At 64.1% G+C, this 226,056-nt stretch carries 216 protein-coding genes, 1 tRNA gene and 1 pseudogene (1 of these 218 only partly in view); 123 read left to right on the forward strand and 95 right to left on the reverse strand.

Features of this window, described 5'->3' with window-relative positions:
- Positions 1 to 693: 693 nt before the first annotated feature.
- Complete coding sequence (locus tag AB4136_RS11020) at positions 694 to 909, forward strand: hypothetical protein (protein WP_024927534.1); 216 nt, start codon at positions 694 to 696, stop codon at positions 907 to 909.
- Between the two features lie 148 nt (positions 910 to 1,057).
- Here AB4136_RS11020 and AB4136_RS11025 read toward each other — a convergent pair whose 3' ends face one another.
- A complete protein-coding gene (locus tag AB4136_RS11025; RefSeq protein WP_307418136.1) occupies positions 1,058 to 1,543 on the reverse strand; it encodes a hypothetical protein in 486 nt (161 codons plus the stop codon).
- Between AB4136_RS11025 and cmk the strand changes: the two genes are divergently transcribed.
- The 3 genes from cmk to AB4136_RS11040 all read left to right on the forward strand — a co-directional run bounded on the left by cmk (position 1,542) and on the right by AB4136_RS11040 (position 4,649).
- Positions 1,542 to 2,192: a (d)CMP kinase gene (gene cmk, locus AB4136_RS11030; RefSeq protein WP_024924356.1), complete on the forward strand. Its 651-nt coding sequence runs from the start codon at positions 1,542 to 1,544 to the stop codon at positions 2,190 to 2,192. The genes AB4136_RS11025 and cmk overlap by 2 nt on opposite strands.
- 193 nt (positions 2,193 to 2,385) lie before the next feature.
- Positions 2,386 to 4,086, forward strand: a complete 1,701-nt coding sequence (rpsA, locus tag AB4136_RS11035) for a 30S ribosomal protein S1 (RefSeq protein WP_024924355.1) — start codon at positions 2,386 to 2,388, stop codon at positions 4,084 to 4,086.
- 182 nt (positions 4,087 to 4,268) lie between these two features.
- On the forward strand, positions 4,269 to 4,649 hold the full coding sequence (locus tag AB4136_RS11040; protein WP_024924354.1) for a VOC family protein: 381 nt from the start codon (positions 4,269 to 4,271) through the stop codon (positions 4,647 to 4,649).
- A gap of 38 nt (positions 4,650 to 4,687) precedes the next feature.
- Here the strand turns inward: AB4136_RS11040 and AB4136_RS11045 are convergent, their stop codons facing one another.
- From AB4136_RS11045 to AB4136_RS11060, 4 genes are read right to left on the reverse strand one after another with little or no spacing between them, the layout of a single operon-like run.
- Positions 4,688 to 5,395, reverse strand: coding sequence for an SDR family NAD(P)-dependent oxidoreductase (locus AB4136_RS11045; RefSeq protein ID WP_024924353.1), 708 nt, complete (start codon positions 5,393 to 5,395; stop codon positions 4,688 to 4,690).
- 57 nt (positions 5,396 to 5,452) lie between these two features.
- Positions 5,453 to 7,036 carry a 5-guanidino-2-oxopentanoate decarboxylase gene (locus AB4136_RS11050; protein WP_024924352.1) on the reverse strand — a complete coding sequence of 528 codons (1,584 nt, stop codon included), beginning with the start codon at positions 7,034 to 7,036 and terminating at the stop codon, positions 5,453 to 5,455.
- A complete protein-coding gene (locus tag AB4136_RS11055; RefSeq protein WP_024924351.1) occupies positions 7,033 to 7,680 on the reverse strand; it encodes a TetR family transcriptional regulator C-terminal domain-containing protein in 648 nt (215 codons plus the stop codon). The genes AB4136_RS11050 and AB4136_RS11055 overlap by 4 nt, the downstream gene beginning before the upstream one ends.
- Positions 7,677 to 8,549, reverse strand: a complete 873-nt coding sequence (locus AB4136_RS11060; RefSeq protein ID WP_024924350.1) for a dimethylarginine dimethylaminohydrolase family protein — start codon at positions 8,547 to 8,549, stop codon at positions 7,677 to 7,679. Before AB4136_RS11060 ends, AB4136_RS11055 begins: the two co-directional genes overlap by 4 nt.
- A 190-nt stretch (positions 8,550 to 8,739) precedes the next feature.
- Between AB4136_RS11060 and AB4136_RS11065 the strand changes: the two genes are divergently transcribed.
- The 7 genes from AB4136_RS11065 (at position 8,740) to AB4136_RS11095 (ending at position 15,204) form a co-directional block, all read left to right on the forward strand.
- Positions 8,740 to 9,576, forward strand: a complete 837-nt coding sequence (locus tag AB4136_RS11065) for an ABC transporter ATP-binding protein (protein ID WP_051504871.1) — start codon at positions 8,740 to 8,742, stop codon at positions 9,574 to 9,576.
- A 77-nt stretch (positions 9,577 to 9,653) separates the two neighbouring features.
- Complete coding sequence (locus AB4136_RS11070) at positions 9,654 to 10,451, forward strand: transporter substrate-binding domain-containing protein (RefSeq protein ID WP_024924348.1); 798 nt, start codon at positions 9,654 to 9,656, stop codon at positions 10,449 to 10,451.
- A 173-nt stretch (positions 10,452 to 10,624) separates the two neighbouring features.
- Complete coding sequence (locus tag AB4136_RS11075; protein WP_081766876.1) at positions 10,625 to 11,374, forward strand: ABC transporter permease; 750 nt, start codon at positions 10,625 to 10,627, stop codon at positions 11,372 to 11,374.
- Positions 11,374 to 12,177: an ABC transporter permease gene (locus AB4136_RS11080; RefSeq protein ID WP_024924346.1), complete on the forward strand. Its 804-nt coding sequence runs from the start codon at positions 11,374 to 11,376 to the stop codon at positions 12,175 to 12,177. Before AB4136_RS11075 ends, AB4136_RS11080 begins: the two co-directional genes overlap by 1 nt.
- Positions 12,178 to 12,301: 124 nt before the next feature.
- Positions 12,302 to 13,303 carry an Ldh family oxidoreductase gene (locus AB4136_RS11085; protein ID WP_024924345.1) on the forward strand — a complete coding sequence of 334 codons (1,002 nt, stop codon included), beginning with the start codon at positions 12,302 to 12,304 and terminating at the stop codon, positions 13,301 to 13,303.
- A gap of 130 nt (positions 13,304 to 13,433) precedes the next feature.
- The gene (locus AB4136_RS11090) at positions 13,434 to 14,408 is read left to right on the forward strand and encodes a complex I NDUFA9 subunit family protein (RefSeq protein WP_024924344.1); all 975 of its coding nucleotides are present in this window, start codon (positions 13,434 to 13,436) and stop codon (positions 14,406 to 14,408) included.
- A gap of 100 nt (positions 14,409 to 14,508) precedes the next feature.
- On the forward strand, positions 14,509 to 15,204 hold the full coding sequence (locus AB4136_RS11095; protein WP_024924343.1) for an alpha/beta fold hydrolase: 696 nt from the start codon (positions 14,509 to 14,511) through the stop codon (positions 15,202 to 15,204).
- A gap of 65 nt (positions 15,205 to 15,269) precedes the next feature.
- Here the strand turns inward: AB4136_RS11095 and AB4136_RS11100 are convergent, their stop codons facing one another.
- On the reverse strand, positions 15,270 to 16,295 hold the full coding sequence (locus tag AB4136_RS11100; RefSeq protein WP_307418142.1) for an undecaprenyl-diphosphate phosphatase: 1,026 nt from the start codon (positions 16,293 to 16,295) through the stop codon (positions 15,270 to 15,272).
- 162 nt (positions 16,296 to 16,457) lie between these two features.
- Here AB4136_RS11100 and AB4136_RS11105 point away from each other — a divergent pair, with 162 nt between their 5' ends.
- The 12 genes from AB4136_RS11105 (at position 16,458) to AB4136_RS11160 (ending at position 28,506) form a co-directional block, all read left to right on the forward strand.
- Positions 16,458 to 17,150 carry a glutathione S-transferase family protein gene (locus AB4136_RS11105; protein ID WP_024924341.1) on the forward strand — a complete coding sequence of 231 codons (693 nt, stop codon included), beginning with the start codon at positions 16,458 to 16,460 and terminating at the stop codon, positions 17,148 to 17,150.
- Positions 17,131 to 18,297: a tRNA epoxyqueuosine(34) reductase QueG gene (gene queG / locus AB4136_RS11110; RefSeq protein ID WP_024924340.1), complete on the forward strand. Its 1,167-nt coding sequence runs from the start codon at positions 17,131 to 17,133 to the stop codon at positions 18,295 to 18,297. The genes AB4136_RS11105 and queG overlap by 20 nt, the downstream gene beginning before the upstream one ends.
- Positions 18,294 to 19,199 (forward strand): SDR family oxidoreductase, encoded by a 906-nt coding sequence (locus tag AB4136_RS11115; protein ID WP_137900314.1) that lies wholly within the window; start codon positions 18,294 to 18,296, stop codon positions 19,197 to 19,199. Before queG ends, AB4136_RS11115 begins: the two co-directional genes overlap by 4 nt.
- Before the next feature lie 90 nt (positions 19,200 to 19,289).
- Positions 19,290 to 20,381 (forward strand): penicillin-insensitive murein endopeptidase, encoded by a 1,092-nt coding sequence (mepA, locus tag AB4136_RS11120; RefSeq protein ID WP_051504870.1) that lies wholly within the window; start codon positions 19,290 to 19,292, stop codon positions 20,379 to 20,381.
- Positions 20,382 to 20,560: 179 nt separating this feature from the next.
- Entirely contained in the window at positions 20,561 to 21,577 is a 1,017-nt protein-coding gene (locus tag AB4136_RS11125; protein WP_036253363.1) for a glucokinase, read from the forward strand.
- A gap of 119 nt (positions 21,578 to 21,696) precedes the next feature.
- Positions 21,697 to 23,550: an ABC transporter ATP-binding protein gene (locus AB4136_RS11130; protein ID WP_024924336.1), complete on the forward strand. Its 1,854-nt coding sequence runs from the start codon at positions 21,697 to 21,699 to the stop codon at positions 23,548 to 23,550.
- Positions 23,547 to 24,368: a 4-hydroxy-tetrahydrodipicolinate reductase gene (dapB, locus tag AB4136_RS11135; RefSeq protein WP_024924335.1), complete on the forward strand. Its 822-nt coding sequence runs from the start codon at positions 23,547 to 23,549 to the stop codon at positions 24,366 to 24,368. Before AB4136_RS11130 ends, dapB begins: the two co-directional genes overlap by 4 nt.
- 24 nt (positions 24,369 to 24,392) lie before the next feature.
- Positions 24,393 to 25,013, forward strand: a complete 621-nt coding sequence (locus AB4136_RS11140) for a 2,3-bisphosphoglycerate-dependent phosphoglycerate mutase (protein ID WP_024924334.1) — start codon at positions 24,393 to 24,395, stop codon at positions 25,011 to 25,013.
- A gap of 105 nt (positions 25,014 to 25,118) precedes the next feature.
- Positions 25,119 to 25,203 (forward strand) — tRNA-Leu (locus AB4136_RS11145).
- A gap of 475 nt (positions 25,204 to 25,678) precedes the next feature.
- Positions 25,679 to 26,041, forward strand: coding sequence for a septal ring lytic transglycosylase RlpA family protein (locus AB4136_RS11150; RefSeq protein WP_036253366.1), 363 nt, complete (start codon positions 25,679 to 25,681; stop codon positions 26,039 to 26,041).
- Positions 26,042 to 26,355: 314 nt separating this feature from the next.
- Complete coding sequence (locus AB4136_RS11155) at positions 26,356 to 27,633, forward strand: polyhydroxyalkanoate depolymerase (protein WP_024924332.1); 1,278 nt, start codon at positions 26,356 to 26,358, stop codon at positions 27,631 to 27,633.
- A 249-nt stretch (positions 27,634 to 27,882) separates the two neighbouring features.
- Positions 27,883 to 28,506 carry a transglutaminase-like cysteine peptidase gene (locus AB4136_RS11160; RefSeq protein ID WP_024924331.1) on the forward strand — a complete coding sequence of 208 codons (624 nt, stop codon included), beginning with the start codon at positions 27,883 to 27,885 and terminating at the stop codon, positions 28,504 to 28,506.
- 187 nt (positions 28,507 to 28,693) lie between these two features.
- Here the strand turns inward: AB4136_RS11160 and AB4136_RS11165 are convergent, their stop codons facing one another.
- The 3 genes from AB4136_RS11165 to gshB form a co-directional block, all read right to left on the reverse strand.
- Complete coding sequence (locus tag AB4136_RS11165; protein ID WP_024924330.1) at positions 28,694 to 30,226, reverse strand: YifB family Mg chelatase-like AAA ATPase; 1,533 nt, start codon at positions 30,224 to 30,226, stop codon at positions 28,694 to 28,696.
- A gap of 172 nt (positions 30,227 to 30,398) precedes the next feature.
- On the reverse strand, positions 30,399 to 30,809 hold the full coding sequence (locus AB4136_RS11170; protein ID WP_024924329.1) for a GFA family protein: 411 nt from the start codon (positions 30,807 to 30,809) through the stop codon (positions 30,399 to 30,401).
- Entirely contained in the window at positions 30,806 to 31,744 is a 939-nt protein-coding gene (gshB, locus tag AB4136_RS11175) for a glutathione synthase (RefSeq protein ID WP_024924328.1), read from the reverse strand. Before gshB ends, AB4136_RS11170 begins: the two co-directional genes overlap by 4 nt.
- 125 nt (positions 31,745 to 31,869) lie before the next feature.
- Here gshB and AB4136_RS11180 point away from each other — a divergent pair, with 125 nt between their 5' ends.
- Together AB4136_RS11180 and AB4136_RS11185 are read left to right on the forward strand one after the other, a co-directional pair.
- Entirely contained in the window at positions 31,870 to 33,168 is a 1,299-nt protein-coding gene (locus AB4136_RS11180; RefSeq protein WP_441931238.1) for a glycosyltransferase family 2 protein, read from the forward strand.
- A 3-nt stretch (positions 33,169 to 33,171) separates the two neighbouring features.
- Complete coding sequence (locus AB4136_RS11185) at positions 33,172 to 33,576, forward strand: GtrA family protein (RefSeq protein WP_024927533.1); 405 nt, start codon at positions 33,172 to 33,174, stop codon at positions 33,574 to 33,576.
- On the opposite strand, the gene AB4136_RS11190 is transcribed toward AB4136_RS11185, so the two are convergent.
- Entirely contained in the window at positions 33,528 to 34,214 is a 687-nt protein-coding gene (locus AB4136_RS11190; RefSeq protein WP_024924326.1) for a class I SAM-dependent methyltransferase, read from the reverse strand. The genes AB4136_RS11185 and AB4136_RS11190 overlap by 49 nt on opposite strands.
- A 99-nt stretch (positions 34,215 to 34,313) precedes the next feature.
- Here AB4136_RS11190 and AB4136_RS11195 point away from each other — a divergent pair, with 99 nt between their 5' ends.
- The 13 genes from AB4136_RS11195 to AB4136_RS11255 all read left to right on the forward strand — a co-directional run bounded on the left by AB4136_RS11195 (position 34,314) and on the right by AB4136_RS11255 (position 48,926).
- Complete coding sequence (locus AB4136_RS11195; RefSeq protein ID WP_024927809.1) at positions 34,314 to 36,209, forward strand: hypothetical protein; 1,896 nt, start codon at positions 34,314 to 34,316, stop codon at positions 36,207 to 36,209.
- A gap of 122 nt (positions 36,210 to 36,331) precedes the next feature.
- The gene (locus AB4136_RS11200; protein WP_065998124.1) at positions 36,332 to 37,681 is read left to right on the forward strand and encodes a putative bifunctional diguanylate cyclase/phosphodiesterase; all 1,350 of its coding nucleotides are present in this window, start codon (positions 36,332 to 36,334) and stop codon (positions 37,679 to 37,681) included.
- 206 nt (positions 37,682 to 37,887) lie between these two features.
- Positions 37,888 to 38,655: an SDR family NAD(P)-dependent oxidoreductase gene (locus AB4136_RS11205; RefSeq protein ID WP_024924323.1), complete on the forward strand. Its 768-nt coding sequence runs from the start codon at positions 37,888 to 37,890 to the stop codon at positions 38,653 to 38,655.
- Positions 38,652 to 39,596: a 2-dehydro-3-deoxygalactonokinase gene (locus AB4136_RS11210; protein WP_024924322.1), complete on the forward strand. Its 945-nt coding sequence runs from the start codon at positions 38,652 to 38,654 to the stop codon at positions 39,594 to 39,596. Before AB4136_RS11205 ends, AB4136_RS11210 begins: the two co-directional genes overlap by 4 nt.
- Positions 39,593 to 40,231 carry a 2-dehydro-3-deoxy-6-phosphogalactonate aldolase gene (locus AB4136_RS11215; RefSeq protein ID WP_024924321.1) on the forward strand — a complete coding sequence of 213 codons (639 nt, stop codon included), beginning with the start codon at positions 39,593 to 39,595 and terminating at the stop codon, positions 40,229 to 40,231. The genes AB4136_RS11210 and AB4136_RS11215 overlap by 4 nt, the downstream gene beginning before the upstream one ends.
- Positions 40,231 to 41,103 (forward strand): SMP-30/gluconolactonase/LRE family protein, encoded by an 873-nt coding sequence (locus AB4136_RS11220; protein ID WP_024924320.1) that lies wholly within the window; start codon positions 40,231 to 40,233, stop codon positions 41,101 to 41,103. The genes AB4136_RS11215 and AB4136_RS11220 overlap by 1 nt, the downstream gene beginning before the upstream one ends.
- 98 nt (positions 41,104 to 41,201) lie before the next feature.
- Positions 41,202 to 42,254 carry a hypothetical protein gene (locus AB4136_RS11225; protein ID WP_024924319.1) on the forward strand — a complete coding sequence of 351 codons (1,053 nt, stop codon included), beginning with the start codon at positions 41,202 to 41,204 and terminating at the stop codon, positions 42,252 to 42,254.
- Between the two features lie 71 nt (positions 42,255 to 42,325).
- Positions 42,326 to 43,534, forward strand: coding sequence for a 3-oxoadipyl-CoA thiolase (pcaF, locus tag AB4136_RS11230; RefSeq protein ID WP_024924318.1), 1,209 nt, complete (start codon positions 42,326 to 42,328; stop codon positions 43,532 to 43,534).
- 169 nt (positions 43,535 to 43,703) lie between these two features.
- Positions 43,704 to 45,347, forward strand: coding sequence for an ABC transporter substrate-binding protein (locus tag AB4136_RS11235; protein ID WP_024924317.1), 1,644 nt, complete (start codon positions 43,704 to 43,706; stop codon positions 45,345 to 45,347).
- A 78-nt stretch (positions 45,348 to 45,425) separates the two neighbouring features.
- Entirely contained in the window at positions 45,426 to 46,430 is a 1,005-nt protein-coding gene (locus AB4136_RS11240; RefSeq protein WP_373426406.1) for an ABC transporter permease, read from the forward strand.
- The gene (nikC, locus tag AB4136_RS11245; protein WP_024924315.1) at positions 46,427 to 47,350 is read left to right on the forward strand and encodes a nickel transporter permease; all 924 of its coding nucleotides are present in this window, start codon (positions 46,427 to 46,429) and stop codon (positions 47,348 to 47,350) included. Before AB4136_RS11240 ends, nikC begins: the two co-directional genes overlap by 4 nt.
- Positions 47,347 to 48,180, forward strand: a complete 834-nt coding sequence (locus tag AB4136_RS11250) for an ABC transporter ATP-binding protein (protein ID WP_024924314.1) — start codon at positions 47,347 to 47,349, stop codon at positions 48,178 to 48,180. The genes nikC and AB4136_RS11250 overlap by 4 nt, the downstream gene beginning before the upstream one ends.
- Positions 48,177 to 48,926, forward strand: coding sequence for an ABC transporter ATP-binding protein (locus AB4136_RS11255; protein ID WP_137900313.1), 750 nt, complete (start codon positions 48,177 to 48,179; stop codon positions 48,924 to 48,926). The genes AB4136_RS11250 and AB4136_RS11255 overlap by 4 nt, the downstream gene beginning before the upstream one ends.
- A 36-nt stretch (positions 48,927 to 48,962) precedes the next feature.
- On the opposite strand, the gene AB4136_RS11260 is transcribed toward AB4136_RS11255, so the two are convergent.
- From AB4136_RS11260 to AB4136_RS11270, 3 genes are read right to left on the reverse strand one after another with little or no spacing between them, the layout of a single operon-like run.
- On the reverse strand, positions 48,963 to 52,025 hold the full coding sequence (locus AB4136_RS11260; protein ID WP_137900312.1) for an efflux RND transporter permease subunit: 3,063 nt from the start codon (positions 52,023 to 52,025) through the stop codon (positions 48,963 to 48,965).
- Positions 52,026 to 52,035: 10 nt separating this feature from the next.
- Positions 52,036 to 53,100, reverse strand: a complete 1,065-nt coding sequence (locus tag AB4136_RS11265) for an efflux RND transporter periplasmic adaptor subunit (RefSeq protein ID WP_024924311.1) — start codon at positions 53,098 to 53,100, stop codon at positions 52,036 to 52,038.
- Entirely contained in the window at positions 53,097 to 54,242 is a 1,146-nt protein-coding gene (locus AB4136_RS11270; protein ID WP_081766880.1) for an efflux RND transporter periplasmic adaptor subunit, read from the reverse strand. The genes AB4136_RS11265 and AB4136_RS11270 overlap by 4 nt, the downstream gene beginning before the upstream one ends.
- 255 nt (positions 54,243 to 54,497) lie before the next feature.
- On the opposite strand from AB4136_RS11270, the gene AB4136_RS11275 reads away from it, so the two are divergent.
- On the forward strand, positions 54,498 to 55,772 hold the full coding sequence (locus AB4136_RS11275) for a 4-aminobutyrate--2-oxoglutarate transaminase (protein ID WP_024924309.1): 1,275 nt from the start codon (positions 54,498 to 54,500) through the stop codon (positions 55,770 to 55,772).
- A 97-nt stretch (positions 55,773 to 55,869) separates the two neighbouring features.
- Here AB4136_RS11275 and AB4136_RS11280 read toward each other — a convergent pair whose 3' ends face one another.
- The gene (locus tag AB4136_RS11280; protein WP_307418159.1) at positions 55,870 to 56,496 is read right to left on the reverse strand and encodes a TetR/AcrR family transcriptional regulator; all 627 of its coding nucleotides are present in this window, start codon (positions 56,494 to 56,496) and stop codon (positions 55,870 to 55,872) included.
- 67 nt (positions 56,497 to 56,563) lie between these two features.
- Here AB4136_RS11280 and AB4136_RS11285 point away from each other — a divergent pair, with 67 nt between their 5' ends.
- The gene (locus AB4136_RS11285; RefSeq protein ID WP_137900311.1) at positions 56,564 to 57,094 is read left to right on the forward strand and encodes a DinB family protein; all 531 of its coding nucleotides are present in this window, start codon (positions 56,564 to 56,566) and stop codon (positions 57,092 to 57,094) included.
- 51 nt (positions 57,095 to 57,145) lie between these two features.
- Here the strand turns inward: AB4136_RS11285 and AB4136_RS11290 are convergent, their stop codons facing one another.
- A complete protein-coding gene (locus AB4136_RS11290; protein ID WP_024924306.1) occupies positions 57,146 to 58,390 on the reverse strand; it encodes an NAD(P)/FAD-dependent oxidoreductase in 1,245 nt (414 codons plus the stop codon).
- 471 nt (positions 58,391 to 58,861) lie between these two features.
- On the opposite strand from AB4136_RS11290, the gene AB4136_RS11295 reads away from it, so the two are divergent.
- The 6 genes from AB4136_RS11295 (at position 58,862) to AB4136_RS11320 (ending at position 64,837) form a co-directional block, all read left to right on the forward strand.
- Complete coding sequence (locus AB4136_RS11295) at positions 58,862 to 60,166, forward strand: imelysin family protein (RefSeq protein WP_162835304.1); 1,305 nt, start codon at positions 58,862 to 58,864, stop codon at positions 60,164 to 60,166.
- Between the two features lie 88 nt (positions 60,167 to 60,254).
- Positions 60,255 to 60,566 (forward strand): (2Fe-2S)-binding protein, encoded by a 312-nt coding sequence (locus tag AB4136_RS11300; protein ID WP_081766875.1) that lies wholly within the window; start codon positions 60,255 to 60,257, stop codon positions 60,564 to 60,566.
- Positions 60,532 to 61,017, forward strand: a complete 486-nt coding sequence (gene bfr / locus AB4136_RS11305) for a bacterioferritin (RefSeq protein WP_024924303.1) — start codon at positions 60,532 to 60,534, stop codon at positions 61,015 to 61,017. The genes AB4136_RS11300 and bfr overlap by 35 nt, the downstream gene beginning before the upstream one ends.
- A gap of 11 nt (positions 61,018 to 61,028) precedes the next feature.
- Positions 61,029 to 62,648: a di-heme oxidoreductase family protein gene (locus AB4136_RS11310; protein WP_024924302.1), complete on the forward strand. Its 1,620-nt coding sequence runs from the start codon at positions 61,029 to 61,031 to the stop codon at positions 62,646 to 62,648.
- Complete coding sequence (locus tag AB4136_RS11315) at positions 62,648 to 63,727, forward strand: imelysin family protein (protein WP_024924301.1); 1,080 nt, start codon at positions 62,648 to 62,650, stop codon at positions 63,725 to 63,727. Before AB4136_RS11310 ends, AB4136_RS11315 begins: the two co-directional genes overlap by 1 nt.
- A 9-nt stretch (positions 63,728 to 63,736) precedes the next feature.
- Positions 63,737 to 64,837: a DUF1513 domain-containing protein gene (locus tag AB4136_RS11320; RefSeq protein WP_024924300.1), complete on the forward strand. Its 1,101-nt coding sequence runs from the start codon at positions 63,737 to 63,739 to the stop codon at positions 64,835 to 64,837.
- Positions 64,838 to 64,948: 111 nt separating this feature from the next.
- Here the strand turns inward: AB4136_RS11320 and iolB are convergent, their stop codons facing one another.
- From iolB to AB4136_RS11350, 6 genes are all read right to left on the reverse strand, one after another.
- A complete protein-coding gene (gene iolB / locus AB4136_RS11325) occupies positions 64,949 to 65,761 on the reverse strand; it encodes a 5-deoxy-glucuronate isomerase (protein ID WP_024924299.1) in 813 nt (270 codons plus the stop codon).
- A gap of 14 nt (positions 65,762 to 65,775) precedes the next feature.
- Complete coding sequence (locus AB4136_RS11330) at positions 65,776 to 65,991, reverse strand: hypothetical protein (protein WP_024924298.1); 216 nt, start codon at positions 65,989 to 65,991, stop codon at positions 65,776 to 65,778.
- A gap of 121 nt (positions 65,992 to 66,112) precedes the next feature.
- On the reverse strand, positions 66,113 to 67,030 hold the full coding sequence (gene iolE / locus AB4136_RS11335; protein WP_024924297.1) for a myo-inosose-2 dehydratase: 918 nt from the start codon (positions 67,028 to 67,030) through the stop codon (positions 66,113 to 66,115).
- 37 nt (positions 67,031 to 67,067) lie between these two features.
- Positions 67,068 to 68,918, reverse strand: coding sequence for a 3D-(3,5/4)-trihydroxycyclohexane-1,2-dione acylhydrolase (decyclizing) (iolD, locus tag AB4136_RS11340; protein WP_137900310.1), 1,851 nt, complete (start codon positions 68,916 to 68,918; stop codon positions 67,068 to 67,070).
- Between the two features lie 21 nt (positions 68,919 to 68,939).
- Entirely contained in the window at positions 68,940 to 70,871 is a 1,932-nt protein-coding gene (locus AB4136_RS11345) for a bifunctional 5-dehydro-2-deoxygluconokinase/5-dehydro-2-deoxyphosphogluconate aldolase (protein ID WP_024924295.1), read from the reverse strand.
- Between the two features lie 127 nt (positions 70,872 to 70,998).
- The gene (locus AB4136_RS11350; RefSeq protein WP_036253373.1) at positions 70,999 to 71,814 is read right to left on the reverse strand and encodes a MurR/RpiR family transcriptional regulator; all 816 of its coding nucleotides are present in this window, start codon (positions 71,812 to 71,814) and stop codon (positions 70,999 to 71,001) included.
- Between the two features lie 144 nt (positions 71,815 to 71,958).
- Between AB4136_RS11350 and AB4136_RS11355 the strand changes: the two genes are divergently transcribed.
- Positions 71,959 to 73,068, forward strand: coding sequence for a Gfo/Idh/MocA family protein (locus tag AB4136_RS11355; protein WP_024924294.1), 1,110 nt, complete (start codon positions 71,959 to 71,961; stop codon positions 73,066 to 73,068).
- 60 nt (positions 73,069 to 73,128) lie between these two features.
- On the opposite strand, the gene AB4136_RS11360 is transcribed toward AB4136_RS11355, so the two are convergent.
- The 10 genes from AB4136_RS11360 to hslV all read right to left on the reverse strand — a co-directional run bounded on the left by AB4136_RS11360 (position 73,129) and on the right by hslV (position 82,967).
- Positions 73,129 to 74,220 carry a 3-deoxy-7-phosphoheptulonate synthase gene (locus AB4136_RS11360; RefSeq protein WP_024924293.1) on the reverse strand — a complete coding sequence of 364 codons (1,092 nt, stop codon included), beginning with the start codon at positions 74,218 to 74,220 and terminating at the stop codon, positions 73,129 to 73,131.
- Between the two features lie 319 nt (positions 74,221 to 74,539).
- Positions 74,540 to 75,370, reverse strand: coding sequence for a TIM barrel protein (locus AB4136_RS11365; RefSeq protein ID WP_024924292.1), 831 nt, complete (start codon positions 75,368 to 75,370; stop codon positions 74,540 to 74,542).
- A gap of 10 nt (positions 75,371 to 75,380) precedes the next feature.
- Entirely contained in the window at positions 75,381 to 76,379 is a 999-nt protein-coding gene (gene iolG, locus AB4136_RS11370) for an inositol 2-dehydrogenase (protein WP_024924291.1), read from the reverse strand.
- Positions 76,380 to 76,547: 168 nt separating this feature from the next.
- Entirely contained in the window at positions 76,548 to 77,459 is a 912-nt protein-coding gene (locus AB4136_RS11375) for an arginase family protein (RefSeq protein ID WP_024924290.1), read from the reverse strand.
- 132 nt (positions 77,460 to 77,591) lie between these two features.
- The gene (locus AB4136_RS11380; RefSeq protein ID WP_024924289.1) at positions 77,592 to 78,554 is read right to left on the reverse strand and encodes a DUF1402 family protein; all 963 of its coding nucleotides are present in this window, start codon (positions 78,552 to 78,554) and stop codon (positions 77,592 to 77,594) included.
- 227 nt (positions 78,555 to 78,781) lie between these two features.
- Positions 78,782 to 80,089, reverse strand: coding sequence for an ATP-dependent protease ATPase subunit HslU (gene hslU / locus AB4136_RS11385; protein WP_024924288.1), 1,308 nt, complete (start codon positions 80,087 to 80,089; stop codon positions 78,782 to 78,784).
- 13 nt (positions 80,090 to 80,102) lie between these two features.
- Positions 80,103 to 81,257 carry a hypothetical protein gene (locus AB4136_RS11390; RefSeq protein ID WP_024924287.1) on the reverse strand — a complete coding sequence of 385 codons (1,155 nt, stop codon included), beginning with the start codon at positions 81,255 to 81,257 and terminating at the stop codon, positions 80,103 to 80,105.
- 16 nt (positions 81,258 to 81,273) lie between these two features.
- Complete coding sequence (locus AB4136_RS11395) at positions 81,274 to 81,873, reverse strand: DUF2585 domain-containing protein (protein WP_024924286.1); 600 nt, start codon at positions 81,871 to 81,873, stop codon at positions 81,274 to 81,276.
- On the reverse strand, positions 81,870 to 82,400 hold the full coding sequence (locus tag AB4136_RS11400; RefSeq protein ID WP_024924285.1) for a GNAT family N-acetyltransferase: 531 nt from the start codon (positions 82,398 to 82,400) through the stop codon (positions 81,870 to 81,872). Before AB4136_RS11400 ends, AB4136_RS11395 begins: the two co-directional genes overlap by 4 nt.
- A 15-nt stretch (positions 82,401 to 82,415) precedes the next feature.
- On the reverse strand, positions 82,416 to 82,967 hold the full coding sequence (gene hslV / locus AB4136_RS11405) for an ATP-dependent protease subunit HslV (RefSeq protein ID WP_024924284.1): 552 nt from the start codon (positions 82,965 to 82,967) through the stop codon (positions 82,416 to 82,418).
- A gap of 203 nt (positions 82,968 to 83,170) precedes the next feature.
- On the opposite strand from hslV, the gene hisB reads away from it, so the two are divergent.
- Genes hisB through coaA form a run of 9 tightly spaced genes read left to right on the forward strand, consistent with a single transcriptional unit; the run spans position 83,171 to position 88,904 of the window.
- Positions 83,171 to 83,770: an imidazoleglycerol-phosphate dehydratase HisB gene (gene hisB / locus AB4136_RS11410; protein WP_024924283.1), complete on the forward strand. Its 600-nt coding sequence runs from the start codon at positions 83,171 to 83,173 to the stop codon at positions 83,768 to 83,770.
- Positions 83,771 to 83,772: 2 nt separating this feature from the next.
- Positions 83,773 to 84,261 (forward strand): DUF2628 domain-containing protein, encoded by a 489-nt coding sequence (locus tag AB4136_RS11415; RefSeq protein ID WP_024924282.1) that lies wholly within the window; start codon positions 83,773 to 83,775, stop codon positions 84,259 to 84,261.
- A gap of 1 nt (position 84,262) precedes the next feature.
- Complete coding sequence (hisH, locus tag AB4136_RS11420) at positions 84,263 to 84,913, forward strand: imidazole glycerol phosphate synthase subunit HisH (protein WP_024924281.1); 651 nt, start codon at positions 84,263 to 84,265, stop codon at positions 84,911 to 84,913.
- A 10-nt stretch (positions 84,914 to 84,923) separates the two neighbouring features.
- Positions 84,924 to 85,214, forward strand: a complete 291-nt coding sequence (locus tag AB4136_RS11425) for a DUF1330 domain-containing protein (protein ID WP_024924280.1) — start codon at positions 84,924 to 84,926, stop codon at positions 85,212 to 85,214.
- Entirely contained in the window at positions 85,215 to 85,961 is a 747-nt protein-coding gene (gene hisA / locus AB4136_RS11430; protein WP_024924279.1) for a 1-(5-phosphoribosyl)-5-[(5-phosphoribosylamino)methylideneamino]imidazole-4-carboxamide isomerase, read from the forward strand.
- Complete coding sequence (locus AB4136_RS11435; RefSeq protein WP_024924278.1) at positions 85,958 to 86,794, forward strand: arginase family protein; 837 nt, start codon at positions 85,958 to 85,960, stop codon at positions 86,792 to 86,794. The genes hisA and AB4136_RS11435 overlap by 4 nt, the downstream gene beginning before the upstream one ends.
- Positions 86,791 to 87,585 (forward strand): imidazole glycerol phosphate synthase subunit HisF, encoded by a 795-nt coding sequence (gene hisF, locus AB4136_RS11440; protein WP_024924277.1) that lies wholly within the window; start codon positions 86,791 to 86,793, stop codon positions 87,583 to 87,585. The genes AB4136_RS11435 and hisF overlap by 4 nt, the downstream gene beginning before the upstream one ends.
- A 9-nt stretch (positions 87,586 to 87,594) precedes the next feature.
- The gene (locus tag AB4136_RS11445; RefSeq protein WP_024924276.1) at positions 87,595 to 87,921 is read left to right on the forward strand and encodes a phosphoribosyl-ATP diphosphatase; all 327 of its coding nucleotides are present in this window, start codon (positions 87,595 to 87,597) and stop codon (positions 87,919 to 87,921) included.
- Between the two features lie 23 nt (positions 87,922 to 87,944).
- A complete protein-coding gene (gene coaA / locus AB4136_RS11450; protein ID WP_036253378.1) occupies positions 87,945 to 88,904 on the forward strand; it encodes a type I pantothenate kinase in 960 nt (319 codons plus the stop codon).
- A 29-nt stretch (positions 88,905 to 88,933) separates the two neighbouring features.
- On the opposite strand, the gene AB4136_RS11455 is transcribed toward coaA, so the two are convergent.
- From AB4136_RS11455 to AB4136_RS11475, 5 genes are all read right to left on the reverse strand, one after another.
- Positions 88,934 to 90,082: a glycosyltransferase family 87 protein gene (locus AB4136_RS11455; protein ID WP_024924274.1), complete on the reverse strand. Its 1,149-nt coding sequence runs from the start codon at positions 90,080 to 90,082 to the stop codon at positions 88,934 to 88,936.
- An 84-nt stretch (positions 90,083 to 90,166) separates the two neighbouring features.
- On the reverse strand, positions 90,167 to 90,781 hold the full coding sequence (locus AB4136_RS11460) for an alpha-ketoglutarate-dependent dioxygenase AlkB family protein (protein WP_024924273.1): 615 nt from the start codon (positions 90,779 to 90,781) through the stop codon (positions 90,167 to 90,169).
- Positions 90,782 to 90,891: 110 nt separating this feature from the next.
- On the reverse strand, positions 90,892 to 91,362 hold the full coding sequence (lysM, locus tag AB4136_RS11465; RefSeq protein ID WP_024924272.1) for a peptidoglycan-binding protein LysM: 471 nt from the start codon (positions 91,360 to 91,362) through the stop codon (positions 90,892 to 90,894).
- An 84-nt stretch (positions 91,363 to 91,446) separates the two neighbouring features.
- Positions 91,447 to 91,884, reverse strand: coding sequence for an alternative ribosome rescue aminoacyl-tRNA hydrolase ArfB (arfB, locus tag AB4136_RS11470; protein ID WP_024924271.1), 438 nt, complete (start codon positions 91,882 to 91,884; stop codon positions 91,447 to 91,449).
- Between the two features lie 82 nt (positions 91,885 to 91,966).
- The gene (locus AB4136_RS11475) at positions 91,967 to 93,577 is read right to left on the reverse strand and encodes a phosphoenolpyruvate carboxykinase (RefSeq protein ID WP_024924270.1); all 1,611 of its coding nucleotides are present in this window, start codon (positions 93,575 to 93,577) and stop codon (positions 91,967 to 91,969) included.
- 357 nt (positions 93,578 to 93,934) lie between these two features.
- Between AB4136_RS11475 and AB4136_RS11480 the strand changes: the two genes are divergently transcribed.
- The 15 genes from AB4136_RS11480 (at position 93,935) to AB4136_RS11550 (ending at position 113,532) form a co-directional block, all read left to right on the forward strand.
- Positions 93,935 to 94,636, forward strand: coding sequence for a response regulator transcription factor (locus AB4136_RS11480; protein ID WP_137900309.1), 702 nt, complete (start codon positions 93,935 to 93,937; stop codon positions 94,634 to 94,636).
- Positions 94,637 to 94,652: 16 nt separating this feature from the next.
- The gene (locus AB4136_RS11485; protein ID WP_024924268.1) at positions 94,653 to 96,437 is read left to right on the forward strand and encodes a sensor histidine kinase; all 1,785 of its coding nucleotides are present in this window, start codon (positions 94,653 to 94,655) and stop codon (positions 96,435 to 96,437) included.
- Positions 96,438 to 96,460: 23 nt separating this feature from the next.
- Positions 96,461 to 96,916, forward strand: a complete 456-nt coding sequence (locus AB4136_RS11490; protein WP_036253415.1) for an HPr kinase/phosphorylase — start codon at positions 96,461 to 96,463, stop codon at positions 96,914 to 96,916.
- Between the two features lie 164 nt (positions 96,917 to 97,080).
- Positions 97,081 to 97,482 (forward strand): PTS sugar transporter subunit IIA, encoded by a 402-nt coding sequence (locus AB4136_RS11495; RefSeq protein WP_024924266.1) that lies wholly within the window; start codon positions 97,081 to 97,083, stop codon positions 97,480 to 97,482.
- On the forward strand, positions 97,479 to 97,775 hold the full coding sequence (locus AB4136_RS11500) for an HPr family phosphocarrier protein (protein WP_024924265.1): 297 nt from the start codon (positions 97,479 to 97,481) through the stop codon (positions 97,773 to 97,775). The genes AB4136_RS11495 and AB4136_RS11500 overlap by 4 nt, the downstream gene beginning before the upstream one ends.
- A 5-nt stretch (positions 97,776 to 97,780) precedes the next feature.
- Positions 97,781 to 98,605, forward strand: coding sequence for a glutamate racemase (locus AB4136_RS11505; RefSeq protein WP_244431253.1), 825 nt, complete (start codon positions 97,781 to 97,783; stop codon positions 98,603 to 98,605).
- A gap of 147 nt (positions 98,606 to 98,752) precedes the next feature.
- Entirely contained in the window at positions 98,753 to 100,153 is a 1,401-nt protein-coding gene (gene ahcY, locus AB4136_RS11510; RefSeq protein ID WP_024924263.1) for an adenosylhomocysteinase, read from the forward strand.
- A 295-nt stretch (positions 100,154 to 100,448) separates the two neighbouring features.
- Positions 100,449 to 103,010, forward strand: a complete 2,562-nt coding sequence (locus tag AB4136_RS11515; protein ID WP_024924262.1) for a sensor histidine kinase — start codon at positions 100,449 to 100,451, stop codon at positions 103,008 to 103,010.
- Positions 103,007 to 104,515 carry a tRNA (adenosine(37)-N6)-threonylcarbamoyltransferase complex ATPase subunit type 1 TsaE gene (tsaE, locus tag AB4136_RS11520; protein ID WP_024924261.1) on the forward strand — a complete coding sequence of 503 codons (1,509 nt, stop codon included), beginning with the start codon at positions 103,007 to 103,009 and terminating at the stop codon, positions 104,513 to 104,515. Before AB4136_RS11515 ends, tsaE begins: the two co-directional genes overlap by 4 nt.
- On the forward strand, positions 104,512 to 105,246 hold the full coding sequence (locus AB4136_RS11525; RefSeq protein ID WP_024924260.1) for a nucleotidyltransferase family protein: 735 nt from the start codon (positions 104,512 to 104,514) through the stop codon (positions 105,244 to 105,246). Before tsaE ends, AB4136_RS11525 begins: the two co-directional genes overlap by 4 nt.
- A complete protein-coding gene (addB, locus tag AB4136_RS11530; RefSeq protein WP_024924259.1) occupies positions 105,243 to 108,371 on the forward strand; it encodes a double-strand break repair protein AddB in 3,129 nt (1,042 codons plus the stop codon). The genes AB4136_RS11525 and addB overlap by 4 nt, the downstream gene beginning before the upstream one ends.
- A complete protein-coding gene (gene addA, locus AB4136_RS11535) occupies positions 108,368 to 111,886 on the forward strand; it encodes a double-strand break repair helicase AddA (protein ID WP_024924258.1) in 3,519 nt (1,172 codons plus the stop codon). The genes addB and addA overlap by 4 nt, the downstream gene beginning before the upstream one ends.
- 74 nt (positions 111,887 to 111,960) lie before the next feature.
- The gene (gene trxA, locus AB4136_RS11540; protein ID WP_024924257.1) at positions 111,961 to 112,284 is read left to right on the forward strand and encodes a thioredoxin; all 324 of its coding nucleotides are present in this window, start codon (positions 111,961 to 111,963) and stop codon (positions 112,282 to 112,284) included.
- A gap of 130 nt (positions 112,285 to 112,414) precedes the next feature.
- Positions 112,415 to 112,696: a cupin domain-containing protein gene (locus AB4136_RS11545; protein ID WP_024924256.1), complete on the forward strand. Its 282-nt coding sequence runs from the start codon at positions 112,415 to 112,417 to the stop codon at positions 112,694 to 112,696.
- Positions 112,697 to 112,755: 59 nt separating this feature from the next.
- Entirely contained in the window at positions 112,756 to 113,532 is a 777-nt protein-coding gene (locus AB4136_RS11550) for a sulfite exporter TauE/SafE family protein (protein ID WP_024924255.1), read from the forward strand.
- A 12-nt stretch (positions 113,533 to 113,544) separates the two neighbouring features.
- Here the strand turns inward: AB4136_RS11550 and AB4136_RS11555 are convergent, their stop codons facing one another.
- From AB4136_RS11555 to AB4136_RS11585, 7 genes are all read right to left on the reverse strand, one after another.
- The gene (locus tag AB4136_RS11555; protein WP_024924254.1) at positions 113,545 to 114,876 is read right to left on the reverse strand and encodes a bifunctional folylpolyglutamate synthase/dihydrofolate synthase; all 1,332 of its coding nucleotides are present in this window, start codon (positions 114,874 to 114,876) and stop codon (positions 113,545 to 113,547) included.
- Positions 114,877 to 114,917: 41 nt separating this feature from the next.
- Complete coding sequence (gene accD / locus AB4136_RS11560; RefSeq protein ID WP_024924253.1) at positions 114,918 to 115,841, reverse strand: acetyl-CoA carboxylase, carboxyltransferase subunit beta; 924 nt, start codon at positions 115,839 to 115,841, stop codon at positions 114,918 to 114,920.
- A 47-nt stretch (positions 115,842 to 115,888) separates the two neighbouring features.
- Positions 115,889 to 116,728, reverse strand: a complete 840-nt coding sequence (gene trpA / locus AB4136_RS11565; RefSeq protein ID WP_024924252.1) for a tryptophan synthase subunit alpha — start codon at positions 116,726 to 116,728, stop codon at positions 115,889 to 115,891.
- Between the two features lie 94 nt (positions 116,729 to 116,822).
- Positions 116,823 to 117,068, reverse strand: a complete 246-nt coding sequence (locus AB4136_RS11570; RefSeq protein ID WP_024924251.1) for a hypothetical protein — start codon at positions 117,066 to 117,068, stop codon at positions 116,823 to 116,825.
- Positions 117,065 to 117,904: a glycosyltransferase family 2 protein gene (locus tag AB4136_RS11575; protein WP_024924250.1), complete on the reverse strand. Its 840-nt coding sequence runs from the start codon at positions 117,902 to 117,904 to the stop codon at positions 117,065 to 117,067. The genes AB4136_RS11570 and AB4136_RS11575 overlap by 4 nt, the downstream gene beginning before the upstream one ends.
- A 1-nt stretch (position 117,905) precedes the next feature.
- Positions 117,906 to 119,156 (reverse strand): tryptophan synthase subunit beta, encoded by a 1,251-nt coding sequence (gene trpB, locus AB4136_RS11580; RefSeq protein ID WP_024924249.1) that lies wholly within the window; start codon positions 119,154 to 119,156, stop codon positions 117,906 to 117,908.
- A 27-nt stretch (positions 119,157 to 119,183) separates the two neighbouring features.
- The gene (locus AB4136_RS11585) at positions 119,184 to 119,843 is read right to left on the reverse strand and encodes a phosphoribosylanthranilate isomerase (RefSeq protein ID WP_137900307.1); all 660 of its coding nucleotides are present in this window, start codon (positions 119,841 to 119,843) and stop codon (positions 119,184 to 119,186) included.
- 104 nt (positions 119,844 to 119,947) lie between these two features.
- Here AB4136_RS11585 and AB4136_RS11590 point away from each other — a divergent pair, with 104 nt between their 5' ends.
- Positions 119,948 to 120,166 (forward strand): hypothetical protein, encoded by a 219-nt coding sequence (locus AB4136_RS11590; RefSeq protein WP_024924247.1) that lies wholly within the window; start codon positions 119,948 to 119,950, stop codon positions 120,164 to 120,166.
- Positions 120,167 to 120,302: 136 nt separating this feature from the next.
- Here AB4136_RS11590 and AB4136_RS11595 read toward each other — a convergent pair whose 3' ends face one another.
- The 6 genes from AB4136_RS11595 to AB4136_RS11620 form a co-directional block, all read right to left on the reverse strand.
- Positions 120,303 to 120,578, reverse strand: coding sequence for a GCG_CRPN prefix-to-repeats domain-containing protein (locus AB4136_RS11595; RefSeq protein ID WP_081766879.1), 276 nt, complete (start codon positions 120,576 to 120,578; stop codon positions 120,303 to 120,305).
- Positions 120,579 to 120,696: 118 nt separating this feature from the next.
- Positions 120,697 to 120,873 (reverse strand): hypothetical protein, encoded by a 177-nt coding sequence (locus tag AB4136_RS11600; RefSeq protein WP_161773087.1) that lies wholly within the window; start codon positions 120,871 to 120,873, stop codon positions 120,697 to 120,699.
- 171 nt (positions 120,874 to 121,044) lie between these two features.
- Positions 121,045 to 121,803: a M48 family metallopeptidase gene (locus AB4136_RS11605; RefSeq protein ID WP_024924245.1), complete on the reverse strand. Its 759-nt coding sequence runs from the start codon at positions 121,801 to 121,803 to the stop codon at positions 121,045 to 121,047.
- A gap of 94 nt (positions 121,804 to 121,897) precedes the next feature.
- Positions 121,898 to 122,362, reverse strand: a complete 465-nt coding sequence (locus AB4136_RS11610; protein WP_024924244.1) for a DUF2852 domain-containing protein — start codon at positions 122,360 to 122,362, stop codon at positions 121,898 to 121,900.
- 190 nt (positions 122,363 to 122,552) lie between these two features.
- Positions 122,553 to 123,716, reverse strand: a complete 1,164-nt coding sequence (locus AB4136_RS11615; RefSeq protein ID WP_024924243.1) for a benzoate/H(+) symporter BenE family transporter — start codon at positions 123,714 to 123,716, stop codon at positions 122,553 to 122,555.
- Positions 123,716 to 124,486 (reverse strand): alpha/beta hydrolase, encoded by a 771-nt coding sequence (locus tag AB4136_RS11620; RefSeq protein ID WP_024924242.1) that lies wholly within the window; start codon positions 124,484 to 124,486, stop codon positions 123,716 to 123,718. The genes AB4136_RS11615 and AB4136_RS11620 overlap by 1 nt, the downstream gene beginning before the upstream one ends.
- Before the next feature lie 229 nt (positions 124,487 to 124,715).
- On the opposite strand from AB4136_RS11620, the gene infC reads away from it, so the two are divergent.
- The 10 genes and pseudogenes from infC (at position 124,716) to AB4136_RS11670 (ending at position 133,732) form a co-directional block, all read left to right on the forward strand.
- Complete coding sequence (gene infC, locus AB4136_RS11625; protein ID WP_081766874.1) at positions 124,716 to 125,252, forward strand: translation initiation factor IF-3; 537 nt, start codon at positions 124,716 to 124,718, stop codon at positions 125,250 to 125,252.
- A 129-nt stretch (positions 125,253 to 125,381) separates the two neighbouring features.
- The gene (locus tag AB4136_RS11630) at positions 125,382 to 126,023 is read left to right on the forward strand and encodes a methyltransferase family protein (RefSeq protein WP_024924240.1); all 642 of its coding nucleotides are present in this window, start codon (positions 125,382 to 125,384) and stop codon (positions 126,021 to 126,023) included.
- 170 nt (positions 126,024 to 126,193) lie between these two features.
- Positions 126,194 to 126,397: a 50S ribosomal protein L35 gene (rpmI, locus tag AB4136_RS11635; RefSeq protein ID WP_024924239.1), complete on the forward strand. Its 204-nt coding sequence runs from the start codon at positions 126,194 to 126,196 to the stop codon at positions 126,395 to 126,397.
- 33 nt (positions 126,398 to 126,430) lie between these two features.
- Positions 126,431 to 126,832 carry a 50S ribosomal protein L20 gene (gene rplT / locus AB4136_RS11640; RefSeq protein WP_024924238.1) on the forward strand — a complete coding sequence of 134 codons (402 nt, stop codon included), beginning with the start codon at positions 126,431 to 126,433 and terminating at the stop codon, positions 126,830 to 126,832.
- A gap of 111 nt (positions 126,833 to 126,943) precedes the next feature.
- Entirely contained in the window at positions 126,944 to 128,083 is a 1,140-nt protein-coding gene (gene pheS, locus AB4136_RS11645; protein ID WP_081766873.1) for a phenylalanine--tRNA ligase subunit alpha, read from the forward strand.
- Positions 128,080 to 128,511, forward strand: a complete 432-nt coding sequence (locus tag AB4136_RS11650; RefSeq protein WP_024924236.1) for an ASCH domain-containing protein — start codon at positions 128,080 to 128,082, stop codon at positions 128,509 to 128,511. Before pheS ends, AB4136_RS11650 begins: the two co-directional genes overlap by 4 nt.
- Positions 128,508 to 130,913 (forward strand): phenylalanine--tRNA ligase subunit beta, encoded by a 2,406-nt coding sequence (gene pheT, locus AB4136_RS11655; RefSeq protein ID WP_137900306.1) that lies wholly within the window; start codon positions 128,508 to 128,510, stop codon positions 130,911 to 130,913. The genes AB4136_RS11650 and pheT overlap by 4 nt, the downstream gene beginning before the upstream one ends.
- Positions 130,914 to 130,927: 14 nt before the next feature.
- Positions 130,928 to 131,770, forward strand: a complete 843-nt coding sequence (locus AB4136_RS11660) for an aldo/keto reductase (protein WP_024924234.1) — start codon at positions 130,928 to 130,930, stop codon at positions 131,768 to 131,770.
- A 244-nt stretch (positions 131,771 to 132,014) separates the two neighbouring features.
- Positions 132,015 to 133,022 (forward strand): Tim44 domain-containing protein, encoded by a 1,008-nt coding sequence (locus AB4136_RS11665; RefSeq protein WP_024924233.1) that lies wholly within the window; start codon positions 132,015 to 132,017, stop codon positions 133,020 to 133,022.
- A gap of 106 nt (positions 133,023 to 133,128) precedes the next feature.
- A pseudogene (locus tag AB4136_RS11670) lies at positions 133,129 to 133,732 on the forward strand (nucleotidyltransferase family protein).
- A 68-nt stretch (positions 133,733 to 133,800) separates the two neighbouring features.
- Here the strand turns inward: AB4136_RS11670 and AB4136_RS11675 are convergent.
- Positions 133,801 to 134,796: an aldo/keto reductase gene (locus AB4136_RS11675; protein ID WP_024924231.1), complete on the reverse strand. Its 996-nt coding sequence runs from the start codon at positions 134,794 to 134,796 to the stop codon at positions 133,801 to 133,803.
- Between the two features lie 96 nt (positions 134,797 to 134,892).
- Here AB4136_RS11675 and AB4136_RS11680 point away from each other — a divergent pair, with 96 nt between their 5' ends.
- The 5 genes from AB4136_RS11680 to AB4136_RS11700 all read left to right on the forward strand — a co-directional run bounded on the left by AB4136_RS11680 (position 134,893) and on the right by AB4136_RS11700 (position 139,883).
- Positions 134,893 to 135,783 (forward strand): LysR family transcriptional regulator, encoded by an 891-nt coding sequence (locus AB4136_RS11680; protein WP_024924230.1) that lies wholly within the window; start codon positions 134,893 to 134,895, stop codon positions 135,781 to 135,783.
- 44 nt (positions 135,784 to 135,827) lie between these two features.
- Positions 135,828 to 136,415 carry a cytochrome b gene (locus tag AB4136_RS11685; RefSeq protein WP_024924229.1) on the forward strand — a complete coding sequence of 196 codons (588 nt, stop codon included), beginning with the start codon at positions 135,828 to 135,830 and terminating at the stop codon, positions 136,413 to 136,415.
- A 72-nt stretch (positions 136,416 to 136,487) separates the two neighbouring features.
- Entirely contained in the window at positions 136,488 to 137,069 is a 582-nt protein-coding gene (locus AB4136_RS11690) for a YceI family protein (RefSeq protein ID WP_024924228.1), read from the forward strand.
- A 100-nt stretch (positions 137,070 to 137,169) separates the two neighbouring features.
- Positions 137,170 to 138,156: a Gfo/Idh/MocA family protein gene (locus tag AB4136_RS11695; protein WP_024924227.1), complete on the forward strand. Its 987-nt coding sequence runs from the start codon at positions 137,170 to 137,172 to the stop codon at positions 138,154 to 138,156.
- Between the two features lie 68 nt (positions 138,157 to 138,224).
- On the forward strand, positions 138,225 to 139,883 hold the full coding sequence (locus AB4136_RS11700; protein ID WP_024924226.1) for an FAD-binding dehydrogenase: 1,659 nt from the start codon (positions 138,225 to 138,227) through the stop codon (positions 139,881 to 139,883).
- Between the two features lie 33 nt (positions 139,884 to 139,916).
- On the opposite strand, the gene AB4136_RS11705 is transcribed toward AB4136_RS11700, so the two are convergent.
- A complete protein-coding gene (locus AB4136_RS11705; protein WP_024924225.1) occupies positions 139,917 to 140,351 on the reverse strand; it encodes an Lrp/AsnC family transcriptional regulator in 435 nt (144 codons plus the stop codon).
- Between the two features lie 127 nt (positions 140,352 to 140,478).
- Between AB4136_RS11705 and AB4136_RS11710 the strand changes: the two genes are divergently transcribed.
- From AB4136_RS11710 to AB4136_RS11720, 3 genes are all read left to right on the forward strand, one after another.
- Positions 140,479 to 143,529 (forward strand): aminotransferase class III-fold pyridoxal phosphate-dependent enzyme, encoded by a 3,051-nt coding sequence (locus AB4136_RS11710; RefSeq protein ID WP_024924224.1) that lies wholly within the window; start codon positions 140,479 to 140,481, stop codon positions 143,527 to 143,529.
- A 132-nt stretch (positions 143,530 to 143,661) separates the two neighbouring features.
- Positions 143,662 to 144,678, forward strand: a complete 1,017-nt coding sequence (locus tag AB4136_RS11715) for an amino acid ABC transporter substrate-binding protein (protein ID WP_137900305.1) — start codon at positions 143,662 to 143,664, stop codon at positions 144,676 to 144,678.
- Between the two features lie 233 nt (positions 144,679 to 144,911).
- A complete protein-coding gene (locus tag AB4136_RS11720; RefSeq protein ID WP_137900304.1) occupies positions 144,912 to 146,321 on the forward strand; it encodes an MATE family efflux transporter in 1,410 nt (469 codons plus the stop codon).
- Between the two features lie 17 nt (positions 146,322 to 146,338).
- Here the strand turns inward: AB4136_RS11720 and AB4136_RS11725 are convergent, their stop codons facing one another.
- The 5 genes from AB4136_RS11725 to speB form a co-directional block, all read right to left on the reverse strand.
- Positions 146,339 to 147,133: an ABC transporter permease gene (locus AB4136_RS11725; protein WP_137900303.1), complete on the reverse strand. Its 795-nt coding sequence runs from the start codon at positions 147,131 to 147,133 to the stop codon at positions 146,339 to 146,341.
- The gene (locus AB4136_RS11730; RefSeq protein ID WP_024924220.1) at positions 147,130 to 147,984 is read right to left on the reverse strand and encodes an ABC transporter permease; all 855 of its coding nucleotides are present in this window, start codon (positions 147,982 to 147,984) and stop codon (positions 147,130 to 147,132) included. The genes AB4136_RS11725 and AB4136_RS11730 overlap by 4 nt, the downstream gene beginning before the upstream one ends.
- Positions 147,981 to 149,018, reverse strand: a complete 1,038-nt coding sequence (locus AB4136_RS11735) for an ABC transporter ATP-binding protein (protein ID WP_024924219.1) — start codon at positions 149,016 to 149,018, stop codon at positions 147,981 to 147,983. The genes AB4136_RS11730 and AB4136_RS11735 overlap by 4 nt, the downstream gene beginning before the upstream one ends.
- Before the next feature lie 185 nt (positions 149,019 to 149,203).
- On the reverse strand, positions 149,204 to 150,292 hold the full coding sequence (locus AB4136_RS11740; protein WP_137900302.1) for an ABC transporter substrate-binding protein: 1,089 nt from the start codon (positions 150,290 to 150,292) through the stop codon (positions 149,204 to 149,206).
- 77 nt (positions 150,293 to 150,369) lie between these two features.
- Complete coding sequence (speB, locus tag AB4136_RS11745; protein ID WP_024924217.1) at positions 150,370 to 151,422, reverse strand: agmatinase; 1,053 nt, start codon at positions 151,420 to 151,422, stop codon at positions 150,370 to 150,372.
- Between the two features lie 177 nt (positions 151,423 to 151,599).
- On the opposite strand from speB, the gene gcvA (AB4136_RS11750) reads away from it, so the two are divergent.
- The 8 genes from gcvA (AB4136_RS11750) to AB4136_RS11785 all read left to right on the forward strand — a co-directional run bounded on the left by gcvA (AB4136_RS11750) (position 151,600) and on the right by AB4136_RS11785 (position 160,204).
- Positions 151,600 to 152,580, forward strand: coding sequence for a transcriptional regulator GcvA (gene gcvA / locus AB4136_RS11750; protein WP_024924216.1), 981 nt, complete (start codon positions 151,600 to 151,602; stop codon positions 152,578 to 152,580).
- A gap of 148 nt (positions 152,581 to 152,728) precedes the next feature.
- Positions 152,729 to 154,033 carry a nicotinate phosphoribosyltransferase gene (gene pncB, locus AB4136_RS11755; protein ID WP_024924215.1) on the forward strand — a complete coding sequence of 435 codons (1,305 nt, stop codon included), beginning with the start codon at positions 152,729 to 152,731 and terminating at the stop codon, positions 154,031 to 154,033.
- Positions 154,034 to 154,063: 30 nt separating this feature from the next.
- Entirely contained in the window at positions 154,064 to 155,458 is a 1,395-nt protein-coding gene (locus AB4136_RS11760; protein WP_024924214.1) for a hypothetical protein, read from the forward strand.
- Positions 155,459 to 155,589: 131 nt separating this feature from the next.
- Entirely contained in the window at positions 155,590 to 156,894 is a 1,305-nt protein-coding gene (locus AB4136_RS11765; protein ID WP_024924213.1) for an ABC transporter substrate-binding protein, read from the forward strand.
- Positions 156,895 to 156,938: 44 nt separating this feature from the next.
- The gene (locus AB4136_RS11770) at positions 156,939 to 157,820 is read left to right on the forward strand and encodes a branched-chain amino acid ABC transporter permease (protein ID WP_024924212.1); all 882 of its coding nucleotides are present in this window, start codon (positions 156,939 to 156,941) and stop codon (positions 157,818 to 157,820) included.
- A complete protein-coding gene (locus AB4136_RS11775; protein ID WP_024924211.1) occupies positions 157,817 to 158,779 on the forward strand; it encodes a branched-chain amino acid ABC transporter permease in 963 nt (320 codons plus the stop codon). The genes AB4136_RS11770 and AB4136_RS11775 overlap by 4 nt, the downstream gene beginning before the upstream one ends.
- Complete coding sequence (locus AB4136_RS11780) at positions 158,776 to 159,504, forward strand: ABC transporter ATP-binding protein (RefSeq protein WP_024924210.1); 729 nt, start codon at positions 158,776 to 158,778, stop codon at positions 159,502 to 159,504. Before AB4136_RS11775 ends, AB4136_RS11780 begins: the two co-directional genes overlap by 4 nt.
- Positions 159,497 to 160,204 (forward strand): ABC transporter ATP-binding protein, encoded by a 708-nt coding sequence (locus tag AB4136_RS11785; protein ID WP_024924209.1) that lies wholly within the window; start codon positions 159,497 to 159,499, stop codon positions 160,202 to 160,204. The genes AB4136_RS11780 and AB4136_RS11785 overlap by 8 nt, the downstream gene beginning before the upstream one ends.
- A gap of 12 nt (positions 160,205 to 160,216) precedes the next feature.
- Here the strand turns inward: AB4136_RS11785 and AB4136_RS11790 are convergent, their stop codons facing one another.
- Positions 160,217 to 160,399, reverse strand: a complete 183-nt coding sequence (locus tag AB4136_RS11790; protein ID WP_024924208.1) for a hypothetical protein — start codon at positions 160,397 to 160,399, stop codon at positions 160,217 to 160,219.
- Positions 160,400 to 160,517: 118 nt separating this feature from the next.
- Between AB4136_RS11790 and gcvA (AB4136_RS11795) the strand changes: the two genes are divergently transcribed.
- On the forward strand, positions 160,518 to 161,429 hold the full coding sequence (gcvA, locus tag AB4136_RS11795) for a transcriptional regulator GcvA (protein ID WP_024924207.1): 912 nt from the start codon (positions 160,518 to 160,520) through the stop codon (positions 161,427 to 161,429).
- Between the two features lie 36 nt (positions 161,430 to 161,465).
- On the opposite strand, the gene AB4136_RS11800 is transcribed toward gcvA (AB4136_RS11795), so the two are convergent.
- The 7 genes from AB4136_RS11800 to AB4136_RS11830 all read right to left on the reverse strand — a co-directional run bounded on the left by AB4136_RS11800 (position 161,466) and on the right by AB4136_RS11830 (position 170,284).
- Positions 161,466 to 162,158 carry a response regulator gene (locus AB4136_RS11800; RefSeq protein WP_024924206.1) on the reverse strand — a complete coding sequence of 231 codons (693 nt, stop codon included), beginning with the start codon at positions 162,156 to 162,158 and terminating at the stop codon, positions 161,466 to 161,468.
- Positions 162,155 to 164,851 carry a sensor histidine kinase gene (locus tag AB4136_RS11805; RefSeq protein WP_024924205.1) on the reverse strand — a complete coding sequence of 899 codons (2,697 nt, stop codon included), beginning with the start codon at positions 164,849 to 164,851 and terminating at the stop codon, positions 162,155 to 162,157. Before AB4136_RS11805 ends, AB4136_RS11800 begins: the two co-directional genes overlap by 4 nt.
- A 9-nt stretch (positions 164,852 to 164,860) precedes the next feature.
- Positions 164,861 to 165,430 (reverse strand): potassium-transporting ATPase subunit KdpC, encoded by a 570-nt coding sequence (kdpC, locus tag AB4136_RS11810; RefSeq protein WP_024924204.1) that lies wholly within the window; start codon positions 165,428 to 165,430, stop codon positions 164,861 to 164,863.
- A gap of 2 nt (positions 165,431 to 165,432) precedes the next feature.
- Complete coding sequence (kdpB, locus tag AB4136_RS11815; protein WP_024924203.1) at positions 165,433 to 167,472, reverse strand: potassium-transporting ATPase subunit KdpB; 2,040 nt, start codon at positions 167,470 to 167,472, stop codon at positions 165,433 to 165,435.
- Positions 167,473 to 167,484: 12 nt separating this feature from the next.
- Complete coding sequence (gene kdpA, locus AB4136_RS11820) at positions 167,485 to 169,194, reverse strand: potassium-transporting ATPase subunit KdpA (protein ID WP_024924202.1); 1,710 nt, start codon at positions 169,192 to 169,194, stop codon at positions 167,485 to 167,487.
- A gap of 24 nt (positions 169,195 to 169,218) precedes the next feature.
- Positions 169,219 to 169,305 carry a K(+)-transporting ATPase subunit F gene (gene kdpF, locus AB4136_RS11825; protein WP_065998122.1) on the reverse strand — a complete coding sequence of 29 codons (87 nt, stop codon included), beginning with the start codon at positions 169,303 to 169,305 and terminating at the stop codon, positions 169,219 to 169,221.
- Between the two features lie 196 nt (positions 169,306 to 169,501).
- A complete protein-coding gene (locus AB4136_RS11830) occupies positions 169,502 to 170,284 on the reverse strand; it encodes a DeoR/GlpR family DNA-binding transcription regulator (RefSeq protein ID WP_024924201.1) in 783 nt (260 codons plus the stop codon).
- Between the two features lie 227 nt (positions 170,285 to 170,511).
- Between AB4136_RS11830 and AB4136_RS11835 the strand changes: the two genes are divergently transcribed.
- The 3 genes from AB4136_RS11835 to AB4136_RS11845 all read left to right on the forward strand — a co-directional run bounded on the left by AB4136_RS11835 (position 170,512) and on the right by AB4136_RS11845 (position 174,615).
- Positions 170,512 to 171,402 (forward strand): choline kinase family protein, encoded by an 891-nt coding sequence (locus tag AB4136_RS11835; protein ID WP_024924200.1) that lies wholly within the window; start codon positions 170,512 to 170,514, stop codon positions 171,400 to 171,402.
- Positions 171,399 to 173,852 carry a GcvT family protein gene (locus AB4136_RS11840; RefSeq protein WP_024924199.1) on the forward strand — a complete coding sequence of 818 codons (2,454 nt, stop codon included), beginning with the start codon at positions 171,399 to 171,401 and terminating at the stop codon, positions 173,850 to 173,852. The genes AB4136_RS11835 and AB4136_RS11840 overlap by 4 nt, the downstream gene beginning before the upstream one ends.
- Before the next feature lie 133 nt (positions 173,853 to 173,985).
- On the forward strand, positions 173,986 to 174,615 hold the full coding sequence (locus AB4136_RS11845; RefSeq protein ID WP_024924198.1) for a CDGSH iron-sulfur domain-containing protein: 630 nt from the start codon (positions 173,986 to 173,988) through the stop codon (positions 174,613 to 174,615).
- A 12-nt stretch (positions 174,616 to 174,627) separates the two neighbouring features.
- On the opposite strand, the gene AB4136_RS11850 is transcribed toward AB4136_RS11845, so the two are convergent.
- Positions 174,628 to 175,548: a DMT family transporter gene (locus AB4136_RS11850; protein WP_024924197.1), complete on the reverse strand. Its 921-nt coding sequence runs from the start codon at positions 175,546 to 175,548 to the stop codon at positions 174,628 to 174,630.
- 144 nt (positions 175,549 to 175,692) lie between these two features.
- Positions 175,693 to 176,328, reverse strand: a complete 636-nt coding sequence (locus AB4136_RS11855; protein WP_137900301.1) for a methyltransferase family protein — start codon at positions 176,326 to 176,328, stop codon at positions 175,693 to 175,695.
- 212 nt (positions 176,329 to 176,540) lie between these two features.
- Between AB4136_RS11855 and AB4136_RS11860 the strand changes: the two genes are divergently transcribed.
- Positions 176,541 to 177,233, forward strand: a complete 693-nt coding sequence (locus AB4136_RS11860; protein WP_024924195.1) for a response regulator — start codon at positions 176,541 to 176,543, stop codon at positions 177,231 to 177,233.
- On the forward strand, positions 177,230 to 178,393 hold the full coding sequence (locus tag AB4136_RS11865; RefSeq protein WP_024924194.1) for a sensor histidine kinase: 1,164 nt from the start codon (positions 177,230 to 177,232) through the stop codon (positions 178,391 to 178,393). The genes AB4136_RS11860 and AB4136_RS11865 overlap by 4 nt, the downstream gene beginning before the upstream one ends.
- 47 nt (positions 178,394 to 178,440) lie before the next feature.
- On the opposite strand, the gene AB4136_RS11870 is transcribed toward AB4136_RS11865, so the two are convergent.
- The 3 genes from AB4136_RS11870 to ilvD form a co-directional block, all read right to left on the reverse strand.
- A complete protein-coding gene (locus AB4136_RS11870) occupies positions 178,441 to 178,710 on the reverse strand; it encodes a hypothetical protein (protein ID WP_024924193.1) in 270 nt (89 codons plus the stop codon).
- Between the two features lie 91 nt (positions 178,711 to 178,801).
- The gene (locus AB4136_RS11875) at positions 178,802 to 180,094 is read right to left on the reverse strand and encodes an amidohydrolase family protein (protein ID WP_024924192.1); all 1,293 of its coding nucleotides are present in this window, start codon (positions 180,092 to 180,094) and stop codon (positions 178,802 to 178,804) included.
- A 9-nt stretch (positions 180,095 to 180,103) separates the two neighbouring features.
- Positions 180,104 to 181,939: a dihydroxy-acid dehydratase gene (ilvD, locus tag AB4136_RS11880; protein ID WP_024924191.1), complete on the reverse strand. Its 1,836-nt coding sequence runs from the start codon at positions 181,937 to 181,939 to the stop codon at positions 180,104 to 180,106.
- Between ilvD and AB4136_RS11885 the strand changes: the two genes are divergently transcribed.
- Positions 181,938 to 182,678 carry a VOC family protein gene (locus tag AB4136_RS11885; protein ID WP_307418194.1) on the forward strand — a complete coding sequence of 247 codons (741 nt, stop codon included), beginning with the start codon at positions 181,938 to 181,940 and terminating at the stop codon, positions 182,676 to 182,678. The genes ilvD and AB4136_RS11885 overlap by 2 nt on opposite strands.
- Before the next feature lie 79 nt (positions 182,679 to 182,757).
- Here the strand turns inward: AB4136_RS11885 and AB4136_RS11890 are convergent, their stop codons facing one another.
- Both AB4136_RS11890 and AB4136_RS11895 read right to left on the reverse strand, forming a co-directional pair.
- Complete coding sequence (locus AB4136_RS11890; RefSeq protein ID WP_024924189.1) at positions 182,758 to 185,829, reverse strand: efflux RND transporter permease subunit; 3,072 nt, start codon at positions 185,827 to 185,829, stop codon at positions 182,758 to 182,760.
- Positions 185,826 to 187,043, reverse strand: coding sequence for an efflux RND transporter periplasmic adaptor subunit (locus AB4136_RS11895; protein ID WP_024924188.1), 1,218 nt, complete (start codon positions 187,041 to 187,043; stop codon positions 185,826 to 185,828). The genes AB4136_RS11890 and AB4136_RS11895 overlap by 4 nt, the downstream gene beginning before the upstream one ends.
- A gap of 152 nt (positions 187,044 to 187,195) precedes the next feature.
- Here AB4136_RS11895 and AB4136_RS11900 point away from each other — a divergent pair, with 152 nt between their 5' ends.
- On the forward strand, positions 187,196 to 187,765 hold the full coding sequence (locus AB4136_RS11900; RefSeq protein WP_024924187.1) for a TetR/AcrR family transcriptional regulator: 570 nt from the start codon (positions 187,196 to 187,198) through the stop codon (positions 187,763 to 187,765).
- 20 nt (positions 187,766 to 187,785) lie between these two features.
- On the opposite strand, the gene AB4136_RS11905 is transcribed toward AB4136_RS11900, so the two are convergent.
- Together AB4136_RS11905 and AB4136_RS11910 are read right to left on the reverse strand one after the other, a co-directional pair.
- Positions 187,786 to 189,174: a sensor histidine kinase gene (locus AB4136_RS11905; RefSeq protein WP_024924186.1), complete on the reverse strand. Its 1,389-nt coding sequence runs from the start codon at positions 189,172 to 189,174 to the stop codon at positions 187,786 to 187,788.
- Complete coding sequence (locus tag AB4136_RS11910) at positions 189,171 to 189,845, reverse strand: response regulator transcription factor (RefSeq protein ID WP_024924185.1); 675 nt, start codon at positions 189,843 to 189,845, stop codon at positions 189,171 to 189,173. The genes AB4136_RS11905 and AB4136_RS11910 overlap by 4 nt, the downstream gene beginning before the upstream one ends.
- Before the next feature lie 204 nt (positions 189,846 to 190,049).
- Between AB4136_RS11910 and AB4136_RS11915 the strand changes: the two genes are divergently transcribed.
- The 3 genes from AB4136_RS11915 to AB4136_RS11925 are packed head-to-tail and all read left to right on the forward strand — an operon-like array spanning position 190,050 to position 192,235.
- A complete protein-coding gene (locus AB4136_RS11915) occupies positions 190,050 to 190,649 on the forward strand; it encodes a class I SAM-dependent methyltransferase (RefSeq protein WP_024924184.1) in 600 nt (199 codons plus the stop codon).
- The gene (locus AB4136_RS11920; protein WP_137900300.1) at positions 190,646 to 191,263 is read left to right on the forward strand and encodes a DedA family protein; all 618 of its coding nucleotides are present in this window, start codon (positions 190,646 to 190,648) and stop codon (positions 191,261 to 191,263) included. Before AB4136_RS11915 ends, AB4136_RS11920 begins: the two co-directional genes overlap by 4 nt.
- A 60-nt stretch (positions 191,264 to 191,323) precedes the next feature.
- A complete protein-coding gene (locus tag AB4136_RS11925) occupies positions 191,324 to 192,235 on the forward strand; it encodes a LysR substrate-binding domain-containing protein (protein ID WP_024924182.1) in 912 nt (303 codons plus the stop codon).
- A gap of 48 nt (positions 192,236 to 192,283) precedes the next feature.
- Here the strand turns inward: AB4136_RS11925 and AB4136_RS11930 are convergent, their stop codons facing one another.
- Positions 192,284 to 192,748 carry a helix-turn-helix domain-containing protein gene (locus tag AB4136_RS11930; protein ID WP_024924181.1) on the reverse strand — a complete coding sequence of 155 codons (465 nt, stop codon included), beginning with the start codon at positions 192,746 to 192,748 and terminating at the stop codon, positions 192,284 to 192,286.
- Between the two features lie 74 nt (positions 192,749 to 192,822).
- On the opposite strand from AB4136_RS11930, the gene AB4136_RS11935 reads away from it, so the two are divergent.
- The 6 genes from AB4136_RS11935 (at position 192,823) to AB4136_RS11960 (ending at position 199,385) form a co-directional block, all read left to right on the forward strand.
- A complete protein-coding gene (locus AB4136_RS11935) occupies positions 192,823 to 193,668 on the forward strand; it encodes a class I SAM-dependent methyltransferase (RefSeq protein WP_024924180.1) in 846 nt (281 codons plus the stop codon).
- Between the two features lie 149 nt (positions 193,669 to 193,817).
- A complete protein-coding gene (locus AB4136_RS11940; protein WP_024924179.1) occupies positions 193,818 to 194,978 on the forward strand; it encodes an ABC transporter substrate-binding protein in 1,161 nt (386 codons plus the stop codon).
- Between the two features lie 181 nt (positions 194,979 to 195,159).
- The gene (locus AB4136_RS11945; protein ID WP_024924178.1) at positions 195,160 to 196,158 is read left to right on the forward strand and encodes an ABC transporter ATP-binding protein; all 999 of its coding nucleotides are present in this window, start codon (positions 195,160 to 195,162) and stop codon (positions 196,156 to 196,158) included.
- Positions 196,155 to 197,129: an ABC transporter permease gene (locus AB4136_RS11950; protein ID WP_024924177.1), complete on the forward strand. Its 975-nt coding sequence runs from the start codon at positions 196,155 to 196,157 to the stop codon at positions 197,127 to 197,129. Before AB4136_RS11945 ends, AB4136_RS11950 begins: the two co-directional genes overlap by 4 nt.
- Positions 197,119 to 197,934: an ABC transporter permease gene (locus AB4136_RS11955; RefSeq protein ID WP_024924176.1), complete on the forward strand. Its 816-nt coding sequence runs from the start codon at positions 197,119 to 197,121 to the stop codon at positions 197,932 to 197,934. Before AB4136_RS11950 ends, AB4136_RS11955 begins: the two co-directional genes overlap by 11 nt.
- A gap of 23 nt (positions 197,935 to 197,957) precedes the next feature.
- Positions 197,958 to 199,385: a gamma-aminobutyraldehyde dehydrogenase gene (locus AB4136_RS11960; protein ID WP_024924175.1), complete on the forward strand. Its 1,428-nt coding sequence runs from the start codon at positions 197,958 to 197,960 to the stop codon at positions 199,383 to 199,385.
- A gap of 40 nt (positions 199,386 to 199,425) precedes the next feature.
- On the opposite strand, the gene AB4136_RS11965 is transcribed toward AB4136_RS11960, so the two are convergent.
- The 15 genes from AB4136_RS11965 to AB4136_RS12035 all read right to left on the reverse strand — a co-directional run bounded on the left by AB4136_RS11965 (position 199,426) and on the right by AB4136_RS12035 (position 212,253).
- On the reverse strand, positions 199,426 to 199,740 hold the full coding sequence (locus AB4136_RS11965; protein ID WP_024924174.1) for a hypothetical protein: 315 nt from the start codon (positions 199,738 to 199,740) through the stop codon (positions 199,426 to 199,428).
- A gap of 99 nt (positions 199,741 to 199,839) precedes the next feature.
- Positions 199,840 to 200,202, reverse strand: coding sequence for a nuclear transport factor 2 family protein (locus AB4136_RS11970; protein WP_024924173.1), 363 nt, complete (start codon positions 200,200 to 200,202; stop codon positions 199,840 to 199,842).
- Positions 200,203 to 200,282: 80 nt separating this feature from the next.
- Positions 200,283 to 200,756 carry a carboxymuconolactone decarboxylase family protein gene (locus tag AB4136_RS11975; RefSeq protein ID WP_024924172.1) on the reverse strand — a complete coding sequence of 158 codons (474 nt, stop codon included), beginning with the start codon at positions 200,754 to 200,756 and terminating at the stop codon, positions 200,283 to 200,285.
- Positions 200,757 to 200,862: 106 nt separating this feature from the next.
- Complete coding sequence (locus AB4136_RS11980) at positions 200,863 to 202,416, reverse strand: alpha/beta fold hydrolase (RefSeq protein WP_024924171.1); 1,554 nt, start codon at positions 202,414 to 202,416, stop codon at positions 200,863 to 200,865.
- 287 nt (positions 202,417 to 202,703) lie between these two features.
- The gene (locus AB4136_RS11985) at positions 202,704 to 203,135 is read right to left on the reverse strand and encodes a hypothetical protein (RefSeq protein ID WP_441931239.1); all 432 of its coding nucleotides are present in this window, start codon (positions 203,133 to 203,135) and stop codon (positions 202,704 to 202,706) included.
- 15 nt (positions 203,136 to 203,150) lie between these two features.
- Positions 203,151 to 203,675 carry a hypothetical protein gene (locus AB4136_RS11990; protein WP_137900299.1) on the reverse strand — a complete coding sequence of 175 codons (525 nt, stop codon included), beginning with the start codon at positions 203,673 to 203,675 and terminating at the stop codon, positions 203,151 to 203,153.
- Positions 203,642 to 204,037: a hypothetical protein gene (locus AB4136_RS11995; RefSeq protein WP_024924168.1), complete on the reverse strand. Its 396-nt coding sequence runs from the start codon at positions 204,035 to 204,037 to the stop codon at positions 203,642 to 203,644. The genes AB4136_RS11990 and AB4136_RS11995 overlap by 34 nt, the downstream gene beginning before the upstream one ends.
- A gap of 22 nt (positions 204,038 to 204,059) precedes the next feature.
- Positions 204,060 to 204,533, reverse strand: a complete 474-nt coding sequence (locus AB4136_RS12000; protein WP_024924167.1) for a hypothetical protein — start codon at positions 204,531 to 204,533, stop codon at positions 204,060 to 204,062.
- Positions 204,534 to 204,932: 399 nt separating this feature from the next.
- Positions 204,933 to 205,196: a formate dehydrogenase subunit delta gene (locus AB4136_RS12005; RefSeq protein ID WP_024924166.1), complete on the reverse strand. Its 264-nt coding sequence runs from the start codon at positions 205,194 to 205,196 to the stop codon at positions 204,933 to 204,935.
- Positions 205,186 to 206,013: a formate dehydrogenase accessory sulfurtransferase FdhD gene (gene fdhD, locus AB4136_RS12010; protein ID WP_024924165.1), complete on the reverse strand. Its 828-nt coding sequence runs from the start codon at positions 206,011 to 206,013 to the stop codon at positions 205,186 to 205,188. Before fdhD ends, AB4136_RS12005 begins: the two co-directional genes overlap by 11 nt.
- Positions 206,010 to 206,255: a hypothetical protein gene (locus AB4136_RS12015; protein ID WP_024924164.1), complete on the reverse strand. Its 246-nt coding sequence runs from the start codon at positions 206,253 to 206,255 to the stop codon at positions 206,010 to 206,012. Before AB4136_RS12015 ends, fdhD begins: the two co-directional genes overlap by 4 nt.
- Before the next feature lie 8 nt (positions 206,256 to 206,263).
- On the reverse strand, positions 206,264 to 209,176 hold the full coding sequence (fdhF, locus tag AB4136_RS12020; protein ID WP_024924163.1) for a formate dehydrogenase subunit alpha: 2,913 nt from the start codon (positions 209,174 to 209,176) through the stop codon (positions 206,264 to 206,266).
- Positions 209,177 to 209,186: 10 nt separating this feature from the next.
- Positions 209,187 to 210,743, reverse strand: a complete 1,557-nt coding sequence (locus tag AB4136_RS12025) for a formate dehydrogenase beta subunit (protein WP_024924162.1) — start codon at positions 210,741 to 210,743, stop codon at positions 209,187 to 209,189.
- Positions 210,740 to 211,219: a formate dehydrogenase subunit gamma gene (locus AB4136_RS12030; protein WP_024924161.1), complete on the reverse strand. Its 480-nt coding sequence runs from the start codon at positions 211,217 to 211,219 to the stop codon at positions 210,740 to 210,742. The genes AB4136_RS12025 and AB4136_RS12030 overlap by 4 nt, the downstream gene beginning before the upstream one ends.
- 104 nt (positions 211,220 to 211,323) lie before the next feature.
- On the reverse strand, positions 211,324 to 212,253 hold the full coding sequence (locus AB4136_RS12035) for a LysR family transcriptional regulator (protein WP_024924160.1): 930 nt from the start codon (positions 212,251 to 212,253) through the stop codon (positions 211,324 to 211,326).
- 113 nt (positions 212,254 to 212,366) lie between these two features.
- On the opposite strand from AB4136_RS12035, the gene AB4136_RS12040 reads away from it, so the two are divergent.
- Positions 212,367 to 213,545: an Mrp/NBP35 family ATP-binding protein gene (locus AB4136_RS12040; protein ID WP_024924159.1), complete on the forward strand. Its 1,179-nt coding sequence runs from the start codon at positions 212,367 to 212,369 to the stop codon at positions 213,543 to 213,545.
- A 269-nt stretch (positions 213,546 to 213,814) separates the two neighbouring features.
- Here the strand turns inward: AB4136_RS12040 and AB4136_RS12045 are convergent, their stop codons facing one another.
- Together AB4136_RS12045 and betI are read right to left on the reverse strand one after the other, a co-directional pair.
- The gene (locus AB4136_RS12045) at positions 213,815 to 214,381 is read right to left on the reverse strand and encodes an NADPH-dependent FMN reductase (RefSeq protein WP_024924158.1); all 567 of its coding nucleotides are present in this window, start codon (positions 214,379 to 214,381) and stop codon (positions 213,815 to 213,817) included.
- Between the two features lie 124 nt (positions 214,382 to 214,505).
- On the reverse strand, positions 214,506 to 215,180 hold the full coding sequence (betI, locus tag AB4136_RS12050; protein ID WP_024924157.1) for a transcriptional regulator BetI: 675 nt from the start codon (positions 215,178 to 215,180) through the stop codon (positions 214,506 to 214,508).
- 116 nt (positions 215,181 to 215,296) lie between these two features.
- Here betI and choX point away from each other — a divergent pair, with 116 nt between their 5' ends.
- From choX to AB4136_RS12065, 3 genes are all read left to right on the forward strand, one after another.
- Complete coding sequence (gene choX / locus AB4136_RS12055; RefSeq protein ID WP_024924156.1) at positions 215,297 to 216,226, forward strand: choline ABC transporter substrate-binding protein; 930 nt, start codon at positions 215,297 to 215,299, stop codon at positions 216,224 to 216,226.
- A gap of 60 nt (positions 216,227 to 216,286) precedes the next feature.
- Complete coding sequence (locus tag AB4136_RS12060; RefSeq protein ID WP_245317517.1) at positions 216,287 to 217,255, forward strand: alcohol dehydrogenase catalytic domain-containing protein; 969 nt, start codon at positions 216,287 to 216,289, stop codon at positions 217,253 to 217,255.
- A gap of 234 nt (positions 217,256 to 217,489) precedes the next feature.
- Positions 217,490 to 219,112, forward strand: a complete 1,623-nt coding sequence (locus tag AB4136_RS12065) for an ABC-F family ATP-binding cassette domain-containing protein (protein WP_024924154.1) — start codon at positions 217,490 to 217,492, stop codon at positions 219,110 to 219,112.
- Between the two features lie 60 nt (positions 219,113 to 219,172).
- Here AB4136_RS12065 and AB4136_RS12070 read toward each other — a convergent pair whose 3' ends face one another.
- Entirely contained in the window at positions 219,173 to 219,565 is a 393-nt protein-coding gene (locus tag AB4136_RS12070; protein ID WP_024924153.1) for an MAPEG family protein, read from the reverse strand.
- A 101-nt stretch (positions 219,566 to 219,666) separates the two neighbouring features.
- Here AB4136_RS12070 and AB4136_RS12075 point away from each other — a divergent pair, with 101 nt between their 5' ends.
- Positions 219,667 to 220,083, forward strand: coding sequence for a winged helix-turn-helix transcriptional regulator (locus tag AB4136_RS12075; RefSeq protein ID WP_244431245.1), 417 nt, complete (start codon positions 219,667 to 219,669; stop codon positions 220,081 to 220,083).
- Between the two features lie 22 nt (positions 220,084 to 220,105).
- Here AB4136_RS12075 and AB4136_RS12080 read toward each other — a convergent pair whose 3' ends face one another.
- A complete protein-coding gene (locus AB4136_RS12080) occupies positions 220,106 to 221,572 on the reverse strand; it encodes an MFS transporter (RefSeq protein ID WP_137900298.1) in 1,467 nt (488 codons plus the stop codon).
- A 129-nt stretch (positions 221,573 to 221,701) separates the two neighbouring features.
- Between AB4136_RS12080 and AB4136_RS12085 the strand changes: the two genes are divergently transcribed.
- Together AB4136_RS12085 and AB4136_RS12090 are read left to right on the forward strand one after the other, a co-directional pair.
- Positions 221,702 to 222,316 (forward strand): TetR family transcriptional regulator, encoded by a 615-nt coding sequence (locus AB4136_RS12085; RefSeq protein ID WP_137900297.1) that lies wholly within the window; start codon positions 221,702 to 221,704, stop codon positions 222,314 to 222,316.
- A gap of 183 nt (positions 222,317 to 222,499) precedes the next feature.
- Positions 222,500 to 223,291 carry a DUF899 family protein gene (locus AB4136_RS12090; protein WP_137900296.1) on the forward strand — a complete coding sequence of 264 codons (792 nt, stop codon included), beginning with the start codon at positions 222,500 to 222,502 and terminating at the stop codon, positions 223,289 to 223,291.
- Between the two features lie 128 nt (positions 223,292 to 223,419).
- Here AB4136_RS12090 and AB4136_RS12095 read toward each other — a convergent pair whose 3' ends face one another.
- A complete protein-coding gene (locus AB4136_RS12095; protein WP_137900295.1) occupies positions 223,420 to 224,436 on the reverse strand; it encodes a helix-turn-helix domain-containing protein in 1,017 nt (338 codons plus the stop codon).
- Positions 224,437 to 224,586: 150 nt separating this feature from the next.
- Here AB4136_RS12095 and AB4136_RS12100 point away from each other — a divergent pair, with 150 nt between their 5' ends.
- A complete protein-coding gene (locus tag AB4136_RS12100) occupies positions 224,587 to 225,648 on the forward strand; it encodes an alpha/beta fold hydrolase (RefSeq protein WP_137900294.1) in 1,062 nt (353 codons plus the stop codon).
- A gap of 221 nt (positions 225,649 to 225,869) precedes the next feature.
- On the opposite strand, the gene AB4136_RS12105 is transcribed toward AB4136_RS12100, so the two are convergent.
- Positions 225,870 to 226,056, reverse strand: partial view of a hypothetical protein gene (locus AB4136_RS12105; RefSeq protein WP_137900293.1) — the final stretch only. The gene runs 281 nt beyond the window's last position; 187 of the gene's 468 nt are visible here — the last part of the coding sequence; the start codon falls outside the window, past its right edge — the gene reads right to left on this strand; the stop codon is at positions 225,870 to 225,872.

Below are 226,056 nucleotides of genomic sequence, written 5' to 3' on the forward strand. Positions count from 1 at the left end.
TTTCGGCGGCCGGGTTTTTCCAGGGCCCGGACGGCCCGGACTTAGGGCTCGTCACCAGACAGCGCCACCGTTAGCGCTGCCAGTCCGGCACCGGCGCCCTCCCTGATACCCGGTGCGCACCAGGTTCCCGTGAGGGCGATGCGCCGATTGTCGTGCAAACCCCGAACGTGTGGGCAAATCCGGGCGTGGTTTTCGTGCGGTTTTCGATAAGGGATTGAAGGGACACGGTTCTTTCTTTGAGCTTGCGCCTACCGCAGCGCTTTCTATCCACATCCTGCACCGCGCCGGTGCATCGGCGTTCCGGTATGGATTCCCGACACGCTCCGCTCGTTCCTCGCTCACGCGGTCGGGAATGACGAACCCTTCCTGCTTTCGCCAAGCCGTTGAGGCGGCGAGGGGATTATTACCGGCGCGGACGGGGCCGCAGTCGGCAATCCACATCGCGTTGCAGGCATCGCGCAGGCCGGTGGAACTCCATGTCCAACGCTCGGCCGATTCGGGAAAATTTGACAAATCCCGGGAAAGGGAAAAAAGATAAGGCGCTCAGATGTACGTGGGCCTCATCCCGATGAGGCAGTTCATCCGGCCTGGGCCTGGACGCAAATGGCGACATTTGTGCGGGCCTCTGGGTGCGGATAATGGGCACTACCCCTCGTCCAGTTACACCGGTTCGATGCGACAGGGGTATTTGCCATGAACATAAAAGTCAGGCCGGCAAAGCGGCTCGGGGTCGAGAAGATAATCCTTAGTCAGCCGCTCGAACTCGTTGAGATGGACGTCGACGGTGACGACATAAAGCTGCGTTTCTGTGCCGGCGGCCTCTACGACGACAAATCCCAATATCGCTACACCATGCAGTTTTCGCGCAGCGAGATGCTGGAACTGCTCACCGGCGCGGGCGCGCATTGATCGCAGCGGCGACCGGCCCAGTCGAACGGTTCGATCGGCCGCCTCTTATGTTGCACATGGCCGAAATCGGCGCCGCCGATGCCGATGGGCCTGGGGGCCTGCCCCGCCCCGGCTGAGCCGGGGCGGGGTAGTGTCGTAGGGTTGCCGGCTATTTGTGGCCGGCGAACTGCATCACGTCGGCGCAGAATTCGGCATGGGGCTTGCTCATGGCCGCATCCTGGCACTCCTTCGTCATCCGGCCCTGATCGTCCTTGGACATAGCCTGCCAGGCTTTCATCATGTCGTCCTTGGGCTTCATGGTCTTCATGCCGCTATCGGTGAAAAACGGCGTCATCACAGCCGGTTCATCGAGGGCTCCGGCAAAGGCCGGGCCGGCGAGGATCGAGGCCGCCAACGCACAAAGGCAAAGAATTTTCTTCGTCACGCTAAGTCCTCCCGTAGGGTTGAAGAGGCCGGCTTGTGCAGGCCTCATTTGTGAGTACGGGGACAAACAAACGAATGTTTCTGGCCTGCCGTTCACGAAATAGTGCGCCGCCGGGCGAAGCGGCCTCCCATGCGCCTGTGACGCGAATGCGTGACGGCAAGTGAAGACACCCTTGCCTTCCGTCTCCGTCTCGGCTTCAAGCAGGACCATGCCAAACCCTCTCACCATCGCCATCGACGGCCCGGCAGGCGCGGGCAAGGGCACGTTGGCCCGCCGGCTGGCCGACTATTACCACCTGCCGCATCTCGACACCGGCCTCACCTATCGCGCCGTCGCGCATATGCTTCTGACGAAAGGCTGGCCGCTGGGCGATGAGCCGCATGCCATCGAGGCGGCGCGGCTGGTCGAACTGTCGGGGCTCGACAAGCGCATCCTGTCGGCGCACGCCGTCGGCGAGGCCGCGTCCAGGGTCGCGGTCATTCCCGAGGTGCGCAGGATCCTCGTCGACAAGCAGCGCGCCTTCGCAACCCAGTCTTCCGGGGCGGTGCTCGACGGCCGCGACATCGGCACCGTGGTGTGCCCCGACGCCGCCGTGAAGCTCTATGTGACGGCCAGCGCCGAGGTTCGTGCCGGGCGGCGCCTGGCCGAAATCGAGGAAAATGGCGGATCGGCCGATTTCGCCGCGATCCTTGCCGATATCCAACGCCGCGACGAGCGCGACATGGGCCGCGCCGACTCGCCTTTGAAGCCTGCCGCCGACGCGCACTTGCTTGATACCTCGCAAATGGATATAGAAGCCGCGTTTCTGGCGGCCAAGGCGATCGTTGACGACGTCCTGGCCAAGAGAGACGAGGCCTGATCAGGGTTTTTCGCCGATCGCTGTTGTCTGCGGCGCGAAGATACCCATATCGGACCAAAACCGGCCTGCCAGCATTCTTCTGCGCCGAACCGCCGCTTCATCGCGGCCAAGGGTCTTGACCCGGAATGTCGGCAGGTCATCGCAACGCTAACCCACGGCGCCAGCCTCCAGGAGAGGCTTTTCAGGAGAAAATATGTCTCAAGCTATTCCCACTCGCGACGATTTCGCGAGCATGCTCGAAGAATCGTTCTCGGACGGTCACTCGGGCGAAGGCCAGGTCGTGCGCGGTACCGTTACCGCCATTGAAAAGGACATGGCCATCATCGACGTCGGCCTCAAGGTCGAAGGCCGCGTGGCACTGAAGGAATTCGGCGCCAAGGGCAAGGAAGGCGGCCTCAAGGTCGGCGATACCGTCGAAGTTTATGTCGAGCGCATCGAAAACGCGCTGGGCGAAGCCATGCTCTCGCGCGACAAGGCGCGCCGCGAGGAAAGCTGGGTCAAGCTGGAAGAGAAGTTCGCCAAGGGCGAGCGCGTCGAAGGCGTCATCTTCAACCAGGTCAAGGGTGGCTTCACCGTCGATCTGGACGGCGCCGTTGCCTTCCTGCCGCGTTCGCAGGTCGACATCCGTCCGATCCGCGACGTCACCCCGCTCATGCACAACCCGCAGCCCTTCGAGATCCTCAAGATGGATCGCCGTCGCGGCAACATCGTCGTGTCGCGCCGCACAGTTCTCGAAGAGAGCCGTGCAGAACAGCGCTCCGAGATCGTCCAGAACCTCGAAGAGGGTCAGGTTGTCGAGGGCGTGGTCAAGAACATCACCGACTACGGTGCGTTCGTTGACCTCGGCGGCATCGACGGCCTGCTGCACGTCACCGACATGGCCTGGCGCCGCGTCAACCATCCGACCGAGATCCTCAACATCGGCCAGACTGTCAAGGTGCAGATCATCCGCATCAACCAGGAAACCCACCGTATCTCGCTCGGCATGAAGCAGCTCGAGTCGGATCCGTGGTCGGATATCGGCACCAAGTTCCCGATCGGCAAGAAGATCACCGGCACCGTCACCAACATCACCGACTATGGCGCGTTCGTCGAGCTGGAGCCGGGCATCGAAGGCCTCATCCACGTTTCGGAAATGTCGTGGACCAAGAAGAACGTGCACCCCGGCAAGATCCTGTCGACCACTCAGCAGGTCGACGTGGTCGTGCTCGAGGTCGATCCGGCCAAGCGCCGCATCTCGCTCGGTCTCAAGCAGACGCTGGAGAACCCGTGGCACGCCTTCGCCGCCAACCACCCGGTCGGCTCGACCGTGGAAGGCGAAGTCAAGAACAAGACCGAGTTCGGTCTGTTCATCGGCCTCGACGGCGACGTGGACGGCATGGTCCACCTGTCGGATCTCGACTGGAACCGTCCGGGCGAGCAGGTCATCGAAGAGTACAATCGCGGCGACATGGTCAAGGCGCAGGTTCTCGACGTCGACATCGACAAGGAGCGCATCTCGCTCGGCGTCAAGCAGCTGCAGCGCGACACGGCCGGCGAAGCCGCCACGTCGGGCGAACTGCGCAAGAACGCCGTCGTCACCTGCGAGGTCACCGGCGTGAAGGATGGCGGTCTGGAAGTGCGGCTTGTTGAAAGCGGCATCGACACCTTCATCAAGCGTTCCGACCTGTCGCGTGACCGTGACGAGCAGCGCCCCGAGCGCTTCACCGTCGGTCAGAAGGTCGACGCCCGCGTCATCGCCTTCGACAAGAAGACCCGCAAGCTGCAGGTCTCGATCAAGGCGCTGGAAATCGCCGAGGAGAAGGAAGCGGTCGCTCAGTACGGCTCGACCGACTCCGGCGCTTCGCTGGGCGACATCCTGGGTGCCGCGCTGAAGAAGCAGGGCGGCAACTAAGCCGACCGCACCATTGCCGCGCCGCTCTCGGCGGCGCGACACAGAGACAAAAGAACCCGCTGGAGCGATCCGGCGGGTTTTTTGTTGTCTTGTCCCGAACGGGCCGTCTTGAAAGTCGTCAACCGTCCGGGGACATTGCCGCCGCCGGCGTCATGCTGGTGTTTGTCCCGGGGTGGTTCTCAATGATCGATCATGTCACCGTCGCCGTCAGCGACCTCGCCGCGAGCAAGCTGTTTTACGAGAAGGCTTTCGTGCCACTCGGCTACCAGCTTTCCTTCGGAGAGGAGGGTGTCTTCTGGGCCTTCAACATCGGCGACGGCCTGTTCGAGATCATGCAGGCAGCCAGCCCCGGACCATTGACCCGCGTGCATGTCGCTTTCCGCGCCAAAAGCCATGCGCAAGTGGACGCTTTTTATCAGGCGGCACTGGCAGCCGGAGCGGCTGACAACGGCGCGCCGGGACCGCGCCCCGCTTATACGCCGAACTATTACGCGGCCTTCGTGATCGATCCGAATGGCTACAACATCGAGGCCATGATCGACGAGGCCGCCGACGCCGGTTGACCGGCGGCCTGCAGCGAACTGTCGGGAGAGACCCCGATCTAGGCCTTGCCGTAAAGCGGCACCAGCGTGCCGTTCATCGCCTCGTTGCTGGGCGAGGCGAGATAGACGATCGTTTCGGCCGCCGCGTCCAGGCTCACCCATTTCGAAAAATCGGCGTCGGGCATGTCGGCGCGGTTGGTCGGCGTGTCGAGCGTGGAAGGGGCGATCGCGTTGACGAGGATACCCTTGCCCTTCAGCTCCTCAGCCAGCGCCACCGTCATCGCCGCCACCGCGGCCTTGCTTGCCGCATAGGCGACCATGCCGGCGCCGCGCCTCGGGTCAAGCCCGGGCCGCGCCGAGACATTGACGATGCGCCCGGCCGTGCCGGAGGCAAGCATGGCGCGCACCGCCGCCCGGCTGCACAGGAAGGCGGTGCGGGCATTGGTGTCCATCATCTCGTTGTAGGCGGCCGATTCGGTCTTCTCCACCGGCGCCATGGCGAAACCGCCGGCAAGATGGATCGACGCCCACAGGTCCGGCACGCCGGCATAGAAGGCGGTGACGGCCTCGGTGTCCTCCAGATAGACATTGTTCACCAGCCGCACGCGCTCGTGCTTGGTGAAGGGGAAATGGGCGGGTGCCGCGGCATGGCTGTTCGGCACGTGACAGATCGCGCCTTCCTGCAACAGCCGCGTCACCACGGCACTGCCGAGCGCGCCCGTGCCGCCGGTCACCACCACATGTTTTTGTTCCAGCGTAGCCGCCATTCGCGACAACTCCTGCTCGTGGAAAGAAGATTATGGAAAGTCGCGCCTTTCGGGCGATCACTCAACCGAAATCTCGATGAGGAAAGGCTTTTTTGTCGCGCGTGCCTTACCCAAAGCTTGCGCCAGGCCCGCCGGGCCGTCGAGCCGGTGCGAGCCGATGCCGTAGGCTTCGGCCAGCTTGCAGAAATCCGGCGGCGCCGGCGAGACGCCGACCGGTTCGACACCGACATCGCGCATCGAGGTCTCGATCTCGCGGTAGCCGCGATTGTTCCAGACCACGAAGATCACCGGGGTTCCGGCGTCGAGCGCCGCGCCGACCTCGGGCAGGGTGAACTGGAAGCCGCCGTCGCCGGTGAGGCAGACGACCGTGGCGTCCGCTACGGCCAGCGCCGCGCCGATCGCAGCCGGCGGGCCGAAGCCCAGCGCGCCGAAGCCGGTCGCGGCATTGAACCAGCCGGACGGCCGGTCGTGGTCGTAATAGAGGTTGGCCGCATAGACGGGCTGGGTGGAATCGCCGACGATGATGGCGTTTGGCAGCGCGTTGCGGATCGTCTCCACGGCCGCGACCTGCGCCTGCATGGCCGGGCCGATCTCGGCGAAGGCGGCGGCCCGAGCCGAGGCGGCGCGCGGCGCCCCTTGCTTGGTGGCCGCGCCGGCATCCTGTGCCACTGCCTTCAGCAATGCCGCGAGCGCCTCCGCGCAATCGGCCTCGATGGCGATTGTCGCCGGGTGGCGGGCGAGCTGGTCCGCGTCGATGTCGATGCGCACCAGTTGGGCCGGTGCCGCGAAGCCGCCATCGCCGTACATGTCATAGTCGGTCGGGCCGAATTCGGTGCCGACCGCCAGCACGAAATCGGCGTCGGCCATCAGCGCGCGCACCGCCTTCAGGCTCGGGCTGGCGGGAACGGTGAGCGCGTGGCCGTGCATGAGGCCGCGCGCATTGGCAGTCTGGATCACCGGCGCGTCGAGGCGCTCGGCAAGATGCCGAAGCAGGGTGCCGGCACCCCTGGCGCCGCCGCCGGCCAGGATCAGCGGGCGCGCGGCGGCCGTTGCCAACGCCGCCGCCTTTTCGATCGCCGCCATATCGAGCGCCTTGGTGCGTGGCGGCTGCCCGGTCGCTTTCAGCCCGTCGGCCGGCTGGCCCATCACGTCGAGGGGAATTTCGATGTGAACCGGGCCGGGCCGCGCCGTCTTGAACAGGTCGAAGGCGCGCGCCAGCACACTTGGCAATTGCGCGGGCTCCGTGACGCGTTCGGAAAACAGTGCCACCTTCGCCATCATGCCGCGCTGGTCGGGCAGTTCATGCAGGTAGCCGAGGCCGCGTCCGAGCGTCGGCGTGGCGTTGACGCCGGAAATGACCAGCATCGGCACTGAATCGGCCCGTGCCTGACCCATGGCGGTGATGGTGTTGGTGAGGCCCGGCCCTGTGATGACGAAAGCGACGCCCGGCCTGCCGGAGGCGCGTGCATAACCGTCGGCCATGAAGCCGGCGCCTTGCTCGTGGCGCGGCGTGATGTGGCGAATGCCAGATCGGGCAAGGCCGCGATAAAGCTCGACCGTGTGCACGCCCGGAATGCCGAACACGGTGTCGACGCCATGGGCTTCGAGCAGCGCGATGAGCGCTTCGCCAACGGTGGTCATGTCTTGGTCTCCTCCTCCGGGCCGAGTTCCAGTTCGGCCTCGACGGTCCTGATGCCGATGGCGGCGAGTTCGCCGGCCGAAAACATCTCGCCGGCAAGGCAGCCTTCGAGCCACAGGCCGTCGATGACGGCATTGACGGCGATGGCGTGGCCGCGCAAGCGGGCCTTGTCGGGCGCGCGACCCTTCGCCGCCAGCACTTCGGCCACGAGCGCCTCGACCTCGTTGCGGAAGCCGAGATAACCCTCGCGATGCGCGCTGGCCAACGCCGGGTCGGAATTGGCGCGGCCGATGAAGGTCGCCCACAGCGAAAACACCCGCTGGTCGACGATCGGCGCCTCGAGATTGGCGGCGACGAAGGCTGCAAGCCGCTGGCGCGGCGTGGCGCCATCCATGGCAAGTGCCGCCTTGGCCTGCTCGGTCATGCGGCCGACCAATGTCGCGTAGGCTGCCTGCAACAAGTCTTCCTTGCTGGGGAAATAATGCCGGATCAGCCCGGCGGTGACGCCGGCGCGCAGCGCGATGGCGCGCAAGGTGGCCCCTTGCAGTCCGCGTTCGGCCACGCAATCCAGGGTCGCCTCGACAAGATCCTGCCGCCGCCGCTCCTCGCCTTCGCGGCGGAACTTGCGGCGGACCGGCGCATTCATTGCCGCAGGATCGGCCGGGTCAGGCAGGTCGGTCCGCCCTCGCAGGCGATGCACAGCGCGTCGGCCTCGAAGGTCGCCACCGTGCAGCCCGCCGCTTCCATCGCGGCCTTGGTCTTGGGGAAGCCGGCGACGGCGATCACCTGTCCGGGGCTGGTCGGCAGGACATTGAGGCTGAGGCCGTTGGAGGCGGCGAATTCGCCGGCATCGCCTTCGACCAGCCGAATGCCGCGCTCCCTGAGCATCTGGTAGAACGGCGCCGGCAGCAGCGGCGAATAGACCAGCGCAAGATCGTCGGCCAGCGGGCTGATCACCGACATCAGATGCAGGCAGGCCTCCTCGCCATGCCACAGCGGCAGGTCGAAGCCGTAAACGGCGATACCCAGCGGCGACAACAGGTTCGAGACCTGCTGGATACCGGCCTGGTTGGTGCGCACGCCGCGGCCGATGGCCAGGGTGCGGGCATCTACCCACACGCAGTCGCCACCCTCGACCTGGCCGGGCGCCTCGACGCGGCCGAGGATCGGAATGCCCAGCTTCGTATAGGTCTCTTCGTGCAGCGCTGGTTCTCCGGCGCGCAACGCCTTGCCCATCGACAGGATCAGGGCGCCACGGTCGGTCATCAGTGATGGATCATGGGTGAACACCGAGTCCGAAAGCCCGTCGGCCCGGTCCTCGACCCATTCGATTTCGGCGCCGGACGCCGCGACCAGATCGGCAAGCGCGGCGTGCTGCACGGCCGCTTTCGCCGGGTCGAAGCCCGGCCCGTAATGCCAGGCTGCCCTGTCGGCGCCGCGCATGGCGTTGGCCGCCGACCGCATCAGCACGCGCCGCAGCGGCGCCGCCATGGACTGAGATCCGAAAGCGCTCATCGATGCCCTTTTAGGTTGAAAAAAATCGAAGAAATTTCATGAAAGGCTATTTATACACTTGCGTAACAAGGCCGCAAGTGCCGTAATGGCGAGGATTGACGGGCCGGCGCTGCCGGGTCCATGCTGAAGTCTGGAGCGGGACAGTACAGCGTATGTTGATTAGCCGGATAGCTGTTCGACGAGAGGTCGAATGTCGCGCAGAGGGTCGCCGGTGAGCGTCGCGAGCGCCGCATCCGCTCCGTCCGGCAAGGTGCTGAACAGCGCCGCCGAAGCCATTCATGTCGAGGACCTGCACAAGAAATTCGGCGAGCTTCACGTGCTGAAAGGCGTGTCCTTGTCGGCGCGCGACGGCGAGGTGGTGGCCATCATCGGCGGCAGCGGCTCGGGCAAATCCACCCTCTTGCGCTGCATCAACTGCCTGGAAAACCCGACAAGCGGCATCATCCGTGTCAATGGCGAGGAGATCAAGCTCAAGGCCGACAGCCATGGCCATACCGTGCCCGCCGACCGCCGGCAGATCGAGCGCATTCGCTCCAAGCTCGGCATGGTGTTCCAGAGCTTCAATCTGTGGAGCCACATGACGCTCTTGCAGAACGTCATCGAGGTTCCGGTGCATGTTCTGGGCGTCAGGCGCGACGAGGCGATCGCCACGGCCGAAAAGCTGCTGGCCCGCGTCGGCCTCGCCGAGAAGCGCGACGTCTACCCGGCCTTCCTGTCCGGCGGCCAGCAGCAGCGCGCCGCCATCGCCAGGGCGCTCGCCATCCAGCCCAGGGTCATGCTGTTCGACGAGCCGACCTCGGCGCTGGACCCCGAACTGGTCGGCGAGGTCTTGAAGGTGATCGGCGACCTGGCGCGCGAGGGGCGCACCATGGTGCTCGTCACCCATGAAATGAAGTTTGCCCGCGAGGTGGCGACGCATGTCATCTACCTGCACAACGGGCTGGTCGAGGAAGAGGGGCCGCCCGAGCAGGTGTTCGGCGCGCCGAAATCCGAGCGGCTGAAACAGTTTCTGCGCAATGTTGGATGACCCTTCGGGGTCTCGGCATGCCGGAAAGAGAAGACGAAAAAAATACTGGGAACATGAAAAACAACGGGAGAACTGGAATGAAAACATTTCTCAAGACCGCAGTCGCCGCCGCCGCGCTCGCGCTGGCGGGAACCTTCGCGGCCAGCGCCGAGCAGGTGAAGGTCGGCTTCTCGCCTGAAGCCTATCCGCCCTTCTACTCGCAGGATGCGTCCGGCAAGTGGGGTGGCTGGGAGGTCGACATCGCCATGGCGATCTGCGCCGAGGCCAAGCTCGATTGCGTGCTGACGCCGATTCCGTGGGATGGGCTGATCCCCGGCCTCAAGACCAAGAAGATCGACACCATTATGAACTCGATGTCGATCACCGACGAGCGCAAGAAGGAGATCGACTTCTCCGACAAATATTACAACACCCCGACCTCGATCGCCGGCGCCAAGGGCCAGAAGTTCGACGCGACGCCGGAAGGGCTGAAGGGCAAGGTGATCGGCGTTCAGGTGTCCACCATCCACGCCGCCTACGCCAAGAAGCATTTCGGCTCGACCGCGGCCGAGATCAAGGAATACCAGACCCAGGACGAGGCCAATCAGGACCTCGCCGCCGGCCGCATCGACGCCACCCAGGCCGACCAGATCGCGCTCGATGCTTTCCTGCAGTCGGACCAGGGCAAGGCCTGCTGCGACATGAAGGGCAATGTCGCGCCCGATCTCGAAGTGCTCGGCCCGGGCGTCGGCGCCGGCGTGCGCAAGGGCGACGACGAGCTGAAGGGCAAGATCAACACGGCCATCAAGGCCATCCGCACCAACGGCAAATATGCCGAGATCACCAAGAAGTACTTCACCTTCGATGTCTATGGCGACGAGGTCCAGTCCAACTAGGGTCGCGGACTGAAACCGCTCCGCGTGGCGCCGTCACCGGCGACGCGCGCATCCGGCGGGCGCTCTGCGCCGACGCCGGGTCATGAGCCGGCACGTCGGGGGGCGGGCCGGCTCATTCGAAGCAATTCTGCAGCGGCGGTCCGTGGTGCCGCCGTCCAGTCGGGGTAACGACGCTGACAGACATCTTCCTTTCGGCCTCGGCGGCCGGCCTCGCCGACCTCCTGGCATTCAGTCCGCCTGGCTGGGGTGGCAATCTTTTGCGTGGCCTGCTCGCTTCGGTCGGCATCGCCTGCGGTTCGTTCGGCCTTGGCCTTCTGATCGGCATCTGCGGCGCCTATGGCAAGCTTTACGGCAGCCCGATGGTGCGCGACCTGTTCGGCCTCTACACCACCGTGGTGCGCGCGGTGCCGGAACTGGTGCTGATCCTTTTGCTCTATTTCGCGGGGACCGACCTGGTGAACCGCCTGCTCACCTTGATGGGCTATGCGCCGGTCGACATCAACGGCCTGATCGCCGGCATCTGCGTGCTCGGCGTCGTCCAGGGCGCCTATTCCACCGAAGTGCTGCGCGGCGCCATCCTCGCCATTCCGCAGGGCCAGATCGAGGCGGCACGGGCCTATGGTATGTCGCCGGCGCTGCAATTGCGGCGCATCACCCTGCCGGCGATGGCGCCCTTCGCCATTCCGGGCCTCGCCAATCTGTGGCTGATCGCCACCAAGGACACCGCCCTGCTGGCCGTCGTCGGCTTCAATGAGCTGACGCAGACGACGCGGCTCGCTGCTGGCGCCACCAAGGCCTATTTCACCTTCTTCATTGCCGCCGGCGTGCTCTATCTGGCGCTGACCCTGGTCTCCAACCTGATCATTTCGCGTTTCGAACGCTATTCGCGGCGCGGCATGCCGCCTTTGGCGGAGACACGCTGATGGCTATGGCAACGACATCGGTTCCCCAGCGAAGGTCGGAATGGCTGCAGCCGCACCGCATCGTGCTGATGATCATCGCGGCGGCGATCGTGCTCGCCTCGATCTTCTTCATGCGCTGGGACTGGCTGCCCGCCTATCTGCCGCTTGCCCTGCAAGGCATCTGGCGCACCATCTGGCTTCTGGCGGTGACGTCGGTTCTGGGCATTTCGCTGGCGATCCCGATCGGCTTCGCCCAGGTCGCCGGTCCGGCATTCCTGGCGGTGCCGGCGCGGCTGTTCTGCACGGTCATCCGCGGCACGCCGCTGCTGTTGCAATTGTGGCTGCTCTATTACGGACTGGGCTCCCTGTTCCCGCAATTCCCGTGGATCCGCGACTCCTTCCTCTGGCCGTATCTCCGGCAGGCCTGGCCCTATGCCGTCCTGGCGCTGACCTTGTCCTATGCCGGCTACGAGGGCGAGGTGATGCGCGGCGCCTTCGCCGGCGTGCCGAGAGGACAGCTCGAAGCAGCGCGCGCCTTCGGCATGCGCCGCTGGACCGCCTTCCGGCGCATCTGGCTGCCACAGGCCTTGCGGCGCGCCTTGCCGACGCTGGCCGGCGAGACGGTTCTGCAGCTCAAGGCAACGCCGCTGGTGGCGACCATCACCATGGTCGACATCTATTCCGTGGCGTCGCGGGTCCGGCAGGAGACCTTCGTCACCTATGAGCCCTTGCTGCTGCTGGCGGTGGTCTATATGGCCATTACCGGCGTCCTCGTTTTCGGCTTCCGCAAGCTCGAACAGCGGATCCCGGCGAGACTGGGTTGACCCGCTTCGCGCTCTTGCGGCAGAGATCGTGCGACAGGCTGGCCCAGGGGGTGGGCGCGGAATTTTTGGCGGCGTCGACACCAGGCTGCGCGTGGCGCCGCCGGGTCCGGTTCAGGGGGATGGGATGCAGCTCAGTCTCGAACAGGCCAGTGCCCTATGCCGCATGGCGGCGCTCGGGGCCGGCGCCAGCGATGAAACCGCCCGCTCGATCGCTACCGCGGCGATCGCTGCCGAGGCGGAAGGCAACAAGGCCGTCGGCCTGTCGCACTATATCGACTATCTGGAAGCGCTCGAGGCCGGCCGCATCAACGGCAAGGCCGAACCGGCCATCTCCCGCCCGGCGCTCGCCATCTATCTTTCGGACGCACGGGGCGGTGCCGCCCATACCGGCTTCGACCGCATCGCCGAGGATCTTGCCAAGACGGCGCGGCTGTTCGGCGTCGCCATCTTCTCGCAGAAGAACGCCTATACGGCCGGCGCGCTCGGCTATTTCACCGGCCGTCTCGCCGAACAGGGCCTGGTCGCTTTCGGCGCCACCAACGGCCCGGCGGTGCTTGCCGGCTCCGGCTCGACCAAGCCGGTCTATTGCACCAATCCGATGTCGTTTGCCTGCCCGGCCGCCGACGGCCCGCCGCTGATCATCGACCAGTCTTCGAGCGCGACCGCCTTCGTCAACATCCGCAAGGCGGCCGCCGACGGCAAGGCGATCCCCGAGGGTTGGGCCCTCGACAATGCGGGTAACCCGACCACCGACCCCGCAGCCGCCATGAAGGGCGCGCTGCTGGCTTTCGGCGGCCAGCGCGGCGCCAACATCGCGCTGATGGTGGAGGTGCTGGCGGCCGGCCTGTCGGGCGCCAACTGGTCGCTCGACGCGCCCTGGTTCACCGGCGGGCCGGACAACCCCGGCACCGGCCTGTTCATCCTGGCGATCGAACCCAAGCTGCTCGATCCCGATTTCGAAAAGCGCATGAAGGATCAGCTGGCGCGGCTCAATCGCCGCTACGGCGTCCACATACCCGGGGTCTCGAAGGCGACGGCCACCGAAAAAGCCGCCGCGCGCGGCATCACCGTCTCCAAGGACATCGTCGAGCGCATCGCCGATTTCGCCGAGCGGCACAAGCGCTAGCCGTCCGCTTTCGCGGGCGGACTGGCTGCCCCAAAGATGAAGCCGCGGCGACCTCCTGTCGCCCTTTGCCTTTGGCGCGAAACCGACTATGAAACGGCTTCAGCCAAGCTTTCGAGCGCCGGAGCCAGCCATGACCGAAATCCTGCAAACCCCCAAGCTCGTCGTCGTTTTCGGCGGCTCAGGCTTTGTCGGGCGGCATGTCGTGCGCGCGCTGGCCAAGCGCGGCTATCGCGTCAGGGTCGCCTGCCGCCGTCCCGATCTCGCCGGCCATCTGCAGCCGCTCGGCAATGTCGGCCAGATCCAGGCGGTCCAGGCCAATATCCGCGTGCGCTGGTCGGTCGACAACGCCGTCCAGGGCGCCGATCACGTCATCAATCTCGTCGGCATCCTCCATGAAAGCGGCCGCCAGCGCTTCGGCGTGGTGCATGATTTCGGCGCTCGCGCCGTCGCCGAGGCCGCCCGCTCGGTCGGCGCAGGCCTCACCCATGTCTCGGCACTCGGCGCCAGCGCCGATTCCCAATCCGACTACGCCCGCACCAAGGCGCTGGGCGAGAAGGCCGTTTTCGACACCAAGCAAGACGCGGTGATCTATCGCCCGTCGATCAATTTCGGCCCCGAGGACGGTTTCTTCAACCGTTTCGCCGCGATGGCGCGCTTTTCGCCCGTGCTGCCGCTGATCGGCGGCGGCGAGACCCGTTTCCAGCCGGTCTATGTCGGCGACGTCGCCGAGGCGATCGCGCGTTCGGTCGAGGGTAAGGTCGAAGGCGGCCGCGTCTATGAACTCGGCGGGCCGAACGTGCTGACCTTCAAGCAATGCCTGCAGGAAATGCTGACGGTGATCGAGCGCAAGCGCCTGCTGGTGGCGATGCCGTGGTGGGTGGCGCGGCTTCAGGCGTCGATCCTCGGCCTGCTGCCAAATCCGCTTTTGACCGGCGACCAGGTTACGCTGCTGCAGTCGGACAATGTGGTTTCCGATGCCGCCGCCAAGGAAGGCCGCACACTCGCCGCGCTCGGCATCACCGCGAAATCGGTCGGCACCATCCTGCCCAGCTATCTGTGGCGTTTCCGCGCCGCCGGTCAGTTCCAGCGCAAGCCCGCTGCCTGATCTTTCTGATATCTCGCGTGCTAGAAAAAGGCTGGAGCAATCCGGCCTTTTTGGTCGTATGCGGGGCGTCGTTAACGCGCTGGGCCGGATGACGTAGACGATGGAGAGCCAACTGGAACTCGTGCTTTTGCATGCGCTGCCGTTCGACGCAGCAATGTGGACAGAACAACAGAATGTCCTGCCCGGCCACACGCATGCCCCCACGATGTACGGTCTTGGTGAAACCCTGCCCCAATGGGCTTCGGAAATCCTTGGCAGCCTCAGGGGCGACCGGTTGATCGTCGTCGGTAATTCGGTAGGCGGCTCCTGCGCTTTGGAGATGGCCGTCCTGGCACCTGAGCGCATTGCGGCCGTTGTGCTGATTGGTGCCAACGCTGGACACCGTCGCGATTCCGCACTGCGGACCGAGGCTGCTGAGCTACTCGGCAATAGCGGTGTGGGGGCGGCGTGGGATCTATACTGGGATCCGTTGATCTCCTCATTTGCGCCTTCTGCTTTGCGGGCTCGAGCAAAGTCCTGGGCAACGAACTTAGACTGGCGAGCAATCGCAAAAGGCGTGGAGGCATTTCATACCAGGCCTGACAGAAACGATTTTCTACCGCGCCTCGAATGTCCGGTCGTCTGCATCTCAGGGGAGAATGACGTGGCACCCGGTCCTGTCGTTACGATCAGACAGGCGCGCTCGGCAAAGGACGGACGCCTGACTATCGTCCCGCAGTGCGGGCACTATGTTCCCTTCGAGAAGCCGGCCGTACTTAACGGTATCCTGCATTCACTGATCGACGAGCTGTCCTGATCGGTACAGACTTGTGATCGAGGCGATCGTAGGATTTCGCCCGTTCCGCCCCGCCTTCTTCGCGCTCAACCCCAGATGAACAGGGCGGCCAGGCCGACGCCGCCGACGATCAGCCGCCACCAGCCGAACAGCGAATAGCCGTGCCGGGAGACGTAGCCGAGCAGGCTGCGCACCACGATGACGGCGACGATGAAGGCCGCCACGAAGCCGACGGCGATGATCGGGAAGTCTCCGCTCGTCAGGGCGTGCCGGTTCTTGATCAGATCGAGCGTGAAGGCGCCCAGCATGGTGGGGATGGCGAGGAAGAACGAAAATTCGGCGGCGGCGCGCTTGTCGACCCCCATCAGCAGCGAGCCGACGATGGTGGCGCCGGAGCGCGAGGTGCCGGGGATCATTGCCAGGCACTGGAACAGGCCGATCTTGAGGCACATCGACAGCGGCAGTTCCGAGGCGTTGTGATATTTCGGCTTCAGGTCCAGCCTGTCGATCCACAACAGCACGATGCCGCCCAGGATCAGCATGATGCAGATCAGCTTCGGCGTTTCGAACAGCACCGTCTTGATGAAATCATGCGCCAGCGCGCCGATCACGGCGGCCGGCAGGAAGGCCAGGAACACGCCGACCAGCAGGCGCACGCTCGGGTCCTTCGGCAATTCGGGCGGCAGGAACATGTTGACACGCCGGCGTTTCACCTTCGCCGCGACGAATTCGAAGGCGCAGCCAACCAGCCACACTAACGAGGCGATGGAGCCGATCGCCGCCTCGACCAGCAGGCCGAAGGCGCCGGGCTGGCGCAGGAATGCCCAGATCCGGCCCGCATAGAGGCTGAGAATCGCGAGGATGGCGCCGAGCTGGATCAGCACCTCGAACACCTTGCCGGTCGATTCGAAGCCGAGAAAATGGCCGGCCAAAAGGATGTGGCCCGTCGAGGACACCGGAAGGAATTCCGTCAGCCCTTCGAGCAGGCCGAGCAGCAGCGCTTCCACCAAAGTCCAGAATTCCATAGCAACCTCGCGGAGGGCGCGATCGGCAAAAGCGGGTCCGGTCTTGCCCTTGCTCGCGCTCGAACTGTCGAACCGACGCACCGGCATTCGGCCAAAGTCGCAAACTGTGGCGAATCCCGCGTCGGGGCTTGCTTGTCAGCGTGCTCAACTGCTCCTATAGCTCGCAGCACCCTGACAGCCCGTGGAATCGGGCGACCAAGACTTATCGGCGCGGCCAACGATTCGCCAGCGCATATATCATTCGAGACTATGCTGACGCTTTTCCACCACCCCATGTTCGCCAGTTGCCGCTTCGTACGCCTCGCCTTCGGCGAGTATGGCGAGGAGCTGGCGCTGATCGAAGAGAAGCCGTGGACCCGCCGCAAGGAGTTCCTGGCGCTCAATCCCGCCGGCACCTTGCCCATCCTGCTGGCCGAAGGCGACGTGCCGATCATCGGCGCCGGCGTCATCGCCGAATATCTGGACGAGACGCGCGGCGTGTTGAAGCGCGACAAGCGCCTGTTCGTCGAAGGGCCGATGGAGCGCGCCGAGATTCGCCGCCTCACCGACTGGTATCTGGCCAAGACTGAGACCGAGGTGACCCGCCATCTCGTGCGCGAACGCGTCCTGAAGCCGCACATGCCGGCGGAAGCCGGTGGCGGCTCGCCCGATTCGACCGCGATCCGCGCCGCCCGCGCCAACATCCGCCAGCATATGAAATACACCAACTGGCTGGCCGGCACGCGCCACTGGCTGGCCGGCAGCCGCATCACCTATGCGGATCTTGCCGCCGCCGCCGCCCTTTCGGTGCTCGATTATCTGGGCGAGATCGACTGGCGCGAATACGGCGCCGCCCGCGAATGGTACACCCGCGTGAAATCGCGCCCCTCCTTCCGCCCGCTGCTGGCCGACCGGGTGCGGGGCCTGTCGCCGGTATCGCATTATGCGGACCTCGATTTCTGATCCGGCAAAGCTGCGTCAACTGATCGACCGGGAGGCGCGGCGCGCCGGTTTCGATGCCGTCGCCGTCACCACGCCAAATGCCATTCCGCAGGCGCCGGCGCGGCTCGCCGAATTCGTCGCCGCCGGTTTTCACGGTTCGATGGGCTGGATGGCCGAGACGCTGCAGCGCCGAGCCGATCCGTCGGTGCTGTGGCCGGATGTGCGTTCCATCATCGTTTTGGCGATGAACTATGGTCCGGATCGCGATCCGCGCCTGCTCCAGCAAAGGCCGGACCGCGGCGCCATCTCGGTCTATGCCCGGAACCGCGACTACCACGACATCATCAAGGGCCGGCTGAAGGAGCTGGCCGGCAAGCTGGTCGCCGTGGCTGGCGGCGACGTCAAGGTTTTTGTCGACACCGCGCCGGTGATGGAAAAACCGCTGGCGGAAGCCGCCGGACTGGGCTGGCAGGGCAAGCACACCAATCTGGTCAGCCGCCCGCACGGCTCCTGGCTGTTCCTCGGCACCATCTTCACCACCGCCGAACTTACGCCGGACGCTGCCGAGGAGGACCATTGCGGGTCCTGTCGCGCCTGTCTCGACGCTTGCCCGACCGCGGCCTTTCCCGCCCCTTACCGGCTCGATGCGCGCCGCTGCATCTCCTATCTCACCATCGAGAACAAGGGGCCGATCCCACACGAATTCCGCGCCGCCATCGGCAACCGCATCTATGGCTGCGACGATTGCCTGGCCGCGTGCCCGTGGAACAAATTCGCGCAGGCCGCGTCGGAGGCAAAACTCGTCGCGCGCGCCGAATTGCGCGAGCCGCGGCTGGCCGATTTGCTTGCGCTTGACGATGCCGCCTTCCGTACCTTCTTTTCCGGTTCGCCGGTCAAGCGTATCGGCCGTGACCGCTTCATCCGCAACGTCTTGATCGCCGCCGGAAATTCGGGCGAGGGAAGCCTCGTCGCATCCGTGCGCGCGCTTCTGGCCGACGCTTCGCCGCTGGTGCGGGGTGCGGCGGTGTGGGCACTGTCGCGACTGATGGCGCGCGCTACATTCGGCGATCTGGCCGAGGCGGCGCTGCCGGGCGAGGACGACGCGGTCGTCTGCGACGAGTGGCGGTCGGCGCTGGATGAGGCGACGAGCAAGGGAACGACGGCATGACCGGCAACAGCATATTCATTTTCGGCGCCGGTTATTCCGCGCAGGGCTTTGCCCGCCTGAACGGCGATTTCGGTGGCTTTGCCGGCACCACGCGTTCGCCGGACAAGTTCGACGCGCTCCGGCAGGCGGGGATTGAACCCTTGGGCTTTGACGGGACGTTGACGGACGAGATCGCGGCGGCACTCAAAAGGACCACGCATCTGGTGATTTCCATCGCTCCCGAGGCGGACGGCGACCTGGTGCTGAAAGCCGCGCGGGAAACGCTTGCCGAACGCATGCCGGCCTTGCGCTGGATCGGCTATCTGTCGACGGTCGGCGTCTATGGCGACCATGGCGGCGACTGGGTGGACGAGAACAGCGAATGCCGCCCGGTTTCCGGTCGCTCCGTCGCCCGATTGGCGGCGGAACGGGCCTGGCTGGACCTTGGCCGCGACATTAACCGACCGGTCGCGGTGCTGCGCCTTTCCGGCATCTACGGTCCCGGCCGCAACGCCTTGGTCAATCTCACCGACGGCAGCGCCAAGCGCCTGATCAAGCCGGGGCAGGTGTTCAACCGCATCCATCGCGACGACATTGCCGGCGCCTTGCGCCATCTGGCCGGACAGGAGCTGGGCGGCGTCTTCAACGTCACCGACGATCTGCCGGCGCCGCCGCAGGACGTGGTGACTTATGCGGCGTCGCTGATGGGTGTTGAGCCGCCGCCGGAGACGGATTTCGAGACCGCTCGGCTATCGCCGATGGCCCGGTCCTTCTATGGCGAGAACAAACGTGTCTCGAACGCGGCGATCAAGGCCAGCGGTTATGCGTTCCGCTTCCCTGACTACCATTCGGCTTTCGACCATATGTGGGCGAGCGGCGACTGGGACAAAGGCGTTGCGCGCAGCCCGATGAAGCGCTCGTGATCGCGCGGGCCGGCCGTGGCGTGGTATGATTCGCTCAGGGCCGGGGTGGAACCGAAGGGACTGCGGAAGCAGGGAGAGGCTAAGGTGAGGATGAGGCTGCGAACGATCGCCCGCAAGGCGGCCTGTGCATTGGTGGGCCTTGCCGCGCTTGTCGGTGCCGTCGAGTTCGAGGCGCGCCCGGCGATGGCGGAGGAACTGGCGAAGGACCTGTTCGGTGCCGAAAAGCTGCCGGCGGCAACCACGCCGCAATCCTTCGGCTTCTACTCGAAAGGCTGTTTCACTGGCGGTGTCGCCATTCCCTTCGAGGGCGATACCTGGACGGTGATGCGGCCTTCCCGCAACCGCCGCTGGGGCCACCCGGCGATGATCGCGCTGCTCGAGAAATTTTCCCGCGATGCCGCCTCCGATGGCTGGCCGGGCCTGCTTCTGGGCGACATCTCGCAGCCGCGCGGCGGGCCGATGCTGACTGGCCATGCCTCGCACCAGATCGGCCTCGACGCCGACATCTGGCTGACGCCGATGCCGAAACGCGAACTGACCTCGGCCGAGCGCGAGAACAAGAGCGCGACCCTGATGGTCGACCCCAAGACCCACCGCGTCTACGACAAATTGTGGACACCGGCGCACACCCAGCTTCTCAAGCGCGCGGCGAGCTATCCGGAAATCGAGCGCATCCTGGTCAATCCCGGCATCAAGAAGAAACTTTGCGATACCGTCACCGGCGATCGTTCCTGGCTGCGCAAGATCAGGCCGTTCTGGGGCCATGACTATCATTTCCACATCCGCATCGGCTGCCAGCCCGGCTCGCATGGCTGCAAGGAGCAGGCGGCGACGTCACCGGGCGACGGCTGCGACAAGTCGCTGGCCTGGTGGTTCACCGAGGAGCCGTGGCGCCCCAACAAGAACCCCGATGCGCCGAAGGCGCGCGACATCATGACGATGGCCAACCTGCCGAAGGAATGCCGGATGGTGCTGCAGGCGCCGTCGCCGGCCTCCGCCGAGGCGGCAACCTATCATGGCGACGGCCGCGCGCCCGTTGCGGTCGCCGCCTCGCCCGAACCCGCCGAGGCGCCTGCCGCGACGGCCGTCGGCGAGACGCCGCCCGAACCTGTCAGCGCCAATGCCTTTGCGCCGACGCCCGCCATCGGCATTCCGTTGCCGCGCCCCCGCCCGGGCGGCTGAAACGGCGCAAGCGGTGGGAAGACCAGAAAAAGCGCCCTTTCGGGGGCGCTTTTGTTTGTTTATAGCATTCAATCGATTGAGATATTGCATCCGGTCGAATCGCTCCGGCCCGCGGCCGCGAACGATCCGGCCGGAACCAGAGAACGGCGAGACCGCGCCGCATCGAACCGGGGATGGGAATGACTGAAGGAAGCGGTACGCTGAGATTCCCGATCCTCATCGGCGACATCGGCGGCACCAATGCGCGGTTCTCCATCGTCCTCGACGCCAATGCCGAAGCCGGTGAGCCGCATATCGTCCAGACCGCCGATTACGAGACCATCGACGCCGCCATCCAGGCCGCCGTGCTCGACCGCTCGTCCGTGCGGCCGAACTCCGCCGTGCTTGCCATCGCCGGTCCGGTCGACGGCGACGAGATCCCGCTCACCAACTGTCCCTGGGTGATCCGCCCGAAGGTGATGCTGCGCGATCTCGGTTTCAGCGACGTCGTCGTGCTCAACGATTTCGAGGCGCAGGCGCTCGCCGTGGTCGCGCTGGGCGAAGAGCATATGGAAAAGATCGGCGGCGGCGCAGCGGTGCCGAATGCCAGCCGCGTCGTGCTCGGCCCGGGCACCGGCCTCGGCGTCGCCGGGCTGATCCATGCGCTCGGTCACTGGATTCCGGTACCGGGCGAGGGCGGCCACATGGACATCGGCCCGCGCTCGCCGCGTGACTTCCAGGTGTTTCCGCATATCGAAAAGATCGAGGGCCGCATTTCCGGCGAACAGATCCTGTGCGGCCGCGGGCTGGTCAATGCTTATCGCGCCGTCGCCATGGCAGACGGCAAGGCGGCTCCCTTCACCAAGCCGGCCGAAATCACCGCCGCGGCGCTGGCGAAGTCCGACGCCGTCGCCGAGGAAGCGGTTTCGCTCTTCGTCACCTGCCTTGGCCGCACCGCCGGCGATCTGGCGCTGGTGTTCAAGAGCCGTGGTGGCGTCTTCCTCACCGGCGGCATCGCCCAGAAGATCGTGCCGGCGCTGAAGGCTGGCAATTTCCGCGCCGCCTTCGAGGACAAAGCACCTCACAGCGAATTGATGCGGTCTATCCCGGTCTATGTCATCACCCACCCACTCGCCGCGCTGGCCGGCCTCGCCGCCTATGCGCGGGCGCCGTCGCTGTTTGGCGTGGAGACCGAAGGCCGCCGCTGGAGGGCTTGAAGCGGCCAAGCAATTTCGGCGCGTTGCCCATTGGCCATAGGCAATGGGCGGCGATGCGGCTATTAGGAGCCGGACGCCAATGGGCGAGCCGACGAATGCAGCGCGCAGCGGACTGAAATTTGACCTTTAACGACCCCAATCGAAAGGCGGCCCCCGGCGAAGTCGTCGCCGTGTTGCGACGTATCTTCGACGAAGCTGGCCGCGGACATGTGAAGTCCTACTGGATCGCGGCTGCCTGTTTGATCGCGATGGCCGCGACGACGGGTGGGGCGGCCTACATCATGCAGCCGCTGGTCGACTATCTCTACTATGGCCGTCGCTATGACCTGATACCCTGGATCTGCGGTGGTATCATCGGCATTTTCCTGGTTCGCGGCCTTTCGACCTATGGTGCCGCGGTCACGCTGGCCAAGATCGGCAACAGCATCGTTGCCTACTACCAGAAGCGCGTCTTCGGGCACCTGATGAAGCTGGGCGTCGATTTCTACAGCGAAACGCGTTCCGGCCAGCTCGCCGCGCGCATCAACGAAAACGTCGCCGGCATCCGCGACCTGTTCTCGATGACGCTGAAGTCGGTGGCCGGCGACCTTGTCGCCCTGATCGGCCTGGTCACCGTGATGATCTACCAGGCGCCATTTTTGGCTGCCAGCATCTTCCTGATCGGCCCGCCGCTGGTGTGGGCGGTCAACTACATCATGCGGCGTTTGCGGCGGGTGACGCGCGAATCGGTCGAGATCAACTCGCATCTGATCGGCGCCATGCAGGAATCCGTGCAAGGCATCGCCGTGGTGAAGGCCTTCACCATGGAGGAGCAACTGACCGGCAAGATCGGCGATCTCGTCGACAGGGCGGAGGGCCGCTACAACAAGATCGCCCGCGTTTCGGAACGGCTGGCGCCGATCACCGAAATACTGGCCGGTTTCGCGGTTGCCGGCGTCGTCGCCTATTCGATGTACAAATCGGCGATCGACAATGAGCCGCCCGGCAACATCATGGCCTTCATCACCGCGCTGCTCCTGGCATACGACCCGGTGCGCCGGCTTGCCCGCACCCAGGTCAATGTCGAGCGCGCCATGGTCAATGCGCGCATGATCTACGAATTGCTCGACATCGAGCCGCAGCAGGGCGATGCGCCGGACGCCAAGGAAGCCAAGGTCAAGGGCGGCGAGATCCGCTTCGAAAACGTGACGTTCGGCTACCTGCCCGACGCGCCGGTGATCCGAAACCTCACCTTCACCGCCGCCGCGGGCAAGACCACGGCGATCGTCGGCGCATCGGGCGCCGGCAAGTCGACGCTGGTGGCGCTCCTGCAGCGTTTCTACGATGTGAACGGCGGCTCGATTGAGATCGACGGTCAGGACATCTCCAAGGTCACCAAGCGCTCGCTTCGGCAGTCGATCGCTTTCGTGTCGCAGCAGCCCTATCTGTTCGAAGGCACGATCCGCGACAACATCCGTTACGGCCGGCCGGATGCCGGCGACGCCGCCATCGAACTGGCGGCGGAACAGGCCGCGGCCGACGACTTCATTCGCCAGCAACCGCAGGGCTACGACACGCCCGTCGGCGAGAATGGCGTGACCCTGTCCGGCGGCCAGCGGCAGCGCGTTTCGATCGCGCGCGCCATCGTGCGCCAGGCGCCGATCCTGCTGCTCGACGAGGCGACGTCCGCCCTCGACAATGAATCGGAAGCGCGGGTGCAGCAGGCTTTGACCGGCATCATGCAGGGCCGCACCACCATCGTCATCGCCCACCGGCTGTCGACAGTGGTCAATGCCGACCATATCGTCGTCCTGGAGCAGGGCCGCCTGGTCGAGGAAGGCACGCATGCCGAGCTGATCGCCAGGCCGCGCGGCGCCTATGCCCGTTTCCACAAACTGCAGGGTGGCCAGGGTCTTGGTCTGGTCGACAGCCTTCCCGAAGCGGAGGGCGTGCCGGCAGGCAAGACCAGACGCAAGACGGGGAGCAACGGATGAGCGACATGAAGCTGGTGGTTGTTGGCGCCGCGGGCCGCATGGGGCAGGCGCTGGTGCGCACCATCGCCACGATACCGGGCGCGACCGTTTCCGCCGCCATCGAACGGCAGGGTTCGCCCCATATCGGCAAGGATATCGGACAATTGGCCGGCGTCGGCCCGATCGGTGTCCTGATCGGCGACGACCCGCTGGTCGCTTTCGCCAAGGCCGACGGCGTGCTCGACTTCACCTCGCCGGCGGCGACCGTCGAATTCGCCGGCTATGCCGCCCAGGCGCGCATCATCCACGTCATCGGCACCACCGGCTGTTCGGCCGAGGACGACACGGCCATCGCCGCCGCCGCCCGCCACGCCACCATCGTCAAGTCCGGCAATATGAGCCTCGGCGTCAACCTGCTCGCGGTTCTGGTCGAACAGGCCGCCAAGGCGCTGCCGCCCGAGGATTTCGACATCGAGATCCTCGAAATGCACCATCGCAACAAGGTCGACGCGCCGTCGGGCACAGCACTGCTTCTGGGTGAGGCGGCGGCGGCAGGACGCAGCATCGCGCTTGCCGAAAACAGCGTGCGCACGCGGGACGGCCACACCGGCGCCCGCAAAGCGCAGGCCATCGGTTTCGCCACGCTGCGCGGCGGCTCGGTGGTCGGCGAGCATTCGGTCTTCTTGGCCGGCCCCGGCGAGCGCATTGCGCTCAGCCATCATGCCGAGGACCGGACCATCTTTGCCCGTGGCGCCGTCAAGGCGGCGCTGTGGGCGCATGGGCGCAAGCCCGGCCTCTATTCGATGCGGGACGTGCTTGGCCTCGGCCAGGGCGCCTGATCCACACTCGTGAAGGGATAAAATATGTCGCGAACCCTCGTGCTCGTGCGCCACGGCCAGAGCGAATGGAACCTGAAGAACCTGTTCACCGGCTGGCGCGATGTCGACCTGACCGAACAGGGGCACGCGGAAGCCAAGGCCGCCGGCGCCAAGCTCAAGGCGCGCGGGTTGAAATTCGATATCGCCTTCACCTCGGTGCTGAAGCGTGCGCAGAAGACCTGCCAGCACATTCTCGACGCCGTCGGCCAGAGCGATCTGGAGACGGTGCGCGACCAGGCGCTGAACGAACGCGATTACGGCGAACTGTCCGGCCTCAACAAGGACGATGCCCGTCAGAAATGGGGCGAGGACCAGGTCCATGTCTGGCGCCGTTCCTATGACGTGCCGCCGCCCGGCGGCGAAAGCCTGAAGGACACCGGCGCGCGCGTCTGGCCCTATTACCTGCACACGCTGCAGCCGCATGTGCTGTCCGGCGGCACTGTGCTGGTGGCGGCCCACGGCAATTCGCTGCGCGCGCTGATCATGGCGCTGGACGGCCTGACGGGCGATGAAATCGTCAAGCTGGAGCTCGGCACCGGCGTGCCGGTCATCTACACGCTGAACGCCGATTCGACGGTCGCCTCGAAGGAAGTTCTCGCCGGTTGAAGCATTTTGCCGGCGCTCGCCCGCGGCTTTTGCGCCCGCCCGTCGCCTTGCTTGAAAAAAGCGCGTTGACAGGGTCGGTTCGCCCGCTTACATGAGCGCCCACCAGCCCAGATGGCGGAATTGGTAGACGCGCACGGTTCAGGTCCGTGTGCCGCGAGGCGTGGAGGTTCGAGTCCTCTTCTGGGCACCAGTTTTCCGCAGCCGACCCGGTAACGGATCGGCGAGCACCAAAAAGCCCGGCATTGCCGGGCTTTTTTGTTTTTGGACGTCACGCCCGCCGGTTCTCCCCGCAATGCAGGTTCGGTGACGCCTTGCGGCCGCGCCAGATCAATTTTCCAGGGCATGGAATATCGTTGGCCACCGGGTGATGGCAGCCGATCCGTTTGCAATCTCACCGACGGGTGCTGCGTGGCTGGATGAGATCATTTGAATATTTCCATCTATTCTACTTGGAGATCAGATCATCGCGGGCTAGGACGATCCTGTCCTGGAGCTCGTTGATTCGTTCGATGATCCTGCGAATTTGTCGGACAATATTCTGACAGACTGTTTCCAGGTGAATCAAAACGTGTGCCGTTGCCACGCTTTCGCCAGAAACTGGCCGGATTTGCCGCCGCATTTGTCCTTAACGCCCCGTTATCTGTTAACGGAGCCGTTCCCTCGGAATGACAATCAACAAGAAGAAGGCCGCGTTTGTTGCGGTCACCGTCGCAGTCGGCCTTGCCGCCGGCGCGTCCGCCTCCTCCGCCGCCACCCAGTGCGGCCGTGCTTCCTGGTATGCCCTTCACTCCAAGACCGCATCCGGCGAGCGCATGAACCCCTCCGCCCTGACCGCTGCGCATCGCAGCCTGCCCTTCGGCACGCGGATCAAGGTCACCAACAAAAACAACGGCAAAAGCGTCGTGGTGCGCATCAACGACCGTGGCCCCTTCATCAAGGGCCGCATGCTCGACCTGTCGCGCGGCGCCGCGAGCCAGCTCGGTTTCGTCAGCTCGGGCCAGGCCCCGGTCTGCGTGGCCAGGGTATAGTCGGCCACAAACCGGACCTGGAACCTGAGAAAGCGCCGCGCGAGCGGCGCTTTTTCTTTGTCTGGCCTGTTCGGCCTTGAGCGCGACCGGCTCTGGCAGCTGGCCGCCGAGGGCGCCGTCTTCGCGCTTGCACCCATAGCCGGCTGGCGCGCTAGCCCTACCTTTTCCAAGGCTTTGGCCTAAAGTATGGGGATAACTCACGTTACGTGATCTATTGCGTCGCAACAATTTGTTGTTAACTTCGTTGCGACACAGTGAAAGCTCGACGCCGCTCGTCGTCCTTTTTTCGGTTTCTGGGGCAGCGGAGATCCTGGATGTTTTATCAGCTCTACGAGATGAACCATGCGGCCTTGCAGCCGGCGCGCGCCTATGCCGAGGCGGTGCGGGTTCTCTACAGCAATCCGCTGAACCCGTTCTCGCACACGCCGTGGGGCCGTTCGGTCGCCGCGACGGCGGAATTGTTCGAGCGCACCACGCGTCGTTATGGCAAACCGGCCTTCGGTCTCGACAAGACCGTGGTCGATTGGAAACCGGTCGCAGTCACCGAGCGGACCGTCTGGTCGAAGCCGTTCTGCAATCTCATCCAGTTCAAGCGCGAGGTTCCGGCCGGACGCCGGGCCGACCCGAAGCTTTTGATCGTGGCGCCGATGTCGGGCCACTACGCGACGCTGCTGCGCGGCACGGTCGAGGCGATGCTGCCTTACGCGGACGTGCACATCACCGACTGGGTCGATGCCCGCATGGTGCCGGTTTCGGCCGGCCGCTTCGATCTCGACGACTATATCGACTACATCGTCGAGATGCTGCACGCGCTGGGGCCAGACACGCATGTGATGGCGGTTTGCCAGCCTTCCGTGCCGGTATTGGCGGCGGTGGCGCTGATGGAGGCGCGCGGCGACAGCTTCGTGCCGGCCACCATGACGCTGATGGGCGGGCCGATCGACACGCGCCGCAACCCGACCGCGGTCAACCTCCTGGCCGAGGAAAAGGGCATCGACTGGTTCCGCGACAACGTCGTCATGCAGGCGCCCTGGCCGGTTCCGGGCTTCGGTCGCGACGTCTATCCGGGGTTCCTGCAGCTGTCCGGCTTCATGAGCATGAACCTTGACCGGCACATCATCGCCCACAAGGACTTCTTCATGCATCTGGTGAAGAACGACGGCGACAATGCCGAGAAGCACCGCGACTTCTACGACGAATATCTGGCGGTGATGGACCTGACCGCCGAATTCTACCTGCAGACGGTGGAAACGGTGTTCGTGCGCCACGCTCTGCCCAAGGGCGAGATGAAGCATCGCGGCACGCGGGTCGATCCCGCGGCCATCCGCAATGTCGCGCTGTTCACGGTCGAGGGCGAGAACGACGACATTTCCGGCATCGGCCAGACCGAGGCCGCGCAGGGCCTGTGCGTCAACATTCCAGCCGACATGAAAGTGCATTACATGCAGCCGGCGGTCGGCCATTACGGCGTCTTCAACGGCTCGCGCTTCCGCGCCGAGATCGTGCCGCGCATCGTCGACTTCATCACCAGCTATGGCCGCACCAACAAGGTGGCGGTGAAGCGCAAGACCGTTCGCGCCGCCCAGGCCTAGAACTGGCGCGGCGCCATCGGCGCGATGGTGCCGTGAGCGGCGGCCGTCGGCGGGGCGCGTCAGCCCCTTCAATCGCATGGTCCGTATCGCCGGCCCGACGGGATGTCGCGGCTGTGGACGGGTGTTGCACAATCACCGCTGTCGCCTGGATGCAATTAACCCTCGACGTGAATCCGTCCTTCGGGTGAATTGACACGCCATGTAAATCGCCTTTAACGTTTTGTTAAGAACAGGGGCGAGCGGGGGACAATGAACTCCTCACCGGCGGCACACGGCTTGCGTTTCTTCGCGGCGGCGGCGATTGGGCTGACCGTGGCGACGTGGTTCACGCTGCCGGCGGCGGCGGCCAGCGTCATGGCGACGGGCGGACCGACCTCGCAGCCGATCGGCCACTACGATTTCTGCAAGACCCGCCCCGCCGAATGTTCGGTGCGCCCGAAAGACCTTGCGCCGGCGCGCCTCACCGCGGGACTGTGGGGCAAGCTCACCAGCGTCACCGCTTCGGTCAACGCGGCGGTCAAGCCGATGAGCGATCTCGAAATCTACGGCAAGGACGAAGTCTGGGCCTATCCCGACAAGGGTGTCGGCGACTGCGAGGACTATGTGCTGGAAAAGCGCCGCCGGCTGGCGAGGCTCGGCGTTTCCCTGTCGGACCTGCTCATCACCGTGGTGCGCAAGCCCGACGGCGAGGGCCATGCCGTACTGACGGTGCGCACCGACAAGGGCGATTTCGTGCTCGACAACCTGACCGACAAGGTCAAGTCATGGGACCAGACCGGCTATCGCTATCTGAAACGCCAGGCCATCGACAACACCGGCCGCTGGGTTTCCATCCGCGATGGCCAACAGGTTCTGGTCGGCGCGGTCCAGTAAATTTCGAGTTTCCCAGAATGAAGGCGATCGCGGCAGCGACCTTGGGTGCTGCTGCGCGCTGGCCTTCGCGCAGGCTGCACAGCGGCTCTGGCGCGCGATGGGTGGCTCTCATGGGCCTATTCGATTTGCTGCCGGCCGATTCGTCTGAAATCGCCCAAACATCGTCCTGGCTGGCCCGGTTTCCAGCCTACGCCGCCTGCGACAGCCGCTCCGACGCCATGCGATAGGAGATCGCCTCGGCCAGATGAATGCGGCTGACCGTCTCGCAGTCGTCGAGATCGGCCAGCGTGCGGGCAACCTTCAGCACACGATGATAGGCGCGCGCCGAAAAGCCGAGCTTCTCGCTGGCCTCGCCAAGCAGCGCCATGCCATTGGCATCGGGCCTAGCGATGTCCTCGATGACGCCGGGCGCGCAATGGGCATTGAGTGTCTCGCCGGCGAGACCGCGCGCCTCGAAGCGCAGCCGCTGGATCTGGCGGGCACGGCTGACCCGCCCGGCGACGATCGCGCTCGGTTCCGTCCGCGCCGGTTTGATCAGGTCGCTGGCCGAAACCGCCGGCACGTCGACCTTGAGATCGATACGGTCGAGCAGCGGCCCGGAGATGCGGGCCTGGTAGTCGATGCGGCAACGGTCGCCGCGCAGGCAACGATAGCCGGGCTCGCCGGCCATGCCGCATCGGCACGGATTCATCGCGGCAACCAACTGGATGCGCGCCGGATAGGTAACCCGATGGTTGGCGCGCGCGATCATGCAGTCTCCGCTTTCCAGCGGCTGGCGCAGCGCATCCAGCGTCTGCGGCGAGAATTCGGGAAACTCATCGAGGAACAGCACACCGTGATGGGCAAGCGAGACCTCGCCCGGACGGGCCCGCAGCCCGCCGCCGACCATGGCAGCCATGGAGGCGGAATGATGCGGCGCCCGGAACGGCCGCCTGTCGGTCAATTTGCCTTCGGCCAGCTCGCCGGCGACCGAGGCGATCATCGACACTTCCAGAAGTTCCTTCGGCGCCAGCGGCGGCAGGATGGACGGCAGGCGCTGGGCCAGCATGGATTTGCCGGATCCGGGCGGTCCAACCATCAAGAGATTGTGCCCGCCGGCGGCGGCAACCTCCAGCGCCCGCTTGGCGCTTTCCTGCCCCTTGATGTCGGCGAGATCGGGCAGGTCGCGGGCGCCGTGGTGCACGCCGGGTTCCGGCCGCGACAGAACCTGCGTGCCGCGGAAATGATTGGCCATGGCGATCAGGCTGCGCGGCGCCAAAATGTCGATATCGGGCCCGGCCCACGCCGCCTCCGGGCCGCAGGCATGGGGGCAGATCAGCCCGCGCCCTTCGGCATTGGCGCCGATCGCCGCCGGCAGCGCGCCGGCCACCGCCGCGATCGTGCCGTCCAGCGAAAGCTCGCCCAGTACGACATAGGCCGCCAGCATATCGCCGGGGATGGCGCCAAGCGCCGCCATCAGGCCAAGCGCGATCGGCAAATCGTAATGGCTGCCTTCCTTGGGCAGGTCCGCCGGTGCGAGATTGACCGTCACCTTGCGCGCCGGCATCGACAGTCCGGAGGCGTGAAGGGCCGCCTGCACCCGCTCGCGGCTTTCGGCGACCGCCTTGTCCGGCAGGCCGACGATCTGCATGCCGACCTTGCCGGGCGCGACCATCACCTGCACATCGACAGGCACGGCCTCGATGCCCTGGAATGCAACCGTACGGACCCGCGAAACCATGCTGCCCCCGAAGCAGTGGCCGCCCATGTCCGGGCGATCAAGTCTGGCTAACGGCCGAAGACAAGCATGGATTATCGATCAAAGCAAGAACAATAAGGGAACATCGTCGCGCCCAGGCTGTAGGCCGGGTTGTATGCGGTTGAATCGGGCGGAACATCGCCAACTCCACCGCTTAGAGGTGCCGGGTCTCCGCGGGCGTCGAACCCCAGTCGTCGTTGCGGCCGTCGCGATAGGTCACGGGGGCAGCCATCAGTTCGTCGATGTCGACGCCATCCAGGCAGGCGACATTGATATTGAAATAGGTGGCGCCGGTCATGTTGGGTGTGTCCACCCGCTCGAAGCCCCGCACGCCGCAATGTTTGCAGAAGAAGTGGTGCGCGACGTCGTTCTTGCCCTGGTAGTCGGTCAGCTCGCTTTCGCCGGCGACAAGGCGGAATGTTTCCGCGCGCGCCTCCACGGACCACAGCCGCATCTTGGTGCAGATCGTGCAGTTGCATTTCCCCGTACCGGCAGCGATGTCGACATCCGCCTCGAAGCGGACGGCGCCGCAATGGCAACTGCCGGTATAGGTCTTCAGGGTCACCGCTTCGCCTCCACCGCGTCCCAGAACAGGGCGGCGATGTCGGCGCCGCCAAAACGCTTCACCTCGCGGATGCCGGTCGGCGAGGTGACGTTGATCTCAGTCATGTAGTCGCCGATCACGTCGATGCCGACAAGGATAAAACCGCGTTCCCTCAGCGCCGGGCCGATGCGGGCGCAGATCTCGCGTTCGCGTGCCGTCAGTTCGGTCTTCTCGGCGCGGCCTCCGACATGCATGTTGGAGCGCGATTCCGTGTCCGACGGCACCCGGTTGATGGCGCCGACAGGCTCGCCATCGATCAGGATGATACGCTTGTCGCCCTTGCGCACGTCCTTCAGGTAGCGCTGGACGATATAGGGTTCGCGGAACAGCTGGCCGAACATTTCCAACAGCGAGCCGAGATTGCGGTCGGCCTCGTGCAGGTGGAAGATGCCGGCGCCGCCATTGCCGTAGAGCGGCTTGACGATGATGTCGCCGAACTCCTTGCGGAAGGCGGCAACCTCCTGCGGATCCTTGGTGATCAGCGTTTCCGGCATCAGGTCGGCGAATTCGGTGACGAAGATCTTCTCCGGGCTGTTGCGCACCCAGGCCGGGTCGTTGACCACCAGCGTCTTCGGATGGATGCGCTCCAGAATGTGCGTGGTGGTGATGTAGTTCATGTCGAAGGGCGGGTCCTGGCGCAGCAGGATCACGTCCATTTCCGACAGGTCGGTGCGCACTGGCGCGCCAAGGGTGAAATGGTCGCCCTTCACATCGCGCACCTGCATTTCCTCGATGCGGGCGAACACCTTGCCGTCGCGCATGGAAAGCCGGTCCGGCGTGTAGTGGAAGAGCTGGTGGCCGCGCCGCTGCGCTTCCAGCGACAGCGCGAACGACGTGTCGCCGGCGATGTTCACGGTCGAGACATGGTCCATCTGGACGGCGACTTTGAGGGGCATGGAGGGTCTCCGGTGAGCGCGATATTTCCAGGTGGCGATGATGTAGCGCCTGGCATTCGTGCTGCCAATCCACCAGTCGAATCTTCTAGCGACCGGGAGTTGTGTTTCAGCGAAATCTTAAGGCTTTGCTGCCCATAGTCCCCGCTGCTTGGGTTGATGGGAGGGATGCGTTGGGCGCGCTCGCTAAGAAGTTCGACAAGGCGGTTACAGCTCCTACCATCGAGCCGACGCCGGACGTCCTGGAACTGACTATCCTCATGCCTTGCCTCAACGAGGCCGAGACCATCGCAACTTGTATCTTGAAGGCAAAGAGCTTTCTGGGCCGCTCAGGAATATCGGGCGAAGTGTTGATCGCAGACAATGGCAGCACGGACGGTTCCCAGCATATTGCTACGACCTTTGGGGCACGTGTCGTGCCAGTCACCGAAAAAGGGTATGGCGCGGCTTTGCAAGGCGGCATCGCCGCTGCTCGAGGCCGCTTCATCATCATGGGTGATGCCGACGATTCCTACGACTTCGAGCAGCTCGACGCGTTCATCGAGCGCTTGCGCGGTGGCGCTGACCTTGTCATGGGCAACCGTTTTAAGGGTGGCATCGAGCCTGGAGCGATGCCAATGCTGCATCGATATCTGGGCAATCCCGTCCTGTCGTTCTTGGGCAGGCTGTTTTTTAGCATCAGGACGAACGATTTTCATTGCGGCCTGCGTGGTTTCAAAGCCGAGCGAATCCGCACATTGAACCTGCAGACTACAGGTATGGAATTCGCCTCCGAGATGGTGGTGCGCAGCGCGCTCGCCGGATTTGTTATCGACGAAGTGCCCACGACCTTGAAACCGGACGGTCGCAGCCGCCCCCCACACCTCAAGACGTGGCGCGACGGTTGGCGCCATCTGAAATTCCTCCTGATGTACAATCCGCGCTGGCTGTTCTTCATACCGGGTGCGGCGTTGTGCGGCATCGGCACGCTATTTGGAGCATTGCTGGTGTTCGGGCCGCTAAGGGTAATCGACAATCTCTCTCTCGACCTCAACACCTTCGTCGCGGCTTGCTTCATGGTCGTTGCCGGCATGCAGCTCATCACCTTCGGAGCGATCTCGCGCACCTACGCCGAAAACATGGGCATCCTGCCATCCAATCGCCGCTCCGGCTGGCTTAGCCACACCATTACCGTCGACCGGCTCGCGGCCAATGCAGGCATTTGCTTTGCGGCAGGCCTGGGCTTCTTAGGCTACGCGGTATTTCGCTGGGCAAGCCTCGATTTCGGGCCACTGAACGATTCCGAACTTCCCCGCATCGTCGTCCTCGGCCTTACCCTCATCGTTATTTCGTTTCAGGCGTTTTTCTCGGCATTTCTGCTCGGCGTGCTGGAGATTCCGCTGAAACAGCGAAAGGCTGACGGCGACATCTCCGTCGGCAGCCCGTAGACGATGGTCATAACGGCGCAGAACTTCCTTCGCAGTCGCCTGACGCGCTTCGTCATCGTCGGCGCAGGTGCCAATCTCCTGCTATTCGCGCTGACCTATATTCTGCTGCGGTGCGGCGTGCCTGCGCTTCTCGCAGGCGCAGCGGGATATGCGGCAGCCTTCGGAGCAGCCTATCTCGCGCAGCGGGACTGGACCTTCGGAGGCATGCATCGCGACAATTCGCCGTTGCCGCGCTATGCTATGGCACAACTCGCTTGCGCTGCTACATCGAGCCTGGTCGGGCATATCTGCACCAGCCGCCTGGCCATGGCGCCATCGGCAGCGTCGCTGACCGTTACGATCACCGCAGCCTTCATGAGTTACGTCGTGACCTCGCGATGGGTCTTCGTGTCTGAAGACAGACACTGAGCGCCTCGCTTTCGCAGCCCAGCAATAAAGTGCAGATTCCGGTCGCAGACGAGGCTGGCCGGCAAGGGATAGAGCGAGAGGTTCTCGCGCCAGTTTCGAACTTCGATGCCCGCACCGCGGAATGCCACGCCCCATTCGGCCCGGCTCAGATAATTGTAAGGCAGGCGAACATCGTGCCCCTTATTGCCGACCCAATCCATGACGCGCAGGGTCGTGTATGCGGCGAAGCCTTCGCGCAGGTGATCCTTGATCACCACTCCCTCGCGCGCCACCCGGACAGCTTCGGCGAGGAGCCGGGCTGGATGGTCGGTATGATGCAGCACGTCGACAATGGTGACCCAGTCGAAGGAACCGTCGCCCGCCGGGATCGTCTCGCCGTCAAAGCGTTCGACCGGGATATGCGTGTGTGGCCGCAGCATGACGTCGATGCCGCGAAAGGTCAGTCCCGGCTTGATGTCCATGATCGCACGCGCGATCGACCCGTCGCCGCAGCCGAGGTCGAGAACGCTGCCCGTGGCGCTCATTTCTTCCGCCAGACACGTTGAGAGGACCCGAACGCGGCGCCGGAACACCGCCCGGTCATGGATTGTGTTGAGAACCCTCTTCTCCGCCGTCTTCAAAAAGCTCACCTGGGACATCTGACCTTCCGTGACGATGCCCGCGCCTCTCGATCGCGCGGTCGTCCCAAGCTATCCTCAATGGGTTAAGACGAGGTTCGTCCGAATCCGCGCCGCCCAATGCAGGGCTGGAACGCTGTTTTACAGTTTGTTGAAGGCTGCCTGCTTAGACTGCCGCTTCTGGCTGCTGCATCGATCGCGAACATGAAAACACAGGCTAATCCCGCCAACGAGTTCCTGAAGCCTTGGCCGTTACACGGCTGGCGAAGCGACCTCGCCTTCGCGGCAGGTGCCGCGATGTTGCTTGTGGCGATCGAGGCGTGCATCGGATTTCCAACCCTCACCAATGCCGGGGGAGACAACGACAGCCAGATGCGGTTGGTCGAAGTGCGGGATCTCCTCAGCGGACAAGGCTGGTTCGACCTGCACCAGTACCGTATGGGGCCGCAGGGTGGTTTTATCATGCACTGGTCGCGGTTGGTGGATGCACCCTTGGCCGCGCTGATCACGACAGCCCACGCGCTCGGCCTATCCATGCCTGCGGCGGAGACTTTTGCGAAAATCGTCTGGCCAACGTTGATGTGCTGGTGGACGGTCTTCTTCATTGTTCAGGCGGCGCGCCAGTACGGTGGAAATGCGGCGGGCGTGCCGGCACTCGTCATCGCGGCGGCAGGGCCTTTCTTTATCGGCCTCTATCAACCCGGCAACATCGATCACCACAACGTACAGCTTATGCTCGTCGCGGCGAGCCTTTACTTCTTGCTGAACGCACCACATTGGCGGCCGGCGGCCACCCTGTCAGGAGTATGCGCGGGCCTAACACTCGCCGTCGGCATGGAGACCGCCCCGCTGGTCGTGGTGACCGGCCTCGGCGTGGCGGCGCTGTTCTTCATGCATGGTGAGCGGGAGGCGCGCACCGCCTTTGGCTTTGGGCTAGGCTTCGCCGGCGTCTCGTCCGTTATCTTTGTCACCACCATCGCGCCATCCAACTGGAACGTTGCGACCTGCGACGGCTTTTCTGTCATACAGTTCGTGCTCGCAGCCCTTGCCGGCTTCGGTCTTGCGGCCACCGCTTCCGTCGGCAGCGTTCGCGCCAGCCGGTCATACAGATTGGTCGCGCTTCTCCTGCTGGGGATCGTGGTAGTCACGGTTGTCGCTGTCTTTTTCCCGCAATGCCTGCGCAGCCCCTATGCCGGTCTCGATCCCCGCCTGCATACATTGTGGCTGGATAAAATATCCGAGGTGCAGTCGCTGTTCCAACTCGCGACCGACAACCGCGCGATGTTGTTCGGTGCCTATGCTACGCCGCTGATTGCGCTCGCGCTTGTGCTGCGTCGCCTGTTGCGCGGCGACCGGCGACGAGAGGTCTTCGTCGTCGGCGTGCTTCTCCTGACCGCCTTGACGATCAGCGTCTGGCAGGTGCGGGGTACAAATTTCACGATCGCGCTTGCCGCCATCCCGCTGGCAGCCTGGGTGGCAAGCTGGCGCGAATACGCGACGAACTTCCCTTCGGCAAAAACAACGCTGGCGTCCGTCGCGGTCTGGCTGGTTTCACTGAACGCCGTCTGGAGCGTCAGCGCCTCGACGATTTCGGTAATCGCCGAAAGCGAAACGAGCCCGGTCGCCGGTCAAAGCTGCGAGACGCCCGGCGATTATCTCGCTCTGGCGGCGCAACCGGCCACGACTGTTATGGCCATATCCAATCTCGGCTCTCTGATACTTGCCAATACAGGGCAGCGCGTGCTGGCCGGCCCCTATCATCGCAATGGCGAGGGCAACCTCCTCGTTCTGGACGCATTCACCGGCACATCGACGGCCGCTGAAGCGGTCGTACGCGGCCAGCATATCGGGCTGGTTGCCTTGTGTCGTGGCAATTCCGAGACTCGTTTTCTCGCGGGTCAAAGCCCCGACGGGTTCCTCGCAGCGCTCATCAAGGGCCAGGTACCGTCCTGGCTGGAGCCTGTTGCCGGCACCGAGGGCAAGGCCCTTGAACTGTATCGCGTCAGAACCGGCTAACGGTTTATCGCGCCGGATAATTTTTCATCGCTCGGGAAGCGCCGGCTTATATTCGAGATACCTTTCTTAAACGGTTTGATGTCAGTCTCATAAGAAATACCAGAATAAGAACAGGGACGCCGATGCAAACCTCGTTTGGCACCGGGCAGACGAACAGGGAGAATACGGATCTGGCTTTCACAGATCCGTTGACTGGCCTCGGCAATCACCGCCGCTTCTTCGACAAGGTCGAACGCCTCATTTCCGATCGCTCGGACGACCCGGCACCCTTTGCCGTCGGCATTCTGGACCTCGATGGCTTCAAGCCGATCAACGATCTGTTCGGCCACAAGGCCGGCGACGACATCCTGATCCAGGTGGCGATGCGCCTGCGCGCCTCGATGGACAGCTATTCCACCGTCTGCCGCATCGGCGCCGACGAGTTCGCCTTCCTTTATCCGATGGTGTTCAGCGAGGAGGCGGCGACCGAAAAGGCGCGCATGCTGATCGAAATCCTGTCGGCGCCCTATGACGTCGGCGAACGCACCGCCAGGCTGTCGGCATCGACCGGCTGCTCGCTGTTTTATTCCGGCGACGAGACCACCGAGATCCTGCTCAACAAGGCGGAGACGGCGCTTTATCACGCCAAGCGCTCTGGCCGTGGCCAGGTCGTCGTCTACACACGCGAGATGGAAGAAGCGGCCAAGCGCGTCACCCGCATCGAACAGGCGCTGCGCCGGGCGGTTTCGGCCGGCGAGGTCGAGCCGCATTTCCAGCCGATCGTCGATCTGGCCACCCGTCGCACCATCGGCTTCGAGGCACTGGCGCGCTGGTCGGACCCGGATTTGGGCCCGGTATCGCCGGCCGTCTTCATTCCGATCGCCGAGGAGCGCGGCATCATCGGGCCGCTGTCCCAGCTTGTTCTGCGCAAGGCCACGGAAGCGGCGCGCGGCTGGCCGGCGGATTTGTTCCTGTCCTTCAACCTGTCGCCGTCCCAGCTGGTCGACCAGAACACCGGGCTGCACATCCTGTCGATCCTCGAGCGCACCGGCTTCGACCCGCGCCGACTGGAAATCGAGATCACCGAAACCGGCCTGATGAACGACCCGGTCTCGGCCGAAAAGATCGTCGAGGATTTGCGGCGGGTCGGCATCCGCGTTTCGCTGGACGATTTCGGCACCGGCCAGTCTTCGCTCGGCCGCTTGCGCGAGTTCAACTTCGACAAGCTGAAGATCGACCGGGCCTTCGTGTCGTCTATCCTCGACGACCGTCCGTCGGAACATATCATCCGCGCCATTCTCGCCATGTGCGAGGGCCTTGGCATGGATGTCGTGGCCGAAGGCATCGAGGAGGAGGCGCAGGCCGACCGTCTCGCGCAGTTCGGTTGCGCTGGTGGCCAGGGATATCTGTTCGGCAAACCGGCCAATGCCGATGCTACGCTGGGCTATCTGCGCGATTCCTTCCGCGGCGCGCTGCGCGCCAAGGCGGTCTAACCCGCTCCAGGGGCAAACCCGCCGCCGCGTTTCGGCCCAATTCCTTCCCCGTTTCTCCTTTTGTCAGACAAAATGAAGCGGCGCGCATTTTCACGCTTGCCCGTGGCAGGCCGCTGGCTAGGATGCGGCGCCGTCAGGCCAGAGCGCCGCGTGTCCATTCCGACACGAAGGACGCTCCAGCACTATGCGTTGCGGAGGAAGTCGTCATGATGCCATCGGCGCGGTTTGCCGATCTGGAAGGTGCGTCGGTGCTGATCACCGGCGGCGGTACAGGCATCGGTGCCAGGCTGACGGAGGGTTTCGCACGCCAGGGTGCCAGGGTTGCCTTCATCGACATCGCCGAAGCGCCGAGCCGGCTGCTTTGCGAGGCGCTTGCCCGGGAAGCCGCTCATGCGCCGCTTTTCCTCAAGGCGGACCTGCGCGACATCGAAGCCTTGCGCGGCGCCGTTCAAGCGGCGGCTCAGGCGCATGGGCCGATCACCGTTCTGGTCAACAACGCCGCCAACGATATCCGCCACGATGCGGAGACGGTGACACCGAGCGAATGGGACGACAATCTGTCGATCAACCTTCGCCCGCATTTCTTCACCGCCCAGGCGGTGGTGCCCGGCATGCAGAAGGCCGGACGTGGCGCCATCGTCAATTTCACCTCGACGTCCTTCATGCTGAACATGGGCGACATGCCGGCCTATACGGCCGCCAAGGCCGGCATCATCGGCCTCACCAAGGGGCTCGCCGGCCGCTACGGCAAGGACGGCATTCGCGTCAACGCCATCGCGCCGGGCTGGGTCATCACCGAGCGCCAGCGTCAGCTTTGGGTCAGCGGCGATAAGCTGGAAGCCCACATCGCCCGCCAGGCGATCCCGCGCGAAATGGGGCCGGACGACATGGTCGGGCCATGCCTCTTCCTTGCTTCCGACGCATCGGCGATGCTGACCGCCCAGACGCTAATCGTCGACGGAGGTCTGCTATGAACGCGTCGCCTGCGATTGCCGCAATCGACTGGGGTACGACCAGGCTGCGTGCCTGGCTGCTCGACGGCGCCGGCCGGGTTTTGGCCGAACAGCGCGGCGACGACGGGCTGATCACCGCGCGTGAGGCCGGCTTCTCGGCCGTTCTCGAACGGCATCTGGCGGCCATGCGGGCCCCGGCGACCTTGCCCGTCGTCATTTGCGGCATGGCGGGTTCGCGCCAGGGCTGGATCGAGGCGCCCTATGTCGATGTGCCGGCCCCGATCGACGCCATCCTGCGGGGCGCCATCCGCGTGCCGGGAACGACGCGCGACATCCGCATCGTGCCGGGTCTCGCGCAGCGACTGGCCGACGCGCCGGACGTGATGCGCGGCGAAGAAACGCAATTGGCCGGAGCCGGCCTGCCGGCGACCGGCAGGCATGTCGTCTGCATGCCCGGCACCCATTCGAAATGGGTGGTCGTCGACAATGGCGCGGTCGCCGGTTTCGGTACCTGGCCGACGGGCGAATTGTTCTCCGTTCTGGCGACGCATTCCATCCTGCGCCATTCGCTGGGCGAACAACCTGCTCCGGTCATCCCGGACAACGCACAGTTCCACCGCTGGTGCAGGCAGGCGCTGGAGGAAGGTGGCGATGTCTCGTCGCGGCTGTTTGCCGTTCGCGCCGCCGGGCTGCTGCAGGACCTCAAGGCCGACGATGCCGCCGCCCGTCTGTCCGGTCTGCTGATCGGCGGCGAGATCGCTTCGGCCTTGCGCCGCTATCCGGTCGGCGACGCGCCGGTTGTGCTGGTCGGTTCGGGGGCGCTTGCCGCGCTCTACGGCGCGGCATTGGAGATGGCGGGGCTTGTCGTCAGACAGGTCGATGCCGACGTTGCCGTGCGTGCGGGCCTGTTCGCGGCGGCGCGCCAGAACGGCATGATTGCCGGCAAGGAACAGAGCGCATGAGCCAGACAGCCCCATTTCCGCAGTTGAAGCGCGGCCTTGTCGCCATATTGCGCGGCTTGAAGCCCAGCGAGGCGGTGGCCGTCGCCGGCGCGGTTTATCAGGCCGGCATCGAGGCGATCGAAGTGCCGCTGAATTCGCCGGACCCGTTCACCTCCATCGCTGCCATCGTCCAGGCATTGCCGAAAACCGCGCTGATCGGCGCCGGCACGGTGCTTACCTCTGCCGACGTCGATGCGTTGCAGGGCGCGGGCGGGCGGCTGCTGGTCAGCCCCAACATCGATGCCGAGGTGATGAAACGCGCCGCTCATCACCGCCTGGTCACCATGCCCGGCGTGCTCACCCCGACGGAGGCGTTCCTGGCCATTCGGCTCGGTGCGTCCGCGCTCAAGTTTTTCCCCGCGAGTGTCATTGGCCCCGGTGGCATCGCCGCCATGCGCGCCGTCCTGCCGGCCAGCACGCCGGTGGGCGCCGTCGGCGGTGTCTCGGAAAAGGATTTCGCCGGCTACAAGACGGCCGGCGTCACCGTCTTTGGCCTGGGGTCGAGCCTGTTCAAGCCGGGCATGACAGTGGCCGAGGTCGCGGCGCGGGCCGAGGCGGCGGTCGCTGCCTGGGATGCGGTTTTCGGAGAGAAATAATGGCTGGTATCGTCTCGGTTCTTTCGGAAACCATCTGCGAACTTGGCGAAGGGCCGAGCTACGACCCGGCGACGGGCTCGCTGTTCTGGTTCAACATCGTCCACGGCCAGTTGCTCGAGCGCGGCCGCAGCGGCGTCACCAAGGTGCATGAACTCGGCCAGATGGCGAGCGCCATCGCCATCATCGACGACAAGCGGCAATTGGTTTTCACCGAAACCGGGCTGCATGTGCGTGACGTTGCCACCGGCAAACTCACCCTGCACACGCCGGTCGAGGCCGACAATGCCGGCACCCGTTCCAACGACGCGCGGGTGCATCCGTGCGGGGCGTTCTGGGTGGGCACGATGAGCAAGACGCACGCGAAGAATGCGGGTGCCATCTACTGGTTCTTCAAGGGCGAGCTGCGCCGGCTTTTTGACGGCATCACCATACCGAATTCTATCGCCTTCAGCGAGGACGGCGCCGTTGCCTATTATGTCGACAGCGATGTCAAACTGTTGATGCGCGTCGATTGCGATCCGGCCACCGGCCTGCCGGTCGGCGAGCCGAAGCTGTTCGGCGATCATCGGCAGAGCCCGGGCGATGTCGACGGCTCGGTGGTCGACCGCGACGGCATCCTGTGGAATGCCTGCTGGGGCGCCAGCGCCGTCAATGCCTATGCGCCGGACGGCAAGCTGGTGCGCTCCATCCCGATGCCGGTGCTGCAGCCGTCCTGCCCGGCTTTTTTCGGCGCGGAAGCCGACCGGCTGGCTATCACCTCTGCCTGGGCCGACCAGGACGAGGCGACCCGCGCGGCCGACCCTCAGGGCGGCAAGACGTTCCTGATCGATTTTCCGGTGCGCGGCCGCTTCGAGCCACGCGTGGCGATCTGATGGGCCTGTCGCCGGCGTTGCGGCAAAGGTCGATTTCCTAGGAACCCACCGGGTTCGCGGCGGCGAGACTGACGCCGTTTCCCATCGGACCCGCCGCCATGCCGCATCCACGCCTCCTGCTTGTCTACGAACCGGAAAAGGCCTGTTTCGATCGCCTCGTCGCGGACGGCCACGCGCCGGAGCGGGCGGCGGAAATTTCCTCCTATCTCGCCCAGTCGACCGATCTGGCGCCGGAGTTCGCCGCGATCGAACGCGCGGCTGCCGATCGCGGCCTCGGCTTCTCGGCCGTGGAGTTGGATGAAGCTGCCGCTGTGCTCGGCAAGGCGGACCGGGATACCACGCTGGTCTGGACGCTGACCGACGGCATCGCCTATTTCCGCGGTGGCGCGGCACCTGCGCTCGCGCGGCTTGCCGGCCTGAGAACAATTGGTGCCGACGATTCGCTGTTCGCGCTGTGCCAGGACAAATTCCGCTCGGGCGCGGTGCTCGGCGCGCTCGGCCTGCCGGTGCCGCAGGCGGGTCTCGCGCGTGACGGACGCTGGCTGGTCGAGCCGCCGGCCTCGGCCAAGGGCTGGTTCGTCAAGCCGAACCGGCTCGGCGCCAAGATCGGCATCTGGCCGGATTCGCATTGCCACGATCTCGGCCAGGCGCTGGAACTCAGCCGCCGGGTATTCCGACACTATGGCGACGACGTGGTGGTGCAGCCCTATGTCGCCGGTCGCAACGTGCGGGCCTCCTTCCTGGATGTCACCGCAAACGGCGATATGTCGGCGCTCGGCGTCTTCCTGGTCGAATCCGGCGGTGACTTCCAGACCATGGCCGACAGCCTCGCGCTTTACGGCGATACGGGCACCGCGGCGAAGGCGACGGGTGCCTATGTCGAACCCGAACTTGTTGCGCTTGCCGACAGCCAGCCGGCGGCCGATGCCGGGATCCGCCGCATCGCGCAGCGGCTGGTGAGCGGACTTGGTCTGCGCGACGTCTTTTCCATCGACCTGCGTGTCGAGGCCGACGATACGATCCATCTCATCGAATTCGAAGTCTGTCCCGGCTTGCCCTGTTTCGACTTCCGCGCCTATTGTCGCGCCCGTTGGTCCATGAGCCTTGCCGAGGCCATGGCCGAAACCGCGGCCCGTCGCCTGGCGGGCTGATTTATAAGATTATCCGATCCGCTTGGGTTGGTGCCGCGCCGACCGGCGCAGGCGAGGGAGGACCGCACGACATGACCGAAGCTTTCATCTGCGACTATATCCGCACGCCGATCGGACGCTTTGGGGGTGTGCTGGCTTCGGTGCGTACGGATGATCTCGGTGCCGTGCCGCTCAGGGCCCTGATGGCGCGCAATCCCGGTGTCGATTGGGCGGCCGTCGACGACGTGGTCTATGGCTGCGCCAACCAGGCCGGCGAGGACAACCGCAACGTCGCGCGCATGGCGCTGCTGCTTGCCGGCCTGCCCGTCGCGGTACCGGGTTCGACGGTCAACAGGCTGTGCGGGTCGGGCATGGACGCGGTCGGTATCGCCGCACGCGCCATCAAGGCCGGCGAGGCCGAACTGATGATCGCCGGCGGTGTCGAATCGATGAGCCGTGCCCCCTTCGTCATGCCCAAGGCCGAGACCGCCTTTTCGCGCCACGCCGAAATCCACGACACCACCATCGGCTGGCGCTTCGTCAACCCGCTGATGAAGAAGCAGTACGGTATCGATTCCATGCCGGAGACCGGCGAGAACGTCGCCGAGCAGTTTTCCGTCAGCCGCGCCGATCAGGATGCCTTCGCCGTGCGCAGTCAGGACAAGGCCGTGGCCGCGCAGGCCAATGGCCGATTGGGCAAGGAGATTGTCGCGGTGACGATCCCGCAGAAGAAAGGCGAGGCGACCGTCGTCGACAAGGACGAGCATCCGCGCGCCGGCACCACGGTCGAAACGCTGGCCAGGCTGGCGACGCCGTTCCGCAAGGAAGGCGGCACGGTGACGGCGGGCAACGCGTCGGGCGTCAATGACGGTGCTGCTGCACTGATCGTTGCCTCGGAAGCGGCGGCCCGCAAGCATGGCCTGACCCCCATCGCCCGCATTCTCGGCAGCGCCACGGCCGGCGTCGAGCCGCGCATCATGGGCATCGGTCCGGTGCCGGCGACGCAGAAGCTCTGTGCGCGCCTCGGCCTCACGCCGTCGCAATTCGACGTCGTCGAACTCAACGAGGCTTTCGCCGCGCAGGGCATTGCCGTGTTGCGCCAACTCGGCCTGGCCGAGGATGCCGCACATATCAATCCGAATGGCGGCGCCATCGCGCTCGGCCATCCCCTCGGCATGTCGGGTGCCCGCATCACCGGCACGGCGGCGCTGGAATTGCGCGAACGCGGCGCTCGTTTCGCGCTCGCCACCATGTGCATCGGCGTCGGTCAGGGCATCGCCATTGCGCTTGAGCGCGTCTGAACGAAAACCTGTTTTAACCCAATCCACTTCTGTCCATCAAATGCTCGTTGCCGGGCAGGGTGGTGGCGGATATGGTTGTTCGAGGCTTCAACAAATAACGAGCCTTTCCGGCGCAACGACGTCGCGTCCCGAACGGGGAACCAGGGGCGACGAAAACAAGGATATTCCGATGATGATGCAAACCATTGCTCTGCGTTCGCGCGGCCTGCTGGCTGGCGCCGCCCTTTCCGCACTCGTCTTCGCCGGAGCGCCCGCATGGGCAGACACGCCGCCCGACACGCTGGTCCAGGCCTGGGCGATCGACGACATCATCTCGCTTGATCCCGCCGAAGCCTTCGAGCTTTCCACAGGCGAAATCACCGGCAACACCTACGACATGCTGGTCCGGCTCGACGTCAACGACACCACCAAGGTGGTCGGCGGCATCGCCGAAAGCTGGACCGTTTCGGATGACGGCCTCACCTACACCTTCAAGCTGAAGCCGGGCCTGAAATTCGCTTCCGGCAACCCGATCTCGGCCGCAGACGTCGCCTGGTCGTTCGAGCGCGCCGTCAAGCTGAACAAGAGCCCGGCCTTCATCATCCAGCAGTTCGGCCTCACCGGCGACAACGTCGCTGAAAAGGCCAAGGCGACCGACGCCTCGACCTTTGTCTTCACCGTCGACAAGGGCTATGCGCCGAGCTTCGTGCTCAACTGCCTGACCGCCACGGTGGCGGCGGTGGTCGACAGCAAGCTGGTCAAGGAACATGTGGCTGCCGCGACGCCGACCGCCGAATACAAGTTCGACAACGATTTCGGCAATGCCTGGATGAAGACCGGCTATGCCGGTTCCGGCCCGTTCAAGACGCGCGAATGGCGCGCCAACGAGGTCGTGGTGCTGGAGCGCAACGACAATTATTACGGCACCAAGGCCCATATGGCGCGTGTCATCTATCGCCACGTGAAGGAGAGCGCCGCCCAGCGCCTGCTGCTGGAGAAAGGCGACATTGACGTGGCGCGCAATTTGCAGCCGGGCGACTACAGCTCGGTCGGCAAGAATGCCGATCTCGCCACCATCTCGAAGCCGAAGAGCACGGTCTACTACGTCAGCCTCAACCAGAAGAACCCGAACCTCTCCAAGCCCGAGGTGCGCGAGGCCTTCAAATATCTGATCGACTACGATGCGCTCGGCGACACGCTGCTCAACGGCATCGGCGTCGTCCACCAGGACTTCCTGCCCAAGGGTATCCTGGGTGCCGTGGACGAGAAGCATTATAAGCTGGACGTTGCCAAGGCGAAGGAGCTGTTGGCCAAGGCCGGGCTGAAGGACGGTTTCACCATCACTCTGGACACGCGCAGCGGCCAGCCGGAATCCGGTGTCGCCGAATCGATTCAGCAGACGGCGGCCCAGGCCGGCATCAAGATCGAGCTCGTACCGGAAGACTTCAAGCAGCTGTTGACCCGCTATCGCGCGCGCCAGCACGACATGGCCATCCTGCAGTGGGGCGTCGACTATTGGGATCCGAATTCCAACTCGGAAACCTTCGCCACCAATCCCAACAACGCCGACGATTCGAAGAACAAGACGCTGGCCTGGCGCAATGCCTGGAACGTGCCAGCGGAAATCCAGAAGGAATCGGCGGCCGCGCTCCTGGAACGCGACACCGACAAGCGTATCAAGATGTACGAGGATCTGCAGACCAAGATCCGCGAACAGGGCCCGTTCAACTTCATCTGGCAGCAGACCGAGGTTGCCGGACTGCGCAAGAACGTCCAGGGCCTGAAGCTGGGGCCGACCTTCGACACCAACTTCCTGGCCCCGGTCACCAAGTAACACCCCGGAGCACCCGGTTCCTTGTCGCTCGTCCAGTCTCATGAGCCGGCGCGGAGGCGTAAAAACGCCTCCGCGCTTCTGCTCGCGCTCCTGCGCTTCGTCTTCGTCGCCGCGGTCACCTTCCTCGGGCTGATCGCGGTTACCTTCTTCATCGGCCGCGTCATGCCCATCGATCCCGTCCTGGCGATCGTCGGCGATCGCGCGCCGGCCAGCGTCGTCGCCGCGGCGCGCCAGCAATATGGTTTCGACCTGCCGGTCTGGCAGCAGTTTCTCCTCTATCTGAAGAAGGCGCTGACCGGCGATTTCGGCACTTCCATCCTGTCGACCTATCCGGTCATGCAGGACATCCGCCGCGTTTTCCCGGCCACGCTGGAACTGGCGACGGTCGGCACGGTGATCGGCGTGGCGTTCGGCATTCCGCTCGGCGTGCTCGCCGCCGTCAAGCGCGGCTCCTTCATCGACCAGGCGGTGCGGGTCGTCGGCCTCATCGGCTATTCGATGCCGATTTTCTGGTTGGGCCTGCTCGGTCTGCTGGTCTTCTATGCCCGGCTCGGCTGGGTCGAAGGGCCGGGCCGCATCGGCATCGCCTATGAATACACCTTCACGCCCGTCACCGGGCTCTATCTGCTCGACGCCATAATCCAGCGCGACTGGTCGGCATTCAAGGACATCTTCTCCCACATCATCCTGCCGGCTTCGCTGCTCGGCTATGTTTCCATGGCCTATATCAGCCGCATGACGCGGTCGTTCATGCTGAACGAGCTCTCGCAGGAATATGTCGTCGCCGCCCGCGCCAAGGGCCTGTCGGAAGCGCGCATCATCTGGGGGCATGCCTTGCGCAATTCCGCGGTGCCGCTGGTCACCGTCATCGCCTTGTCCTACGCCACATTGCTCGAGGGCTCGGTGCTGACCGAGACGGTGTTCTCCTGGCCCGGCATCGGCCTTTATTTGACCAATTCGCTGCAGAACGCCGACATGAACGCTGTGCTGGGCGCCACCATCATGATCGGCGCGGTCTTCATCGGCCTCAATCTTCTTTCCGATCTGCTCTACCAGCTGCTCGACCCGAGGACGCGGACATGAATGTGTCGGACACTGCGGCAATGAGCTGGCGCGAATGGCTGCAATCGGAGCGGCCGGCCTCGCGTTCACAGGCGCGGCTCGGCCGCGCCTACATGACCTGGCGGCGTTTTTCCGGCAACGGCCTGGCGATGATCGGACTGCTGATCATCCTGGCGCTGGTGCTGGTCGCGATCCTCGCCGGCGTGCTTGCGCCTTATTCGCCGGTCATCGGTGACCTGCGCTCAGCACTGCAGCCGCCCGGCGCCGCCCATTGGATGGGCACGGACGAACAGGGCCGCGACATCCTCTCGCGCATCATCTACGGCTCGCGGGTGACACTCTACGTCATCGTGCTCGTCGCGCTGATCGCCGCACCCATCGGCCTCCTGGTCGGTACGGTGGCCGGTTATGCCGGCGGCTGGACCGATGCCATCCTGATGCGCATCACCGACATCTTCCTGGCCTTCCCGAAGCTGATCCTGGCGCTGGCTTTCGTGGCGGCACTCGGGCCAGGCATCGAACACGCGATCATCGCGATCGCCATCACCTCCTGGCCGCCTTATGCACGCATTGCCCGCGCCGAGACGCTCACCGTGCGCAACTCCGATTACATCAAGGCGGTCGAGATCATGGGCGCCTCGCCCTTCCGCATCGTGCTGCGCCATGTCATGCCGATGTGCATCTCCTCGCTGATCGTGCGTGTCACGCTCGACATGGCCGGCATCATCATCATCGCTGCCGGCCTTGGCTTCCTCGGCCTCGGTGCACAGCCGCCCTTGCCGGAATGGGGTTCGATGATCGCGTCGGGACGTCGTTTCATTCTCGACCAGTGGTGGGTGGCGGCGATGCCCGGCATGGCCATCCTCATCGTCAGCCTCGGCTTCAATCTCCTGGGTGACGGCCTGCGCGATGCGCTCGATCCAAGGAGTTCGGGCCAATGAGCGCGCTTCTTCACGTCGAGGACCTGAAGGTCCGTTTTCCCACCCGCACCGGCGTCATCGAGGCGGTGCGCGGCGTTTCGTTCTCGCTGGGGCGCGAGCGGCTGGGCATTGTCGGCGAATCCGGCTCGGGCAAGTCGCAGACCGGCCGCGCCATCATGGGGCTGACCGATCCCCGCGCCGAGGTGACGGCCGGCAGGATGGAGTTCGACGGCATCGATCTTCTGTCGTTGCCCCAGCGCGAGCGGCGGGCGTTGCGTGGCCGGCGCGTCGCCATGATCCTGCAGGACCCCAAATATTCGCTCGACCCGGTGATGACCATCGGCCGGCAGATCGTCGAGACGCTGCGCACGCATGAGAAGGTCTCCAAGGCCGAGGCGCGCGAACGCGCGCTCGACATGCTGGCGGCCGTGCAGATCCGCGATCCCAAACGCGTCTTCGACCTGCACCCGCACGAAGTGTCGGGCGGCATGGGCCAGCGCGCCATGATCGCCATGATGCTGGTCGCCGGGCCGGAGCTGATGATCGCCGACGAGCCGACTTCGGCCCTGGACGTCACCGTGCAGCTCGAAGTGCTCGGCATCCTCGACCGGCTGGTGGCGGAGCGCGGCATGGGACTGATCTTCATCTCGCACGATCTGCGCCTGGTCTCCTCCTTCTGCGACCGCGTCGTGGTCATGTATGCCGGCAAGGTGGTCGAGCAATTGCCGGCCTCGGAACTGGCCCGCGCGCAGCATCCCTATACACGTGGCCTGCTCGACTGCATGCCCAAGATCGGCGCTGATCGGCACCCGCTGCCGGTGCTGGCGCGCAAGGCGGAGTGGGCGGCATGACGGCGGCACTCTCCATCGACAAGGTCGAGGTCGTGTTCGACCATTTCCGCGCGCTGAAAGGTGTCAGCGTCGAGGTTCAGCCCGGCGAATCCTTCGGGCTGGTCGGCGAATCCGGTTCGGGCAAGTCGACGCTGCTGCGTGCCATCGCCGGCCTGGCGCCGGTGGCTTCCGGCCGCATCACCGTCAACGGCAAGACGCTCGGCCGCCGCCGCGACCGTGATTTCTATCGCCAGGTGCAGATGGTGTTCCAGGACCCCTACGGCTCGCTGCACCCGCGCCAGACCGTCGATCGCCTTTTGCAGGAGCCGCTTGCCATCCATGGCATCGGCGACGGCGAAAGGCGCATCCAGCGCGCGCTCGACGAGGTCGGCCTCGTTTCCGGTTTCCGCTTCCGTTATTCGCACCAGCTGTCCGGCGGCCAGCGCCAGCGCGTGGCGATCGCCCGCGCCCTGATCCTCGAACCCTCGATCCTGTTGCTCGACGAACCGACCTCGGCGCTCGACGCCTCGGTGCAGGCCGAGGTGTTGAACCTGCTGGAACAGGTGCGCAAGGACCGCAAGCTGACCTTCCTCATGGTTTCGCACGACCTCGCCGTCATCAACCACATGTGCCAGCGCCTCATGGTCATGCAGAATGGCGAGGCGGTCGAACAGCTCACCGCCGCCGACCTCGTCTCGGCCCAGGTCACCCAGGACTACACGCGCCGCCTGCTCAAGGCCTCGGAAGGCTTCGTCAGGGCGGGCTGAGACGGACCCTTACCCTCCCCGACAAGGGGAGGGTAACTAGCTTGCCGCCGCCTCCGCTGCCTTCGGTTCCTTCAGCCGGAACCAGGCGACGTAGAGCGCCGGCAGGAACAGGAGCGTGATCGCCGTGCCGGCGATGATGCCGCCCATCATGGCATAGGCCATCGGCCCCCAGAACACTTCGCGCGCGATCGGGATCAGCGCCAGCGAGGCGGCCGCCGCCGTCAGCGCGATCGGCCGCATTCGGTGCTCGCTGGCCTCGATCACCGCCAGCCAGCGATCCTTGCCCTCGGCGACGAGGTCCTCGATCTGCACGATCAGGATCACCGAATTGCGGATCAGGATGCCGATCAGGGCCAAGACGCCGAGCAACGCGACGAAGCCCATCGGCGAGTTAGACGACAGCAGCGCCACCACCACGCCGATCAGGCCCAGCGGCGCCACCGCCACCACCAGGAACAAGCGCTGGAAGCTCTGCAGCTGGATCATCAGGATCGTGGCCATGACGAACAGCATCAGCGGCACGACGGCGGCGATCGGTCCCTGGCTCTTGGCGCTTTCCTCGACCGAGCCGCCGGTGGCGACGCTATATCCTTGCGGCAGCTTGGCGATGAAGGCATCGACCGTCGGCTTGAGCTCGTTGACGACGGTATCGGGCAGCGCACTGCCGACCAGCCCGGCCCGCACGGTCAGGGTCGGGATGCGATGCCGGCGCCAGATCGTCGGCTGCTCCAGCGCGGTGTCAAAATTGGCGACCGCCGCGAGCGGGATGGATTCGCCGGTGCCCGTCGGCAACTGCATGTTCTTCAGTGTCTCCAGCGAACTCCTCTCCGCCTCGCGCGAGCGCACCACCACATTGACCAGATAGGTGGAATCGCGGACCTGCGTGATGGTGACGCCGCCGACGACGCTGTTGAGTGCCGAGGCGATGTCCTGCGAGGTGATGCCGAGCTGGCGCGCCTTGTCCTGCAGCACGTCCACCTTCAGCACACGCTCCGGCTCGTTCCAGTCGAAGGTCGGCGCGGCAAGCTTCGGATTGGTCGAAATGCGGCCGGCCAGATCCTGCGCCAGGTCGCGCACCTTCTGCACGTCTGGGCCGCTCACCCGGTATTGCACCGGCCGTCCGACCGGAGGCCCGAGCTCCAGCGTCTTGACGAAAGTGTCGGTGCCGACGAACTGCTCGCGCAGCAGCTTGTCGATGGCAGCGTGCACGCGGTTGCGCTCCTCGACACCCTTGGTGACGATGACGGTCTGACCGAAATACGGGTTGGACGGCTGCACGTCATAGGCCAGCACGAAGCGCACCGCGCTCTGCCCGACATAGGAGCTCCAATGGGCGATGTCGGGATTGCCGACCAATGCCAGCTTCTCGAACCGCTCCATCTGTTCGCGCGTCTCGGCGATCGAGCTGTTCTGCGGCAGGTTCCAGTCGACGATCAGCTCCGGCCGGTCGGAGGCCGGGAAGAATTGCTGCTGCACCAAGGTGAGCCCGGCGAGCGAGGTCAGGAAGAGCAGTACGGTCGCGATGATGGTCAGCCAGTAGCGCCGCACCGAAAGCACCAGGGTGCGCCGGAACAGCGCCGTGAAGCGACCGGGCTGGTCGTGGTGTTTCTTCATCGTCGCCGGCAGGAAGGTGACGCCGAGCAGCGGCGCGAACAGCACCGCCACGACCCACGACACCAGCAGCGAAACCGCGATGACCACGAACAGCGTGAAGGTGTACTCACCGGCCGCGCTCGAATTGAGGCCGATGGGGATGAAGCCGGCCACCGTCACCAGCGTGCCGGTGAGCATGGGGAAGGCGGTTGATGTGTAGACATAGGTGGCCGCTTTCTTGAGCGGGTCGCCCACCTCCAGCCGCGCCACCATCATCTCCACCGCGATCATGGCGTCGTCCACCAAAAGGCCGAGCGCGATGATCAGCGCGCCCAGCGACACGCGCTGCAGCGAGATGCCGAGATAGGTCATGAACAGGAAGGTGATGGCCAGCACCAGCGGGATCGACAGCGCCACGACGAAACCGGCACGCAGGCCAAGGCTGATGAAGGAAACCGCAAGCACGATGGCCACCGCCTCGAACAGCGCCCGCGTGAAACCGGATACCGCTTCCTCAACGATGAGCGGCTGGTCGGCGACAAGATGCACGCCGACGCCAACCGGCAGTTCGCCCTTCACCTCCTCCATCTTGTGGTCCAGCGCCTTGCCGAATTCCAACAGGTTGGCGTTGGGTTTCATGCCGACGGCAAGTCCGATGGCGTCCTGGCCGTTAAAGCGGAACAGCGAGGCGGGCGGATCGGTGTAGCCGCGCGTGATGGTGGCGACGTCGCTCAACCTGAAGAAACGGTTGTTGACCCTGAGATTGATGGCGCGAAGGCTGTCTTCGGAGGCGAACTGGCCGGTGACGCGCACGCTGACCTGCTCCGGTCCCGACTGGATGACGCCGGAGGGCGCGATGGCATTCTGCGCCTGCAGCGAGGCGATGATCTGCTGCTGGTTGAGGCCGAGCGCGGCGATCTGGCGCGTCGAGAATTCGAGATAGATCGCCTCGTCGCGCGCGCCGATCAAGTCGACCTTGCCGGCATTGGGCACGGTCAGCACTTCGGCGCGCACGTTCTCGACATAGTCGCGCAGCTGGCGGGGCGTCAGGCCGTCGGCGGTGAAGGCGTAGATGTTGCCGTACACGTCACCGAACCGGTCGTTGTAGAACGGGCCCTGTACGCCTTGCGGGAATTGCGGCTTGATGTCCTCGATCATGTTGCGGACCTGCAGCCAGGTCGGCACCACGTCGCGCGCCTTGGTGTTGTCTTTCAAATTGACGAAGACGATGGTGCGGCCCGCCGTTGTCACCGAGCGGGTAAAATCGAGCTTGTCGAGTTCCTCGAGCTTCTTCTCGATGCGGTCGGTGACCTGCTTGGCCTGCTCGTCCACGGAGGCGCCCGGCCAGTTGGCCTGGATCAGCATCGTCTTGATGGTGAAGGAGGGGTCTTCCTCGCGGCCGAGATTGATATAGGCGTAGACGCCGGCCACGATGAAGACCAGCATGAAATACCAGACCAGCGAGCGGTGCTCGAGTGCCCAGTCGGACAGGTTGAAACCCTTCACGCGGCCGCTCCTACGGTAGCTTGATCTTCTGGCCGGGCGTCAGGCTGTGGACGCCGGCCGTGACGACGCGGGCACCGGCATCCAGCCCGCTCGCCACGGTGAAAGTGGTGCCGCTGCGGGCGGCGACCTGCACGTCATGCGTGGCGACCGTCGCTGTCTTTTCGTCGACGATCCAGACCTGCGTCTTGCCGTCCTGTTCCAGCAGCGCCGAAAGCGGCAACTCGATTGCCGGCTTGACCGAGGTCGAACGGGTCACTGTCACCGTAGAACCGAGGCGGAAGGCGGAAGGCGGATCGATCAGTGATAGCCGCACGCGGCGCGTACGTGTGGTTTCGTCGGATTGCGGTGCCATCTCGCGCAGCCGGCCCTCAGTCTTGATCGAGGGCAGCGATTGCAGCGACACCGCGAACGGCGCCTGTTCCGTCAGGTCGCCGGTCAGCCAGTCGGGGATGTCCACCACGGCTTCGCGGGTGTCGGCGCGCGCCACCGTCACCACCATCTGCCCGGGCGAAACGGTCTGGCCGACCTCGGCGCCGACCGCCGTCACCACGCCGTCGAAATCGGAAAACAGACGAGCATAGCCGAGCTGTTCCTCGGATTTGGCGAGCGCGGCCTTGGCGCGCTCCAGATTGGCGCCGGCCGATTGCTGCGCCTGACGGGCGCTGTCATAGACGGCCTGCGAGACGTTCTTCGAGGCCAGCAACTGGCCGATGCGTTGCTCGCTGGCGTCGGCGTTGGCGGCCTGCGCCTCGGCGTTGGACAATTCGGCTTTCGCCGCCTGAACGGCGAGATCGAGCGCCGTCGGGTCGAGCGCGGCCAGCGTCGTGCCCTTGGTCACCGTGTCGCCGACATTGACGTCGCGGGCGACGATGCGGCCGAGCAGGCGGAAGGAGAGGGCGGCGCTGTAACGCGGCTCGACCGTGCCGGCGAAGCCATAGGTTTCGGTAGCGCGCGGCTGCACCGTCACCGACAGCACCGGCCGCACGATTTCGGCGGCCTTGTCGCCACTTTCCTGCGAACAGCCGGAAAGCAGGGCAGCAATCGGCATGGCGGCAATCAGCAGGGCACGGGTCATGGCTTGGCCTCCGTGGTCTCGACCACAAGGCCTGGGCTGAGCAGCTGCCCGCCGGAGGTGACGACCGTCTGGCCGGCCGTCAGCCCGTCGGCGATGGCGACCGACGCGGTGTCGTAGCCCATCACGGCGACCGGCGCGATCGCGACAGCCTTGCTGGCCGGGTCGACGACCCACACCGCGGGCTTGCCGTTGGCGGAGGTAAGCGCCTGCCAGGGCAGCACCACGGCCTTGCCGTGCTTGCCGGTGACGCTGCCGACGACCGCTGCCCCCAGCGGCATGGCCGCCGGAGTGGCGGGAAGGGCCACCTTGACGCGCACCGAGCCGGAGGCCGGGTCGACCACCGGCGCGATCTCGCGCACCGTGCCTTGCGCCGTCACCTTGGGGTCGGCCAGCAGCGCCACCGCGACCGGCGGCGGCGTCGAGCCATGCACGCCGGCGACCAGCGTTTCCTGAACGTTGAAGACCGCGTCGCGGTCGCCGTCCTCGGCCACGGTGAAGACGGTCTGCGCCGCCTGCACCACCTGTCCGGCCTCGACCTGTCTGGCCGTGATGATGCCGGGCGCACCGGCGCGCAGTTCGGTGAAGGAGAGATTTTCCTTGGCGTTGGCCAGCGCGCTGCCGGCCGCCTCGACGCTGCCCTGCGCCACCTTCAGCGCCTGGTCGGCCTGGTCATAGTCGCGCCGGGTCGTGAAGCCTTGCGAAAGTAGGGCCTTCTGGCGGTCGAACGCGGCGGCGGCCTGGGTGGACTGTGCCTGCGCGGCATCAAGGTTGGCCTGTGCGGTCCTGAGGTCCGATTCCTGCTCCTGCGGGTCGATGCGGGCCAGCACCTGGTCCGTGTCGACATGCTGGCCGACCTCGACCAGCCGCTCGGCCACGCGGCCGCCGACGCGGAAGGAAAGGTTGTTCAGCGTGCGCGCGGTGATCACGCCGGTCAGCGAGACGCTGTCGGCATAATCGGTGATTTCGGCCTGCTGGGTACCGACCAGCACCGGCAGCTTCGGCGCCGCCGCCGCGTCCTTGCGCTGGCAGCCGGAAACGAGAGCGGCGAGCGTGGCTATGGCGAGGACGGCGGTGACGGGACGCAATTGGAACGAGAGGCGTGCCGCCTTGAATCTCGACGGGACCGATCGTCGTGTTTTCATGGTCAAGGCACCCCCGGGACCGGTCGTCACCTTGATGTGACGCAATACCACTATCAGGCAGGATATCGTGCTGCTCGGAATTTGAAATAGGTCATTGATTCCGTACCGATCGGCGAGGTCGAATCGTGCGGTTGCGGCTTGCGCAGGCCCAACGGCTTGGGCCAAGCTGTCGGCTTGAGCTGGGCACGAAATAAAGCCAGAAGGCTAGGCGACAGAACCGGTTGTGAGGGCAAGGCCCTTGAGGAGAAAAGCACGATGAGCAACGCGACCATTTCCGCCCGCAAGAACGCCGCCATTTCGCGCGGCGTCGGCATGACCACGCAGATCTATGCCGAGCGTGCCGAGAATTCCGAAATCTGGGACGTCGAGGGCCGCCGCTACATCGATTTCGCCTCCGGCATCGCCGTGGTCAACACCGGCCACCGTCACCCCAAGGTGATCGAGGCGGTGAAGGCGCAGCTCGACCATTTCACCCACACCTGCCACCAGGTCGTGCCCTATGAGAACTATGTGCGGCTGGCCGAGCGCCTGAACGGCCTGCTGCCGGGCAAGTTCGACAAGAAGACGATCTTCGCCACCACCGGCGCCGAAGCCGTCGAGAACGCCGTCAAGATCGCCCGCCACGCCACCGGCCGCCAGGCCGTGATCGCCTTCACCGGCGCCTTCCACGGTCGTACCTTCATGGGCATGGCACTGACCGGCAAGGTGCAGCCCTACAAGGCCGGCTTCGGCGCGATGCCTGGCGACGTCTTCCACGTGCCGTTCCCGGTCGCGCTGCATGGCGTAACGGTGGCCGATTCGCTGGCCGCGCTCGACAAGCTGTTCAAGGCCGATGTCGACCCGGCCCGCGTCGCCGCCATTATCGTCGAACCCGTGCAGGGCGAGGGCGGTTTCTACGAGGCGCCGCGCGACTTCGTCTCGGCGCTGCGCAAGATCTGCGACCAGCACGGCATCCTGCTCATCGCCGACGAGGTGCAGACTGGCTTTGCCCGCACCGGCAAGATGTTCGCCATGGAGCATCATGACGCTGCCCCCGACCTCACCACCATGGCCAAGAGCCTGGCCGGCGGCTTCCCGCTTTCGGCCGTCACCGGCCGCGCCGAACTGATGGATTCGCCGAACCCCGGCGGTCTCGGCGGTACCTATGCCGGCAATCCGCTCGGCGTCGCCGCCGCCAATGCGGTGCTGGACGTGATCGAGGAAGAGAAGCTGAACGATCGCGCCAATGCACTGGGTTCGCGCCTGAAGCAGCGGCTGGAAGCACTGCGCGACGACGTGCCGGAGATCATCGACATTCGTGGCCCCGGCTTCATGAACGCCGTCGAGTTCAACGACGTGAGGACCAAGATGCCGTCGGCGGAGTTCGCCAACAATGTCCGGCTGAAGGCGCTGGACAAGGGCCTGATCCTGCTCACCTGCGGTGTCTATGGCAACGTCATCCGCTTCCTGGCGCCAATCACCATCCAGGACAATGTGATGACCGAGGCGCTCGACATCCTCGAAAGCTCGATCCGCGCCGCCAGGGCCTGATTTCCTCGCCGGATCGAGGACAGGATTGCTCCCCGGCATCGCGCGCGATGCCGGGGAGATTGCGTTTCAAGAACCGTTTCCGGCTTGCCGGCCGGTTTCAGCGGTCCGAAGCAGCCAGATAGGTGCACAGCAGCCGCACCAGCTCCTGCTTCAGCTCCACCGAGCCCAGCATGCCGCGTCGCGCCGCATTGTGGATCACGCCGTCCATGACATCCGAAAGGATCATGGCCATGACCCGGTTGCTCGCGCCTTCAGCGCTCGCCCGGTAGGCCTCCACCGCCGCGGCGTAGTGGCCGATATACTCCGCCTCGAATGCACTGTGCGGATCGCGGGTCGCGTCGAAACTCGGCGCTTCGTCGAGCAGCACCCGGTGCAGCCCGGGATTGAGGCTGTGCGCCGCAAACATGTCACGCACGAGATCGTCGACGAAACGCTCGACCGATTTTTGGCCCTCGCCCGAGCGCCGCATGATTGCGAGGCAGTCATCGAGATGCCGCCGCCTTATGGCCTCGATCAGCGAAAGCTTGTCCGGAAAATACTGGTACAGCGAACCGACGCTGACGCCGGCCGCCTCGGCAACCTTGTTGGTCGTGAACTCGGCCCAGCCATGTTCGCTCAGAATGCGAGCACCGGCTTCGACGATCGCCTCGACCGTCACCCGTGAGCGTGCCTGCCGTGGCGCCTTGCGCATGACCGCGCGCGATTTGGCAATGCGAGTAGACAAAAACGCGGCTCCCGGCGGAATATGAACACGTTACTCACATTCCACTGCAAGCGAAAGGAACCTCGTCATGAGCGGGTTGCTGCGGACTCTGTTCGGCTATCAGGCCTGGGCGAATGAAGACTTGTTCGACAAGCTCGGTGAACTCGATCCGGAACGGTATCGGACCGAATTGGCGAAAGCGGCGAAACTGATCGACCATTCACATGTCGTGGCCCGCATCTTCGCCGCCCATCTCACCGGTGCCCGTCATGGCTATATGTCGGATGCGAGCGAGGAGACGCCGACGCTGCAGGAACTGCGCGCAGCCGTCGCGGCTTCGGACCACTGGTATGTCGATTATGTCGCGGGCGTCTCGCCGGCGTCGCTGGACGAGCGGCTAGCCTTCGTCTTCACCGACGGCGACAAGGGCTGCATGTCGCGCGAAGAGATGCTTGGTCATGTGATCTTGCATGGCGGTTATCACCGCGGTGAGGTCGGACGCATCCTTTCCCAACTTTCCATCACGCCGCCGTGGGACACGCTCGCCGTCCATCTCCATCGTTCCGAGCCGTCGCGCCGGCGGCAGGCCGGGCGACCGGTGCTGGCCGGTGCCGACTGATTATGGATAGCATCGAGACAAGCGAGGCCTTTGGCCCGGCAATGAAGTGACTTAGGCGGCCGGCTCGCTTTGCTGGAAGGCCGCCAGCGCCGCTTTCATCGCGTCGGGGCCGCCTGCCACTTCGTCCGGTGTTGGCGAGAAACCGGCGCCCAGCATCTTGCGGCCGAGCATGTGGTCGCCCGGGCGATTGACCGACTCGATCGCGATCAGCCGGCCATTCGCATAGTGGTAGACGGAGAACTTGTTTTCGGCGGCGTCGCCCAGCACGACGCACTGGTCGGAGCCGCCGGTCAGACCGACCATCTGCAGCTTCATGTCACCGATGTCGGACCAGAACCACGGCACCGCCGCATAGGCATCCGCGTGGCCGAGGATGGTACGCGCAGCGAGCTTGGCCTGGTCGGTGGCGTTCTGCACCGATTCCAGCCGGACGTCGCCGCCGGTCGCCCAATGGCGGTAGTTGGCGACGTCGCCGATGGCCAGCACCTCGGGCACCGAGCTGCGCATATGCTGGTCGATGCGAATACCGTTGCCGGTCACAATACCTGCAGCCTCCGCCAGCTCGACATTGGGCACCACGCCGACGCCGATGATGACGAGCTGCGCCGGCAGCCGTTCGCCGGTCGAAGTGACGGCGGCGGCGACGCGGCCGTTGTCGCCCTCCAGTCTGGAAACCGTCGTCCCGGTCAGGATGCGAACGCCGCCACCGACCAGCCTGTCATGGACATGGCCGGCGATGACCGGGGCGATGGCGCGGCCGAGCACGCGGTCGGCGGCCTCCATCACGGTCACCTTGCGCCCGCCGGCGGCAAGGGTCGCGGCGATCTCCAGCCCGATGAAGCCACCGCCGAGGATGACGACGTCGCTGGCCGAAGCGCTGAGGTCGCGGATGGCGCGCGCATCGTCCAGCGAGCGCAGCGAAACGACGCCGGCAAGGTCGGCGCCGGGCAAGGGCAATGGCCGCGGCCGCGAGCCGGTGGCCAGGATCAGCCGGTCGAAGGGCAGCGCATCACCGCCGGCAATGTCGAGCCGGCGCTGGCTAAGATCGATGCGCTCGACGCGGATGCCGGGGCGGAAATCGATGTTATGGCCGGAAAAGAAGGTGTCGCCGCGCAGCGGCTGCGGCTTGGCCTCGCCGTCCTTGATGAAGGTCTTCGACAGCGGCGGCTTGTGATAAGGCCAGTCCTTCTCGTCGCCGACCAGCACGACCGGGCCTTCGTAGCCCTCCTCGCGCAGGCTGGCCGCGGCCTGCACGCCGGCATGGCCCGCCCCGACAATGACCACTCCATTCTTCATCGCAACCCGCCTTCGCTCCGATCCTATGGCTTGCCGGCAGGTGGCGATTGTCCACTTCCGCCGCAAGAGGCCATGCCGGGGTCGCACCCTGGACAGCGGCTTGTCAATGTGGGCGCCGCCGCGGTCGTCAGGACGTAAACTTGATCGTTCTAGTTTAGAATAATTCTAAACTATTGTTTTGATTGGATTTATTGTCGATTTGCATTGACTTTTGCCAGTTCCGTCGGTTTATGGAGGCTCGCGCGTCGAGCGCATTCCTTTGATGTCTGGGCCTTGAACCCGTTCGATTGGAGGCATTCCGGTGGTTTTTCAGCGCGCGCCGCGCCTTTCGGCGATCTTTCGGTCGGTTTCCTGCGACAGGCGTCGCAGCGTCCGCGCGACCTTCTCACACAGTTTGCATCGTCTGTCGGCTGGGCTTTCCTGCTCGCGCCGGGCGGTTATTCGTTGATAGTCCCGAGGGAGACGATTGAAATGAAGAATACGAAGCTGACGGTGCGCTATGGCGGCAAGCTGGCCGCGGTCGCCGCCACGCTGGCGCTGACCACGGCTATTTTTGCGTTGCCAGCCAAGGCCGAGACCGACCCGAAGGCGGTGCTCAAGACCTATTCCGACATCGCGCTGGCCAAATACGAGGACTCGCTGACCACGGCCAAGACGCTCGATACCGCCGTCGAAGCGCTGATCGCGAAGCCCTCGCAGGAAACGCTGAATGCCGCGCGCGACGCCTGGAAGGCCGCTCGCGTGCCCTATCAGCAGACCGAGGTCTACCGCTTCGGCAACCCGATCGTCGATGCCTGGGAAGGCCGCGTCAATTCCTGGCCGCTGGACGAAGGCCTGATCGACTATGTCGCAGCAAGCTACGGCACGCAGTCGGACACCAACGCGCTCTACACGGCCAATGTCATCGCCAACAAGTCGATCGAGATCAACGGCAAGAAGGTCGATGCTTCCAAGCTGTCGCCCGAGTTCCTGTCCAGCACGCTGCAGGAAGCCGGCGGCATCGAGGCCAACGTCGCCACCGGCTATCATGCCGTCGAATTCCTGCTCTGGGGTCAGGACTTGAATGGCACCGGCCCCGGTGCCGGCAACCGCCCGTTCACTGATTACGACATCAAGAACTGCACCGGTGGAAACTGCGACCGCCGCGCCGAATATCTGAAGTCGGCTTCCGGCCTTATCGTCTCGGATCTGGAAGAGATGGTCGGCAACTGGAAGGAAGGCGGCGCGGCGCGCAAGACCCTCGTCGAAGGCGATCCCAAGGCCGGCGTTTCGGCGATCCTGACCGGAATGGGTTCGCTGTCCTACGGTGAAATGGCCGGGCAGCGCATGAAGCTCGGCCTGTTGCTGCACGATCCGGAAGAAGAACACGACTGCTTCTCGGACAACACCCACAACTCGCATCTCTATGACGCGATCGGTATCCGCGACGCCTATCGGGCGCAGTACAAGCGCCTCGACGGTTCGACCGTCTCCGGCCCGTCGGTCTCCGACATGGTCAAGGCAGCCGACCCGGCGCTCGACAAGGAACTCGCCGGCAAGCTCGACACCAGTGTCGCCAAGATGGAAGCCATCAAGGCGCGCGCCGAGGCAGGCGAGGCCTACGACCAGCAGATCGGCGAAGGCAACACCGAAGGCAACGCCACCGTGCAAGCGGCGATCGACGCGCTGGTCGACCAGACCAAGTCGATCGAACGCGTGGTGGCGACGTTGAAGCTCGATGCCATCGCCTTCGAAGGCTCCGCCAGCCTCGATTCGCCCGACAAGGTGTTCAAGTAGGAAGACGGCGCCCGCCGTCGCGGACGCCAAACAAAACCCAGAAAGCCACGCGGCGCCGGAGGGCGCAGCCAGCCATCCAGAACCGGACATGTTGATCTGTCACTGCAACATAATCACCGAGAAGGAGATCGAGCAGGCCATCATCGAGCTGCTGGATCAGGACCCGTGGCAACTCATTGTCCCGGCCAAGGTCTATCATTCCATGCGCATGCGCGGTCGCTGTTGCGGCTGCTTCCCAAATGTGGTGGAAACGATCATTCGGGTAACCGAAAACTACCACGCTCGTTCGGAGGCGGGCGGCGTGGACATCGTTTCACATCTGGATCGCGTCAGAGATCTGCGCGTCCAATACGGGAGCAGAACCCATGAAAGGCGAAAAACAGGTCATCGAGCGGCTTAACGAGGCTCTTTTCCTCGAGCTCGGCGCCGTCAACCAGTACTGGGTCCATTATCGCCTGCTGGAGGACTGGGGCTACACCAAGCTCGCCAAGAAGGAGCGGGCGGAATCGATCGAGGAAATGCAACATGCCGACCGCCTGGTTGCGCGCATCATCTTCCTGGAGGGACATCCAAACCTTCAGTCGGTGGCGCCGCTGCGCATCGGCCAGAACGTCAAGGAAGTGCTGGAATCGGACCTTGCCGGTGAGTATGACGCCCGCGCTTCCTACAAGCAGTCGCGCGAGATCTGCTCCGAGGCCGGCGACTATGTCAGCATGAAGCTGTTCGAGGAACTGCTGGCCGACGAGGAAGGTCATATCGACTTCCTCGAAACCCAGCTCGACCTGCTCGCCTCGATCGGTGAAGAGAAATACGGCCTGCTCAACGCAGACGCGGCCAACGAAGCGGAATAGGACATGCGCATATGCGGCGCACCATAGATTTGTTGCGCCGCGTGCGTTTCCTGCTCGCCTCCTCCGCCGCTGTCGCGGCGGGGCATGGCTGTCGCCTCGGCGGCAGGATCGCCGCGCCGGCGGTTCTCGGCGCGGTTGTTTTTCTTACCCTGCCGGCCGCTGCCGGCTCGCCGGAAACGCCGGACCTTCCCACCAGCCGCGCCGACCTGACGGCTGCCGACCGCGCGCGCGTCGAGGCCATCACCAAACCCACCACCGACTTTTCCAAGCCGGAAGCGTTCGAGCTGATGCAGGGCGGCGCCGGCACCACGAAGAAACGCGTCACCGCCGATTCCTTCTCGCAATCTTCGGCCAACCTCACCTTCGAGGAAGAGGGCACCTTCAAGATCGGCAATGGCTTCTTCACCAAGGTCTGGGTGTCGTCGCCGTCTTCAACCCAGGCATCCGATGGGCTCGGGCCGCTGTTCAACGAACGCGCCTGCCAGAACTGCCATCTCAAAGACGGTCGTGGTCATCCGCCGATGGGCGACGAGGGCACGACGTCGATGTTCCTGCGCCTGGCGCGCGAGGCCGGCACCGACGAGGAAAAGGCGCTGCGCGCCGACCGCAAGGTGCTGAACTTCCCCGACCCGGTCTATGGCAAGCAATTGCAGGAACTCGCCGTCCCGGGTCTCGTCGGCGAAGGCCGCATGCGTGTCACCTATACCGAACAGCCGGTCACGCTCGGCGACGGCACGGTGGTGTCGCTGCGCAAGCCGAGCTACGCGGTAGACAGTCTCGGCTACGGTCCCATGGACCCGCACACGACGTTGTCGCCGCGCATGACGCCGGCGATGATAGGCCTTGGCCTGGTCGAGCAGATCCATCCCGCCGACATCCTCGCCAATGCCGATCCCGACGACCGCAACGGCGACGGCATAGCCGGCCGCCCGAACATCGTGCGCGACGAGTTGAGCGGCAAGCTGGCGCTCGGCCGTTTCGGCTGGAAGGCGCAGACGCCGTCGATCCGCCAGCAATCGGCGGACGCGTTTGCCGGCGACATCGGCATTTCGACGCCGGAAGTGCCGCAGCATTGGGGCGATTGCACTCCGGCGCAAAAGGCCTGCCTGGCCATGCCGAACGGCGTGCAGGAGCGGCTGGGCCCGGTCGAGGCACCGGATCCCATTATGGACCTCGTCACCTTCTATTCGCAGAACCTCGCGGTTCCGGCGCGCCGCGACGTCGCCGCGCCCGAGGTGTTGGCCGGCAAGAAGGCCTTCTACGACATGGGTTGCGCCTCCTGCCACACGCCGAAATTCGTCACCCGGCGCGACGCGCCGAACAAGGCGCAGTCTTTCCAGCTCATCTGGCCTTACTCTGATTTCCTGCTGCACGACATGGGCGAGGGCCTGGCCGATGGCCAGGCCGTAGGCGATGCCAGCGGTAGCGATTGGCGCACGCCGCCATTGTGGGGCATCGGGCTCGCCCAGCGCGTCAACGGCTACACCTTCTTCCTGCATGACGGCCGCGCCCGCAATCTGGCCGAGGCCATCCTGTGGCATGGCGGCGAAGGCAAGAAGGCGCGCGACCGCTTTGCCGTGGCGGGTGTCGACGAGCGCACCGCGCTAATCAAATTCCTGGAGTCGCTATGATGCTGAAGCGCCTTGCCGTTGCCCTTGTCCTGCCGCTGGCGCTGGTCGGCGTAAAACCGGCCGCCGCGGCGGTGCAGGCCGCCGACGTCATCAACCGCGCCGTCGATGGTTTCGTGCGCCCGGCCTACGCCTCGCTGGCAGAACACACCGCCGCCGCCACCAAGGCGATGAAGGCGCTGTGCGCGGCGCCTTCGCAGCAAGGGCTCGATGCGGCCCGCGCCGAATTCGCCGGTGTCGTCGGCGCCTGGTCGACGGTGGAAATCATCCGCTTCGGTCCGATCGCCGAGAACAACCGGCTGGAACGCATGTTGTATTGGCCCGACCGCAAGGGACTTGGCCTGAAGCAGGTGCAGGCGGCGATCGCATCCAAGGATGCCACGCTTGCCGACCCGGTGGCGATCGCCGGCAAGAGCGTCGCTATGCAGGGGTTGGGTGCATTGGAGTTCGTGCTCCATGGCACCGACGCCGAGAAGCTGGCCGGCAAGGACGGCGCCTCTCGTTGCGCCTTCGGCGCGGCCGTCGCCGGCAACATCGAGACGATCGCGGCCGATGTCAGCGCCGCCTGGGCAAAGCCCGACGGCTTCGCCGCGCAATGGGCTAACACCGGGCCGAACAACCCGCTCTACCGTGATGGCGGCGAGGCGGTGACCGAATTGCTGGGTGTCTTCATCAACGGGCTGGAATTGCTGCGCGACCAGCGCCTCAAGGGATTTTACGGCGACACGCCAGATGCCGACAAGCCGAAGCAGGCGATCTTCTGGCGCTCCGAGCTGACCGGGGCCTCGCTGGCCGCCAATCTCGACGGCATGGATCGGCTGTTCGAGGCCTCGAAGCTCGGCGATGCGCTGCCGCAGGACACGCGCTGGATCGCCGAGTCGATCCATATCCAGTTGCGCAACGCCGTTGGCGAGGCGAAAGAGGTCAAGGGGCCGATCGCCGAGGTGCTGGCCGATCCCAAACGACGCGCGCTTCTGGAACGCTTCGCGTTGATCACCAGCAGCCTGACCAACCTTTTCGGCACCCGGCTGACCGCCGAGTTCGGCCTGACCGCCGGTTTTTCCTCGCTGGACGGGGACTGAGCGGCCGCCATGCGCACGCCGCTCATCGACCGCCGCGACTTCCTGAGGGCTGCCGGCGCCGGCTTCGCTGCAGTCATGGCCCCGAAGGCCTGGGCAGCGACGCTGGAGACCGATGCCGTCTTCGCCACGGCTTTCGTCAAGCGCGACGGTTCCTTCGGCGCGGCGGTGCTTTCGGAAGCCGGCAAGGTTCTGCATTCAGTGGCGCTGCCAGAGCGCGGCCATGACGTCACCTTCGATCCGGTCTCCGGCCGCTCCGTGGTGTTTGCCCGCCAGCCGGGCACCTTCGCCATGGTGTTCGACCACAAGGGCCGCAACGAGCCGCTGACGATTGCCAGTGTGACCGGCCGGCATTTCTTCGGCCATGGCGTCTTTTCGGCCGATGGCGCGTTGCTTTATGCCACCGAGAACGACTTCGACAATGCCGCCGGCGTTGTCGGCGTCTACGACGCCAAAGGCGGGTTCAAGCGCGTCGGCGAATTCCCGACCTATGGCGTCGGTCCGCACGAGTTGCTGCTGCTCGGCGACGGGCGCACCATCGCGGTCGCCAATGGCGGCATCGAAACGCATCCCGATTTCGGCCGCTCGGAGCTCAACATCGCCACGATGAAGCCGTCCTTCGTGCTGGTCGACCGTGTCACCGGTGACTTGATCGAGAAGCACGAATTGCCGCCGGCCCTGCACCAGCTTTCCATCCGCCACATGGACATCGATGCCGGGGGCACGATCTGGTTCGGCTGCCAGCACCGCGGCCCGGCGACGGAACAACCGCTGCTGGTTGGCCGCGCCGAGCGCGGCAAGGAACTGGCGCTGCTCGACATGCCGAAGGAGGTGTTGACCGGCTTCCGCAACTATATCGGCTCGGTGGCCGCCAATCCCGTCACCGGCACGGTGGCGGTGTCGTCACCGCAGGGCAATTCCTACGTTGTCATCGAGGCGGCGAGCGGCAAGGTGACCAAGACCAGCAACCTGACCGAGGTCTGCGGCCTGGCACCCGACCATGCCGGCTTCCTCGCCACCACCGGCGCCGGCGCCATCGTCAAGCCGGACGGCGAAACCGTCAGCGAGCCGGACTATGTCTGGGACAATCACATGCTCAGGATTGTTGGTTAGGCAGTCGGGAATAGGCAGTCGGCAGTCGTGGAACGACGACGCTATGGCGGGTATTCCGATCATCAGTTGCTGTCGCTGAATACGAGAGAACAGTTTCGACTGCCGACTGCCTCACTTCCCCACCAGCCACTCATGCTCGACAGCATTGTGGAACTTCCAGGTCCGTTTCGGCCCGGCCATCACGTTGAGATAATAGAGATCGTAGCCATGGCAGGCGGCGCAGGGGTGATAGCCCTTGGGCACCAGCACCACGTCGCCGTCCTCCACGGCCATCGCCTCGTCGAGCGCCCGCACGCCTTTGTCGTCGGCGTCCGTGTAGACGCGCTGGAAAGCAAAACCCTGGGGCGGGTTGAGCCGGTGGTAATAGGTCTCTTCCAGATAGGATTCCGCCGGCAGATTGTCCTGGTCGTGTTTGTGCGGCGGGTAGCTCGACGTGTGTCCGCCGGGTGTGATCACCTCGACCACCAGCAGCGAATCCGCCGGCTGGCCTTCCGGCAGGATGTTGGTGACGTAGCGGGTGTTGGTGCCCTTGCCGCGCACCTCCTGGCCGAGCTCGTCGGGGTTGATCACCCGCGCCGGCAAGCCGCCGCCGAGACCCGGCGCCGTGCACACTGCGAGCTCCAGTTCGGTTTCCGCCGTCACCGACCAGTTCGAGCCCTGCGGCACGTAGACCGACCACGGCTTGCCCTCGAAGGGCGACATGCGCTGGCCGAGCAGGCCGAGATCGTCGCCGCCCGCCGTCGCCTTGCCCTTGCCGGTTACGAGCACAAGGCAGGCCTCGCGGTCGCCGGTGGCGCCCGACGCGCTCTGTCCCGGTGCCAGCCGGTGCAGGTCGAAGCCGACATAGGTCCAGCCGGCCGTCTCAGGCGTGACGTGGGCAACGCGGCCGTGGCCTTTCTTGGCCTTCACCAGAAGCTTGGACATGGTCGTCTCCTCACTCAGTCCTTGTCGTCGCCGGGTGGCGGTGCGGGCTCGTCCACCGGCTTGTAGTTAATCAGGAAGGTCCAAACGCCATAGGCGGTCATGCCGGCGGCGAGCGTGGCCCAGAACGGCGTGCCGGCGGCGAACTCGATGGCCGCCCAGATGGCACAGACGGCGATCACGACAAGGCGTCGCCAGAGCGGCCGGAAGAAGGGATGCTGGTTGTCTTTGATCATCGCGGCTCCCGCTTGACCCGCACTTTACGCGCCGGGCTTCCTTCCAGTCTCTATAGCAGGCGAACCGGGCCGGGCCAGCGTCACGACCGTGGCCATGCGGCTGGGCGCGTCGCCAGCTTCAGGCTACCGGAAAACCTTGCGTCTCGACCGTATAGCCGGCTGCCGTCATCACCCGCATCAATTCCTTGTGGCCGACCTGCGCCATCTTCAGCGGCGGGTTCTTCTTCGGGTCCTGTTCAGCCTCGACGACGAACCAACCCTCATATCCATGGTCGGCGAACTTCTGCACGATCGCGCCGAAATCCAGCGACCCGTCGCCAGGCACGGTGAAGGCACCGAGCGCCACCGCATCGAGGAAGGACTGCTTCGTCCAGTCGAGCCCCTTGATGACATCCATGCGCACATCCTTCACATGCACATGGCTGATGCGCTTGTGGTGCCTGTCGATGGCGCGCAGCACATCGCCGCCGGCGAAAGCCAGATGGCCGGCGTCGAGCAGCAGCGGAATGCCTTCGCCCGAATGGTTCATGAAGGCATCGAGCTCATGCTCGAACTGCACCACCGCCGCCATGTGATGATGGTAGGCGAGCGGCATGCCCTGGCCGGCGCACCATTCGCCGAATTCGGTCAGCTTGCGGGCATAGGCCTTCATCTCGTCGCCGGAAAGCACGGCCTTGGTTGCAAGCGGCTTGGAGCGGTCGCCCTGGATCGAGCGGCCGACCTCGCCATAGACGATGCAGGGCGCGTCGACCGCCTTGAACAGGTCGATCATCGGCTGGATGCGGCGCTTGTTGGCGGCAAGGTCTTCGTTGACCAGCGTGCCGGAGAACCAGCCGCCGCACAGCGTCACGTCGGCCGCCTTCAGGATCGGCAGCATTTCCTGCGGCGTGGTCGGGAAGCGACGGCCCTGCTCCATGCCGGTGAAACCGGCTGAACGCGACTGGCGCAGGCATTCCTCCAGCGAAACGTCGTCGCTCAGTTCGGCAAGGTCGTCGTTCCACCATGCGATGGGGGACATGCCCAGTTTGGCTTTCACGTCGTCGGTCTCCAGGTCTCGAATTCGTATTGCGGCCTCAGTCGCCGACACGCTGCAGCTTGAGCTTTTCCTCATAGCTTTTGCGGGCGGCGTTGACTTCCTTGCGCGTGCTGACTTCCGGCACCGCGACATCCCACCAGTGGCCGCCGGCCTCGGTGGAAATGAGCGGGTCGGTGTCGATCATGATGACCGTGGTGCGGCTGTTTTTCTTCGCCTTCTCAAGCGCGTTCTCCAGATCGGCAATCGAGGAGACCTTCTCGGCGATTGCGCCGAGGCTGGTGGCATGGGCGGCGAAGTCGATGTCCGGCAGCGTCTCGTGGCGCGAGTCTTTCAGCAGATTGTTGAAGTTGGCGCCGCCGGTCGCCATCTGCAGCCGGTTGATGCAGCCATAGCCGCGGTTGTCGAGCAAAACGATGGTGAGCTTGAGCCCGAGCATCACCGAGGTGGCAATCTCGGAATTGAGCATCAGATACGAGCCGTCGCCCAGCATGACGACGACTTCCTGTTCGGGCCGCGCCATCTTGGCGCCGAGTGCACCGGCGATCTCGTAGCCCATGGTCGAGAAGCCGTATTCGGCATGATAGGAGCCCGGCGCGCCGGCCTGCCACAATTTGTGCAGTTCGCCCGGCAGGCCTCCGGCCGCATGCAGCACGGTGACGCTGGAGCCCATGGCGCGCTGCACAGCGCCAATCACCTGCGCGTCCGAAGGGTAGGCTGCATTGGTGGGTGCGGTCGCCCTGGCGGCCTCGGCCTGCCAGGCCTTCTTGCCGGCTGCGGCATTGGCCGTCCAGTCGGCCGGCGCTTTCCAGCCTTGCAGTCCGGCCGCCAGTTCGGCCAGCCCTTCGGCGGCATCGGCCACCAGCGGCAGTGCATGGTGCTTGCCAGCGTCGAAAGGCTGGACGTTGAGGCCGATGATGGTCTTGGACGAATTCTGGAACAGCGCCCAGGAGCCGGTGGTGAAATCCTGCAGCCGGGTGCCGACCGCCAACACCACGTCGGCCTCCTCGGCCAGCCGGTTGGCGGCCGAAGTACCGGTGACGCCGACGGCCGCCATGTTGAGCGGATGGGTGTCGGCGAGCGACGACTTGCCGCCCTGCGTTTCGCAGGCCGGGATGCCCGCCGCTTCGACAAGCATGGCCAGTTCGCCGGAGGCGCCTGAATAGAGCACGCCGCCGCCGGCGACCACCAGCGGCTTCCGGGCAGCTTTCAGCGCCTTGACCGCCGCCGCCAGTTCGGCGCGGTCCGGTCGCGGCCTGCGCAGATGCCAGACGCGCTCGGCGAAGAAGTTTTCGGGATAGTCATAGGCTTCGGCCTGCACGTCCTGGCACAGCGCCAGCGTCACCGGTCCGCACTCGGCCGGATCGGTCAGCACCTGCATGGCGCGGGCCAGCGCCGGAATGATCTGCTCGGGCCGGGTGATGCGGTCGAAATAGCGCGAGACCGGGCGGAAGCAGTCATTGACCGAAACCGTGCCGTCGGAAAAGTCCTCGGCCTGCTGCAGCACCGGGTCGGGCACGCGGTTGGCGAAGACGTCGCCGGGCAAAAGCAATACGGGCAGCCGGTTGACATGGGCGAGTGCCGCAGCCGTCACCATATTGACGGCACCGGGCCCGATCGAGCTGGTTGCGGCCATAAAGCGACGGCGGAAGTTCGCCTTGGCGTAGGCGATCGCCGCATGCGTCATCGCCTGTTCGTTGTGGGCGCGAAAGGTCGGCAGATCGTCGCGATGCTGGTAGAGCGCCTCGCCGATACCGGCGACATTGCCGTGCCCGAAGATCGCCCACACCCCGCCGAAGATCGGCAGTTTTTCGCCATCGATCACGGTCATCTGGGCGGCGAGGAAGCGGGTCAACGCCTGCGCCATCGTCAGGCGAACGGTCTTGCTCATGTCGTCTCTCCTCCCGGCCTTCTATGCTGCCTTGCGGCCGCGCGCGGCAAGCCACGCCGTGGTCAGTTCCTCGAAACGCCCGGCCATGTCGTCGACAGCCTGCGCGTCGTTCATCTTGCCGGCCAGCCATTGCTCGGCGGCATGCATGAAGATGGTGCGGCCGACGGCGAAACCCTTGACGATCTGGGCATTGGCGGTAGCAGCGAAGGCTGCCTCCAGTTCGGGGAGCGGCGCCTCCAGACCGAGCAGCACGACGCCGCGGCAGAACGGGTCGTTGCCGACGATGGTCTCCTCGATCCGGGCCCAGGCGCCGGCCGAAGCCTGCGGCTCCAGCTTCCACCAGTCAGGCTTGATGCCGAGTGTATAGAGCTCCTGCAGCGCGCGCGGAATGGTGGTGTCGTCGACCTTGCCGTGCTTGCCGGCGATGATCTCGACCAGCAATTCCCTGCCGACCTTCCGCGCGGCCTCGAACAGGGTGCGAAGCTTCTCCTGCTGTTCCTTCTTCAGCGCTTCCGGGTCGTCCGGATGATAGAAGCACAGGCACTTGATGCAGTGGTCGACGGGCCAGTCGACCAGCTGCGAGCCGATGTCCTGGCTGAACTCGAAACGCAGTGGTCGCGAGCCTGGCAGCTCGACCGGGCGGCCGAGCCAGGCGAAGGGGTGGTGGGCGAATTCGAACATCGCCTCGCGGCCGTGTTTTTCGTCGATCAGCATGCCGTAGCCGTCGCGCCCGGCGGCCACCTGTGCCGCGGCCTTCACCGCCAGCACCTTGAAGGCGTTGATGCGCGCAGGATCCGCGCCGGTCTTGGCGGCGATGTCTTCCAGCTGCACGCGGTGGTCGCAGGCGAGTGCCATCAAAAGCGGGATGTCGCGTCGCCGGGTGGTTGCCCAGTGCACATGGTTCAGCGCTTCGTCCTTGCGCAGCGCCAGATGTTTCGAGCCGTTCTTCAGGAAGAATTGCAGCTCGGTAAAGGTCGGATATTCCGGCGCGCACAACAGGCGCGACACTGCGAAGGCGCCGCAGGCGTTGGCCCAGGTCGCGGCGGTGGCGAAGCTTTCGCCGCCCAGCCAGCCGCGCAGGAAACCCGACATGAATGCATCGCCGGCGCCGAGCACGTTGTAGACCTCGATCGGAAAACCGTCGCCGACGACGCCGTCCTCGAGATCGTCGGTGATCTGCCCGTCATAGACGATGCAGCCCTTGGCGCCGCGCTTCAGCACGATGGTGGCCGCCGACAGCTTGCGAATGGTCTTCAGCGCCGTGAGCAGGTCGCTTTCGCCGGAGGCGATCAACACTTCCTCCTCGGTGCCGACAATCAGGTCGCAATCGGGCAGCACGAGCTTCAATTGCGCCGAGACACGATCGGATTTGACATAACGACCGAAACCCTCGGCGTGGCCGGCCAGGCCCCACAGGTTCGGCCGGTAATCGATGTCGAACACCACCTTGCCGCCATGGGCCTTGGCGATGCGGATCGCCTTGCGCTGGGCGGCGTCGCTGTTCGGCCGCGAGAAATGCGTGCCGGTGACGACGATGGCGCGCGCCGAGGCCACGAAAGCTTCATCGACGTCGTCTTCCGCCAGCGCCATGTCGGCGCAGTCGGAACGATAGAAGATCATCGGCGAGACACCCTCGTCCTCGACCGAAAGCAGCACCAGCGCGGTTAGCCGTTCAGCGTCGGTGTGGACGCCCGCGACATCGACCTTCTCGCGCTGCAGCTGTTCGCGGATGAAGCGGCCCATCTGCTCGTCGCCGACACGCGTCAACAGCGCCGACTTCAAGCCGAGCCGCGCCGTACCGACGGCGATGTTGGCGGGGCAGCCACCGACCGACTTGGCGAAGGAGGCGATGTCTTCCAGCCTGGAACCGATCTGCTGGCCGTAGAGGTCCACCGAAGCGCGGCCGATGGTGATGACGTCCAGCGCCTTGCCGGCACCGCGGGGGCTCGCCATGCTTTTCTCCCTCACACGAAAGGCTGTCGGCGCGCAAAGGCGCCATCATTGTCCCTAATATGAAATGTTAATTCCATTCCATAGTCAATATGGAATACGCATTCCCATTCTGATTTTGCAGCCTGCGTCAGCTGCGCCGTTCGGCGACGGCGACCGCCAATGTCATGGCCAGCGCCATGGTGGCCGAGAGCGAGCGGAAGCCCGCGCAGTCAGCTTCCGCCACTTCGAACCAGACCTTGGCGGACTGGGCAAGCGGCGAAAAGGCGCTGTCGGTGATGGCCACCACAGGCACGCCCTGCTCGGCCAGTATGCGTGCATGATCGACCGTCGCCGAGGCGTAGGGCGAGAAGCTGATCGCCACCAGCGCATCCTTCGGCGAGGCGAAGGACATGATCTCGGGGTCGAAGCCGGCGGCGGATTCGACCTGCATGTAGCGGATCTTCAGCTTGCCCAGCGCATAGGCCATATAGGAAGTGATCGGATAGGAGCGGCGGCGGGCCAGAAGATAAATGGTCTCGGCTCCGGCGAGGATATCCACGGCGCGGTCGAGCATGCCGTCATCGAACGAGCGCGATACCGCTTCCAGGGAGCGGGTGGCGGATTCCACGAAGCCGTCGAAGATGGCGCGGTTCTGGGTGGCACCGCCGCCGCGCAGCGCCTTCAGCCGGTCCTCATACGACACCGTCCGTTCTCGCATCCGCTCTCGGAACACCGATTGCAGGCTGGTGAAGCCGTCGAAGCCGAGGAACTGGGCGAAGCGGATCAGCGTCGAGGGCTGCACGCCGGCAGAGGCCGCGATGCTCGCCGCCGTGCCGAAGGCAATCTCGTCGGGGTTGTCGAGCGCGTAGGCGGCGATCTGGGCGATGCGCTTGGGTAGCGCCGAGCGCTTCTCAAGAACGAGGTTGCGAAGCGATTCGTAGTCTTGCGGCAGGCGAGGGTTCATGGTGCCGAGAATCCCCTGTTCCGTCCCTGATCGCAAGAGCATAGCGCTCCCGTTGTGAATTGCCACAAGAAATGGATCATACATTCCATTTTTGAATTAAATGGACTAATAGGTTCACATCATCATCGTCTGGGAGGAAATCGCATGGTTGGCGTCGGTTTGATCGGAACCGGTTTCATGGGCAAGTGTCACGCCATGGCCTGGACATCCGTGCGCACCGTGTTTGGAGATGTCGGGCCGGTGCGGCTGGTCCATCTTGCCGAAACTAGCGCCGAGCTGGCGAAGCAGCGCGCCGACGAATTCAGTTTCGACAAGGGGTCGGGCGATTGGCGTGCGGTGATCGAGGACCCTTCTGTCGACGTCGTCTCCATCACAACGCCGAACCAGTTCCATCCCGAGATGGCAATCGCCGCACTCGAAGCCGGCAAGCATATCTGGTGCGAGAAGCCGATGGCGCCGGCTTTCGCTGAGGCCGAGGCGATGCTGGCGGCGGCCCGCCGCTCCGGCAAGGCAGCAGTGCTTGGCTACAACTACATCCAGAGCCCGGCGATCCGGCACATCGCGACGCTGCTGGGCGAAGGCGTCATCGGCAAGGTCAACCATCTGCGCGTCGAGATGGACGAAGACTTCATGGCCGACCCGGAAGCGCCGTTCAACTGGAAGCATGCGGCGACGTCCGGCTACGGCGCGCTCGACGACTTCGCCGTGCATCCGCTGTCGCTGGTCAAGGCGCTGTTCGGCCGCGTCGCCAGCGTCATGTGCGACATGTCTAGACCTTATGCCGACCGTGCCGTGGCCGATGGTGGCCGCCGCCCCGTCGAGACCCATGACATAGCGAGCGTGCTGATCCATCTCGACAACGGCGTCTCGGGCACGCTCCTGGTCAACCGTTCGGCCTGGGGGCGCAAGGGCCGTATCGCCGTGCAGATCTTTGGCTCGAAAGGTTCGATCCTGTTCGACCAGGAACGATTCAACGAATTCCAACTCTACGTCACCTCCGACCGGCCGACCGAGCAGGGCTACCGCACCATCCTGGCCGCGCCCGTGCACAAGCCCTATGACCGCTTCATTCCGGCGCCCGGCCATGGCCTGGGCTTCAACGATCTCAAGACGATCGAGTGTCGCGAACTGATCCGACGCATCGAGGGCAAGCCGGCCAACCTCATCGAATTCGACGAAGGGCTGGAGATCGAGCGCACCGTGCATGCCATGGCACGCTCGTTCGAGGAAAAGCGCTGGGTGAACGTGCGTTAGGGCCGTTCCCATTTGCGGGGAGTGGCAAAACCCGCTCCCCGCATGTGGTTGTCGCCACGGTTACGCCGCTCCCGGGCGCTTGGCGATCATCGCGCGCCGCGTCGCCCGGCGTTGTTCGACCGCCTCGGCCAGACCCTGCAGCACGGTCTCGGTGGTTGCCCAGTCGATGCAACCGTCGGTGATGCTCTGCCCGTAGACGAGCGGCTTGCCGGGCACCACGTCCTGGCGGCCAGCGACCAGATTGCTCTCGATCATGACGCCGATGATGCGTCCGTCGCCCGTCGCAACCTGGTTGGCCACATCGGCCGCGATCTTCGGCTGGTTTTCCGGCTTCTTGTTGCTGTTGGCATGGCTGACATCGATCATCAGCCGCGGCGCAACGCCGATGCGGCCAAGTTCCAGGCAGGCGGCCTCGACGCTCGCCGCGTCGTGGTTGGGGGTTTGCCCGCCGCGCAGGATGACATGGCAGTCCTCATTGCCGGTGGTCGCCGCGATCGCACTGCGCCCGCCTTTCGTCACCGCCATGAAATGGTGCGGCTGCGCAGCCGACTTCACCGCTTCGGCGGCGATGCGCAGATTGCCGTCGGTGCCGTTCTTGAAGCCGACCGGGCAGGACAGACCGGATGCCAGTTCGCGATGGATCTGGCTCTCGGTGGTGCGCGCGCCGATCGCGCCCCAGGAGACGAGGTCGGCGATGTATTGCGGCGTCGTCATGTCGAGGAACTCGGTCGCCGCCGGCAGGCCGAGATTGTTGACCGCGGCCAGTACGTTGCGCGCCAACCTCAGCCCCTTGTCGATGTTGAAGGAACCGTCGAGGTCGGGATCGTTGATCAGGCCCTTCCAGCCGACCGTGGTGCGCGGTTTTTCGAAATAGACACGCATGACGATCTCGAGCCGGTCCGACAGACTGTCGCGCAGCGCCGCCAGACGGCTGGCATAGTCCACCGCGGCCGCGGGGTCGTGGATCGAACAGGGGCCGACCACGACGACCAGTCGGTCGTCGGCACCGGTGAGGGCGGCATGGATGGCGTTACGCGCCGCCGTGACGGTTCGTGTCGCCGTCAGCGTGCGCGGTATCTCCTGCATCACCTGGTCAGGCGTGCTCAGTTCCTTGAGTTCCTTGACCCGAAGGTCGTCTGTGGTGGTCAACACGGCATTCTGCTCCTGGTTGGGGACCTGCCGGCTGAAACAAAAAAGCCGCCAGGTCTGGCGGCTGTTCGGATGTTGATGCTGCAATCTTCAGATCGAGCGCAATCCTCCCGCCGCCAGCGAGCTGCAGTAGCTAAAGTACCAAAACGAGGCGGACAGGTGGATCATGCCGCGCTTTATAGTGAAAGTAGGGGCGCATGTCACGCCCCATAATCGGCTCCAAAAATCGGCCCCAAAAATCGGCAAGCCGTCGCCGACGGTATTTCCAGGTGCGCGGGCAAGCGGGCGTTAAATCCCATCCAGCTATTCAGACGATCGCTTCTCACACCCGCGTGGCGATGAATGCCATGCTGGCGGCGAGTGCCGGCTCCGGATCGGCCAGTGCGTGCACTTCGGCGGCGAAAGGCTCGTAGGAGAACGCGCCGTCATACCCAGCATCAAGCAGCGCCCTTATCTGGCCGACATTGCCGAGCCGGTCGCGGTCGTCGACCAGGATGCGGTGTCCGTCCTGCATCTGCTCGACTTTGAGCGTTGGATCGACGACGCCGGAGATATGGGCGATGCCGGTATAGGCGGGGAAGAACTCGCTTTCGCCGGCAAGGTGATGGTGGAAGGTATCGTGCACAAGTTTGTAGCGCTCGCTGCCGCCGACCGCCTCGATGGCGGCGATGGCGTCGGCCTTGTGGCGCAGCGACGAGGTGACGAAACCCAGCGGCTCAATGAACGCGATCATATTCGCCCGGTCCAGCATCGGCAGGATTTCGCCGAGCGAGCTGCGCAGCGCGTCGTCGCGCTCGCCTTCGGCATAGCGCGGGGCATCGTTGCGCGGGATGAGGCTGATCGATTCCGCGCCGGCTTCGACAGCCTGATCGATCAGCAACTGCACTTTCGCGCGCATCGCCTCGGACCACGCGTTGAACCCATATGCTTCCGACAGACCGAGAAGGCGCAGGCCCCTGGACCGGGCATAGTCACCCACCGTCGCCGGCGCGTCGCCGTCGAAGAAGGCGGCATCGGTCAGCTTTTTGTCCGCCAGGTCGTTGCGCAGTTCAACGCCGACAGCACCGAGGGAGGCTGCGAGATCGAGAAACCGCCGGCAGTCGATCCGAGGCGCTGCCATATGGTTCAACGCGAATTTCAACTGCGTGGCCATGGCGTCGTCCTCAATCGAGCTTGACCTGGACCGCCTTGCCGGTTTTCGCGGATTTGAGCGCCGCATCGGCCAGCCTCAGCGCGGCGAGGCCGTCGGTGCCGGACGGCGAAGCCTTGGCGCCCTTGGTGACGGTGGCGATGAAGGCGGCGATCTCGTTGGCGTAGGCGTCGATGTAGCGGGTCATGAAGAAGTCGTGCAGCGGCGGCCGCGTATAACCCTTCTCGCTGGCCACTTCGATCGACACGGGCCGCTGGTTCTCGGCGGCCACCATGCCCTTCGAGCCGTGCACTTCGATGCGCTGGTCGTAGCCATAGGTGGCACGGCGCGAATTGGAGATGATCGCCTGCCTGCCGGACGCCGTTTCCAGGATGACGCTGACGGAATCGAAGTCTCCGGCCTCGCCGATCTTCTTGTCGACCAGCACGGAAGCGTGCGCCGACACCGCCACTGGCTCCTCGCCGAGCAGGAAGCGCGCCATGTCGAAGTCGTGGATGGTCATGTCGCGGAAGATGCCGCCCGAGCGCTTGATGTAGTCGACCGGCGGCGCACCGGGGTCGCGCGAGGTGATCACCACCTGCTCGACCTTGCCGATGGCGCCGTCGTCGATCGCCTTGCGCACGGCGGCGAAGTGCGGATCGAAGCGGCGGTTGAAGCCGACCATCAGCACGGCCTTGGTCTTGTCGACCACGGCCAGGCACTTCTCGACGCGCTTGGCGTCGAGGTCGACAGGCTTCTCGCAAAAGATCGCCTTGCCGGCTTTGGCGAAACGCTCGATCAGATCGGCATGGGTATCGGTCGGCGTGCAGATGATGACGGCGTCGATGTCGGCGGCCTTCTCGATCGCCTCGATGGAGCGGACTTCCGCGCCATAGGCGGCGGAGATTTCCTTCGCGGCCTTCTCGAAGGCGTCGGCCACCGCCACCAGCTTTGCCTGCGGGTTCGCGGCCACCGCCCGTGCATGCACCTTGCCGATGCGGCCGGCGCCAAGAAGACCAAAACGCACTGTCATGACAACCTCGTCGGTAGGTGCGCCGGAGGTCGTATGCGGCCGCACCAGTTTCGGAACGAAAGAACCAGAAAAGAGAAGTATGAAATATTTATTCCATATTTCGCGACGCAGTCAAGCGGTGTCGCGCGGACGGATGTCAGTGGGCGCGTCACGCGCCAACATACCCGTTCAAGTCTGCCTGACGATACGGCCGATCGCATTCACGACAAGACGCGCGGCGGTGAGCGCCGTGATGCCGTCGACATCGGCGGGCGTGTAGAACTCGACAAGGTCGAAGCCGGCAAGGCGTCCGCGCTGGCTCACCCCCTCGATCAGCCCGATCGCCTGTTGGTAGGTCAGCCCGCCCGGTGCACGGCCGGCGACGCCCGGTGTCACGCTGGGATCGAGCCCATCGCAGTCGAGGGTCACGACCACGCTGGCACCTGCCGGTATGTGCTTGAGGGCGGCTTCTATGCCTTCGGCATGGATCTCCCTGGCCGTGACGAGGTAGGCGCCCCAGCGCCTGGCGGTCTCGACCTCGCGCGGCCTGGCGCTGCCGACGCCCCGGATGCCCGCCTGCACGATGCCGGCGACATGCGGCATCTCGCTCGCCCGGCGCATCGTGCTGGAATAACCTAGGGGTTCGCCAAAACGCTCGTCGCGCCAGTCGATATGGGCGTCGATCTGCAGGATCCAGATCGGGCCATGATCAGCGAAGCCGGCGAAGAAGGGGATGGGCACTGAATCATCGCCCCCGATCATCAGCGGCGTGGCGCCGCTAGCCAGGATGGCGCGCGTCTTGTCTTCGATCAGCTTGCGGTTGCCAGCATTGTCGGCGACGGATGTTGGCAGGTCGCCCGTATCGACGCAGCAGGGTTCATGGCCCGCGAAGAGGGGGCCGCCGAAGTCGAAGTCAAAGCTGTCGAGGAATTGCACGTCGCCCTGGCTGGCGGCACGGATAGCGGCCGCCGCGCCAGCGAAACCCGAAGGGTCGGCGCCGGGATAGGTGCTGCCATGCGGCGCGCCGAACAGCACCATGCGCGGCTGTGCGCCGTCGGGCAGATGCGCGGGAAAATCAAGAAAACCAGGATGCGGAGGCATGACAGGGAGCTTTGTCGCAGAACCCGTTCGGCCGCACAAGCACCGGTCGCGCCAGTGCCCGATCGAAGTGGGCAAGCCAATCAGCGCGATACGAGCCGCCCCGCACCGATGTCGGCGCGGATGCAGTTGAGCTTAGAACAACGCCTTGAGTTCGGCGAGCTTGTCGTTGACCAGCCAGCCGTAGTAATTTTCTTCCGGCAGCTTTTCCGGCTCGCCGGCGGCGCGGCGGCGCTCGTTCTCGACCTTCAGCGCATGAGCACGGGCTTCCGGATTGCCGACATTGTAGAGCGTGGCGGTCACCCCGGGATTCTGCGAAATGTCGAAGCCGGCGATGTTTTTGTAGGCCTGGATCGAGGTCTTCACGATCGCGGCGACGTAAGGCAGCGTCAGGTCCGGGTCCATGATCGTCTTGTAGATCTGGTTCGGGTCGCTGACGTCGAGTTTGGGCAGGCCCGACACCTTGTTGACCATGTCGCTCATCTCAAGCGCGGTCAGCGGGTTGAGTTGGCCGAGGCCAAAGGTCTGGCCGGCATAATAGGGCTGGAAGAAAGTGGCGCCGAAACGGTCGTCGGGGAAACTGGTGCCGCCCACGGTCTTGCCGCGGAAGGCGCTGTTCCATACCCCTTCCCGGCATTCCCACAGCGCGTTGGAACCGCTTTCGCTGGCGCATTTGGCGAATTCCGGCCGCTTGATGAAGTCCGAAATATCCTCGCCCTGATAGGCAAAGGTCAGCCTGCTGGACAGATACGACATCGCCTTGACGTAGTAGGTCTGCAGCCGGTCGTAGGCGCCGACATTGTAGGTGTGCTCGCCCACCAGCGCGCCGACCATGTGCATCGGGTCGATACCGTAGACAGCGGCGACCTTCTTGATCTTGCCGCGCAGCTCGGTGTCGTTCTGCAGCAGGGCGTAGACCTTGCGGTATTTGGCGTCGAAGGACGTGTTGGTCGCCTTGGTGCGCTTGGCCGAGGAGCCTGGGATCGGCGGCTGCTCGGCATTGCGGTTGCCGGCCGGCACCAATGTGGCGGCCGCACCACTTGCCACCGCTGCTACGGTCACTGCCGAAGCGAGGAAAAGAGAGATCAGTTTTTTCATCAGCCGCTGCCCGAAATCAGTCGCCGCGCCATCCAGTCGTGAACCTCCCGGGCCATGCCGGGCGCGGGGTTCAATCTGCTCTAGGAAAAGCCGGATGACGAGTCGAGCCTTTCGTGACCCCTTGCGGCGAAAGGTACCGCCCTGCTTCCATTTGGCCACACTGGCCGCCACAAAAGGCAGCGGGCACCCGGTTGCCGGGTGCCCGCGATAACGCATGTCGATCGGGATCAGAGGATGAAGCGCGACAGGTCGGTGTTCTTCGACAGATCGCCGACATGCTTCTGCACATAGGCGGCGTCGATGGTCACCTTGGCGCCGTTGCGGTCCGGCGCTTCGTAGGAAATGTCGTCCAGCACGCGCTCCATCACCGTCTGCAACCGCCTTGCGCCGATGTTTTCCACCGTCGCGTTGAGATCTACGGCGATACCGGCCAATGAATCGATGGCGTCGTCGGTGAACTCCAGGTCGACGCCTTCCGTCTTCATCAGCGCGATATACTGCTTGATGAGGCTGGCTTCGGTCTCGGTCAGGATGCGGACGAAATCGGCCTTCTCCAGCGCTCTCAATTCGACGCGGATCGGCAGGCGGCCCTGCAGTTCCGGCAACAGGTCGGACGGCTTCGAGACATGGAATGCGCCTGACGCGATGAACAGGATGTGGTCCGTCTTCACCGGTCCGTATTTGGTCGCCACCGTGGTGCCTTCGACCAGCGGCAGAAGATCCCGCTGCACGCCTTCGCGCGAGGGGCCGCCGGAAATGTCGGAACGGGCTGCAATCTTGTCGATCTCGTCGAGGAAGACGATGCCGTCGTTCTCGGCCGCTTCCAGGGCGCGGCGCACCACCTCGTCCTGGTCGAGCAGCTTGTCGGACTCGTCCTGGATCAGGAGGTTGTAGGATTCCTTGACCGTGGTCTTGCGCGTCTTGGTGCGCTTGCCGCCCATGGCCTTCGACAACATGTCGTTGATGTTGAGCACGCCGACGCCACCCGGCATGCCGGGGATATCGAAGCCGGGCATGCCGCCGGTGCCGGTATCGGCCACCTCGACCTCGATCTCCTTGTCGTCGAGTTCGCCGTCGCGCAGCTTTTTCTTGAAGCTGTCGCGCGTGGCGGGCGACGCGGTCTTGCCGACCAGAGCCTCAAGCACGCGCTCCTCGGCGTTGACATGGGCACGCGCCTTCACGTCCTCGCGCATCTTCTCGCGGATCAGCCCGATGCCGACCTCGACCAGGTCGCGCACGATCTGCTCGACATCGCGGCCGACATAGCCGACCTCGGTGAACTTGGTTGCCTCGACCTTGACGAAGGGGGCGCCTGCGAGCTTGGCCAGACGGCGCGAGATCTCGGTCTTGCCGACACCGGTCGGGCCGATCATCAGGATGTTCTTCGGCATCACCTCTTCGCGCATCTGGCCTTCCAGCTGCTGGCGGCGCCAGCGGTTGCGCAGCGCGATCGCTACGGCGCGCTTGGCGTCTTTCTGGCCGATGATGAAACGATCGAGTTCGGAAACGATTTCGCGGGGGGAGAAATTGCTCATGAATATGACACGTCTACGCTTGTTTGATGGGAGGGAGCTTGTTGAGCACGGATGTGGGGAGGGTAGGGCTTACGATCAAGCGCCTGATATGCTGCCAGCCGGCACCGAAGGTGATGATCAGCGCGCCGACGACCAACAGGATCAGGGCAAAGGGCGGTATGCCCGTGCTGTTTGCCGTGGAATTGACGAGGTAGTAGATGCCGAGCGAGCCGAAATAGGCAAGCGTCGGCACCAGCAGCGAGCGCCTGTCGATGGCGAGCGCGACATAGACGAATGCGATGATGAGGATGGCCAGCATGATCGTGGCATTCGCATCGGGTTCGATGCGGCCCATCACGACATCCTGACCCGTGGCCATGATGAAGAGCGGGTGCACCAGCATCGGCGCCGACACGACATGCAGCCAGAACGCGCAATCGGACCAGATCTTGCGCCGCTCTCGGTCGAACACGTCCAGCGCGACCGCCGTGCCGAACACGATCAGGCCGCAGATCAGCGGCATGTAGAGCGCGGCCCGCATCAGTTGCGGCATGTCCTCCAGCCTTGGCGGGGCCACGGCTCCGGTGGTCACGCCGTCGTAAAGCAGCAGCGCGGTCTGCAGGAAAGCGAGCAGCGTCGCCGCGATCGCGAATACACCGGCCAGAATCGGCACCTTGAAGCGCCAGAAATAGACCGCGACCGCCGCCATGACGCCGCCGAGAAAGAGATAGCCGGCGCTGGAGGCCTGCTGGCGCAGAGCCAATAGCTGCCAGATCGATTCCGGTTTCTGGATCGGATAGCGCGCGAGGATTTCCAGCGCGAGCGCGGTGGTGAACGACACGACGAAAAACAGGCTGAGCACCGTCGACGACAGTTTCATGCGGTGCTGGCGCGTCACCACTTCGGCGAGCAGCCAGGAAAACGCCGCGATGAGCACCGCGACCGACAAGCGCTGGCCTGGAAGCAGGGTGTGGAGCACGAAATAGAAACCGGCCGTCAGCAAGACCGTGCCGACGGTGACGAAAAGATCGTTTCCGCCGCCGATCAGCCGCAGATTTTCTTCGTCGGACTCAGCGTCACCTTCGGTGGTGAACGGGTTGCCGCGCTCCAGCGCATAGAGCCGGTCACGCTGCTGTGCCGTGATCACCCCCTCGGTGACCGCGCTGTCGAGTGTTTCCGCGCTGATCACAACAGGCTTCCAGTCATCATGCTCCACCCTGCCAGGCCTTCACCGCCTCCAGCGGATAGACCAGCATCAGCACGTTGAGCGTCAGGTTGTCGCGGATCATGTAACCGGTGCCCAGCTCGAACAGAATGGCGATAGACACAACCAGCCAGACCGGCAGGAAGCGTGCCATCACAAAACCCACCACCATGGCGAGCGTATCCGACACCGAATTGACGATGGAATCGCCGTAATAGTCGAGCGAAATCGTGCCGGCGCGGTAGCGGTCGATGATGATCGGGCTGTTTTCCAGGATCTCCCAGCCGCCCTCGATCAGCAGCGCGAAGGCGAGCCTCGTCCAGATCGATGAACGCGGGAACAGGAACCTGGCCAGCGCATAGAACAGGAAGCCGTGGATGATGTGCGAGGGCGTGTACCAGTCGGTGATGTGCTGGGAGTTCTCCGAGCTCACCACCACGCCGTGCCAGAGCTTGACATAGCCGCAGGTGCAGATCGCGGGGTGACCCTGGAAATGCAACGTCAGCGCCTGGATGGCGATCAGTGCGGCAGCAATTGCCAGACCCGCCGGCCAGGCCAATCGCTGATGAAGCGGCGGCTCTCCGGCGCGCGATGCCGTCATTCGGCATCCATTTCTTCGGGATTGTCGAGCGCCATCAAAAGCGCTTCGCCGGTGGCGGTCTTGAAACGGCGGATCGTCCGGAAACCGACCTTCTCATAGACCCTGATTGCAACCGCATTGGCCGCGTCCGGGTCGAGAATGACGCGTGGCGCCCCTTCCTCGAACAGCATCTCCACGAATTCGCCGATCAGCCGAGTGCCGTGTCCCTTGCCGACGAGTTCAGGCTCGCCGATGAACTGATCGATGCCCAGCGTGCCCGTCGGCTGGTCCTGAAAGGGGTTCTCACCGTCGTCGAGATACGGGTCGTAGCTCTGGATGAAGCCGATAGGCCGCCCGTCGAGCTCGATGATGAAGGGTTCGACCGCGATGCTGTCGATGGTCTCGGCGATGCCCGTCAGCTCCGTCTCCTTGTCGCCCCACCACGCCGCGACATGCGGTTCGGCGAGCCAGCGGGCAAGGAGCGGCATGTCCTTGTCCGTCAGCGGGCGGAATTCGTAGCTGGGGGCCACATCGGATCGTGAACTCATCTGGGAGTTCACGATCTAGGCTGCGTCCAGCGTTTCGACGACGAAATTATGGTTGGTGTAGACGCAGATGTCGGCGGCGATCTGCATGGCCTTGCGGGCGATCTCCTCGGCGTCCTTGTCGGTGTCGATCAGCGCGCGCGCCGCGGCCAGTGCGTAATTGCCGCCCGAGCCGATCGCCATCACGCCCTGTTCCGGCTCCAGCACGTCGCCATTGCCGGTCAGCGCCAGCGAAACGTTCTTGTCGGCCACCAGCATCATCGCCTCCAGCCGGCGCAGATAGCGGTCGGTGCGCCAATCCTTGGCGAGCTCGACGCTGGCGCGCATCAGCTGGTCCGGATATTGCTCCAGCTTGGCTTCCAGTCGCTCCAAAAGCGTGAAAGCGTCGGCGGTGGCGCCAGCAAAGCCAGCGATCACATTGCCGCCCTTGCCGATGCGGCGCACCTTGCGTGCATTGCCCTTCATGATGGTCTGGCCGAGGCTCACCTGGCCGTCGCCGGCAATCACCACTTTGCCGCCCTTGCGCACGGTGATGATGGTGGTGGCGTGCATGGAAAGTTCATTCGACATCGATTGCTCCGATCCCGCGCGATCCCTTTCAAGGCGACTGGCGCGTCACGAGTTGAGTTGCGGCATATGTATGCAGCGGCATCCCGTTTGCAAACCCAGACCGGCACTCGACAGGCATATGTTCCGGCGGTTGGTTTTGGCAACTGGCAATCGCCGGATCATGCTGTTAGAACGCACTCGTTTTCCTGAAAAGAGGAAGAGATATGGCGCCCCGTTCAGCCGAAGTCAGCCGCAAGACCAAGGAAACCGACATCGCCGTGTCGGTCCATGTCGACGGGACCGGCAAGTCGGATATTTCGACGGGCGTCGGTTTTTTCGACCATATGCTCGACCAGCTGTCGCGCCACTCGCTGATCGACATGACGGTCAGGGCCAAGGGCGACCTGCATATCGACGACCACCACACGGTCGAGGACACCGGCATCGCCATCGGCCAGGCGCTGGCCAAGGCGCTCGGCGAGCGCCGGGGCATCATGCGTTATGCCTCGATCGACCTCGCCATGGACGAGACGCTCACCCGCGCCGCCATCGACGTTTCGGGGCGGCCGTTCTTGGTCTGGAACGTCGCCTTTTCGGCGCCGAAGATCGGCACATTCGATACCGAACTGGTGCGCGAGTTCTTCCAGGCGCTGTCGCAGCATGCCGGCATCACGCTGCATGTGACCAATCATTACGGCGCCAACAACCATCATATCGCGGAAACCTGCTTCAAGGCGGTGGCGCGTGCCCTGCGGGCGGCGCTGGAAAGCGATCCGCGCCAGCCTGACACGGTTCCTTCCACCAAGGGTTCGCTGAAGGGGTAGCCATGGCCAGCTATGTCGTTCTGGAGCCGCCTTCCGACGGCCTCGGCGCGAGGCCGGAAGGGGCGCGGCTGATCCGCGACGGGTTCTCCTGGTTCGCGTTCATCGTGCCGCCGCTATGGCTGTTGTGGCATCGGCTGTGGTTCGCCGCTGTCGCTGCCATCATTGTGCTCGGCGTGCTCTCGGCGCTTGGCGAAAGCCGAGGACTTGGCCTTACCGGCGCATTGCTGACATTGCTCGTCTCGCTTTATTTCGGACTGGAAGGCCAGGCGCTTCGGATCGCCGGGCTGCGTCGCGCCGGCTGGACGGAATGGGGCATCGTCGAGGCCGAAGACCTGACCGATGCCGAGACGCGTTATGCTTTCGGGCTCGGACGCGACGAGGGTATCGCAGCCGCCACCGAGCCGTTGCCGACGATCGTGCCGGCTGCCAATCCCGCCCGTACGGTGCAGACCGGCATGGCGCTTGGACTTTCTCATCCCGGACGACACTGACATGCGCGTTGCCATCATCGACTACGGCTCGGGCAATCTGCGCTCGGCCACCAAGGCCTTCGAGCGTGCCGCGCGCGAAGCCGGCATAACGGCTGAAATCGAGCTGACGGCCGATGCCGAACGCGTGCGCGGCGCCGACCGCATCGTGCTGCCCGGCGTCGGCGCCTATGCCGACTGCGCCGCCGGCCTGCATGCCGTCGACGGCATGTGGGAAGCCGTGCAGGAGGTCGCCATCGCCAGAGGCCGGCCCTTCCTCGGCATCTGCGTCGGCATGCAGTTGATGTCGGAGCGCGGGCTGGAAAAGACGGTGACGCCGGGCTTCGGCTGGATCGGCGGCGACGTCAAGGAAATCACGCCGTCGGACCCGTCCTTGAAGATCCCGCAAATCGGCTGGAACACCATCGAGCTGAAGCGCGAGCACCCGCTGTTTGCCGGCATACCAACCGGGCAGGACGGGCTGCATGCCTATTTCGTCCATTCCTACCATCTCGATGCCAGCAAAGCCGGCGAAGTGCTGGCAGTGGCCGACTATGGCGGGCCGGTGACGGCGGCGGTGACACGCGACAACATCGCCGGCACGCAGTTCCATCCCGAAAAGAGCCAGGCACTGGGTCTTGCACTCATCGCCAATTTCCTGCGCTGGAAGCCGTGAGGAGAGCGTCGTGACCAAGAAAGGCTACTGGATGGCGATGGTCGATGTTCGCGACCCGGATGTCTACAGGAAGTACATCGAGACCAATGGTATGGCCTTCGCCAAATATGGCGCGAAGTTCCTGGTTCGCGCCGGTCGCAACACCGACCCCGAAGGACCGACCGGCAACCGGCATGTGATCATTGAGTTCGAGACCTACGAGACGGCGCTGGCCTGCTACAATTCGCCGGAATACCAGGAAGCGCTGAAGCATCGGCTGGCCGGGTCGGTCGGCAAAGTCGTCATCGTCGAGGGCGTGTAAGTGATCCTTTTCCCAGCTATCGACCTCAAGGACGGCAAGTGCGTTCGCCTGAAGCTCGGCGATATGGACACCGCTACCGTCTACAATGAAGACCCCGCCGACCAGGCCCGCGCTTTCGAACACCAAGGCTTCGAGTGGCTGCACGTCGTCGACCTGAACGGCGCTTTCAAGGGCCAGAGCGTCAACAGCGCCGCTGTCGGCGCTATCCTCAAGGCAACGAAGAATCCGGTACAGCTTGGCGGCGGCATCCGCACCTTGCCGCAGATCGAGGACTGGCTGGACCGTGGACTGGCTCGCGTCATCCTCGGCACGGTCGCCGTCCGCGATCCCGAACTGGTCAAGGAAGCCTGCCGGGCGTTTCCGGGCAAGGTGGCCGTCGGCATCGACGCGAGGGGGGGCAAGGTGGCTGTGGAAGGCTGGGCGGAGGCCTCAAGCCTCGGCGTCGTCGAACTGGCAAAGAAGTTCGAGGGCGCCGGCGTGGCCGCAATCATCTACACCGACATCGACCGCGACGGCGTTTTGACCGGCATCAACTGGGGCTCGACCATCGATCTTGCCGAAGCGGTGTCGATCCCGGTTATCGCCTCGGGCGGCCTGGCGTCCATCGCCGACATCGTGCGCATGACGATGCCCGACGCCAGCAAGCTCGAAGGTGCCATTTCGGGCCGCGCGCTCTATGATGGCCGCATCGATCCTGCCGAGGCGCTGGCGATCCTCAAGGGCAAGACCAGGGAGGCCAACTGGTGAAGCTGACCATCGTTCTCGCCCCTTACGACAGCGGCCTCTACCATGTCGGCTTCGGTCAGGGCCCGGATGCGCTGATAGCCGGCGGTCTGGTCGAGGCGCTGACTTTGGCCGGTCACGATGTCGAGGTCGAGGATATCGACAAGGTCGGGCCGGAGCCGGGCCGCGAGATCGCCACCGGTTTTGCCGTCTGCAACACAGTGGCTGAAAAAGTTCGTAATGCGCGTGACGAGGGGCGCTTCCCGGTCGTGCTTACCGGAAACTGCCTGACGGCCTGTGGTGCCGTGGCCGGCGAAGACGCGGATTCCATCGTCTGGGCCGACCAGCATGGCGATCTCAACACGCCGGAAACCTCGATCTACGGTTTTCTCGACGGCATGGCGTTCTCGACCGCGCTCGGCCTCTGCTGGAAGCCGATGGCGGCGGCCGTTCCGGGGTTCAAGCCGATCGATCCGTCGCGTTCCGTGCTGATCAATGCGCGCGACCTCGACCCGGATGAAAAGGCGCTGCTTGAGACCCTGCCGGTCATCCGCACCGAATGCGGCGCGGCCGCCTCCGCAGCTGCCAAGCTGAAGGCGACTGGTGCTGCGCGCACGCATTTGCATATCGACCTCGACGTGCACGATCCGAACGAATTGCAGGTCAACCGCTATGCGACCGCCGGCGGGCCCAACCCCGTGCAGTTGCGCAGTGCCGCCTGCATCATGGCCAAGGAGATGTCGGTGGTGGGCATCACCATTTCGGCTTACGATCCGGCCTTCGACGCCAAGGCGGAAGCGCCGCCGCTGGTCGGCCAACTGCTCAACGATCTGCTGGCCACGATGGAAGGCAAATGACCCTCAAAGCCCGTGTCATTCCCTGCCTGGACGTCAAGGACGGCCGCGTCGTCAAGGGCGTGAATTTCGTCGATCTCATTGATGCCGGCGACCCGGTCGAGGCAGCCAAGGCCTATGACGCGGCCGGCGCCGACGAGCTTTGCTTCCTCGACATCACCGCATCTTCCGACAATCGCGAAACCATCTTCGACGTCATTGCTCGCACTGCCGAGCAATGTTTCATGCCGCTCACCGTTGGTGGCGGTGTGCGGCAGGTGGCCGATATCCGCAAGCTTTTGCTGGCCGGCGCCGACAAGGTGTCGATCAACACCGCCGCGGTGAAGAACCCGGCCTTTGTTGCCGAGGCCGCCGACAAGTTCGGCAATCAGTGCATCGTCGTTGCCATCGACGCCAAGAAGGTGTCGGCGCATGGCGAGACTGATCGCTGGGAAATCTTCACCCATGGTGGACGCGAGAAGACCGGCATCGACGCGGTCGAGTTCGCCGCCAAAATGGTCGATCTCGGCGCTGGCGAAATCCTTCTTACCTCGATGGATCGCGACGGCACCAAGGCCGGTTACGATATCGCGCTGACGCGCGCCGTGGCCGATGCCGTGCGCGCGCCGGTGATCGCTTCGGGTGGCGTCGGCAATCTCGATCACATGGTCGCCGGCATTCGCGACGGCCATGCCACGGCGGTGCTGGCCGCCTCGATCTTCCACTTCGGCACCTACACCATTGCCGAGGCCAAGCGGCACATGGCGGCGGCCGGCCTGGCGGTACGACTCGACTCGGACGCCAAAGGGTCCTAAACGGCGATTATGACTGGCTTTTCGCTGTCCGACCTTGAAGCGACCATCCGCGAACGCGCGCGATCCGGCGATCCGGATTCGTGGACGGCGAAGCTTTATGCGCGCGGCATGGACAAGGCGGCGCAGAAGCTCGGCGAGGAGGCGGTCGAAACGGTCATCGCCGCGATCAAGGGCGATCGTCAGGCCCTCGTTTCGGAAAGCGCCGATCTCCTCTATCATTGGCTGGTGGTGCTCGGCTTAGCGGACGTTCCGCTAAGCGAGGTGCTGGCGGAACTCGAACGCCGGACGGGGCGTTCAGGCGTTGCCGAGAAGGCCTCGCGGCAAGAGCGGGGCTGATGCTGGAGGGAGTGGGACACGCGATGGATCAGCTCGCGCCTACCGAAAAATATTCCCCCTACCTTTTCTTTTCGGCCGCCGATTGGGCGAAATTCCGCGCCGACACACCGATGACCCTGGGCGAGGACGAAATCCGCCGCCTGCGTTCGCTGAACGACCCGGTCGATCTGGAGGAGGTGACGCGCATCTATCTTTCGATGTCGCGCCTGCTTTCGGCGCATGTCGAATCCAGCCAGATGCTGTTTCGCCAGCGCCAAGCTTTCTTCAACAAGGAAAGCGTGGTCAAGACGCCCTACATTATTGGCATCGCCGGTTCGGTGGCGGTGGGCAAGTCGACCACGGCACGTGTGCTGAAGGAACTGCTTGCGCGCTGGCCGTCGAGCCCGAAAGTCGACCTGGTGACCACGGACGGCTTTCTGTTGCCCAACGAGGTGCTGCGCCGCGACCGGTTGATGGAACGCAAGGGTTTTCCCGACAGCTATGATGTCGGCGCCCTGCTGCGTTTCCTGTCCTCGATCAAGTCGGGCGAGCGCGACGTGCGCGCGCCGCTCTATTCGCATCTCACCTATGACGTTTTGCCGGGCGCGTATGTCACCATTGATCGGCCCGATATCCTGATCTTCGAAGGCATCAACGTGCTGCAACCCGGCAGGCTGCCGATGGACGGCAAGTTCGTGCCGTTCCTGTCGGATTTCTTCGATTTCTCAATCTATATCGATGCCGACGAGGCGCTGATCCATGAATGGTACATCGCCCGTTTCATGCGATTGCGCGAAACCGCGTTCCGCAATCCGGAATCCTTCTTCCACCGCTATTCGCAACTGTCCGAGCCGGCGGCGCGCGCGATCGCGGAAGGGCTGTGGGCCAACATCAACCTGAAGAACCTGCGCGAGAACATCCTGCCGACGCGCCCCCGCGCCGACCTCATCCTGCGCAAGGGCGCCAACCATCTGGTCGAAGAAGTGGCGCTGCGGAAGTTGTGATCCTGGTCGCCGGCTCGCCGGACTTCGCATCAAGCCAGGAAAAGAAGCGGGAGAACCAGCAGCGAGGAGATCGGCAGGCCGGCTATGTTGAGAACAAGCACGAGCTGCGGCAACATCCATGCAAGGATGATCGGCAGTTCCGCTCTTAGCGGCCCGCTGGCGATCACCCACGGCCGCCGCGCCACGATGAGCGCGCCGCTCAACAATAGGGCCAGATCGTAGTTGTGGATGTAGGGGGTGATCAGAACCGTCGCCAGCAACAGGAGTGCGGCGCGGCGTTCCGGGTCGTGGACACGCCAGATGCGCCACGCGAAAACGAGGCCGACACCGCAGGCGAAGGCGGCGTGGATCGCCAGGGCGAGGACGGAGTTTCCGGTCACGATGCGCAAGCCCATGAATATGGAGGGGATCATGGCCATGAACGGCCCGCTGCCGTTCCGTTCGAGATCGCTCAAGACCGGCAAGGTGTCGCCGAGATAGTCGCGCCATGGCCCCGTGCCGAACATGAGTACCGAAAAGCCCGCGAACAGGACCGTTCCCAGCGCCGTCCAAAGGATCATCCGCCAGCGTCGTTCGACGGCCCACAGCAGGGGGAGCAGGAAACCGCCCTGCGGTTTGATCGTCAGGATTGTGGCGGCCGCCGAAGGAACGGCATCGCGCTTGGTTCGCGCCGACAGCGCCAGCAAGACGAGCCCTGCGACGGCGCTGCCGCTCTGGCCATAATAGAGGTTCACGACCGTGGCCGGCGATGTGAGCAGAACCGCGGTTTCGAGGCGATCGAAGCCGAACCGCCGCGCGCCGACGAACAGCAATATCAGGCCGAACACGGACCAGACGGCAAGGGCCGGGTAGTAGCCGATCAGGCCGAACGGCCAGATCAGAAGCAGGGAATGTGGGGGATAGGCCCACAGACGCAGTCCCAGATCGGCGCCGCCAACGAACGTGGCCTGATAAGCCTTGAAGCCGCTGACGGCGTAGATCTCGTTCGCGTGTCCGGACAGCACCATGCGGGCTGCCGCCCACAGATTGATGAAATCGCCGCCGACGGGCGTGCCGTCGGCATAGAGCAGTCCGCTGATGCCGGTGAGGCTGCTGTATTTGTAGATACAAGCGCCGATGAGATGAGCCACACCCAATATGAGGAGGGCCAGTTTGAGGTTGCGCCCAGTCTTGCCCATGCCCACCACAGCAACGAATCGACCGCCGCAGCATCCTCGAACTGGGTTGAGCCTGTCCAGAGAGAACTGGCGCTGACATCTCGGCTACGGCACTGTCACCCGCCTCAGCGTCAGATTGATCCTGCCGCCATTCTTCAACAGCGCCGAAGTCATGGGATAAATCCTGTCGACGCCGTGGAAGGCCAGGCGGCCTTCGCCGCCAAGCACCACGACGTCGCCGGACTTAAGCCTGAATGAAACGGTCTTGCCGTCGCGCTTGGGTTGGCCGACGCGAAACAGGCAATCGTCGCCGAGCGAGATCGAGACGACGGGCGCGTCGAATTCCTGTTCGTCGCGGTCTTGGTGCAGGCCCATCTTGGCATCCGCCGTGTAGAAATTGACGAGACAGGCCTCCGGCGGGTGCGGATAGCCCGAAACCTCGCGCCACAAGGCAAGCAGGCTTTCCGGGATCGGTGGCCAGGGCATTCCTGTCACCGGATGCGTCGCTTGATAACGATAGCCGCGCTCCTTGTCGGTGACCCAGCCGAGTGTTCCGCAATTGGTCATGCGCACGCTCATCTCCTTGCCGGTGCGCGGCATCGCCGGCACGTAGAGCGGCGCTTCCTGCACCACGGTGCGCACCGCCTCGACCAGTGCCTCCTGGGCGGGTCGCGGCAGGAAGCCGGGCATATGGCGGACGCCTTTGGGCAGGACGAGCATGGTCGGGCTCCGGTTGCTGGTAGCGCTCATAGAATAGCAATGCGTCCGGAAACGAAAAACGGCGACCCGAAAGCCGCCGTCTCGTCGATGATCGCCGAGCGATCCCCTGATCAGGAAAGTTCGGGAATACGCAGAACCTGGCCGGGATAGATCTTGTCGGGATGGGTCAGCATCGGCTTGTTGGCCTCGAAGATCAGCGGGTTCTTGGCGCCATTGCCCTTGCCATATTGCGCCTCGGCGATCTTCCAGAGGTTGTCGCCCTTCTTGACCGTATAGAAGACGGGCGCCTTGGCGGGTGCGGCGCTGGCGGCGTCGGTGCCGACCTTCAACTCGTCGGCCTGCACCTTCGACACACCCAGCGTGTTGCCAACCGCGATCACCGCCTTTTCGAAGATCGACTGGTCCTTGACCTCGCCCTTCAGTACGGCGGTGTCGCCCTTGACCTCGATCTGGACGCCGTCGGTGCCGAGCTTGTGTGAATCCAGCTCCTTTTTCAGGGCGTCGGCTTCAGGCGCTGCTTCCTCGTCGCCGCCGATGCCAAGCTTCTTGCCGACGCCTTTGACGAAATCGAAAATTCCCATTGAGGCCTCTCCTTGCCTGTTTGCGGGAGTGCCAACCTCGCATCCGAAGACGACGATGTGAAGTCACGTTGCGGAACGTGCCTGTTACTCGTCGCCAACCCGGCCGCGCAGCTTCTTGACGGTCGCGCGTCCCGCCTTGCTTTTCAGCCGCCGCTCGATCGCGCCCTTGCTCGGCTTCGTCTTCTTGCGCGGTGGTGGTGGCGGTTCGGCGGCCTTGGCCACCAGTGCCGTCAGCCGGGTCCTAGCGTCGGCGCGGTTCTGTTCCTGCGTGCGGAAACGGCCGGCCTCGATGACGATGACGCCATCCTTGGTCGCGCGCTGGCCAGCCATCCGGATCACCCTGTCGCGCACGCGCTCGGAAAGGCCAGTGGCGCCTGCTGCGTCGAAGCGCAGCTGCACGGCGGTGGCCACCTTGTTGACGTTCTGCCCACCGGGACCCGAGGAGCGGATAAAGCTCTCCTCGAGGTCGTCCGGATGGATGACCGCCTCGCGGCTGATGGTGATTGTATCTTCGTTGCCCATTGACCAGTGATGGCGCGGCGGCGCCAAAAAGAAAAGGCCCGATCGCAATCGGGCCCTGGAGGAGAAATGCGTCGGAATGCTGTTATTCGGCAGCTACCTGAACGCGTGGCGCAGCACCACGCACCGATGCATCGACATGGTCCTCGAACTTGCCGAAATTGTCGATGAACATGCCAACCAGCTTGGCGGCCTGACGGTCATAGGCGGGCTTGTCGGCCCACGTCGAGCGCGGATCGAGGATGGCGCCGTCGACGCCGTCCACGGTCACAGGAACCTCGAAGCCGAAATTCGGGTCGGTGCGGAAGCTGGCCATGTTCAGCGAGCCGTTGAGGGCGGCGGCCAGAAGCGCGCGCGTCGCCTTGATCGGCATGCGGCGACCGGTGCCATAGGCGCCGCCGGTCCAGCCGGTGTTGACGAGCCAGCAGGTGACGCCGTGCCGGGCGATCAGCTCGCGCAGCAGATTGCCGTATTCCGAAGGATGGCGCGGCATGAAGGGTGCGCCGAAGCAGGTCGAGAAGGTCGCTTCCGGCTCGGTCACGCCCTTTTCGGTGCCGGCCACCTTCGCGGTATAGCCGGACAGGAAATGATACATCGCCTGCGCCGGCGTCAGCCGGGCGATCGGCGGCATCACGCCGAAGGCGTCGGCCGTCAGCATGATGATGTTCTTGGGGTGGCTTGCGCGGCCGCTGGCGCTGGCATTGGGAATGAAGTTCAGCGGATAGGCGCAACGCGTGTTCTCGGTGAGCCGCCCGTCGTCGAAATCCGGCACGCGGTTGTCGTCGAGGATCACGTTCTCCAGCACCGTGCCGAAGCGGCGCGTGGTGGCGAAGATTTCAGGCTCCGCTTCGGCCGAGAGCTTGATGGTCTTGGCATAGCAGCCGCCCTCGAAATTGAAGATGCCGTGCGGGCCCCAGCCATGTTCGTCGTCACCGATCAGCGTGCGCGCCGGATCGGCCGACAGCGTGGTCTTGCCGGTTCCGGAGAGACCGAAGAACACGGCGGCGTCGCCGTCGGGCCCTTCATTAGCGGAGCAGTGCATCGGCATCACGCTTTGCTCGGGCAGCAGGTAGTTGAGGGCGGTGAACACCGACTTCTTCATCTCTCCGGCATAGGAGGTGCCACCGATCAGCACGATCATGCGCGTCAGGTCGAGCGCGATCACCGTCTCGGTACGGGTGCCATGGCGGGCTGGGTCGGCGCGGAAGGATGGCAGATCGATGATCGTCATCTTCGGCAGGAAGCGGGCAAGCGCTTCCATTTCCGGACGGATCAGAAGATTGCGGATGAACAGCGAGTGCCAGGCGAACTCGGTCACCACGCGGGTCGGCAGGCAAAGCTCGGCGTCGGCGCCGCCGACCAGGTCCTGCACGTAGAGATCCTTGTCGGCCGCATGCGCCAGGAAGTCAGCGAAGAGCGTCTCGAACTGTGCCGGCGTGATCGCCTTGTTGTTGCCCCACCAGACGCTGTCTTCGGTCTTGGCGTCGCGAACCACGAACTTGTCCTTGGGCGAACGACCGGTGTGTTGGCCGGTCTCGGCCAACAGTGCGCCATGCGCGGTCAGCTTCGCCTCGCCGCGGCGCAGCGCTTCCTCATAGAGCTCGGCGGCACCGAAATTGTACCGCACCATGCCCGTCGTTTTCAGGCCGATGGTGTCGAGCCCGCATGCGGGATTACGCTTGCCGCGTTCCGACATCGATAATTCTCCCTGTTGAATGCCGCCTTGGATGGCTGTCCGCCGAAAGGATGAGTAAAGCCCTGGAAAAAGGCCAAAATCAGAAAAAGCAAACGATATCAAATCATTAATCGATTTAAAAAATTTGAAAGTTGTTTAAATCGTTTAAATATGAAAAAAGCCGGGGTCACGCCCAAAGCATTACGGCGCGGTGTCGTCCTATCGCGGCGAGAGCACGGCGAAGGGCGCGATTGTGGACATAGGCGCCCAGCCGATGTAGGAGGGCTGGCGGCGTGCCACATTTTGTACCTAATTTGTCCTGCAAAAGCTCGTTCCGACGGAACGAAGGGACGCCCGCCCATGAGGGAGCCGCTTGAAATGGCAACAATCGCCCTGGTCGACGACGACCGCAACATCCTGACATCGGTTTCGATCGCACTGGAATCGGAAGGATATCGGGTCGAGACCTACACCGACGGTGCCTCGGCGCTGGAAGGCCTGGCGGCGCGTCCGCCAAACCTCGCCATCCTCGACATCAAGATGCCGCGCATGGACGGCATGGAGCTTCTGCGCCGGTTGCGCCAGAAGACCGACCTGCCGGTGATCTTCCTGACCTCCAAGGACGACGAGATCGACGAGCTGTTCGGCCTGAAGATGGGTGCCGACGACTTCATCAAGAAGCCGTTCTCGCAGCGTCTGCTGGTCGAGCGCGTGCGCGCCGTCTTGCGCCGCACCAGCGCCCGCGAGGCCGCGGCCAAAGCCCCGACGCAGCAGTCCCGCTCGCTCGAGCGCGGCCAGCTCGTGATGGATCAGGAACGCCACACCTGCACCTGGAAGGGCGAGCCGGTGATATTGACCGTCACCGAGTTCCTCATCCTGCATTCGCTGGCACAGCGGCCGGGCGTGGTGAAAAGCCGTGATGCGCTGATGGATTCGGCTTATGATGAGCAGGTCTATGTCGACGACCGCACCATCGACAGCCACATCAAGCGGTTGCGCAAGAAGTTCAAGGTCGTCGACGACGACTTCGAGATGATCGAGACGCTTTATGGAGTCGGCTACCGATTCCGCGAAGCGTGAGGCTGATCGGGATACGATGGCGGTAGAGGTGGAGCGGAACAGGCCGACAGCGGCCGCGCGGCGGCCGCCGCGCATTCTGCCTGCCATGTTCTCGAAGGTGACGGTGCCGATGCGCCGTTTCCTCGGCCATCACATCTTCTCCAGCCTCACCCGCCGCATTCTCTTCCTCAACCTGGCCGGTCTGGCGGTGCTGGTCACCGGCATCCTCTATCTCAACACTTTCCGCGACGGCCTCATCGACGCGCGTGTCGAGAGCCTGATGACGCAGGGCGAGATCATCGCCGGCGCCATCGCCGCCTCGGCAACCGTCGAGACCGACGCCATCCGCATCGATCCCGAGAAATTGCTGGAATTGCAGGCCGGCGAGAGCATCGGCCCTTCCGCCGACCAACTCGACAATCTTGATTTCCCGATCAATCCCGAGCGCGTGGCGCCGGTGCTGCGACGGCTGATCTCGCCAACGCGCACGCGCGCCCGCATCTACGACCGCGATGCAAACCTTCTGCTCGATTCCAGGCACCTCTATTCCAAGGGCCAGATCCTGCGCTACGACCTGCCGCCGGTCGACGAGGAGGAACCGAGCGTCGCCGAACGGGCGCAGAAGTTCATCTTCGACATTTTCTCCAACCACTCGCTGCCGGTCTACAAGGAACAGCCCGGCGGCAATGGCGGCGCCTTTCCGGAGGTGGTGAAGGCACTGACCGGCAGCCCTTCCACCATCGTCCGGGTGAGCGAAAAGGGTGAGCAGATCGTCTCCGTCGCGGTCCCCATTCAGCGTTTCCGCGCGGTGCTTGGCGTGCTGATGCTGTCCACCGAAGGCGGCGACATCGATAAGATCGTGGCGGCGGAACGCAAGGCGATCCTGCGCGTGTTCGGCGTGGCGGCGCTGGTCACGGCGATCCTGTCGATGCTGCTTGCGTCGACCATCGCCAACCCGCTGCGCCGGCTTTCCGCGGCGGCGGTGCGGGTGCGCCGGTCGATGCGCAACCGCGAGGAAATCCCGGATTTTTCCGAGCGCCAGGACGAGATCGGCAATCTGTCGATTGCCGTGCGTGACATGACCAACGCCCTCTATGCCCGCATCGAGGCGATCGAGAGTTTCGCGGCCGATGTTTCGCACGAACTGAAGAACCCGCTGACCTCGCTGCGCAGCGCCGTCGAAACCTTGCCGCTGGCCAAGAACGAGGTCTCGCGCTCTCGGCTCATGGAGGTCATCCAGCACGATGTGCGGCGGCTCGACCGGCTCATCACCGATATTTCCGACGCTTCGCGGCTCGATGCCGAACTGGCGCGCGACGACGCCGCGCGCGTCGATTTCAAGCAATTCGTCTCCGATCTCGTCAGCATCTCGCGCGAGGCGTCGCACCACAAGAAAGCGGTGGAGCTGGAGCTCAAGGTGGCCAAGCTGCCGCAGGGCGTGAAGGGCTATTATGTGCAGGGCCACGACCTGCGGCTCGGCCAGGTCATCACCAACCTGATCGAGAATGCCCGCTCCTTCGTGCCGGACGAGCACGGCCATATCTCGATGTCGCTGTCGCGTTCCGGCAAGTTCAACATCCTGACCGTGGAAGACAACGGTCCCGGTATCCGCGCCGAGAACATCGAGCGCATCTTCGAGCGCTTCTACACTGACCGTCCGGCCGGCGAAGCCTTCGGCCAGAATTCCGGCCTTGGCCTGTCGATCAGCCGTCAGATCGTCGAGGCGCATGGCGGCACGCTGACCGCCGAGAACATCCTCGGCACCAAGCCCGGCGATATCAAGGGTGCCCGCTTCATCGTCGCGCTGCCGGCCGAAGGGTGAGGCGCCTTGGCCAGGGACCGAACGTGCCGGTAGAGCCTCCGCGCAACATCCACGCCACCGCGCTACTGGCCGGCGACTGCGGTCTGCTGATCACCGGCGCCTCGGGCGCAGGCAAATCGACCCTGGCGCTGGCCCTGATCGGCCACTTCCGTAGCCTCGGCCTGTTTTCGCGCCTGGTCGCGGACGACCAGCTTTTCATTTCCGGCCACGGCGGTCGTCTGGTCTGCCAGGCACCCCCCACTATCGCCGGCCTCGCCGAGGTTGCCGGCATCGGCCCGCAGCCGCTCGCCTTCGAGAAGGAAGCGGTCATCGACCTCTGCGTGCGCCTGGTTGCCGAGGCGGAAATGCAGCGTTTCCAAAAGGATGCGACCATAGAAATAGCCGGCTGCACGATCGCCGCGCTTGACGTTGCGGCACGCAACGTCACCGCAGCGGTGGCGGCCGTCTCGGCGCGGCTGTCGATCGCGTCTTTTCGATGACGTTGCGGCACTTTCATGCTGCAATGCGTCAAAATGGCTCGGAATGGTGCAAATTGGGGCTTGTCAACGCGCCGTGCGTCGACAAGATAGCGCTCCCGCCGCCTGGACAGGCTGGCGAGCATAAAATGCGCCTGTGAAGGGGCCATGACGGGAGCCGCCAAAGAATGATCGGACTCGTGCTCGTGACGCACGGTCGACTGGCCGACGAGTTTCGCCTAGCGGTGGAACACGTCGTGGGACCGCAGGAGAATTTCGAGACCGTTGCCATTGGGGCTGACGACGACATGGAGCAGCGCCGGCGCGATATCGTCGAGGCGGTGCGGCGTGTCGATGGTGGCACGGGCGTCATCCTGCTCACCGACATGTTCGGCGGCACGCCTTCTAATCTCGCCATTTCGGTGATGGAGGCAGGCCGGATCGAGGTGATCGCCGGCATGAACCTGCCGATGCTGATCAAGCTCTCCAGCGTGCGCAAGAGCGACAACATGGTCGCCGCGCTCGACGAAGCCCAGGCCGCCGGCCGCAAATACATCAACGTCGCCAGCCAACTGCTGACCAGCAAATGAGCACCATGTCCACCGAAGTTGGCCACGTCGCCCGTGACATGCGGATCATCAACCAGCGTGGCTTGCATGCTCGCGCCTCGGCAAAGTTCGTGCAGGTCGCCGGCAGCTTCGACGCGTGCGTCCATGTCGAGAAGGACGGCACCAAGGTCGGCGGCACCTCGATCATGGGCCTGATGATGCTGGCCGCCAGCCCCGGCTGCTCGATCCGTGTCACGGCGTCCGGCAAGGAAGCCGCCGAGGTGATCGCCGCACTCGACGATCTCGTCGCCTCGAAGTTCGGCGAGGAAATCTGAGTTTGGTGGCCCATTTGGGCTCTCCAGATCCCCTAGCGCTGTCAACACCAATTGCTGTATTCGACGCCGGCATCGGCAGCTACGCGATCGTCGAGTTGATCCGGCGCCGGCAGCCACGGCGGGATATCCTCTACTTCGCCGATAGGGCTCGTTTCCCCTATGGGGGCAAAGGCAGGGACGAGCTCCTGTCGATCATCCAAGGTACCATCCGCTTTCTATTGGAATACGCGCCGCAGGCGATTGTGGTGGCTTCGAATGCACCGTCGATCATGGTTCTCGATGCATTGAGAGATAGCTGCCCGTTGCCCGTCTACGGCGTAGCGCCTCCGCTCGAGGAGGCTTTGGCACGCAGCCGAAGCGGCCAGGTCGGTATCATGGGCGTCCGCTCACTGATCGAAAGTGCCGAGCTTTCCCGTTTTGTTCGTGAGCGCGCGGTTGATCCCGCCAGTGTGGCGCTCATCAATGCTTCCCCGATGGTCGAACTGGTTGAGAGCGGGGCTTTCCTGTCTGAACCGGAACGAACGCTCCTGGCTGTAACCGAATTTGCAGCCGAAATAGCCGCGCGACATCCTTCAATCGATGTTTTGACCCTTTCCAGCACGCATTTGCCCTGGTTGCGTTCCTTCTTCGAACAGGCACAGCCGACGTGGCTGCTTCTCGACCCGGCGGAGAATGTCGTGGCTGCCTTGCCAGACGCGGCCGAGGGCTCCGGCCGCACCGTCGCGCTCGTCACGGAAGGTGGTGGCTATGACATTGCCGGCTTTCGAAAGATGCTGGACAAGATCGGTGTCGACTTGCCCTTGACGGTCGTTAATCCCGACATCGCCTAGCCTTTGCGATATGCGCAGATAAAGATTTCTTTATATCCCATTGTCGCTTTCGGCGTGATCTGCTAGGCAGGCGCCAACGCCGCGTTCATTTTCCTGCGCCAAACGGCCTGAACGCGTCCGCACGCAAAACCAGATCGGAGCACCACAATGACGGGTAGCAAAGACTATGTGATCGCCGATATTTCGCTTGCCGGCTGGGGCCGCAAGGAAATCGAGATCGCCGAAACGGAAATGCCGGGCCTGATGGCCTGCCGCGAGGAATTCGGCGAGAAGAAGCCGCTGCAGGGCGCTCGCATCACCGGATCGCTGCACATGACCATCCAGACCGCCGTGCTGATCGAGACGCTGAAGGCCCTGGGTGCCGATATCCGCTGGGCTTCCTGCAACATCTTCTCGACCCAGGATCACGCCGCCGCGGCGATTGCCGAGAGCGGCATCCCGGTCTTCGCGGTCAAGGGCGAGTCGCTCGAAGAATACTGGGACTACACCGACAAGATCTTCCAGTGGGCCGACGGCGGCCTCTCCAACATGATCCTCGACGATGGCGGCGACGCCACCATGTACATCCTGATCGGCGCCCGTGCCGAGGCTGGCGAGGACGTGCTGTCCAAGCCGGGTAGCGAGGAAGAAGAAATCCTGTTCGCGCAGATCAAGAAGCGCCTGAAGGCTTCGCCCGGTTTCTTCACCAAACAGCGCGAGGCGATCCGTGGCGTCACCGAGGAAACCACCACCGGCGTCAATCGGCTTTATCAGCTGCAGAAGAAGAGCCTGCTGCCCTTCCCGGCGATCAACGTCAACGACTCGGTCACCAAGTCGAAGTTCGACAACAAGTACGGTTGCAAGGAATCACTGGTCGACGGCATCCGCCGCGGCACCGACGTGATGATGGCCGGCAAGGTCGCCGTCGTTTGCGGCTACGGTGACGTCGGCAAGGGCTCGGCCGCTTCGCTGTCCGGCGCCGGTGCTCGCGTGAAGGTCACCGAGGTCGACCCGATCTGCGCGTTGCAGGCCGCTATGGACGGCTTCGAAGTGGTCACGCTGGAGGATGCGGCGCCGACCGCCGACATCGTCATCACCACCACCGGCAACAAGGACGTCATCACCCTCGACCATATGCGGGCGATGAAGGACATGGTCATCGTCGGCAACATCGGCCACTTCGACAACGAGATCCAGGTCGCTGCCCTGCGCAATCTCAAATGGACCAATGTCAAGCCGCAGGTCGACATGATCTCCTTCCCGGATGGCAAGCGTCTGCTGCTTTTGTCGGAAGGCCGCCTGCTCAACCTCGGCAACGCCACTGGTCATCCGAGCTTCGTCATGTCGGCGTCCTTCACCAACCAGGTGCTGGCGCAGATGGAGCTGTGGACGCAGCCCGGCAAATACGAGAACAAGGTCTACACGCTGCCCAAGCATCTCGACGAGAAGGTGGCCCGGCTGCATCTCGGCAAGCTTGGCGCCAAGCTCACCGACCTCTCCAATGAACAGGCTGCCTATATCGGTGTGACTACCCAGGGTCCGTTCAAGCCGGAACACTACCGTTATTAATCGCAGTTAGTTCTGCTACAATATATTGAAGCCGGGCGATTGACATTTCGCCCGGCTTTATTTTTGCGCAGCCGCTGCCTTCACGCCGATTCTGCGAGGGGGTATGGTGAGGTGATTCGCGAAGCTTCCGGCTTGCGCGCGGCCGCGGCCCGTCCGGCACTCGGCACGAGGCGCGGGTTTCCAGGTAAAGGAGCGTTCTTTGCGTGTCCGTGACAGGGCCGCGCGGCGTTCTGGATTCCGGGCGAGCGACGCGGGATCGGGGGCGGTCTTGCATTCAGGCGGAGAGGACCAGGACATGCCGGGGGAAGACCCGCTCAAGGCGGGACAGGCCGTAGCCGGCGGCCATCAGGATAGGGCGATCGCGGCTCGCCCTTCAGCTTTCCGCCAGCGGCTTTCGCCGCGCGGCCGGTTTGCGCGCCTGCTTTGCGGTACCGCGCTTGTCCTTCCGTTCCATGCGTTGGCCGCTCGCGCCGAAGATGCGCTGGTCAAGGGCACCAGCGTGCCGATCAGCACCATGGAAGTCATCCAGCTTGCTCTCACCGTCGGCGTCGTCGGTGCCGCCTTCGTGTCCGCCATAGCGCTCATCCGCGAGCGCCAGCGCACCGCCGCCGAAAATCTCGACCTGCGCGGGCGCCTCGCCGACGCCAATGCCGCGCTGCAGCGTTCTGAAGCCTTGCTCAACCTGCGCGACCAGCGCGTGGTTGTATGGCCAGCCGAGAACAAGAAACCCGAAATCGTCGGCTCGTTGCCGATGGAGACCGGCGCGCCGGACGACCGCGCCGCCTTCCTAGCCTTCGGCCGCTGGTTGATGCCGCGTTCGGCCGCCGCGCTTGAGAATGCCGTCGCTGCATTGCGCGAAAAGGGCATTGCCTTCGATCTCGTCGCTGAAACGCAAGCCGGCGCTCCGCTCGAAATCCAGGGGCGCAAGGGCGCCGCGCATGGCATCGTCCGCTTCGTGTCCCTGTCCGAGGCGCAGCGCAACCTGGCCCGGCTGAAGCTCGAGCACCAGCGTGTCAGCGCCGAGCACGATACCGTGCTGGGCCTGTTCGATGTGCTGAAGATGCCGCTGTGGATGCGTGGTGCCGACGGTCGCTTGAAATGGGTCAACCGCGCTTACTGGACCGCGGTTGAAGCCGCCGACCGCGACGCCGCACTGCGCGACGGCCGCGAGTTCCTGGGTAGCCAGGCGCGGGACGCTATCGCCAGTGAACACAAGTCGAGGCCGGTGTTCGAGCAAACGCTGTCGACCGTCATCGCTGGCGACCGCCATGTCTTCGCCGTCACCGATTTTGCCGGCACCGATGGCTCGGCCGGCCTTGCCCATGACATCAGCGCCGCCGATGCCATGCGCGAGGAATATGAGCGCACCGTGCGCAGCCATGCCGACACGCTGGATAAGCTCAACACGGCGGTTGCCATCTTCAACGCCGACGAGAAACTGCGCTTCTACAACCAGGCCTTCCAGAAGCTGTGGGGTCTGGATACGGCCTTCCTCTCCAGCACGCCCGACAATGTGCTGCTGCTCGACCGCCTGCGCAGCGCAGGCAAGATCGCTGAGCAGCCGGAATGGCGCCGCTGGAAGGAGAACCTGCTTTCGGCCTATCGCTCAGTCGAGCCGGTGGAGCACTGGTGGCACCTGCCGGACGGCAAGACCATTCGCGTCGTCGGCAATCCGCAGCCTAAGGGGGGCGTCACCTGGGTTTTCGAGAACCTGACCGAGAAGATCGATCTCGAGAGCCGCTACCAGACGGCAGTGCGCGTGCAGGGTGAAACGCTCGACAACCTCACCGAGGGCGTCGCCGTGTTCGGGCCGGATGGCCGGCTGCGCCTGTCCAACCCCGCATTCGCCCAGATGTGGGAATTGCCGGCGGAGGCCGTGCTGCCTGCCGTTCACGTCACCACCATCCGCGATCTTTGCGCCGGTCGCGCCAAGGACGGGCCGTGGGCGGGCTTCGTCGCGGCCGTCACAGGCTTTGACGACGAACGCCGCGACCACCACGGCCAGACCACGCTGGAGAACGGCAATACGCTGCGCTACGCCGTCATCCATCTGCCGAACGGCCAGGTGATGTTCACCTTTGTCGACGTGACGGACAGCGTCAATGTCGAGCGGGCGCTGAAGGATAAGAACGACGCACTCTTGAAGTCGGATCAGCTCAAGAACGATTTCGTCCAGCATGTGTCCTACGAACTGCGCTCGCCGCTGACCAACATCATCGGCTTCACCGAATTGCTGTCGTTGCCGGGGACGGGGCCGCTCACCACCAAGCAGCAGGAATATCTGGACCATATCGGTTCCTCCTCGTCGGTGCTGCTCACCATCGTCAACGACATCCTCGATCTCGCCACCGTCGACGCCGGCATCATGCAGCTCGATATTTCCGAGGTTAAGGTGGAAGGCACGGTCAAGGCCGCCGCCGAACTGGTGGCCGACCGGCTGGAGGAGCATGCGATCCGGCTCGGCATCGACATCGCGGCCGCGCCGAAGAGCTTCCACGGCGACGAAACGCGCGTGCGGCAAATCCTCTACAATCTGCTGAGCAACGCCGCCAACTACGCGCCGGAAGGCAGCACCATCAGGTTGGCCTGTCGCGAAACGGCAGAAGGTGTCGAATTTTCGGTGCAGGACGATGGGCCGGGTATGCCGCCGGACGTGCTGGATTCGGTGTTCCGCCGTTTCGAGCCGCGGGTTAATGGCGGTCGTCGGCGCGGCGCCGGACTCGGGCTCTCCATCGTCAAGAGCTTCGTCGAATTGCACGGCGGTTCGGTGCGCATCGAGACGGGCGAGAACCGGGGCACGACGGTGATCTGCACCTTCCCGGCGGCACCGGCCGGCATTCGCGCGGCGGCTGAATAGCCTCGGCGATGGTGGAGCGGTTTCTCGCTGACGAAGCGGCGACGATGCGCCTCGGCGAAGACATCGCCATGGCGCTGCGCCCCGGCGACGTGGTGGCGCTGCGCGGCGACCTTGGCGCCGGCAAGTCGACGCTGGCGCGGGCGCTGATCCGCGCGTTGGCCGACGATGTCGGGCTCGAAGTGCCGAGCCCCACCTTCACGCTGGTGCAGAGCTACGACACGCGCGTCCCGGTGCATCATTTCGATCTCTACCGTCTGTCTTCTGCCGACGAACTGGACGAGCTTGGCTTTCCCGAGGTGCTGGCGGATGGCGCCGCGCTGATCGAATGGCCCGAGCGGGCTGAGGACCGGCTGCCGGACACCGCTGTCACTATTGAACTCGTCCACCGGGATGACGGCCGCCTGGCGCAAATTACCGGCGTAGGGCCGGCACTCGAACGCATTGCGCGCTCGCTCGCAATGCGAGCTTTTCTGGAAGCATCCGGCTGGGGCGCGGCCAGCCGCCGGCACTTCGTCGGCGATGCCTCGGCGCGCTCCTACGAGATCGTCTCGCAGCCGGAAGAAGCGCCGCGCGTGCTGATGAATTCGCCACGCCTTGTGCTCGGGCCGCCAGTCCGGGACGGCAAGGCCTATGCCGAAATCGCCCATACCGCGCAGACTGTGGCAGCCTTCGTCGGTGTCGACAAGCTGCTTCGCGATGCCGGCATCGCCGCTCCGCAGATATTCGAACAGGATCTGGATCGGGGCTTTGTGCTGATCGAACATCTCGGTGTCGATGGTTTGCTGACCCCGGAGGGTGCGCCAATCGTCGAACGATATCAGGCGGTCGCCGAACTGCTCGCCTTCATGCATGGCAGGCACTGGCCGGACCGGGTGACTGTCGCGCCGCGCCACATCCACCACATGCCGCCTTTCGACCGGCCGGCGATGCTCATCGAGGCCGAGCTTCTCATCGACTGGTACCTGCCTTTCTTTCGCGGAAACCCGGCGAGCGATGAGGAGCGGAACGCCTTTCGCGCCGCTTGGAACGCCGCGCTCGACCGCCTGGATGGAACGGAGCTGACGCTGATGTTGCGCGACGTGCAATCGCCCAACTTCATCTGGCGTGGTGAACGGCAGGGGCTGGATCGGCTCGGCGTCGTCGACTTCCAGGATGCGCTGATCGGTCCCCCGGCCTATGATGTCGCGTCGCTCGCGCTGGATCCTCGGGTCACCATTGAACCAGCGGTCGAGCGCAAGATTGTCGAGGCCTATGTCGCGTCCCGCGCGGTGGCGGGCCATTTCGACCGCGCCGCCTTCGAGGAAGCCTATGCGATCATGGGTGCGCAAAGGCATTCGAAGATCCTGGGCATCTTCGTCCGCCTCGATCGTCGCGATGGAAAGCCCTATTACCTGAAGCATCTGCCACGCATCCGGGATTATCTTCGCCGGTTGCTGGTCCATCCGGCGCTTGCCGAAGTGCGCGCCGTCTACGATCGCCTTGGCGTCCTTTTGGAGACGGAATGACCGGCACGACACGTCCCACCGTTGCGATGGTGCTGGCCGCCGGGCTTGGCAAGCGCATGCGGCCGATCACCGACACCATCCCGAAGCCTCTGGTGCCGATCGCCGGCAAGACGCTGCTCGACTGGGGTTTGGACAGCCTCGACCAGGCTGGCGTCCAAAAGGCAGTGGTCAATGTGCACTACCTGCCTGACCAGATCGTCCGCCACCTGGCGGCGCGCCATCACCCGAAAATCGTCATCTCCGATGAAAGCGACCGTCTGCTGGATTCCGCCGGCGGCATCGTCAAGGCGCTGCCGGAACTGGGCGACAAGCCGTTCTACATCCTCAACGCCGATACCTTCTGGCTCGATGCCGGTAGCCCAAATCTGGAGCGTCTCGCCCTTGCCTGGGATGCGACGGCGATGGATATTCTCATCATGCTCGCGGACCTTTCATCGACGACCGGCCATTCGGGCGGCACCGATTTCCTGATCGCGCCGGACGGACGCCTTGCACGCGCGAAGGGCGATCCTACAGGGCTGATCTATGCAGGCGCGGCAATCGTCGCGCCTTCTATCTTCGCCGGCGCGTCCGCCGAACCGCATTCGCTCAACGCCTATTTCGACCGCGCCATCGCCGCCGGCCGCCTCTTCGGCATGACGATGCAGGGTCATTGGATCACCGTCGGCACGCCGGATGCCATCGCGCCGGCCGAAGCGGCGGTCAGAAGGGCGCTGACGGACGCGCAATGAGCGGCTTGCCTCGCGTCTACTCCATTGCGCCCGGTTCTCCCTTCCTGTCGACGCTGGCCGATGCCTTGCTCAGCTGCCGATTGATCCCGGGCTTTCGCTATGACGGCGACCCACTGGCGCTGGCCGGCGTCACCATCTACGTGCCGACCCGCCGCGCCGCCCGCGCGCTGCGCGGCGTTTTCGCGGAACGTCTGGGTGGTGCTTCCACCATTCTGCCGGTGATCAAGCCGCTCGGCGAATTCGACGAAGACGAGGCGGCGTTCGAACAGGATGCCGAGGACGCGAATGCCATCGACCTTGCGCCGCCGATAGCTTCCCTCGAACGCCTTCTCCTTCTGGCGCCGTTGGTGCGGGCCTGGAAGCGGCGCTTGCCGGCCCATGTCGCGGCGCTGTTCGAAGAGGAGGTCGTCATTCCTGCCTCGGCCGCCGACGCCGTCTGGCTGGCGCGCGATCTCGCCCGGCTGATGGACGAAATCGAGACGGAGGGTTCCGACTGGACCAAGCTTGCCGGCCTGGTCGAAGGCAATCTCGCCGGCTGGTGGCGAGTGACGCTGGATTTCCTCAAGATCATCACCGAAGCCTGGCCGCAGCTGTTGATCGAGCGTGACCGTTCCAATCCGGCCGCGCATCGCGGCACGCTGATCCGCCTGGAGGCGGAACGCCTGAAGCGCAATCCGCCCGCCGGGCCGGTGATCGCCGCGGGCTCGACCGGCTCCATTCCCGCCACCGCCGACCTTCTGGCTGTGATTGCCGGCTTGCCCAATGGCGCCGTCGTGCTGCCAGGCCTCGACATAGCGATGGATCAGCCGTCCTTCGACGCGATCACGGCGCCCGACGCGCGACCGGCGCTGCTCGGCCATCCGCAATACGGTCTCGCCAGGCTGATCGGCAGGATAGGCATCCTGCGCGGCGATATTGAGGAACTCGCCACCGTGGACGACGCGGGACGCCGCCGCGCGGTTCTGGTGGCGGAAGCCCTGCGCCCTGCCGAAACCACCGAACTGTGGACCGAGACGCGCGCGCGCTTCGACGATGCCGGCATTTCCGCGGCGTTGCAGGGCGTGACCTTGGTGGAGGCCGCCAATGAACGCGACGAGGCGGCCAGCATCGCGCTCGCTTTGCGCCGCGCGGTTGCGCAGCCGGGCCATCGCGCGGCGCTGGTCACTGGCGATCGTGCCCTGGCGCGGCGCGTCTCCGCTGAATTGCTCAGGCTTGGCATCGTTGCCGACGATTCCGGCGGCAAGCCGCTGGCCGACACGCCGCCGGCCAGCCTGTTGCGGCTTCTGTTGGACACGGTGCTGCGGCCCGGCGACCCGGTCGCCATCCTGGCGCTGCTCAAGCACCCTCTGCTTGGCCTGGGTTTGCCGCGTGCGTCGGTGCGGCGGGCGGCGGAAACCGTCGAACTCGTCGCGTTGCGCGGAGGCACCGGCCGGCCGGATATCGTGTCGCTCAACACCTTGTTCGAAACGCGACTGGTGCAGGCACAGGAAGCCGACCGGCGGCCGTTCTGGCTGTCGCGGCTGTCAGCCAGCCGCATCGAAGGAGCGCGGGCCATGCTCGCCCGGCTGGACGAGGCGGTCGCGCCACTCGCCGCCTGCCTGCCCGAGCCGGAAAGCGACGTCGTCCCATTGGTGCGCGCCAGCGTGGCGGCGTTGGAAAACCTCGGCCGTGCCGAGGATGGTGGACTTGCCGCGCTTTACGATGGCGACGCCGGCGAGAAACTGGCGGAACTGCTGCGTGGGCTGGTCGGGGCGCAGGCGGCTTTCACGCTGTCGCCGCGGGAATGGCCGGATGTAGCGATGGCGCTGATCGCACCGGAAATGGTCAAGCCCGCGCGTGGCGCCGATGCGGCGATTGCCATCTGGGGCACGCTGGAAGCTCGCCTGCAACATGTCGACACGCTGGTCGTTGGTGGCCTCAACGAGGGTGTGTGGCCGCGCAAGCCGGAGGGCGACCGGTTCATGTCGCGACTGATGAAGACCGGCATCGACCTGGAGCCGCCGGAGCGCCGCATTGGCCTCGCCGCGCATGATTTCCAGATGGCGATGGGTGCGCCAAACGTCGTTCTCACCCGCTCGGCGCGGGCCGGCGATGCACCGGCGGTCGCCTCGCGCTGGCTGCAGCGCCTACTCACCTTTATCGGCAAGGCGCAGGCCGAACCGTTGCGCCGCCGCGGCAATGAACTGCTTGCCTGGGCGCGGGGCCTCGATGCCGGGCCGAAGGTGGATTTCGCGCCGCGACCGCAACCGAAGCCGCCGCTGGAGCGCCGTCCGCGCCATTTCTCGATCACCGAGATCGAGACGCTGCGGCGCGACCCCTATGCCGTCTATGCGCGCCGCGTGCTCGGCCTGATGCCGCTGGAACCGGTGATCCGCGATCCCGGCGCCGCCGAACGCGGCACGCTGTTCCACGCCATCCTGCACCGTTTTTCGAAGGCGGTGGACGATCCGCGCGCGCCGGAAGCGCTGGCCGTTCTTCTGGACGCCGGCAGAGCCTGTTTCGCCGAGGCGGCTTTGCCGCCGGATGTCGAAGCGGTGTGGTGGCCACGCTTCGAGAAACTCGCCGTGGCTATTGTCGCCTGGGAGCGGTCGCGCGCCGCCAATGTCGCCCGCCGCCATTCGGAGGAGCGTGCGGAAAAGACGATCGTCGGCCAGTCCGGCGTCACCGTGTCCGGCTATGCCGACCGCGTCGATCTGCTGGCTGGCGGCATGGCCGATATTCTCGATTTCAAGACCGGATCGTCGCCCTCCAAGGCGCAGGCGCACACGCTGTTGTCGCCGCAACTGGCGCTGGAGGCCGCGCTGCTGCGGCGCGGCGCCTTCAAGGACCTGGGCGCACGTGAACCCGCCGAACTCGCCTTCGTACGGTTGAAGGCGAATGGCGAGGTCGAGCAGGAATCGATCCTCGATTACAACCGCAAGCCGCGCACCGCGACCGACCTCGGCGAGGATGCCTGGACACGCCTTGAACAGCTGCTTGCCCATTACGCGAAACTGGACACGGGCTATCTTTCGCGCGCGCTGCCGTTCCGCGAGGGCGAGACCGACGGCGATTACGACCATCTCGCCCGCGTGCTGGAATGGTCGGCCGGCGGCGATGGCGCGGACGAGGGAGGGGAGGCTTGAAAAAGCAATATCCCATCCCGGCGGGCACGGCCGAAAGCCAGGCGCGCGCCTCCGACCCGCGCACCTCCGCCTGGGTCTCGGCCAATGCCGGCTCCGGCAAGACGCATGTGTTGGCACAGCGTGTCATCCGGCTCCTGCTGCGCGGCATCGACCCGTCGAAGATCCTGTGCCTCACCTATACGCGCGCCGCCGCCGCCAACATGTCGAATCGTGTCTTCTCGACATTGTCGGAATGGACCGTTCTGCCGGATGCCGAACTGTCGAAGAGGATCGCGGCGCTCGATGAGCGCGCGCCTGATGGTGAGACCATGCGCCGGGCGCGCCGGCTGTTCGCCGAGGCGTTGGAAACGCCGGGCGGGTTGAAGATCCAGACCATCCACGCCTTCTGCGAATCCGTGCTGCACCAGTTCCCGCTCGAAGCCAACATCGCGGCGCATTTCGAAATGCTCGACCCGCAGATGGAGCAGGCTCTGTTGGCTGAGGCCCGCCGCGACATGATCACCGGCGCCGGCGCGCCGGGCGGTGCCGAATTGGCCGAGGCCTTCGCCACCGTGCTGGAACGCGGCGGCGAGAAGGGGCTGGACGATCTCCTGTCCGAGATCATGCGCAAGCGCGACGGCCTGCGTGGCTTCATCGACGCGATCGGCGGTGATGGCGAGGGCTTTGCCGATCTGTTCGCGGAATTTGGTTTCGTACCGAGCGAAACCGCCACAAGCATCGCCGCTTCCCTGTGGCCGCTGCCGGGTTTCGAGCCGGATTTCCTGGTCGAGTTGCAGGCAAGTTGTTCGCGGCTGGGTGCCAACCGCGCGCAGGAGTACCTGGTCGGGAAAGCAATTTCCGCTTTCGCGGAAACGGCTCCAATGCTGCGGCTTTCTTTGCTCAGGAAGGCGTTTCTCAGCGAAAAAGGCGAGCCGTACAATCCATCCTGGCTGTTCAGCAAGGCGCTGATAGCCAGCCTGCCCGATTTGCCCGAACGCTACGAAGCTGCTGCCTCGGCCATTGCCAGGATCGCCGACCGTCTGGCGCTGCTGCGCATGGTGGAAGGTACGCGCGCCGCGCTCACCGTCGCCGACTGGCTGATCGCCCGCTACGAGCAGTTGAAGCGCGGGCGCGGCTTCCTCGACTTCAACGATCTGATCACTCGCACCGTCAACTTGCTGGCCCGCACCGACGCCGGCCCGTGGGTTCAGTACAAGCTCGACCAAGGCATCGACCACATCCTGCTCGATGAGGCGCAGGACACCAGTCCCGACCAGTGGCAGGTGGTGAGGCGGCTGGCCGAGGAGTTCTTCGCCGGCGAGGGCGCGCGGGGTGTTCGCCGCACGGTCTTCGCGGTCGGCGACGAGAAACAGTCGATCTACTCCTTCCAAGGTGCGGCACCGGACTCTTTCCATGAAAGCCGGCAATTGTTCGCGCGCCGGGTGCGCGAGGCCGAGGCGGGCTTCGCCGACCTGAAACTCACCTGGTCGTTCCGCTCGACCGGTGATGTGCTCGCCGCCGTCGACCGCGTCTTCGCCACGCCGGAAGTGCGCCGCGGCATCAGCCACGATCCCGACCCGCTCGACCACAAGGCGATCCGCAACGACGCGCCGGGTTATGTCGAGGTCTGGCCGTCGATCGGCGCGGACGTGGTCGAGGAACCGGATGACTGGACGCTGCCGGTCAACCATGTCAGCGCGCCGGCGGTGCGGTTGGCCGAGCAGATCGCCGAGACGGTCATGCGCTGGATCGAAGCCGGCGACGTCATCGAAGGTAAGGGCCGCAAGCTGAAGGCCGGCGATGTCGTGGTGCTGGTGCGCAAGCGCGATCGTTTCGTGCACGCGCTGTCGCGTAGCCTGAAGGAAAAGGGCATCCCTGTCGCCGGCGCGGATCGTCTCAGCCTGCCCGGCCATATCGCGGTGAAGGACCTCGTCGCGCTCGGCCGTTTCCTGATCCAGTCGCAGGACGATCTCTCGCTGGCGGCATTGCTGCGCAGCCCGATCTTCGATGTCTCGGAACAGATGCTGTTCGACCTCGGCGCCGCTCGAGCCGGTGGCGCGTCTCTCCATGCGGCGCTGCGTACCAGCGCGGACAATGACGAGACATTGGCCAAGGTGGTTGCCCAGCTCGATGCCTGGACCAACGAGGTTGCCTTCAAGCCGGTGTTCGAGTTCTACGCTGGGTTGCTCGCGCGCGATGGCGTGCGCCGCAAGATGATCGCCCGGCTCGGCCCGGAAGCCGGTGACATCCTCGATGAATTCCTCAATTTCTGCCTGGCCGAGGAACGCGCCGGCCTGCCGGGGCTGGAGGCGTTTCTCTCGACGCTGGAAAATGCCGGCCCGGAGGTCAAGCGCGAGATGGACCAGACTCGCGACGAGGTGCGGGTGATGACGGTTCATGCTGCTAAGGGCCTCGAAGCACCGGTCGTCTTCCTGGTAGATGGCGGTGCAGCGCCGTTCAGCGACCAGCATCTGCCCCGACTGATGCCGTTCGACGGCTCCGGCCAATATTGGACTGGCAAGGGGTATCTGTGGCGGTCGGGCACTGAGGTGGCCAACGGCTTTTCGCAATCGGTCTCGGCGCGGGCCCGCGATCTGGCCGACGATGAATACCGCCGCCTGCTTTATGTCGGCATGACCCGCGCCGAGGACAGGCTGATCGTCTGCGGCTATCATGGCAAGCGCACACCGAACCCCGGCACATGGCATTCGCTGGTGACGCGCGCACTGGCGGGTGCGGAAGAGATCGAACTTCGCCTGCATCCGGTCGGCGAGGGCGAGGTGCTTCGCTTCGTCTGGACGAAGTTCCCGCCGCTTGCCGCAGCCGAGGCCGGCGAGCAGGCCGAGGCGGAAACATTCGGCTCGCCTCCCGCCTATCTCTTCGAGGCGTTGCCCGTGGTTGAGGACCTGCCGCGACCGCTCTCGCCGTCCGGCGCTTCGGCTCTGATCGACGAGGCGACCGAGCCGGTCATTGATCGCCGATCGCCGGTCTTGGACGCGGATGCGGAGCCGGGAATGGCGGTGCGGCGTGGCCTTGCCATGCACAAGCTCTTGCAGATGCTGCCCGATCTCGCCTGGGAACAGCGCCTCGGTGCCGCCGAGCGTTATCTGGCGCGCACTGGTGCCGACTGGCCGCAGGCGGAGCGCGCCCAGGCGCTGGCGTCCGTTGCCGCCATCCTCGACGATCCGCTTTTTGCGGCGCTGTTCGCGCCTGGCTCCCGCGCCGAAGTGGCGGTGATGGGCAGTCTTTTGGTCAAGGGGAAGCAGCGCACCATATCGGGCAAGATCGACCGGCTGGCGGTCGGCCCCGACAAGGTCTTCATCGTCGACTACAAGACCAACCGGCCGGCGCCGACGACGTTGGCCGAGGTGCCGCCGGCCTATATCCTGCAACTCGCGCTCTACCGCGCCCTGCTCAAGCCGCTTTATCCCGGCCGTGAGGTCGCCGCCGGCTTGCTCTTCACCGAGGCGCCGCAACTGATCGAGTTGCCAGCGACGAGCTTGGACGACGCCCTTGCTCGACTCACCGAGGCGTGACACAAGACCTGCTTGAACATCGCAGCTTGCAGCACCACATCTGGTGCAACGAAACCTCCGAAAGGAACTTGGCTATGGCCACCGTCAAGGTCGACAACAACAATTTCCGCGCAGACGTGCTTGAGGCCAATGTGCCCGTCGTGGTCGATTTCTGGGCTGAGTGGTGTGGTCCCTGCAAGATGATCGCCCCGGCGCTTGAGGATATCGCTTCCGAGCTCGGCGCGAAGGTGAAGGTCGCCAAGCTCAACATCGACGAGAATCCTGAACTGGCCGCGCAATTCGGCGTGCGCTCGATCCCGACGCTGATGATCTTCAAGGGTGGCGAAGTGGCCGATATCAAGGTTGGCGCAGCCCCCAAGACCGCGCTGTCGCACTGGATCAACGGCGCCGTCGCCTGATCTTTCGATACATTTTGGATAACAGGAGCCCGGCCTTGCGCCGGGCTTTTTGTTTGCCCTCACCGAACCTTGCTGCTGGCCCTCGCGCATCGGCGGCGCATGGCTTTCCCTTCTGTTGGAGGAGAAAATCATGACCGGAACCGCCAAGGCCACTGTCTTCATCGACAACGACCGCGTCGTCGTCACGGAATACCGTTTCGCGCCCGGCGCCAATACGGGTTGGCACCGCCACGGCCACGACTATGTTGTAGTGCCGCTGATGGATGGGCGCGTGAAACTGTTGACCAAGGATGGCGAAGGATTTGCGGAGATGAAGAAGGGTGTGCCCTATTTCCGCAACGAGGGCGTCGAGCATGACGTCGTCAACGCCAATGACGGCGAATACGCCTTCATCGAGATCGAGCTGAAATAGACAATGCCCCCGATTTGCATTGAGATCGAGCCGGCCTCGCCGGCGGGCGGTTGAGCGGCATGGGCTTCGAGCAGCTCGCGGCCTTTGCCGGCATCGCCGCCGTTGCGGCCTATGTCCAGACGTTGACCGGCTTCGCCTTCGGTCTGGTGATGATGGGCGTGATCGCACTCGCCGGTCTGCTGCCGCTGCCGGACGCCGCAGCCATGGTAGGCATGCTGACCCTCGTCAACGCCGTGCAGATGCTGGCCCATGGCGGCTGGCGCGAGGTCGCGCGCCGCGAATTGCGGCTCATCCTGATGGCCAGCCTGCCGTCGCTTCTGGTCGGATATGTCCTGCTGGAATGGCTGGCGGACACGCGGGTCGACGCATTGAAGCTCGGCCTTGGCGCGGTCATCATGCTGTCCAGCCTGCAGCTCGCCATGCGGCCCGCCGGTCTGGCGCGACGGTCGTCGGATGCGAGCTTTGTCGGTTTCGGCATCGTCTCCGGGCTGATGGGCGGGCTATTTTCCACCGGCGGCCCACCGCTGGTCTACCATCTCTTTCGCCAGCCATTGCCGCCTGAACGGGTGCGCGAGACACTGGTGGCCGCCTTCGGCGCCGCGCAGATCGTGCGGCTCGGCATGGTCGCCGCAAGCGGCAACCTGCCATCTGCCTCGGCCGTCGCCCTCGTTTGTGCCGTGCCGGCAGTGATGATCATGACCTATGCGGCGCGGCGTTGGCCGCCACCGCTGTCGCGGCAGACCATGCGCCGGCTCGTCTTCGTCCTGCTGTTTCTGTCAGGCCTGTCGCTGGCACTGCCGGCCGCCGCGCACCTTCTTGTCGCGGCGCAGCTTTAACCCGCGGCGGGTTCAGATCGGCGGCGTGCCGTTCTCGGCCAGCACCGCGCCGGCAAGATAGAGTGAGCCGCCGATCAGGATGCGTGGCGGCGCCTCCCTCTCGTCCCAGGTATCGCGCAGTAGCATCAGCGCATTGGCGACGGAACTGACGGGCTCGGCCGACAATCCGGCCTCCGCCGCCCGTGCCGCCAGCTCGTCGTTCGGCACGCCGGAATCGCTCATCGAGACCGGCACCGTGTAGACATGCCTGGTCAGGCCCTTGAACGCACTGAAATAACCGCTCTGGTCCTTGGTGTTGATCATGCCGGAGATCATGAACAGTGGTCGCGGGTTTTTCTCTTCCTGTTCGGCCAGGGCCTCGGCGATCACCGTGCCGGCACCGGGATTGTGCCCGCCATCCAGCCAGATTTCGGCACCGCGCGGCGCCAGTTCCATCAGGCGGCCCTGGGTCAGCTTCTGCATGCGGCCGGGCCAGGACACATTGGTCATCGCCTTGTCGGCATCGCGCTCGCTAATGTCGAAGCCGGCGGCCTTGACGGCGGCGATGGCGGCCGCGGCATTGGCGAACTGGTGACGGCCGGGCAGGCGTGGCGGCGATAGATCCATGAGACCATCGCTGTCCTGGTAGACCATGCGGCCGTTCTCGGCGAAGGCGAGGAAATCCTGGCCGTAGACGGTGAGTGGTGCGCGCAGCCGTTCCGCCGTCTCGATCAGAACCAGCTGGGCGGCTTCGAATTCCTGCGCACCGACCACGACCGGGCAGCCGCGCTTGATGATGCCGGCCTTTTCCGCCGCGATCAGCTCGACCCGGTCGCCGAGATAGGCTTCGTGGTCGAGCGACACCGGCATGATCACCGAAACCGCCGGCCGCTTGATGACATTGGTGGCGTCGAAACGTCCGCCGAGCCCAACCTCGAGGATCACCGCATCGGCCGGATGTTCGGCAAACAGGAGGAAGCCAACGGCGGTCAGGATCTCGAAGACGGTGATCGTCTCGCCGCCATTGGCCTCGGCGACGCGGGCGATGGTCTCGGCGAAGACCTTGTCGTCGACCAGTCTGCCACCGCCTTCGGCGCCGAGCCGGTAACGCTCATGCCAGTTCACCAGATGCGGCGAGGTGTGGACATGCACGCGATAGCCTGCGGCTTCGAGCAGCGCGCGCGAGAAGGCCGCGCAGGAGCCCTTGCCGTTGGTGCCGGCAATATGGATGACCGGCGGCAGCTTGTCCTGCGGATTGCCCAACCTTTCCAGAAGGCGCGTGACGCGGTCCAGCGAAAGGTCAAAACCTTTCGGATGCAGCGACATCAGATGCTCGATCTCGCGTTCGGCGGAAAGCGTGGTCATGCGGGAAGGCTCCGCTCTGCGCGTGGATCTGTCGGCGACGGCTATGCCTGAGGGCGTGCTTCCGGCTTGGCCACCACCGGTGGCAGGATTTCCGGCTCGGCCGCCTTTTGCTCGGCCGGCAGTTTGAGCAGCAGCCTGATCAGATTGGCGATGGTCTTCTTCATCTCCAGCCGCGAGACGACCATGTCGACCATGCCGTGCTGCATCAGATATTCGGAGCGCTGGAAACCCTCCGGCAGCTTCTCGCGGATGGTCTGTTCGATGACGCGCGGCCCGGCGAAACCGATCAGTGCGCCGGGTTCGGCGATATGCACGTCGCCCAGCATCGCATAGGAGGCGGTGACGCCGCCGGTGGTCGGATTGGTCAGCACGACGAAATAGGGCAGGCCGGCTTCCTTCAGCCGGTCCACGGCGACCGTGGTGCGCGGCAACTGCATCAGCGACAGGATGCCTTCCTGCATGCGCGCACCGCCGGAGGCCGCGAACAGGATCAGCGGCCGCTTGCGCTGCAACGCTATTTCGAAGGCGCGAATGATCGCCTCGCCGGCGGCCATGCCGAGCGATCCGCCCATGAAGGCGAAGTCCTGCACGGTGACGACCACCGGCAGGCCCTCGATGGTGCCCACGGCGTTGAGGATGGCATCCTCCATCCCCGTCTTGGTCTTCGCCTCCTTGAGGCGGTCGGTGTAGCGCTTCTCATCGCGGAACTTCAGCGGGTCGACGCCGACCTTGGGATTCTCGATGACCTCGTATTTGCCGTCGTCGAAGAAATACTTCAGCCGTTCCTTAGCCGAGATCTTCATGTGGTGGCCGGAGGACGGGATGACGAACTGATTGCCTTCCAGATCCTTGTGGAAGACCATCTCGCCGGTCTCCGGGTCTTTCACCCACAGGTTCTCCGGCACTTCCCGGCGGCCCAGCATCGAGTTGATCTTCGGGCGAACGAAGTTGGTGATCCAGTTCATCGCTTCGGCTCCTGTCCGCGCATCATGATCGGATTGAAATAGGAAAACTATTCGGCGGCAGCAAGGCGGGCGCGGCGCACGCCATGTGCCAGGCCTTCGACAAGCGTGGCCACGGCTTCGGCCGGGTCAGCGGTCTTTTCGCCCTTTGGCCCCAGCACATTGGCCACGGCGTTGACGATCGCCGTACCGACGACGACGCCGTCGGCGGAACCGCCGATGACCCGTGCCTGTTCGGCGGTCTTGACGCCGAAGCCGACGCAGACCGGCAGGTCGGTGTGGCCCTTGATCCGCCTCACGGCGGCCGCCACCTTGCCGGTATCGGCCAATGCCGAGCCGGTGATGCCGGTCATCGAGACGTAGTAGACGAAGCCGGAGGTGTTCTCGAGCACCTTGGGCAGCCGCTTGTCGTCGGTTGTCGGGGTGGCGAGGCGAATGAAATTGATGCCGGCCTTTAGCGCCGGAATGCACAGTTCCTCGTCCATCTCCGGCGGCAGGTCGACCACGATCAGCCCGTCGATGCCGGAGGCCTTGGCCTCGGCGAGGAAACGATCGACGCCATAGATGTAGATCGGGTTGTAGTAGCCCATCAAAACGATCGGCGTCTCATCGTCGCCCTTGCGGAACTCGGCCGCCATGCGCAGGGTCTTCGCCAGCGTCTGCCCGCCTTTCAGCGCGCGTAGCCCGGCCGCCTGGATGGCCGGACCATCGGCCATCGGATCAGAGAACGGCATGCCCAGTTCGATGACATCGCTGCCGGCCTTGGGCAGTGCCTTCATGATCGACAGGGAGGTCTCGTAGTCCGGGTCGCCGCCCATGAAATAGGTGACGAGTGCCGGCCGGCCCTCTTCCTTCAGTTTCGCCATGCGGCGGTCGATGCGGGTGGTCATGCCATGCCCTTCATTGTCCGATAAAGGTGTCTTGCGGTGCCGGCTGCTGCTGGATCGCGCCGCACTTCGTTTTTCAGCCGTCGAAACATCCACCTCATTCCGGATGTTCGCGGATTTCGATGGTCACATTGAAGGCGTAGAAGCCGTCGCGTGCGATGCGGCTGCGCGCCTGGTTCGGATCGAAGGCGATGCGCGGTTCACCATCGTCGGCCACGTTGGTGAGGAACTTGAGATTCTGGCTTTCACGCACGCCATTGGCGTTGTCGCGCAAGTCACCGGCTTCAACCGCGACATAGTGATGGCGGTTTTGCCTGGAATGATAGATCTCGAAGGTGCTCATATCGCCACCATACCCATCACTATGCCCATTATCTTGGTGATCGTGCGCCCATCCCTGTCGCCACGGCCATGTGCCTGGCGGGCGTGCTCATATTTCAGATAGGTGTAACGCGCCGCATAACGCGCGCAATGAAAACCGGCGCGTCCGTCGAGCACGAGGCGTTTCATGAAATACCATTTGCAGAAGGCGGAAACAGCGCGGACGGCGGCATTTGTGCGGGATGGTACCGGCTTGTTCCAGCCGAGCACTGTGTCGGCGTGAAGCGAGGAGTAGAAGGCCAGCTTCTTGTTGAATTCCGCCTTGGTTGGAAAGGTGAAATGGCTGAGTGGCCTGTCGAGCACCACCGGATCGTCGGAATTGGACGGCGATTCATGCACGATGGAAGAGTTGCAGAAATCGCTTTTGCGGCGGTCAAGCAGGCGAATTGGGTAGTCAGGACTGTTGACGGGATAGAGCCCACGCACCTTGCGCCCCATCACATACCATTCCCGACGGAAGGCATAGACGTGACCGGGAAAACCTTGTCGCTTCACCTGGAGCACAGCATCGACCAGTGCATCGCTCATGACTTCGTCGCTGTCGACGAACAGAACGTGGTCATGACTGCACAGGTCTTGCGCGGCCTGTCTCTGCGCCGCGAAGTTATCGAACGCCCTGCGCTCGACACGGCAGCCATAGACGCGGGCGATCTCCAGCGTGGCGTCGCTGCTGCCCGAATCGAGCACGACGATCTCGTCGGCAACACGGTAAACCGGCGCCAGCACCTCGGCCAGCATGCGGCCGCTATTCCTGGTCAGCACATAGGCCGATAGTTTCGGAGCCGAAGACGAACTCACCTCAAATCTCCATGCCCATCATGTTTGCGACGGTGTGCACGTCCTTGTCGCCGCGTCCGGAGAGGTTGACGATGACGATCTTGTCCTTGGCCATATTGGGCGCGATCTTGACCGCGTGGGCGATGGCATGGGCCGATTCCAGCGCCGGGATGATGCCCTCGACCTTGGTGGTCAGCTGGAATGCCGCAAGCGCCTCGTCGTCGAGGATCGGCTCGTATTCGACGCGGCCGCTGTCGCGCAGCCAGCTGTGTTCCGGGCCGACGCCCGGATAATCGAGACCGGCCGAGATCGAATGACCGTCGAGGATCTGCCCGTCCTCGTTCTGCAGCAGATAGGTGCGGTTGCCGTGCAGCACGCCCGGTCTGCCGGCGTTCATCGAGGCGCAGTGCTCGACACCGTCCAGCCCACGTCCGCCGGCCTCGATGCCGATGATGCGTACCTCTTTGTCGTCGAGGAAGGGGTGGAACAGGCCGATGGCGTTGGAACCGCCGCCGACGGCGGCGATGATGACATCGGGAAGCCGGCCTTCCTGCTCCAGCATCTGCGCGCGCGCTTCCGTGCCGATCACCGACTGGAAGTCGCGGACCAGCTCAGGATAGGGATGCGGGCCGGCCGCCGTGCCGATCAAATAATAGGTGTCCTCGACATTGGTCACCCAGTCGCGCAGCGCCTCATTCATGGCGTCCTTCAGCGTGCCATGGCCGGAATGCACCGGCCGCACCTCGGCGCCCAGCAGCTTCATGCGAAACACGTTCGGCTTCTGCCGCTCGACGTCGGTGGCGCCCATATAGACCACGCAAGGATAGCCGAAGCGCGCCGCCACCGTGGCGGACGCCACGCCATGCTGGCCGGCGCCGGTTTCGGCGATGATGCGCTTCTTGCCCATGCGCTTGGCGAGCAGGATCTGGCCGAGACAGTTGTTGATCTTGTGCGAGCCGGTGTGGTTCAGGTCCTCGCGCTTGAAATAGATCTTGGCGCCGCCCCCGAGGCCCTTTGCCGCGGAAATGTCGCGAAGATGCCGGGTCAGGCCTTCGGCGAAATAGAGCTTGGACGGCCGCCCGGCATAGAAGGTCGACAGCGCCGAGAGCTCCGCCTTGAACGCCGGATCGTTCTTGGCGTGGTTCCAGTGCTGCTCGAGGTCGAGGATCAGCGGCATCAGCGTCTCGGCAACGAAACGGCCGCCGAAAATGCCGAACATGCCCTGCTCATCAGGGCCGGTACGGAAGGAATTTGGCATCGCCGGCTTGTTCATTGCCGCTCTCCCGGATTTGTGTCGGCGTCAGGCTGCGCGGTTCTTGCGCGCTGCCCGCACGGCCGCAAAAAATTCTGCGATCAGCCGGACATCCTTGACGCCCGGAGCACTTTCAACGCCGGATGAAATGTCCAGTCCGGGCGGGTTGGCAATCGCCATCGCCTCGCCGACATTGCCAGCGTTGAGCCCTCCCGAAAGCATGTAATCCAGATCGGCGTCAAGGCCGCTCAGGATACGCCAGTCGAAGGTCACGCCATTGCCGCCCGGCAGATCGGATCCCTTGGGCGGCTTGGCGTCGAGCAGGAAGCGGTCGGCGATGCCGCGATAGGGCGCCATTGCCGTGAGATCGTCGGCGGCGCGCAGCGACAAGGCCTTCATCACCGGCAGTTGGTAGCGTGCCTTCACCTCGGTCACGCGCTCGGGGCTTTCCGCGCCGTGCAGTTGCAGCATATCGGGCGCCATCGCCGTCACGATCTCATCGAGGAATGCGTCGTCTGCATCGACCGTCACCGCCACGGCCGCGGCGCGGCCGCGGGCCGCCGCGCGCAGGCGTCCGGCGTCATTTGGGTGTATGTAGCGCGGGCTCTTGGCAAAGAAGATGAAGCCGACATGGCTGGCGCCGTTGTCGAGCGCGGCGGCCAGCGCCTCGTCGGTCTTCAGACCGCATATCTTGATGTCGAGTGCCATGGCCGGCAAGTGACACGAAAAGCCGGCAAAGTCGAGGAAAAGCGGAGATTTGCCGTGGCGAAGAAAGGGGATACCCTAGCCGGCGGACAGAGAGGAGCTTCGTCATGGCCGAGCAAGACGTTGCGGAACTGAAGCAGAAGATTGCGCAGGCGCGTGAGGTCATAGCGCACCTGATCGAAAAGGCGGCCTTCAATGGCGCCGAGGCGCACCGCGCGCTCGATTATTTCGGCAGCAATGCTTTCGAGAGGAACTTCCTGCCCTGGCCGCGCCATGACGACGAGGGACTGCGGCCTGACCAACTGAATGCCGCCAACGACGATTGAACGCCTTTGTCCCGTTGCTGCCGCAGCTTCGCTTGATTTTGTTCCGCCTGGCGACGGTTTCGACGAGCTCCGAGGTTTTCAAGGCACCGAGGCCGGGTCACAACCCGGCCTAAGTACGTTCTGCGGGGTTCTCGCTTCAGCGGCGATACCAGCCCATCCGGGGATGATACCAACCCCAGCCCGGCCGATACCAGCCATAGGGGTAGACGATCACCGGCCGGTTGTAGACGTAAGCGGGACGGTTGGGCACGCAGCGGCCCCATGGGTTGGGATGCCATCCCATCCCGCAACCCCATGCAACACTCTGGACGAGCGGGGCGGGCGCTTGCGGCGCGATCGGCGTTGCGGAAGCCGTACCGGCAACAAACAGCGTTGCGCCGGCGAGCATTGCAGGCAGAAGTCTGGTGGACATGTCGATCTCCATCACATCCACCCCCGGAGCCTGACGATGCGCTTTGCTGCATTAACGCAGCATGAACAGCTTACGTTGGGGAAAGTGAGGCTGTTGCTGTCCGCCGGTCATCAAGCAGCTAGCGGCTGGCGTAGCGCGTGACGGTGCTCAGGAAGAACCCGATGGTGAGGAAGAGCAGCACCAGATGGATCCATGACAGCTGCCCCGAGACGATGTCGATCCCCACCGCGACCAGCAGCAGCACCAGAGCGATGCAGCTTGCGACGAGAGCGATTTCCAAGCGATTGATCTTCATGGACTTCACACCGGCAAGGGCCATATCGGCTGGATAGCACCGACGATATGAAGCTGAAGATGTGACCGCGGCGGAGCAATGGCGGACATCATCACATTTTCGGCATTGCCGCTCGGGCCGGCTGCGCCGGCCGAGCCTGTGGTTTGGCTCGTCATCGAGCCGTGACCGTACCTAGTCGAACTGGATCGCCTGCAAAGCGGCGCCGTTCTTCTTCAGCCAGGCCTTGCAGCGCTCCGTGTCCGGGCAGAGTTCCTCGCACAGCTTCCAGAATTTCGGGCCGTGGTTCATCTCCTTGAGATGCGCCACCTCGTGCGCCACCAGGTAATTGATCACCGGTGCCGGCGCCATCATGATGCGCCATGAAAAGGAAAGGCTGCCGTCGGCCGTGCATGATCCCCACCGGCTCGACGTATCCTTGAAGCGGATGTTCTTGGCCCGACGACCGATTGCGCCGGTGTGCTTGATCACCAGCGCTTCGATGTCGCGCTTGGCCTCGCGCTTCAGGAAGTCGGCGATACGCCGCGGCAGATGCAGCCGGTCGCCATGCACCACCAGCGTAGGGCCGGTCTCGTCCGCGCCCAACACCACCGTGCCGCGTTTGCCGGGCTCGTGCACGATCAGGTGCGGGACGCCGTGCAATGGAATCTTGATGCCGGGCCTGACCTGTGGCCGTTCCGGCACCTTGGACAGCCTCTGTTCCAGCCAACCCTGGTGGCGGTCGAGGAATTTCTCCACCTCGCCACGGCGCAGGCCTGGCGGCACGGTGATGCGCAGGCTCTGCCCGCCGGCATCGATCCTGAGCGTCAGGCGCCGCGCCCGCTCATTCTCGACGATGCGCAAAGGCAGCGTGCGGCCGGCCACATGATGTTCGCGCTCCTCTATCGGAGACGGCGTCGGCTTGGTCAGATTGCGGAAGAAGGCGAAAGACATGGCCGGAAGATAATTGATTCGAGCGCTCGCAGAACAAAAAAGAAACGGCGTCGCTCGGGGCGACGCCGCTTGGTTTTCCAGGCGATGGGCCGGCTCAGTCGTCGAGCAGGTTGGTACCCTTGCCCTTGGCGGGCTTCGTGGTGGTGGTCGGCGTGGTCGGCTTGTTGCGGGCGGCCATGAAGCGGTCGAACTCTTCCTGGTCCTTGGCGCGGCGAAGCTCTCGCGCATAGTCGTCGAACTCGGCCAAAGCCTCATCGAGCTTGCGGCGCTCTTCGGCCAAGCGTTCCAGTTCCTTGTCGCGCCAGTCGTCAAAGGCGACGTTGCCGGTGCGGGCGGAGCTGTGACCCCAGCGATGGGCCTTGTCGGCACCACGGCGGCAGCCGGCGAAGATGCCGTCAGTAGCCTTGTTGACATCGCGTTTGAAGCCGTCGAGCCGGTCGCCCCAGATGATGTAGGCGAGCATGGCGAGGCCCAGCGGCCAGAACACCACGAAGCCCAGAACCATCAGTGCGATGGTTGCCGGCGTCCAGGCCGGGCGGATCAGTGCAGTCGTGTTCATTTCTCCCGTTCCTTCGGTTGGAGGCAGCCGCATCCGGCTGCTGCATTTCGAAATGGGAGTGGCGGGCAGTCCGTTCAAGAATGGGTGGGTGGGAACCGGACAAGTATCTGTAAAGCCTCAAGCCTTTCTGCGTTGCGGCCAAGCCGGCAATGCCGAAACGCGGCTTTTGTTTGGCTTTTAGCCGCGTTTATTATCGAACCGTTCGTCCCGCCGCCGCACGTTTGAGATAGTCGAGCGTGACAACGACGAGCCCGGCCACCAGTCCCCAGAATGCCGCTCCTATCCCGAACAGGGTCAGCCCCGAGGCGGTAACGACGAAGGCCGTGGTGGCGGCCATGCGGTCGTGTTCGTCCTTCAGCGAAATGGTCAGCGCGTTGGTCAGCGGCCCCATCAGCGCAAGTCCGGCCACCAGCACGATTAGGCTTTGCGGCAGCACGGCGAAGATGGCGACCAGCGAAGCCCCGAAAATGGCGAAGACGACATATGCGAGCGCATAGAAAGGTCCGGTTTTCCAGCGTTCCGCCGGGTCGGGATGAACGTCCGGTCCAGTACAGATGGCCGCCGAGATCGCAGCCAGGTTGGAGGTCGAGGCGCCGAATGGCGCCAGGATCACCGAGACCAGACCGGTGAATGAGATCAGCGGGCCGGGTTCCGGATCGTAGCCGGCGGCGCGCAGCACGGCGAGGCCGGAAAGGTTCTGTGAGGCCATGGTGACAAGGTAGAGCGGCAAGGCGAGCCCGATCGCCGCCTGAGCGGTGAAGACGGGCGCAATCAACGTCAAGGTCGATAGTTCCGGCGTCGGCAGGCCGCCGACGCGACCGGTGAGGAAGGCGGCAAGTCCGCCGCCGATCAGCACGGCCAACACCGACAGAGCCGGGTTCCACAGGCGGATCAAGAAGAAAGCGGCGATTAGCGGCAACACCAGCCACGGGTCGACGGGAATGGTCTTGACCGCATTGAGCGCGAAGCTGACCAGAATGCCGGCCAGCATGCCCGAAGCCACCGAAGCGGGGATTTTCGAGATCAGCCGGGTCAGCGGCTTGAACAGGCCGGTCAGCACCAGCAACGCACCGGCGATGAGGAATGCACCGACCGCCTCGCCCATCGAGAAGCCGTTGGAGGCGGCGATCAGCGCTGCGCCCGGCGTCGACCAGGCGCTGATGATGGGCATCTTCGTGCGCCACGACAGCCACAGGCTCTCCACCGCCATGGCAATGCAAAGAGCTGTAACCCAGCTGGCTGTCTGCAATTGCGTGGCGCCAACCGCATTGGCCGCCGCGATGATGATGGCCAGCGTCCCGCCGAAACCGACAATGGCTGCGACGAAAGCCGAAATGGGGATGGAGATACGCATCAGGCGGCTCGTTCGATCAGCGCTTCGACCGCGCGCACCAAAAGGTCCAGGTCCTGCGGCCGCGACAGCCGGTGATCGCCCTCGGGCACCAGCGACAGGGTCACATCGTCGGCGGGCAGTTGGCTGACCAGCTTCAGCGCATGGGCATGGGGAACATCAGGATCGGCCAGCCCCTGGATGATATGGACCGGGCAGTGCGTGTCGATCGGGCCGGTCATGACGAGATTGTAGCGGCCGTCCTCGATCAGCGCGCGCGTGTAGATATAGGGCTGGTCGGAATAGTCCGACGGTTCGGCGAAGAAACCCTTTTCGATCAGGTCGCGGCGCTGCCCGTCGGTCAGTGCCGGTTCGATCAGTTCGGCGGTGAAGTCTGGCGCCGGCGCCAGAAGCACCAATCCGGCAATGCGATCTTCGCCGGCCTTGCGCAGTTCCTGCACCATGCGCAGCGCGATCCACGCCCCCATCGACGAACCGACCAGGATTTGCTTGCCCTCGGTGAAGCGCCTGAACACGGCCAGGCTCTGGCTAAGCCATGTCGAGATGGTGCCGTCGGCGAAATCGCCGCCGGACTCGCCATGGCCGGAATAGTCGTGGCGCAGAAAGGCGTGACCGCTGCCGGAGGCCCAATTGGCCAGCGCCTCCGCCTTCGTGCCCAGCATGTCCGACTTGTAGCCACCGAGCCAAACCACGCCCGGCGCCTTGCCCGACTGATGGCGCACGGCAATGCGTACGCCGTCGACGTCGAGGAATTCGGGAGCGGACGGCTGCATGGCTGGGTTCCTGTGGGCTGCGTTTTTTGGCATGGCTGAAGCGATGCGAAAAGGGCCCGCTTTGTTCTTCGCTTGGATCAGAAAGCAACAGCAGCGCAGAATTGCCTGAACAGGTGATTTGTTGTCGCGCCTATGCTATTGACTCGCGCCGCGCGCTCACCACATTGACGCGCCACAGCAAAACCGGACTGAATTTTTAGAACGCTAACGGCTCGAGGAGACCACGACCATTCGCAGACCTTTCAAAGCAGCGGCGCCGACGAAGGATGGCCCGCGCGCAAATCGGGACATCCGCGTCCCCCGCGTCCAGCTTATCGACGCAGAAGGCAAGAACCGCGGCGACGTTTCCATCAACGAGGCATTGCAGCTGGCTGAGGAGGCTGGGCTGGATCTGGTCGAGATCTCGCCGAACGCTATCCCGCCCGTCACCAAGATCCTCGACCTCGGCAAGTTGAAATACGCCAACCAGAAGAAGGCGGCCGAAGCTCGCAAGAACCAGCGCGTCATCGAGATCAAGGAGATCAAGATGCGCCCCAACATCGACAGCCACGACTACGACGTGAAGATGCGCGCGGTGCGCCGCTTCTTCGAGGAAGGCGACAAGGTCAAGCTGACGCTGCGCTTCCGTGGTCGCGAAATGGCCCATATGGAACTCGGCATGCAGCTTCTCAACAAGGTACGCGAGGAAGTCGCCACCATTGCCAAGGTCGAAGCCGAGCCGAAGCTCGAAGGCCGCCAGATGATGATGGTGCTGGCGCCGCGCTGATGGCGTAGCGGCCAGGTTCAAGTATATTAGCTAATCAGGGCGCTCCGGTCGGCGGAGCGCCTTTTTCCTGCCGTAACTGGGTGGTTTGTCGCCTCGGATCTCGGCACGCAGGGACGATCGGACCCTCACATGGACAATGAAATCCCGGACGCGGAAGCTAGGCGTGCGCTTGGCGTCTATCAGTCCATGCGCCGCCTCGTGCTTGCGGTCGTCATTGTCCTGATGTTCGTCACGCTTTTGTTCGGGCAGGCGACTTTCCCGCCCGCAACCTTCGTGCACGAATTTCTCGAGATGATCGGCGTGCTTCTCATCTTCCTTGGTATCGTCGGCCGGTTATGGGCGACGCTCTACATCGGCGGGCGCAAGTCGGACAGTGTCGTCACCGGCGGCCCCTATTCGATCACCCGCAACCCGCTCTATGTCTTTTCGACCATGGCTGCGGTCGGTGTCGGCGCGCAGATGGGTTCGATCGTCGTCACGGTCGCCTTCGGCGTTGTCTGTGCGGCGGCGTTTCATCTCGTCATCCTGCGTGAGGAGAAATTCCTCAAGAAAGCGCTTGGCGAGCCCTACAAGGCCTATCTGGACCGCGTGCCGCGTTTCATCCCGAACTTCTCGCTCTACCAGGAGGGGGACACCGGTTCGTTCAAGCCGCGCCTGCTGCTCAACACCCTTTTGGATGGATTGGTCTTCCTAGTTGCGTTGCCGTTCTTCGAGGTCATCGATTCCGCGCAGGCCTCGGGAACCGTGCCGGTTCTCTTCCATTTGCCTTGATGTCGCGGCTTGGCGGGGATTGCGCGACCGGCGTCTTTGCAGTATAGGGCCGCGTTCCAGAAAAACCGCCCGGCAGGGCATGCCGTGGCGGTTTCATTTGCTTTCCAGGCTTTGGTCGGCCCGGGAACAACAACAAGAGGTGCTTCAAGCCCTCGCAAAGGAGTAGCAAAATGCCCAAGATGAAGACCAAATCCGCTGCCAAGAAGCGGTTCAAGATCACGGCGACCGGCAAGGTCAAGTCGGCTGCGGCCGGCAAGCGCCATGGCATGATCAAGCGCAGCAACAAGTTCATTCGCGATGCCCGCGGCACGATGGTTCTGGCTGAACCGGATGGCAAGAAGGTCATCAAGAATTTTCTGCCGAACGGCCTCTGAGCCCGGCTGCGCCCCAATTAAGGAGATCATGACATGGCACGCGTAAAAAGAGGCGTCACCGCTCACGCCAAGCACAAGAAGGTCCTGAAAGCCGCCAAGGGTTTCTACGGCCGTCGCAAGAACACCATCCGTATCGCCAAGCAGGCGGTCGAGAAGTCGCTGCAGTACGCCTATCGCGACCGCAAGGCTCGCAAGCGCAATTTCCGCGCTCTCTGGGTGCAGCGTATCAACGCCGCTGTCCGCGAGCACGGCCTGACCTATGGCCGCTTCATCGACGGCCTCAACAAGGCTGGCATCGAGATCGACCGCAAGGTCCTGTCCGACATGGCCATCCACGAGCCGCAGGCTTTCGCCGTACTCGTCGGCAAGGCCAAGGTTGCTCTTGAGTACCTCAAGAACACCACCCCGAATGCTTTTGAAAGCGCTGTTGCTTAACCAGCGCCTTCCCAAGCATCACTGACTTGATTTGGGAAACCCGCGCTGGCACGGCTGGCGCGGGTTTTTCTTTTGTCGCGCTCAAAGCAACAACTATGGCTATCCGGTAGCATGAAATCGCTACCGCCTGGTCCCGATCGAAAGAGTCTCATTGTGAACGCCACCGCTGGAAATCTTGAAGTTCTGGAGAGCGCGCTGCTGGCCGAGATCGCCGCCGCCGACGACGAGCAGGCGATCGAGGCCGTGCGCGTCGCCGCGCTCGGCAAGAAGGGTTCCGTCTCGGAGCTTCTGAAGACGCTGGGCGCCATGACTGCCGAGGAGCGGCAGACGAAGGGTCCGGCGATCAACGGCCTGAAGAACCGGGTCTCCGAGGCGCTCGGCGAGCGCAAGGCCGAGCTGAAGAACGCGGCCGTGGCCGCCCGCCTCGTCGCCGAGACGGTCGACGTTACACTGCCCGTGCGCCAGTCGCCGGCCGAGCGCGGCCGCATCCATCCCATCAGCCAGGTTATCGACGAGATTGCCGCCATCTTCGGCGACATGGGCTTTTCCATCGCCGAAGGTCCGGACATCGAGACCGACCACTATAATTTCACCGCGCTCAATTTCCCGGCCGGCCATCCGGCGCGCGAAATGCACGACACCTTTTTCCTGCAGGCGGCCGAGGGCAACGAGGCCAAGCTCCTGCGCACGCACACTTCCCCGGTGCAGATCCACACCATGGAGGCGCAGAAGCCGCCGATCCGCATCGTCATCCCGGGCAAGACCTACCGTATGGATTCGGACGCCACCCACACGCCGATGTTCCATCAGCTCGAAGGGCTGGTCATTGATCGCACGGCCAATGTCGCCAACATGCGCTGGGTGCTGGAAGAGTTCTGCAAGGCCTTCTTCGAAGTGCCGAGCCTGAAGATGCGCTTCCGCCCATCCTTCTTCCCGTTCACCGAGCCGAGCCTCGAGGTCGACATTCAGTGCGACCGCTCCAGGCCGGGCGAAGTGCGCTTCGGCGAAGGCAACGACTGGATGGAGATCCTCGGCTGCGGCATGGTCCATCCCAATGTGTTGCGCGCCGGCGGGCTCGATCCCGACGAATATCAGGGCTTTGCCTGGGGCATGGGCATCGATCGCATCGCCATGCTGAAATATGGCATGCCGGACCTGCGCGCCTTCTTCGATGCGGATGTGCGCTGGCTGTCGCATTACGGCTTCCGCCCGCTCGACATGCCGACGCTGTTCGGTGGCCTCAGCGCATGATTGCGGTCGCCGATGCTTATGCCAATGCCGTGACCTTCGCCTTCGGCGACAGTCCGGAACTGAAGGACGAGCTGCTGGCGCTGGTGCTGGCGGGCCGCAAGACCGCGACCTGCGGCGCGCTGCGCGACTTCGGCGATCACGAACCGGTGCCTGAGGTCGGGCGCCGCGACGTCGTGCTGGACGGCCAGGGCCGCCGGGCGGCCGTCATCGAGACCGTGTCGGTGGAGTTCAGGCGCTTCGACGAAGTTGACGCCGCCTTCGCAGCGGCCGAGGGCGAAGGCGATCTGTCCTATGATTATTGGCGGCAGGCCCACGAGGCTTATTTCGCCCGCAATGGCGGCTTTTCGCCCGACATGATTTTGGTTTGCGAGCGGTTCCGGCTGGTGGAAACGCTCGACCGCAACGACACGAAACGAGTGAACTCATGAAATTCACCCTCTCCTGGCTCAAGGATCATCTCGAAACCGACGCCACGCTGGCCGACATCGTCGAGCGGCTGACCTCGATCGGCCTCGAGGTCGAGGCGGTCGACGACAAGGCGGGATTGAAGCCCTTTGTCATCGCCAAGGTGCTGACGGCCGCGAAACACCCCGATGCCGACAAGCTGCAGGTACTGACCGTCGACACCGGCGCCGGCGCCCCCGTTCAGGTCGTATGCGGTGCGCCCAATGCGCGTGCCGGCCTGATCGGTGCCTTTGCCGCGCCCGGCACCTATGTGCCCGGCATCGATGTCACCTTGTCGGTCGGCAAGATCCGCGGCGTCGAGAGCCACGGCATGATGTGTTCCGAGCGCGAGCTCGAACTGTCGGACGAGCACAACGGCATCATCGACCTGCCGGCCGATGCGCCGGTCGGCACGTCCTTCGCCGCCTACGCGCATCTCGACGATCCGGTCATCGAGATCAACCTGACGCCGAACCATCCCGAAGCGACTGGCGTCTACGGAATCGCGCGCGATCTGGCCGCCTCCGGCCTGGGCAAGTTGAAAACCGCGCCGGTCGAACCGGTTGCCGGCAAGGGCGAAACTCCCGTCACGGTCAGGATCGAAGCGCCAGAGCTTTGCCCTGGCTTCGCGCTGCGTCTGGTGCGCGGCGTCAAGAACGGCCCGTCGCCGAAATGGCTGCAGCAGCGGCTGATCGCGATCGGTCTGAGGCCGATCAACGCGCTGGTGGATGTCACCAACTACATCACTTTCGACCGCGGTCGGCCCCTGCATGTCTACGACCTCAAGAAAGTCACCGGCAATCTGGTGGTGCGAAGGGCGAAGGACGGCGAGAAAGTTTTGGCGCTCAACGAGCGCGAATACACACTGACGCCGGACATGTGCGTCATCGCCGACGACAAGGGCGCCGATTCCATTGCCGGGGTCATGGGCGGCGAGCATACAGGCAGCGACGAAAACACCACCGACGTGCTGATCGAATCGGCGCTGTGGGACCCGATCGCCACAGCTCGCACCGGCCGCGAACTCGGTATCATCACCGATGCGCGCTACCGTTTCGAGCGCGGCGTCGACCCCGAATTCATGGTGCCTGGCCTCGATCTCGCGACGAGAATGGTGCTCGATCTTTGCGACGGTGAGCCGGCAGCGACCGAGGTGGTCGGTTATGCGGGACATCAGCCGAAGGTCGTCTCCTTCCCGATCTCCGAGGTGAAGCGCCTGACCGGCATCGACGTGCCGAAGGCCGAAAGCCTCGATATCCTCACCCGTCTCGGCTTTGGCGTGAAGGGTGATGGCGATGTGGTTGACGTCACCGTGCCGTCCTGGCGTCCGGATGTCGACGGCAAGGCCGACCTGGTCGAGGAGGTCATGCGCATCCATGGTGTCGACGAGATCTTGCCGCAGCCGCTTTCCAGCCATGGTGTCGTCAACGGCAAGATATTGACCACGCTGCAGATCCGCACCCGCGCCGCCAAGCGTGCGCTGGCGGTGCGCGGCATGATGGAGGCCGTCACCTGGTCGTTCATCCCGGCCAGGCATGCCGAATTGTTCGGCGGCGGTCAGCCCAGCCTCAAACTGGCGAACCCTATCGCCGCCGACATGTCCGACATGCGGCCCTCGCTGCTGCCGGGTCTTGTAGCGGCAGCGCAGCGCAATGCCGACCGCGGCTTTGGCGACGTGGCGCTGTTCGAAGTCTCCGGCACCTATGAGGGCGACACCGCTGAAACCCAGCGCCGCGTTGCCGCCGGCGTGCGCCGCGGCACGGCGAAGCTTGATGGTTCAGGCCGCCACTGGGCCGGTAACGCTCAGGGCGTCGGCGTGTTCGACGCCAAGGCAGACGCCATCGCGGTGCTGGAAGCCTGCGGTGCACCAGTCGACCGGCTGCAGATCGAGACGGGTGCGCCGTCCTGGTATCATCCGGGTCGCTCCGGCGTCATCAAGCTCGGCCCCAAGGTGGTGCTCGGCCATTTCGGCGAGTTCCATCCAGGCACGTTGGAAGTGCTCGACGCCTCCGGCCCGCTCTGCGGCTTCGAAGTGTTCGTCGACGCCATCCCGGAGCCTAAGGCCAAGCCGACCCGCACCAAGCCGAAGCTGGAGCTTTCTGCCTTCCAGGCGGTAAAGCGCGACTTCGCCTTCGTCGTCGACAAGACGGTCGAGGCCGGCACGCTGACGCGCGCAGCACTGGCCGCCGACAAGAAGCTGATCACCGGCGTGTCCGTCTTCGACGTGTTCGAAGGGGCGGCGCTGGGCGCCGGCAAGAAGTCGATCGCCATCGAGGTCTCGATCCAGCCGGTGGAAAAGACGCTGACCGACGAGGATTTCGAAGCGCTCGCCAAGCGCGTCGTCGAAAACGTCGCCAAGCAGACCGGGGGCGTGCTGCGCACCTAAGCAAGGAGAAAAAGATGCCGGCGATCCGCACCACGCGCCTTCCCGCCGGCATCGATGTTCCAGTGCTGGGGCAAGGCACCTGGCATATGGGCGAGGATAAGCGCCGCCCTGCCGACGAAGTGGCGGCGCTACGGCTCGGCCTCGATCTCGGCCTGAGCCTGATCGACACGGCGGAAATGTATGCTTCGGGCGGTGCCGAAGAGGTGGTGCGCGAAGCGATCGCCGGCCGTCGCGATGAAGTCTTCCTGGTCTCCAAGGTGCTGCCGTCGAATGCCTCGCGCCAGCGCACCATTGCTGCCTGCGAGGCCAGCCTGAAGCGGCTCGGCACCGACCGTATCGATCTTTACCTGCTGCATTGGCGCGGCGGCGTGCCGCTGGCCGAAACGGTCGAGGCTTTCGAGACCCTCCAGGCTGCCGGCAAGATCGGCCATTGGGGCGTCAGCAATTTTGACACCGACGATATGCGCGAACTGGCCGGCGTGCCTAGCGGCGCCGGCGTGCAGACCAACCAGGTGCTCTACAATCTGGAAAGTCGCGGTATCGAGTTCGACCTTTTGTCGGCCTCGCAACGCGCGGGTATCCCAGTGATGGCCTATTCGCCGATCGGCCAGGGTGGGTTCGTGAGCGACGACAGGCTTGCCGCGATCGCAAGACGTCACGGCGTCAGCACCACGCAGGTGGCGCTGGCCTGGGTCCTGCGCCACGAGGGCGTCATCGCCATCCCGAAGGCGGTACGGCCGGAACATATCCGCGCCAATCGTGCCGCAGCCGACTTGCGATTGACCGCCGCCGACCTAGCGGAACTCGACGCCGTCTTCCCGCCGCCGCGCCGCAAGACGCCGCTGGAGATGATCTGAGGTCGAGTGCGTTTCTGGTGCTTGCCGGACAATCGCCGCTCTCGCGAATGGCTGGCTTCTGCCAAGGCGAGATTGTCGCGGCGATTTCTTCGCACGAGCTCTTGCAAACCGCATCGGCGGCTCCCACATCCCGAGCGCGGACCGGGCCCCTCTGACGTTTGCGCTATGCGCGATCGTGATGTCGGACCGCTTAACTGGGCCCGCTTAGCAAGTCACCGGAGCGGGTTGGTGGGAGAAGGACCCGATGATCTCTGGAAAGACCCGTGCCTTTGCACTCTTGGCCACGTTCGTGATGGCCTTCACCCTGGTATCCACTGATTTTGCCGATGCACGGCGCGGCGGCAGTTTTGGCAGCCGCGGCACGCGTACGTTCCAGTCGGCACCGGCCACGCGCACTGCGCCGAACCCGACCGCTCCGGTCGAGCGCAGCATGACGCCCAATACCGGGCCGACCGCGACCACCCGGCAGCCGCAGCCAGGAATGGTCCAGCAACAGCGCCCCGGCCTCTTCGGTGGTCTTGGCGGTTCGTTGATGCGCGGCATTCTGATCGGCGGCCTGTTCGGCGCGCTGCTGGGTTATGGTTTCGGCGGCATGGCCGGCGCGCTTGGCTTCATCGTGCAGCTTCTGCTGGTCGGCCTCTTGGTGATGCTGGCTCTGCGCTTCTTCCGTTCGCGTGCCGCGCCGGCAACGGCCGCGGGACCAGCCATCGGCGGCTCCGACCCGCGCGACGCGTTCGGACGCACCGCAAATCGCGACGCGCATGACGAGGCTCCGGCGGGCAACGGCCGGGCTGGCTCGTTCAGCATTCCAGGTTTTGGAACGCAGCCCGCAGCGCAGCCGCAGGACATCGAGCTGACCAAGGACGACCTCGACGTGTTCGAGCGCATGCTGGGTGAAGTCCAGACCGCCTTCGCAAAGGAGGACCATGCAGGATTGCGCCGGCTGACCACGCCGGAGATGGTCTCCTACTTCTCGGAGGAACTGGCCGAGAATGCCCAGCACGGGCAGCGCAACGATGTTACCGACGTGCATCTGGTTCAGGCCGACGTCGCCGAAGCTTGGCGCGAGGATGGTCAGGATTACGCCACGGCCGCCTTCCGTTATGAGTCCATCGACGTGATGCGTGATCGGACGACCGGCAAGGTGGTGAAGGGCGACGAGAAGCCAACCGAAACGACGGAGCTGTGGACCTTCACCCGCCCGCGCAACGGCGACTGGAAATTGTCCGCGATCCAGGAAGCATCCGCCTAGACCCCAATCCCGATAGTCCCTGCGGCCCGCGAAATCTCGCGGGCCGCAGCCTTTTCGATAGGGTAGCGCGTTGCCCGAAGCATCGAATCGCCGTCATGTCGGGCGCATGAACCATCTGCGTCATTCCGGCCTGCCCTTTGCCGAGCAGGTGGCCGCGCTGGACTTGATCTTGCGGGCCGATCCGATCGTGTGGGAAGCGCTTGAACGCGCACGCGATCTCGACCTGCCGGACGGGATGATCGTCTCCGGCGCCATCTACAATACGGTGTGGAACAGCTTGACCGGCCGGCCGGCCGGCTATGGCATCAAGGACATCGACCTCTTCTATTGCGATGGCTCCGATCTTTCCTATGACGCCGAGGATGTCATCATCCGCCGTGCGACTCGGCACTTCGCGGGCTTGCCGCTTCCGGTCGAGGTCCGCAATCAGGCCCGCGTGCATCTTTGGTATCCGGATCGTTTCGGCCGGACCTGCCCTGCTTATCGTTCGAGCGCTGAACCCCTCGACCATTTTGCGTCGCGAACACACTCGGTCGGCGTGCGGCTGACCTCGACCGCCACGCTCGCGGTAACGGCGCCCTTCGGTCTCGACGATATCTTTTCCTTCCGCATTGTGCCGAACCGCGTCACGGACAATCGCGAAACCCCGTGAGGCGAAGGGCAGGCGCGCCGTGGCATTGTGGCCCGAGCTCAGTGTCATGCCCTGGTGACGTCTTTGCACCCGGCATGAGAAAAAGGGCGCCGAAGCGCCCCTCTCATTTCCAAATTTCAGTTCTGCCTAGCCGTTGACCAGCGCGAAGCCCGCTTCCGTATAACGCTTGCCAATCACCTTGTCGGGCGACAGCGCATTGCCGATCTCGGCGACTTCGGTCTCGCTAAGCGCGATGCCCGCCGCAGCGGTATTCTGTTCCAGGTGACCGATTTTGCGCGCACCGGGGATCGGCACGATGAAGTCATCCTGGTGCAGCACCCATGCGAGTGCCAGCTGCGCGGCGGTGACGCCCTTTTCCGCCGCGAAACGCTCCAGCGTCGCCACCACCTTCGCGTTGGCATCCATGGCCTCCGGCTGGAAGCGCGGCAAGGTCAGGCGCCAGTCGTCATTGCCCAGTTCATCCGGCTTGCGGATCGCGCCGGTCAGCAGGCCGCGCCCGAGCGGGCTGTAGGGTACGAAGCCGATGCCGAGTTCGCGGCAGACATCGAGGACACCCTGCTCCGGATCGCGGCTCCACAGCGAATACTCGCTTTGCACGGCGGCGATCGGGTGCACGGCGTGCGCGCGCCGCAAGGTGGCGGCGCTCACTTCCGAAAGACCGAGCGCTCGCACCTTGCCTTCCTTCACCAGTTCCGCCATCGCGCCGACCGTGTCTTCGATCGGTACGTTGGGATCGACACGATGCTGGTAATAAAGGTCGATCACGTCGGTATCCAGCCGGCGCAGCGAAGCCTCGGCCACCGCCTTGGCATGTTCGGGACGGCTGTCAACGCCGGCGATGCGTTCGGCGCCCTTGCCGGTCTCGGAGATCTTGAAGCCGAACTTCGTGGCGATCTTCACCCTGTCGCGGACCGGCTTCAGCGCCTTGCCGAGCAGGATTTCATTTTCGTAGGGACCGTAGACCTCCGCCGTGTCGAAGAAGTCGACGCCGATGTCGACGGCACGGTGCAGTGTCGCGATGGCATCGGCTTCTTCCTGCCCGCCATAGGCAAAGCTCATGCCCATGCAGCCGAGGCCGACGGGAAAGACAGTCAATTCAGTTCCGAGTTTGCGCTTTTGCATCGCGGTTCTCCTTGTTGCGATGCGATGGAAATAGCGCCTTGCTAGGTGTTCGATAACGAGTGCATAATCGCACGATCTATTCTAAAGTTTAGAACAATGGATCGAACGCATTTCGCCCAGCTGGCCGTTCTGGCCGCCGTTGCCGACAAGGGCAGCTTTCGTGGCGCCGCCAGGGATCTGGCCATCGCGCCGTCAGCGGTGAGCCATGCGGTTTCCAGCCTGGAGGCCCGTCTCGGCGTGCGGCTGCTCGCGCGCAGCACACGCTCGGTCGCGCCTACCGAGGAAGGAGCCCGGTTGCTAGAGCGCCTGCGGCCGGCCCTTTCCGAAATCGATCTGGCGCTGGAGGCGGCCGTCGAGGTACGCGACCGGCCGGCCGGCAATTTGAGACTGACCGTGCCTCGAACCGCCTTGAAGCTGGTGCTGTCTCCCAAGCTTGCCGCCTTTACGCTGGCCTATCCCGATATCGTTCTCGACATTGCCATCGAGGACCGTTTCACCGACGTGGTCGAGGGTGGCTTCGATGCCGGCGTGCGTCTTGGCGAAAGCCTGCAGCAGGACATGGTCGCCGTGCGTATCGGTCCGCAAATCCGCAGTGCGGTCGTTGGCGCACCTTCCTATTTCGCGACGATGCCCAAACCGCGACACCCTCGCGACCTTTTGGAGCATCGTTGCATCCGCTTCCGGTTTTCCAGCGGCGTGCTCTATCGCTGGGAATTCGCCAGAGGCGGCGAGGAGATCGAACTGCCTGTGCAAGGGCCGTTGATCCTCGGTATCGACGATTCGATTGTCCAGGCGGCCGTCGACGGCGCCGGCCTTGCCTTCGTCTTCGAGGACTATGTCGAGGACACACTGGCATCCGGCGCGCTCGTGCGCGTCCTGGAAGACTGGTGCCCACCCTTCGACGGTTTCTACGTCTACTATCCAAGCCGCCGTCAGATGCGTCCGGCGCTCCGCGCTTTCGTCGACTTTTTTCGCTGGCGGGAGTAGCCTGCCTGGTGGAAGAACGGCGATGCGACGGTCGTTTGCAAGCCATGACGTCCTTAATCCGAAACACACCGACCCGTTACGGCTGGATCACGATCCTGCTGCACTGGACCGTTGGCGTGCTGTTCATCGCTCAGTTGGCGCTTGGGATCGTCATGACGAAATTGTCGAGCCAGCGTACCGCCTTCGAACTGATCCAGTTGCACAAATCGCTCGGGTTCCTGCTCCTCGGCGTTGTGGTGTTGCGGCTGGGTTGGCGGCTGACGAGTATGATGCCTGAACTGCCCGCCGGCACGGGGCGGCTCGAACGGCTAGTGGCACCGATCGCTCACTTCGCGCTTTACGCGCTGCAACTCGCCTTGCCCCTCACTGGCTGGGCGCTGGTCTCGGTCTCGGTGCTGGAAATTCCCAGCATGCCCTTCGGTCTGTTCGTCATGCCAAACCTGCCGTTCGGCTCCTCTGAGGCCGCCGAGAATTTCTGGACGGCGACGCATGCCTATCTCGCTTACGTCGGCATGGCGCTGATTGGGGTGCATGTCCTGGCCGCGCTGCATCACCATTTCTGGCGGCGGGATAGTGTTCTGGTCCGCATGATTTCGCCTTCACGCCGGTGTGATGGCCGCAAGTCGGAATAGGCGCCGGCGACGAGGCGTTGACATGTCGAATGCCGCCGGCCTGCTGGTCGGGCGGCCATGGAGGAAACTCTCATGCGAACCCGCAGTCTGGCTATCGCGGCGATCGCCACGGCTGCGGTCGCCATATCCGCCGCCCATGCTGCCATATCGCTCGGTGAAGCCGCCGGCCGCTACACCATCAGCCAGGCCGGTTCGAACATCCGCTTTTCGATCGGCAAGGCCGGCGGCGGCAGCCTCGCCGGCGCTTTCGCCCACTTTTCCGGTAACATCAGGATCGACCGTGGCGATGCCGGCCACTCGGAAGTCGATATCACCATCTTCCCGGCCAGCGTCACCACTGGCGAGCAGCGCATCGATGCTTTCCTGCGTTCTGACGCCGTCTTCGACGCGGCCAATTCACCGGAAATCCGCTTCCGTTCGGATAGCGTAAGGCGGACCGGCGACACCTCCGCATTGATCACCGGCAGCTTGACGGCGCGGGGTCGGACAATGCCGGAAAAGTTCGTTGCCGAACTCAAATCATCGGGCGCCGGCGGTATCCAGTTCCATGTCACCGGCAAAGTGCTGCGCTCGCGCTATGGTATGGATGTCGGCACGCCGCTCTATTCCAACGTCGTCGATTTCGACATGATGCTTGCCGGCCGGCGCGGTTAGATTCTGCTCCTGGCCTGTTGCGACCCACCCCAACGGCACTGGCTTTTCGCTGCGTTTCGGGCAAATCTCGCCACCGTCGAATCTTGTAAGGCGAGGCCCGATGTTCCGGTGGGGAGTGTTGTCGACGGCGAAGATCGGGCGCGAGCAGGTGCTGCCGGCCATTGCCGATTCCGAAAATGGCGTGCTGACGGCAGTTGCCAGCCGCGACGTCGCCAAGGCGAGGGCCCTGGCTGACCGGTTCGGCGCGCCGCATGCCTTCGGCTCTTATGACGAGTTGCTGGCTTCGCCGCATATCGACGGCGTCTACATTCCGTTGCCGACCTCGCAGCATGTCGAATGGACCGCCAAGACGATCAAGGCCAAGAAGCATGTCCTGGTGGAAAAGCCCTTGGCCCTCGATGCAAAAGACATCCTGCCGCTGATCCAATTGCGCAACCAGCACAATGTGCTGGTGTGCGAGGCGTTCATGGTGATCTACCACCCGCAGTGGATCAAGGTGCGCGATCTGATCGCCAACGGTGCGATCGGCCGCTTGCGCCATGTCCAGGGCGCGTTCACCTATTTCAACGTCGACCCGACCAACATGCGCAACCAGCTTGCGCTGGGTGGCGGCGGCCTGCTGGATATCGGCGTCTACCCGACGGTGGCGACACGGTTCACGACCGACAAGGAACCGCTGCGCGTCCAGGCCAGCATCGAGCGCGACAAGGCGTTCGGCACGGACGTCTATTCCTCGGTACGCGCCGATTTCGGCGACTTCGAACTGTCCTTCTACGTCTCGACGCAGATGGCCGGGCGCCAGTCGATGGTGTTCCACGGCGACGCGGGTTTCATCGAAGTGGCCGCGCCTTTCAATGCTGGCGCTTACGATCATCATCGTATCGAGCTGCACAACCACAACCATACCGAGGCCCAGATATTCCGCTTTCCGGGCACGCAGCAGTATCGGCTCGAAGCGGAGGCTTTCGCGCGCGCGGCGCGCGGCGGCAAGGATCGCGTGTTCACGCTGGAAGAATCCGTGTCGAACCAGAAGGTCATCGACGCAATCTTCCGCGCTGGCGACAAAGACGGCTGGGAGACGGTCTGACGACGACACGCGACGGCCGGCCGGGATGGAGAACGGGCTGGGCGTAGGCGCTGGATGGGAGGGGAACGATGGCCTACGACGCAGATGTCATCATCGTCGGTGCCGGCCTTGCCGGGCTGGTTGCCGCTGCCGAACTCGCTGAGGCGGGCAAGAAGGTCATCATCGTCGACCAGGAGCCGCGGCAATCGCTCGGTGGGCAGGCCTTCTGGTCGTTTGGTGGCCTGTTCCTGGTCGATTCGCCCGAACAGCGGCGCATGCGCATCCGCGATTCCCACGATCTCGCACTCGAGGACTGGCTGGGGACGGCCGCCTTCGATCGTCCCGAGGATCATTGGCCGCGCGAATGGGCCAAGGCCTATGTCGGCTTCGCCGCCGGCGAGAAACGCGCCTGGCTTTCCGAACGCGGCATCAAGTTCTTTCCCGTCGTCGGCTGGGCCGAGCGCGGCGGCGGCAATGCGGTGGGGCACGGCAATTCGGTGCCGCGCTTCCACGTCACCTGGGGCACGGGCCCGGGCGTGCTGGAACCTTTCGTCCTGAGGGTGCGCGAGGCCGAGAAGCAGGGGCTGATTACCTTCAAATTCCGTCATCGCGTCAGCGAGCTGACGAAAAGCGGCACGGCGATCGATGGCGTACGCGGCGAGGTTCTGGAGGAAAGCAGCGTCGAGCGCGGTCATAAGAGCGCGCGCACTGTCGCCGGCGATTTCGCCTTCAAGGCGCAAGCCGTCATCGTGGCTTCCGGCGGCATCGGCGGCAATCACGATCTGGTCCGTAGGAATTGGCCGGAGCGGCTCGGCAAGGCGCCGAAACGCATGATCACCGGCGTGCCCGACTATGTCGACGGGCGCATGCTGGCAATCACCGAAAGCGCCGGCGGCTCGATCATCAACCGCGACCGCATGTGGCACTATGTCGAAGGTATCAGGAACTGGGCGCCGATCTGGACCGATCACGCCATCCGCATCCTGCCCGGCCCGTCGTCGATCTGGCTGGACGCGCGCGGCAAGCGGCTGCCGGTGCCGCTCTATCCCGGTTTCGATACGCTGGGCACGCTCGCCCATATCATGAAGACCGGCTTCGACTATTCATGGTTCATCCTGACCGAGAAGATCATCCGCAAGGAGTTCGCGCTTTCAGGCTCCGAGCAGAACCCCGATCTGACCAACAAGAGCTGGCGCCAGGTGATCGGGCGCGCCACCTCCGGCATTCCGGGGCCGGTAAAAGCCTTCCTCGACAAGGGCGAGGACTTCATTGTCGAGCGCGAATTGCCGGCATTGGTTGCGCGCATGAACGGGCTGGCCGGCGGCGAACCCTTGCTTGATATCGGCCAGGTGGAGCGCGAAATCCGGGCGCGCGACATGCAGCTCGACAATCCGTTCTCCAAGGACATGCAGGTGATGGCACTGCGCGGCGCGCGCAATTATCTCGGCGACAAGCTGATCCGTACCGCCAAGCCGCACAAGATACTCGATCCCGCCAACGGACCGCTGATCGCGGTGCGGCTGAACATCCTCACCCGCAAGACATTGGGCGGCTTGCAGACCGATCTCGACAGCCGTGTGCTGGGTGCGGACGGCCAACCGGTCGAGGGCCTTTATGCCGTTGGCGAGGTGGCCGGTTTCGGCGGCGGCGGTGTGCATGGCTATGCCGCGCTCGAAGGCACCTTCCTCGGCGGCTGCATCTTCTCGGGCCGCGGCGCCGGCCGCGCTACCGCCAAGGGCGTGCGTTGACAAATCACCGTCGCGACGGGGCTGGCCAGGTGGTCAGATACGATCGATATCGCGCCTGAGCACGATCAGCGAAGTCAGGTCCTCGACGCTCTGGTGCGAGGCGATCAGATCGCGCAGCGTGTTCAGCCGGTCGATGGACGGCACTTCCACCTCGACGACGAGGTCGACCTGGCCGGAGATGGAGGATACGCGCCTGACCTCGGGATGACGCGCCAGTTGGTCGAGCATACCGATGGACGGTGTGCGCACCAGCGTCACCATCAGGAAGGCGAAAACCTGGTTTTGCTCCAGTTGCCCGATATCGGCGCGATAGCCGCGGATGACACCGCTTTTTTCAAGCAGCGCCACGCGTTCGCTGGTGGCGCTGCGCGAGAGCCCGATCCTTGCAGCCAGCGTCTTGAGCGGAATGCGCGCCTCCTTCGAGAGGATCGCGAGGATGTCCCGGTCCTTGGCGTCGAGTTCCTTCATCGCCGATTTCCATGCGCCGTTAATGTGCCGGTCGAAGCAGGCATAGTGCCGGTCCAACCGACGTTTTGCCAGATGCCCGGTTTTTCGGCGCGTGCCAAGCTCCATCAAGATCAAATCCGGACCTGCGATGACCAACATTACCCACCCGGCACCCAATTTCTCCCTGGTCGAGGCGAGGGCGCTCGCGGCGAGTCATTTCGGTGTGACCGGTTCGGTTGGTAACCTCGACAGCGAGCGCGACCAGAACTTCAGGCTGGCCTCCGAAGAGGGCGACTGGATCCTGAAGGTCGTCAACGCCAGCGAACCGCGCAGCGAAAGCGAGTTCCAGACCGCGCTGCTCGATCATCTTGCGCGTACCGGCGCCAATCTCGCTGTCCCGACGCTCAGGAAGACGCTGGACAACACCACGCTGGCTTTTGCCGCGGATAGCAATGGCGCAAAGCACGCGTTGCGGCTGGTTTCGTGGCTGCCTGGCAAGCCGCTGGCCGAAGCGGAACGCACGCCTGAAACTCTCGACAGCCTTGGCCGCGCGCTCGGCCGGCTCGATCGTGCCTTGCAGGGCTTCATTCACCCGGGCGCGTTGCGCAGCTTCGACTGGGACATCCGCCGTGCCGGTGCCTCGCGCCGTCGCCTGGAGCATGTGCTCGATGCGAATGACCGCGCGCTGCTCGAGCGTTTCCTCGACCGCTTCGACGCCGAAGTTGCACCGCGCCTGCCGGCATTGCGCGCGCAGGTCATCCACAACGACGCCAACGACTGGAACGTGCTGGTCGATGCCGACGATCAGGCCCACGTCGTCGGCCTCATCGATTTCGGCGATGCCCTGCATGCGCCGCTGATCGCGGAAGTCGCGGTTGCCTGCGCCTATGCCATTCTCGATACCGAGGACCCGATCGGCGCCGCGGCCAAACTCGCTGCCGGCTTCCACGCCGAATATCCGCTGCGCGAGGAAGAGGTGGACCTCCTCTTCGACCTGATCGCGATGCGGCTGGTTACCAGCGTCACATTGTCGGCGCTGCGCCGGCAGCAGACCGGCGACAATCCCTATCTGGCGATCAGCGAGGCGCCGGCCTGGCGCATGCTGCGCCGGCTCGATGCGATGAACCCGCGTTTCGCAACGGCGATCCTGCGCCACGCCTGCGGCTTCGATGCGGCACCCGGCGCTCGCTCGCTCGCTGCCTGGATTTCCACCAACCGCAAGCAACTTGTCCCGATCCTCGATCGCCATCCGGCGACGCTGGTCAAGGCGCTGGTTCCTTATGGCGACCCGCAGCACCCGATGACGGTCGCCTCGGCGGCCGAGCAGCCGGCGAAAGCTAGTGCCTGGTGGGATGCTTATAGCGCCGAAAACAACATCGAGCTCGGGATTGGTCCGTGGGGCGAGGCGCGCACGGTCTATGCCAGCGACATGTTCCGCTCGCGTTTCATCGAAGGCGTGCGTCGCATCCATCATCTCGGCCTCGACCTGTTCATGCCGGCCGGAACCAGGGTCCGCACGCCGCTCGCCGCCACGGTGAATAGCGTCGAGATCGAAGAAGACCGGCTGGGTTACGGCTGCCTGGTGGCGCTGGAACATCGGCCGGAAGGCTGTCCGCCCTTCGTGACGCTGTGGGGGCATCTCGCGCATGAGGCGATGTCGCGGCTGAAGCCGGGTCAGCGCCTGGAAGCCGGCGCTATCGTCGGCGAGATGGGCGTTGCCGCCGAGAACGGCGGCTGGGCGCCGCATCTGCATTTCCAGATATCGGCGGACCCGCAGCTTGCCGCGCGTGACATTCTGGGCGTCGGCGAGGCGCGCTATCTCGAGGTTTGGCGCGAGCTCTTCCCTGATGCCGCCGAACTCGCCGGTATCCCGCCGGAGACATTCGTGCAGACCGGCCGCACTCGCCCCGAGATCGTGGCTGCGCGCAAGACCGCGCTGTTGCCGAACCTGTCGATCTCCTACTCGCAACCGATCAAGTTTGTGCGCGGCGAGGGTCCTTGGCTGATCGACGACCGTGGTCGCGCCTATCTCGACTGCTTCAACAATGTCTGTCATCTCGGCCACGCCCATCCCGACGTGGTTGAGGCGATTGCCCGGCAGGCGGCGAAGCTCAACACCAACACGCGCTATCTGCACGATGCGATCGTCACCTACGCGGAACGCCTCACAGCGACGCTGCCCGAGGGGCTTTCGGTGGCGTCCTTCGCCTGCTCCGGCAGCGAGGCCAACAGCCTGATGCTGCGCATGGCGCGCACCCATACCGGCCGCTCCGACGCCATCGTGCTCGACTGGGCTTATCATGGCACGACGCAGGAGCTGATCGACCTCAGCCCGTACAAATACAAGCGCAAGGGCGGAAAGGGTCGGCCGGCGCATGTCTTCGAAGCGGTCATTCCCGACAGCTATCGCGCGCCGGGCGACTGGCCGGCCGAAGAACACGCCAGACGCTTCGCCGAAAGCATCGCCGAGCAGATCGCGGCAATGGCCAGCCAGGGTCGCGCCCCGGCACTGTTCATGGCGGAATCGATCCCCAGCGTCGCTGGTCAGGTATTCCTGCCGGAAGGTTACCTGAAGGAAGTCTACGCCTTGGTCCGCGCCGCCGGCGGCGTCTGCGTGGCCGACGAGGTGCAGGTCGGTTTCGGCCGTGTCGGCACGCATTGGTGGGCGTTCGAGACGCAAGGGGTGGTGCCCGACATCGTCACCATGGGCAAGCCGATCGGCAACGGCCATCCGATGGCGGCTCTGGTCACCACCAAGGAGATCGCCACCTCCTTCAACAACGGCATGGAGTATTTCAACACCTTCGGCGGCAACCCGGTGTCCTGCGCAGCAGGGCTGGCGGTGTTGGACGTGATCGAGCGAGACGGTCTGCGCCAGAACGCGGCCGAGGTCGGCACCTATCTCATGGACCGTTTCCGTGAATTGCAGGCGCGCTACGACATCATCGGCGACGTTCGCGGCATGGGCCTTTTCCTCGGCATCGAGCTGGTCGAGGACCGCAAGACCAAGGCTCCAGCAACCGCACTCGCCCGCCGCATCAATGACGGTGTCCGGGCGCGCGGCGTGCTGATCGGCACGGAGGGGCCGCACGACAATGTGCTCAAGATGCGTCCTCCGATGATCTTCAGCCGTGCCAATGCCGATCATCTGGTGAGCGCTCTGGACGAGACCTTCGCAGCGGTGCTGGCCGAACGTTAGCCGGTTCGCGACGACAGTTTCGCCTGGCGGCATCGGCCGGCAGGTGAATTCACAGCAGGACAATCGATCAACGCCGGCGCTGCCGTGCCGGCGTCAGGAGAGGCTTTGCCTCGAACAACCAGGGAGGAGAACATGAAGAAACATCTATTCGCAGCGACACTGCTCGCCGGCTCGGCGACAATGGCCGTCCCGGCGGTCGCCGACACGCTGGACATCGTCAAGCAGCGCGGCACTGTCACCTGTGGCGTCAGCCAGGGCGTCGCCGGCTTCTCGGCACCGGATGACGCCGGCAAATGGCACGGCTTTGATATCGATTTCTGTCGTGCCGTTGCCGCCGCTGTTCTGGGCGACCCGGACAAGGTCAGCTTCGTGCCGTTGTCGACCAAGGAGCGCTTCACGGCGCTGCAGTCGGGCACCGTCGATCTGTTGTCGCGCCAGACCACCTGGACCCTGTCGCGCGATGCCGGCATCGGCATCCACTTCGTCGGTACCATCTATTATGACGGCCAGGGTTTCATGGTGCGCAAGGATATCGGCGTGGACAGCGCGCTGAAGCTTTCCGGCGCCACCGTCTGCGCCGAGCAGGGCACCACGACCGAGCAGAACACCGCCGACTATTTCAGCGCCAACAAGCTGAAATACGAACCGGTGGTGATCGATTCCGCCGACGGCATCATCAAGGCCTTCGATACCGGCCGCTGCGACGTCTACACCACCGATGCTTCCGCGCTCTATGCGCAGCGTCTCAAGCTGACCAATCCCGAAGCCTATACCGTGCTGCCGGAGATTATCTCCAAGGAGCCGCTTGGCCCTGCCGTACGCCAGGCCGACGACAAGTGGTTCAACATCGTGCGTTGGACCCTCTTCGCTCTGCTTGAGGCCGAGGAACTCGGCGTGACGCAGAAGAACGCAGAAGCCGGACTGACATCCCAGAATCCGGCCATCAAACGCTTCCTCGGCGTCGAGGGCGACAACGGCCAGCAACTCGGGCTCGATCCGCGTTTCGCTTACAACATCGTCTCCAAGGTCGGCAATTACGGCGAGATGTTCGAGCGCAATCTCGGCCAGTCGAGCGCGTTGAAGATCGATCGCGGCATCAACAAGCTCTGGAACGCGGGCGGGTTGATGTACGCGCCGCCGCTGCGCTGATCGCGGTTTCTGCCGATATCAATTCCTAAGACCCGCGCAGGATGCCACCTGCGCGGGTTTCTTTTTGGAAGCGCGGTCTTGAACGGTCGCTCTGGATCAATTTTTCGTAGCCACGGGCCCTTGCCAAGGTTCCGGCATTCAACGAAAACCGCAATTCAGCCGGCAACCATCCCGTTTCCGGCCAGACGCGGTTTCCGGCTGATGCCGACGCACCGCAATGGGACGTAGAGACAATGTCCGCGATCGAAGCCGGCGTGAGAGCGCCGGGAAGCCTCTGGCGCTCCGAAATCAAGGCCACGCTGTCGCTGGCCTGGCCGATGGTGCTGACCAATCTCGGCCAGACGGCGATGACGGCCACCGACGTGATGATGATGGGCAGGCTTGGCTCTGAAACCCTTGCCGCCGGCGCACTCGGTTCCAACCTCTATTTCATGCCGTTGGTCTTTGGTCTCGGGCTGATGCTGGCCACCTCGCCGATGATGGCGACGGAACTTGGCCGCTTCCGCCATTCGGTGCGCGATGTGCGCCGCACCGTCCGCCAAGGCCTGTGGCTGGCCGTGCTTATTGCCATCCCGGTCTGGATATTCCTTTGGAACGGCGAGAAGATCCTGCTCGCCATGGGGCAGGAGCCGGCGCTCGCCCACCAGGCAGGCATCTATCTGCGCTGGCTCCAGTGGGCTGTGTTGCCCTTCTATGGCTACATCGTGCTGCGCTCCTTCATCTCGGCCCTCGAGCGCCCTGGCTGGGCGCTAGTCATCGTCTTCGTCGCCGTGGCAACCAACGTGCTGCTGAACTGGATGTTCATGTTCGGCAATCTCGGCGCGCCCCGTCTTGGCATTGCCGGTTCCGGACTGGCCACGACCATTTCATCGGTGTTGATGTTCGTCGGCATGGTGCTGGTGGTGACGCTGGAGAAGAAATTCCGTCGCTATCACCTATTCGGCCGTTTCTGGCGACCCGACTGGCCGCGTTTCAAGGCGCTGCTCAAGCTTGGCTTGCCGATTGCCGGCATTCTGGCCTTCGAGGTGACGATCTTCAATGCCGCCGCCTTCCTGATGGGCTTGATCAACGCGCCGTCGCTGGCGGCGCATGCCATCGCCCTGCAGATCGCCTCGATCAGCTTCATGGTGCCGCTCGGTCTCAATCAGGCCGTCACCGTGCGCGTCGGCCTGGCCCATGGCGCCGGTGACCAGGAGGGTATCACCCGCGCCGGCTGGACCTCTTATGCGATGGGTGTCGGCTTCATGTCGCTGACAGCGCTCACCATGCTGCTTTGGCCGCGCGTATTGATCAGCGGTTTCATCGACGTGGCCGACCCGGTGAACGGTCATGTGGTCGACCTCGCCGTCTCGTTCCTGGCGTTTGCCGCGCTTTTCCAGATCGTCGACGGTGCGCAGGCCGTGGGTGCCGGCATGTTGCGCGGCCTGCACGACACCACCGTGCCGATGATCTATGCGGCATTCGGTTATTGGGGCGTCGGTCTGCCGCTCGGCGCGCTGCTCGCGTTCCATTTCGGCTTTGCCGGGGTCGGCATCTGGATGGGCCTGTCGACGGGGTTGGCTGTGGTGGCCGTTTTGCTGCTGACCCGCTGGTTGCGTCGCGACCGGCTGCCGGCAAGAACCGGCCCGATCGCCATGCACTGATCCCGGCGTCGCTGGGATCAGCTATCCGACGACATCGCTCCGAGCAGCCGGCGGATGTCGCCGAAATAGGCGACCGAGCCGAACACGAGCGCCGCGACCGTGACGAAGAAGATCGACACCGCAGCCATTGTCGGCGTGTAGCCATAGCGCAGCGCGTTGAAGATCTTGATCGGCAATGTCTCGGTGGTGAAGCCGATCGTCATGTAGGCAACGATGTATTCGTTGAGCGACAGGACGAAGGCAAAAGCGAAGCCCGAGACCAGATAGGGCAGGATCAGCGGCAGCACCACGGTCTTCAGCACGGTACGGTCGTCGGCGCCCATGGTGGAGGCCGCCTCAACCAGCGACCGGTCGATGGACGCGAAGCCGAGCGAAAGCGTCACCAGTGGTAGCGTCACGAAGAAGATCGCGTGGCTGATGATGGCGGTATAGAACTGGCCGAACAGGCCGACGGTTGCCCAGAAGCTGAGGAAGCCGAGCGCGGTGATGACCGGCGGCAGGATGAATGGTGCGAGGCCAAGCACCTGGAAGATGTTCGCCCAGGGCGCGATGCGCCGCCATAGGAACCAGGCCAGCGGCAGCGCGATGGCAACGGCGATCGCGGCCGAGCAGATGGCCAGCGTGACCGAATGGATCAGCGCCAGCCGCCATTCCGGATCGTTGAAGATTTGTCCGTACCAGGAGAGCGAAAAGCCTTTCGGCGGGAAGGTCAGTTCCTGCTTCTGGTTGACCGAGACGCCAGCGACGACGATCAGCGGCGCGGCCAGGAACAGCGCGACAAGCACGAAATAGAGCCGGCGAAGCACGGTCATAGCGCGTTCTCCTTGCGGCCGACGAGCAGCGTGAGGCCGACCAGCGCCAGCGAGATCAGAACCAGGAACACGGCCATGGCGGCGGCGAACGGCATGTTGGACTGGTAGATCGCCTGGTCGGTGATCAGCACCGACAGCGTCCAGTTCGACGGCCTGCCGAGGATCTGCGGCAACAGGTAGGAGCCGAGCGCAAAGACGAAGACCATGATCAGTGTCGCCACGATGGTGTTGCGCAGCGCCGGCGTCACCACGTTGAAGAAGGCACGCACCGGCGAGGCGCCGAGCGTGCGTGCGGCCTCCAGCAAGGTCGGGTCCAACCGCACCAGAGCCGGATAGAGCACCAGGATCGTGTAGGGCAGCGCCTGATAGACCATGCCGGTCAGCACGGCCCAGAAGCTCGGCAGCAGCGCCACCGGCTCTTTCATCAGGCCGATGGCGACAAAAAGATTGGTGATGCCGGCCGTGCGGGAAAACAGCGTCGACCAGGCGAAACCGATGATGACTTCCGACAGCGACAGCACCGAAAGCAGTGCGACCAGCCACACTGTCTGCACGGCGCGCGGGCGCTTGGTTAGGAGGTAAGTGAAGGGAAAGGCGATGACCACGCAGCAAACCGCGACCAGGATCGCCAGCATCAGCGAGAAGCCGAGCACCGAACCGAAGAAGGTGGTGAGGAAGCGCGCGTAATTGTCGAACACAAAATCCGGCGTGTAGAAGCCGGACGGATTGCGCTTGAAGAAGCTCACCGCGATCATGATCGAGAACGGCACGACGAAGAAGACGACAAGCATCAGTGCCGGGAAGAACAGCGGTGCGTAGTCGGCGAGCGTTTTCGGGCGTTCGCGCCTCATGGCTGCAGCACCACGCAGCTTTCCGGAGGCAGCACCACGCCGATGGCCTGGCCGACGCTGACATTGGGCCGCTCGCGTGGCGTCGCCACCGCCACGATGGTGGTTCCGCTGGCTTCCACGAAGGTTTCGATGGTGCCGCCGAGATCGCGCACGAAGCTCACCGTTCCGGCAATCGAACCGGCGCCGGGTGCCGAGAAATGAATGTCTTCGGGGCGGATGGAGATGGTGGCTTTGGCCGAGCCGGAGGGCAGGGCGATGCCGGGCACTGCGGAACCCAACACCGTGGTGCGGCCGGCGCTGTCGGTCTCGGCCGGCAACAGATTGGTGATGCCGATAAAATCGGCGACAAACGCATCGGCCGGCTTGCGGTAGATCTCGATGGGCGATGCAGCCTGCAGGATCTTGCCCTTGCCCATGACAACGACGAGGTCGGCCATGGTCATCGCCTCGCGCTGGTCGTGGGTTACGACGACGGTGGTGATGCCAAGGCGTTGCTGCAATTGCCGCAATTCCACCTGCATGGCCTCGCGCAGCTTGGCGTCCAAAGCGGAGAGCGGTTCGTCGAGCAGGAACAGCTTGGGCGACAGCGCCAACGCACGGGCGATCGCCACGCGCTGGCGCTGGCCGCCTGAAAGTTTCGCCACCGGCCGGTCGGCGAAGCCGTTCAGGTGGATCATGGCGAGAAGGTCGTTGACCCGCTTGCGCTGGTCTTCCTTGGAGGCGCCACGGATACGCAAGGCATAGGCGATGTTTTCGCCGACCGTCAGGTGTGGAAACAGCGCCAGCGACTGGAACACCATGCCGAGATTGCGCTTGTGCGTCGGTATGCTGGTAATCTCCTCGCCATCGAGCACGATGGCGCCGCTGGTCGGCTCCTCCAGCCCGGCAATCATCCTGAGCAACGTGGTCTTGCCGCAGCCGGACGGGCCGAGCAGGCAGACGAATTTTCCGTGCGGCACGGACAGGCTGACGTCGTCGACGGCGGCAAAATCGCCGAACTGCTTGGTGATTGCGTTTATGGACAATCCGGACATGGCGTTATCCTGCTTGGCTGGTCGTGCATGCGGATGTTTCGGTTATCTGGCGTCGGCCGCCTCGTCTGGAGACCGACCGGGCGCCGATAGCAGTCGGGGAGCGAACCCGCCTTGCAGCATAGTATTCGCTCCCCGCCCGAAGGCTATATCCCTTGTTCCCTGCGCTCAGGGAGAGGATGGGAAAATCAGCCGACGATCAGCTCGGTCCACTTCTGGTTGATCGCGTCGGCCTTCGACACATAAAGGTCATAGCGCGGAATGATCGGCTCGATGTCGGAAGAGACCGCGGCAAATTCCGCTGCCGTGAGGTCGAGCACCTCGCGCTTCAGCGTCGGCGCAGTGCCGACGTTGCGCGACATCAGCCCCTGGACTTTGGGCTGGCTCATATAGTCGATGAAGAGATGGGCTTCGTCGACCTTCTTCGAGACACGCGACAGAACCCAGTTGCCGGAATCCTGGATGCCGCCTTCCTTCGGGAAGGTCGAGCGCACCGGCTGGCCGTCCTTGGCCGCCAGGCCGGTCACGTCGTGATAATACTGGCCCATCGGGATTTCGCCCGACTTCAGCGCCTGTTCGAACTGCGCTTCGTCGCGATACCACAGGCGCACATTCGGCTTCACTTCAGCGAGCTTCGCGAATGCCTTGTCGAGGCCCTCGTCGGTGTCGAGCGCATTGGTGCCGCCCATGAAGGTCTTGGCCGTCACTTCAAGCAGGAAGGAGTTGGAAGCCAGCGCCAGAAGGCCGAGCTTGTCGGCATTGGCCTTGTCCCACAGCGCGTCCCAGGACTTGGGAGCCTCCTTGTAGACATTGGTGTTGGTGACCAGCGTGATGTACCAGGCCACCGCGCCGATGCCGGCGACACGGCCGTCCGGATATTTGTTGATGAAGCGCGGCAGAAGATCGCCGTAGTGCTTGAACTTAGAGGTATCGAGCGGCTGCCAGAGTTCGGTCGACTGACCTTTCAGCGTCGAGGTCTGCGACATCATTGACAGGTCAGCCGGGGCCTGGCCAGCCTTGGCCGCCTGCTCGAGCTGCACCAGCCACGCCTCGCCGGTCGGTTCGGCCACCGATTCCACGGTGATGCCGGTTGCCTTGGTGAACTCGGGGAAGATGTGCTGGTCGAAAGACTTCTTGAAGTAGCCGCCATAGACGCCGACCTTCAGCGATTTTTCCTGGGCACGCAGGACTGCCGGCATGGCCAGCACGCTCGCAGCAGCAACGCCGGCGCCGAGGACGGTGCGTCGGCTGAGCTTGGTCTTCATGATCTCGGTCATCGATGTTCTCCGTTGTTCCGGTCTTTGCCGGGTTCCCTTATCGTTTTCTTATGCGATAGCGCCATCGTCTGGCGCCATTATCCTTTCAGTGCCGGGCTGAACACCATCAACGACAGGATTTCGAATAGCACCTGTGCGCCGGCGTGCGCCGTATTGGTGGTGGAATCATATTGCGGCGCGACCTCGACGACGTCGCCACCGACGATGTTGAGGCCCTTCAATCCACGCAGGATTTCCAACACTTCGCGCGTGGTCAGTCCGCCAACTTCCGGCGTGCCGGTACCCGGGGCGAAGGCCGGGTCGAGGCTGTCGACATCGAAGGAGACGTAGGTCGGGCCGTCGCCGACGATCTTCCTTGCCTTCTCGATGATGGCCGGGATGCCGAGGCCGGTCACCTCTTCGGCGTGCACGACGGTCATGCCGGATTCGTAGGTGAATTCCCAAAGATATTCGGCCGAGCCGCGAATACCGATCTGGATGGTGCGCGACGGGTCGAGCACCCCGTCCAGCACGGCGTTGCGGAACGGTCCACCGTGATGGAATTTGGTCAGGTCATAGGCGCCGCCCGTGTCGCAATGGGCGTCGATATGGATCATGCCGACCGGGCGGTCCTTGCCGACAGCCTTGAGGATCGGATGGCTGATCGAGTGATCGCCGCCGACGGAAAGCGGGATGACGCCGGCGTCGACGATCTGGCCGACGCGTTTTTCGATGTCGTCATGGCTGAGCTCCAGCCGGTAGCGGCTGCGAAACGGCACGTCGCCGATATCGGCCACCCTGATCTCATGCGTCGGCGCGCATTCGAGCACGTGGTTGTAGGGGCCGATGCGCTCGATCGCGCGCAGGGCGCGCGGGCCGAAACGGGAACCTGGACGATTGGTGACGCCGAGATCCATCGGCACGCCAATCATCGCCACCTGAAGGTCGCCGAAGTCCGGGCTGTCGACGGAAATCTCGCGATAGGGCGCGGAGAGGAACGTAGGTATGCCCGAATAGGGGGCAAGCCGCGTGCCGCTCTTGGAGAATATCTTGTCGGCGACGCGGCGGAATTTCGGATCGAACAACTCGCCGCCATGACTCTCGCCATATTTGCGGCGCAACGCGTCGAGCTTGCCTCGGTCGAAACCCATTCCTGCAACTCCTCCTGGCAGGATGCCGATGTGCCCCAAAGCGGTGCACGAAAGCGTTTCGGCTGCCTGCAATACCGTCTTTTTATGCGTGATTGGCGCGGATTGTCGGAGCGTGTGGATGGAAAATCAATTGATATTGTTATAGCGCTCGCTGTGAGGAAAGCTCACATAAAGCGTATGAACAGCTCTCGACGCCTGCCACCGCTCAATCCCCTGCGCGCTTTCGAGGCGACGGCCAGGCACGCCTCGCTCAGCAAGGCGGCTGCCGAGCTCCATGTCACCCATGGCGCGGTCAGCCACCAGATCAAGGCGCTCGAGCAATCGCTCGGCGTCAAGTTGTTCGAGCGTGTGGGTTCCCGCCTCAAGCTCACCCCGCATGGTGCTGAACTGCTGCCTGCGGTATCCGGCGCCTTCGAGGGTATTGCGGCGGCGGCGGCCCGGTTGACGCGTCCGGCGAGCAGCGGTGCGCTGGTTGTCTCCTGCGTGCCGGCGCTGCTGTCTTTGTGGATGATCCCGCGTCTCGGCGCCTTCACATCGCGTTACCCCGACATCAGGCTGAAGCTCGTGGCCTCCAACGACCCGCGTGACATCCGCTCGTCGGACATCGATGTCTGCGTTCATTATGGCGACGGTAGCTGGACCGATTGCTGGATTCGCAAGTGGTCGGGCCTCGAGCTCTTTCCGGTGGTCAGTCCGACGCTGGCCAACAACAGGCCGATCCGGTCGATCCGGGACCTCGCCGACCATGTGCTGCTGCATGGTGACGACGGCCGCGAATGGCACACCTGGCTCGCCGCCGCCGACGCGCTCGACCTCGAGCGCAATTGCCGGCGCCACCATTTCAACGATGCCCGGCTGTCCATCGAAGCGGCTCTGCATGGCCATGGCGTGGCGCTGGGCGACACGATGACGGCCAGCGGCTTGCTGGCCAGGGGTCAACTCATCGTGCCGTTCGGCCTCTCGGTGCCAGCGGTGGACGATTTTTACGTGGTGTGCCGCAACGAGATGCGGTCCGCGCCCATCGTGCAGGTGTTCGTGGATTGGCTGTTTGCCGAAAAGGCCGAGGCCGACAGCCGCCCTGACACGGCCGCGGCGGCTCAGATTGTCACCCGTCGCAAACGCCCGGTGCTCAAGGTCGTCGCGCGGTCGGACGATTGAGGTGACGGCTTGTGAGGTCTTGATGCCTGTTACTGCCGCGCCCGTTTTCCTCTGTGCCAGGCATATTGCGGGGCAGCGCGTTCATGATTTCAATGCTATGAGGCCGGTCTGGTAGTCGTAAGGGCGGAAGCGGAAGCAGGTTTCGGACATGGCCAGGACTGATATCGCACGGCGCGTCTACAATCACACCTGGAAGCTCGACCCCATCGTGCGGTCGCTGCTCGACACCGATTTCTACAAGCTGCTGATGCTGCAGATGATCTGGGGCATGTATCCCAAGGTCGACGCCACGTTCTCGCTGATCAACCGCACGACGTCCGTGCGCCTTGCCGACGAGATCGACGAAGGCGAGCTGCGCGAGCAGCTCGATCATGCCAGGACATTGCGTTTCAGCAAGAAGGAAATGATCTGGCTGGGCGGTAACAATTTTTATGGCCGCAAGCAGATATTCGAGCCGGAGTTCCTGGCCTGGCTGGAGAATTTCCGCCTGCCGGAATACGAGCTTTCAAGGCGCGACGGTCAGTACGAACTCTCCTTCTCCGGCCCATGGATGTACACGACGCTTTGGGAAATCCCGGCGCTTGCTATCATCAACGAGCTGCGTTCGCGTGCTGCGCTGAAGGCATTCGGCCCCTTCGCGCTGGACGTGCTTTATGCACGCGCCAAGGCCAAGATGTGGGCCAAGACCGAGCGACTGAAACAGCTCCCTGAAATCCGCATTTCCGACTTCGGCACGCGGCGCCGTCACTCGTTCCTGTGGCAGCGCTGGTGCGTGGAGGCCTTGAAGGAAGGCATCGGCGGTGCCTTCACCGGCACGTCGAACGTGCTGCTCGCCATGGATACCGATCTTGAGGCGCTCGGCACCAACGCGCACGAACTGCCGATGGTGCTCGCCGCTTTGGCGAATTCCGAGGCGGAGCTTCGCCAGGCGCCGTACAAGGTCCTGCAGGATTGGCAGCGTTATTATGGCGGCAACCTGCTGATCGTGCTTCCCGATGCTTTCGGCACCGCTGCCTTCTTGCGAGACGCGCCCGATTGGGTGGCCGATTGGACCGGTTTCCGCCCGGACAGCGCTCCGCCGGTCGAAGGCGGTGAGCGCATCATCTCCTGGTGGCGCGATAAGGGCAGGGACCCGAGGCAGAAACTCCTGATCTTCTCCGATGGCCTCGACGTCGATACCATCATCGAGACCTATCGTCATTTCGAGGGCAAGGTTCGCATGTCCTTCGGCTGGGGCACCAACCTGACCAATGATTTCGAGGATTGCGCGCCGATCTCCACCGACAGGCTCAACGCCATCTCGCTGGTCTGCAAGGTGACGGACGCCAATGGTCGCCCGGCGGTGAAGCTCTCCGACAATCCGGCCAAGGCGACAGGCGACACGAAGGAAATCGCCCGCTATCTGCGCATCTTCGGCGAGGAAGCGCGCGTCAGGCAGTTGGTGAAAGTCTAAAATCAGGATGACTTCCGGCGGAAGGCAGCTGTGAGGTTCCTGCGGTTTCTCAGCCTCACACTTGCCGGTGCGTTGTGGCCGTGCCTTGCCCTTGCCCACGCTTCGGACCGCGGCCATGTCCTGTTGTTGTCGACAGGGTATTACATTGCCGGCGGTGCCTTTGCGGTTGGTGCATCCTTTCTCGTGCTGGCATTGCTGCCATCGGGTTTCCTCGAACGGGCCTGGCAGTGGCGCTTGCCGCTCTTCACCTTTGGCGATCGGGCAAAAACGGTAGTCGGGCTCTTGTCTTTCGCTGGCTTTGCACTGCTGCTGGCTGCCGGTTCCTGGGGCAGTCGCGATCCTCTTTCCAATCCGCTTCCGCTGACGGTCTGGACGCTTCTGTGGGCCGGGTTTGTGTTGCTGCAGGGAATGGTGGGTGACCTTTGGTCCTGGCTCAATCCATGGCAGGGGCCATACCGTCTGGTGATGCGGCTGGGGTTTGTCCGCAACGAACCGTCGAAAGGGGGCGCTGGTTGTTGGCCCGCCTTCGCGTTGTTCCTCGCCTTTGCCTGGTTCGAACTTGTCGATCCGGCGCCGGACGATCCCGCGCGGCTTGCCGTTGCGGCCGGCCTCTACTGGCTGGTCGGCTTCATCGCCATGCTGGCGTTCGGTTATGAGAACTGGGCCCGCCGCGGCGAGTTCCTGTCGGTCTTTTTCTCGATGCTGGCGCGCTTTTCCATGGTCGGCCGTGGCGCGGACGGCAGGTTCTATCTCAACCTGCCTGGTGCAAGACTGCTCGACACGCCATCACTGCCGTTGAGTGGCGTCGCCTTCCTGCTGCTCGCACTGTCGTCGGTTTCCTTCGACGGGCTTGGCAAGACGTTCTTGTGGCTCGGCTCGATCGGCGTCAATCCTCTCGAATACCCCGGGCGCACGGCGCTGATCGGTTCGGCTACGCTGGGTCTCGTGCTGACCTTTCTGCTCCTGGCGTTGCTGTTTGCCGTAGCCGTCTTCTTCGGCCTGCGCCTGGCCGGCAGGGCACATGGTTTCGCCAATGCCGCCGGCTTGCTCGTCTGGTCGATCGTGCCGATCGCTCTCGCCTATCATGTCGCGCACTATCTGACGGCGCTGCTTGTCGACGGTCAGTATGCGCTCGTGGCGCTGTCCGATCCCTTCGCGCGAGGGTGGGATATTTTCGGCACGGCGAACATGCAGGTCGAGGCGGGAATCGTTGCCGGCGCGACTGCTGCCTGGTGGATATGGAACATCCAGGCCGCCACCATCGTCTGCGGGCATGTGCTCGCCGTCCTTGTCGCGCATGTGTTCGCCGCGAGGCTGGATCCGTCCCCGGTTCGTGCCGTTCTCACGCAGATACCGCTCACGATCCTGATGATCGCCTATACCGTCTTCGGGCTCTGGCTTCTAGCCACGCCGGCCGTTGGCTGAGCCGACCATGGCGTGTCGGTTGACGCCACGGAATGCTCGCTTGCCATGACCGAGGTTTGGTGATTGGTTTGCGCCGCGATTTTCACCCAGCCTTTCGCCGGCTGCAGGTCAATGCCCATGAGGGGATCTCGATGACTGAGAAAAGCCGCTTCTTCGATCTTGCAAACACCGCAGTGTCCCGTCGTGGCGTGCTGAAAGGCCTGGCTGCCGGTACTGGTCTCGCCGTTGCCCCCGGCTTCGTGCGTTATGCCCAGGCGCAGAGCTCGGCGCCGATCAAGATCGGCTTCCAGGCACATCGCACCGGCATCGGCGCCGCCTATGGCCGCTGGTATGAAAGAACGACGGCGGCCGCCGTGAAAGCAATCAATGCCGCCGGCGGCATCAATGGCCGTCAGGTCGAAATCGTCATCGAAGACGACGGCACCGACGCCGCCCGTGGCGCCGAAGTGGTGGCGAAGCTCGCCAACCAGCACAAGGTCGATATCGTCTACGGCACGCTGTTCTCGAATGTGGTGGTGGGTTCGGCGCCGACCGCCGGCGAATTGAAAATTCCATATTATGTCGTGTCGGAGGGCTATCACGTCGCGTCCGGCAAGCTGAACCGCTACGTGTTCCAGCCGGGCATTACGGACGTTCGCGCCCAGGTCACTTCGGTGGCGCCATGGATCGCCGCCAATGCCGGCAAGAAGATCACCATGATCTTCCCCGATTACGCCTTCGGCTACGACCATCGCGACTACCTGCCGCCGGCCCTGCAGAAGGCGGGCGCGGAGGTGATCGCCAAGATCGCCATTCCGCCGACGGAATCCTCCTTCACCAAGTATTTTCCGCAGATCCCCTCCGACACCGATGCGATCTATCACGTCATGGTCGGTCCGGCGGTGCTGACCTTCGTCAAGGAATTGGGCGATTTCTACGGTTCGAGCGGGCCGAAACTGTTCGGCTTCATCGATTCGCTGGAGGCGGTCGACATCAACAGCCCGGGCCTCGAATATCTGAACGGCAGCCACTTCTGGGAGGGTTCGCCACGCTACGCCCAGGCCGACGACACGGAAGCGCAGAAAGCCTACCGTGCCGCCGTCGGCATAGACGACAATGGTGCCGCCGTCGGCGATCCGAAGGACGTCTCGACCGCCGCCCATATGTTCGGCTGCTGGGAGACGCTCTACGTCATCAAGAAGGCGATGGAGGATGCCGGCTACAAGGGACCGGAAGATCGTGCCAAGCTGGTTGAAGCTACTGAGGCGCTGACCGAGTTCAAGGAAGGACCGGAGCATCCGCAGGGCCGCAAGCTGTTCAACGGCAAGATCCACCAGTGTTTCGGCAGTCAGAACATTTCCAAGCTGGAAGGCGGCAAGCTGATGGTCGTGCACAAGACCGCCATCGAAGACGGCATGTACGAGCCGCAGGCCGATTATACCAAGCAGCCTTTGTGAACCAGCTTGTGAAATCCGCATCGGAGAAAGAGGGCCGCGGCTGAATGGCTTTCGGCCCTCATCTCCTTCTCGCAACGCTCGAAGGCCTGGTTACCGCGGCGGTGCTGGCGCTTACCGCACTCGGCCTGTCGCTCGTCTTCGGCGTCATGCGCATAGTCAACGTCGCCCATGGCGAGTTCTTCATGCTGGGGGCGGTGCTTGCCTGGGCGGTTTCGACGGCATTCGACGGACACCCGGCCGTTGGCTTCGTCGCAGCGCTCATCGCGGCGCCGCTCGTGGTCGGGGCGGTCGCCTGTCTTTCGGAGCGGCTGGTGTTGCGCCGGTTGAATTATGACCCCGAAGCCACCATCGTTGCCACTATCGGTCTGCTCTACATCATCCAGCAACTTGCGCTGAGCTTCTACGGACCGGAGGCGCGCCCGGTGGCGCCGCCCTTCAGCTATCGTGTGCTTCTGCCCTGGTTCGGCTATTCCGGCTATAAGCTCTTTGTCATCGTCGCCTCAGCGTTGCTGCTGGTTTCGACCTGGCTTGTGCTCACCCGAACCAGGATCGGCCTCGTCATGCGCGCCACGCAGTATGACCGCGAGATGGCGCAGGCTTTCGCCATTCCCGTCGACCGCGTCTATGCCGGCGTCTTCGCGCTCGGCGCCATGTTGGCCGCGACGGCGGCCGTGCTGATCGTGCCGATCAGTCAGGCACATTACCTGATGGGGCAGGACCCGCTGCTCCTGTCCTTCATCGTCATCATCATCGGCGGGCTCGGCTCTCTGCGCGGCACGATCATCGCAGCCCTTTTGATCGGTCTGTCGGATGGCATCGTCTCGATGTTCTTCTCGCCGACGCTTGCCAAGATGATCGCAACCCTGGCGGTGGCGATGGTGCTGGTGTTTCGCCCGCAAGGCCTGTTCGGAACGACCGCCCGATGACGGAAGCGCCGGCCGCCAGGGTTTATGCGTTGCATGTCGCCGTGGTGGTCGTGCTGTTCGCGCTGAACTTTCTGCTGCCCGATTATCACCAGGGCTTGTTCGCCCGCATCATGGTGCTGGCGGTTTTCGCCATGGGCTACAATCTGCTGTTTGGTTATGGCGGTTTGCTCAGCCTTGGCCATGCCATGTTCTTTGCCGCCGGCCTCTATGGCAGCGGCCTCGCGATCTATCATTTCGGCTGGAATGTGCCGGCGGCCTTCCTCGCCGGTCTCGGCTGCGGTGCGTTGCTCTCCCTGGTGGTCGGTGCACTTGCGCTTCGCACTTCCGGCGTTGCCTTCATGATCGTCACCATGATGTTCGCGCAGGTGTTCCTGCTCGCCATCGTCTATTTTTCGGCATGGACCGGCGGTGATCAGGGTCTGGTTGTCCAGCAGGCCGACCGCATCGTCCACATCGGCGGCACGGCCCTCGATCTGACCGACCCGACCGTGCGCTATATGACGGCGCTGGCCCTGTTCTCGATCGTGCTTTTCACCACGGTTGCGGTCGTGCGCTCGCGCTTCGGTCGTGTCCTGGTGGCGATCCGCGAAAATGAGGAGCGCACGCGGCTCCTGGGTTACAACACCTTCGCCAACAAGCTCTCGGCAATGGTGCTTTCAGGCGTCATCTGCGCCGCGGCGGGTGGCGCCTATGCGCTGTTGTTCGGCTATGTCGGCGCCAATTTCGCCTCGGTGCAGTATTCCATCCTGCCGCTTCTATGGGCTTTGGCTGGCGGCGTCGCGACCACGCTCGGCCCGTTGGTCGGCACGCTGTTCATCTACTATGTCACCGACATCGCCAGCAGCCACACCACGGCCTGGCTGCTGATTGTCGGACTGGCGCTCATCCTGCTCGTGCTGTTCGCGCCCAAGGGCATTCTCGGCGCGGTGCGTCGCCGCTGGATCGGGTGGCTGCCATGACGCCGTTGCTGACGACGACCGGTCTGTCGCGTGACTTCGGTGGCTTGCGTGCCGTCGACGGTGCCAATTTCAGCCTGATGCCGGGAGAGATCCGGGCGGTGATCGGCCCGAACGGCGCCGGTAAGACCACCTTCGTCAGCCTTGTCTGCGGCCGCATTCAGCCTTCGGCGGGCACCATCATGTTTGCCGGCGCGGATATCACCGACCTGCCGGCATACAAGCGGGTCAGGCTTGGCATCGCCTATACATTCCAAGTCACCAGCGTGTTTGCCAACCTCTCCGCCTACGACAACGTTACCTTGTCGGTGCAGCGTACGTTGACGGACGGGCGTTCCAGGGGCGCTGTCCATGCCGGGGTCATGGAGGCACTGTCGCGGACCGGTCTCGCCGACCGCGCCGGGATGCTGGCTGGGCAATTGTCTTATGGCCATCAGCGGTTGCTGGAAATTGCCATGGGCCTGGCGCTCGCGCCGCGCCTGCTGATCCTCGACGAACCGACGCAAGGTCTGTCGGACGGCGAGATAGAGGGGTTCGTCGCCTTGGTACGCGAAATCGCCCGCGATGCCACGGTGCTGATCATCGAACACAACATGCCGGTGGTCATGCAACTTGCCCATCGCATCACCGTCTTCGACGCCGGCAAGATCATTGCCGAAGGCAGCCCGGCCGAAATCCGCGCCAATGAACAGGTGCAGGAAGCCTATCTGGGAGCCGCGCATGTCTGAGCTGCTCGCGATCGCCGGGCTCGACTGTTCTTACGGTGAAGTGCAAGTGCTTCACGGCATTGGCCTGGCCCTCGCCAAGGGCGAAGTTTTGTGCCTGCTCGGCCGCAACGGTGCCGGCAAGACCACCACGCTGAAGGCGATCATGGGGTTGATCCCGGCGACGGCTGGCTCGATCAGGCTGAACGGGCGGGAATTGACCGGACTGCCGGCACACGAGGTGCCAAAGGCCGGTGTCGCTTATGTCCCGCAGGGTCGACGCCTGTTCGCCGAAATGACGGTGGCGGAGAACATCGAAATCGGGCTGATGGCGCGCGGCAAGGGCAAGGCGACCCGCGATATGGTGCTCGGCCTGTTCCCTCGCCTGGCGGAGCGCTTGAACCAGCGTTCGGGCACATTGTCTGGCGGAGAGCAGCAGATGCTCGCGATGGCGCGCGCGCTCTGCCTGGAGCCTGAGGTGCTGCTGCTGGACGAACCCACCGAAGGGCTGATGCCGTCGATGATCGAGAAGATTCGCGAGACGGTTTCCAAATTGCGCGGCCTCGGCGTTTCCACCATTCTGGTCGAGCAGCGTGTCGAGGCAGTTCTGGCCGTCGCCGACCGCGTCGCCTTCATCGAGAACGGCCGCAACCGCGAGACCATGACGGCGGCGGCGCTGCGTGCCGATCCCGCCGCGGTCAAACGTTATGTCGGCGTAGGTTGATGCAGACAGGTTTCACTGGCGCCGGCCGACAGGATCCGTACCGTCGGTGATGCCGAGGTCCCGGCGCAGATGCGGCGAGAGTTCGCGGATGTCGAGATAGGTGCGGGCGTGCCGCTTCCAGCCAAAACCATCAGCCAGCCACGACAACCAGCTCCGACTGGAATGCGACAGGAGAAAGTCGTGCAACGTGGTCATGGCGAACAATCTCCGATATGCCTAAATGCATCTGATGTGTTGGAAGGAAATATCGGGCTGTTTCGGCTTTGATTCCAATTGAACGTCGAGAGGAGCCTATAAAGAGGGCTTATGGCAAATGTTGCAGCAGCTTCCCCCGCTCACCGCCGTGCGCGCCTTTGAGGCGGTTGCCCGTCACCTGAGTTTCACCAAGGCGGCAGGTGAACTCGGCATGACCCAGGCGGCCGTCAGCTATCAGATCAAGCTGCTTGAAGAGCGGGTCGGCGCGGCCCTGTTCCTGCGTCACCCACGTCACATCGAATTGACCGAGGTCGGTCAGCGGCTGGCGCCAGCAATCAGCGACGCGTTCGAGACGATCAGCGATGCCTATTCGGCAGCGCGTTCTGGCGCGGAGGGGGTGCTGTGTGTGAGCACCATCCTGACTTTCGCATCCAACTGGCTGGCGCGGCGGCTTGGCGCGTTCCAGATGACACATCCTTCGCTCGCAGTCCGTCTGAATACGTCGTCGAGGCTCGTCGACTTTGCGCGCGAGGATGTCGACGTCGCCATTCGCTCCGGCGGAGGCAAATGGCCTGGCACGGATACGCACAAATTGTTCGCGGCCGATTTTACACCGATGCTCAGTCCGGCTCTCGCCGCGAGCATCGGCCTGAGGGAGCCGGCGGATCTCCTGCGCCTGCCGATCCTCGACCCGAGTGACATCTGGTGGAAGGAATGGTTCCAGTTGGCTGGCGTCGACGCGACGGGGCTTGCTTCACGGCCTGCCAGCAGCATGGGCGCGCAGATGTATGAGGCAAGTGCCGCTGTCGCTGGCCACGGTGTCGCTATTTTGACTCGTGAACTCTTCGAGGCAGAGCTTGCCGACGGACGTTTGATCCAGCCTTTCGATCTGGTCGGCAACGACGGCCATGCCTTCTGGCTCGCCTATCCGACCTCGCGCCGCAACGTGCCCAAGATCAAGGCTTTTCGCGAATGGCTGTTGGCGGAAGTCGCGGCAACCCGGAGCAGTTGCAGGCACGAGACGGATTGACTTCGTGTTGAACCGCGATAGGGGCGCGTCGCAGGCTCAGGCGTCCTCCCCGACAAAACGATAACCGACGCCTGGCTCTGTCCGGATGATCGCGGGAGAAGACGGGTCACGTTCTATCTTGCCGCGCACCTGGCCGACGAAGACCCGCAGATAATGCAGGTCGTCGGCATGGGCAGGCCCCCAGACGGATGTCAGCAAAGCCTTGTGGGTAACGACACGCCCGGCATGGCGCGCCAGCATCAGTACCAGGTCGTATTCCTTCGGGGTCAGGTGGATCGGCGTGTCGTCACGTGTGATGAGCCGCCGCACGGTATCGATATGCAGCCCGTCCACTGAAATCTCGGTCACGCCACCGTCTTCGCGGGTACGGTGGCGCAGCGCCGTGCGGATGCGCGCCGTAAGCTCGCCGATGCCGAACGGTTTTTCGATATAGTCGTCGGCGCCGAGATCGAGCGCGGCTATCTTTTCGCTCTCGCGGTCTCGTGCCGACAGGATGATGATCGGCAATTCGGACCAGCCGCGCACATTCTGCACCACCTCCTTGCCGTCCATGTCGGGCAGGCCGAGGTCGAGAATGATGAGATCCGGCGCCATGGTGGCGATCGCTTTCAGCGCCTGCGCTCCGGTTCCGGCCTCGATGACCTCGTAGCCGGCTGCGGTCAGCGCGGGGCGCAGGAAACGCTGGATCTGCGGTTCGTCGTCGACGACCAGCACCCGGAAACCGCTCACGAGGCGACCTCGGTTTCGGCGGGTACGGCCTCGACGGGGAAGCGCAGGATCATGCGCGTACCCTTCCGTTTCTGCGCCGGGCTTTCGGCCTTGATCGTGCCGCCCATGGCCTCGACAAAACCACGCGCGATCGGCAGGCCGAGGCCGGTGCCGGGGGCACGGCCGTCCGGTTTGCCGCGCCGGAAGAATTTTTCGAAGATTTGATCAAGGTCGTTTTCTGGAATGCCCTTACCCATGTCCACCACCGAGAGCGTGACCTCGTCCTTTTCCTGCCGCGCATAGATACGAATCGGATCGGCGCCGCCATATTTGTCGGCATTGTCGATCAGGTTGAACAGCACCTGGCCAAGCAGCACGCTGTCGCCGCGGATCAGCGGCAGTTCGGGCGCCAGCTGCACCTCGATCGCCCGACCGGGGAATGCTTTTTGCGACCGTTCGACTGCGGAACGGACGACGTCCACCACATCGACCCAGTCGCGCTTGGCTTCGACCGAACCGGATTCGATGCGCGTCATGTCGAGCAGGTTGGCAAGGAAGCGCGCCAATCTTGCGCTTTCCTCGTCGATCGAAACCAGAAGGTCGTCGCGGCTTCCCTTGTCCATCTTGTCGCCGAATTCGCGCAGGCTGGTGATCGCGCCGGTTATGGTCGCCAGTGGCGTCTTCAGATCGTGCGAGACTGAGGCGAGCAGGGCCGAGCGGAAGCGTTCGCCTTCGAGGGCTGCTGCCTGCTGCAGCCTTTCCTTGGACAACCGCGCACGGTCGATGGCAACCGCCGACTGATCGAGAATGGCGATCAGCATCCTTTCTTCGCTGCCGTCGAGAATTTCTCCATTCTGCTGGATGCCGCAGACGCCGACGACGCCGTGGGGGCTGGTCAGCGGGATGAAGCGGAAGACGCTGTTCGGCAAGGTGCCGGTGCCGCTACCGGCTTCCTCGCGCTTCTCGAAGGCCCAACGCGCGGCGGCCATGTCGGAAACGCCGAGTTCGGTGTCGGGTGGCCAGGATGCCTGTAGGCGCAACTCACCCTGATCCGGCAGAAGCAGGGCTACGGTGCGCGACAGCGCGCCTTGCAACTGCGTCACCGTTGCCCAGACGACGTCGTCCTGCTTGGAGGTGCCGGAAAGCTTGCGCGAATAGTCGTAGAGCGCTTGCGTGGTGATGGCCCTTTCGCCGGACACTTTCGCCTGCTCGCGCAGGCGCGAGGTCAGCCCGCCGGTCAGCATGGCCGCGGCTAGGAACACGAACAGCGCGAAGACCTCGTGCGGTTCGGCGATCGTCAGTGTGTAGATCGGCGGAATGAAAAAGAAATTATAGGCGAGCGCCGAAAACAGCGCGGCGGCGATCGCCGCTGCGTAGCCGGCGCTGATTGCGGAGGCGAGCACCGCCAGGAGGTAGATGATGGAGATGTTTGGCAGGCGCACGACTTCGTCGAGCGCCAGCCCGAGGATCGTGACCGCCGCGGTCATCGCTGCCGCGAGCCCAACATCCTTCAGGATGCGGAAGATCAGCGCGCGCGGCTTGGCGGGAGCAGCCGGCGGCGGCATCTCCTCTTCGCCGGTGACGACATAGACGCCGAGGCCCGAGGCCCGCTCCATCAGCGCGTCGGGTAGCGAACGGCGGAACAGCCTGAACGGGAACGATTGCTTGCGTCCGCCGATGACGATCTGCGTTGCGTGTTCGCGGCGGGCCAGCCGCAGGATCTCGTCGACGAAGTCGGCGCCCTTGACCCGGCGCGTCTCCGCACCCAGCCTTTCGGCGAGGCGGAAAGTCTCGTCTAGCCGGCGTTCCCCGGCCTGGTCGGAAACGGCGCGGTCGACGGGTTCGATCGAGGCCACCAGCCAGTGCGCGTTGAGGCCGGATGCTAGCCGGCTGGCGGTGCGCACCACCTTTTCGGAGAGCGCGTCGGGGCCGATACAGACCAGAAGACGCTCCGCCGAGGGCCACGGCCCTTCGATGGCGTTTTGCTTGAGATAGTCGACCATCTGGTCGTCGACGCGGTCGGCGGTGCGCCTGAGCGCCAGGTCGCGCAATGCAGTCAGGTTGCCAAGGCGGAAGAAGGAGTCGGCGGCGCGCACCGCATTGGCCGGCAGGTAGACTTTGCCTTCCTTCAATCTCTCGAGCAGTTCGGCCGGCGGCAGGTCCACCAGCAGCACTTCGTCGGCTTTTTTCAGGACCGTGTCGGGTATCTGTTCGCGCACCGGCACGCCGGTGATCTGCGCAACGACGTCGGACAGGCTTTCGAGGTGCTGGATGTTCAGAGCCGTCCAGACATTGATGCCGGCGGCGAGCAGTTCGTCGATGTCCTGGTAGCGCTTGGGATGGCGGCTGTCCGGCGCGTTGGTATGCGCCAGTTCGTCGACGACGATGGTTTGCGGATGACGGGCGAGTGCAGCGTCGAGGTCGAATTCCTCGATCGTGTGGCCGCGATAGGCGATCTTGCGCCGCGGCAGGATCTCAACCCCTTCCAGGAGCGCGGCGGTCTCGCCGCGCCCATGCGTCTCCACCAGGCCGATCAGGATGTCGCCACCATCCTCCTTCACGCGGCGTGCGCGTGACAACATGGCATAGGTCTTGCCGACGCCTGGCGCGGCGCCGAGGAACACGGTCAGCCGGCCACGTTCCTGCTTGTCCGCCAGCGCCAGCAGTGCGTCGGGGTCAGCTCTATTCTCTCTGTGTCGGTCGCTATCGGCCATTCAGTAGATTTAAGACTTTAGCCGATCCAGCGCGAGATTTAGTTTCAGCACGTTGACGCGAGGCTCACCGATCAGGCCGAGCAGCCGGCCCTCGGCGGTGTCGTCGACGAGCTTGGCCACTTCGGTTTCCGGCAGTCCGCGCGCCTTGGCAACGCGTGCGATCTGGTCGCGTGCGAAGTCGGGCGAAATGTGCGGATCGAGGCCGGACCCCGAGGTGGTTGCGGCATCGGTCGGCACTGGCCCGGCGATGCCGGCAGCATGCAGGCGCTGGATGTCGCCCGTAACGCGGTCCTTCAGCTTCTGCGAAGTGGTGCCGAGATTGGAACCGCTGGAGTTGCCGGCGTCGTAGGGCGTGCTGCCGATCGCCGAAGGGCGTGGCCAGAAATAGCGATCGTTGGCGAAGTTCTGGCCGATCAGTTCGGAGCCGATGACGGTTCCGTTCTGCTTGATGAGGCTGCCATTGGCCTGGGCAGGCAGGGCTATCTGTCCGATGCCGGTGATGGCGAGCGGATAGCCGATGCCGAGCAGGGCCGTGAACAGCACGATGAGGACAAAGGCGGGGCGCAAATAAGTTGTCATGATTACACCAGATGAAGAGCCGACACGGCGATATCGACCAGCTTGATGCCCGCGAAGGGCAGGATCAGGCCGCCGACGCCGTAGACGATGAGGTTGCGGCGCAGCAGTGCGGCGGCACCGACCGGACGGTAGGCGACGCCTTTGAGCGCCAGCGGGATCAGCGCCACGATGATGAGGGCGTTGAAGATCACCGCCGACAGGATCGCCGATTCCGGCGACGACAGCCGCATGATGTTGAGATAGTCCAGCGCCGGATAGGTCGCCACGAACAGCGCCGGGATGATGGCGAAGTATTTGGCGACGTCATTGGCGATCGAGAAAGTGGTCAGTGAACCACGCGTCATCAGCAATTGCTTGCCGATCTCGACGATCTCGATGAGCTTGGTCGGGCTGGAATCGAGGTCGACCATGTTGGCGGCCTCGCGCGCCGCCTGCGTGCCGGTCTGCATGGCCACGCCGACGTCTGCCTGGGCAAGTGCCGGGGCGTCGTTCGTGCCGTCGCCGCACATGGCGATCAACCTGCCACCTTCCTGTTCCTTGCGGATATAGCCAAGCTTCTGCTCAGGCGTTGCTTCGGCGAGATAATCGTCGACGCCGGCCTCGGAAGCGATTGCCGCCGCCGTAACCGGGTTGTCGCCGGTGACCATGACCGTGCGGATGCCCATGGCGCGCAGCGCCGCGAAACGCTCCTTGATGCCGGGCTTCACTACGTCCTTCAGGTGGATGACGCCAAGCAGCTTGTTGCCTTCGGCGACCGCCAGCGGCGTACCGCCGGTGCGTGCGACAACCTCCACCGCCTGCCGGAAGGCTGAAGGCACGTGTGCTTCGTCGAGGCCGGTGAATTTCAGCACCGAATCGACGGCGCCCTTGCGCAGATGGCGGTTGCCGAGATCGACGCCCGACAGCCGGGTCTCGGCCGCGAACGGCACGATGTTGTCGGGTTGCTTCGTCGGCGCAGTCGAACCGTATTCGCCAGTGGCCAGCGCCACGATCGAACGGCCTTCCGGCGTCTCGTCGCCGAGACTGGCCAGCATGGCGGCTTCCGCCAGTTCTTCGGCGCGAACGCCAGGTACCGGCAGGAACTCGGTCGCCATGCGGTTGCCGAAGGTGATGGTGCCGGTCTTGTCGAGCAGCAGCGTGTCGACGTCGCCCGCCGCCTCGACAGCGCGGCCGGAGGTGGCGATGACGTTGAAGCGCACCAGGCGGTCCATGCCGGCGATGCCGATGGCCGAAAGCAGGCCGCCGATCGTGGTCGGGATCAGCGTCACCAGCAGTGCGGCAAGCACAGTGATCGAGAGCACCGTACCGGAATAACCGGCCAGGCCCCAAAGCGTCGTCACGGCAATGAGGAACACCAAAGTGAGGCCGGAAAGCAGGATCGACAGCGCGATCTCGTTCGGCGTCTTCTGGCGTTCGGCGCCTTCGATCAGCGCGATCATGCGGTCGACGAAGGAGGAGCCGGGTGCGGCGGTGATGCGCACTTTGATCCAGTCGGACAGCACCTGCGTGCCGCCGGTGACGGCCGAGCGGTCGCCGCCGGATTCGCGGATGACAGGCGCGGACTCGCCGGTGATGGCGCTTTCGTTGACCGAGGCGATGCCCTCGACCACTTCGCCGTCGCCGGGGATCAGTTCGCCGGCTTCGACCAGAACCAGGTCGCCGACCTTGAGGTCGGTTGCCGGGATGCTGGCAACGTCAAAGCCACCGTCGGAGAGGAGCTTGCGGGCGGTCAGTTGCGACTTGGTGCGGCGCAGGCTGTCGGCCTGTGCCTTGCCGCGGCCTTCGGCCACGGCTTCGGCGAAGTTGGCGAACAACACGGTGAACCAGAGCCAGATCGCGATCTGGCCGGAGAAGAGCGGCTTGCCGCCTGCGGCGACGAGATCGCGCAGGAACATCAGCGTCACCAGCGCCGCCACGACTTCGGTGACGAAGATGACGGGATTGCGCATCAGCTTGTGCGGCGCTAGCTTGACAAAGGCCTGCCCGAGGGCCGGCCACAGAATGGCCGGTTCGAAGAGCTTGTGGTGTACTGCGGTCGACATGAATGATGTCCTTTAGAAAGTCTGGCCGGCCAGCATTGCGAAATGCTCGACGATGGGGCCGAGGGCGAGAGCGGGGAAATACTGCAGACCACCCATGATGAGGATGATGCCGACGAGCAGGCCAACGAAGAGCGGCGTGTGGGTCGGGAAGGTGCCGGCGGAGGCCGTCGTCCTGGTCTTGCCGACCAGCGAGCCGGCGATGGCAAGGACAGGGATCGCGTAGCCGAAGCGGCCGAGCAGCATCGCGATGCCGAGCGTGGTGTTGTACCAGGGCGAGTTCGCCGAGAGGCCGCCGAAGGCTGAACCGTTGTTCCCGGTCGCCGACGTATAGGCATAGAGGATCTCGGACAGGCCGTGCGGTCCGTTGGTGCCGATGGCGGAGACCGCGAAAGGCAACATGGCGGAAAACGCGGTGAAGACCAGGATCGACAGCGGCAGGATGAGCACGGCCAGCATGGCGTATTTCATCTCGCGGCTTTCAATCTTCTTACCGAGCAGTTCCGGCGTGCGGCCGACCATCAGTCCGGCGACGAACACGGCGAGAATGGCGAAGACCAGCATGCCGTAGAGGCCCGAGCCGACACCGCCCGGCAGCACTTCTCCGAGTTGCATCAGGAACATCGGTATCATGCCGCCCAGACCGGTGAACGAGCCGTGCATGGCATTGACACCGCCGTCGGAAAGACCGGTGGTAACGGCGGCATAGGCAGCGGTCATCGCTTGGCCGAAGCGGACTTCCTTGCCCTCCATATTGCCGAGCGCATTGTCGAGGCCAAGCGCGGTCAGGATCGGATTGCCTTGCGCTTCTGCCCAGTAGATAACGCCGACGCCGGCGATCAGCAGGATCGCCATCGCGGCTATGAAGGCCCAGCCTTGGCGGCGGTCACCGACCATCTGGCCGAAGGTGTAGACCAGTGCCGCCGAGATCGTGAGCATCGAGACGATGTTGAGATAGTTGGACAGCGCCGTCGGGTTTTCGAACGGATGCGCGGCATTGACGTTGAAGAAGCCGCCACCATTGGTGCCGAGCTGCTTGATCGCTTCCTGGCTGGCGACTGGTCCGAGCGCGATGGTCTGCTTGGCGCCTTCGAGCGTCGTCGCGGTCACCGAGGCGTCAAGCGTCTGCGGCAGGCCCATGGCCACGAAGGCGATGGCGACGATGATGGCAAGCGGCAAAAGCACATAGAGCGTCGAGCGGGTGAGGTCGACCCAGAAATTGCCGACCGTCGTTGCGTGCGAGCGCATGAAGGCGCGGGTAAGCGCAAGCGCCATGGCAATGCCCGTCGCGGCCGAGACGAAGTTGTGCACGGTGAGGCCAGCCATCTGGCTGAAATGGCTCATCGTGGTTTCGCCGCCATAGGACTGCCAGTTGGTGTTGGTCACGAAGCTGACGGCGGTGTTGAAGGCAAGGTCGGGCGCAACGCCGGGAAAACCTTGCGGATTGTAGGGCAGATATGCCTGCAGGCGCAGGATCGCGTAGAGCGAGACAAGGCCCATCACGCTGAAGGCGATGACGGAGAAGGCATAGGCAAGCCAGCCCTGCTCCTTCTTGGGGTCCACGCCCGCCAAGGAATAGAAGCCGCGTTCGACGGGGCCGAGCACGGGCGAAAGAAAGGTTCGTTCACCGGAAAAGACCTTTGCCATGAACAGGCCAAGCGGCTTGATCAGCAATAGGACGATGAGAAAGAGTAGGCCGATCTGCAGCCATCCGATTAAAGACATGGCGGAACTCTCAAGGATTGATTTTTAGAATTTTTCGGGCCGCAGCAGCGTCACGACGAGATAAACGCCGAGCGCGATGGCGACGACGAGGCCGAGTAAGGCTTCCATCATGATTGCCTCCCTCAGAGCCTGGTCAGCGCGCGTGCGTAAAGCGCGAAAATCACGAAGGATCCTATGCCGAGGGCTAGGTAGGCGAGGTCGAGCACGATGCTTCTCCGAATTTCAGGAGTGCGCACAATGCTCCCGCTTCCGGTCAAATATCGATTGGGATTTGGCCGGGCGGACATCAAGAAAAGATAAGGGCCGTTCAGGCCGGGTTTTGCCCGCCATTGGCTGCTACGCGCAACCGCGTGCCCGCGGCCTCCAATGCGGCGGCGATATCGGCGGGCGGTGCCTGATTGGTCGCCAGTTCGGAGAAACCAGAAAAGCCGCATACCCTGACAAGGCCCTGGCGGCCGAACTTGGTATGGTCGGTGATGACCACGGAGCGCTGGCCGCGCGACAGCACCATGGCCGCGAATTCGGCTTCCTCCAGGTCGTGGTCCATGACCCCGCCCGTGGCATCCACGGCGCCTGCCGAGATCACCGCGTGATCGACGCCGAAGCGTCGGACGAAGTCGATGGCCGAGACGCCGAATGCGGCGCCGGAATCGGGTCGCAGTTCGCCGCCGGCCATGTAGACTTTGTTGCCATTGGTGGTGGCCAGCGTTCGGGCAATGTCGGACGAGTTGGTGACAACCGTCAGCCGCCGGTGCCCGGCCAGTTCGCGGGCCAGGAAGCTGGTGGTGGTGCCGCAGTCCAGCATGATCGATTCGCCGTCGCGGATGGTTGCCGCAACCATGCGGGCGATGGCCCGCTTGGCCTCGGCGTTCTCGCGCATGCGCCGTTCGAACGGCGCTTCGCCGACAATGCCTGGAAGGCTGATGGCGCCATGCATTTTGAACACCGACCCATCGTCGGTCAGTGGCTTGACGTCGCGCCGCACCGTTTCGAGCGAAACGCCGAGCCTCTCGGCGAGATCGGCAATGGTTACAGTGCCTTCCTCCTTGAGGAGGCGCAGGATTTCGCCATGCCGCTTCGAATGGTTCACCGGTCGAACTCATCTGCCATGGTTGATGTGACCGATTTGTACGGCTTCGCGCGGCAGAAAACAACAAGAACGGTCATAAAAACAGAAAAAGCCACAGATTTGCGTTGACAACCTGGCCTATGTCATCCGAATTTGACGACGAAGAAGGATGGCTCCGCCCTGGGAACGGCGGCGTCAGGGTGTCGAGAAGTCTCCGGCAAGGAGACCGTTGGCCGAATGGAGAGGACGTGACGACGAGCGAGGATCGCATTCGCGGGTTGCCATGCTGGAAGGGCGGCATTCAGGTCGCGCCGCTGTCGGGCGGGCTCAGCAACGAGAATTTGCTGGTCACCGACGCCGCCGGCAAGCATGTCGTCCGTTTGGGGCGCGACTATCCGTTCCATCATGTCTTGCGCGAGCGCGAGCTGATGACAGCGCGGGCGGCGGAGGCCGCCGGTTTCGGGCCGGCCGTCGAATATGCCGAGCCTGGTGTGATGGTCACGGAGTTTCTCGGTGCCAAAACCTATGGTGCTGAGGACGTGCGCGCCAATGGCGAGCGCATTGCCAGGCTGATGCGCGACTTTCACCGGCAAATGCCCAACCACGTCTCCGGCGCCGGCTTCATCTTCTGGGTGTTTCACGTCATTCGCGATTATGCGCGCACGCTGCGTGCCGGAAACAGCCGCATGACGCCGGCCTTGCCGCGCTATCTCGCCTTGGCGGACCAGCTGGAGAGCGTGCAGGCGCCGCTGCCGATCGTCTTCGGTCACAACGATCTGCTGCCGGCCAATTTTCTCGACGATGGCGAAAAGCTCTGGCTGATCGACTTTGAGTATGCCGGTTTTGGCACCGCCATGTTCGACCTCGCCGGGATCGCATCGAACGCCGGCATGCCCCAGGCCGAGGCAGACGCGCTGCTGGGCGCCTATCTCGGCCACAGACCAGACGAGGCCGTGCGCCGGTCCTTCGCCGCCATGCAATGCGCCTCGCTTCTGCGCGAAGCGATGTGGAGCATGGTTTCGGAACTTTATCTCGACGCACCGGGCGCCGACTACGTCGCCTACACCGGCGAAAACCTCGCCCGCCTTGATGCGGCGCTCGAAAGCTACAGCTCTAAATACGGAAAAGTCCTGCCATGACCCTGCCAAGCCATGCCCAGATCGTCGTCATTGGCGGCGGCATTATCGGCTGTTCGACGGCCTATCATCTGGCCCGCGACCACAAGGCCGATGTGGTGCTACTCGAACAGGGTTCCATCACCTCGGGCTCCACCTGGCACGCTGCCGGACTGGTCGGGCAATTGCGCTCCTCGGCCTCGATCACCCGCGTGCTCAAATATTCGGTCGATCTCTACAAGGGCCTCGAGGCCGAAACCGGCCTCGCCACCGGCTGGAAGATGACCGGTTGCCTGCGTCTCGCCACCAACCAGGACCGCTGGACCGAATTCAAACGGCTGGCCACCACCGCGCGCAGCTTCGGCATGGACATGCATCTTCTGTCGCCGGCCGAGGTCAAGGCGATGTGGCCTTTGATGGAAACCGGCGACCTTGTCGGCGCCAGCTGGCTGCCGACCGATGGTCAGGCGAGCCCGTCGGACATCACGCAGTCGCTGGCCAAGGGCGCGCGCATGCACGGCGCCCGGCTGATCGAGAAGATCAAGGTGACCGGCTTCGACATGAATGACGGCCGCATCGTTGCGGTCAAAACCGACCAGGGCGATATCGCCTGCGAAAAGGTGGTCAACTGCGCCGGCCAGTGGGCCAGGCAGGTTGGCGCCATGGTCGGCATCAACGTGCCGCTGCAGCCGGTCAAGCACCAGTACATCATCACCGAGAAGATTCCAGGTCTGGCGACAGACGCGCCCACCATTCGCGATCCCGACCGCCGCACCTACTTCAAGGAAGAGGTAGGCGGCCTCGTCATGGGCGGCTATGAGCCGAACCCCCAGGCCTGGGAGACCGGCCTGCCGGGTGGCGACGTGCCGGATGAATGGGCCTTCCGCCTGTTCGACGACGACTACGATCATTTCGAACAGCATATGACGCAGGCCATCGCGCGCGTGCCGGCGCTGGAGACCGTTGGCGTCAAGCAGATGATTAATGGCCCGGAGAGTTTTACGCCGGACGGCAACTTCATTCTCGGCGTCGCGCCGGAATGCGCCAACATGTTCGTTGGTGCCGGCTTCAACGCCTTCGGCATCGCATCGGGCGGCGGTGCTGGCTGGGTGCTGGCGAAATGGGTGGTGGATGGCGAGGCGCCGCTCGATCTGTGGGTGGTCGATATCCGCCGCTTCTCCGACCTGCACCGCGACCGCCAATGGGTTTGCGACCGCACGCTCGAAGCCTATGGCAAGCATTATACGATCGGCTTCCCGCACGAGGAGTATGACAGCGGCCGGCCGCGTATCGTCTCTCCGCTCTACCAGCGCCTGCAGAAGCACGGTGCAGTCTTCGGCTCCAAGCTCGGTTGGGAACGGCCGAACTGGTTCGCCCCTGAGGGTACCGAGGCGAAGGATGTCTACTCCACGGGTCGCCAAAATTGGTTCGGCCCGGTTGGCGACGAGCATCGCCATGTCCGCGACAAGGTGGGCATCTTCGACCAGTCGTCTTTCGCCAAATATGAGCTGACGGGGACCGATGCCGGTCGGGCGCTCGATTGGGTCTGCGCCAACGATGTCGCCAAGCCGGTCGGCAGGCTCACCTATACGCAGCTTCTCAACACGCGCGGCGGTATCGAGGCGGACCTCACGGTGGCACGCCTGGCCGACGACCGGTTTTACATCGTCACCGGCACTGGCTTCCGCACCCATGATCTGGCCTGGATCCGCGACCATATCGGCGCGGACTTCGACGTTAGTCTGGTCGATGTCACCGAAGCCTTCGGCACGTTGTCCCTGATGGGGCCGGATGCGCGCAAGGTGCTGGAGAAGGTGACGGAGGCGGATGTCTCCAACATAGCTTTCCCCTTCGGCCACGTGCGCGAGATCGCCATCGCCGGGCACACGGTGCGGGCGCTGCGCGTCACCTATGTCGGCGAGCTCGGCTGGGAACTGCATGTGCCCATCGCGGCTACCGGCGAGGTGTTCGATGCGCTGATGCAGGCCGGCAAGGAGCACGACATTCGCCCGGTCGGCTATCGCGCTTTGGAATCGCTGCGGCTCGAAAAGGGCTATCGCGCCTGGGGCTCCGACATTACGCCGAACGACACACCGTTCGAGGCGGGTCTCGGTTGGGCGGTGAAGCTGAAGACCGACATGGATTTCCTCGGTCGTATGGCACTTGAAAAGGTCGCCAGGCAGCCTTTGGTCAAACGCTTTGCCGGCTTTACGGTGGATGATCAGGATATTGTCTTGCTTGGCCGCGAGACGATCCTGCGCAATGGCGAGCCGGTCGGCTATCTGACCTCCGGCGGCTACGGCTACACGGTGGCTAAGAACATCGGCTACGGTTATGTCCGCAACGCGGCCGGCGTGGACGACAAATTCCTGCGCGAGGGCAGCTACGAACTGGTCGTCGCCACGCAAAAAGTGCCGGCACATCTGCATCTTGAGCCGCTCTATGATCCGGGCATGAGCCGCATCAAGGCATAGCCGGCACGGGCAGGCGAAAGGCCTGCCCTGATGGCCAGTTCGGCACCAAATCGGGTCGCCTGCCGCAGTCCGCGCTTGCCGCCGCCATTCGCCTTGCATTAGGTTTCTCGCAGGCAAGCCGAGGAGCTACCCAATGGTGCGGAAATTCGTCGAAGGCGAGAACATCGACATCGGTTTCGACAGCAAACTGTGCATCCATTCGCGCAATTGTGTGCTCGGCCATCCCGAGGTTTTCGTTCCCAATGCGCCGGGTCAGTGGATCCATCCCGAGGCCGGCTCGGTCGAGGCGGTCGTCGGCGTCGCCCATTCCTGCCCGTCCGGCGCGATCACCTACCGCCGCAAGGATGGTGGACCGGACGAGCCGGCACCGGTGGTCAATCTGGTCCGGGTGCGCGAGAACGGACCGCTCGCCTTCAATGCCGAGATGGACATCAATGGCGAACTCATGCTGCGCGCGACGTTGTGCCGTTGCGGCGCCTCGGAGAACAAGCCGTTTTGCGATGGCAGCCATACCAAGGCCGGTTTCGCCGCCACCGGCGAGCCGGCGTCGAAAGACTCGGTTGCGCTGGAAGCGCGCAATGGCCCCATCAAGGTCACGCCCCAGCCCAACGGTTCTCTCAAGGTGGAAGGCAATCTCGAGATCGTCAGCGGCACCGGCCGCACGGTCGACCGCGTCACCAAGGTCTTCCTGTGCCGCTGCGGCCATTCGCGGAACAAACCCTTCTGCGACGGCAGCCACAAGACGGCCGGGTTCGTCGGCTGATCCGATTGGAGTCTAGTTGACGCCTTTCGGCACGTTCTCCGGCGGCACCGTGTCCACCACCTTCTGACGATGGAAAATGAACAGTCCGGCCAGGACGACGATGGCTGCGCCAACGAGCACGCGTGGCCCGGGCACATCGCCGAAGAACACCATGCCGAACACGGCGGCCCACAACAGCAGGCTGTAGTGCAGCGGCGCCAGCGTCGAGGCCGGCGCCAGCTTCAGCGCCCGTGTGATCATCAGATGCGCCGCGCAGGAGACGACACCGAGCAACAGCATGGCGCCGATGTCGAAGACGCCGGGGGCGCGCCAGTCGCCGACGGCGAAGACGAGACCTGCCACCAGGGCGGCAATTGTTTGCCAGGTCACCAATGTGGTGTCGGGAGTTCCCCGTAACTGTCGGCTGTAGACGATCGACAGCGCGAAGGCTACCGAGCCGATGAAGGCGAAAATGGCCGAGAGCGAAAAGGCGGCGGTCGATGGGTTCAGGATGACGAGCACGCCGCAGAAGCCGACCAGGATGGCGGCCCATCGGCGCCAGCCGATCCGCTCGCCAAGCATGAAATGCGACAGCGCCGCCACATAGATGGGCCCGGCCATGTAGAAGCTCATCACATCGGCCAGCGGCAAATGCACCACAGCGGCATAGAACAATCCGGTATCGACCGTCGTCATGATGGCGCGTAGCAACTGGATGCCGGGTCGCTCCACGCGGACGAGTTTCTCCGCGCCCTGTCTGGCGATCATCGGCCCCAGGATGATGAAGGCGCCGATCGAGCGAACAGCCACGACGAGACCGACCGAGAAGTTGGTGACCAGCCATTTGCCCATGGCGTCGTTGAGGGCGAACATGAAGTCGCCGGCCAGCATGAGCAGGATGCCGGCTACCACGACGTTCTTGGGGGCGAGGGCCCGAAGGAGGGACGGCGCCATGGGTTCGACAATCCTTCACGCCAATCGTTCGGCCGACGGCCAACTACCTGTTGGCCGGGCTTTTGGCGAGAGGAAAAGGAAACTTTTGGTTGCGCCAACGACGCTCAATCGGGCCGATCGGGGATTGGTTTCCGGCGCGATGCCTCAATAGAGGATGAACAGTACCGGCAGGTAGCCTTCGTCCTGCAGATATTCGACCAGCAGCATTGCCGGCGCCGCGACAAGGAAGACGAGGCTGTCGGCCAGCGTGCCATAAAGGCGTCGTGGCGCGATCTCGACAACATCAAGGTCGACGAACAGCCGCCTGTCGGCGAGAAACGCCGGCACGCGCAACCGGTAGTCGTCATAGGATTTTCCGAAATTCGCCCGCAGCAGATTTTCCTCGCGCATCGCGGTCCTGAACAGGATGGCTTGAACCACGATGGCGCAGAGCAATGCCGGGGCGAGACTGCCGGTCTGCGCGCCCACGCCAGCTGCCCCGATGATCGAAAACACGTAGAGCGGGTTGCGGCACATCGAATAGGGGCCGACATCGACCAGCTCCATCGACTTGCGCCCGCCGATATAGAGCGTGCACCACAGCCGACCCAGGATCGCCGTACCGATCAAACATATGCCGGCGATCCTGATGGTCAGCTGAAGGTCGACGCCCCCTGGCGGGTACAGTTTCCAGGCGGACTGGAACAACAGCGCAAAGGCGATGAGGATCAGGGTTACGATCCACAAGGCGGTGATGCGCGGCCGCTGGGTTTGTCCGAAGGCCTTGGATGGAGTTTGCATGGCTTCCCCGTCAATGTGATGTCGGCGCGCCGCGCATTCCCGCCCATGCAGCAACGGCGCGTTGACGGATTGACCCTCGTTGAGAATTATCAAGAAACGGCGGAGAGCGTGCCAACGCTTGTCGGGGAAGCCCGCAAGGCACGCGCTTTGCGGTTGCCTGCCGTGATGCGTTGCTGAATAACGCCCTTCTGAAACCACCACGGGGCTGGGGCATGGACAAGGGGCTCATCCTTATCGTCGAGGACGAACCGCGCATCGCCGAAATTCTCGAAGCCTATCTGGCACGGGAAGGTTTTCGCACGGTGACAGCCGCCAATGGTGATATCGCGCTTTCCCATCACGCAATGCTGTCGCCCGATCTGGTACTGCTCGACGTTCGCATCCCACGCGTCGATGGCTTCGAGGTTCTGGCGCGCATCCGCCAGGATGCGGCCACGCCAGTGATCATGGTGACGGCGCTGGCGGAAGATATCGACCGCCTTTCCGGCTTGCGGCTTGGCGCCGACGACTACGTCGTCAAACCATTCAACCCGCATGAGGTCGTCGCGCGCGTCAATGCCGTTCTGCGCCGCTCGCGGGCCGCCGGTGCTTCGAGGATGTTGCGGTTTGCTCCGGTTGAGGTCGATGTCGACGCGCATGCCGCCTTTGTCGCGGTGGAGGCGGGTCGGCAATCTCTCCCTTTGACGCTGAGCGAATTCCGCATCGTTGCCTACATGATCCGCCGGCCGACCCACGCCTTCGGCCGCGCCGATATCCTGGATGCCTGCCTGCCTGAAAACGATGCCCTGGCCAAGACCGTCGACACCCACATCGCCAATCTGCGCCGCAAGTTCGAGAATGCCGGAGCATGGGGCTTTTTCCAGGCTGTGCGCGGCATTGGCTATCGCTTTGCGGCGCCGAAATGAGGATACGCCGGCTCTCCCTGTCCACGGTCACGGCGATAACCATCGCGGCGATGCTGATGCTCAGCATGATCATCGCCTATTCCACCTTCTTCTGGATCATGAAGCAGTTGACCGAGGTGAAGTTGCGGGAGTTGCCCGCCGACATCGCCCAGGCCTACCGCGATATCCAGGACGGGGTGATGCCGTCGGTCGACGGCTTCCGGAAACTCATGGCCGTCGTGCCGGAATTCGAGAAAACGCTCGACTACCAGATGAACCTGGCATTCATGGGGCATATTCTCTTGGCGGCGCTCATCTGCGGCGCGATCGGTTATTGGCTTGCCCGGCGCATCGCGCGCCCGTTGGAGCGGCTGGCATCGGCGGCTGAAACGCTGCGCGAAGGCGATTTCGCGGTCGGTCTCGGCAATTTTCGAGGCGGCACCTCCGAAGTGCAGCGTCTCGGCAAGACCATCGATGCGCTGGCGACCGATCTCGACCATATGGAAAAGCGCCTGCGCTTCAACACAATGGCGGTTGCGCACGAATTGCGTACGCCGCTCACTATTTTGCAGGGCAACCTGCAAGGCATGATCGACGGCGTATTTTCGGTTCGTCAGCAGGGGCTGCAGGATCTGCTGACGCAGGTGCAGGGCTTGTCGCGTCTGGTCGAGGACCTGCGCACGCTGTCACTGGCGGCCGGCCACAAGCTGATCGGCGATCGGGCTGTCACCGACCTCGCCGACGAGGCGGCTACCGTTCTCGCCGCGGCCCGTCCGATGCTTGACGAAGCCGGCATGCGTATCGAGACGGACTTCGCGCCCGCCCGCACCAGCGTCGATCCGGAACGGCTGCGCCAGGCGATGCTGGCAATCGTCGACAATGCCAGTCGCTACGCCGCCGCCGGTGGCGTGCTGCGTTGCGAGACCGGCATCGATGGCGACCGCATGGCCTTTGTCCGGTTCCTGGATCGAGGTCCGGGCTTGCCCGAGGAAATCCGCTCGATTTCATTCGACATTTTCTGGCGCGGCGAAATCTCGCGGTCGCGTGAGACCGGTGGGACCGGGCTGGGGCTCTCCATTGTCGAGGCGATAGCCAGGGCGCATCAGGGCCGGCTGGAGGCACGCGCGAGGAACGGCGGCGGTTCGGTCATTGCGATAACGGTGCCGGCTGATGCGGGTTGAGCGCCAGCGCGCCTTCTTGACCTGAACCAGCGCCTCCTTTGGGCAGTTTATTGGGGTTTCGGTGCGACGACGATCGGGCGGTAGATGACCATCGGTCTGTTGGCAAAGCGGTTGAATTCCGCATCCTGCGCACGCATTGCGGCGGCTCTGTCGAGGTCGATGCGCTGCAGGCATTCGGCGAAAGCGTCGGTGTTCTTCTTGAAACCGTAGGTCTGGCATTTCGCTTCGTCGGCCGCGCGCCTTTCCTGGGGCGTCATCGTGGTACAGCCGGCCAGCGCCGCCATGCCAAATATTGCCGCTACGATCCTGGGCGACATAGCCCTCTCCCGATTCAAAGATGAGGCATATTGTAGACTTTATAAACGGCGAAGGAAATGTACGAACGGCGGCCCGTTCAACGCGCATTGATCAGTGCGTCCGCGTCGGCTTTTCGTGCCAGGGATCGGCGGTATCGGGCCTTCCGGACAAGGCCAGCTTCGTTCGGCTGCGCTCTCTTTGCGCGACGATCTTGCCACGCGCTATCACGCAGAGCCGGTCCGCTCTCAGCCTTATCGCCTCGATCGGGTCGGCGGCGTCGAGCACGACGAGGCTCGCTCGCTTGCCGACCGCCAATCCGAGATGGTCGAGGCCCATGATGGCGGCGTTTACATGGGTCACCATGTCGAAGCAGCGCGCCATGTCGGCGGGGCTCGACATCTGCGCCACATGAAGCCCCATGAAGGCGACGTCCAGCATGTCCGCCATGCCCAGCGAATACCAGGGGTCGAGCACGCAATCCTGGCCCCAGCCGACGCGAATGCCAGCCTTCAGCATCTCCGGCACGCGGGTCAGGCCACGCCGCTTCGGATAGCTGTCGTGGCGACCTTGCAGCATGATGTTGATGAGCGGATTGGGGATGGCCGAAACGCCGGCTTCCGCGATCAGCGGCAGCAGTTTGGACACGTAGTAGTTGTCCATCGAATGCATGGAGGTGAGATGCGAGCCCGTCACGCGCCCCTGTAGGCCGAGCCGCTGCGTCTCACAGGCCAGTTGCTCGATGTGGCGCGACAGCGGGTCGTCCGTCTCGTCGCAATGCATGTCGACCATCAATCCGCGTTCGGCGGCGATCTCGCACAGTTCCGTCACCGAGCGCGTGCCGTCGGCCATGGTGCGCTCGAAATGCGGAATGCCGCCGACGATATCGACGCCGAGGTCGAGCGCGCGGATCGTGTTCGTGCGCGCATTGGGCGAACGGTAAAAACCGTCCTGCGGGAAGGCGACAAGTTGCAGATCGATATAGGGCGCGACGGTCTTCTTCACGTCGAGCAGCGCCTCGACCGCCAGAAGCCGGTCGTCGCAGGTGTCGACATGGGTGCGGATGGCAAGCAGGCCCTTGGCCACCGCCCAATCGCAATAGGCGAGTGCCCGCTCCCTGACCGCTTCGTGAGTGAGAAGCGGCTTCAGTTCACCCCACAGCGCAATGCCTTCCAGCAGCGTGCCCGAGGCATTGATGCGCGGAATGCCGAGGCTCAGCGTCGCGTCCATATGGAAATGCGGATCGATGAAGGGTGGCGAGACGAGATCGCCAGCCGCGTCGATGACCGTTGGTGCCTCGGCCTCAAGCTTGGGTTCGATCGCAGCGATGGTTTCGCCGCGAACGCCGATATCGGCCACCCTGCCGTCGGTCAGGGTGCCACCCCGAACAATGAGGTCGAACGCCATTGGCGGCGTTTATTCCGGAACCTTGCGCACCGCACCCTTGTCGGCGCTGGTCGCGAAGGCGGCATAGGCGCGAAGCGCCGTAGTCACGTTGCGCTTGCGCGTTTCCACCGGCTGCCAGCCCTTGGCGTCCTGCTCCTTGCGGCGGGCCGCAAGTTCCTCGTCGCTGACCAGGAGATTGACGGTGCGGCCGGGAATGTCGATGGCGATCCGATCGCCGTCGCGTACCAGGCCGATCGCACCGCCGGTCGCGGCCTCGGGCGAGGCATGGCCGATCGACAGGCCGGAAGTGCCGCCGGAGAAGCGGCCGTCGGTCAACAGCGCGCAGGCCTTGCCCAGTCCTTTCGACTTCAGATAGCTGGTCGGGTAGAGCATTTCCTGCATGCCCGGGCCGCCCTTCGGACCCTCGTAGCGGATGACGACGACATCGCCGGCGACGACCTCGTTGCTGAGAATGGCCTTCACCGCCGCATCCTGGCTCTCATAGACCTTGGCCGGGCCGGTGAAGGTCAGGATCGACTCGTCCACGCCGGCGGTCTTCACCACGCAACCATCGAGCGCGATGTTGCCCTTGAGCACGGCCAGGCCGCCATCTTTCGAGAACGGATGCTCGGCCGAGCGGATGACGCCCTTTTCACGATCGAGGTCGAGATCGTCCCAGCGACGGTCCTGACTGAAGGCAACTTGTGTCGGCACGCCGCCCGGCGCGGCCATATAGAATTTGCGGACATTCTCCGCCGTGGAGCGCGAGACGTCCCAGCGGTCCAGTGCTTCGCCCATCGTCGCGCTGTGCACGGTCGGCAACTCGTTGTGGATCAGCCCGGCTTTATCGAGCTGGCCGAGGATCGCCATGATGCCACCGGCGCGATGCACGTCTTCCATGTGCACGTCGGCCTTGGCGGGCGCGACCTTGCTCAGCACCGGCACCTTGCGCGACAGGCGGTCGATATCGTCCATGGTGAAGTCGATACCGCCTTCCTGAGCGGCGGCGAGGATGTGCAGCACTGTGTTGGTCGAACCGCCCATGGCGATATCCAGTGCCATTGCGTTCTCGAAGGCCTGCTTGGAGGCGATGTTGCGCGGCAACACGCTTTCATCTTCCTGTTCGTAATAGCGCTGGGCGAGGTCGACGACGAGATGGCCGGCTTCGACGAACAGCCGCTTGCGGTCGGCATGGGTGGCAAGTGTCGAGCCGTTGCCGGGCAGTGACAGCCCGAGCGCCTCGGTCAGGCAGTTCATCGAATTGGCGGTGAACATGCCCGAGCACGAGCCGCAGGTCGGGCAGGCCGAACGCTCGATGACCTTTACCTCTTCGTCGGAAACCTTGTCGTCGGCAGCGGCGACCATCGCGTCGATCAGGTCGATCGCGGTCACCTTGTCCTTCCAGACGACCTTGCCAGCTTCCATCGGGCCGCCGGAAACGAAGACGGCCGGAATGTTGAGCCGCATCGCAGCCATCAGCATGCCGGGGGTGATCTTGTCGCAGTTKGAAATGCAAACCATGGCGTCGGCACAGTGCGCGTTGACCATGTATTCGACGCTGTCGGCGATGATCTCGCGGCTCGGCAGCGAATAAAGCATGCCGTCATGGCCCATGGCGATGCCATCGTCGACGGCGATGGTGTTGAACTCCTTGGCGACGCCGCCGGCGGCTTCGATCTCGCGCGCGACAAGCTGGCCGAGATCCTTAAGATGGACGTGGCCCGGTACGAATTGCGTGAAGGAATTGACCACCGCGATAATCGGCTTGCCGAAATCCGAGTCCTTCATGCCGGTGGCGCGCCATAGGCCGCGGGCGCCAGCCATGTTGCGGCCATGAGTGGTGGTTCGGGAGCGATAGGGAGGCATGGGTACTGTCCTTGACGCCTGTGCGGCACGTTCCTGTGCGATAAAGGTAGATAGGAAGCTGGCGTTATATACGCCATGGTCCAGTCTGGCCACGGTTTTGCAATGCGCCAGTTTTATGCTCTCTCAAGGGCACGGCCGATTTATTTCACGGCCGTTGTCGGATTGCCGCGTCAAGGGCCGTCCTTTGAGCAACGGCAAGGCAAAGGAAGCCGTTCTGCCGACGGGAGAGGCCGCGGCCAACGCCAATCGCATCAAGGAGAAGGTCATGCAGAAAATCAGCCCATGCCTGTGGTTCCGCAACGAGGCCGAAGAGGCCGTCGACTTCTACGTCTCGATCTTTCCGAACGCGAAGAAGGGAGAAGTGCTGCGGAGTGGCGAAAGCGGCCCCGGACCGGCTGGCAGCGTCGTGCTGGTGAACTTCGAGCTGTTTGGCCAGTCGTTTCAGGCCCTGAACGGCAACTCGGATGAGACCTTCAACAATTCAGTATCGCTCTCCGTTGACTGCAAGGACCAGGCTGAGGTCGACCACTACTGGGAAAAGCTGATTGATGGTCGCGGCAAGGGGCTCGCCTGCAGCTGGCTCAAGGACCGCTATGGCGTCGCCTGGCAAATCGTGCCGGAACTGCTGCCGAGACTGCTCATTGATCCCGACAAGGCCAAGGCCGCGCGCGTCATGGCTGCAATGATGAAGATGGTCAAGATCGATGTTGCCACGATCGAGGAAGCTGCGCGGGGTTAATTTTCAACTCCAGCTTGCTCAAACAAACAGGGCGCCGGATTGCTCCGGCGCCCTGTTTTCATTCGCATCGTCCGGCGGATTATTCAGCCGCGACCGGCGCCGGAGTCGCCTGCTGCTCTTGAGCGTGGCCCCGGTGCGCCAGGAAGGTATAGAACATCGGCACCACGAACAGCGTGAAGCAAGTGCCCACCAGGATGCCGGTGAAGATCACCAGGCCCATCGAGTAACGCGCGGCGGCGCCGGCGCCCTGGGCGATGATCAGCGGCACGACGCCCAGCGCCATGGCTGCGGTGGTCATCAGGATCGGGCGCAGGCGAACCTTGGCCGAAGCGATGATCGCCTGGGGGATCGACAGGCCATGCTCCTCGCGCTGCTGGTTGGCGAATTCGACCAGCAGAATGCCGTGCTTGGTGATCAGGCCGATCAGCGTGATCAGACCGACCTGCGTGTAGATGTTCAGCGTACCGAGCCCGAGGTTGAGCGGCACAATCGCGCCGAAGATCGACAGCGGCACCGACATCATGATGATGAGCGGATCGCGGAAGCTTTCGAACTGCGCCGCCAGCACCAGATAAATCACGATGATGGCCGCGATGAAGGCGATGATGATCGTGTTGCCCTGTTCCTTCTCCTGCCGCGATTGGCCAGAGTAGTCGAGGAAGAAGCTGTCAGGCATGGTCTGCTTGGCGATGGTTTCGATCGTCTGCAAGCCGTCGCCGGTGGTTACGCCGGGCATCGGCAGAGCGGTGATCGTCGCCGAGTTCAACTGGTTGAACTGCTCGATCGCCGCCGGCGCCGCATTGGTCGTGATTTTGACCACCGAAGTCAGCGGCACCATGTCGCCCGTCACGCTGCGCACGAAATAGTCGCCGAGCTTTTCGGGGTTGTCGCGATAGATCTGCGGCACCTGCGGGATGATCTTGTAGGCGTTGGAGTCACGGTCGAACTTCGCCACTTCGTTGCCGCCCACCAGCAGCGTCAGCGTCCGGCCGATGTCGCTGATCGGAATGTTGAGTGCTGCCGCGCGGTCGCGATCGATGGTGATCGAGGTCTGCGGCGAGTTGTACGACATCGAATTCTGCACGACGATGAAGCGACCGGAGGCCTGGGCCTTCTGCTTGATCTCCTCGGCAACCTCGAACACCTTCGCGGATTCTCCGGTCGAGCGAACCACGACGGCGATCGGCAGGCCGCCGCCGGAGCCCGGCAATGTCGGCGGGGCGAAAACGAAGGCTTCCACACCGGCGACCTTCTTCAGGCGCTCGGTGATGTCGGCCTGGATCTGCTTGGACGAGCGTGCCCGTTCGGCCCAGTCCTTGAAGGCGAAGCCGACGAAGGCGCTGTTGGTTGCGCTGCCGAAGGCAACGGCGGAGAACAAGGCGCGCGTTTCGGGAATGTCCTTCACCAGGCCGAGCATCTGGTTGACATACGCTTCGGTGTAATCCGAGGTGGCGTATTGCGGCCCCGTCACGATCGAAAGCAGGAAGCCCTGATCTTCTTCGGGTGCCAACTCGGTCGAGGTCTTGGTGAACATGAAGCCGGTCACCCCGACCAGGGCGATGACGATGAGCAACGTCACCCACCGGGCCTGCAGTGATCTGGTGACCAGACGCTCATAGACGTTCTCGATCCGCGTGAACGTGCCGTCGACGATCTTCTGGAAACGGCTGTGCGAGCCTGCCTTGAGAAGGCGCGCCGACATCATCGGGGTGATGGTCACGGCGATGATGCCGGAAATGACCACAGCGCCTGCCAGCGTCACCGCGAATTCACGGAACAGCGAGCCGGTCAGGCCGCCGGTGAAGGCGAGTGGCGCGAACACCGCGGCCAGCGTGATCGTCATGGCCACGACCGGCGAGAAGATTTCGCGCATGCCGGCGAAGGCGGCCTGCATGGGCGTCATGCCTTCTTCGATGTGGCGGTGGACGTTCTCCACCACAACGATCGCGTCGTCGACGACCAGACCGATGGCCAGAACCATGGCCAGCAGCGAAAGCAGGTTGATCGAGTAGCCCATGAAATAGAGGATGAAGCAGACGCCGATCAACGACAGCGGGATCGTGATGATCGGCATCAGCACCGAACGGAACGAGCCGAGGAACAAGAGGATGACGACCACGACGATGGCGACGGCCTCGGCGATGGTCTTGTAAACCTCGTCGATGGAGGCGCTGATCTGTTCCGTCGAATCGTAGACGACCTGGATCGTCATGCCCTTCGGCAGCGTTTCCTGAATGACCGGTACCAGCTTTTGGACCGCGCTCGCCGTCGTCAGCGGGTTGGCTGCCGGCGTCGGGAAGATGGCCAGGAAGGTACCCGGCTTGGCGTTGAAGGTCACGCGTGTGTCGGTGTTCTCGGCACCGAGCTCGACACGGGCCACGTCGCGCAGGCGCACGACATTGCCGCCGACCGAGCGAATGGGCAGCGCCGAAAAAGCTTCCGGCGTCTGCAGCGTCGAACGCACGGTGATCGACGAGATCACATACTCGTTCTCGGTTTTTCCGGGGGCGGAGAGGAAGTTCGAGTTGTTGATGGCACTGACTACTTCCGCGGCGGTGACGCCGCGGGAAGCCAGCTTGACCGGATCGATCCATACCCGCATCGAATATTGCTGGGCACCGAAGATCTTGACGTCGGCGACGCCTTCGACCGTGGTGATGCGCGGGCGCACGACACGTTCGATGTACTCGGTCAGCTGCTCCTTGGTCATGTTCGGATTCTGCATCGAGATGTACATCATCGCGAAGGAATCGCCCGTGCCCTTGACGATGACCGGGTCCTTGGCTTCCGAAGGCAGGTCGCCGCGCACGCCCTGTACCTTCGACAGCACTTCGGCCAGTGCGACATCCGGGTTGGCGCCGAGCTTCATCTTAACCGTCACCGTGCTGGCCGAAGGCGCGCTCGATGAGGTGACGTAGTCGATGTTTTCCGTCGAGGCGACGGCGCGCGCGATCGGGGCCGAGATGAAGCCCTGGATCAGGTCGGCGCTGGCGCCCGGATAGGCGGTCGTCACCGTGATCGCGGTTTCTTCGACCTTCGGATACTGCCGGATCGCGAGGTTGAAGATGCCCTGAAGCCCGACGAGCAGGATCATGGCACCCAGCACCGTCGACAGGACGGGCCGTTTGATGAACAGATCGGAGAAACTCATTGGGCGGAAGCCTTCTTCTCGACCGGCTTGCTGGGGTCGATCGTGTTGTCGACCTTGACGTGGGTGCCGTTGCTCAACCGGTTCTGACCGGCGGTGACGACATCGTCGCCCGCCTTGACGCCCTCGACGATTTCGGCGACGCCGCCGAAGCGACGGCCAACCTTGACGAAGACCTGATTGGCGACGAGGGCAGGGCCTTCAGCGGCCGGCTTCTGCTCGGATGCCGCCGCAGCGCCCGTGGCGGGCTTGGCTTCAGCGGCCTTGTCGGCGGGCTGTGCCGCTGCGTCTTTGGGCTTGGCCGGAACGACGACATAGATGTAGTCGCCATAGAGGCTGGTGGTCAGCGCCGTCTGCGGAACGGTCAGGACATTGTCCTCCTTCGGCAGTTCGACGCGCACCTGCACGAACTGGCCGGGGCTCAGCCGTCCTTCCGGATTGTCGATGCGCGCGCGCACCGAAACCAGTCGGCTCGCCGGGTCGATCTTGGGATCGATACCGGTGACCACGCCCTTGAACGACAAGGCGTCCGACGTCGGGCCAAAGCTGACCGGCTGGCCGACCTTCAGCTTCTCACGCTGCTGTTCGGGAACAGTGAAGTCGACGCGCATCGTATCCATATCCTGCAGGGTGACGATGGCGTTGCCGGGCTGCACGAACTGGCCGAGGTCGATCTTCGGGATACCGGCAATGCCGGCGAACGGTGCCTTCAGCAGCTTGAGGTCGGCCGTTGCCTGCGCCTTCGCAACCTGCGCGATCGAGGTCTCGGCATTGGCATTAGCGGTGTCGAGCGCGGATTCGGTACCGACGCCGGTCTTGCGCAGTGCTTGGGCACGAACCAGCGCCTGCTGGTCGAGCGTTGCCTTGGTCTTGGCTGCGGCAAGGTCCGCCTGTTCGACGGCGTCGTCGAGCCGAACCAGAAGCTGGCCGCTCTCGATGCGGTCATTGGCCTTGAACATGATTTCCTTGACCACGCCCGACGTTTCCATCGTCAGGTCGACGCCCATCGAGGCGCCAACCGTGCCGATCGCCTCGACGCCGGGCGTCCAGGTGGTCGGCTCGACTTTGTTGGCCGAAACCGTCAGCACATTGACCGGCATGTTGGCGAAGAACTGGGCGATCATCTTGTCGCGGAAGAAATTGAACCAAACAATGCCGCCGGCCACCAAGGCCACCAGGACAAGCAGGATGAAACGGAGGATGTAGCGCTTGATCATGGGATCCCTCGAGCGGCGCGTGGCAATTACAATCGAATCAAAAATAGCCAGGCGCGCATCGTGCGAAAACCCGGCCGACATTTTTCGACGCCTTACTGTACCGTCTGGACGGTCTTGTCAATTGCGCCTAGCATGCCTTATAGGCGGGATAGATGAAGAAACAGCGAGCAAATTCACGCGAAAAGATACTCGCGGCGGCAGCCGACGTGGCTCGGGAATCGGGGCCAGGCAATTTGTCGCTGGACGCCGTGGCCCAACGCGCCGGCGTCTCCAAAGGCGGTCTTCTCTATAATTTCCCGACCAAGGCCAAGCTGATGCAGGCGTTGGTCGAGCACTATCTCCAGGAGTTCCAGGAAGCGCTGGAAACGACCCGGAAAGCCTGTGGCCAGGGCAATCTTCTGGCCGCTTACGTGAAGCTCTCGGCAAAGAAGTTCGAAGAAGATCAGCCGCCATCCTCATGGATATTCTCGGCGATTGCCGAGGATCCCGATTTTCTGGCGCCCATGCGCATCTTCCAGCGCCAGCTCTTCGACCGGCTGAAAGCGGAAACGCCCGATTTCGAAGCACTGCTGCTCACCTACTTTGCCGTCGAGGGGATGCGCAGCGCTAACCTCTTCGACTTCCAGGTCCTGTCCGAACAGGAGCGCCGCTCCTTGGTCACGTCGTTGTTGTCGGTCGCCAAGGGCAACCTCGCCCCTGTCCCCGCGCAAGCGCTCAACTGATCGGCGATTGGCCAGCGGCGTCAGTGCGTCGGGGCGTCCTTCGGTGGCAGCGGAAAACTCATCCTGAACAACGCGCCGGGACGGCCGTCGAGCACTTCGATGCGGCCGCCATGCAACTGCATGATCTCCTGCACGAGATTGAGGCCAAGCCCGGCGCCATGGTCATGCGGGCGTAGGCGGTAGAAGGGCTGGAAGATCTTCTCGCGCTCGCCTACCGGCACGCCTTCGCCTTCGTCGAGAATCTCGATGACCGCCGGCCGGGTGACGCCGATGGTGATCCTGCCCCGATTGCCGCCATGCTCGATGGCGTTCTGCACCAGGCTGGTGACGGCGCGTTCGATCGAGGCGCGGTCGCCTGTCGCAGGCAGTGTTTCGACCATCGGTTCGAACGCCATTTCATAGCCCGACGAAAAGGCCATTGGCGCAAGGTCGACGACGACGCTGCGGGCAATCTCGACCAGGTCGAGCGGGCCGAAGCGTTCGACCTGCCGGCCGAGCCGCTGCAGGTCGAGGAGCTGGTCGGTCAGCGTCGACAGCCGGGCGGCATCGCGCAGCACCCTGGCCCGTTCCGGTGTCGGCGGCAGCGAAGCGACGCGCGTGTTGAGGATGGCAACCGGCGTGCGCAGTTCATGTGCCGCGTCGGTCAGGAAGCGGCGGTGGCGTTCGTAACCGGTGTCGAGGCGCACCAGAGCGTCGTTCACCGCATTCACCAGCGGCGTGACCTCGGTCGGAACATCCTTCAGCGGCAGCTGCACGCCGCGCTTGTCGATGTCGATCTGTCCGGCTTCGCTGGCCGCAGCGCCAAGACCCCTCAGCGCACCGCGCACCACCCACGGCGTCACGAAAAGAGTGGCAAGAGCCATCACGCCAACCACCGGTAGGATCACGACCAGGAAAAAGTCCCATCCGGCCAGCGCCATCCGGGTCCAGGAAAGCTTGCCATCCGTGCCGGCCAGGATCTGCACCGTGCCGGCCCCGGTGTCGTCTTCCCAAGCGACGATGCCGGCTGGTCGGTCGGCCTTGCCCATCGTCCAGGAAAAGCGTGCGTCGCTGATGTTGTCGAGCTGGTTGGCGAACGGTGCCATTGCCGGCGGGATCGTGCCTTCCCTCAGCATGTTGCCCTGTTTGTCGCGCACCACGTACCAGAGGTTCTTCTCGGTCTTGCGCAGCTCGGCAAGCTCGCGGGTCGGTTTCAGTATCAGCTTGCCGCCGGCGTCTCTGCTCAGCGCATCCTTGATCACGTCGGCCGTGCCGCCCTCATAGTCATTCATGTTGGCGGCGCCGAACATGACCAGCGCCACCAGAAGCAGCGGAATGAGCAGCGTGATCAGGATGCCCTGCAGCACGGCGATGCGCAGGACAAGGCTCCATTTCAGCGAGCGCGGACGGCGGGGCTTGCGCAAGATCATGACGTTTCGCGCAACAGGTAGCCGACGCCGCGCACACCGTTGATGGTGACGCCGACGCCGGCCTCGGCCAGCTTGCGGCGCAGGCGCGAGACATGGGTGTCGAGCGCGTTGGACTGGATTTCGTCATCCAGACCGAACACGGCCTCCATGAGCGTCTCCCGCTGCACCATGCGGCCCATGCGCCGCATCAGTGCCTCCAGAACCAGGAGTTCGCGGCGCGGCAGGGCCAGCGGTTCGCCGCGGATGGTGGCCTCGCGGTGGCCGACGTCGAAGGCAAGATCGCCGGCGCGGATCACTTGCGAATGCACGGCGGCCGGCCGGCGCAACAGTGCGCGCAGCCTGGCCATCAGTTCCTCGAAGGCGAACGGCTTGGCCAGATAATCGTCGGCGCCGACATTCAACCCGTCGACCTTGTCGGCGGTGTCGCCACGCGCCGTCAAAACCAGAACCGGCGTGGCACTGCCGCCAACACGCAGTTTGGTCACCAGCGAAAGCCCATCGCCGTCCGGCAACTGGCGGTCGAGCAAGACCGCGTCGTAGTTGTCGAGCGCGATGAAATCCTCGGCCTCGATCAGCGAAGCGGCATGATCCACGACCATGTCATGCCGCTTCAGCGCCACGCGCAGTGCTGCTGCCATTTCCGGTTCGTCTTCGACCAAAAGGATACGCATCGCCGTCTCTTTTACTGAAGTCAGATGCGGCCCGCTACGATCTCTACATTGCGTCAGCATGGCAAAAAATTTCGGGTTCGAAGCATCGAAATTCGTTGCGACCCGCAGATTTTCGCAATGTTTGCGCAATCCAGCGGCCGCAAACAGCGCCCCATCGGCTGGCGTTCGATTCGCCGGCAGTTCGATTTCGGATCGAGGATGGATATGCAAACCAACGATGCTTTCTCTTTTCTGATGGCCTGGGCGGCGGCGCCATTCAGAATTGGATCGGTAACCCCTTCCAGTGCCACTTTGTCGGCGCTGATGACCAAGGAAGTCGGTCCGGACACCGGTCCGGTCCTGGAACTTGGACCCGGCACAGGGCCTTTCACGCGTGCCTTGATCGAAAAAGGCGTCAGGGAAAACGACCTGACCCTGATCGAGGCCGACAGCGACTTCGCCGCCATGCTCACCAAGCGTTTTCCGGCGGCGCGCATTTTCGAAATGGATGCGACGGGGCTGCGCCATATGGCGCTGTACAACGGCCCAGTGCTGGGCGCCGCGATCAGCGGCTTGCCGTTCCGGTTGATTTCGCCGCGCCGTACGCGGCTGATCCTGGAAGGCGTCTTCGCCAACCTGCGCCCCGGTGCCTCGCTTTACCAGTTCACGCTCGGTCTGCGTTGTCCGATCGACCAGACATTGCTCGACCAGCTCGACCTTCGTGCTACGCGGATTGGCCATACCTTGCTCAATTTCCCACCGGCCACCGTCTATCGCATCAGCCGCATTCCGGTCACCAAGTCCTACGATTGGCGCTACGCGTGACCGGGCCGGTTCCAGCCATCCTGAGCTTTGGTCTTCTGGGCGTGTTCTGTATCGCGTCCGTCGAGAAGATCTTCCCGGCGCCGCCGTCCCATATCGTCCTGCTGTTTCTCGGCATGACGGCGGCGCCGGATATGGGCTGGCTGGCGCTGTTGCTCGCCGTCACCGTTACCGGTTCCATCCTCGGGTCGCTGTTCTGGTACCTGATGGGGCGTCGGCTCGGTGAAGCGCGCGCCGAAGCGCTGGTCGGGCGTTTTGGCAAATATGTCTTCCTGCCGCCGACGGCCTACCGCAAGCTGGCGGAGGCCTATCGCCGCAATGCCTTTCGGGCCTCGCTGGTGGCGCAGCTGGTGCCGACCGTGCGCAACTATCTCGGCATTGGCGCCGGCGCGCTGCGTCTGGCGGTGCTCCCTTTCGCTGCCGCAACTTTACTCGGCGCTGTGCTCTGGAATTCCGCGTTCCTCAGTCTCGGCTATCTGATGCGCGGGGGCGACCACAATCTGGTCTCCGTCGGGTTCCGCATCATCGTCATGGTCGTTGTCGTCGAAGTGCTTTTCTTCCTAGGATTGCGTTACCGGGCGGTGCGTCGGCGCAGCGAGGAAGCAGTCCACGGTTGAGCGCTGACGATCGCGCTTGACCGCTTTCCTTCGCGCTCCCGCCAGTGTTTATTCGGCGGCATGGCATTCACTCTCCGGCAGCTTCAGTTCTTTGTCGCCGTTGCGGATCAGGGTTCGGTTTCCCGCGCGGCGCAGAAACTCTCCATATCGCAATCCTCCGTCACCGAAGCGGTCAAGGAACTGGAGACCGATCTTGGCGTCGAGCTTTTCGAGCGCCATTCGCGTGGCCTCAACATCACGCATAAGGGACACCAGTTCCTGCGCCACGCCACCAAGATCCTGTCCGACGTGTCGGATGCACGGCGCACCTTCCTGGGTGAACAGGCTGCAACCAAAGGCCGGCTCCAGCTCGGCGTCACCTCGATGGTCGCCGGCTATGTGCTGTCCGATATCCTGGCGCGATACCGCCGTGCCTACCCCGGCGTCGAGATTTCGGCGATCGAGGACAATGGCGACTATCTCGAACACCTCCTGGTCGGCGGCAAGCTGGACGTCGCGGTCATGGTGATCTCGAACCTGCGCGATCGCACCGCGCTTCAGTCGGAAATCCTCGAAGTTTCGGCCTATCGCTTGTGGATGCCGCTTGGCCACAAGCTGAACGGCGCCGACATCATCGGCGTCGACGACATTGTCAGCGAACCGCTGATCATGCTGACCATCGACGAGATCGAGGAGAATACAGGCAAGCTGCTGGCCGCCATCGGCGCCAAGCCGCATGTCGCCTTCCGCACGCGATCGGTGGAGGCGGTCCGCAGCCTCGTCGCGACCGGAGCCGGCGTCGCGCTGCTGCCGGACCTGATCTACAGGCCGTGGTCCTTGGAAGGCGACCGCATTGAATCGCGGGATGTCTCGGGTTCGCTGCCGGTGGTGCAGGTAGGCATGGTCTGGCGGCGCGGATCCGGCCTGCCGCAGCCGGCGCGCGACTTCATCGGCATCGCGCAGTCACAGCGCACCATACGCCAGCGAACATAGTCGCGCGGGCTGCTTGCAGACCATCGCCTCAGGCAAGCAGTGCCCGCCTCAAAGCCGATTTCCCCGGTCGGCGACGCCGATGGCTTCCGCCCTGAACGGGCCGCTCGGCGCGGCCTCGAAGCGACCTGCTCCAGCAAGCCTGACGGCACGCCGGAAGGTGGGGCACTCCATGGGGTGAGGGGCGGGGCACCGTGCCGCGTGGCGCAGCCCGTCGCGCATCGCGATCAGACGCTGGATGGTGCGGTCCAGTTCGTCCGCCTTGGCGACAAGCCTCGCGCGGTCGAACGCTGGCAGGCCATTGGGCTTCAGCATCTTGCCGATTTCGTCGAGCGCGAAACCGCCGGCGCGACCAAGCGCGATCAGGGCGAGCCGCTCCAGCACGGACGGGTCGAACAGGCGGCGCAGGCCCTTGCGGCCGATCGAGGCGATGAGGCCTCTTTCCTCGTAGTAGCGGAGTGTCGAGGCCGGCAGACCGGCACGGCGCGAGACCTCGACGATATCCATGTCTTTCATGCTTGACCTCAAGTCGACTTGAATTCGTAAAGTGCCCCCGACGACAAATTTGCGCAACGCGAAGCGAGATACCGATGTCCGAATCCAAGCAGTCGAACGCGCAGCAGGCCGATCTCTGGAATGACGCCAGCGGCAAGGCCTGGGTCGAACTGCAGCCGGTGCTCGACCAGGTGCTGGAGCCGTTCGAGCGTTTGCTGGCGGACATCGCCGATCCTGGCGTGGGAGACACTGTTCTCGACGTCGGCTGCGGCGCCGGCGCCACCACCATGGCGATGGCCCGCAGGATCGGCGTCTCCGGGCACTGCACTGGTCTCGACATCTCGCAGCCGCTGGTCGCCCTGGCGACTGCGCGCGCGAAGGCGCAAGGTCTGGCGAATGCCTCGTTCGTCCGGGGTGATGCACAGATCTACGCGCTCGACGCCGCCCGCTTCGACGCGGTCATCTCGCGGTTCGGCGTCATGTTCTTCGATGACCCGATTGCCGCCTTCGCAAACGTCAGGAAAGCAACGCGATCCGGCGGAAAACTGGCGTTCGTTGCGTGGCGCAGCCCCGCGGACAACGATTTTATGACGGCCGCCGCGCGGGCGGCGATGCCGCTCCTGCCGCCCAGGCCGGCATTCGATCCGGATGCTCCCGGACAGTTCGCCTTTGCGGACGCTGGCAGGGTCGAGAGCATCCTGCGGGCGAGTGGCTGGTCGGCGATTGGAATCGAGCGGGTGGACATGGCCTGCCAGATGGCCGAAGGCGACCTTTTGACCTACGTAACACGGATGGGGCCGGTCGGCGCTGCCCTGCGCGAGGTGGACGAGGCAACCGCCGCAAGGGTCAAGGCTGTCCTGATCCCGGCATTCGCTCCCTATCTGAAGGACGGCACCGCGCGCTTCACCGCCGCCAGCTGGCTGGTCACCGCACAGTCCTGAAACGGGTATCGTGGCGGCGAGGCGGTATCGGAAAAACCGATATCGCCTTTCTGATAAATGAATTTGCGAAAGCTTCGATTTCACGACACCTTCCTCATCAGGGAGCAAAGCCGCCGTCAGAGCGCGGCCCCTGCAGATGGGAGACGACGATGAATTCATTCCTGAAATCATGCACTGCCCTGACGATTGCGCTGACCTTCGCTGGCCAGGCCGTCGCGCAGGAAGCCCTCAAGGAAGTGGGCAAGGGGGAAGGCAAGCTCAACATCGTTGCCTGGCCCGGCTATATCGAGCGCGGCGAGACCGACAAGGGCTATGACTGGGTCACGGATTTCGAGAAGAAGACGGGCTGCAAGGTCAACGTCAAGACCGCCAACACCTCCGACGAGATGGTGTCGCTGATGAATGAAGGCGGCTTCGACCTCGTCACCGCCTCGGGCGACGCGTCGTTGCGCCTGGTTGCCGGCAAGCGCGTGCAGCCCATCAACACCGATCTGATCCCGAGCTGGAAGACCGTCGACGACCGCATCAAGGATGCGCCATGGTTCACGGTCGACAGCAAGCACTATGGCGTGCCCTATCAATGGGGTCCCAACGTGCTGATGTACAACACCAAGGTTTTCAAGGACGCACCGAAGAGCTGGAACATCGTCTTCGAGGAGCAGACCCTGCCGGACGGCAAGTCCAACAAGGGGCGTGTCCAGGCCTATGACGGCCCGATCCACATCGCCGATGCTGCCAACTATCTGATGTTCCACAAGCCGAACCTTGGCATCAAGAGCCCCTACGAGCTCAACGAGGACCAGTACAAGGCTGCGCTCGACCTGCTGCGCGTGCAGCGCACTTTGGTCGGCCGCTATTGGCACGATGCCGCCATCCAGGTCGATGACTTCCGCAACGAAGGCGTCGTCGCCTCGGGCTCCTGGCCGTTCCAGGTGAACACGCTGGTTGCCGCCAAGCAGCCGGTCGCCTCGACCATTCCGGAAGAAGGCGCCACCGGCTGGGCCGACACCACCATGATGGAGGCTGACGCTGCCAACCCGAACTGCGCCTATATGTGGCTCGAGCATTCGCTGTCGCCGAAGGTGCAGGGTGATGTCTCCGCCTGGTTCGGCTCGCTTCCCGTCGTGCCGGCCGCCTGCAAGGGCAACGAGCTCCTGACCGACGAAGGCTGCAAGACCAACGGCTTCGACCAGTTCGACAAGATCAAGTTCTGGCGCACCCCGGTCTCGAAATGTGCGAGCCAGAACGACCAGTGCGTGCCCTATTATCGCTGGGTCTCGGACTATATCGGCGTCATCGGCGGGCGCTAACCTCCCAACCCTCCCCTGCCGGGGAGGGTCGCCCCGCAGGGGCGGGTCGGGAGCCTCGGCGGACCTGAGCTTTCACCCGCCCTTCGGCGCAGCCTCTCTGGATAGAGAGGCAGTCGCGTCGGCCCTCAGCCTTTGAACAGGCGGGCAGGCATGATCTTATTACTCAATGATCGAAACCACGATGACCCCAGCAGTTTCCTTTCAGAAAGTGGCTCGTCATTTCGGCGCGGTGAAGGCTGTCGACGCGCTTGATCTCGACATCGTGGCAGGCGAATTCTTCGCCATGCTCGGTCCGTCCGGCTCGGGCAAGACCACCTGCCTGCGCCTGATCGCCGGGTTCGAACAGCCGACCGCCGGCACCATCTCCATCTTCGGAGAGCGGGCCGAGGGTGTTCCGCCCTATCGACGCAATGTGAACACCGTCTTCCAGGATTACGCTCTGTTCCCGCACCTCAACGTGCTCGACAACGTCGCCTACGGGCTGATGGTCAAGGGCATCGGCAAGACCGAGCGGCACAAGGCGGCGGAAGAGGCGCTGGCGCTCGTGCAATTGCCGGGCTACGGCGCCAGGCGCCCCGGCCAGCTTTCCGGCGGTCAACGCCAGCGCGTTGCGCTCGCTCGTGCCCTCGTCAACCAACCCAAGGTGCTGCTGCTTGACGAACCGCTCGGCGCGCTCGACCTCAAGCTGCGCGAGAACATGCAGGAAGAGCTGAAATCGCTGCAGAAAGCGCTCGGCATCACCTTCGTCTTCGTCACCCATGACCAGGGCGAGGCGCTGTCGATGGCCGACCGAGTCGCCGTCTTCAACGACGGCAAGATCATGCAGGTCGGCTCACCGCAGGAAATCTATCAGCGGCCGAAGACCCGTTTCGTCGCCGATTTCGTCGGCTCCTCCAACATGTTGCCGCCCGATTTCGTGCAGCGCTATTGCGGCCAGCGGCGCTGGGGCAGCCTGCGCCCGGAGGCGATCCGTGTCGCCCGCGCGGCCACCGGCGAAGCGGTTCAAGCGCGGGTTTCCGGCGTCAGCTATCTGGGTGCCGCAACCCGGCTGGCGCTCGACACCGAAGGCCTGCGCCTGCATGCCAGCGTGCCGTCCGGCACGACGGTCCCGGAGCAGGGCGATGCAGTGGTGCTCACCTTCAACCGCGACGCCATCCATCTGATGGACGAAGCGACATGAGTATCGCCGCCGTCACCGCCACCCGCGATGCGCCGGCCTCGGCCATCCTGCCCGCCCGCGGCGGCATATTGGGGGCGCTGTCCGATCTGTTCTGGCGCCGGCCGCGCTTCCTTTTGGTGCTGATGCTGATGCCGCCGCTGCTTTGGCTCGGCGTCGTCTATATCGGTTCGCTGTTCGCGCTGCTGTTGCAGAGCTTCTTTTCGATCGATGAGTTCTCCGGTCTGGTCAATCGTCAGTTCACGTTGAAGACCTATGCCGACCTGTTCCAGGCGGCCAATTTCGACATCATCGTCCGCACGGTCACGATGGCGACGCTGGTGACGCTGGCCTCCATCGCCGTTGCTTTCCCGATTGCCTACTACGCCGCCCGCTACGCCCAGGGCCGCTGGAAGGCGCTGTTCTATCTCGCGGTGATGCTGCCGCTGTGGTCCAGCTATCTCGTCAAGATCTATGCCTGGAAGCTGATCCTCGCCAAGGAAGGCATTCTCACCTGGTTCCTGGCCAAGCTGCACTTGATGTGGGTTCTCGACGGTTGGCTGGCGCTGCCCTATGTCGGCGGCAACTCGCTGTCGGTGTCGGCCACCGGCACCTTCATCGCCTTTGTCTATGTTTGGCTGCCGTTCATGATCCTGCCGATGCAGGCCGCACTTGAGCGCGTGCCCGGCAATCTGGTCGAGGCTTCGTCCGATCTCGGCGCCTCGCCCGGCCAGACCTTCCGCAACGTGCTGTTCCCGCTGGCGCTGCCGGGCATCGTCGCCGGTTCGATCTTCACTTTCTCCTTGACGCTCGGCGACTACATCATCCCGCAGATCATCGGCACCTCGCGCCTGTTCATCGGCCAGGCCGTCTATTCGCAGCAAGGCACCGCTGGCAACATTCCGCTGGCCGCCGCCTTTGCCGTCGTGCCCATCGTCATCATGGGTGTCTATCTATGGGGTGCCAAGCGAATGGGGGCCTTCGATGCGCTCTGATCGTGGCCAGTCGGCACCCCTTGGCCTGAAGATAGCCGCCGCCTGCGGCCTGCTCTTCCTGCACGTGCCCATCCTGCTCATCTTCGTCTATGCCTTCACGACGGAGGAAAAGAGCTATCAGTGGCCACCGCCCGGCCTGACCACCGAGTGGTTCGCCGTCACCTGGAACCGGCCGGATGTGTGGGCGGCGCTGTCGCTGTCCGTCAGGGTCGCGGCGATCTCGACATTGGTCGCGCTGATCCTCGGCACGCTGTGCGCGGCGGCCGTCTCACGCTCCCGCTTCTTCGGCCGCGAGGCGGTGTCGTTGCTCGTCATCCTGCCGATTGCCTTGCCCGGCATCATCACCGGCATCGCACTGCGCTCGGCCTTCGCGCTCACCGACATCCCGTTCTCGTTCTGGACGATCGTGCTTGGCCACGCCACTTTCTGCGTGGTCGTAGTCTATAACAACGCCGTCGCCCGCTTCCGCCGCACCTCCGGCTCGCTCATCGAGGCCTCCTACGATCTTGGCGCCGACGGGTTCCAGACCTTCCGGCACGTCGTGTTGCCCAACATCGCAACGGCGCTGCTTGCCGGCGGCATGCTGGCCTTTGCCCTGTCCTTCGACGAGGTCATCGTCACCACCTTCACCGCCGGCCAGCAGCAGACGCTACCGATCTGGATGCTGGAGGAACTGATCCGGCCGCGCCAGCGCCCGGTCACCAATGTCGTGGCCATGGTGGTCGTGCTGGTGACGCTGCTGCCCATCCTCTTTGCCTATTACCTCACCCGCGACGGCGACCAGGTCGCCGGGTCGGGCAAATAACGACCTTCGAAAGGGAGACTGTCATGGACACTGAGATGCTGATCGGCGCCACCTTCGAAAAAGGCGCGGAGGCGGAGGAAGCCGTGTTGAACCCGCGCACCGGCGCCACCATCCTCAGCCTGCCGGAGGCAAGCGAAGCGCAGATCGAGCGCGCCGTGGCGGCCGCCGAAAAGGCCTTCGCAACCTGGTCGCGCACCACGCCCGCACAGCGCTCCGCCTATCTTCTCAGGATCGCCGACCGCATCGAGGCCGAGGCCAAGGAATTCGCGGCGCTCGAAGCCCTGAATTGCGGCAAGCCGATCAACGCCGTGCTCAATGACGAGATCCCGGCGATCGTCGACTGCTATCGTTTCTTCGCCGGCGCGGTGCGTTCCATGCCCGGTCAGGTCGCCGGCGAATATCTGCCTGGCCACACCTCGATGGTCCGCCGCGATCCGATCGGCATCGTTGCGTCCATCGCACCGTGGAACTACCCGCTGATGATGGCCGCTTGGAAATTGGCGCCGGCCATTGCTGGCGGTAACACCGTGGTGTTCAAGCCATCGGAGCAGACGCCGCTCACTGCGCTCAAGCTTGCGCGCATTCTGGCTGACATTCTGCCCGAAGGCGTGGTCAACGTCGTGCTCGGTCGCGGCGAAAGCGTCGGCAGCCCGCTGATCAACCACCCCAAGGTCAACATGATCTCGATCACCGGCGACATCGCCACAGGCAAGAAGGTGCTGCAGGCGGCCGCGAAATCGGTCAAGCGCACGCATCTCGAGCTCGGCGGCAAGGCGCCGGTCATCGTCTTCGACGATGCCGACCTCGATGCCGTCGTCACCGGCCTGCGCGCCTTCGGCTACTACAATGCCGGCCAGGATTGCACGGCTGCCTGCCGCGTCTATGCCGGCAAGAAGATCTACGACAAGCTGGTTTCCAAATTGTCGTCGGCGGTCTCGACCATCCGGTACGATCGCCCGGACGATACCGAAAACGAGATCGGCCCGCTGATCTCCAGGCGCCAGCGCGACCGCGTCGCATCCTTCGTCGAACGCGCTTCCGAACTGAAACATATCGAGATCACCACGGGTGGCAAACCCGGAGACAGTTCGGGCTTCTACTTCCAGCCGACCGTCATTGCCGGTGCCTTGCAGGACGATGAGATCGTGCGCCGCGAGGTGTTCGGCCCGGTCGTTTCCGTCACCCGCTTCTCCGATGTCGACGAAGCGGTCGGCTGGGCCAATGACAGCGACTACGGCCTTGCCTCGTCGGTCTGGACCAAGGACGTCTCGCGTGCCATGGCCACCGCCGCCCGCCTGCAATATGGCTGCACCTGGATCAACACCCACTTCATGCTGACCAACGAGATGCCGCATGGCGGCCTGAAGCAGTCCGGCTACGGCAAGGACATGTCACTCTACGCGCTGGAAGACTATACGGCCGTGCGCCACGTCATGGTGGCGCATGGATAAGGTTCTTCTCCCCGTCTACGGGGAGAAGGACGAGGGAGCGCTACTCCACCACGCGGAAGATTTGCCAGAGACTGGAGCCTGACACGACATAGGGCTCCATCTCCTTGCCCCATTTGGTATGCGCGTCGATTTTGCCGATCTTGGCGAAAAACTCCTCCAGCCGGGCGAGACTCTCGACCTGGTGATGGGTCTCGATCGTCGCTTCTCGTGCGCCGATCGATCCGGTCATGATCTGGAATTTGAGATCGGCGATGTTGACCTGTGAGCCGATCTCGCGCTCCCATTTCCGCATCAGCTCGAGCACGGTCTGCTTTTGTCCGAACTTGGCGTCGATCTGCCATCTGGCGCTGAACATGCTGGGGCTCCTCCCGTGATTTGCGGCTCGAAGATCATCCCCGGCCGCTGAAACAGAGCCCATCCCGTTTCGATCGGGATGGGCAGGCTCGTTGTCGATCTATTCGTCCCAGGCTTGCACGACTGTCTGCCGGGCGATGAGACCGTTCTTCAGCTCAAGCATCGCCGCGCAAAAAACCTTGGTGCCGTCCGGGTAGGCGCAGGCTTGCGTGAAGGCGAGGCTGTCGCCCTCGGCGATGGTGGTGTCGACCTTGTGCGTCATCGCACGGCTGCAGATGTCGTCCCAGAAAGTGCTGATTGCCGCGCGGCCGCGGACTTCGCGCGGCTTGCTCGGCGGATTGTTGCGGTCGATCACCCGCACCAGCGCATCGTCGGCGTAGAAGCTCGACAGCAGCTTGCCGTCGCGGCCCTCGATCGCCTTCTTGATCGCTGCGCCATCCACTGCTTTTGTCTTGGTCAGCATTTTGATCTCCATGGCCCGTTTGATCCGGGCGTTCGTGTTGATCGGATGCTGCCCGGCGCGCCTCGCCGGGCAGCTTTTCGTCACTGCGACTTCGCCTTGACGGCGGCGAACAGGTCATCCGTCTGCTTCTTGAAGGTGGCCAGGTCGACCTGGCTGCCGTTGAGCATCGTCGACCAGTGGCGCACGATCGCTGCCATGGCCACGGCCTCCTTGATCTCCTCGTCGCTCGCGCCATTGGCCTTGGCCGCCAACGTGTGGAAGTAGATGCAGTACTGGCAGGGGATCTGCGAAGCCACGGCCAGCCCCATCAGTTCCTTGGTCTTGCCGTCGAGCGCGGTCTTGGGATTGAGCTGAACCCCTTTGATTTCGGCCCAGGCGCCGGCAACGGCAACGTCCGGCAATGTCTTGAACATGTCGGGCACCGAGCCGAACGTGGCCTGGATGTCCTTGTAGGCGGCGGTTGCCGAAGCATCTTCGGCCCGCGCCGGCGTGACGACCAGCAATGCGCCTGCCGCCAATGCAAGCAATCCGGTCTTGCTAATCGATTTCAGCATTTCATCCTCCATTCGCAGCGCCGCAACGGCGACATCGCCTGGCCTGCATGGAGCAAACCGTAGTCCTCAAGGAGCCTGGCCGCTTCGCTCGAAAGCGCCATGGCTGTCATGGCCCGTCCGGGCCAGTGTGCCTGGCCGAAAAAGCCGCCGCAGCCGCCCGCGATGGCAGGTCGAGCTTGAGCAATATGTTGGCGACATGCCGCTTCACGGTATGCTCGCTGAGCTTCAGTTCGGCGGCGATCGCCGCGTTGCTCTTGCCGTCGGCGATAAGGCTCACCACCTCGCTTTCCCGCGCCGTCAGGGTTGCCGGCTCCAAGGGGTGGGTTTTGGGACGGCAGGCCGGTTCCAGATGCTGTTCGGAGGTTGCCTGGACCACCGGCAACGGCTCGCCCAATTCGTCGAGGCTGACGCGGCCCGCGTCGACGAAGTGGAGGCCGGAGCCCACCGCAAGTTCGGCGACCAGCCGCGAAGCGATTATGTCGCCGCGCCCGGCATGGCTGGCGAGTTGCATCGTTACCCTTGCTGTCAGGCCGGTCGGCTGGCCGCGCAATTCGATCTCTCCGACATGCGCGCCCTGCGCGCTCGCCACCCCGATCTGCTGCGCCGCTTCGCGCAACGCCGCCGCGCAGCGTATGGCGCGTGCCGGTCCGTCGAAGCGCGCCATCATCATCTCGCCATGCGTGCCTGCGACGCGCCCGCCATAGCGACCGACCAGCAACCGCCACGTCACGTGGAAGCGCTGGCTCCGCTCACTCCACATGCGGTCGCCAAGCCCGGCCGTGTCGTAGATCCGCGTCGCCAGCAGCGCGGAGAGCACGCGCTCGGTGTCGGCTACCGCCGGTTGGCCGGTTAGGAATTCCTCGACGAGGTCGGCCACCCGGTCGACGTCCCCGGTCCACACCGGATGATCGCGCCCGGGTATCTCGACGAGCCTGGCGCCCGGAATCTTCCTGGCGAGGAAGCGGCTGGCCTCCAGGTCGACGCGCACGTCGTTGCGGCGATGGATCAGCAGCGTCGATGCGCGGATCATCGGGAGGATGCCACGCACGTCGATCCCTGCATTCATGCGGGCGAGTGTAGCTGCGGCAGTCGGGCTGGCCGACAGCCGCTCGAACCGTGCCCACCATTGGATAAAATGCGCATCGTCCACGCGCCCTGGCGCGAAATTCGGCAAGGTTGCGCCAGTACCCCACGAGGTCTCGGCCGTTTCGATGAAGGCTTCCAGATGCTCTGGCGGCATCACCCATTTGTGGAAATGCGCGTAGCCGCCATAGAGAACCAGCGCCCGCGTTCGCTCCGGATAGGTGGCGGCGAACAGCATCGCCATCGGCGCGCCTTCCGAGGCGCCGAGCAGCGCCGCTCTGCCGCTGCCGGCGGCGTCCATCACCGCGCGTACATCGTCCATGCGGGTTTCGAGGCTGGGCAGGTGACGGCTGTCAACGCGGTCGGAAAGCCCGGTGCCGCGTTTGTCGAACAAGATCAGTCGCGAGAAGGCGGAGAGCCGTTTCAACAGGCGGCTGTAGCCCTCGTCTTCCCAATGCAGGTCGAGATTGGAGATGTAGCCCGGCACGAAGACGAGATCGAACGAACCCTGACCGACCACCTGATAGGCGATCCGCACATCCCCGCTGCGCGCGTATCTGGTCTCGATCGGCCTCACGCGACTGCCTCGCCCGGCCAGACAACATTTTTGGTCCCAGCAGACCCTGCCTGCTGGGGTAGACACATTTTAGAGACCGAAAATACACCCATTCCGCCATCGGTGCATCGTAGCTTTTGTTGGTAGGGGATGGGTCGTTGGTTTCCTTCCGCCTGATGTCGCCATCCGGCATTTGGAACAGTTGCCCGTACGCAGGTAAGTGCTGACGGAACCACCCTACTCGCAGCGGAGTGTGACCGTTCCTTGATAGCTGCCGGCGGCGTAGATGCCCGAGCTCTTGGTGGCGATCACTCGATTTGAACGCTGTGTGGGCCGTTCAGAATCTTGACCGGAGTGTTTTGCGGCTGGTCGGTGCTGCTGCCGTCGATGCGGAACACCGTACTGAAGCTGACATTGGTGCCGCCACCGGAGGGCGCGCTGGAAAAGCTGGCCGGCGGCACCACGGACAGGGCGAAGCAGTTGAGCAGCTGGACGAGGCTGCACAACACGCCGAGCAGACCTGGCTGGATGGTGATCGACGCCGCGGCATAGCCGTTGCTGGCCGTCTTGGAACTCAACACGGACGCGTTGGCATTGGTCGTCATGGTTCCGGTCTTCGTCACCATGATGGTGCACGTGCCGTCCACGGCGGCTGACGCGGAGTTGCTGACCAGTGCCGATATGACGAGCAGCGCCATCAGGCGCAGCAAGGCGATGCGGAGGAAGTCGCAAGCCATCATTGGCACTCCGTCCGGCTATTTGCCGCCGTCACCACGGGCGCTCCAGCCCTCCGATACCCAGTTCTTGCGCTGTGCCTTGACCTGATGTTTCACGGCGGCGGTGGCGGGGGCTGCCTGCTTCGTCGAGCCGGTGGACATGCCGGCGTCGGGGCCGACGCCCATTTTCATCAGATCGAGCTCTATCTGCAGGCGCTCGACCTCAAGATTGTAGAGCCTGGAGCAATCCAGCCGTTTCGGCCTGCTGCCCAGCGGTATCACCACCCTGCCGTATGCGGCCATGTCCTGCGTTGTGACCGCCGCGCTGTTCCTGATGACGCCCATGTCGAGATAGGCGCCGGAGCCGGAAATCGACGAACTGCAGGTCGTGCCGTCCGCAGCGCGTACCTCATCCTGCCCTTGCGGGAGCGTAACCCCGGGCAGGTCGAAGCCGTTCTGGTTCTGGACGAGCTTGTAAACGTCTTCCGCATGGGCCTGCCATCCGCTGGTCCCCGTCACCAGAAGCGTGGTCAGGAGCGCCTTTGTCCAAGAAATTTTCCGCATATCTGTGCCCTTATCTGGGTTTGATCATTTGGAAACGGGATGCTTTCAGTGCAGATCCGAACCTTGCGTTCGCTCGTGCCGTTGAAGGGAACGACGACGAGAACCGGACGCGAGGCATCGCCTCCAAGCATGAACTCGGAAGGGCTGACGCGGGCGTCCTTGACCGGATAAAAATCCTGGTCATAGACGCGCACCGAGATTTTGATGCGTTGCTTGTAGGGGTTGGCCGGGTAGACGCGCACCGCGAAGACATTGGAGAAGCTCATGATTTCGCCGCGCATCGGCGACATCGACTGGGCTGAAACCGCTCCCGGAAGCGCGCACAACAGGGCCAAGGGCCCGTACAGGCACTTGCTGATCATCAATTGTCCCTTTCGAACTGGATTAGGGTTCGCAGCGAACCGTAACCGTCGCCTGGTAGTTGCCTGCCACGAATGTGTCCGTGCCGGTCTTGGCTCCGGCCAGATTGACGGTCACCAATGATGTCCCCGGTGCCGTCAACGCGTGGGAAGCGGTGCCCTCGGGGAAGTTATGCGCGCCGGAAACCGCGTAGGTCGGTGTCCAGGCGATGGTGCCGCTGTCGGCGGCCGGCGTGGTTACGCCCGTCGGGGCTGCGTCGACGCTGACCGTGACGCCGCCCGTGGTCGCGAGATTTGCCGTGCCTGCCGTGCCGCCGCTGTTGTGCGAACTGAGGGACTGAAGATTTGGGCTGACGGTCATCGTGCCGTTGGCGCCGACAGTCAGCACGCAAACAGAAGTCACTGATCCATTGAAGATCACACCTTGCGTAGCGGCAAAGGAAGTAAAGGAAGATGCCGCAAGCCCAAGAAGCGCAAATCCAGGTAAAAAACCTTTCATGCGGAGAGCCCTCTCCTTACTGGATATTTGAAACGCTTAAACACAAGCAATCTCAAGTCAAGGCGTAAATGTCCACCTTCGCCTAGATGTACAATGTACGCCTATTTTATACTTTTTATTGAAAGGAGTTATTGTTTCGATTGTCTGTTTGTGGAATATATGTCTAATAGTTGTTATGCTAATTTAGGCATTGGAAAATAAAGCGTAGGAAGCCGTGCGGTTTATGCATGTGCCGCTACTGCGCAGGCCCCATGGCCGGGTGCCTAAAATTTTGACAGGTGGATTGTTTTCTGATCGCGGCGTGGGTGTCGATACTCGGCGACTCGCAAAGGACTCCGGCGTTTTTACTGTGTCAGACGGAGTAATGGCGGGCTGGTGAACAGCAATTCGCCGTCAAAATCAGGCCGCGGGCTTCTCTTCTGGCGCCGGGCGGCGAATCAGTGGTGACGCGGCAAGAACCAGTTCGTCGAAACCCTTGCCGCCAGCGTCGATCATCTCGAACATCTGCCGGCGCATGCGCGGTTCCCAGAACTTGTTGATGTGTTCAGCGACGCCGGCCACACCCTCCTCGCGGGGCTTGGAATGAAAGAAGGTCGCGATCTGGTTGGCCATGCGCACCAGCTTCTCCTTGGTGTTGGCGACATGGCTCTCATCATGCGACATGTTTGGAAACTCCACTGCTGACCCGCTCCGGGCGGGTGAAGATGTCGAACTCGTCGCCACGCACCAATGCAACCAGCGTCATGCCGGCTGCCTCGGCGGTGCGGATGGCGAGCGCGGTCGGCGCCGAAACGGCGATGATGAAGGGCGCGCCGATGGCCGCCGTCTTCTGCACCATCTCCACCGAAACGCGTGAGGTGACCACGACTGCGCCGACATTGCCTTCGATCCCGGCTTTCGCCAGCGCGCCGGCCAGCTTGTCCAGCGCGTTGTGGCGGCCGACATCCTCGCGTGCCGCCACGACGCCCTTGCCCGGCATGTAAAATCCGGCCGCGTGCACGGCGCCGGTCTCGGCGTGCAGGGGTTGCTGCTTCGACAATGCCTTGACCGCGCCGGTGATCTCGTCGGCCGTCAGCGTCAGCCTGGAGGCGTCGACCGCGTCAACGGAGCGCATCGCCTCCTCGATCGATTCAATGCCGCACAGACCGCAGCCGACCGGACCTGCCAGCCGGCGCCGCCGCGCTTCGAACCGCGTATTGGCTCTGTCTTTCAGCCGGATCTGGATGTCGATGCCGGCCTCGACGTCCTGCACTTCAATGGACTCGATTTCTTCAGGCGAGGCGATGATGCCTTCGGTCAGCGAAAAGCCCAGCGCGAAATCCTCGAAATCCGCCGGCGAGGCCATCATCACCGCGTGTGTCGTGCCGGCATAGGAAAGTGCGATCGGCGTTTCCTCGGGCACCATGCGGGCGGCAGCAGCGGTGCCGCCGGCGCGGCGGGCGATGCGGATGGTCGAACTGGTGGCCGGGCGGATGGTCATCGAGTCGATACAATCCAAGTTGGCTTCAACTCTGGAAGCTCCTGCGAAATGGCTACGAACGTATCGTAGTGACCATTTCCCATCAGATTGGCGACCATCTCACGCAACTTAGCAAAGTCGTCGTCCGCAATTCTGCCTTCGACCTCGCTCAGAAACCGATTCAGCTCTGCTCCTTGCCGTTCGCAAATAGCGAGGAGTTGCGAGTAGGCCTCTTTTTTCGAAATCTCCGCCAACGACGTCATTTCGCCTTCTATTCCGCGGCCTCGAGATGCCCCTTGATGCGCCGGCTCTGGCGCGCCTGCTCGTTGTAATCCTTCTGCCACTCGGTCGGACCGTTGGAAGGCGCCACCTGCACGGCGGTGACCTTGTATTCGGGGCAGTTGGTCGCCCAGTCCGAGTAGTCGGTGGTGATCACATTGGCCTGCGTGTCGGGGTGGTGGAAGGTCGTGTAGACGACACCCGGCGAGACCCGGTCGGTGATCTGCGCGCGCAGCGTCGTTTCGCCGGCGCGGCTTTGCAGCCGTACCCAGTCGCCATCACGAATGCCGCGGTTTTCGGCATCGTGCGGGTGGATTTCCAGCCGGTCCTCCGAATGCCACATGACGTTGTCGGTGCGCCGCGTCTGCGCGCCAACATTGTATTGCGACAGGATGCGGCCGGTGGTGAGCAGCAGCGGGAAACGCGGCCCGGTCCTTTCGTCAGTGGCTACATATTCGGTGCGGATGAATTTGCCCTTGCCGCGCACGAAGCTGTCGACATGCATGATCGGGGTGCCGAGCGGTGCCTTTTCGTTGCAGGGCCACTGCACCGAGCCGACCCGGTCGAGCAGTTCGAAGGTGACACCGGCAAAGCTCGGCGTCGTCTGGGCGATCTCGTCCATGATCTGCGACGGATGCGTATAGTTCCAGTCGAGCCCGATCGCGCGGGCAAGCTCCTGCGTGGCCTCCCAGTCGGCGTAGCGCGCCTTCGGCTCCAGCACCCTGCGCACCATGTTGATGCGGCGCTCGGCATTGGTGAAAGTGCCGTCCTTTTCCAGGAAGGTCGAGCCCGGCAGGAAGACATGCGCGTAGTTGGCGGTCTCGTTGAGGAAGAGGTCGTGCACGACCACGCATTCCATGGCGGCGAGGCCGGCGGCGACATGCCTGGTGTCGGGGTCGGACTGCAAAATGTCCTCGCCCTGGATGTAGATGCCCTTGAACGACCCGTCGACGGCGGCGTCCAGCATGTTGGGAATGCGCAGGCCGGGTTCCTCGTCCAGCTTCACGCCCCACAGGCTCTCATAGATGTCGCGCACGGCTTCGCCGGAGATATGGCGATAGCCCGGCAGTTCGTGCGGGAACGAGCCCATGTCGCACGAGCCCTGCACGTTGTTCTGGCCGCGCAGCGGGTTCACGCCGACGCCCCGCCGGCCGATATTGCCGGTGGCCATGGCGAGGTTGGCGATCGCCATCACGGTCGTCGAGCCCTGGCTGTGTTCGGTGACGCCGAGGCCATAATAGATCGCGCCATTGCCGCCGGTGGCATAGAGCCTGGCCGCGCCACGGATCAGTTCCGGATCGACGCCGGACAGCTTGCCGACCGTTTCGGGGCTGTTTTCCGGCAAGGCGACGAAGGAAGCCCAATCCTGGAATTCCGCCCAGTCGCAGCGCTCGCGGATGAACGCTTCGTCGAACAGACCTTCGGTGACGATGACATGCGCCAGAGCTGTCAGCACCGCGACATTGGTGCCGGGCTTCAATGGCAGATGATAGGCGGCTTCAATATGCGCCGACTTGACCATCTCCGTGCGGCGTGGATCCAGCACGATCAGCTTCGCGCCCTCGCGTAGCCGCTTCTTCAACCGCGAGGCGAAGACCGGATGGGCGGAAGCGGGATTGGCGCCGATGACGACGGCGACGTCGGTCTCCTCGACCGAATCGAAGTCCTGCGTACCGGCCGACGTGCCAAAAGTCTGGCCGAGCCCGTAACCGGTCGGCGAGTGGCAGACGCGGGCGCAGGTGTCGACATTGTTGTTGCGGAAGCCCTGTCGCACCAGCTTCTGGACGAGATAGGTTTCCTCATTCGTGCAGCGTGAAGAGGTAATGCCGCCAACGGCGCCGCGTCCATACTGGTATTGGATGCGGCGGAATTCCTTGGCGGTGTGGGCGATCGCCTCTTCCCAACTCACCTCCCGCCAGGGATCGCTGATCTTCTCGCGGATCATTGGCGAGAGAATGCGGTCCTTGTGCGTGGCATAGCCATAGGCGAAGCGGCCCTTCACGCAGGAATGGCCATGGTTCGCCTTGCCGTCCTTGTAAGGCATCATGCGGATGACTTCGTCACCCTTCACCTCGGCCTTGAACGAACAGCCGACGCCGCAATAGGCGCAGGTGGTGACCGCCGAGCGCTCCGGCATGCCTTTTTCCAGCACCGTTTTCTCGCGCAACGCGTCCGTCGGGCAGGCCTGCACGCAGGCGCCGCAGGAAACGCATTCGGAGGCGATGAAATCCTCGTGCATGCCGGCGACCATGCGCGATTCAAAGCCGCGGCCTTCGATGGTCAGCGCGAACGTGCCTTGCACTTCCTCGCAGGCCCGCACGCAGCGCGAGCAGACGATGCATTGCGCGGGATCGTAGGTGAAATAGGGATTGGTTTCATCGCGGGCGATGTAGTCGACCGCCAGCGAACCATGGCCGGGCGCCACGCCGTTTTCCTTGACGTGGTTCCGTCCCTCGACGCCATAGCGGTTTTCGCTAAGGCCGACCGATTTCGCCACCGCGTCGAACTCGCTGGCGCCAGTTCCGGCCTCCTCGTTCCAGCCGGTCGGGTGGTCGGACACGTAGAGTTCCATCACGCCGCGGCGAATGGCATCCAGCCGGTCGGACTGGGTGCGTACGATCATGCCATCGCCAACCGGCGTCGTGCAGGAAGCTGGTGTGCCGCCGCGGCCCTCGATCTCGACGAGACAGACGCGGCAGGAACCGAAGGAGTCCAGCATGTCGGTGGCGCAGAGCTTCGGGATCTCGACGCCGCCTTCCATTGCGGCCCGCATGATCGAGGTGCCTTCCGGTACGGTGATGCTGCGGCCGTCGACGGTCAGCGTAACCTGCTTTTCCGCCCTCGATTCCGGGGTTCCGTAGTCGGTTTCTTCGATGAGCGTCGGGAAGTCGGCTTTGATGTTCATCTGCCAGTTCCTATTCCGCTGCCACGCGCGCCGGCGCCGGCTTGAAATCTTCGCCAAAATGCTTGATCGCGCTCATCACCGGGTAAGGCGTGAAGCCGCCCAGCGCGCATAGCGATCCGAACTTCATCGTGTTGCAGAGGTCGGCGACCAGTTCGAGGTTCTTCTCCGGCTCGATGCCGGCCGAAATCTTGTCGATGGTCTCGACACCGCGCGTCGAGCCGATGCGGCAGGGCGTGCACTTGCCACAGCTTTCGATGGCGCAGAATTCCATCGCGAAACGCGCCATTTTCAGCATGTCGGCGCTGTCGTCGAACACGGTGATGCCGGCATGGCCGATCAGGCCGTCGCGCTTGGCGAATTCCTCATAGTCGAACGGCGTGTCAAACAGCTCCCGCGGGAAATAAGCGCCGAGCGGTCCGCCCACCTGCACCGCCTTCACCGGCCGTCCGGACCGGGTGCCGCCGCCGATACCGTCGACGATCTCGCCGAGCGACAGGCCGAACGCCGCCTCGAACAGGCCGCCATGCTTGACGTTGCCGGCGATCTGGATAGGGATGGTGCCACGCGAACGGCCCATGCCGAAATTCTTGTAGTGCTCGGCACCCTTGTCCATGATTACCGGCACCGAGGCCAGGCTGATCACGTTGTTGATGACGGTGGGCTTGCCGAACAGGCCCTGGATGGCCGGCAGCGGCGGCTTGGCGCGCACCACGCCGCGTTTGCCTTCGAGCGAGTTCAGCAGCGAGGTTTCCTCGCCGCAGACATAAGCGCCGGCGCCAACGCGAATTTCCATATCGAAGGCGTTCGGCGAACCGAGCACCGTGGCTCCAAGCACGCCGGCCTTGCGGGCGATCGAGACGGCCCTGTTCATGGCCGCCACCGCATGCGGGTATTCCGAGCGGATATAGACGAAACCCTTGGTCGCGCCGGTTGCGATGCCGGCAATCGCCATGCCTTCGATCAGCACGAAGGGGTCGCCTTCCATGATCATGCGGTCGGCGAAAGTGGCGCTGTCGCCTTCGTCGGCATTGCAGACGATGTATTTGCGCTCGGCCGTCGTATCCAGCACCGTCTTCCATTTGATGCCGGTGGGGAAGCCGGCGCCGCCACGGCCGCGCAGGCCGGACTCCGTCACCTGCTTGACGATGTCGGCGGGCGTCATCGCCACGGCCTTGCGCAGGCCGACGAGACCGCCAAGCTTTTCATAGTCTTCCAGCGACAGCGGGTCGGTGATGCCGCAGCGCGCAAAAGTCAGTCGTGTCTGCTTGGCGAAGAACGGGATCTCTTCCGGGTTGCCCAGCGCCAGCCTGTGCTGGCCGCCGGTCAGCAAGCCGGCATCGAACAGGCCCTTCACGTCGGCTGCCTTCACCGGCCCATAGGCCTGGCGACCGCCAGCGGTTTCGACCTCGACCATCGGTTCGAGGAAATAGGCGCCGCGCGAGCCGTTGCGCACGATCCTGGCGTCGAGACCGCGCTCGGCCAGTTCCTTAGCGATTGCCTTGGCAACTTTTTCGGCGCCAAGCGCCAGCGCGCCCGAGTCGCCGGGGATGTAGATAGTCGCGCTCATCGACGCACCTCCGCGACGATGTCGTCGATCGCCTCGTCGTCCAGCCTGCCGATGACTTGGCCATCCAGCATCGCCGACGGCGCGCAGGCGCACAGCCCGAGGCAATAGACTGGTTCCAGTGTAACAGAATTGTCCTTCGCCGTCTCGTGAAAGCCGATGCCAAGCGCCTGTTTGAGCTTCGCGGCCACCGCGTCCGAACCCATCGACTGGCAGGCTTCCGCCTGGCACAGCTTCAGCACGTGGCGACCGGCCGGATGCTTGCGGTAGTCATGATAGAAGCTGGCCACGCCATGCACCTCGGCACGGGAAATGTTCAGCGCTTCGGCGATCACCGGCAGCGCTTCCTGCGGCACATAGCCGAATTCTTCCTGGACGCTGTGCAGGATCGGCAGCAGCGGGCCCTCAAGGCCTTGCAGCTCGCGCACGACGGCCGCGGTCCGCGAAACGATCTCGGTACTTGCAGGCTGCACGGACATGCAGCGCCCTCCCTGACACTGCGCCATTGGGCGCTATTGGTCTATTAAATGCGATCCAAGCCCTTGGAATCAATAAAGCTGTTTCGTCGTATGATAAAAATTTTCTATCGATTGGAGCTTTGACGAAGCTTAGCTTCGGCCTCGAGGCGCAGATTGCCTGCCAGCGCCACTGCCTCGTCCAGCAGCGCCTGCACCAGCGGGGTATGCGGGTCGCGCGGCGCCGTCACCAGCCCGACGGCGTGCCGGGCGTCCGGCTCGACGATCGGGATGGCCCGGATCGGTTCGGAAAAACCGAATGTTTCCGCGAGGTTGAGCGGCATGATCGACGACCATTTGCCGGTGCGGATATGCGAGAAAAGCACGATCATGGAGTTCGATTCCAGCGTCGGGCGCACCTGCACGCCGGCATCCGCCAGGTGCTGGTCGATGATGCGGCGGTTCTGCATGTCGGGTGTGAGCAGACAGAGCGGCAGGCTCGACACCTCCTCCCATGTCACGTGTTCCCGATCGGAATATTCGTTTCCGGCGGCGGTGATCAGTTGATAGCGCTCGTCGTAGAGCGGCACGCTGGTCACTCGTCCCAGCGGTTCGTTGTCGAGATAGGTGATGCCGGCATCGATATCGAGATTGCCGAGCAGCGACAAAACCTCGATCGAGGTTCGCGACAGCACGGAAAAGGTGACGCCGGGGTGCTTTTCGCGAAATGGCGTCGTCAGCCTGGCAACCATGGCCAATGCGGTCGGGATCGCCGCGATGCGGATGCGGCCGGAAAGCCCGTGCTTGGCCGCCCGCATTTCTTCCCGCATCGACCGCGTGTCGCCGACGATGCGCCGTGCCCAGGTCAACACCTGCACGCCTTCCGGCGTAAGCCCTTGAAAACGCGAGCCGCGCTTGACCAGCATGACGCCGAGCTGGTCTTCCAGCTGCTTGATGCCGGCCGACAGCGTCGGCTGCGTCACCCCGCACATTTCGGCGGCGCGCCCGAAATGCTCTTCGCGGGCCAGGGCTATGAAGAATTCCAGCTTGTCGATCATGGTTTTGACCCTGCCATAGCGGCTGGCACCTGTCAGCCCATCCGGTGGCCCGCTTGGTCTTGGTCACAAACTGCATTATCTGGTCGGCAGAGGCCCAGTCTAGGAAAGCACCCATGACCGTCACCAAGGAAACCGTGATCGATCGCCTGAAGACGGTCAGTGGCCCGGATTTTTCCGGCAACATCGTCGATCTGGGCATGGTGTCGGAGATATTCATCGCTGATTCCAAAGTGTTTTTCTCCATCACGGTGCCAGCTGCTCGCGCGCAGGAGATGGAACCGCTGCGCGCCGCAGCCGAGCGCGTCGTCAAGGCCATTCCCGGTGTCGCCGGCGCTGTCGTGGCGCTGACCGCCGAGAAGAAGGGCGGCGGCATGGAAGCGCCGGTGCCGCAGCGTCCGGCCACGCCCGCCGCCATTCCGCAGCCTTCCGCGCCGCGTCCGGCGCCGGCGCCGCGCCAGGCGCCGCCGTCGCAAAGCTCGGGCAAGCGCGGCGTTCCGGGCATCGAGGCGATCATCGCGGTCGCCTCCGGCAAGGGCGGCGTCGGCAAGTCGACCACCGCCGCCAACCTCGCGCTCGGCCTCGCCGCCAACGGTTTGAAGGTCGGCGTGCTCGATGCCGACATCTACGGACCGTCGATGCCGAAGCTGCTCGGCATCCATGGAAAGCCCGAGACGGTGGACGGCAAGATATTGAAACCGAAGGAGAATTACGGCCTCAAGGTGATGTCGATGGGCTTCCTCGTCGACGAGGAAACGCCGATGATCTGGCGTGGTCCGATGGTGATGTCGGCACTCACCCAGATGTTGCGTGAAGTCGAATGGGGGCCGCTAGATGTATTGGTGGTCGACATGCCTCCGGGCACCGGCGATGCCCAATTGACCATGGCCCAGCAGGTGCCGCTGGCGGGCGCGGTGATCGTGTCGACACCACAGGACCTCGCCCTGATCGATGCGCGTAAAGGCTTGAACATGTTCAGGAAAGTCGACGTGCCGCTGCTCGGCATCGTCGAAAACATGAGCTATTTCATCGCCCCCGACACCGGCAAGCGCTACGATATTTTCGGCCATGGCGGCGCGCAGAAGGAAGCCGAGCGGCTGGGCGTGCCTTTCCTCGGCGCGGTGCCGCTGGAAATGGGCATCCGCGAAAGCTCGGATGCCGGCACGCCGGTGGTCGCCACCCGGCCGGACAGCGAAGAGGCAAGGATTTACAAGGAGATAGCCGCCAAGGTCTGGCAGCAGATCGAGACCGGCAAGGGCGCCGCCGAGGCCGCTCCGGCAATTATCTTCGAGTAAAGGGGCAGCCGGCGGCGGCCGTCCGATGTGGACAGAGACGGCCCGTCCGCCCGAGAGTCAAAAAATTTTGGCAAGCACCATCAAGGGCTTATCCGGAAAGCCATGCTGGCACGGCGCGAATTGATACACAGGCGCTGTTTTGGCGCCAAAATCGGCCGTTCTCTTCGCAAACGGTCGCTTTTTCTTTCAAAAATCTCGAAGACCGGCACGCGCGGCGTCGGCCGGACGGAGTTGCTGCCGCCCCGAGGCGAAAATCGCCCGCCAACCCCTCACGGATCGATCGGCCAGGCACCCGACTCCGGGTCGCGACACTGCCGGCAGAAGGTCGCGACGTCGCGCAGATAGGTTTCAGCGACGTACCGGTTCGGCGGGTCGGCAACGAAGGCCGCGATTGCATCCGGCGATGACTTCATCAGTGGGAAACGCAGGAACAGTTCGGCGTTGAAATTGCCGGACACCGTCGACAGCACGGTGCGCAGCGTCGCCAGCATGTCGTCGCCGCGATGGGAAGCGTGGGCGAGCGCGATCGGCTTGCCGACGATGGCATCGCCCGAGACCAGCCAGTCGATGGCATTCTTCAGCCCGCCGGGCAGGGTGCGCACATATTCCGGACTGGAGACGATCAACCCGTCGCTGGTCGCGATCAGGTCCATGAAGGCCCGCACGGAGGGCGGCGTGCGTTCGCCCTCGAGGTCCGGCGAGAACACCGGCAGGTCGCCGATGCGGTCAAAGACGGTGACGGCGATGCCGTCCGGCGCCACCGCTGCCAGCGCGCGCAGCAGCGCCGTGTTGGTGGATTGAAGCCGCGCGCTGCCGGAAATCGCCAGGAGATTCATGGCGCGATGGTGTTGGCGGGAAGAGGGCAAGTCAACGGCACAAGGTGAAGCGATGGGGCTGACGTTGTGCTACGCCAATCCGTCCGCTCCCAAATCCCTGGAACGGCGATGGGGCCGGTCGGCTTCACTTGTCCGAGGGCGGCGTTGCCACACCCGGATTCGCTCCTGCTGGTTTCGCCTGCCACTTTGAGCGGCGCAGATGCTCCTCCTCACCGGGCGTTATCAGTGAGCGAATTCCGCGAAACACCAGGCCAACAGCCTCGTCGCGTCCGATATCGTCCGTCACCGCCTTGCGCAGCCACAATCCGTCTACCAGGGCAGCGATGATCGCACTCGCCTCACGCAATTGAGCCATGTCGAACGTCGCCCCGAATACCGAGGCCAGATTTGAGCGCAGTCGCTGATGGAACAGTTTCTGAAGCCGCGCATATTGCGGGTTCGTGCCCGCTTCCGAACAGACCGACAGCCAGGCGTTGGCGATGGTGCGGGTGAAAGCCGCGGCGGGAAAGTTTCCCTCCACGATCGCCTCCAACCTCGCCCAGCTCGTCTGGGCGGCACGCATCCGCGCTATGATGTCTTCCATCAGCAGGCGGTTGTTATAGCGCACCATGCCGAACAGGACCTCGTCCTTGCCTTTGAAGTAGTAGGCAAGGATGCCGGGCGACATGCCGGCTTCACGGCATATCCGCGCCGATGTCATGCCTTGCAGGCCATGTTCGAGGAACACCCGGTGCGCGGCGGCTATCAACTCCACGCGCCTGATGTCTTCAATTTTTGTGCGCTTGCCTTGATTGGTCATTCCCTGCCTTAGCAGCAAATTCTTTGTACGATCATACAATTTTTTATATTGACATAAAATAAGCGCCCCCTAGGGTCTGGCGGACGGTCACAAGAACAACAATGGGAACACATAAAATGCGCACAACAATCGTTTTCGCCCTGCTTTCGGGGCTGTTGACCTCGTCTGCTATGGCCGCCGATGCGGCTCGATGCCAAAAAGTCCGGATCGCGGATCTCGGATGGACCGACATCGCGCTCACCAACACGACCGCCCAATTGATCCTCAACGGTCTGGGCTACGATGCCTCGCAGACCCTGCTCGGCCTCGGCGTGACCTATTCCGCCCTGAAAGAGGGTGACATGGATGTCTTCCTCGGCAATTGGCGGCCTGTCCAGGACGAGGAATACAAGTCCTTTTTCGACGAGGGCTCCGTCGAGGTGCTGGGCGTGAATTTGGAGGGCGCGAAATACACGCTGGCCGTTCCGAAAAATGTTTCGGACCAGGGGATAAAAAGCTTCGATGATCTTGCCGCCCACGCCGACAAATTCGGGCGCAAGATCTACGGGATCGAAGCTGGCTCGAACAAGCCGCTGCTCGACATGGTGGCAGCCAACCGACACGGGCTCGGCGACTGGGAGATTGTGGAGTCCAGCGAAGCCGCGATGCTGACCCAGGTCTCGAACGCCGTGGCGGACAAGAATTGGGTTGTGTTCCTCGGCTGGGAGCCACATCCGATGAACCTCGATTACAACATGACCTACCTGTCTGGTGGCGATGTCGAGTTCGGACCGAACTTTGGCGGTGCAACTGTCCGCACAATCGCTCGTCATGGCTTTTCGGCAGACTGCCCGAACGCGGCCAAGTTGTTTGCCAATCTCGCTTTCGACCTCGACTATGAAAACTATGGCATGCAGATGATCCTGCGCCAGGGAAAGTCCGCCGATGTCGCCGCTCGCGAGATGATCAAGCGCAACCCCGACAAGCTCGCCAAATGGCTGGACGGTGTCTCGACCTATGACGGTCAGCCAGGCTTGCAGGCCGTGAAGAGCGCCTTGGGCCAATAGACGATGGGCAACACGATGCTTGCAGCCTTATTCGAGCACGCGGGCCAACCGCTGCGTGTCATGAACGTAGCTCGGCCTGTACCGGGGCCGGGAGAAATCCTTGTTCGCCTGGAGGCGAGCGGCATTTGCCATACGGATGTGCATATCTGGCAGGGACATTTGCGGCCCGCATCGGGACAACCGACCCGGATTCTTGGCCACGAGGGTGTCGGCAGGGTGGAAGAAGTGGGGGCCGGCGTTGCAGACTGGCACCCTGGCGATCGTGCCGGCGTCGCGTGGCTTCACGATACATGCGGCCACTGCGATGAATGCCACTCCGACATGGAATCGTTCTGCCAGCACCAGCGGGCTCACGGTTTCGATGTCGCGGGCACTTTTGCCGAATATGTCGTCGCCGATGCCCGTTTCGCCGTGCCCATGCCGGATGAGGGCGATGCCGCACTGCTTGCGCCTTTGATGTGCGCGGGCCTGACCGCCTTTGGCGCCGTGAAACGGGCGGGACTGGGCGCCGGGGAAATCTGCGCCGTCTTCGGCTGCGGCGGCCTGGGTCTCTATGCTGTCCAGATCGCCCAGCGGCTCGGGGCGACAGTCGTTGCCGTCGACACGGACGAGGCCAAGCTGCAGATCGCTGCTTCGCTTGGTGCGCGGCACACGCTCCTTGCGTCGCCGGGCCTGGCCGCTGGCTGGCCCGCCGGCCTGCGAGCGCATGTCTGTATCAACTTCGCGCCAACGCCAGCCATCTGGGATGCCATGGTTGCAGCCATCCGGCCGCGCGGCAGGATCATTGCAGCCGCGATGGTTTCGCAACCGGTGCCGCTTAACCAGGAGTGGCTTACGGCCAGCGGTGTGTGGATAACAGGGACCAGCGTCGGCACACGGGCACAGATACGCGAACTGATCCAGCTGCATGAAGCACAGCCGTTCGAGGCACAGGTGCAGCGCGTTACGCTCGCCGAGGCGACCAGTGCATTGGAGCGCCTGAAGGCAGGGACTGCCAAAGGACGGCAGGCAATTGTCTTTGGGTCGTAGCTGCTACCAGGCAAAACGTGCGCCTGCTTCTCGCGCGCTGGAGTGATGCGGCGCGCGATCCGCGCGGATTGCTTTTGCGGAAAGCGAGACCACTCGACCGTCGCCTAGCGCGATAATCGGTCGCAAATCCGGTCACGGCCCTTGCGCCGGGCCGGAGGGGATGATTAACGACCCACTCCTTCGCGGCCGTCTTCGATGGCGCGGCAGCCCGCACCTTTCCCCAGGCCCGAAATCATGATCCGTCTCGAAAACATCGGCAAGCAGAACGGCAAGCAGATCGTCTTCATCGAAGCCTCCGCCACCATCCAGCGCGGCGAGAAGGTCGGGCTGGTCGGCCCGAACGGCGCCGGCAAGACCACGCTGTTCCGCATGATCACCGGCGAGGAGCTGCCCGACGAAGGCCAGGTCTCCACCGATCGTGGCGTCAGGATCGGCTATTTCAGCCAGGATGTCGGCGACATGTCCGGCCGCAGCGCCGTGGCCGAAGTGATGGACGGCGTCGGCCCGGTCAGCACGCTGGCGGCCGAGATGGCCGAGCTGGAAGCCGCCATGGGCGATCCCGATCGCGCCGACGATATGGACGATATCATCGCCCGTTATGGCGAGGTGCAGCACAAATTCGACGAACTGGACGGCTATGCGCTGGACGGCCGCGCCCGCGAGGTGCTCGACGGTCTCGGCTTCAGCCAGGAGATGATGAACGGCGATGTCGGCAAGCTGTCGGGCGGCTGGAAGATGCGCGTGGCGCTGGCCAAGATCCTGTTGATGCGGCCCGACGTGATGCTGCTCGACGAACCGAGCAACCATCTCGACCTCGAAAGCCTGATCTGGCTGGAGAACTTCCTGAAGGGGTTCGACGGCGCCATCCTGATGACCTCGCACGACCGCGAGTTCATGAACCGCATCGTCGGCAAGATCGTCGAGATCGACGGCGGCGCGCTGACGTCCTATTCCGGCGACTATGAATTCTACCGCCAGCAGCGCGCCATCGCCGAGGTGCAGCAGCAGGCGCAGTTCGAGCGCCAGCAGGCGATGCTGGCCAAGGAAATCGCCTTCATCGAGCGGTTCAAGGCACGCGCCAGCCACGCCGCGCAGGTGCAGAGCCGGGTCAAGAAGCTGGAGAAGATCGACAAGGTCGAGCCGCCCAAGCGCCAGCAGACGGTGCGTTTCGAATTCCAGCCGGCGCCGCGTTCGGGCGAGGATGTCGCGACGTTGAAGAATGTCTCCAAGAGCTATGGCAGCCGCACCATCTATGACGGGCTGGATTTCCAGGTGCGCCGGCGCGAGCGCTGGTGCGTCATGGGCGTCAACGGCGCCGGCAAGTCGACGCTGCTGAAGCTGGTGGCCGGCGCTTCCGAGCCCGACGACGGCAGCGTCTCGCGCGGCCCCTCGGTCAAGATGGGCTATTTCGCCCAGCACGCGATGGAGCTGCTCGACGGCGAGCGCACCGTGCTGGAAACGCTTGAGGATTCGTTCCCGCAGGCAGGCCAGGCGCCGCTGCGCGCGCTGGCTGGCTGTTTCGGTTTCACCGGCGACGAGGTCGAGAAGAAGTGCCGCGTGCTTTCCGGCGGCGAGAAGGCACGGCTGGTGATGGCCAAGATGCTGTTCGATCCGCCGAATTTCCTGGTGCTCGACGAGCCGACCAACCACCTCGACATCGCCACCAAGCAGATGCTGATCGAGGCACTGTCGCGTTATGAAGGCGCGATGCTGTTCGTCAGCCACGACCGCCATTTCCTGGCGGCTCTGTCCAACCGCGTGCTGGAGCTGACGACCGACGGCATGCACGCCTATGGCGGCGGCTACACCGAATATGTCGAGCGCACCGGACAGGAAGCCCCCGGCCTGCGCGGGTAAAGGCGGCGCGGTTGGCTGGCCGCATGAGGTTGGCCGGGCCTGAAACCGGCCGGCTTCCGCTCACACCAGCGCCGGCCACAACACCATGCCGATGCCGGCGATGCTCACGGCGAACAAAAGCGTGCGCCACACGGTGATGCCGATGGCGTAGACCGGCAGATAGGCGGCGCGCGCGGCGAGCCAGACGATTGCACCTAGCTCGGTCCAGCGGCTGCCCAGTCCGGCGAACTCGACGATCAGGATCGCGGCCGCGGCGATCGGGAAGGTTTCGAGAAAATTCGCCTGCGCGCGCATCACCCTGCCGACGAATGGCGCCGGTCGCGGCATTGCCGCCTCCCGCGACGACAGCCCCCATTTCACGCCGTAGTGCCTGGTCGCCAATTGCGAGGCGACGAAGATCTGGACGATGCCGAACAAGGAGGCCCAGGCCAGTACGGTCAGTTCGATGCTCATTCATTTCCTCCGGGCCGGCGCCTTGGACAGGCTGTTCATGCGTCGCCAGACCGGTGTATTTGCCGTAGTACGTTTCTGTAAATACGGACAAAAAGGGTAGCATGGAGAAAAACATTGGCGAGCCGGCGACAGCGACGGGGCCGGCCTTTTCGACCCTGACCGGGCTGGACATGAGCCATATCAGGCTGTGCCCGGCCATCGCCTTCAACCAGATCCTCGGCGGCCGCTACAAGCTGCACATATTGTGCGTTCTCTTTGACGGGCCGCATCGCTACGGGCAGATCGGCCGCTCCTTGCTGCATGGCGGCCTTGGCGGGCCGATCACGCCGCGCATCCTGAGCCGCGAACTGAGGCAGCTGGAGGAGCGCAGGCTGGTCGACCGCAAGGCCTATCCGGTGGTGCCGCGCAAGGTCGAGTACAGCCTGACCGGGCGTGGTCGGGCGCTGGTGCCGATCCTGGCCGAGATCATTCGCTGGGGCGCCAGCGGGGCGCATGAGGAAATTCTCGGCATCGCCTAGGCTCTGCCGCGCCCCGGCGCCCTCATTGCGGCAGCTTCTTCGGCAGCCAGAGCCAGGCGACAATGCCGAGCGCGAGCATGAGCAAGCCGCCGACGCCGACCGCCACATGCAGGCCGGTGAGGAAGGCCGTCTTGGCGTGAAAGACTGTGTCGGCGGTCAGTTCCGGCTGCGCGAGCGTCTCATCCAGCGTACCCGCCACGTCGGGGCCAAGCAGGCGGAAGGAGAGCGCCGCCAGCGAACCCAGCAGCGAAATGCCGAGCGCGTTGCCGAGCTCATTGCTGGTTTCGGCGATCGAGCCGGCCGCTCCCGCGCGCTCGGCCGGAACCGCCGAGATGGCGATCTCCGCCACGAGGCTGAAGGAGAGGCCATAGCCGATGCCGGCGATCACCGTCGAGGCGATGAAGACGGCGACGCCCGCGTCCACGGTGGTGAACATGAGGATGAGCACACCGGCGCCGATCAGCAGGTGTGTCGCCACCAGCGCGGGCTTGCGGCCGATGCGTTCGACAATGCCGGCCGTGCCGACGCAGGTCGCCGTCAAGACGATGGCGCCCGGCAAGGTCAGCAGCGCGGCGGAAAAAACGTCGAAGCCAAGCACCGATTGCAGATAGATGCCCGACAGATACGCCGCCGCCGACCAGACGACCAGCGAGAGCAGCCCGGTCAGGATGGCGATGGAGAAGATGCGGTCGCTGAACAGGCTAAGATCAAGAAGCGGATAATCGATCCTCATCTGCCTGCGCAGGAACATCGCCAGCGCCAGGATGCCGGTGATGCCGGCGGCGGCCGGGACCGCGCCGAGGCCATGGGTGGCGGCTGCCTTGACCGCATAGGTGAACAACAAGATGCCGGCGAAGGAGAACAGCAGGCTCAAGCCGTCGATGCGGCCATGGCTGGTCGCCCGCACCTCGCGCAGAAGCAGCGGCGCCGCGATCAGGAAGGCGAGAACGACCGGAACATTGATCAGGAAGACTGAGCCCCACTCGAAATCGCGCAACAGCATGCCGCCGAGAATGGGGCCGACGGCGAAGCCGGCCGCGAAGGTGGCGGCGAAGATGCCGATGGCGCGGGCGCGCTGCCTGGCATCGGGAAACAGCGCGCTGACGATGGCAAGGCCCGAGGGCAAGAGCGTCGTGCCGCCGAGACCCATGAGCGCGCGGAAGGCGATCAGGCTTTCGGCGCTCTGCGCATAGGCGGCGCCAAGCGACCCGGCTCCGAACACCGTTGCGCCGACCATGATCAGCTTCAGCCGGCCGTAGCGGTCGCCGATATTGCCGAAGGTGATGAGCAGCGAGCCGACGATGAAGCCATAGATGTCGAGGATCCACAGCGCCTGGTCGGCGCTGGGCAGCAGCGCCGCGGTGACGCGCGGCATGGCGAGATAAAGGATCGAGCCGTCCATGGCCACGATCAGCACCAATGGCAGCACCGCCATCAGGCCGAGCCATGCGCTGCGGTCGGGTGCATCGGCAATGGCGGTGTCGGTCATCGGGCAAAGTCCTCTCTGCGCGACACGCATGGCATGCCGCTGCGATCGCCGGCGGGGCGTGGCCGACGGTGGTTGCGATGGAAGGGTGCGTTCTATATACTTCAGGTAACTTACTTTTGGTATATAGTGATGTCAAGCATGCCGGAAAGCCGCAATGAAAGCCCGAAGCGCCTTCGCCTCAGCCGCGAGGCGCGGCTCAGCCAGCTTCTGGAGGTGTCGTGGCGGCTGGCGCGGGAAGAGGGCACGGACGCGCTGACGCTGCCGAGGCTGTCGGAGGCGGCCGAGGTCGCCAAGCCGGTCGTCTACGACCATTTCGGCACCCGCAACGGCCTGCTGATCGCGCTCTACAAGGATTTCGACGCCCGCCAGACGGCGATCATCGACGCCGCGCTCGCCGCCTGCGAGCCGACGCTGGAAGCGACGGCCGGCGTGATCGCGACGAGCTATGTCGACTGCGTGCTGGCGCAGGGGCGCGAGATGCCCGGCGTGCTGGCCGCGCTCGCCGGTTCGCCCGAGCTGGAAACCGTCAAGCGCGACTACCAGCTCGCCTTCATCGCCAAGTGCCGCAAGGCGCTGGCGACTTTCACCGGGCCGCGCGGCATCGAACAGGCCGCCTTCTGGGCCATGCTCGGCGCCGCCAACGCGCTTTCGGGCGCTGCCGCGACCGGCGAGATCACCGCGCGGCAGGCCAAGGACGAGCTGTTCGAGACGATCCTCGCCATGGTCGCCAGAAGCGGTCGCTGAGCTTCCGCAGGCTTGGGGGGACCGCTCCACCGGCCGCGACCAGCCACGGAATAGCGCCACACTTGTTACTCCCACCTTCCGGCAGCCGGTGACAGACTGGCTCCATCGACAACGAGCGATGAGCAGCGAATGCAGTGTCCCGGCAACGGGGCGCGCCTTCGCCAAACCGGAGGTATCGAAGTCATGGTTACATCAACTGGAAAACAGGCGGAAAACGGCCAAGCCGCCATGCACAGGCCGGCGGTGGTGACGGCCGAGGCCTGGGAAGCGGCCCGCCGGGAGTTGCTGGTGAAGGAAAAGGTGCAGAGCCGCGCCCGCGACGCGCTGGCGGCCGAACGCCGGCGCATGCCGTGGATGCCGGTCTATAAAAGCTATGCCTTCGAAGGGCCGAACGGCAAGGTCTCGCTGCTCGACCTGTTCGAGGGCCGTCACCAGCTGATCGTCTACCGCGCCTTCTACGAGCCGGGTGTCTATGGCTGGCCCGAACATGCCTGCCGGGGTTGCTCGATGGTGGCCGACCAGGTCGCGCATGTTTCCCATCTCAACGCCCGCGACACCACGCTGGTCTTCGCCTCGCGCGCGCCGCAGGGCCATATCGAGACGCTGAAGCAACGCATGGGCTGGAACATACCGTGGGTTACCATCACCGACGGCTTCGACTTCGATTTCGGGGTCGACGAATGGCACGGCACCAATGTGTTCTTCCGCGACGGCGACCAGGTCTTCCGCACCTATTTCCTCAACAATCGCGGCGACGAGCAGATGGGCGGCACCTGGAACTATCTCGACATCACGCCGCTCGGCCGGCAGGAGGCGTGGGAGGATTCGCCCGCCGGCTATCCGCAGACCCCGACCTATAAATGGTGGAACTGGAACGACAGCTACGTCGCCGGCGCCGAGCCCGACCTGAAATGGGTCGAGGTGTCGGATGCGGGCGAGGCGGCGTTCCGCGAACAGAGCGCCAGGGGCGGCTGAGGGCGCCGCATCCTCCCGGGACCGGCCGCCGGCGCACCGGGCCCGGACATCGGTTTCGATGTTCGGGCCGACGCGCCGCTTCAGGATGCTGGAGTATCTTGCGCGCGTCTGTTCGGACGCGCGGCGCTTTAGGTCGCCCGGTTCTGGTCGCGCCAGGTCGCCGGGCTCAACGTCGTCACCCGCCGGAACTCGCGGTTGAAGTTCGACTTGGTCTGGAAGCCGGATTCCAGCATGGCGGCGGTGACCGACCCGTCGGTCTGCCGCAGCAGCCGGCAGGCCTCGGCGATCCGGAATTCGTTGATGTATTGCGAGACGTTCTTGCCGGCCAGCCGGTTGATGGCGCCCGATATCTGCCTGGCCGGCACGCCCGCGCGCCGGGCCAGCCGCGACAGCGTCAGGTTCTCGTCGAGGAACAGCCTGTGCTCGTTGAGCAGGCGGTCGACCCGGTCGATGACGTCGCGGTCCTGCGCCGCCGTCGATGTCGCTTGTTCGGCCTGCGCGAGCGGTTCGGGCAGCGCCCGCGCGCGGGCGGCGACAAGCGCCGTCAGGCCGATCAAAAGCAGGCCGAGCAGGTTGGCGTTGCCGACGAGGAAGGCGATGCCCGCGCCGTTGCGCCATTCGACATCCAGCACCACCAGCAGGTCGAACGAGGCCGACAGGCACAGCGAGAACGCTGCGATGATCATCGCCCGGTGCGCGGCGACGGCGCCGTCGAAACGCGCCCCGTCCAGCGCGTCGGGTCCGGTCCGGCCGAGCCGCAACAGGGCCACGGCATAGCCGACGAACAGGCTCATCAGCGCGACGTCGATCAGCCCGGGCGCCACGAACAGCAGCACGGTCATGATGACGGGCGGCAGTGCCTGCAACCAGACGGCATCGTCCCTGGCTTCGTCGCGGTCGATCAGGCTGCGGAAGCTCGCCAGCACCAGCGGCGGCACGCAGGCCGCGATAATGGGCAGCACGAAGCGCAGTTCCGCCATCCCATAACCCCAGCGCAGCCCGAGGATGATCGACTGCATGACGCAGAGCGCGATCAGCGCCAGGAAGGGCCGATTGCCTTTTGTCTGCTCCGCATTGCGCAGCAACACGACAAGCAGGATCAGCAGCAGCAGGGCGACGACGAAGGGGAGCGGAACGAAGATCACGGGGTCTGCGGAGCGTTGGTGGGTTAAGCCGATGATGGCCCAGATTGCGATCAAGGACGACCTGAATCGCGATCGAGGAAGCGTGAAAGGCAAGGGATCGGCGATGACTACCCCGTCCTTTCCATCCTCGTCCAATCTCAGGAGATCATCATGCCCGGTTTCAGAACTCTTTGCGCCGTCGTTTTCGGCCTTGCCTTGGCCACGCCTTGCCTGGCGGCCGATGTCGGCGTGCGCAGGCTCACCATTCCCGCCACCGAACACGGCCGCGACCTCCAGGTGACGGTGTGGTACCCCGCCGGCCCCGGCGGCGAGCCGGTGATGGTCGGCGACAGCAAGGTGTTCAAGGGCGAGCCGGCCTCGCTCGACGCACCGCCGGCGAAGGGGCGCTTTCCGCTGGTGCTGTTGTCGCACGGCTCCGGCAGCCGCGCCGACGGCATGGCCTGGCTGGCGACGGAACTGGCCAAGGCGGGTTTCGTCGTCGCCGGGCCGAACCATCCGGGCACCACCAGCGGTTTTTCCACCCCGGCCGACACGCCGAAACTGTGGCAGCGCACCCGCGATCTCTCTGCCGTGATCGACAAGCTGACAGCGGACTCGCAGTGGCGCGACCTCGTCGACGCCGACAAGGTCGGTGTCGTCGGCTTTTCGCTGGGCGGCGCCGCCGCCATGGAGATTGCCGGAGCCCGGGCCAGACTGGAGGCCTATGCCAGCTATTGCGACAGCTACAGGAAATGGGACTGCGCCTGGTATGCCGGCGGCGTCGGCTATGTGAACGACGAACAGGTCAAGGTCGACAAGGTCAACCTGCGCTCGGTCGACAAGGCGCTGTTCGAACAGTCGAATCTCGATCGCCGCGTCAAGTCGGCGGTTCTGGTCGATCCGGGGCTGGCGCAGGCCTATGACGCGCAGAGCCTGAAGGACATTACGATCCCGATGAACTTCATCAATCTCGGTGACCCGGCCACCATTCCGCTCGCGGTCGCGGCCGAAAAACTGGCTTCGCTCACTCCGCAAGGCACCTATGCGACGGTTGCCGACGCCAACCATTTCGCCTTCTTGCCCGAATGCAAGGAAGGCGGGGCGCAGCTGCTGAAATCGCTCGGCGAGATCGATCCCATCTGCGCGGATGCCGGCATACGGCCGCGCGCAGACATTCATGCCGAGCTGACGCGGCTCATCTCGGCGGCATTGCAGCGAACGCTGAAGAACTGACCGGCTTGATGGCGGCGATCCGGTCCGGTGTGCGGGCTCGGGTCGTCGTCCGCGAATCTTTGCCGGCCACGGCGAACCGGCGGGCTATGGCCACGGCGGAAGTGAAAACGACTGGCAAATCGGGGGCCTTGCCCTCTTGTCCGACGGCGCGACGGGTTTCGCGCTGGCCGCGCCGGGGCGGACCGCGGCCAGCGCGAGGAGCAGCTGGCGCATGATCCGGCTCATGGCGCCTTGCCGCTCTTTGGTTTGCGGCCTTTCGGCGGCAATTCTTCCGCTTCCGCCACCTCGGCGATGCCGTGGCGCCGGTAGAACTCCTGATTGTCCTTTTCCACCTGAGCCTGCATCCGCTTTTCGGCCCGCACCATCATGGCATTGCGCGCCGCCATTCCCACGCCGCTGGCGACGAGG

The sequence above is a fragment of the Mesorhizobium sp. 2RAF21 genome, from assembly GCF_052115345.1.
Lineage (GTDB): Bacteria > Pseudomonadota > Alphaproteobacteria > Rhizobiales > Rhizobiaceae > Mesorhizobium > Mesorhizobium terrae.

Bases quoted from the DNA above. Each gene is read 5' to 3' on its own strand.
- AB4136_RS11095 (WP_024924343.1), top strand. From the start codon at position 14,509: ATGGAGAGCCAACTGGAACTCGTGCTTTTGCATGCGCTGCCGTTCGAC.
- AB4136_RS12090 (WP_137900296.1), top strand. From the start codon at position 222,500: ATGGTTACATCAACTGGAAAACAGGCGGAAAACGGCCAAGCCGCCATG.
- pncB (WP_024924215.1), top strand. From the start codon at position 152,729: ATGGCCAGGACTGATATCGCACGGCGCGTCTACAATCACACCTGGAAG.
- AB4136_RS11265 (WP_024924311.1), bottom strand. From the start codon at position 53,100: ATGACCCGTGCCCTGCTGATTGCCGCCATGCCGATTGCTGCCCTGCTT.
- AB4136_RS11555 (WP_024924254.1), bottom strand. From the start codon at position 114,876: ATGACCACGCTTTCCGCCGAACGCGAGATCGAGCATCTGATGTCGCTG.
- AB4136_RS11020 (WP_024927534.1), top strand. From the start codon at position 694: ATGAACATAAAAGTCAGGCCGGCAAAGCGGCTCGGGGTCGAGAAGATA.
- AB4136_RS11855 (WP_137900301.1), bottom strand. From the start codon at position 176,328: ATGCAAACTCCATCCAAGGCCTTCGGACAAACCCAGCGGCCGCGCATC.
- hisH (WP_024924281.1), top strand. From the start codon at position 84,263: ATGCGCGTTGCCATCATCGACTACGGCTCGGGCAATCTGCGCTCGGCC.
- AB4136_RS11090 (WP_024924344.1), top strand. From the start codon at position 13,434: ATGACCGAAATCCTGCAAACCCCCAAGCTCGTCGTCGTTTTCGGCGGC.
- queG (WP_024924340.1), top strand. From the start codon at position 17,131: ATGCGGACCTCGATTTCTGATCCGGCAAAGCTGCGTCAACTGATCGAC.
- trpA (WP_024924252.1), bottom strand. From the start codon at position 116,728: ATGACCACCCGCATCGACCGCCGCATGGCGAAACTGAAGGAAGAGGGC.
- AB4136_RS11345 (WP_024924295.1), bottom strand. From the start codon at position 70,871: ATGGCGAGCCCCCGCGGTGCCGGCAAGGCGCTGGACGTCATCACCATC.
- AB4136_RS11915 (WP_024924184.1), top strand. From the start codon at position 190,050: ATGCAAACCAACGATGCTTTCTCTTTTCTGATGGCCTGGGCGGCGGCG.
- AB4136_RS11275 (WP_024924309.1), top strand. From the start codon at position 54,498: ATGAGCAACGCGACCATTTCCGCCCGCAAGAACGCCGCCATTTCGCGC.
- AB4136_RS11620 (WP_024924242.1), bottom strand. From the start codon at position 124,486: ATGCAGCCGTCCGCTCCCGAATTCCTCGACGTCGACGGCGTACGCATT.
- AB4136_RS11310 (WP_024924302.1), top strand. From the start codon at position 61,029: ATGCGGCGCACCATAGATTTGTTGCGCCGCGTGCGTTTCCTGCTCGCC.
- AB4136_RS11940 (WP_024924179.1), top strand. From the start codon at position 193,818: ATGAATTCATTCCTGAAATCATGCACTGCCCTGACGATTGCGCTGACC.
- hslV (WP_024924284.1), bottom strand. From the start codon at position 82,967: ATGTCGAATGAACTTTCCATGCACGCCACCACCATCATCACCGTGCGC.
- AB4136_RS11290 (WP_024924306.1), bottom strand. From the start codon at position 58,390: ATGAAGAATGGAGTGGTCATTGTCGGGGCGGGCCATGCCGGCGTGCAG.
- AB4136_RS11995 (WP_024924168.1), bottom strand. From the start codon at position 204,037: ATGATCAGCAAGTGCCTGTACGGGCCCTTGGCCCTGTTGTGCGCGCTT.
- AB4136_RS11960 (WP_024924175.1), top strand. From the start codon at position 197,958: ATGGACACTGAGATGCTGATCGGCGCCACCTTCGAAAAAGGCGCGGAG.
- AB4136_RS11955 (WP_024924176.1), top strand. From the start codon at position 197,119: ATGCGCTCTGATCGTGGCCAGTCGGCACCCCTTGGCCTGAAGATAGCC.
- kdpC (WP_024924204.1), bottom strand. From the start codon at position 165,430: ATGACAACTTATTTGCGCCCCGCCTTTGTCCTCATCGTGCTGTTCACG.
- AB4136_RS11970 (WP_024924173.1), bottom strand. From the start codon at position 200,202: ATGCTGACCAAGACAAAAGCAGTGGATGGCGCAGCGATCAAGAAGGCG.
- AB4136_RS11890 (WP_024924189.1), bottom strand. From the start codon at position 185,829: ATGAGTTTCTCCGATCTGTTCATCAAACGGCCCGTCCTGTCGACGGTG.
- AB4136_RS11900 (WP_024924187.1), top strand. From the start codon at position 187,196: ATGAAGAAACAGCGAGCAAATTCACGCGAAAAGATACTCGCGGCGGCA.
- AB4136_RS11225 (WP_024924319.1), top strand. From the start codon at position 41,202: ATGCCGCATCCACGCCTCCTGCTTGTCTACGAACCGGAAAAGGCCTGT.
- AB4136_RS11165 (WP_024924330.1), bottom strand. From the start codon at position 30,226: ATGGTTTCGCGGGTCCGTACGGTTGCATTCCAGGGCATCGAGGCCGTG.
- AB4136_RS11725 (WP_137900303.1), bottom strand. From the start codon at position 147,133: ATGACCGTGCTTCGCCGGCTCTATTTCGTGCTTGTCGCGCTGTTCCTG.
- kdpB (WP_024924203.1), bottom strand. From the start codon at position 167,472: ATGTCGACCGCAGTACACCACAAGCTCTTCGAACCGGCCATTCTGTGG.
- ahcY (WP_024924263.1), top strand. From the start codon at position 98,753: ATGACGGGTAGCAAAGACTATGTGATCGCCGATATTTCGCTTGCCGGC.
- speB (WP_024924217.1), bottom strand. From the start codon at position 151,422: ATGGGTTTCGACCGAGGCAAGCTCGACGCGTTGCGCCGCAAATATGGC.
- AB4136_RS12085 (WP_137900297.1), top strand. From the start codon at position 221,702: ATGTCAAGCATGCCGGAAAGCCGCAATGAAAGCCCGAAGCGCCTTCGC.
- AB4136_RS11375 (WP_024924290.1), bottom strand. From the start codon at position 77,459: ATGCCTCCGCATCCTGGTTTTCTTGATTTTCCCGCGCATCTGCCCGAC.
- AB4136_RS11765 (WP_024924213.1), top strand. From the start codon at position 155,590: ATGACTGAGAAAAGCCGCTTCTTCGATCTTGCAAACACCGCAGTGTCC.
- AB4136_RS11315 (WP_024924301.1), top strand. From the start codon at position 62,648: ATGCTGAAGCGCCTTGCCGTTGCCCTTGTCCTGCCGCTGGCGCTGGTC.
- AB4136_RS11185 (WP_024927533.1), top strand. From the start codon at position 33,172: ATGGTCATAACGGCGCAGAACTTCCTTCGCAGTCGCCTGACGCGCTTC.
- AB4136_RS11445 (WP_024924276.1), top strand. From the start codon at position 87,595: ATGACTGGCTTTTCGCTGTCCGACCTTGAAGCGACCATCCGCGAACGC.
- AB4136_RS11085 (WP_024924345.1), top strand. From the start codon at position 12,302: ATGCAGCTCAGTCTCGAACAGGCCAGTGCCCTATGCCGCATGGCGGCG.
- AB4136_RS11935 (WP_024924180.1), top strand. From the start codon at position 192,823: ATGTCCGAATCCAAGCAGTCGAACGCGCAGCAGGCCGATCTCTGGAAT.
- iolD (WP_137900310.1), bottom strand. From the start codon at position 68,918: ATGAGCAAGACCGTTCGCCTGACGATGGCGCAGGCGTTGACCCGCTTC.
- AB4136_RS11590 (WP_024924247.1), top strand. From the start codon at position 119,948: ATGGCCGAGCAAGACGTTGCGGAACTGAAGCAGAAGATTGCGCAGGCG.
- AB4136_RS11395 (WP_024924286.1), bottom strand. From the start codon at position 81,873: ATGACGGCATCGCGCGCCGGAGAGCCGCCGCTTCATCAGCGATTGGCC.
- AB4136_RS11140 (WP_024924334.1), top strand. From the start codon at position 24,393: ATGTCGCGAACCCTCGTGCTCGTGCGCCACGGCCAGAGCGAATGGAAC.
- AB4136_RS11865 (WP_024924194.1), top strand. From the start codon at position 177,230: ATGAGGATACGCCGGCTCTCCCTGTCCACGGTCACGGCGATAACCATC.
- arfB (WP_024924271.1), bottom strand. From the start codon at position 91,884: ATGGGCAACGAAGATACAATCACCATCAGCCGCGAGGCGGTCATCCAT.
- dapB (WP_024924335.1), top strand. From the start codon at position 23,547: ATGAGCGACATGAAGCTGGTGGTTGTTGGCGCCGCGGGCCGCATGGGG.
- AB4136_RS11070 (WP_024924348.1), top strand. From the start codon at position 9,654: ATGAAAACATTTCTCAAGACCGCAGTCGCCGCCGCCGCGCTCGCGCTG.
- AB4136_RS11285 (WP_137900311.1), top strand. From the start codon at position 56,564: ATGAGCGGGTTGCTGCGGACTCTGTTCGGCTATCAGGCCTGGGCGAAT.
- rpmI (WP_024924239.1), top strand. From the start codon at position 126,194: ATGCCCAAGATGAAGACCAAATCCGCTGCCAAGAAGCGGTTCAAGATC.
- AB4136_RS11615 (WP_024924243.1), bottom strand. From the start codon at position 123,716: ATGCGTATCTCCATCCCCATTTCGGCTTTCGTCGCAGCCATTGTCGGT.
- AB4136_RS12030 (WP_024924161.1), bottom strand. From the start codon at position 211,219: ATGTCCGTGCAGCCTGCAAGTACCGAGATCGTTTCGCGGACCGCGGCC.
- AB4136_RS11415 (WP_024924282.1), top strand. From the start codon at position 83,773: ATGGCCAGCTATGTCGTTCTGGAGCCGCCTTCCGACGGCCTCGGCGCG.
- bfr (WP_024924303.1), top strand. From the start codon at position 60,532: ATGAAAGGCGAAAAACAGGTCATCGAGCGGCTTAACGAGGCTCTTTTC.
- fdhD (WP_024924165.1), bottom strand. From the start codon at position 206,013: ATGACCATCCGCCCGGCCACCAGTTCGACCATCCGCATCGCCCGCCGC.
- AB4136_RS11720 (WP_137900304.1), top strand. From the start codon at position 144,912: ATGTCCGCGATCGAAGCCGGCGTGAGAGCGCCGGGAAGCCTCTGGCGC.
- AB4136_RS12040 (WP_024924159.1), top strand. From the start codon at position 212,367: ATGACCGTCACCAAGGAAACCGTGATCGATCGCCTGAAGACGGTCAGT.
- AB4136_RS11875 (WP_024924192.1), bottom strand. From the start codon at position 180,094: ATGGCGTTCGACCTCATTGTTCGGGGTGGCACCCTGACCGACGGCAGG.
- AB4136_RS11785 (WP_024924209.1), top strand. From the start codon at position 159,497: ATGTCTGAGCTGCTCGCGATCGCCGGGCTCGACTGTTCTTACGGTGAA.
- AB4136_RS11950 (WP_024924177.1), top strand. From the start codon at position 196,155: ATGAGTATCGCCGCCGTCACCGCCACCCGCGATGCGCCGGCCTCGGCC.
- AB4136_RS11570 (WP_024924251.1), bottom strand. From the start codon at position 117,068: ATGAGCACCTTCGAGATCTATCATTCCAGGCAAAACCGCCATCACTAT.
- AB4136_RS11080 (WP_024924346.1), top strand. From the start codon at position 11,374: ATGGCTATGGCAACGACATCGGTTCCCCAGCGAAGGTCGGAATGGCTG.
- AB4136_RS11350 (WP_036253373.1), bottom strand. From the start codon at position 71,814: ATGAACCCTCGCCTGCCGCAAGACTACGAATCGCTTCGCAACCTCGTT.
- mepA (WP_051504870.1), top strand. From the start codon at position 19,290: ATGAGGCTGCGAACGATCGCCCGCAAGGCGGCCTGTGCATTGGTGGGC.
- AB4136_RS11355 (WP_024924294.1), top strand. From the start codon at position 71,959: ATGGTTGGCGTCGGTTTGATCGGAACCGGTTTCATGGGCAAGTGTCAC.
- AB4136_RS11695 (WP_024924227.1), top strand. From the start codon at position 137,170: ATGTTCCGGTGGGGAGTGTTGTCGACGGCGAAGATCGGGCGCGAGCAG.
- AB4136_RS11365 (WP_024924292.1), bottom strand. From the start codon at position 75,370: ATGGCCACGCAGTTGAAATTCGCGTTGAACCATATGGCAGCGCCTCGG.
- AB4136_RS11600 (WP_161773087.1), bottom strand. From the start codon at position 120,873: ATGAAGATCAATCGCTTGGAAATCGCTCTCGTCGCAAGCTGCATCGCT.
- AB4136_RS11840 (WP_024924199.1), top strand. From the start codon at position 171,399: ATGACCCTGCCAAGCCATGCCCAGATCGTCGTCATTGGCGGCGGCATT.
- AB4136_RS11025 (WP_307418136.1), bottom strand. From the start codon at position 1,543: ATGGTCCTGCTTGAAGCCGAGACGGAGACGGAAGGCAAGGGTGTCTTC.
- AB4136_RS11705 (WP_024924225.1), bottom strand. From the start codon at position 140,351: ATGAAGGAACTCGACGCCAAGGACCGGGACATCCTCGCGATCCTCTCG.
- AB4136_RS11715 (WP_137900305.1), top strand. From the start codon at position 143,662: ATGAAGAAACATCTATTCGCAGCGACACTGCTCGCCGGCTCGGCGACA.
- fdhF (WP_024924163.1), bottom strand. From the start codon at position 209,176: ATGAACATCAAAGCCGACTTCCCGACGCTCATCGAAGAAACCGACTAC.
- kdpA (WP_024924202.1), bottom strand. From the start codon at position 169,194: ATGTCTTTAATCGGATGGCTGCAGATCGGCCTACTCTTTCTCATCGTC.
- AB4136_RS11295 (WP_162835304.1), top strand. From the start codon at position 58,862: ATGAAGAATACGAAGCTGACGGTGCGCTATGGCGGCAAGCTGGCCGCG.
- AB4136_RS11215 (WP_024924321.1), top strand. From the start codon at position 39,593: ATGAGCCAGACAGCCCCATTTCCGCAGTTGAAGCGCGGCCTTGTCGCC.
- AB4136_RS11945 (WP_024924178.1), top strand. From the start codon at position 195,160: ATGACCCCAGCAGTTTCCTTTCAGAAAGTGGCTCGTCATTTCGGCGCG.
- AB4136_RS11585 (WP_137900307.1), bottom strand. From the start codon at position 119,843: ATGGCACTCGACATCAAGATATGCGGTCTGAAGACCGACGAGGCGCTG.
- AB4136_RS11985 (WP_441931239.1), bottom strand. From the start codon at position 203,135: ATGATGGCTTGCGACTTCCTCCGCATCGCCTTGCTGCGCCTGATGGCG.
- AB4136_RS11060 (WP_024924350.1), bottom strand. From the start codon at position 8,549: ATGAGCGCTTTCGGATCTCAGTCCATGGCGGCGCCGCTGCGGCGCGTG.
- AB4136_RS11195 (WP_024927809.1), top strand. From the start codon at position 34,314: ATGCAGGGCTGGAACGCTGTTTTACAGTTTGTTGAAGGCTGCCTGCTT.
- AB4136_RS11605 (WP_024924245.1), bottom strand. From the start codon at position 121,803: ATGTCTTTCGCCTTCTTCCGCAATCTGACCAAGCCGACGCCGTCTCCG.
- AB4136_RS12075 (WP_244431245.1), top strand. From the start codon at position 219,667: ATGGAGAAAAACATTGGCGAGCCGGCGACAGCGACGGGGCCGGCCTTT.
- AB4136_RS11735 (WP_024924219.1), bottom strand. From the start codon at position 149,018: ATGTCCGGATTGTCCATAAACGCAATCACCAAGCAGTTCGGCGATTTT.
- iolG (WP_024924291.1), bottom strand. From the start codon at position 76,379: ATGACAGTGCGTTTTGGTCTTCTTGGCGCCGGCCGCATCGGCAAGGTG.
- cmk (WP_024924356.1), top strand. From the start codon at position 1,542: ATGCCAAACCCTCTCACCATCGCCATCGACGGCCCGGCAGGCGCGGGC.
- accD (WP_024924253.1), bottom strand. From the start codon at position 115,841: ATGAACTGGATCACCAACTTCGTTCGCCCGAAGATCAACTCGATGCTG.
- AB4136_RS11780 (WP_024924210.1), top strand. From the start codon at position 158,776: ATGACGCCGTTGCTGACGACGACCGGTCTGTCGCGTGACTTCGGTGGC.
- AB4136_RS11770 (WP_024924212.1), top strand. From the start codon at position 156,939: ATGGCTTTCGGCCCTCATCTCCTTCTCGCAACGCTCGAAGGCCTGGTT.
- AB4136_RS11050 (WP_024924352.1), bottom strand. From the start codon at position 7,036: ATGACCACCGTTGGCGAAGCGCTCATCGCGCTGCTCGAAGCCCATGGC.
- coaA (WP_036253378.1), top strand. From the start codon at position 87,945: ATGGATCAGCTCGCGCCTACCGAAAAATATTCCCCCTACCTTTTCTTT.
- AB4136_RS11545 (WP_024924256.1), top strand. From the start codon at position 112,415: ATGACCGGAACCGCCAAGGCCACTGTCTTCATCGACAACGACCGCGTC.
- iolB (WP_024924299.1), bottom strand. From the start codon at position 65,761: ATGTCCAAGCTTCTGGTGAAGGCCAAGAAAGGCCACGGCCGCGTTGCC.
- AB4136_RS11870 (WP_024924193.1), bottom strand. From the start codon at position 178,710: ATGTCGCCCAGGATCGTAGCGGCAATATTTGGCATGGCGGCGCTGGCC.
- AB4136_RS11860 (WP_024924195.1), top strand. From the start codon at position 176,541: ATGGACAAGGGGCTCATCCTTATCGTCGAGGACGAACCGCGCATCGCC.
- AB4136_RS11455 (WP_024924274.1), bottom strand. From the start codon at position 90,082: ATGGGCAAGACTGGGCGCAACCTCAAACTGGCCCTCCTCATATTGGGT.
- hisF (WP_024924277.1), top strand. From the start codon at position 86,791: ATGACCCTCAAAGCCCGTGTCATTCCCTGCCTGGACGTCAAGGACGGC.
- AB4136_RS11270 (WP_081766880.1), bottom strand. From the start codon at position 54,242: ATGAAAACACGACGATCGGTCCCGTCGAGATTCAAGGCGGCACGCCTC.
- AB4136_RS11160 (WP_024924331.1), top strand. From the start codon at position 27,883: ATGAACTCCTCACCGGCGGCACACGGCTTGCGTTTCTTCGCGGCGGCG.
- AB4136_RS12060 (WP_245317517.1), top strand. From the start codon at position 216,287: ATGAACGTAGCTCGGCCTGTACCGGGGCCGGGAGAAATCCTTGTTCGC.
- AB4136_RS12070 (WP_024924153.1), bottom strand. From the start codon at position 219,565: ATGAGCATCGAACTGACCGTACTGGCCTGGGCCTCCTTGTTCGGCATC.
- AB4136_RS11100 (WP_307418142.1), bottom strand. From the start codon at position 16,295: ATGCCGGTGCGTCGGTTCGACAGTTCGAGCGCGAGCAAGGGCAAGACC.
- AB4136_RS11550 (WP_024924255.1), top strand. From the start codon at position 112,756: ATGGGCTTCGAGCAGCTCGCGGCCTTTGCCGGCATCGCCGCCGTTGCG.
- AB4136_RS11885 (WP_307418194.1), top strand. From the start codon at position 181,938: ATGGGTACTGTCCTTGACGCCTGTGCGGCACGTTCCTGTGCGATAAAG.
- pcaF (WP_024924318.1), top strand. From the start codon at position 42,326: ATGACCGAAGCTTTCATCTGCGACTATATCCGCACGCCGATCGGACGC.
- AB4136_RS11250 (WP_024924314.1), top strand. From the start codon at position 47,347: ATGAGCGCGCTTCTTCACGTCGAGGACCTGAAGGTCCGTTTTCCCACC.
- AB4136_RS11150 (WP_036253366.1), top strand. From the start codon at position 25,679: ATGACAATCAACAAGAAGAAGGCCGCGTTTGTTGCGGTCACCGTCGCA.
- AB4136_RS11975 (WP_024924172.1), bottom strand. From the start codon at position 200,756: ATGCTGAAATCGATTAGCAAGACCGGATTGCTTGCATTGGCGGCAGGC.
- AB4136_RS12080 (WP_137900298.1), bottom strand. From the start codon at position 221,572: ATGACCGACACCGCCATTGCCGATGCACCCGACCGCAGCGCATGGCTC.
- AB4136_RS11400 (WP_024924285.1), bottom strand. From the start codon at position 82,400: ATGAGTTCACGATCCGATGTGGCCCCCAGCTACGAATTCCGCCCGCTG.
- AB4136_RS11850 (WP_024924197.1), bottom strand. From the start codon at position 175,548: ATGGCGCCGTCCCTCCTTCGGGCCCTCGCCCCCAAGAACGTCGTGGTA.
- AB4136_RS12015 (WP_024924164.1), bottom strand. From the start codon at position 206,255: ATGACGTCGTTGGCGGAGATTTCGAAAAAAGAGGCCTACTCGCAACTC.
- choX (WP_024924156.1), top strand. From the start codon at position 215,297: ATGCGCACAACAATCGTTTTCGCCCTGCTTTCGGGGCTGTTGACCTCG.
- AB4136_RS11065 (WP_051504871.1), top strand. From the start codon at position 8,740: ATGTCGCGCAGAGGGTCGCCGGTGAGCGTCGCGAGCGCCGCATCCGCT.
- AB4136_RS11055 (WP_024924351.1), bottom strand. From the start codon at position 7,680: ATGAATGCGCCGGTCCGCCGCAAGTTCCGCCGCGAAGGCGAGGAGCGG.
- gcvA (WP_024924216.1), top strand. From the start codon at position 151,600: ATGAACAGCTCTCGACGCCTGCCACCGCTCAATCCCCTGCGCGCTTTC.
- AB4136_RS11155 (WP_024924332.1), top strand. From the start codon at position 26,356: ATGTTTTATCAGCTCTACGAGATGAACCATGCGGCCTTGCAGCCGGCG.
- AB4136_RS11990 (WP_137900299.1), bottom strand. From the start codon at position 203,675: ATGCGGAAAATTTCTTGGACAAAGGCGCTCCTGACCACGCTTCTGGTG.
- AB4136_RS11790 (WP_024924208.1), bottom strand. From the start codon at position 160,399: ATGACCACGTTGCACGACTTTCTCCTGTCGCATTCCAGTCGGAGCTGG.
- nikC (WP_024924315.1), top strand. From the start codon at position 46,427: ATGAATGTGTCGGACACTGCGGCAATGAGCTGGCGCGAATGGCTGCAA.
- AB4136_RS11300 (WP_081766875.1), top strand. From the start codon at position 60,255: ATGTTGATCTGTCACTGCAACATAATCACCGAGAAGGAGATCGAGCAG.
- AB4136_RS11660 (WP_024924234.1), top strand. From the start codon at position 130,928: ATGCCGGCGATCCGCACCACGCGCCTTCCCGCCGGCATCGATGTTCCA.
- pheT (WP_137900306.1), top strand. From the start codon at position 128,508: ATGAAATTCACCCTCTCCTGGCTCAAGGATCATCTCGAAACCGACGCC.
- gcvA (WP_024924207.1), top strand. From the start codon at position 160,518: ATGTTGCAGCAGCTTCCCCCGCTCACCGCCGTGCGCGCCTTTGAGGCG.
- AB4136_RS11115 (WP_137900314.1), top strand. From the start codon at position 18,294: ATGACCGGCAACAGCATATTCATTTTCGGCGCCGGTTATTCCGCGCAG.
- trpB (WP_024924249.1), bottom strand. From the start codon at position 119,156: ATGAACAAGCCGGCGATGCCAAATTCCTTCCGTACCGGCCCTGATGAG.
- AB4136_RS11210 (WP_024924322.1), top strand. From the start codon at position 38,652: ATGAACGCGTCGCCTGCGATTGCCGCAATCGACTGGGGTACGACCAGG.
- AB4136_RS11380 (WP_024924289.1), bottom strand. From the start codon at position 78,554: ATGAAAAAACTGATCTCTCTTTTCCTCGCTTCGGCAGTGACCGTAGCA.
- AB4136_RS11905 (WP_024924186.1), bottom strand. From the start codon at position 189,174: ATGATCTTGCGCAAGCCCCGCCGTCCGCGCTCGCTGAAATGGAGCCTT.
- AB4136_RS11675 (WP_024924231.1), bottom strand. From the start codon at position 134,796: ATGCAAAAGCGCAAACTCGGAACTGAATTGACTGTCTTTCCCGTCGGC.
- AB4136_RS11525 (WP_024924260.1), top strand. From the start codon at position 104,512: ATGACCGGCACGACACGTCCCACCGTTGCGATGGTGCTGGCCGCCGGG.
- AB4136_RS11965 (WP_024924174.1), bottom strand. From the start codon at position 199,740: ATGTTCAGCGCCAGATGGCAGATCGACGCCAAGTTCGGACAAAAGCAG.
- AB4136_RS11685 (WP_024924229.1), top strand. From the start codon at position 135,828: ATGACGTCCTTAATCCGAAACACACCGACCCGTTACGGCTGGATCACG.
- AB4136_RS11595 (WP_081766879.1), bottom strand. From the start codon at position 120,578: ATGTCCACCAGACTTCTGCCTGCAATGCTCGCCGGCGCAACGCTGTTT.
- AB4136_RS11500 (WP_024924265.1), top strand. From the start codon at position 97,479: ATGAGCACCATGTCCACCGAAGTTGGCCACGTCGCCCGTGACATGCGG.
- AB4136_RS11700 (WP_024924226.1), top strand. From the start codon at position 138,225: ATGGCCTACGACGCAGATGTCATCATCGTCGGTGCCGGCCTTGCCGGG.
- AB4136_RS11690 (WP_024924228.1), top strand. From the start codon at position 136,488: ATGCGAACCCGCAGTCTGGCTATCGCGGCGATCGCCACGGCTGCGGTC.
- AB4136_RS11930 (WP_024924181.1), bottom strand. From the start codon at position 192,748: ATGAAAGACATGGATATCGTCGAGGTCTCGCGCCGTGCCGGTCTGCCG.
- AB4136_RS11775 (WP_024924211.1), top strand. From the start codon at position 157,817: ATGACGGAAGCGCCGGCCGCCAGGGTTTATGCGTTGCATGTCGCCGTG.
- AB4136_RS11650 (WP_024924236.1), top strand. From the start codon at position 128,080: ATGATTGCGGTCGCCGATGCTTATGCCAATGCCGTGACCTTCGCCTTC.
- AB4136_RS12035 (WP_024924160.1), bottom strand. From the start codon at position 212,253: ATGATCGACAAGCTGGAATTCTTCATAGCCCTGGCCCGCGAAGAGCAT.
- AB4136_RS11610 (WP_024924244.1), bottom strand. From the start codon at position 122,362: ATGAACACGACTGCACTGATCCGCCCGGCCTGGACGCCGGCAACCATC.
- AB4136_RS11925 (WP_024924182.1), top strand. From the start codon at position 191,324: ATGGCATTCACTCTCCGGCAGCTTCAGTTCTTTGTCGCCGTTGCGGAT.
- AB4136_RS12065 (WP_024924154.1), top strand. From the start codon at position 217,490: ATGATCCGTCTCGAAAACATCGGCAAGCAGAACGGCAAGCAGATCGTC.
- trxA (WP_024924257.1), top strand. From the start codon at position 111,961: ATGGCCACCGTCAAGGTCGACAACAACAATTTCCGCGCAGACGTGCTT.
- AB4136_RS11710 (WP_024924224.1), top strand. From the start codon at position 140,479: ATGACCAACATTACCCACCCGGCACCCAATTTCTCCCTGGTCGAGGCG.
- AB4136_RS11255 (WP_137900313.1), top strand. From the start codon at position 48,177: ATGACGGCGGCACTCTCCATCGACAAGGTCGAGGTCGTGTTCGACCAT.
- pheS (WP_081766873.1), top strand. From the start codon at position 126,944: ATGAAATCGCTACCGCCTGGTCCCGATCGAAAGAGTCTCATTGTGAAC.
- AB4136_RS11485 (WP_024924268.1), top strand. From the start codon at position 94,653: ATGGCGGTAGAGGTGGAGCGGAACAGGCCGACAGCGGCCGCGCGGCGG.
- hisB (WP_024924283.1), top strand. From the start codon at position 83,171: ATGGCGCCCCGTTCAGCCGAAGTCAGCCGCAAGACCAAGGAAACCGAC.
- AB4136_RS11125 (WP_036253363.1), top strand. From the start codon at position 20,561: ATGACTGAAGGAAGCGGTACGCTGAGATTCCCGATCCTCATCGGCGAC.
- addB (WP_024924259.1), top strand. From the start codon at position 105,243: ATGAGCGGCTTGCCTCGCGTCTACTCCATTGCGCCCGGTTCTCCCTTC.
- AB4136_RS11895 (WP_024924188.1), bottom strand. From the start codon at position 187,043: ATGATCAAGCGCTACATCCTCCGTTTCATCCTGCTTGTCCTGGTGGCC.
- AB4136_RS11220 (WP_024924320.1), top strand. From the start codon at position 40,231: ATGGCTGGTATCGTCTCGGTTCTTTCGGAAACCATCTGCGAACTTGGC.
- AB4136_RS11910 (WP_024924185.1), bottom strand. From the start codon at position 189,845: ATGCGTATCCTTTTGGTCGAAGACGAACCGGAAATGGCAGCAGCACTG.
- AB4136_RS11630 (WP_024924240.1), top strand. From the start codon at position 125,382: ATGGACAATGAAATCCCGGACGCGGAAGCTAGGCGTGCGCTTGGCGTC.
- AB4136_RS12025 (WP_024924162.1), bottom strand. From the start codon at position 210,743: ATGAGCGCGACTATCTACATCCCCGGCGACTCGGGCGCGCTGGCGCTT.
- AB4136_RS11495 (WP_024924266.1), top strand. From the start codon at position 97,081: ATGATCGGACTCGTGCTCGTGACGCACGGTCGACTGGCCGACGAGTTT.
- AB4136_RS12005 (WP_024924166.1), bottom strand. From the start codon at position 205,196: ATGTCGCATGATGAGAGCCATGTCGCCAACACCAAGGAGAAGCTGGTG.
- betI (WP_024924157.1), bottom strand. From the start codon at position 215,180: ATGACCAATCAAGGCAAGCGCACAAAAATTGAAGACATCAGGCGCGTG.
- AB4136_RS12100 (WP_137900294.1), top strand. From the start codon at position 224,587: ATGCCCGGTTTCAGAACTCTTTGCGCCGTCGTTTTCGGCCTTGCCTTG.
- AB4136_RS11475 (WP_024924270.1), bottom strand. From the start codon at position 93,577: ATGTCGGAACGCGGCAAGCGTAATCCCGCATGCGGGCTCGACACCATC.
- rpsA (WP_024924355.1), top strand. From the start codon at position 2,386: ATGTCTCAAGCTATTCCCACTCGCGACGATTTCGCGAGCATGCTCGAA.
- AB4136_RS11740 (WP_137900302.1), bottom strand. From the start codon at position 150,292: ATGACCGAGATCATGAAGACCAAGCTCAGCCGACGCACCGTCCTCGGC.
- rplT (WP_024924238.1), top strand. From the start codon at position 126,431: ATGGCACGCGTAAAAAGAGGCGTCACCGCTCACGCCAAGCACAAGAAG.
- gshB (WP_024924328.1), bottom strand. From the start codon at position 31,744: ATGCCCCTCAAAGTCGCCGTCCAGATGGACCATGTCTCGACCGTGAAC.
- AB4136_RS11235 (WP_024924317.1), top strand. From the start codon at position 43,704: ATGATGATGCAAACCATTGCTCTGCGTTCGCGCGGCCTGCTGGCTGGC.
- AB4136_RS12000 (WP_024924167.1), bottom strand. From the start codon at position 204,533: ATGAAAGGTTTTTTACCTGGATTTGCGCTTCTTGGGCTTGCGGCATCT.
- AB4136_RS11040 (WP_024924354.1), top strand. From the start codon at position 4,269: ATGATCGATCATGTCACCGTCGCCGTCAGCGACCTCGCCGCGAGCAAG.
- AB4136_RS11480 (WP_137900309.1), top strand. From the start codon at position 93,935: ATGGCAACAATCGCCCTGGTCGACGACGACCGCAACATCCTGACATCG.
- AB4136_RS11665 (WP_024924233.1), top strand. From the start codon at position 132,015: ATGATCTCTGGAAAGACCCGTGCCTTTGCACTCTTGGCCACGTTCGTG.
- AB4136_RS11730 (WP_024924220.1), bottom strand. From the start codon at position 147,984: ATGAGGCGCGAACGCCCGAAAACGCTCGCCGACTACGCACCGCTGTTC.
- AB4136_RS11190 (WP_024924326.1), bottom strand. From the start codon at position 34,214: ATGTCCCAGGTGAGCTTTTTGAAGACGGCGGAGAAGAGGGTTCTCAAC.
- AB4136_RS11805 (WP_024924205.1), bottom strand. From the start codon at position 164,851: ATGGCCGATAGCGACCGACACAGAGAGAATAGAGCTGACCCCGACGCA.
- lysM (WP_024924272.1), bottom strand. From the start codon at position 91,362: ATGGGAATTTTCGATTTCGTCAAAGGCGTCGGCAAGAAGCTTGGCATC.
- AB4136_RS11680 (WP_024924230.1), top strand. From the start codon at position 134,893: ATGGATCGAACGCATTTCGCCCAGCTGGCCGTTCTGGCCGCCGTTGCC.
- AB4136_RS11515 (WP_024924262.1), top strand. From the start codon at position 100,449: ATGCCGGGGGAAGACCCGCTCAAGGCGGGACAGGCCGTAGCCGGCGGC.
- AB4136_RS11045 (WP_024924353.1), bottom strand. From the start codon at position 5,395: ATGGCGGCTACGCTGGAACAAAAACATGTGGTGGTGACCGGCGGCACG.
- AB4136_RS11320 (WP_024924300.1), top strand. From the start codon at position 63,737: ATGCGCACGCCGCTCATCGACCGCCGCGACTTCCTGAGGGCTGCCGGC.
- AB4136_RS11460 (WP_024924273.1), bottom strand. From the start codon at position 90,781: ATGCTCGTCCTGCCCAAAGGCGTCCGCCATATGCCCGGCTTCCTGCCG.
- AB4136_RS11205 (WP_024924323.1), top strand. From the start codon at position 37,888: ATGATGCCATCGGCGCGGTTTGCCGATCTGGAAGGTGCGTCGGTGCTG.
- AB4136_RS12045 (WP_024924158.1), bottom strand. From the start codon at position 214,381: ATGAATCTCCTGGCGATTTCCGGCAGCGCGCGGCTTCAATCCACCAAC.
- kdpF (WP_065998122.1), bottom strand. From the start codon at position 169,305: ATGATGGAAGCCTTACTCGGCCTCGTCGTCGCCATCGCGCTCGGCGTT.
- hslU (WP_024924288.1), bottom strand. From the start codon at position 80,089: ATGAGCAATTTCTCCCCCCGCGAAATCGTTTCCGAACTCGATCGTTTC.
- AB4136_RS11105 (WP_024924341.1), top strand. From the start codon at position 16,458: ATGCTGACGCTTTTCCACCACCCCATGTTCGCCAGTTGCCGCTTCGTA.
- AB4136_RS11845 (WP_024924198.1), top strand. From the start codon at position 173,986: ATGGTGCGGAAATTCGTCGAAGGCGAGAACATCGACATCGGTTTCGAC.
- AB4136_RS11200 (WP_065998124.1), top strand. From the start codon at position 36,332: ATGCAAACCTCGTTTGGCACCGGGCAGACGAACAGGGAGAATACGGAT.